This window comes from Pseudomonas sp. B5(2017) (assembly GCF_002112825.1).
Lineage (GTDB): Bacteria > Pseudomonadota > Gammaproteobacteria > Pseudomonadales > Pseudomonadaceae > Aquipseudomonas > Aquipseudomonas putida_Z.
The window spans coordinates 55,901-237,831 of sequence record NZ_NEIR01000011.1 but is presented as its reverse complement, the minus strand read 5'-3'; the positions used below and the strand labels follow the sequence as shown (position 1 = coordinate 237,831).

Sequence of the window (181,931 nt, the reverse complement as noted above, 5' to 3'; positions counted from 1 at the left end):
ATCATCCGGCCCCTACGCTGCGCTCCGGGGTTCCCTCGCTACGGGCCTGCTCCCGGGAGTACGCGCTGCAGGCCCCATCCATGGGGCCTCAGCGCTTGACGGGCATCCATGCCCGTCACCTCCCTCCGCAGTCCCTTCGCTCGGCCTCCTGAAGTCGCAATCGGCGGCGCCTGAACTATCGCGCGCTTAGAAGCAAAAGCCGAAGCAAGAGCAAGAGCAAGAGCAAAGCGGTTCGCTGTGCTAGCGCGGCTTCAAGTCCAATCGGCGCAGATGGCAGGTCACTTCCTCGCGGTCGTGATACAGCTGCTTGCAAGCAATCGACACCTTGATCTTGCGCGCCTTGAAGGTCGCCTCCATGCGGTCGAGCAGCCGGCGTACTTCGGCATAGCGCTGTTTCATCGGCAGCTTCAGGTTGACCACAGCTTCACGGCACAACCCCTCGCCCAGCCAGGTCTCGATCAGCGAGGTAGTACGCGCCGGCTTCTCGACGATATCGCACACCATCCAGTCCACCGGCTGCTTCGGTTGCCAGGTGAAACCATCGGCCATCAGGTGTTGAACCAACCCGGTGTCCATCAGGCTTTCGGCCATCGGCCCGTTGTCAATGGCGGTCACCAGCATGCCCCGGCGCACCAGCTGGTAGGTCCAGCCACCCGGCGAGGCCCCCAGGTCGACCCCGGTCATGTCATCGCCCAGGCGCTGCTCCCACTGCTCGCGCGGGATGAACTGGTGCCAGGCCTCTTCCAGCTTGAGCGTCGAGCGGCTGGGTGCCTCGCGGGGGAATTTCAGGCGCGGGATGCCCATGGGCCACAGCGCACTGTTGTTGGCCGGGGCAACACCGGCAAATACCCGGCGGCCGCTGATGAAGGTGAGCAGCAGGCGTGGGCGGCTGGGGTCGTCGACCAGGCGCCCGGCCTTTTCCAAAGCCTTGCGCAGCGGCACCTCGAACTTGCGGCAGAAGGTGGACAGTTCCTTGCCTTCGTTGCTGTCCAGCACCTCCAGCCACAGGCTGCCAAACACCGGGAACCCGGCCAGGTGCGCCAGCAGCACACTGATGCGGTCGCTTTCCGGCAGTTCGACATAACCGCCACGGGCCCACTGCCGCGGGAAAATCAGCTGGTTGAAGCGCAGTTCCCCCATCAACCGCTCGGCACCGCCCTCCTCGCTACAGACAAACTCGGCGCTGGCGCTTTGCGGCTTGCCTTTGGCATAGCCGGCAACACCCAGGCGGGCGGCATGTTCGCTGATTTCGGCGCACACCTCACCCTCGAAACCGGGCCGGCAATGCATGAACAGGGTATTCATCTCTCACTCCACTTCGGCTGGCGCGCCACAGGCGCCGGCAGGGCGGCGATGATAAAGGAAGATCGGAACCTGCGACACGCCCCGCCGGTCCAGAAAAGGGTCAGGTAGCGCAAAGCGGTCTAACCTGACCTTTCAGCCAGGTCCGTGCCGTGCGGATCGATACAGAGCGGTGCCACCGGCAGATCTTGCCAGGCACCGGCGCAGAAGGAGTTGGCAATGCCCTCGCTCGATAGCCTGAATACCCTCAAATCCCTACAGGTCGGCGACAAGACCTACCACTACTTCAGCCTCACCGAAGCCGCCCGCCAACTGGGCGACCTGCAGCGCCTGCCCATGTCGCTGAAGGTGCTGCTGGAAAACCTGCTGCGCTGGGAAGACGGCAAGACCGTCACCGGCGACGACCTGCGCGCCCTCGCCCAATGGCTGGGCGAGCGACGCTCCGACCGCGAGATCCAGTACCGCCCGGCGCGGGTGCTGATGCAGGACTTTACCGGTGTGCCGGCCGTGGTCGACCTGGCCGCCATGCGCGCAGCCATGGCCAAGGCCGGCGGCGACCCGCAGCGGATCAACCCGCTGTCACCCGTGGACCTGGTGATCGACCATTCGGTGATGGTCGACCGCTACGGCACGCCGCAGGCCTTCAGCGAGAACGTCGACATCGAAATGCAGCGCAACGGCGAGCGCTATGCCTTCCTGCGCTGGGGCCAGAGCGCCTTCGACAACTTCCGCGTGGTACCGCCGGGCACCGGCATCTGCCACCAGGTCAACCTCGAATACCTCGGCCGCACCGTCTGGACCCGTGAGGCCGATGGCCGCACCTACGCCTTCCCCGACACCCTGGTCGGTACCGATTCGCATACCACCATGATCAATGGCCTGGGCGTGCTCGGCTGGGGCGTGGGCGGCATCGAAGCGGAGGCGGCGATGCTCGGCCAGCCGGTGTCGATGCTGATCCCCGAAGTGATCGGCTTCAAGCTGACCGGCAAGCTGGACGAAGGCATCACCGCCACCGACCTGGTGCTGACGGTGACCCAGATGCTGCGCAAGAAGGGCGTGGTGGGCAAGTTCGTCGAGTTCTATGGTGATGGCCTGGCCGAGCTGCCCTTGGCCGACCGTGCGACCATCGCCAACATGGCCCCGGAATACGGCGCCACCTGCGGCTTCTTCCCGGTCGACCAGGTGACCTTGGACTACCTGCGCCTGTCCGGCCGCCCCGAGGCGACCGTGCAACTGGTCGAGCAGTACTGCAAAGCCCAGGGCCTGTGGCGGAACCCCGGCCAGGAGCCACTGTTCAGCGACAGCCTGGCGCTGAACATGCACGAGGTCGAGGCCAGCCTGGCAGGGCCCAAGCGGCCGCAGGACCGGGTAGCCCTGGGCCAGGTCAGCCAGGCCTTCGACCACTTCATCGAACTGCAACCCAAACCGCTGGCCAAAGAGGTCAGCCGCCTGGAAAGCGAAGGTGGCGGCGGCGTGGCGGTGGGCAACGCCGACCAGGCCGGGGAGATCGACTACAGCCATCAAGGCCAGACCCACACCCTGCGCGATGGCGCCGTGGTGATTGCCGCGATCACCTCATGTACCAACACCTCCAACCCCAGCGTGATGATGGCCGCCGGGCTGGTGGCGAAAAAGGCCCTGGAAAAAGGCCTGCAACGCAAACCCTGGGTCAAGAGCTCGCTGGCGCCGGGCTCCAAGGTGGTCACCGACTACTTCAAGGCCGCCGGGCTCACCACCTATCTGGACCAATTGGGGTTCGACCTGGTCGGCTATGGCTGCACCACCTGCATCGGCAACTCCGGCCCGCTGGATGAAGCGATCGAAAAAGCCATCGGCAGCGCCGACCTCACGGTGGCTTCGGTGTTGTCGGGCAACCGCAACTTCGAAGGCCGCGTGCACCCGCTGGTCAAGACCAACTGGCTGGCCTCGCCGCCGCTGGTGGTGGCCTATGCCCTGGCCGGCAGCGTGCGCCTGGACCTGACCCGCGACCCGTTGGGCACCGGCAAGGATGGCCAGCCGGTGTACCTGCGCGATATCTGGCCCAGCCAGCAGGAAATCGCCGCTGCCGTGGCCAAGGTCGACACGGCGATGTTCCACAAGGAATATGCCGAGGTGTTCGCCGGCGATGCACAGTGGCAGGCCATCGAGGTACCGCAGGCGGCCACCTACGTGTGGCAGGCCGACTCCACCTATATCCAGCATCCGCCGTTCTTCGACGACATCGGCGGGCCACCCCCGCAGATCACCGACATCCAGGGTGCGCGAATCCTGGCGCTGCTGGGTGACTCGGTGACCACCGACCACATTTCCCCGGCCGGCAACATCAAGGCCGACAGCCCGGCCGGGCGCTACCTGCGTGAGCAGGGCGTGGAGCCCCGCGACTTCAACTCCTACGGCTCGCGGCGTGGCAACCATGAAGTGATGATGCGCGGCACCTTCGCCAACATCCGCATCCGCAACGAAATGCTGGCGGGCGAAGAAGGTGGCAACACCCTGCACGTGCCCAGTGGCGAGAAGCTGTCGATCTACGACGCGGCCATGCGCTACCAGCAGGAAGGCACTCCGCTGGTAGTGATCGCCGGCCAGGAATACGGCACCGGCTCGAGCCGCGACTGGGCGGCCAAGGGCACCAACCTGCTTGGGGTCAAGGCGGTACTGGCGGAAAGCTTCGAGCGCATTCACCGCTCCAACCTGGTAGGCATGGGCGTACTGCCGCTGCAGTTCAAGGCCGGGCACAACCGCAAGCAACTGGGGCTGACCGGCAAGGAGAAGATCGATGTGCTTGGCTTGAACGGCGCACAGATCCGCCCGGGCATGAGCCTGCCCTTGCGCATCGCCCGCGAGGACGGGCAGCAGGAGCAGATCGAGGTGCTGTGCCGGATCGATACCGTGAATGAGGTGGAGTACTTCAAGGCCGGGGGAATTCTGCATTATGTGTTGCGTCAGCTGATTGCTGGTTGAGGCGGGTATGCTTGGGGCTGCCGTGCACGCCGATCGCCTGTAGGAGCGGCCTTGTGTCGCGATGGGGCGCGCAGCGGCCCCGCTCGATATCGGCGGCGAAGCTGAAATCTGGGGCCGCTATGCGGCCCATCGCGACACAAGGCCGCTCCTACAGACGACGCGTAGCGGCCCGTTTCCGTTTACCCGAAAAGGACCACTCGTGCCTCGCTTCCGCCTGATCGCACTTTTACTCCTGGCGCTCGGCTACACCCTCGCCCTGAGCCAGGGCAACTTCGGCATCACCACCCTGCCCACCTTTCTCGCCCTGCTTGCCAGCGCCTTGCTCGCTCGCCGCCCCCAGCGCTGGCAACAAGCCCTCGGCCACACGTTGTTCATCCTCCTGGCCATCGCCCTGGCATTGCACTGGCTGCCCGGCTTCAACGCTGCCAAGGTCATCGACGGCGTTGTCCTCAGCCCCGGCGCCCTGCCCTTCACGATGTACCTGAACCTGGACAAACCGCTGATCGGCGCCTGGCTGCTGCTGGCCTGCCCTTGGCTGTTCCTGTGGCGCAGCCAGGGCCTGGCGACCAGCCTGCTGTACGCCCTGCCCCTCACCCTGCTCGCCTGCCTGGGCGGCGCCTGGGCACTGGGCATGCTGGCCTGGGCCCCGAAATGGCCCGACCAGGCCTGGCTCTGGTTGCTGAACAACCTGCTGCTGGTAAGCCTGACCGAAGAACTGTTGTTCCGCGGTTACATCCAGGCCGGCCTGCAACGGCTGCTGCGCCACCAAGGGTTGGCATTGTTCGCCGCCGCCTTGCTGTTCGGCCTGGCCCACCTGGGGGCCGGCTGGCAATGGGTGTACCTGGCCACCCTTGCCGGTGTCGGCTACGGCCTGGCGTACCGCTGGGGCGGCGTGGCGGCGGCGGTGCTCTGCCATTTCGGCCTGAACCTGGTGCACTTCACCCTGTTCAGCTATCCGATGCTGGCTCTTGGCTAGCTAATCGGTCATCATTCGACTCATACGTCATGAAACAGCATTAAAAACGCAATAATGACGCCAACTTGCTTGAACGTGCTCGCTGGCTAACCCGGATCAAGTGATGGCTTATTGCCACAGATCAAGCACATTAATTATTCATTCAATAAAACCAGCGGCTTGCCGATACCTGTCGAAAGCCCTGCGGACTACCAACCCATGCGTAACAACCAGCCGATTACCCAGAGAGAACGGACTTTCCCTGCCCAGCAGCGGTTGATCTCCACCACCAATGCCAAAGGGGTGATCACTTACTGCAACGATGCCTTCATCGAGATCAGTGGTTTCACCCGCGAAGAGCTGACCGGTGCGCCGCACAACCTGGTGCGCCACCCCGACGTGCCGCCAGCGGTGTTTGCCCACATGTGGCAAACCCTCAAGCAGGGCCAGCCGTGGATGGGTATCGTCAAGAACCGCTGCAAGTCCGGCGACCACTACTGGGTCAACGCCTATGTCACGCCGATCTTCGACAACAACCAGGTGGTCGGCTTCGAGTCGGTGCGGGTCAAGCCTACCGCCGAGCAGGTCCGCCGCGCCGAGGCGCTGTACCAGCGCATCAACCAGGGCAAGCCGCCGGTACCACGCCGGGACAAGTGGCTGCCGGTGCTGCAGGACTGGTTGCCGTTCATCCTGATCAGCCAGGTGGGCTTCCTGATCGGCAACTGGCTGGGCCATTCCTGGGGCTTCGCCCTGGCTGCCGGGCTTTCCGTACCGCTGGGCCTGCTGGGCCTGAGCTGGCAGCAGCGCGGCCTCAAGCGCCTGCTGCGCCTGGCCGAACAGACCACTTCCGACCCGCTGATCGCGCAGATGTACACCGACAGCCGTGGCGTGCAGGCGCGCCTGGAAATGGCCATGCTCAGCCAGGACGCGCGCATGAAAACCTGCCTGACCCGCCTGCAGGACAGCGCCGAACACCTCAGCGAACAGGCGCGCCAGTCCGACGAGCTGGCTCACAAGAGTTCTTCGGGCCTGGAACGCCAGCGGGTGGAGACCGAGCAGGTTGCCGCTGCGGTCAACCAGATGGCCGCCACCACCCAGGAAGTGGCCAACCACGTGCAGCGCACCGCAGATGCCACCCAGGAAGCCAACCGCCTGACCAGCCAGGGCCGGCAGATTGCCGGTGAAACCCGCGAGGCCATCGAGCGCCTGTCGGCGGCGGTGGGCGAGACCGGCCAGACGGTGACGCAACTGGCCAAGGACAGCGACGAGATTGGTGGCGTGGTCGATGTGATCAAGGGCATCGCCGACCAGACCAACCTGCTGGCGCTGAACGCGGCCATCGAAGCGGCACGTGCCGGTGAAATGGGCCGAGGCTTTGCCGTGGTGGCCGACGAAGTACGCCAGCTGGCCCAGCGCACTGCCGAATCCACAGGGCAGATCCACGGCCTGATCGCCAAGCTGCAACAAACCGCCAGCAATGCCGTGCTGACCATGGAAACCGGCCATCGCCAGGCGCAGGAAGGCGTCGACCGTGTGATGCAGGCCGACGAGGCGCTGGTGGGCATCAGTGAAGCGGTAGCCAACATTACCGACATGGCCACCCAGATTGCTGCGGCGACCGAGGAGCAGACTGCAGTGGCTGACGAGATCAGCCGCAACATCAGCACCATCGCCGACCTGGCCGACCAGACTGCCGAACAGGCCCAGCACTCGGCGCTGCTCAGCGAAGAGCTGACCAGCACGGCGGGTACCCAGTACTCGCTGGTGGAGCGGTTCAATCGCTAGGGCCCTGTAGGAGCGGCCTTGTGTCGCGATGGGCCGCGAAGCGGCCCCAGGAGTTCAGCGGTGATGCAAAGAATGCCGGGGCCGCTTCGCGGCCCATCGCGACACAAGGCCGCTCCTACAACGACCCCGTCCAGACTACCAATCCAGCTGCAAGCAGCTCTCGAAGTAGCGCTCTTCCCCGCTCAGCGGGTCTGCAAAGCGCAGGCTCTGCGCCAGCAACTTCAGCGGCCGCTGGTAGTCATCCTCTTCGTTGACCAACTGCGGATAGAACGGGTCATTGCAGATCCCCGCCCCCAATGCCGCCATATGCACACGCAACTGATGGGTCTTGCCAGTCACCGGCGACAGCCCGTAACGCCACAGCTCGCCATTCTTTTCCAGCACTTCGGCCAGGGTTTCGCTGTTGGCCTCCCCCTCTACCTCATGCATGCGGAAAAACGGCTCGCCATGTACCAGGCGGCTTTTGTGCACCAGCGGGAAATCGTGCTGCGGCATGGCCGCGGCAATGGCCTGGTAGCGCTTGTCGATACGCCGTTCGGGGAACAGCCGTTGGTAGGCACTGCGGCTCTGCGGGTTGGCGGAAAACAGCACAAGCCCGGCGGTATGCCGGTCGATTCGGTGCAACGGCACCAGGTGCGGGTTGCCCAGGCGGCGGATCAGGCGGCGCAGCAAGGTCTGCTCGACGTATTCGCCAGTCGGCGTCACTGGCAGGAAATGCGGCTTGTCGGCTACCACCAGGTGCTCATCCACATGCAGTACGGTCTCCTGCACCGGGATCGGCCGCTCGTTCGGCACCTCACGGAAGTAGTGCAAACGCATACCGCGCTTGTAAGGCAGTGCGGCAGAAACCGCCCGCCCCTCGGCATCCAGTACCCGGCCACGGGCAAAGCGGTCGAGCCACTGGGCGCGGTCGATGGCCTTGAAATGGTCACACAGACAGTCGAGCACCGTCGCCCAGTTACCGGGGGGCAGGCACACCGTGCTGGCTTGCTGGCGGGCGGGGTCGAAAGGCGTGGTCATGGCAGGGCTCGAAACGTTCACGGCCGCGCATTATCCCCCAAGCCCGCGCCCTCAACCAGCCTGGGCAATGGCCTCGCAGCGCTCCTTCAGCCAGCGCAACACCTGCACCGGCTCCCAGCGCCCAGGGTCGTAGAGGGCATACAGCAACCCCTGGTAGCCCACCACGTCCAGCCCACGGTGGTAGCCGGCACGCTGGAACAGGGCCTCGATCTCGGCGAAACAGGTATTGAAGTGGACCTTGCCGAACGGCGTACGGTCGTCGGTCACCAGGCCTTCGAGGCGCAGTTCCAGAACAGCGTCGGCCACCCGCTCGACGGGCATGCGGTTGACGCTGTACTTGAGTTGCTCGACATTGAGCATGGCTTCACCTCGATACTGTATTTATATACAGCATACGAACATCCCCTTGGCGCCGTCAATGCGCTTCATTGCAGGCCCGGCAGATAGCCGGTGCCTTTGCGGATGGTCAGCACCTGGCGCCGGGGGGCGCTACGCGACACGGCCAGGTGCACCCAGTCATCGAATTCGAGGATCAACTGGTCGAAGGGGATGGCGCTTTCGCTGATCCGGCGCACCACCTCGCGCGGGCTCACTTCAATCACCGTGAAGTCAGCTGCCAGCCCCTGCAGATGCTTGCTCGTCAGCGCCCCGCCAATGCGCTGGTTGACTGCGGGGCTGCGATAGCCGCTGCTGACGATGACTGGTGCACCGAACAGCGCGCGCACCTGCTCCAGTGCATTGCACAGCAACTGCAGGTTGGCACGGGCTTCGGCTGGAGGATTGTTGTCGAGCCCTTCCCTGGCGGCGAGCTGCGAAACGGTCATTTCATCAAGGGTGAAATGGGGGGAAATACGCATGGCTGGGTTCCTGATGACCGGTGAAGGATGCCGGCCTCAACGTGCCGGCAGCGGATCATCACAACGCACCACACTGCATGGAGCAGGGACAGACCTCCCCTTGTGCGATTACTGCGCGAGAAACGCCACCACCTGTTCGGCATCGAACGGCCAGTGCAGCTCGCCGCCATTGTCACAGCGGCGCAGCACCGGAATGATCAGGCCATAGCGTTCGAACAGGGCTTCGTTCTCGGCAATATCGACCAGCTCCACCAGCAGGCCATGGTCGACGAAGGGCATCAGCACGGCCTCGGCCACTTCACACAGGTGGCAGCCGAGGGTGCCGAACAGTTGGCATTCAGGCAGCATGGGGGCAAGTCCGGTTTGGCAGGGAGAAACCTATTCTAGGTCCGTACTGCCGTCCGTGCACCTGACCTGGCTCAATCCTGGCTGGTGGCGCCGATACGGTGCAGCGACAGGTCCGCGCCCTGGAACTCCTGCTCATGGCTCAAGCGCAGCCCGTGCAGCGCGCGGATTGCACCATACACGGCAAAACCGCCGGCCAATGCCACCACCACGCCCATCAGGCTGCCCAGCAACTGGCTGACCAGGCTGACACCGCCCATGCCACCCAGCACCTCCTGGCCGAAGATACCGCAGGCCATGCCACCCCAGACACCGCACAGGCCATGCAACGGCCACACCCCCAGCACATCGTCGATCTTCCAGCGGTTCTGCGCCGCGGTGAAGGTCCAGACGAACAGCGCGCCCGCCACCAGGCCGGTGGCCAGCGCACCAATCGGGTGCATCAGGTCGGAACCGGCACAAACCGCTACCAGCCCGGCCAGCGGCCCGTTATGCAGGAAGCCCGGGTCGTTACGCCCGGCCAGCAAGGCCGACAGGGTGCCACCGACCATGGCCATCAGCGAGTTGATCGCCACCAGGCCGCTGACACCCTGCAAGGTCTGGGCACTCATGACGTTGAAGCCGAACCAGCCGATGATCAGGATCCACGACCCCAATGCCAGGAAGGGAATGCTCGACGGCGCAAACGCCACCAGCCGGCCATCGCGGTAGCGCCCGCGGCGCGCGCCCAGCAGTAGCACCGCCGCCAGCGCCAGCCAACCACCCATGGCATGCACCACCACCGAGCCGGCAAAGTCATGGAACGGCGCGCCGAAGCGTGCCTGCAACCAGGCCTGAACGCCCAGGTTGCCGTTCCACACCACGCCCTCGAAGAACGGGTAGATGAACGCCACGATCAACGCCGTGGCACACAGTTGCGGCACGAAGCGCGCCCGCTCGGCGATACCCCCGGAGATGATCGCAGGGATCGCCGCTGCAAAGGTCAGCAGGAAGAAGCACTTGACCAGCGCATAGCCATGGTCGGCCGCCAGCGCCGCCGCTGGCTGGAAGAAGTTGACGCCGTAGGCGATCCAGTAGCCGATGAAGAAGTACACCAATGCCGAGATAGCGAAGTCGCTGAGAATTTTCGACAAGGCGTTGACCTGGTTCTTGTGGCGCACCGTGCCCACTTCGAGAAAAGCGAAGCCGGCGTGCATGGCCAGCACCAGAATGGCGCCCATGAGAATGAACAGGGTGTTGGAACCGTGGACCAGGGAGTCCATCGCGCTGTGCATGTTTTCCATGAAATAGGCAGACCTGCTGAAAAAGGCACCAGGACAGTTCAAGAACCTGCATCCCTGCACCGAATCGGTGCCAGCCCCCTGCCCTGTTTCGGTGAGCCGGGCGGAGCCTGCGTGGTTTTTTCTTGGGTTTGTCGTGGATTGGGTTAAGGTTTATCGGTATCCGTTGCGCTGGCGCCCCTATTCGGCGCAATACCTGCCTTGGGCGCCCCGCAACGTGGCAAAGCCTTAGCAAGGCCCATACCAGCGCCGGCACTTGAACCTTCCGCGCGTGCTATCACTCGAACTACCAACACTCATCGACAGGGAGACACCCATGGCCAGCAAATCGGCAAAGACTGCACAAGAGATATTGATGGCTGACTTCCAGGCACTGGTCCGCGACACCGAGAAGCTGCTGGCCGACACCGCCAACCTGGCCGGCGACCAGGCTGACGAATTGCGTGAACAGATCCACGACCGCCTGGCCCAGGCCCGCGAAAGCCTGCAGCTGACCCAGGACTCGGTGCGCGAGCGCGGCCAGGCAGCACTGGGCAGTGCCGAACAGTACGTGCAGGAAAAACCATGGCAGGCGATCGGCATTGCCGCTGGCGTCGGCCTGTTGATCGGCCTGCTGGCCAACCGGCGCTAAGGGGTTCCCATGGAGAACGACGCCAACGGCGCCAGCGCCTCGGGCAGGCGCCTGGGCGCGGCTGCCCTGGGGCTGCTGCACAGCCATATCGAACTGTTTGGCATCGAGTTGCAGGAGCAGAAGGGCCGCACCTTGAGCCTGCTGCTGTTCGCCGGCCTGGCCCTGGTATTCGCCCTGCTGCTGCTGACGGCGCTGTCCGGGCTGTTGCTGGTGTTGCTGTGGGACAGCTATCGCCTGGCCGGCATCATCGGCCTGTGCGTGTTCTACGGCATCGCCGCGCTGTATTGCGGCCTGCGTCTGAAGGCAGCAGTGTTCGACGAGTCGTCGCCCTTCGGCGCCACCCTCGAGGAACTTGCCAAGGACCGGGAGCGCCTGTTGCCATGAGCCTGCCAGAACTGCCAAACACCCGAAACCCGCGCGAACTGCGCAAGGCGCTGCTGCGCCTGCGCATGGAAATGCACCGCCAGGAAATCCGCCACGAGTCCGCGCAGTTGCTTGAGCCACTGCGCCGCGTGCGCGGCATGGGCAGCTCGCTGCACGACGGGCTGGGCATCAAGCATGCGCCGCTGTGGGGGATTGGCGCCGTGGTGGCGCTGGGTTTCCTCACCGGCAAGGGCGTGCGCAGCGGCAACCTGGCGCGGCTGTTGCGCCTGGGCACCAGCCTGCTGCCGCTGCTGCGCCTGTACCTGCAAGGCAGCCGCCGCCCCTGAGCGTTTTCCGTCGACTGCACCGACCCTATCGCCGGCAAGCCGGCTCCCACCTCGACCGCATCGGCCTCAAGCCATGTGCAATCCCTGTGGGAGCCGGCTTGCCGGCGATAGGGCCATTACGGGCTTACCCCTTGCGCTGCCCTTCCGGACACCGGAAGCTATACCCCTCGATCCACAGGAGACCGCGCCTTGGACTGGCACACCCTGCTCACCCGCGAACGCCTGGGCAAAGCCCTGTACAGCGCCGATGAACTCGGGCGCAGCCCCTTCCACAAGGACCACGACCGCATCATCTTCTCCGGTGCCTTCCGCCGCCTCGGGCGCAAGACCCAGGTGCACCCGGTTTCCAGCAACGACCATATCCACACACGCCTGACCCACTCGCTGGAAGTCAGCTGCGTCGGCCGCTCGCTGGGCATGCGCGTCGGCGAAACCCTGCGCGACAGCCTGCCGGACTGGTGCGCCCCCAGCGACCTGGGGATGATCGTGCAGTCGGCCTGCCTGGCCCATGACATCGGCAACCCACCGTTCGGCCACTCTGGCGAAGACGCCATCCGCCACTGGTTCCAGCAGGCCGCCGGGCGTGGCTGGCTGGACGACATGAGCGACGACGAGCGCGCCGACTTCCTCAACTTCGAAGGCAACGCCCAAGGCTTTCGCGTACTCACCCAGCTGGAGTACCACCAGTTCGACGGCGGTACCCGGCTGACCTATGCCACCCTCGGCACTTACCTGAAGTACCCGTGGAGCGCACGCCACGCCGACGCCCTGGGCTACAAGAAGCACAAGTTCGGCAGTTACCAGAGTGAACTGCCACTGCTCGAGCAGATCGCCCGCAAGCTCGGCCTGCCGCAACTGGAACACCAGCGCTGGGCGCGCCACCCGCTGGTCTACCTGATGGAGGCTGCGGATGACATCTGCTACGCGCTGATCGACCTGGAAGACGGCCTGGAAATGGAGTTGCTGCAGTACGCCGAAGTCGAAGCGCTGCTGCTCGACCTGGTCGGCGATGACCTGCCGGAAACCTACCGCCAGCTCGGCCCAGGCGACTCCCGGCGGCGCAAGCTGGCGATCCTGCGCGGCAAGGCCATCGAGCACCTGACCAACGCTGCCGCCCGCGCCTTCGTCGAGCAGCAACAAGCCTTGCTGGCCGGCCAGCTGGCGGGCGACCTGGTCGAACACATGCACGGCCCGGCCAAGCGCTGCGTGCTGCAGGCCAAGGACATGGCACGCAACAAGATCTTCCAGGACAAGCGCAAGACCCTGCACGAGATCGGCGCCTACACCACGCTGGAGATTCTGCTGAACACCTTCTGCGGCGCCGCCCTCGAACAGCACGGCGGACGCACGCCATCGTTCAAGAGCCGCCGGGTACTGGACCTTATCGGCAACAATGCCCCCGACCCACACGGCTCGCTGCACAGCGCCTTCCTGCGCATGATCGACTTCATCGCCGGGATGACCGACAGCTATGCCAGCGAAATGGCCCGGGAAATGACCGGGCGCTCCAGCCCGACCTGAGCCCTGCCGGTGCAGCCCGGGCATTGCCCGAAGCTGCACCGTGTATTGTGGGAAACTTCCTACATATACTGACGACAAGTTAAACAGCACGAATAAAAATAAATGAAAAGTTACCAATCACGCTTTGACATCGAGTTAAACGCGCCTGTCTCGTAGCCCGTTTTGTTTTATCTTGTAAGCCATTTCCCATATAGGGCTAATAGCCCTTCCTCGCATGCCCGACGACTTCCAACTGCGATATGGTGCCGCCTGTCACCCTCAATACCCCGCAGGGAAGTTGAACATGCATTCCCGTCATTTTGTGGACACACGACGAACGGACGTATCGATATAATCCCTGCGAAATCAGAGCCTTAAACTACCTGAGGACAATTTTTTGATACCACGAATTTGACACCGCAGTGCAAAGCACTACGATTCGTTCATTAATTCGGAGGGCTCTGCGATGCACTCATACGAACTGACCCCTACTCAAATCGTATTCCGCGCAGAATGGCCCGGCAAAAAAGGACTTAGGGAAACCAAAATTCACCGACCGACTCTCACATCCGAAGAAAGCCTTCACATGCTTTGCCGGCATGTACTAGAACTATGCAACCGAGGCACCCGTTTTTCAGCCGCACAGCGTATTAGAGTTCTGAAGCACTTGCTACGTTTCGCCAGAAAAGCATCAAAAACAATCCCTGAACCCGGAGATTCTAATTGGCGGACTTTCATCTATGAACACTTCATTTTTCATTTGTCTCACACAGAAAAACTGCGAGGGAGTGATGATAAATCGGATGAGTCATTACGCTTTGAGTGGCGGGGATCCCTTGTACTATACAAACATCTAAAACATAAAGGAATTATCCCCCGCAACATCGTTCTGCCGCTTATGAAGGAAGTTGGATTTAGTGGAGATGAGGGCGGATTGGATGTTCTAGACTCATGCGAAGAACAGCTTTGGGATCTGACAGATCCTGAAGTGCTCTGGCCGAAAACATTTCTAGTAGACAAAGAACTCAACATAACAACCGACAAATTTCTTGAAAACCTTCAATACAAATTAACAAAGCGCTCAGAGGGAATAATCAGAGCCTGCAGGAGTTACTGGGACAAACTAATTTACTGCCAAGCTATTGGTGCAAGCCTGATAAATTCTATACCGACCTCGAAAATTGAGCAGGTTTTAGAATCTGGCGATTTCTACATAAATGGAAAGCATATTGCCGACCCGCGAAATCCAGACGGAGTGGCTTGGTTTCTTTCAGTTATCGATTACTATTTCATGCACACGAGCGAGCTGAAATTTATTTCATATGAACTTATGAAAGAAATACCTTTTCTGCGACCGATTTGCAGCAGCCATAAAATCTTGGCGCGAATGAATAAACAGATCAGAGAGATTGCAGGAGAATACGGCGTACCCATGACTCGCATTAATGAGACATTGAACCGACTTCTGGGGCACATCTCAGCGAGGGATTGTGCCGCCGCCGCTGCAATTTTAATCGCCGAAAACCCTAGATTCACATCTATCTCGCTCCAAGAAGCAAATTACCTCTCGACCACTGACAAACCAGTACATTACTACAACAGTGATCTAGACTGCTTAATGTGGAGCGTCAGTAAACCACGTGCTAAAACGCGTAAAGCCTCACCTTTAACCCCAACCAGCCTGCAAATCTATACAGATGTAGTTCGCGCCACATTTAAGGCTCGACTGCACCTCATGCGCAATAACAACCCAGACTACAGAAAGTTGTTTTTGACATCAAGCTTCAACTGGGTTGGTATGAATACCGCCATTAATACCATGTTCACCGGCCCTCAAGGCTTTAACTTATACACAGTACTTGAGGCTGAATTAATCGAAGCTGGAGTTTTCAAGGAAAGTTTCTCTTTAAAAAGAATAAGAGGAACACAAGGTCTAATTGCCTTCCTCAAAGAAGGCACATACCAAGCCGTCGCGACTACGCTGGGAAACTCCATTGCAGTTGTCAAAGCTCACTATATACCTAAGTGGTTGATGTCTCGCTGGAATATTCGAATATTAAGGGTATTCCAAACCAAACTCATAGTATTAGCCACCAAAAATAAGCCCTGGCAAATTGAAGCGAGTGACTTCCTAACGAAGGAAGATCTGTTTGAGTTTGTCACAACCTCAGCAATTGAAGCCGACACCTCTGATCCAATCTCAATGGAGCTCAAACGCTATGCGAGAGAAATCACCGAGGATGCAGCGAAATTTTTAATCGAACCTCTGCTTCGGCACAAAGTCATTTTAAATCTAGACCCACTTGCATTCGCTGCCACCTTTCTGTTTGCAGAAATGCATAACCTAGCCAAAGCCGGAAACAAGCAATATCGAGATGAAAGAACCGGTATTTCGGCAGAGTCTTTGGTAACCCTTGCAAATCTTTTGCATGCAACCTATGAATCATGCCTAAATAATAAATCATGCCATCCAATCATCAATAACATTACTGGGCTTTCCGCGCCGAGCTTCCAACGAATATACACGCAAGCATTAAAGATCAAATCCGAACTTTCACAAAAAGTCTCAAGCGCAACTGCCAGCGCAGCTTAGAGCTTTATCATGCATAAAAAATCCAGCAAGCAAAAAGAATCCAAAGCGGTTCTCGAAAAACTTATCGCTCAGGCTCGTCAAAGTTTACAAAGCACACTTAAATACAATGCAAGCTGGCTCCTTGAAGGCGGTATCGGCTCGCCATCATGGAAGGTTGTCGGCTCAAATAAAAAAATCGAAACAATAAACTTTGAAGAGCCGCTTGCCAACCTCACGATTTTGACCGACCCTGAAAATAAACTCTTACTTGAAAGCATTCAAAAACAAGCCTTCTGCCTCCGCTCTGGATATCTTCATAGCAAAGTGTGCTACAAAGTTTGGCTGGATCATATTCGAGCCTATATCAATACGGCTAGCTGGCTATGTCTGCATGAGTCGCAATACCAGCCTCAAAAGTACGGATTCAAGCTACTTAATGAGAATGCCTGCAAAATCTTAATTGACGGCTACAGCAAAGGAGGCTGGGCTAGCGCCTTGGAATTCAAAGACAGAATAAGCGAGCATTTCTGTGAAATTACTGAAGAGCCGTATGACGGCTTAGAATTAACACAGAGCAATATTACTAAAATTTGCGAACACCTGAAAGCAAATAAATTATACATTAGCATTGGGAGTGACACCCTCAGCGACTCTGGATTGGTATCAAGAAAATACTTAGCAAAAATTTTAGGCACTCATCCTTCGGCATTCCAACATGTATCGATCCGAAATTTCCTAAGACAATTTGAAATCCCGCTCCAAAGCCATGTATTATCAGCAGGAAAATCGCGAAGGGGTATTTACAACTCCCACAGAACAGTAATTACTGGGCAAACAGAAACCAACACCGTAACCAAAAACACACTGACGCGCTTTATAGGAATTCTAAAAACTCTTGATGCCGGTAGTCACATACTTCCTGACATCATGCCATCCTTTGAACTCGATACCAAACAAAATTTAGACAACACAAAACATCGGGAAGGTGGCCACACTCAGAAAATTCCTCACTCGATCGGCATGTACGCATTAGAAAAATCAATTGAATGGATAATGGTGTACGGAAAACCAATAATACAATTAACGATCGCCATCGTAAAATCCATTAATAATCCCGAATTCATTAAAAACACTCCCAATCGCTATCTTAATCGTGAACGCCAGCGAGTGTTCGAGAGCATTGTGGCTTCGTACTGCACCGTTGCTTTTAACGGGCTTCCTGCTAAAAGCCTAACGGAATCTTTAGGCCTAACCAAGCTAACAAACAACTCAGCCAAAGCATGCACTAATAAAAACATGACACTAATGGTGGCACTGGATTGTTTGATCTCTGCCTTCGCCATTGTTATCGGCCTCACCAAACCTATCCGAGTGGCAGAGCTCGCGAAAATTGCACGAAGATCATTAAGCGCAGACGCTGATGGTGGAGGCGCATTTCTAAGCCACCCCTCGCTGAAAAAGGGCCTACCAACGACGCCAAATATCCGTCGCCCAATTCCGTATGTAACATCGGTAGCTATACAGCTCCTGGCTGTTCTTGGAAATAATTTGAAAGCCATTTATCAAGACGACTCACCTCACTCTGAGGATCTTTTCTATTTTCCGTCAGCTAAAGGTTTCAAATGTCCTGGCGGCATAAAGACTTCTGTCAGAATCGACAGTGCCATTAAAACCTTTTGCGATATTATCGAAATCCCAACTGACCAGCACGGCAGACGTTGGTACATAAAAATTCATGAGATGCGGAAATTTTTTATCCTAACAATGTCACGCCATGAACGAATCTTCAGTGACGATGCGCTTCGTCATCAAGCAGGTCATGCAGACAAAAGACATTTGGAAGCTTACCTGGGCGGCGACATACCTGACGAAGAAGTCATACAATACACCATAGAATCGATTGAAGACAAACTAATCGATCTAGAGCTCGGCAATGTGGATGAACATTCAAACCAGGGTCTTTCAGCCCTTTATAAAAAAACATTGAACACATTAAAAATTTCATCACTGAAATCTAAAAATCAATATGACTTTAATCAGTTTATTCGAGCTCTTTTAATAAATGAAAGCCTTTCAATCGTAACGTATACCATCAGACTAACCACTTACTCATCCGAAGTCATCGACACTGACATTGCAATAAAATACGGCGAAAACAAAGATGAAAAATTCGACAATTGAAAACATCCAAAAACGACACCAATGGATGCAAGACGTTCTAGCTGGCACAATAAAACTCAGCAAAACACAGCAGAGCAAATTAACCGACATGAAAACTTTTTGCGAGCTAGAAGTTTCCGGCTTATTCGGTAAAATAAGCTACAACACACTCAAAAACTTCTGCCTTCACAACTTTATACCAGGAGCCCCACCTAACACGAAAGACCACTGGGAGCATATGCTGTCAACACGTGAAAAAATCCACTCTATCTATACTACAACGTCAGCCGAAAACGAGTCAAAAAAACCGTCATTTAAAATACTCATCAATGAGGCATACAACCAAGCCCAGCTAGCCTCGATTGCATATCTTGAATTATTTAAATTCATAAAAACTATAGCCGAATCTGATTCAGCACTTAGCGCCCCCACGAAGCATACCATATTAAACTTTCTGTATGAGTCCCACTTAAAATTTGAGACGATAACTTCCTACTCCCCTCAAAAAAATAAAACCTGGAGCATTATCAAAGGAGGAAAAGAGGATGCCTAAATTTCAGCTTTATTATAAGAACATGAAAATTGAACTTCCTTGGAGCGTAAGCCATTCAAGAAAAACGGGCAGCCCCATTGTTAATAAGAAATGCTTATTAAATCAGGTTTACACATTCTGGCCCGATGGAACCCCGTGCACCCTAGTCAATATCTGGCTACAAACCATCACATTTAAGTCAACTGGCGAGTCAGCAGAAACATTTGCCTCACACATATCACACTATGTTCGCGACTGCTACAACTTACAAGTACAGCTTTTTGACGTGGACGACAATTACTTATGCGAATTTGCTGAGCGATTAACCGAAGAGAAAAAGCTCAAGTACAACGCAATTCAGAGCGCACGCAATGGAAATCACATTGCATATACGATCAGACGCGTCCTTGAGTTTTTAATTTGGTATCAAACAAATTACAGACTTATCTCTCAACCTAAATTGATTGGTGAGCTTGGCACCGGCGCGAGGGTAACAATAGAGTGGAGAACCGACAGCCGTGGACGTCCAACAATTTATCATCCCGCAATACCAACAAGAAGACCGCTAGTTGGCGACAAGAAACCGATGCCAGACGATTTCATAGGCAAACTAATTGATATGGCTAATTTACTCAGAGCGAAACCAAGAATCCCGTTTGGCTCTACTAATGGCCCTAAATATGAGCAACTGGTTGCGAAAAATGAATATCTTCATAGCAGGCGGATGATATCTTTGAAACTAACAATGCTTACAGGCCTCAGACCAGATGAGCTCAATAAATTACCTATCCACTTAAATTCAAACCCCATCGCCACTAGAAAATTATTTCTCCCCACTTTGAAAACAAGGCAAAAATCGCCACCAATTCGAGAATTCCCACTTACTCTTGAGGATGCTTTGGAGATATCAATTTACCTCAACGATCGCATTAAATTTTTAAACTTGATCTCTGCAAAACCTGAATCAGTTACAGCTTTCTTACTTAGTCAAGATGGAACCCCTGTAATGACCCGTTCACTAGCAAGGGATTTCAAGAGACTATGCGATCTATCAGGACTCAAAGATACACAGGTTTGTTTATCTATGTTTCGTCACCGTTTTATAACGACACAGATCGCATACGAAATCAAGAAAGAGTTGAGGCGAGACATAGCACAGAAAGACCTATGGCAGGAAGCAGTACAGCGAAAGATATTGTCACGAGTTGCAAAGCTAACTGGGCATACAGATCCCATGTCATTAAAACACTACTTTAACGAAGCATTCGCCATCGTATTAACCAACACGCACGAGATAACTATTAGTGAAACGGAGGCCTTGATCATCCGCCTAGAACACCAGATAGATGAGCTCTCAAAAAGCTCAGCAATCCATCACAACACTTTTCTCGCAGAGAAAATTGCCGTTCTGGAGACCACCGTAAAACAGTTAAAATTATCGCACAAAAGTCAATACGATAATTCAAATACCAAGTTGAATAGATAATAAATCTAGGCACTTTCCATTTTTAGCCAAGCACGATATGGAGAAGCGAAGAAACCATATCACTCGCTCGTCTCGCTCACGCAATTGTATTCATCGATGAGGCCACACTGGCACAGTGAAGCCGCACTAATGTAGCGATTCGCCCAAGGCCCCGGCTATATGTAGCTGGTAGTCGATCACTGTCTGGTAGAGATAGTCTGCTTCAAGGCGCAGCCGTTCAATCTCAGCAGGAGGTCGATTGTGAGCCACCGCATCGTTATAAGCTCGGATTGCTTCAAGCGCCTGCCTCAGCAGTGGCTCACCTGCTTCCGCCATACCCAAAAGCGTTCGCTTTACTTCAGACATCTCAGGTATTCCTCCATCGCTATCAGTGCAAGCGCGTCGTCGCTGAAACCTGACACTCAGGCAGCTCAGGTGCAAGCAACTGATGGTTCGACATGGAAGTTACCAAATCACTTACCAGATGCTGACGCTCTTGTCCAGATAGCTTGAGCATGCCCTTTCGGAGCCGGCTGTCGTGCCCCCCGGCGTGCGCCGTGGTCTCGGCCCTGCGGGCGTCCATCCGTCACGCCTACGCTTACCGCTTTTTGCGGAATCTAGTTTCGTAACGATCAGATACCAGCTTTACTAACGGAGGCCGTGATACAAGGTCTGCTGCCAACCTCACCAGGACATGCAAATCATGAAAGAGCTACGGACAGCTGCTGAAGTCCTTGAACGCCTTAGCCACAACCAGGATGCGTTGCGCGCCGCAGTCGAAGAACTAGCCAAATGGGTTGGTGATCGAGGAGCAAGCACTGTGGTTGGAAACGTGAACGGTGCCCTGGCGACCCTCGACGATAACATTGATGCCGTGCGGCAAGGCATAGCGGAACTGGTAGCGGCGAGCGTCAAGCCATAGGCGGGCTCATGACCGAACAATCGATGCAGTGCTGAGGCGGAAGGATGCCGATGGGTGAGACACCACACCTGATGGTCGCTACTTCCTAGTCAGAGGTCAGCTCTGCCGCTGCAGCAATCCCGCGCTTTCTGATGAGGATCGTCAGCACCTGGTGCACGCACTGATGGAGGCGCGGCGATTCGTCTTTGCAATACTTGAAACCGACTTCGGGCGGTTTTCTTTTGCTAACCCTATCGAACCAGTGGGTTTTGCATTCGAAACAAAAGCCTTGTATTTAGATGTCGCGACAATTACAGCGAGTTGATAGATTTTCCCGCAAAGTTTCCCGTCTAGGGGAAGTTCATGCGTAGAACTCATCTTGTTGGTTACTTTTACGAAGTTAATCTCGTAGATTAGGTCGAGCAGCCTGTGCTCGTGTGCCTGGCGTGCGAAGGTGTTGCTTTGCTTAAAAAGCGGTCTTCCTAAAGGGTAATGGAAAGAAAATGCTCGTCATGTATAACGCCCCCTTGAGCAGTGTCGCCTTAGTGTGATAAAACGACACCAGCTTGCTGGTTGACTGATGACTTAAGCCACAAGAATACCGCTGGGATTATTGCTTTCAATAATGTTAAATATAAGTGCCACCTAATGCGCAGCAGCGACAGGCTCCAAAAAATCTGTTGCCCCTATATCTTCCCATGTTTAGGTAGTTTGGTGCGTGCGAGGACTATGCCTTTTAGGCCATGATCAATTTGTTCGAGGCCTGCAGATGAAAAAGCGCTTTTGAAAATTCGGTGCTTTCGTTACTGGACTGCTCTGCAGTAGGATATGGGATAATATTTTTGCGGCCGGGCGTAGGTGGCTAGTGTGTTTTATATTATATGGGGTCTTAAAAGTGCCGCTTAGCTCAAACTCTTTGATTCATCTTACCAATTCAAAAGATGCTTTGTTCGGCATACTATCGGAAGGTTTCAGGGTAAAGTACTGTAAAGAGAAAATTAAGTTTGGCAAAGGCCAAATTTCTATCCACGTACCAATGGTAAGCTTTTGCGATATTCCATTGTCGCAGATTAAAGATCATATTGGTAGCTATGGCTCTTATGGTATCGGCCTATCAAAGGAGTGGGCTGTAAAGAATTTGTTAAACCCTGTGCTTTATGTTCAGCAAAAATCAAACCTGGCAACTTCTTATGAAAATGTTGCGCGGCATTATTTGGCAGATAAAGTGGAGACGGATGAGGCTATCAGGGCCTTTGATCATCTAATGGACGTGGCTAGGTATATGAAGAATTATGAAGGGCCGCTTGTTCGAAAGAGTGGTTCCCATAAAAGCTATCGGTTTTCTGATGAGCGCGAGTGGCGATATGTTCCAGAGATTTCATATCCCTGCGAGATCTTTTATAGGCATGATGAGTTTGATGAGGAAGCCAGGATTAAAGCCGCTAAGTCGTTAAGCGATCTAAGGCTGGGCTTTGAAGCAAGTGATATTAAGTACGTGATCATTGACAGTGAAGATGAAATTGATGAGGTGGTGGAGCATCTAGAGCGCATATGTGGAAAGAAATATTCCTACTCAGATCTTAAAAAGCTTACAACGCGAATTTTGACGGCTCAACAAATACGTACAGATATATGATTGCATTTGTTAGGATGATGGCTCTAGCTACCCACCATGTCCTCTTTTCACGGGACTAAGAGGGGCTGGGGGCCAATTGGTATCACCGGTATGCTAGTGAATTTCACCAGGCCGCTATAGAGCCTTAAGCATCTGCTCCAGGCTCTGATGCTCCCATGTCGACAACAGAGCATCCGCGTCCGAACACCCGAATCCAACTCCCAGCGCTGGCCATCGCCGCGTCTCCATCAGTGCGTGCACTAGGTTCTGACGATCCTCATCAGAAAGCGCGGGATTACTGCAGCGCCAGAGCTGACCTCTGTCTAGGAAGTAGCGACCGTCAGGTGTCGTTGTATGCGTACTGCGGATTTTCATGGCTGATACATCACAGACAACCAAGACATAGCTGGAACTCTAGGATTTCGCTTCCTCGAGACCGTACTTGGTCACACGAACCAAAGCTCAGGGCCATAAGCATGCTGTCTATGACATGGGAGGCAAAACAAAAGAGTACATTGGAACTCCTCAGGAAATTCAGCCTGTCAGTCAAGCCTCCGCAAGCTACCGTTCTAGCGCGGATGTGAGTCTTGGGTCTCTTCCGCAAGAAACAGAAGCCGCTCCCCACTGATCGCCGTTCAAGACTTCGCAATCCAGAGCGGCGGCGATGTATCCAGTAGCTAGACCAAACCGGTAGGTCACTTCATCTGCGCTCTTGTCTAACCCTGACCTTGCAGATCGACGAGGGATCTAAGAAGCGATGAGCACGTTGCGCTAATCTCCCATGGTCTGCACTGCCTTTATGCCTTCTTGGACTGCCTTTGGCGTTGCCGGAATCGCTTGATGAAATCAGCGTCGACTAGCTCATCGAATTCCAAGGCCAAGCCGCAGTTCACGAGTGAGGCCAAGGCGCTATCCGAGAGAGTGAAGCTGTTCGGTATAACCCCATACTCCCTCACCTTGTTGTCATCAACACGGGCCAAAAATGCCTTCACGAAGTCAGAGCGCCCTGATTTACGACTCTCTGTAGCCGCCGCAGTAGCCGGATCATTAGCGGAAATCTCAGCGCTCTCGGCATCGGCGCCGATGGCCTGGACGACCTCACTCAATGCTGGCCAATACTTCAGGTCAAACTGATACTGGAGGCGTTCCAGCTCATCCTTAACATAGCTTTCGTAATGATAATTGTGCTCAGAGGCATGGTGCACGATGTCCAGGATATGGTAGCGGGTACCTGAGTTGAAGCCTGAATAGTTATGAAGATCATCGCGTCGATCAAGCAAGGCTGCCATCTGGTCGGCAAGCTCGCTGATTCGGCTGTTGATCCCAACCAGCTCCTCTCGCGCCTGCCTGGCTGCACGGTTTTTCTCAGGGTTCCACCCATCAGCGGCATGAACGAAGGCATCCCAAAAAACATAGAGAGCCCTGGGGGGGGAGGCCAGTGCGGCATGAACCTCATCGTATACCTCCGCTAACTCGATGCGGCGTTTGAGCATTCCGGCGATGATGATGCGCACGTTCGGCCAGATGCACCTGGCTTGGAGATCCTCCATCATGGTGCGCAGAAGGGTTTCACATTGCGTTACAGCTTCAGTAGATGCGTGCACTCGGTTGTACCTGTTGGATAACGTGTGCCAAGGCTACATCTCGATATCCGACGTGGCGGTACCTATTTGAAATTCTTTTCCAGCCCGATAGGTACGCGCAGATCAGCTAGCCCTTTCGATGCGCTAATGGAGACCCTGAGCCTTGGCCAATCCGCAGGTAACTCACGGGGATCCAGCAGACTTGATTTCGCAGAAAGGTGCCCTTGCGTCTAAAGGATGCCAATAAGCCAGTCACCCAGGGAAGCGCCATGACAGATTTCTGCGTCTCAGCCGTAAAGTATGACCACACAGAGCAGCACATCGAGTGATATTGGAAGTCCATGAAGACTTTCCGAACCGCGTAGGAGACGTTGGGGATAGTCCTCGGGCATTCGTGGCGGATTTGATTCAGAAAGGATGCGCCACCTTCTAGGCCATCACACGCAATTCCTCCACGAAGAAGTGGGAGAATGGTGCGGCTTTGCATGTGATTGGTGATGAGTACTTGTCGACAGACCCGAACGACATCAAGAAATACAACCTTGGAAAGCTGCCCCGGTTTACCTGATAGTGCCCTGGCAAAATTGATTCGACAGTACACCACACCAATTTTTGGGTCTTAACGCTGGCGTCCATGCTGTACAGTGGGCGTCATGCATGCCATCGGAGCTGATTCGTAGTAAGCAGTGACGATCGCCTTGATCTAGCCAGAGTCGGCCACCTCTCCAGGCCATCCTGCGCTGAGCCACCGCTTGAGCAGTGCAAGGATTCGCGATGCCCAGATACCTCAGTAACAGCGCAATACGTCTTTTGGAAGCGAGCCAAGAATCTTTGGCCTTGGCGCTGCATTGCCTAGGCACTCCAAATCGGGGAAGTCTGAGAGTTGAGATAGCTCGATACTCACCCGCGATTGGATTGATCGGAGCCGCCGCTGAGCAAGCTTTGGCTGCGATTATCGTTCAGGTTCGGGGCGATGAGGCGCTCGCTGCATCCCCCACCCAGTACAAAAGTGCGCGACAGATTTTGTCGGACATGAGGGATGTACTCCGCGCGCCTATTCCTGCCAGCTCTTTCCTGACCGCAGGCGTAGCCGACCCCGCTCAACACCGCGAGTCGATACTACAGGCGTCAGAAGGATTTTCTGTGCTTTTCACCTACAGAGCGACCGGGCTCCATGCCGGCCTTGGTTTGTCTCGCACAGTGACACTGAAACAAGCCGTGAAGGTTCACAGTTTCCTTGAGCTCCTAGCCAAGTCAACACGTATCCGCGCCTATATGGATCGGCTGCCGATACCACCAGATGAAGTCATCGACCAGACTGTATTGGTTGATGACCTCATTCAGAAATTCCAAAGTACAGATGCAATGACCGAGCGGGTCAACGCCTTACGATCTTTGTTCCTGATCCTCCCCGAAGTCCCCCCAGAAGCACCGGAGTGGCTTGAAGCGTTTGACCGCTCCGTGGTGTCGCCACGCCCTGCCGACATCACCTTGCTTTTGGAAACACTTGAACGTGCGGCTCCAATGAGATTCCGTCGCATGAATGCAGGGGGCCAAGCACTACCAGTAGTTGTCCGGCCAAACGACCCAAATGCGTTACCCATCGCCTTGCAGGACATGCGCCAAGCCTTTGGCCACGCGCGTGAGCAGTTTGGCGCAGACGTGGGAAATGCAAATGGACGGCTCGATCAAGGTATTCTGGATCTGCCCCCAGAGTCCTTCTTGCTCGACTTGTGCCACCAAGGCCCTGAGCAACTACGCGAGACTCTGGATCGGCAGACGCTCACCGGGCAGGAGGTGTGGTCTTTCGTGGCTACTGCATTGAGCCAGCAAGGCACAGAGCGCCCATACTGGTTCCTGGTATCGATGGTCGACGATATCGGGCAGCTAATCGGCCAACTCCGCAGGGCTTCGACGGTATCTGCTCAGGGACAGTTCAAAGAACGCTGTACCGCAGCCATCAGAGCCCTTGAAGCCAAAAGACAGGAGCACACACTTCCGCCCGCTTCTGAAATTGCTACCTTTACCGTCACGCAATCTGCTGCCGCTGAGGCCGCACGAGATAGCATCCCCGACTCGATGGAACGTAACGAAGGCACTGTTCGTGAAGCATCTTTGGAAGCAATGCCGCCATTAGCCGCGTTGTATGCCGGCGAATTCACTGCCGGCCAGGCTTTTCCTGCGGTGTATGCGTCTGAGAATCCAAACTCTAAGAAATACTGGACTCGTCAGTTGCTCATAGCAGCGACCGATGCCAGCGACCGCTCAATGCTCATCACTGTCCTGCGAGACCCTGAATTCGCCAACCTAAAGACGGATGCTCGAAAAGCGCTGCGCCTGGTGGATATTCTGACCTATGGGCCGAATATCGAACTAGGGTGACCTCGATCCGTTCAACGACATCGGAGCCTTCCTTCGCATGCCTCGAACCCAGCAAAACCTCACCAGCCTGAGAGACACCTTCAGCCAGATCTTGGGCAACCAGAAAGACCACTACACGGATACACGGATCCCTGAATTGCTTTTCAGGCTAGGGCTGGATGATTGCACTGAGTACAGCTCCAAGCGGCGACACCTTGAGAAAGCAGTAGAGAATGCAAGCGATGCGCAAATGGTGGCTGCTACTCAGAGGGCTTTAGAACTGATTGGCTTCGATGTTCACGAGCGCGACCAGCTTCAAGAGCTGGTGTGGGACGATGGAACAGCGCCTGTCATTCCTGGTCGCTACCGTCGAGAGCTGGCGGAAAAGCTCAACACCATGGAGCTGTACCTGGACAGGGCTGCGTTTGAACAGGTGCTCAGCGAACTCTGGCAACTCGACACGCTCTCGGTCACTGACTTCACTTGGTCGACTCCGACACTTCGCAAGGAAATTATCCGGCACTACATTGAAAATTCCGACTGGGATGCTGTGACGCTGTTCGACAAGCTCGGAGCGTTTCAGTCCTCGCACGCCCGGTTTGGGCGCTTCATCGAGGCCCTGGCTTCGTCGCGGGTGCTGCCCAGCGAATCAGCTCAGCGAAACTTCATCGAAATCGTCAACGGCACCCTCTCGGCGTGTGGCGTCCACGTTGTTGTTGGCGTGGGAGAGGATGCGTTCCTGACTGCATCGCTGGCCTACATGGGATCAGGCAAGCAATCATCTCCCAAGAATCTGATCTTTGCTTCGACCGCGAAGCCAGACCTACGCTTGGGCAACGCGCTGGACAACGATATCGAGATCGTAACCGGCGCTGAAAATGTCTTGATCTATGACCGCCCGATCGGGAGTTCAGGGCTACTTTGGCGCGATCTGCAGGCCTGGTATTCCCAGACCTACAGTATCGATGAACTCCAAGCCAAAAATCGTTTGTATCGACGCTTAGAAGCCTGCCTGCCGAAGTCATCGCCACCTCAAGCCCTCGCCTTTTCGAGCTTCTACAAAGCCTTCACAACTGCGATTCCTGAGCTTCCGGCCTTGTTACCCGAAGTCTGGTTCCACTGGGATCCTCAAACGGTCTCAAAACGCGGCAAACAGGCTCTGCTAAGAGCGCGCATGGACTTCCTTCTCCTGCTTCCAGGCGGGGTTCGAGTTGTCATCGAAATCGACGGCAAAGAACACTACACAGATCCAACCGGGCGCCCTAGTCCTCGCGTCTATGCCGAAATGATGGCCGCTGACAGGGCCCTAAGACTCGTGGGATACGAGGTCTATCGTTTTGGTGCTTATGAGCTCGGGCAGTCCAACGCAGAGGAGGTGCTCATCAGCTTCTACCGCTCACTATTTGAGCGTTACTCTCTGCTGTCAGCTTGATGATTGCGGGCCTGAACGCGGCGTAGATATTGTGTGCAACACACTTTAACTGGATAAATAACCAGTTAAGTTAGACTGTCAATTTACGCTCAACTGTAGACCCGAAACTGGCCATTTGATAGCGTCGTAAAACAGGGTGAGAAGTACCACCTACACGATACCCGAGGCACGGCTCAGTTTTCCTCGGAAATGGACTAATCGACACGCGTGGCAAGGCAGGCGAGCTTTGATTATTACACCAGCAGGCCCCTTCAATGGAACGACTTGGGAGGCGACGCTTCAGCTCGTTCTGAAATCAAAATTTGGCGCCGATGGCTACCAGCATGTGCCTGCCACACCAGGTGACTTTGGCATCGAAGGTTTCACCAAGCACACCGGGCTCGCCTTCCAATGCTACTGCCCTGATGCGCTGTATGAGCGCACCGTGCTGAACAGGAAGCAGCAGGACAAAATCACCCGCGACCTGAAGAAGCTCAAGGACAACCAGGCTAGCCTCCAAGGAATTTTGGGCCCCACTAAAATCAAGGACTGGTATTTCATCACCCCTGAAATCGCCCACAATGCGTTGCTGACCCATGCGCAGAGGAAGCAGGATGAAGTCAGGGCTTGGGCCCTACCGCACTTGGATGAAAACTTTACGGTGCTGGTTCAAGATATCGACTTTTACATCCAAGAAATAAACCAGCACCGAATCTCGGCTGGAATTCCGATCTCTATTGGTCAAGACAAACAGACAATCCCGAAAGTCAACGAGGACTTGACCTCTTATGACGAAAATTTGGAGCGAAAGACTCAACTACGGATGTCTGAGAAAGGCGAGCGAGCTATTGCCGCGCTTTTCAAAATGACCAAAAACTCCTTCCTTGATCACGATAGTTTCTTTCAAGGGCTCTACGACAAGTCCCCCCAGACCTACTTCCAAGTTGCGAAGACCTTGAATGGTTTTGAGGAAAATGTTGAAGAATGGAGCTTGACCACTTCAGCGCATCCCGATGTACTGGTCGAGATGATCAAGGATCGTCTAGCCGCTCGATTGCTGGGCGATGACCAGCTGAACATTGATGGAAAACTCACGGACGACATAGTGCGCAGAACAGTCGCCCGTTGGCTCGCTGTCTGCCAACTGGACTTCTATAGCTGATGGCAACGATCAAGTTCACACCAAGACCCATGCCGGTTCTGACTGAGCTCAGGCCTATGTATAAGATTTGCCAGGCGCTGCTGATTCTCCACCTATGTGGCCATGGCAATAAGTGCAGTTTGGTCAAACTTCACCTGATGCACTGGGCCATGAAGTCCCCAAAGCGGATGGAAACGATGACCTTGGCCGCAAAGCTTGGCCAAATTAGCCTCCCCGTCTGGGGATTCGATCCTGCGCTCTCAATCGCCTTGCAACTTGCATTTAGAGATGGGCTGATCGAAGCGACCACCACCGGTTTCAAGTTGCTTCCCAAAGGCCTACAACTGGTAACGGACATCATGAGTGATGGCACCGTTATGGCTGATGAGAAAACCACGCTTTCCAAGATTGGTCGCAAGATCACTGAAAGCATGGTCAAAACCATATCCAAGGAATGGGAATAACCTTGATCATCAAACGCATCAAAATCGCAATCGAAACGACCGGTGGCCCGTTCGGCTTCATGGCTGAGTTTTCACGCAACCTCAATATTATCCGCGGTCGAAACTCCGCAGGTAAAAGCACCATTGTCCACAGCATCCTCTACGCCCTGGGCATGGAGGAGTTGATTGGTGCTCAGAATGCCGAGGCGCTGACGTATGTGCTCAAAGACCACGTGGAGTTTGATGACACGAAGCACTATGTAACTCGCTCCATGGTTATCATGGAAATGGAATCGAGCGGCAAGACGATCACCATCACTAGGAAGATCAAAGAAGATGGTGTAAACCCGAAGCTGGTCGAAATCCAAGAGTGTGCGGCCCTCACTAAAGGGGAAACAGCTCCGATCCTCTACCGGTTCCTACATGACGGCGGAAGCGCCCAACTGCGAGAGGGGTTCTACACCTACCTGGAGCATTTCTTGGGGCTGAGATTGCCCATGGTGCCCCACACGAACGGTAAGCAGGTCAAGTTGTACCTACAGTACATCTTTGCGGCGATGGCCATTGAGCAAAAGCGAGGATGGACGGACTACATTGCCAACCTACCCTACTTCGGCGTCAAAGAGGCTCGGATCAAGATTGTTGACTTCCTGGTTGGCACCAATGTGTTTGAGATGGATGCTATTCGTGCCCGTCTCGACCATGAGTCGCTGGAGTTGAATACGTCTTGGCAAGATACCTACCGGGCAATCACTAACGACGCCTTGAAAAGCTCGATGAAGGTGCAGAAGCTTCCAAGAAGTCCAGTAGTGGATTTCCAGCCGGCGAGCGTGACTTACATGAAGTCCACCCTTCAGGGCCTGATCGATCTGGACACGCACAAGAGCAATCAGATTCAAGCCCTGAAGAGGTTGACTGATGAAGAACTCAAATGGAAAGACTCTGCGCCTGAGGATACACTAAAGCTCATTGAGCAAGAGACCGCTAAGCTTCAAGAGCTGACGGTTGCATTCGAGGCTTGCGTGGGTGAGCTCACGTTGCACCGTGCAGCGAGAAACGCCAACGCCCTTCACCAACGCCAAGCCGAGGAAGAGCTGTCAAAAAATCAGGCAGCCCAGAAACTGATTCGATACGGTGCGTCACTCGAGTTGGATGTTGCCAGTGACGTCTGTCCGGCATGCCAACAGAATATTGGCCACTCCCTTACTGACCTCCATGAAAGCACTCCGCACATGGATATCGCGACCAACATCGATTATCTGAAGTCCCAGATAAAAATGCTGGAGCGTGATACTGCCGGGATCGAGCAGTCCGTCAAAGAGACCATGGTGGTCAGCGAAGAGCTCTCCAAGCGGATTGCTCAATCCAAGGATAAACTACGTGCGCTGAAAGCTGATCTCACGACCAATGCCGTAGTATCGAAGGCCAATCTGCGCCAGCAGTTGCAGATTGAGCTGAGCATTGAGGAGGCCTCCCTGTTTCTTCAACGTAATGAAGAGCAGCTGGAAACGCTGGTCGACCTCTCGGCACGCTTCAAGCAGAATCAGAAAAGTAGGTCTGAACTGCCGAAAGAGCACTACTCAGACGCTGACCTGGCCAAGTACGACTTGTTTGGAAAGATTTTCCGCTCCAACGTCGCGTCGTTCGACTACCACAGCGCCCCAGTTTCAGACATCAAGTTCAACGTAGACAATCTACTTCCAGAACTCGACAAAATTGAACTTCGAGAGATTTACCGGAAAGATTTCAGCGAGCGCAAAGCTGCCGCTGCCTCCAGTGCCTCCAAAACCAGTTCCAACATCGCACGCGAGTCGAGTGCTAGTGACTTCGTAAGGCTGATCTGGAGTTATATCCTCACTCTGTACGAGACGTCCGCGCATTTCACGGTTAATGGAAATCACCCTGGCTTCATCCTCCTCGACGAGCCAGGTCAGCACTCGATGGCCACTAAAAGTCAGCTCGCATTGCTTCAAAAACTCTCCGCTTCAAAGAACCTACAGAGCATCGTTGCTGCTTCGTTCGATGACAGTGACGCGGCCTACAACGAGGCCACTCACAACGTTCAGTTCAAGCTCATCCACCTCGGTGACAAGGCTATTGTGCCGAACGGGGATACGGTGCTAACTGGGGAATGAGTGGCAGAAATTCTTGGGTGCATTGGGATACGGGCCGGTGAGTGAGTAGCACATCATCGCTGGCATCTTCTCGATATGACAGTGAAGTTGCGGTGCGGGCTGCGGTGCCGCTTCAGTCGACCATTTGGGAACACGTGAAAATCGCCATAGAAAAAGCCCCCAATCGGGGGCTTTAGCAAACAACCGGTAGAACATTTCACTGGGCGAGCCAGCTTTCCACTACATCGGAGCCGTACTCGGCTTTCCATTCCTTCAGCAGCTTGTGATTGCCACCCTTGGTCTCAATGATTTCGCCGTTGAGCGGGTTCTTGTACCGCTTCACCTGGCGGGCGCGACGCGAGGCCTTTTCAGTTGCAGCCGGAGCAGCTGCACGGAGGCAGGCCTGAGGATCCAGGATGTTAATGATGTCGCGAAGGCTGTAGCCGTACTCAGCCAGTAAGCCCCGCAGTTTGGTCTCAAATTCAATCTCTTTCTGAAGCTCGGAAGAGCCTTTCATGGATTCCAGTTCAGCCAGTTGCTCAGCCAATTTTTGTTCTAGCTGACGGAATTCGGCCAGACGAGACATGGGTAATCCTCGATACAATTAGTAGGAAACAGACTGCCATACTAAACTATCAAGGGTTGTTTTGTTTACCTCTGGATAGCGCTCGCCCGCCGAGAAGCTCATGCATGGCAACGAACGCCGCTCCACCACTTTCAGCCAAAGGCAGTCGCTTGCTAGCATACCTGTATGACGCATTTGGCGGCACGCGTGATTGGCATTCCGGTGCTCTGCTATCGCTGCTGACTGGCCTTCCTGATAATGTTTAGCGAGTCAGATAACCCATCGCTGCTGAAGACATACAAAAAACATTTTTCAAACCCCCAGTGGCCACACTCTCAGAACGAGTCTGACTTGGCTGAATAGGCTCAGCCCCATGCAGCGGGGTTCAACCCTCAACGTAGCAGACCAAGCCTATGGGCACGCACGCGCCTGCTCATAACGTGCGGGATAGCGATGCAACCACTGGTCAAGCAGGGAGCTATTGACAGCGGCAGTATGACAGCACGATACTTTTCACTGAAGCTTACAGGCAGATTTTTTGCCGCGTTTCGTCGGCATTTGAAACCATCGTGTCGGAGATTGCTTCGACGTGACTCACAACTGGGCGCTTCGGAATACCCTGCCGGGACGCATATGAGTGCCTGTAAGCTTCCGCTTTTAAACAAGGAAGTTGCATGTCCGAACTGCAACAGCTCCAGAAAGCCGCCTCTCTTCATGACTTGGCAGCCATCCTTAATTATACGCCGAGCGCCTTATCGTACCTAGTGTACAAGAGGCCTTTGAAATATACCCAGTTCACAATCCCTAAAAGTAATGGCACGCCGCGCAAAATCTGCGCACCTTGCGATGAGTTAAAAGCCCTTCAGAAGCAAGTCAAAACCCTCTTGGACAAATGCTTGGCTACCATCGAGAACGCTGGCCAGGCTCGGGGAGCGATTTCTCACGGATTCAAAGCAGGGCATTCCATTATCACCAATGCTGAAACCCACAAAAAAAGAAGATATGTGTTTAACGTAGACCTTGAGGGTTTCTTCGACTCTATTCATATGGGTAGGATTCGTGGCTTCTTAATCAGCAACAAGGATTTCAAGCTTAACCCTAAAGTAGCTACTGTCTTGGCACAGATAATGTGTCATGACAACAAACTGCCCCAAGGTAGCCCTACCTCACCAGTAGCCTCCAATCTGATTGGCCACTTGTTGGATTTACGGCTTGTCCAGTTAGCAAAGAGAAATGGTTGTTCATATTCACGCTACGCTGATGACTTAACCTTCTCAACCAACAAGAAAAATTTTCCTGAAGAGATCGCTTCTTCTGACGAAAGCGGGAATTGTTGGACGGCGGGGCCGTCGCTGACAAAAATAATCCAAAAAAGCGGATTCGAGCTTAACCACAGTAAGACTCGCATGCAGTATCGTACCAATAGACAGTCCGTGACCGGCCTAGTCGTTAACCAGGTAACTAATACTCCTGCGGAGGTTCGACGCACCGCTCGAGCCATGGCTTTTAATCTGTTCAATAAAGGTTACTACCTGATCAAGGACGAAGTGGCAGGAACGGAGAAAGCGAAAAACCCAATGATCAGAGACTATACCCAGCTGGCATTGCTTGACGGGCTGTTTAGCTTCATATACATGGTTGATCAGTTTAATCGCAAGAAGGTCGTGGAGAACAGCAGCGTAAAAATCGAGTCCATTAAGAAGACCAGTCTTGAAATAGTTCATGGGGACTTCTTGTTTTATAAGAACTTCTATGCCTCCCCGCTACCGACTATTATGTGCGAAGGGAAAACGGACAACGTTTACCTTACATGCGCCATGAAGTCTCTAATGGAAAAATTTCCAAGACTCTGCAAGCCTAATAAAGATGGTAAGCCAGCGCTAAGAGTCCGTTTCATAAACTACTCGGATCTGACTCACAGGGCACTAGACCTGAATGGGGGATCACCAGATCTCGCTGCTTTTATCCGATCATATGCAAAAAATTGTGGGAAATACAAAGCACACCCTCCTTTAAGCCCAACCATTATAGTTGTGGATAACGACAGCGGCTCTGATCCAATATTCAAAGCGATCAAAGATGTCACTGGAAATCGCTACACAATCCCCAATGGAAAGGGAACTGCTTTAGATAAATCTCAAACTACTTATTATATCGCCCAAAATTTATCAGTAGTTTTGACCCCATTAAAAAAAGATGGCCAGCCGACCATGATGGAAGATTTTTTTCCAGCCAAAGTATTACAGGCCACTTGGGACAAAAAAACCTTCGAAGTTCTGAGCAAGTCCCCCAACAAGAACACGTACAGCAAAAACACGTTTGCACAAAAGATCGTGAAACCCGACCGCGCAAATATTGACTTCAAGGGATTTTCGCCAATTTTAAAATCGATAAGCCAGATCATCAGGAGCTATCACGTAGACAAGTCAGTGGTCGCAAAAAACTTACCGCCCAAACCAGCTATGCCAGCAAAACCAGCTACACCTTAGTCATCGGTAGGACTTAATGACCCGCTCCACACACCTGCTGTGCATGACTGTGAGCAGGCGGACGCTTGGCGAGGGAGAAGAGTTCGATGCTAACTGCGTACAGCTTCGCGGACAGGGTTACCTGTATATTTGCAAGGCTAGTTATCTATTACAAAAATTTGCTCTGACCTACGTCCCAACCGCAAAGTTCCTGAGGCCTGACCGCAAATAACTTGCATTACTTTCTAATCAGACCTGCAGTAGGAGCAAATACTTAACGCTAGCCAGTCACCATGTCATCCTCGTCAGCAGCAAACAAAAATGCGACATATTTGTTTGCTGCCACTAAAAACTCCAACAGATCACGAGCATTAGAGCTGATGAGAGAGACCGGATACTTAGGATACTCGCCAGCGTGAGCAGAAGCATTCATAAGCTGGTAAACCTGAAAGGCGGCCAACAATAAAGAATGCCAATTCTTAGCAGCAACAATAGTTTTATTACTAGGCCTAAGCATGATGCCAAAAAGCGTAGGCCTTAACAATTCCACCGAATTATCCGCGACTGCCTCCTGAAACTTAGCCGACAGCGATGAGAGCTGATCTGGCGAGCTCTTCAATACTTGCGAAAACAAGAGCGACATCAGACAAGACTTACTTGTTGAATTTGGGCGATAACCCTTAGGGTCGTTAACACTCTTCAAGAAAGTTTCAAAGCTAACCAGCATCGCTTCTGTACCACCACCGCCAGGGTTAATCGTATCAAGGAGCGCCCGAACCTTGCCAGACTTGACTACAGAGATTTGGCGCAGGCGTTCAACAATACTGCACTCCAAATCATATAACGCAGCGGACATCAAATCTATTTGCGCGCCTGGACAATTCAGCAGTTCAGTCTCCGCACACCAAAGCAAGTCCGATATGTGCAAGTATGCTTCAACGCCACCCATAATTGGAAACCATCGCGGCAGAACAACTGGCGAACTAATTTGAGAAAGATTGAAATTCTCCTTGAGCAGTAGAATTATCGTAATCTTCTGATCACGAACAACCTTTAAGTCTTCGAAGCTTTTCTTATGTGATTCAAGCAGCCTCGAAAAATCGGACATCACCGCATTCGCACTCAGGAACAGGGGTTCCCGAAGTACTATCGGCACGATTACTTCAGCCCCCTCATCCTTTCTCAAGGCCTCAGCTAACGCATCTCTTGATCCCTGTGGTATTTTGAGCCAGAACAGGCGTATGCTTGTGCTTGCCCCCCACTCAATAGTACCCAGCAGATTCGATATAGTTTTGGCATCCATTTCCATTAGATAATCTCCGGCGTTGAGCAGGCTGCGAGCCTTGCCATTAGTCGTACTGCAGGCTTGACATGTCCATCATCGTGCTTCAAAAAGTTAGATCGAATACCTGACACCAGAAGAACCTGCGGGGTAGTGGTGCTACCTGCAAGAGACTGTGTGGCTAATTCGTTGTACCTAGCAATCGGACAAGCAAGCGCGCGAGGATGTTTCAACCCTATCTGGTGAAGCACGCGTGCGACCGCATAAAGCCACAACTCACTCTTCCTCGTCTGATCGCTTAGATAACCTGAGAATTGATATTTAAAGAATGAGTAATATGGACTTCTGCTTAGCACAGACAGAGTCAACCGTGCTTTCGCAAACTGATCAAAGCGATTAGCATCCAAAGAACTAGCAGCAGCAACATTGTTAAGTGTTAACCAATCGCAGAAGTCGACCATCAAATTTACAGTCAGATACGGATGACCGCTCGTTTCAGCATAGACGGCATCAATAAAGGAAGACGTATACTGAAGATTTTGCGTAAGAACTTTTTTGAGGAACTGGCCAAACTCAGAGTCGACGGCCCCAACATGGTGCTCGAACAATGGAAAGTGATGCTGCTTAACCAATGGACTGAGTTGATTCTGGGCAGGGAAGATGTGATATGCATCTGGGCTTTGCCCCATAAAGATAAGCAAATTCTTCGATGCGAACCGCACCATTTGACTTAGCAAAGGCAAACCCAGATTGAACTTTACCATGGGATTGGCTGAGGCCATAGCGTCAAGCATGCCGAAGAGTGTCTCATACTCGTCGAGCAAGAAAATCACTTTCCCATTTGATTTTTCAACTCCCGCACTGACCAAGCACTCTCTGATAACTTTTTCGAAGAAATCATTCGGAATAGGCATTGAAGCTTGCAAAGCTTCCTTAATCCGCTGCTCAAAAATATTATGATGCAACAGGTCAGTAACCTGATCCATCGTTTGGAACAGTACTGCAGACCTTCCTGACAAACTAGTCGCAGCCGTTGTCTTACCTGATCGCCTAACGCTGCACCACAGATGAATGCCAGTTCCAAATTCAAACCGCTCCAACAACACTCTTACACTATGTCTTTCAACGGTAAATAGTCGCCTAGAATCCGGATCTTCCAGAGGAAACTCAGTTGCGTAGTTGTGCCTGATGACTTGAGCGCCCTCTAGATCAGCATTGAACCTAATCTGCTTCTCCAGTTCACCACGAACAATTTCTGAGAGATCATAAGCTGCCTCAGACGTGCCAGCACTCTTTGATGCATCAACAAAATTTGATTGATCGTGTTGCTCAATCCAACTCTTGACGATTGGGCTTGCCTTCAACACCACTACATTTGAACGACCAGAAACTACCTGCTCCACTTCAACGAGCTCCGCAATCTCATCAGAGAAAAATGAAACTGCAGAAACCTCAGATGCAATACCACCATTTACCGAGAACAGCGTAACGCCTAAACCCAACGGATAGGTTTGATACACCCTACTGATTCGAGTAATTAGATAATCATCGCCATTAAATTTGTTGCATACGCCATCTATTGCAAGCAAAACTGGCAAAACAGTATCGAAGATACCTGTAAGCGGCGCCAAAGTAACCTCAGACTTCTGCATCAAAGACAATGCATCGGCACCGCTGACAAAACCAAGGGCAGGCACCCACTGCTTGTAACTGCTGCAAAGCTTCTCCCAGCCTAAGGTCTGCGCATACCCCTCAAGCACACCAGTTAACAATGCTGAAGCAATATTACGGTGTAGTCGAGACTGGTTAGAATTTAAAATCTTTTCTTGGCTATCCACATGGAGATTCATTATCAAGTACAAGAACTGCTGAAGGCCGCCCAGTGATTTATACTGAACCGCCTCTTCACTTAGCCCATGCTGCTGAGAGTATGCCACCCCCCTAGAAGAAATACTGAGAGCATGCTCTACAAAAAGCTTTCTTACTAGCGACAACGATTCCGACCAACTCTCTTCCTGCTCCAAACGGTCATACAAGTCCTTATACACGAAGCCGACAGTATCACGATAGTAAGTGGCCCATTGGAAAATATGAGAGCTCAGAAGCTTATTTAAGCGTCGTGCATATTCCGACACATCAAAAGCTGATATGCCACCCCGTTGGACTACACCATCCCTCTGATTCGCTCCACCAGTATTAAGGCGCGCATCCAAAAGCAAAGACAACTTGTCTTTTCGCTTACGGAAAAACCTACCAATGACCTCACGCAACTCGGGGAGTACCAAAGATAATTCTTCACGAGCTGCGCCCTTTATTAGCCCTACCAAAAGTTCTTCAGCTTGACCCATCGCGGTGGAATCGATTTTGGCATGAGCTGCTGCTAAGATTTGACGTGTATTTCCACTTGCACCCACCATAATTCGTCCCTGCATTCTATAATTTCAGATTTAACGCAAGCTCATTGAGCCCCAAAAATTAGTAGGAGCCCACCCGATTGCCGGTCACTAGCAATAATCCAGTACCGAATTAGCCTTTTAATGGAAGAAGCCATGAAGTCGCTCTCATTCTGTGGCGCAACTGATCCATGCCAAGCTCCTGCTGCCTTCCTATCCTTCTTGGCGACGGCTACCGGCATCAGCGTATCCCTAGCCAATAGCACAATACTATCGCCATTGGGCTGTACAGGGGAACCCGGTTTCTCATCTCTGCAGTTACCTGGGTGGGTAGCGGGCGCCCACTAGGTAAGGGACTCGGACGTGGTTTAGCGGCCTTTACGGATTGCCGGGAGGCAAGGTAACTATGGTTTTCAGGACAAATGGACACCGTCAAATAATTACCAAACGCCACCCTTGCGAAAGACATTACCTTGCCGTTCTGCCATCGCCTATCTGCTGATCAGGACTTAATCTGCCTACTGAGGCGAGGTCAGATATCTATGCGCGCAGCTCTCTCGCCCCATGCGCTGCTCTTAACGCCTGCGCGGTGAAAACAGGCGATTGAATTTACGCATGATAACTTCGACAAGGTTTGATCATTGGAGCATACCGCTTGATGCACGCAATCTGCCGCTGGTTTTACGCCACACAGAGTCACGCTCCGTCATTTTCAAACGATGCTAAGGGTAAGCGCCAAGCCGCATACTGAAAGCGACTGGTAGACAACATCCACAGCAGCAACACTGAGCAAGACTTTCGCGAAGCTAGAGGCAAAGCAGAGGGCTACATTCTTGGGTTTGTGGAAGCAGGTCATCTCGATCGCGACGGAAAACGCAATGATCATCCGCAGCTTTCACCGGCGGCAAATCTCCTCCGCACCCTGCTCGCAGCTTTGTAGCAGCTAACGGCTAGCAGCCATTAGGTTACTGCTTTTGCCTGGGCGGTACGGACTGAGCGCTCGTTGTACCCATCGTCTTGGGGCGCGAGTATGGCAAAACCGTGACCATGGCGCGCGCCCCAAGAACATGGCTTTTTCCGCGAAGCGGGCTGCAAGCGGGGCGCGCAGGAATAAGGATGGAAGCCCACAGCGCCAAAAAAATTATGGCTTGACTCACGACAGCCGTGCCGCATGGCCACGTAACAACGTTCGATATTAATCAGTGATTAGAAATTAAAGTCTCAGAGAGTGATCCGCCGAGCCAGTCAGCGACCACATAAGTACTGCTCAAGGTTTGTACTACCAAGAAACCTTCAACAGCTTCACTATTCATGATTAACGATGTACGTATTGTGTTACCGTCGCCGAAGCGACCTCCTTTATCTGCGAAGACCACTCCCTCTAGGTACATATTGCTTGGCCCATAAGCAGCTGCCGAGATAAATGCTGTAACTGTAACACCGAAATCTTTCCGCATAGCGTTGACAACACTAGTTGGCAAAGTGGCAGCCCAAGGCGTATCAGCATGATACGTAGACAACGAAGCTCGCTTTCTAACCATGTAGCACCTCTATAGTCTTTTGATTGAGGCAGGTGGGAATACACTTTTTCGTCGTTCGCGCCCGCCCACGCTACTTATCAACTCTTCCGTACGACTCATTCTGTAGCAGAAAATCATCAGTATCTTCGAACATGATCCCCAGCCACCTAATGCGCTTCATACCTGCTGCTTGAGCGAAGAAGCACCTCTCAAAGAGATGCAGCTCATAGTCTTCTCTACAATGCTGTGAACCATGACCCAAGGATGCCTGCATGGTAGCGAACTGAAGCCCATCTCCTACACTCGTTGACTTTCGCAGACATCGCAGAGGACATCCACAACGGTATCTGGTTTTGACTCACCGCTGATTCTCACTACAACCTCCCACAAAAAAAAGAGATTGCAGTTTTGCTCGGAGTTCGAGTTGAGTCTGGACACTACCGAGCCCCAGGTTCGGGTCACACCTCACGAGCCTACTGTCATGCTCCGGCCAGCTAAAATCTGGATCGTCATCGACCGCAATCCATTGGGTAATCCCAGCACGAGTCACCGCGCCACAAATCTGCTCATAGCGTGTAAAAAGGTCATACTCTTCCCTAGCTGTATTCCGCATGCGGGAATGCCAGGTCGCCGATACAGTAAGATCTTGCAAATTTGCTGGTAGTGCTGCACGGGCTCTTTGATAGCCGAGCATACGAACCCAAGACGAGGACAAAGAAATTTTTAGCTGAGGAAAATCTCGCACAATGTCATGTAATATCTCTGCATGCATCATCAACTTTCCTGGCGCCCTCAATTCAATTCCGTGTTTGGTTCGAAAGGCAGCATCTGGATGAAGGACACCGTCAAAATCCAAGAACAAGATCTTATCTTCCGGTCTAATCACACGTGGTCGTACAGAGCTGATCATGTAACACCCTTTTTTATGGCTTTACTCACATACGCCTCCTCGTGATCACCCCCTTCAAAAGACTCGCAAACTCAAGCGAGCTTGCGTTGCATAGCTTCTGTTTAACGCTAGAGAATATCCATAAGACCCAAGTAAATTACAGAAAGCCTACATAAGAACCTTAAAGCCTTCCTCTTCGAGCGTATCAATTTTTCCACCTAACGGAGATGTATACACGACACCATCTGCAATCTTGTGCATCGAAACTTTACCGCCATCCTCCCCGCGCCCGACGATCAAACTTAATACCTTATTCATAGCCCAACCTCCACTTCCGTTCATCCAAGCAGGACTCATCAGCAGAACCTCGGTCACCTTAAAATCTTCGCACTGTTTTTCAAGAACGTCTTCAAGTACATTCACATCGTTTAAGAAATACTGGCGCGATGCCACTCTTCCGTTCTCCAATTCGTCTACGACAACCTGATAGAATTGATAGCAGCTTTGCCACTCCACAATTCTCATACACGTGTGGCCCTCTCCTAGCAGCGCAGATGCGTTCAAACTCCAAGATTCATGACTAACAAACATTCTTCGATCCTTTCACCCTTAACTTCCACATTAGGCTCGCAGTACCCCGTGCTCAAAAGCTACAGTCCACCCTGGCAAGCACGCCCTAATCGCCACAATCTCACAACAATCCACCGAAGCAGCTTTGACTGAACTTTTGTCAATTCATGGCATATGTTGTGAGATGCCAAAAAATGAGCAAAAGACCACCTCCTCTGTACACTGAGGTGTCGGTCGAACATCGAAATCGTTCCTTAACTAGGATTATATGCCGTGTTATGGAACAGCGCAATGTGGCTTTATCCTCTATTTTGAAGAGGATCCTCCATGCTTCCAAGGGAAGCCTTTGCTACCGTCGTACGAGCGCTGAGACAGGAAGCGAAGCGGTCGCAAGATGAGCTTGCAGCTGTTGATCAATCTCACCTTAGCCGTGTTGAAAGAGGCAAGGTGGACGTAAGTCTTCAGATGATCTTCAAAATCGCCAACATGCTGGAAGTCGAGCCAGCAGTTCTGGTACTTCTCACAGCGTCTCTGCAGGGTGGGGAGTCAGTTGAGACGGCCCTGAAGCGTGCGGAGGACAAGCTCAAGGAGCTCCGAAACATCGGCGTGATTGATCTGCTCTCGACCAGCACTGCATCACGACCTCCAGGCCGTCCTGGTCACCCTGACACGCGTGCTAGAACAGAACTTACACTTCAGCTCAAGAATCAGGGCATGTCTCTCGCAGAAATCGCAAAAGAGCTCAAGGTATCGAAAACGACTGTACATCGTTACCTTTCTGGAAAGTCGAAGTGAGACAGATCTCGGCTCATTGTTGAGCCATGCATCTGTCTTGGCTCCCACTTAACGGCATAGCGGGCGCCCCTAGGACTAAAGACAGGCCAGCATCGGATATGCCCCGATGCTAGTGGATCTAGCCGAAACGCTTGGCAGAGCTAAAGCCCAGCCTGCGTTGCATCCCATATCATCCTGAGCAGCTTGATAGGACGCTCTTGGCAAACCTGCCTCAGGCCGGAGCAAAATTAATATTTGGCTTGCCATGTTAGCTTCCTTCACGATTATCTCAGGTTAACCCCCCCTCAATACCGCACCTACCATGTGAGCTTTCGCATCAAAAGCTTTGAAAGCTTTTGAGCGTTGATGGCAAAGCAGGAGCAGGAGCGGTCAAAGCCTTGAGGGCTTTGACACTAAGTGCTGTGTATCCACAAAACATATTTATCGTCGACGACCATCCCGTCATCCGCCTGGCCGTTCGTATGTTGCTGGAAAACCAGAATTACAAGGTTGTCGGCGAGTCGGACAACGGCGTTGACGCCATGCAGATGATTCGCGAAACCGCGCCCGACCTGGTCATCCTCGACATCAGCATCCCCAAGCTGGATGGGCTGGAGGTGCTTGCCCGGTTCCAGGCCATGGCCCTGCCCATGAAGGTGCTGGTACTGACCGCGCAGTCTCCCGCATTGTTTGCCGTACGCTGCATGCACTCGGGTGCTGCAGGCTACGTGTGCAAGCAGGAAGACCTGAGCGAACTGCTCAGTGCAATCAAGGCCGTGCTGGCCGGTTACAACTACTTCCCCAGCCAGGCAATCAAGCATGACCAGGCGACAGATGCCGACTTGCAACTTTTCCGCCAGGTAAATGACCGCGAACTGATGGTACTGCAACTATTCGCCCAAGGCCGCAGCAACAAGGAAATTGCCAAGGGCATGTTCCTCAGCAGCAAGACCGTAAGTACCTACAAGAAGCGCCTCATGCACAAACTTCAGGTCAATACGCTGGTCGACCTGATTGAAATGGCCAAACGCAACGCGCTGGTCTGAGGGTAGTCATGGCGCACCTTATCGTTCGCCTGTTGCTCACCCTGCTCCTGTTCAGCGGCGTGGCACAGGCTACCCATCACGAAGCTTCGTCCTATACCTTGCTGGCACGCTCATCGGCCAGACCGGCACTGCCTGCCCTCACCAGCGAGCAACGGCAATGGCTCGAAGGCCGTCAGGAACTGGTGCTGGGTACCTCGGCACCGGACTACCCGCCGTTCGACATCACCAGTGGGGGCCGCGACTACCAGGGCCTTACCGCCGAGTACGCGAGCCTGATCGGCAACGCCCTGCAGTTGCCCGTGCGGGTGCTGCGCTTTACCAGCCGGCAAGCGGCGGTGGAGGCGCTCCGGCAGGGCGACATCGACCTGCTTGGCAGCTCCAATGGCTACGAAGCGGCCAGCGATGGCCTGGCCCTGTCGCACCCCTATGCCATCGACCAACCGGTGCTGGTAACGCGCGAGGACGAAAGCCGGGCGCTGGACATGGGCCTGGCCGGCATGCGCCTGGGCATGCTCTACCACTACCTGCCCCGGCAGGAGGTGAAAAGCGCTTACCCCAAGGCCGAGCTACTGGCCTTCGGCTCGTCCAGCCAGGCCCTGAGTGCCGTGGCGTTCGGCCAGGCCGACGTGTTCATCGGCGATACCATTTCCACCCACTACCAGCTCAATCGCGGCCACCTGCCGCGCCTGCGCATGGCCAGTTTCGGCAAGCACGAAGCCATCGGCTTCGGTTTTGCCCTGCGCCGCGAGGACAGGGTGCTGATGGAGATGGTGAACGCCACCCTGGACAGACAGACCTCGGCCATACGCGCCAGTATCTTCAAGCGCTGGAGCGCCGGTAGCGACCTGCTGCTGACCGACCGCAAGCTGCAACTGACCGACACCGAAGAACAATGGCTGAAGGACCACCCGGTGATGCGTGTGGCAATCGATGACACCGCTGCACCGGTCTCCTACTTCGATGGTTCGGGGCATTTTCGCGGCATCACCGCCGACCTGCTCGAGCTCCTTCGCCTGCGCACCGGCTTGCGTTTCGAAGTGCAGCGCGCCAGCGGCCTTGCCGACATGATTGCCCGCCTCAAGGATGGCCGCGCCGATGTCATCGCCGCACTGGCCACCGGCGGGGTGAACGAAGACGACCTGCAAATCAGCCAGCCCTACCTGGAAAGCGCCTATGTGCTGGTCAGCCGCAAGGACAAACAACCCTTCACCTCGCTGGAACAGCTGCAGGGTCATCGCATCGCCATTACCCGCTACAGTGCCATGGACGCCATGCTGTCGCGGCACTATCCGCAAATCGGCTGGGTCGAGACCGAAAGTTCGTTCTATTCCATGGCGTTGCTCAACAGCGGTGCCGTCGATGCGGTGATCACCACCCTGATCGACGCCAACCACGCGCTGGCCGGCAACCCCGAACTGGTCATCAGGGCCACCGTCGGCAGCGAACCCGCCAACTTCGCCATGGCCACCAGTGCCCCGTCACAGGCGCTGGTGTCGATCCTCGACAAGGCGCTGCTGAGCATCTCGCCGGAAGAACTGGGGGTCATCAACAACCGCTGGCGCGGCTTCAGCCTGCACGAGGATGGCAACGACCAGGGCTACCGCCGGCTGGCGATACAGGTGGTACTGGGCACCGCCGTGCTGTTGCTGCTGGCCTTGCTGTGGAATGCCCGCCTGCGCCTGCAGATTCGCCAGCGGCAACGCGCCGAACGGGCGCTGAACGACCAATTGGCGTTCATGCGCGCCCTGCTCAACGGCACGCCCCACCCCATGTACGTGCGTGACCGCGAGGGCCGCCTGCAAAGCTGCAACTACAGCTATCTGGAAGCCGTGCAAGCCCGCTCCGAAGAGGTCATCGGCAAGAACCTGGAGGGGAGCCTGTTCGCCGATTTCGAGCAGACCCGGCAGATCCACGCCGACTACCTGAAGGTGATGGCCGAAGGCTCGCCACTGATCATGGACCGGCCACTACGGATCCAGGGCCGGGAGATGACCATCTACCACTGGATCCTGCCGTACCGCGACTCACTGGGTGAGGTGCAAGGCATCATCGGCGGCTGGATCGACATCAGCGAGCGCCGCCATCTGGTCATGGAGCTGCGCCAGGCCAAGCAACAGGCCGACGATGCGAACCGCGCCAAAAGCACGTTCCTGGCCACCATCAGCCACGAAATCCGCACCCCGATGAATGCGGTCATCGGCATGCTCGAACTGGCAGTCAAGCGTGCCGACCAAGGCCGGGTAGACCGTTGCGCGCTGGAGCTGGCCCACCACTCGGCCAAGGACCTGCTGGGCCTGATCGGCGATATCCTCGACATCGTGCGCATCGAGTCGGGGCACTTGTCCCTCGCCCCGGAGGCCGTCGACCTGGCGGCCCTGGTCGAATCGGTGGGGCGCATTTTCGAAGGCCAGGCGCGGCAGAAAGGCCTGGCCCTGGAGGTGATGATCGCACCGGCCGCACGCTGCCATGCCCTGCTCGACCCCTTGCGTTTCAAGCAGGTCCTGTCCAACCTGGTGAGCAACGCCATCAAGTTCACCGAGCATGGCCAGGTGCGCATCTGCGTCGGCCTGGTGGACGACGGCAGCACTACCCCCGCCGTGCTGGAGCTGGAAGTGCGCGACAGTGGCATCGGTATCCACGCCGACGACCTGCAACGCCTGTTCAACCCGTTCATCCAGGCCAACCCGCATAGCCAGAGCGCCCGCGCGGGTACCGGGCTGGGCCTGGCCATCTGTCGCAACCTGTGCGAAATGATGGGCGGCAGCCTGACCATCAAGAGCCTGGAGGATGTCGGCACCCAGGTACGCCTGAAAATGCCGCTGCAGCGGGTTGACGCTGCGGCGCAGCCGGCCCCGCTGATAGAGAACCTCGATGTGCCCGACCCACGGCTGAACGTGCTGGTGATCGACGACCACCCGGCCAACCTGCAACTGATGGCACAGCAGCTTGGCTACCTGGGGCTGGAGCACACCAGCGCCCGCGACGGTCGCGAAGGCCTGGCCACCTGGCGGGCGGGCGACTTCGATGTGCTGGTGCTCGACTGCAACATGCCGCACATGAACGGCTACCAGCTGGCCACCGCCGTGCGTACCGAGGAACGCCATGGCAAGCGGCCGCGCTGCACCATTCTCGGCTACACCGCCAACGCACAGCCGGAGGTACGCCGAAAGTGCCTGAGCGCCGGCATGGACGACTGCCTGCTCAAGCCCATCAGCCTGGGCACGCTCAGCCAGCGCCTGGCCGGCATCCGCCCGCGCCGCCAGCACAAACCGCGGCGCAAGCTGTACCACCTGGACGGCCTGGCCACAGTGGTCGGGCATGACCCGAACGACCGCCAGCGCTTCCTGCAGGCGTTGCAGCAGAGCCTGCAGGCCGACCTGGCCACCTTGATGGCATTGCATCCGCAGCACGACAGCGATGCCATTGCCGAACAGGCGCACAAGGTGCTCAGCGCCGCGCGGATGCTGGAAGCCCCCGCGCTGATGAAAGCCTGCGAAGCCCTGGAGGCAAGCGACTTGCTTCCCGACCAGTTAAGCCTGCGGCGCCAGGCACTGGCGCGGCATATGTGCCGGGTAGAACGTGCCCTGGCCAAGGAACTGGCCACAGGCACCTGCACACAGGCAGGCAGCCAGGCGTGTTAACTGGTAGACTGCGCGGCGTTATTACCTAAGAGGATTGTTTCATGGCCACAAACCGCTCCCGTCGTCTGCGCAAGAAGCTGTGTGTCGACGAGTTTCAGGAATTGGGCTTCGAGCTGAACCTGGAATTCAAGGAAGATCTGGATGACCAGGCAATCGATGCTTTCCTCGACGCGTTCCTGGCAGAAGCCATGGACGCCAACGGCCTGGACTATGTAGGCGGTGACGATTTCGGCCTGGTGTGCTCGGTCAAACGTGGCTCGGTCAGCGAACAACAGCGTGCAGCCGTTGAAGCCTGGCTCAAAGGCCGTAGCGAACTGACCAAGATCGAAGTCAGCCCGCTGCTGGACGCCTGGTACCCGGAAAAGCCGATCAACAAGGCCGAGTAATACCGGCCCGGCTCGATCGCTGAAAAGGCCACCCCAAGGGGTGGCCTTTTTTATTGGGGGTGCTTTTCCGTCGAACGTGGCGCATCGTCGCTGCGCTTGGGGCATAATGCGTATTCTTTCACCCTGGGGCCATCATCCCTTACAGCCCCAATGCCCTTTTCCCTCGCCGTAGGGTATTTATCGATCATGATCAAAACGCTTCGTCCCCTCGTTCTTGCCGGCCTGCTGTTGCCACTCGCCTTGCCCAGCCAGGCCGCCGCCGTCAACACCACGCTGCCTGCCAAAGTGCAGCAGGCCCTCAAAGCCAACAAGCTGCAGGATTCTGCCCTGTCGCTGGTGATGCTGCCGCTGGACGGCCCCGGCACACCGACCGTGTTCAATGCCGATGTCTCGGTCAACCCGGCCTCGACCATGAAACTGGTCACCACCTACGCCGCCCTCGAACTGCTCGGCCCGACCTTCCAGTGGAAAACCGAGTTCTACACCGATGGCACCCTGAGCAACGGTGTACTCAACGGCAACCTGTACCTCAAAGGTGGCGGCGACCCGAAACTGAACATGGAGAAGCTGTGGCTGCTGATGCGTGACCTGCGCGCCAATGGCGTGCGCACCATCACCGGCGACCTGGTGCTGGACCGCAGCCACTTCGTGCAGCCCAACCTGCCGCAGTTCAACGACGACGGCGGTGATGAAAACAAGCCGTTCCTGGTCAAGCCCGACTCGCTGCTGGTCAACCTCAAGGCCCTGCGCTTCGTGGCCCGCAACGATGGCGGCAAGGTCACCATCGCGGTCGAACCGCCGATTGCCAGCATCCGCATCGACAACCAGGTCAAGGCGGTGGCCTCCAAACAGTGCTCGGGTGATGTGCGCTACAACCCGGTTCAGCAGGCCGATGGCATCAGCGTAACGGTCAGCGGCCAGCTGGGTGACGGCTGCAACTCGCAGACCTACCTGTCGCTGCTCGACCACCAAACCTACGCCGCCGGTGCCGTGCGCGCGATCTGGAACGAGCTGGGTGGCAGCATCCAGGGTGGCGACCGCTTCGAGAACGTGCCCAAGGGCGCTCGCCTGCTGGCCCGCGCCTTCTCACCAGACCTGGTGGAAGTGATCCGCGACATCAACAAGTACAGCAACAACACCATGGCCCAGCAGCTATTCCTTAGCCTTGGCGCGCAGTTCCGCACCGATGCCGACGGTGACGACGCCCGCGCCGCCCAGCGCGTGGTGCGCCAGTGGTTGGCGAAGAAAGGCATTACCGCGCCGCACCTGGTGATGGAAAACGGCTCCGGCCTGTCGCGTGCCGAACGGGTCAGCACCCGGGAGATGGCCGCGATGCTGCAGGCCGCCTGGAAGAGCCCCTATGCCGCCGAGTTCATGAGCTCGATGCCGCTGGTGGGTATGGACGGCACCATGCGCAAGCGCCTGAAGCGCACCGCCATGACCGGCGAAGGGCACATCAAGACCGGCACGCTGAACACCGTGCGGGCAATTGCCGGCTTCAGCCGCGACAGCAACGGCCATACCTGGGCGGTGGCGGCGATCCTCAACGATCCGAAACCGTGGGGCGCCTCGCAGGTGCTCGACCAGGTGCTGCTGGACCTTTACCGCCAGCCGAAACTGGCCGGCAGCACAGCGGCCAACTGATCGTTAACCGGTACCGGCCTCTTCGCGGCTAAAGCCGCTCCTATGTACAGTGCAGGGTTCAAGACCTGTGATGTCCCTGTGGGAGCGGCTTTAGCCGCGAAAGGGCCGGCATTGGCAACTGAACGCTGTCAGGCCAACTCCCCCTCCACCCGGTCCCGCCCGGCCTGCTTGGCCGCATACACGCCTGCATCAGCCCGCAACAGCAAGGCATCGGCCCCTTCCCCCGGTCGCCAGCCCGCCACACCAAAACTCGCGGTCACCCTGCCCACGCCTTCCACCGGCACATTGCGCACTCCTTGCCACAGCTCCAGCGCCAACAGCCGCGCCTGCTCTGCATCGCTGCCCGGGCACAGCACCATGAATTCCTCGCCGCCCAGCCGGCAGAACACATCGGTACGCCGCAAACGCTGGCCGATACGCAGGCACAGGCTGCGCAGCACGCGGTCGCCGACGGCATGCCCGAAATGGTCGTTGATGCGCTTGAAGTGATCGATATCGAGCATGATCACCGCCAGTGCCTGGCCATCGCGCTGGGCCCGTTCCAGTTCGAGCTTGAGCCGCTCCTGGAAGTAACGGCGGTTATGGATGCCGGTCAGCGAGTCGGTCACCGACAGCGCACGCAACTCTTCCTCCACGCCCTTGAGGTCGGAGATGTCGGTCAGGTAGCCATGCCACAAGGTGCAGCCCTGCTCGCCCACCTCCGGTGTCGCCTCGCCACGCACCCAGCGCAGCCCGGCACGCGGCAGGCAGACCCGGTATTCCTCGCGCCAGGGCGACAGGTGTTCGGCCGAGTAACGCACCGAGCGGCGCACGCGCTCCAGGTCATCCGGGTGGATGCGCTCGAACACCGCCGTGGCATCCTCGCGCAACTGCTGCAGGTCGACTTCGTAGATGTCGTACAGGCCCATGCTGGCGTACGGAAAACAGGAATGGCCGTTGCCATCCAGGCGGTACTGGTAGATGCCGCCCGGTACCTCGGCACTGAGCTTTTCCAGAAGGCGGTCACGCGCCGCCAGCGCCTCATGCACCCGCCGCCGTTCAGTGACATCGATGCAGATCGCCAGGTAACCGATCCACAACCCCTGTTCATCGAGCATGGCGGTGACCAGCATGTTGGCCACCAGTTGGCTGCCATCGGCGCGCAGCAAGGTCCATTCCCCCGGCTCGGCGCCATGCTCCTGCACCGTTTCGGCGAACATGGCCTGGCCACCTTCAATCGGCCGGCCGTAACGCAGGCTCAAGGCATGGGCACGCAGGCTCAACTCCTCGGGTAGCACCAGGTCTTCCAGGCGCAGCTGGCCGATCGCCTCACTGGCGGGGTAACCGAGCATGCGCTCGGCGCCGGCGTTGAAGGTGCTGACCACACCCTTGAGGTTGGTGGCGATGATCGCCACCTGGGTTGCGGCATCCAGCACGCTGCGCAGCTGGTTGTGGGTGCCACGCAGGGATTGCTCGCTGACCCGCAACTCGGCGGTGCGCTGCTCGACCAGGGCCAAGGCGCGCTGGCGCTGGCTGAACAAGCTGTAGAGCAAGACACTGAGCAGCAGGCTCAACAAGCCGCCCAGCAGGCTCACCGCCAGCACCGCGGAGGAACGGTTGGCACGCACGAAGGCCAGACTCGGCCGGATACTCAGCTGGAAGTGGTGGTCAGCCAGGTGCAACAGCTGGTTGGTGGCCAGCGGCAGGGGTGCGACCGGGTTCTGCGAATCGAACATCACCTCGGGGCCATGCAGCCCGGTGGGGTCGACGATACGCACCACCAGGTTATCGTCTGCCGAAACCGGGCGCCCGTCACTGACCAGCTCACGCATGCTCAGCAAGGCCATCACATAGCCCACTGCCGCGCCGCGGGGGTTGGCATCGGAAAACACCGGCGCCACCATCAGCAGGCCACGCGCATCCGAGCTGGTATCGAACATGGGCAGTGGCTCGGACACCGCCATGCTGCCCGGTCCCAGCGCCCGCGCCAGTGCCGCCAGGGGCACTTCCTGGCCGGCGAGGTCCAGCCCATAGGGCAACCCGGGCAATTCACCCGACTGGGTATAGAGCACCGGGAAGTAATGGTCGCGCTGGGGGGATGGCCGCCACTGGCCTTGCTCATCCTGGTCGCGGATCACATAGCCCGGGCCGGAATGCGCACTGGCCTGGCGCTCGAACTCGGCGCGTTGCGCGGCCTCGACACGCGGCGCCCAGGCGTAGGCCAGGGTCCGCTGCAGCAATGGCCTGGCGTAGCCGTCGAACTCGTGTGGGGTGATTTCGTTGGAAAAGCTGAAAAACCGCCGCAGCCCGTCAAGGCGCTGCTGCTGTTCGTCAAACCGCTCGGCGATACGGCTGAAACGCTCGCTGGCCAGCAGCTCGAAGCGCTGGCGCAGCTGCTGCTTGTAGAAGGTTTGCGTGGCTAACGCCAGGACGGCCGTCAACAGGCCGCCCACGACCAGGGCGACCAGGGCCACCGCCCAGGCGGACACCGCCTCTGTGCACAGGCCAAGCAACCGCGCACGCACGCCACCCTTTGACATACACCCATCTCGTCACGTCAGCGTCCTGCGGATTATCTTGCCCTGCCCTCAGTTATAGCTATTGGCCATTAGCCGCGCAATGTACCTCGTCGCCTCAACGAAGCTGCAGACGCCAGGCGCGATGGATACGGTTATTGCGGGCGAAGTCCGGGTCCAGGGTCTGGGCCGTGATTTCCTCCACCGCGTAACGCGCCATCAGGTGCTCGTCCAGCTGGAACTTGCGGAAGTTGTTGGAGAAATACAGCACGCCACCCGGCGCCAGGCGGGCCATGGCCAGGTCCAGCAGCTGCACGTGGTCACGCTGCACGTCGAACACGCCTTCCATGCGCTTGGAGTTGGAGAAGGTTGGCGGGTCGATGAAGATCAGGTCGTAGCTGTCGCGGTTGCCCTCCAGCCAGGCCATCACATCGCCCTGCTCCAGGCGGTTGCGCTCGGAGAAGCCATTGAGCGCCAGGTTGCGCCGCGCCCAGTCCAGGTAGGTTTTCGACAGGTCGACGCTGGTGGTGCTGCGCGCGCCGCCCTTGGCCGCATGCGCGGTGGCCGTGGCGGTGTAGCAGAACAGGTTGAGGAAGCGCTTGCCGGCTGCTTCGCGCTGGATGCGCATGCGCATCGGGCGATGGTCGAGGAACAGGCCGGTGTCGAGGTAGTCGGTGAGGTTGACCAGCAGCTTGACGCCGCCTTCGTTCACTTCCTGGAAGCGGCCTTCGGTTGCCTGGCGCTCGTACTGGCGCGTGCCGCTCTGCCGCTCGCGACGCTTGAGCACCACACGCTGCGGTGAAATACCCAGGGCCTGCGGGATGGCTGCCAACGCGTCGAGCAGGCGTGCCTGGGCCTTGTCCGGGTCGACCGAACGTGGCGCGGCGTATTCCTGCACGTGCACCCAATCCTGGTACAGGTCGACCGCCAAGGCGTACTCGGGCATGTCGGCATCGTACAGGCGGTAGCAATCGACCTGCTCGCGGCGGGCCCACTTGCCCAGTTGCTTGAGGTTTTTCTGCAGGCGGTTGGCGAACATCTGCGCCCCTTCCGACAGGCGCGCCGGCTCGCTGGCCGGTGCTGCCTGCTGGCGGCTTTCCGCGCCTTCAGGCTGCGCCTCGCGGCGCTCGCCGGTAACGAACTGGTCGGGCTGCACCTTGAACAGCAGCAGCTTGCACGGCAAGGCGCCGTTCCAGAACGCGTACTGCTTGTGGCTGCGAATGCCCATGCGCTTGCCCAACTGCGGCGCGCCAGTGAATACCGCCGCCTCCCAGCCCATGCAGGCCTGGCGCAGGCGCTCGCCGAGGTTCTGGTAGAGGTACAGCAGGCTGGCTTCGTCACCCAGGCGCTCGCCATAGGGCGGGTTGCTGATGACCAGGCCTTTCTGGTTCTGGTCCGGGCGCGGCTCGAAGGTGCTGACTTCGCCCTGGTAGATCTTCACCCAGTCGCCCAGGCCGGCACGCTCGACGTTGTTGCGGCCTGGCTGGATCAGCCGCGGGTCGGCCTCGTAGCCACGGATCCACAGTGGTGGCTTGGCCAGGCCGACCTGTGCCCGCGCCTGCGCCTCGTCATGCACCTTGCGCCACAACGCCGGTACATGGCCGAGCCAGGCACTGAAGCCCCAGCGTTCACGCTTGAGGTTGGGCGCGATATCGGCGGCGATCATCGCCGCTTCGACCAGGAAGGTACCCACACCGCACATCGGGTCGGCCAGCGCGCCACCTTCGGCGGCAATGCGCGGCCAGCCGGCGCGGATCAACACCGCCGCCGCCAGGTTTTCCTTCAGCGGCGCGGCACCTTGCTGCAGGCGGTAGCCACGCTGGTGCAGGCTGTGCCCGGAAAGGTCGAGGGAGAGAATGGCTTCGCCACGGTCCAGGCGCAGGTGCACGCGCACATCAGGGTCGATCTTTTCCACCGACGGGCGCAGGCCTTCGCGGTTGCGCAGCTTGTCGACGATCGCGTCCTTGACCTTCAGCGCACCGAAGTGAGTGTTGTCGATGCCCGAGCCATGGCCGCTGAACTCCACCGCCAGGGTGCCATCGGCTGCCAGGTGATCGGCCCAGTCGACCGCATGCACACCGTCGTAGAGGTCGTCGGCGTTCTTCATGGAGAAGCGCTTGAGTACCAGGAGCACCCGGTTGGCCAGACGTGACCACAGGCACAGGCGGTAGGCGGTTTCCATGTCGGCGGCGCCGCGAATGGCCGAGGTGTGCTCGCGCACGTCATCCAGGCCGAGGCCCCGCGCCTCTTCGGCAAGCAGGCCTTCCAGGCCTTTGGGGCAGGTGAGGTAAAGTTCGAAACGGTCCGACATGAGTAATCCAGCGCCTTGGGCTATTTGACTGACGGGGCGACGCATCGCCCCGCGATGTTTGCCCGCACACCTTTCCAGCAGGCGTGCGGGTGGCCTTTCCCGGCACGCGCGCGCGCGGTGAAAGGCCGGGCCGCCTGACCGATCTGTGCTTGGCCCAGTGGCAAAGACAGCTTAGATCATCAGGCAGTACGAAAAATTCTGGCGATACCGGGGCCGATGTGACCCTTCGTCGCATTTCAAATTATTTCTGTCATCCGCGAGAAACGCTGGCGAAATGACGTCAATGATCGGCAAAGCCTGATCATAGCGGCCTCAACGCTAAACAAGGTTGAGTCGCATTTATTTACTTATCCCCTCACCCTTGGAAAGGTTACGTGCTTATGACAAATCGATCATTCACACGGTGACTCGCATTCGATAGAACTGGTCTCAGGCCACTTCGCAACGAGGTGGCACTTTCAGCTCGCCACGCCGGCAGCGAGCGCACACCGGCAGAAAGACTCTGCCCGGCCTCGGAGAGGCCGACGGGACATTACAGTCAACAAGTGAGGGCAACACCCTATGAGAAGACTTAAGCGTGATCCGTTGGAAAGAGCATATTCACGTGGCTACCAATACGGGGTCACCGGCAAATCCCGCGAACTTTGCCCCTTCAATCTTCCTTCTGTTCGCCAAGCCTGGATCAACGGCTGGCGTGAAGGTCGCGGTGATAACTGGGACGGAATGACTGGCACCGCTGGCATCCATAGACTCAACGAAAATCACGCCGTTGGCTGAACGAGGACACTGAATTCGATTTACCATGCACGCCCTATCCGGGCGGCGGGCGAAGGCCCAGGGGCCCCTTGATGGGGCCCTTTTTTATGACTTCGAATCCACATCCGCGCTGGCTTCTTCGCGGGCTCGCCCGCTCCCACAGAAACCGAACAAGTGTTTGCGAATGGGCCGGTCAGGTCACCGCGGCATTGCTGCAATGGCATCGACCGCCTCGCGAATCAGCGCAGGCCCCTTGTAAATGAAGCCGGAGTAGATCTGCACCAGGCTCGCCCCGGCAGCGATCTTCTCGGCGGCATGGCGGCCTTCGGTAATGCCGCCAGCGGCAATGATCGGCAGCTTGCCGCCCAGCTCGCCCGCCAGCACCTTGACGATATGGGTGCTCTTCTCAAGCACCGGCGCGCCCGACAGGCCGCCCGCCTCGCCACCGTACGGCAACCCTTCGACACCTTCACGGCCCAGCGTGGTGTTGGTGGCGATCACCGCATCCATGCCCGACTCCATCAGCGCGGCGGCCACCAGGGCGGTTTCTTCGTCGCTCATGTCCGGGGCAATCTTGATTGCCAGAGGTACGCGCTTGCCATGCGTGCCGGCCAGTTGCTCGCGGCGCTCGGCCAGGGCATCGAGCAGCTGCTTGAGCGAATCGCCGAACTGCAGGCTGCGCAGGCCCGGGGTGTTTGGCGAACTGACGTTGACCGTGATGTAACTGGCGTCGGTGTACACCTTGTCCAGGCAGATCAGGTAGTCATCGACGGCACGCTCCACCGGGGTGTCGAAATTCTTGCCGATGTTGATGCCCAGCACGCCGTTGTAACGCGCAGCCCGCACCCGGCCGAGCAGGTGATCAACGCCCAGGTTGTTGAAGCCCATGCGGTTGATGATGGCCGTTGCCTCCGGCAGGCGGAACAGACGCGGCTTGGGGTTGCCTGGCTGCGGGCGCGGGGTGACGGTGCCGATTTCGACGAAGCCGAAGCCCAGCTGGGCGAAACCGTCGATGGCCGCGCCGTTCTTGTCCAGGCCGGCCGCCAGGCCCACCGGGTTGGCGAAGTTCAAGCCCATGACCGTAACCGGCAAAGCCGCCGGCTGCTTGCACAGCATGCCGTTGAGGCCAAGACGGCCACCGGCGCCGATCAGGTCCAGGGACAGGTCGTGGGAGGTTTCCGGGGAAAGCTTGAACAGCAGCTGGCGGGCCAGGGTATACATGGGCGGGCAAGGCTCGGGGTGAATGAGGGGGCGATTATAGCCAGCGCGAGGCCGGCATGACAGCAAATCGTGGGGCTGCTGCGCAGCCCATCGCCGGCAAGCCAGCTCCCACAGGAACAACACAAGGGCTGAAACCTGTGCTGTATCTGTGGGAGCTGGCTTGCCGGCGATGAGGCCAATGCAGGCGGCACAAGGCAGTTGCTCCACAGGGATGCTCCCACAGGTACAACACAAGGGCTGAAACCTGTGCTGTATCTGTGGGAGCTGGCTTGCCGGCGATGAGGCCAATGCAGGCGGCACAAGGCAGTTGCGCCACAGAGATGCTCCCACAGGTACAACACAAGGGCTGAAACCTGTGCTGTATCTGTGGGAGCTGGCTTGCCGGCGATGAGGCCAATGCAGGCGGCACAAGGCAGTTGCTCCACAGGGATGCTCCCACAGGTACAACACAAGGGCTGAAACCTGTGCTGTATCTGTGGGAGCTGGCTTGCCGGCGATGAGGCCAATGCAGGCGGCACAAGGCAGTTGCGCCACAGAGATGCTCCCACAGGTACAACAACAAGGGCTGAAACCTGTGCTGTATCTGTGGGAGCTGGCTTGCCGGCGATGAGGCCAATGCAGGCGGCACAAGGCAATTGCGCCACAGGGATGCTCGCACAGGGGCAACACAAGGGCTGAAACCTGTGCTGTATCTGTGGGAGCTGGCTTGCCGGCGATGAGGCCAATGCAGGCGGCACAAGGCAGTTGCTCCACAGGGAGGCTGCCAGATGGCACATCGGTTGCACCGGAAAAGCCCACAGCCTTATCAGTACGGGCGAGGAACCTTGTGAACACTGTACCCCGAGCAACGCCCCTGGCCTGGGTCAACGGCAGCGACGCGCCGGAAAAGCCCAGCCTGAACATCGGCTACATGGCCCTGACCGACTGCGCCTCGGTGGTAGTCGCCGCCACCCAGGGCTTCGCCCAGCAGCACGGCCTTACCCTAAACCTCAAGCGCCAGGGCTCCTGGGCCGGGCTGCGCGACAAGCTGGTCAGCGGCGAGCTGGATGCCGCGCACTGCCTGTATGGCCTGGTGTACGCCGTGCACCTGGGCATCGGCGGTGTACCGGCCAGCGCCATGGCCGTGCTCATGGGGCTGAACCAGAACGCCCAGGCCATAAACCTGTCCCCGGCCCTGCAGCGCAAAGGCGTGACCAACCCTGAAGCATTGGCGCGCCTGGTGCACCAGCATGGCGCACGCCTCACCTTCGCCCAGACCTTCCCCACCGGCACCCACGCCATGTGGCTGTATTACTGGCTGGCCAGCCAGGGCATCCACCCATTGCGCGACGTCGACAGCGTGGTGGTACCACCAGCGCAGATGGCCGCGCATATCCAGGCCGGGCGCATCGACGGCTTCTGCGTGGGCGAACCCTGGGCTGCCGATGCCGTAGCCACGGGCCAGGGCTTCACCCTGGCCACCAGCCAGTCGATCTGGCCGGACCACCCGGAAAAGGTCCTGGCCTGCGCCCGCGCCTTTGCCGAGCAATACCCCAACAGCGCCCGCGCGCTGATCAAGGCGGTCCTCGCTGCCAGCCGCTTCATCGAGCAAAGCCCGGAGAACCGCCGCAGCACTGCGCAACTGCTCAGCGGCAGCGCCTACCTGGCCACCCCGCTGGCAAGTATCGAACCACGCCTGCTCGGCAGCTACCACGACGGCCTGGGCAACCACTGGCAAGACCCGCACGCCCTGCGCCTGCACGATCATGGCCGGGCCAACCTGCCGTACCTGTCCGACGGCATGTGGTTCATGACCCAGTTCCGCCGCTGGGGCCTGCTGCGCGACGACCCCGACTACCTCGGCGTGGCCCGCCAGGTCCAGCAGCTGGCACTGTATGGCGAGGCGGCACAAAGCCTCGGCGTGGCCTGCCCCGAGCAGCCGATGCGCAGCAGCCTGCTGATCGATGGCAGCCGCTGGGACGGCAGTGACCCCTACGGTTATGCCCGCAGTTTCAGCCTGCATGCACTGGGCGACCTGCCTGATGCCCGTGTCGGCGCGTGAGGGGGACCATTCATGTTGCGCATCCTGCTGATCGACGACACCCAGAGCAAACTCGGCCGCCTCAAGGCGGCCTTGAGCGAGGCCGGCTTCGAGGTCATCGAAGCCCCGGACCTGACCATCGACCTGCCCGCCTGCGTCGAAACGGTGCGCCCGGACGTGGTGCTGATCGATACCGACTCACCGGACCGCGATGTGATGGAACAGGTGGTCCTGGTCAGTCGTGACCAGCCGCGGCCAATCGTGCTGTTCACCGACGAGCACGACCCTGGGGTGATGCGCCAGGCGATCCAGGCAGGGGTCAGCGCCTACATCGTCGAAGGCATTCATGCCGCGCGGCTGCAACCGATCCTGGACGTGGCCATGGCCCGCTTCGAAAGCGACCAGGCGCTGAAGGCGCAGCTGCTTGCGCGCGACCAGCAACTGGCCGAGCGCAAGCGCATCGAGCAGGCCAAGGGTTTGCTGATGAAGATGAAGGACTGCAACGAAGAACAGGCTTACACCCTGATGCGCCGCCAGGCCATGAGCCGGCAGCAGAAGCTGATTCAGGTGGCCGAGCAGATCATTGCCATGCACGAGATGCTGGGCTAGCAACCTGCTTCACGCGGTCCCTGTAGGAGCGGCCTTGTGTCGCGATGGGCTGCGCAGCAGCCCCGGCAATCTCTGTCGCGAAGCTGAGATCCTGGGGCTGCTGCGCAGCCCATCGCGACACAAGGCCGCTCCTACAAGGGGACTGCAACTTCTCAGAGTTGGCCCATCTCTTGCTGAACAAATATCACCGGTAGCCAACGGCGGTTGCCCACTTGATCCCGACAAAGACGTCGCTCTCCCCTCCACCCACGTGGAGCGGGTAGCGGCGTCTTTTTCGTTCCGTTGCATTGCCGAGTGAGGTGTTCGATGAGTACCAGCTTCTGGAAATCCGGGCATGTGCCCACGCTGTTCGCCGCGTTCCTGTACTTCGACCTCAGCTTCATGGTCTGGTACCTGCTTGGCCCACTGGCGGTGCAGATTGCCGCCGATCTGCAGCTGAGTGCACAACAACGGGGCCTGATGGTGGCCACGCCGATCCTGGCCGGGGCGATCCTGCGCTTTGCCATGGGCGTGCTGGTCGACCGCCTGTCGCCAAAGACCGCAGGGCTGATCGGCCAGGTGGTGGTCATCGTCGCCCTCGCCGCTGCCTGGCACCTGGGCGTGCACAGCTATGAACAAGCACTGCTGCTGGGCGTGTTCCTCGGCTTTGCCGGTGCCTCGTTCGCCGTGTCACTGCCGCTGGCCTCGCAGTGGTACCCGCCACAGCACCAAGGCAAAGCCATGGGCATTGCCGGTGCCGGCAACTCCGGCACGGTGTTCGCCGCCCTGCTGGCCCCGGCGCTGGCTGCGGGCTTTGGCTGGAACAATGTGTTCGGCTTCGCGCTGGTCCCGCTGTCGCTGGCCCTGTTGGTGTTCGCCCTGCTGGCACGCAATGCTCCGCAGCGGCCCAAGCCAAAAGCCATGGCCGACTACCTCAAGGCCCTGGGTGACCGTGACAGCTGGTGGTTCATGTTCTTCTACAGCGTCACCTTCGGCGGCTTCATCGGCCTGGCCAGCGCCCTGCCCGGCTATTTCAGCGATCAGTATGGCCTGAGCCCGGTCACCGCTGGCTACTACACCGCTGCCTGCGTGTTCGCCGGCAGCCTGATGCGCCCGCTCGGCGGCGCTCTGGCCGACCGCTTCGGCGGCATTCGCACCCTGCTGGGCATGTACAGCGTGGCGGCCATCTGCATCGCTGCAGTCGGCTTCAACCTGCCTAGCGCCGCCGCCGCACTGGCCCTGTTCGTCAGCGCCATGCTCGGCCTGGGGGCCGGCAATGGCGCGGTGTTCCAGCTGGTACCGCAACGCTTCCGTCAGGAGATCGGCGTGATGACCGGGCTGATCGGCATGGCCGGCGGCATCGGAGGCTTCCTGCTGGCCGCAGGGCTTGGCACCATCAAGCAGCACACCGGTGACTACCAGCTGGGGCTGTGGCTGTTCGCCAGCCTGGGCTTGCTGGCCTGGTTCGGCCTGCACGGCGTGAAACAGCGCTGGCGCACCACCTGGGGCTCGGCTGCGGTTACCGCGGCGCGGGTCTGAGGCACAGCCATGAGCCTGCAACTGAACTTTGCCCAGGCCAGCGCCACCGGGCCGCGCGAGGAAAACCAGGACGCCCTGCGCCTGGTTACCCCGGCGCCGGAGCTGGCCGCCAGCAAAGGCTACCTGTTCGCCCTCGCCGACGGCGTCAGCCAATGTGCCGATGGCGGCCTGGCAGCCCGTGCCAGCCTGCAGGCGCTGGCCCTGGACTACTACGCCACCCCCGCGACCTGGAGCGTGGCCCAGGCCCTCGACCGCCTGCTGCTGGCACAGAACCGCTGGCTGCGCGCCCAAGGCAGTGGCCAGCCACTGCTGACCACCCTCAGCGCGCTGGTGCTGCGTGGCCGGCGCTTTACCCTGGCCCACGTGGGTGACTGCCGCGTGTACCGCTGGCACGCTGGGCGCCTGCAATGCCTGAGCGAAGACCATGTATGGGACCAGCCAGGCATGCAGCATGTGCTGAAACGCGCGCTGGGCCTGGACCAGCACCTGCTGGTGGATTATCTGGAAGGTGAGCTGCAGCCGGGCGAGAGCTTCCTGCTGTTGAGCGATGGCGTATGGGCCAGCCTGGGCGACCAGCACATCCAGGCGGTGCTGCGCGAGCAACCCGACCTGCAACTGGCCGTCGACACCCTGGTCGCCAGCGCGCACCTGAACGGCAGCCAGGACAACGCCAGTGCCTTGCTGGTGCAGGTCGAGCAACTGGGCACGGCCAACCTGGGCGACACCTTGGCGCAACTGCAGCAATGGCCAGTGCCCGGCCCGCTGCGTGAAGGCCAGGTAATCGATGGCTGGCAAGCCGAAAAGCTGCTTTCGCAAAGCCGCCAGTCGCTGCTGTACCGGGTGCGCGATGCCCAGGGCCAAGCCTGGCTGCTGAAGACCCTGCCCGCCGCACGCGAGCAGGAGCCCGGCGCGGCGCAAGGGCTGTTGCTGGAAGAATGGTTTCTGCGCCGGGTCGCTGGCCGGCACTTCCCCGAACTGCACACCGCCAGCCAGCGCCAGCACCTGTACTACGTGATGCGCGAATACCCCGGCCAGAGCCTGGCAGCGCTGCTGGCCGAGCACGGCCCGCTACCCATGCCGCAGTGGCTGGAGCTGGCCCGGCAGCTGCTGCAAGCGGTCGGCGTACTGCACCGGCGCAACCTGCTGCACCGCGACATCAAGCCAGAGAACCTGCACCTGGGCAGCGATGGCCAGCTGCGCCTGCTGGACTTCGGCCTGGCCTACTGCCCGGGGCTGTCCGAAGACCCGCTGCACGAGTTGCCGGGCACGCCGTCATACATTGCCCCGGAAGCGTTCGACGGCCAGCCGCCCAGCCCACGCCAGGACCTGTATGCCGTGGGCGTGACGCTGTATCACCTGCTGACCGGGCATTACCCCTACGGCGAAGTGGAGGCTTTCCAGCGCCCGCGCTTCGGCCAGCCGGTCAACGCCGCGCGCTACCGCCCCGACCTGCCGGAATGGCTGCAGCACAACCTGCACCAGGCACTGGCAGCGGACCCGGCGCAGCGCTTCGAAACCGCCGAACACTGGTTGCTGCTGCTCGAGCGTGGCGACCACCAGGAACTGCCCAGCCGGCCACGGCCGTTGCTGGAGCGCGAACCGATGAAGGTCTGGCGCACCCTGGCCCTGCTGTCCTTGCTGTTCAACCTGATATTGCTGCTCACCCTGCTCAAGGGCTGAACGCACCTTGCCGATGAGGAAACCCTGATGAATGCGAAAGTCTGGCTGGTTGGTGCTGGTCCTGGCGACCCCGAACTGCTCACCCTCAAGGCTGTACGCGCATTGCAGCAAGCCGCTGTGGTGATGATCGACGACCTGGTCAACCCGGCGGTGCTGGAGCATTGCCCGCAGGCCCGGGTGATTGCCGTGGGCAAGCGCGGCGGCTGCCGCTCCACGCCGCAGGCATTCATCCAGCGCCTGATGCTGCGCCATGCGCGGCAAGGACGCTGCGTGGTCCGGCTCAAGGGCGGCGACCCGTGCATCTTCGGCCGTGGTGGTGAAGAGGCGCTGTGGCTGCAGGGGCATGGCATCGAGGTGGAAGTGGTCAACGGCATCACCGCCGGCCTGGCTGGCGCCACGCAATGCGGGATTTCCCTGACCTCACGGGGTGTGAGCCGGGGCGTGACGCTGGTCACGGCACATACCCAGGACGACAGCGAACTGAACTGGGCGGCCTTGGCCCAGGGCGGGACGACGCTGGTGGTGTACATGGGCGTGGCCAGGCTGGAGCAGGTGCGCCAAGGGCTGCTGGACGGGGGCATGGCACCGGCGACGCCGGTGGCGATGATCGAAAATGCCTCGTTGCCGCAGCAGCGGGAGTGCAGGAGCGATGTGCGGGGGATGGCCGAGGATGCGCGGGGGTTTGGCTTGCGTAGCCCGGCGATTTTGGTGATCGGGGAGGTGGTTGGGGAACAGGTGGTTCAGGAATTGGTGGCAATTGCTGGATGATGCGCTGCCTGCGCCGGCCCTTTCGCGGGTAAACCCGCTCCCACAGGGATTGTGCATGACCTGAAGGGTGCGGCGAACCTGTGGGAGCGGGTTTACCCGCGAAAGGGCCGGCACACACCACACAAATCCCAGGCAAAGAAAAACCCGGCCGAGGCCGGGTTTTTCATGAAGCTTCAAACCAATTACTTGGCCTGGGCTTCTACCTGAGCTTCAACGCGACGGTTGACAGCGCGGCCTTCTTCGGTGGCGTTGTCGGCAACCGGACGGGTTTCGCCGTAGCCAACCGAGTCAACACGGCTGGATTCCACGCCGTACTGCTGGGTCAGGACCTGCTTGACAGCGTTGGCACGACGCTCGGACAGCTTCTGGTTGTAAGCGTCTGGGCCGACGGAGTCAGTGTGACCTTCCACGGTGGTGGTGGTCTGTGGGTACTGCTTCATGAAGTCAGCCAGGTTCTTGATGTCGCCGTAGCTGTTTGGCTTGACGACCGACTTGTCGAAGTCGAACTTGACGTCCAGCTCAACGCGAACGACTTCGGCAACAGCCGGGCAGCCATCAGCGTCAACGGTAACGTTGGCTGGGGTGTCTGGGCACTTGTCGACGTTGTCGCAAACGCCGTCGTTGTCGGAGTCGGAGCACACTTCGGCAACTGGAGCCGGAGCGACTTCAGCTTGCTTCGGGCTACCGCCGAAGTTCAGACCAACACCAACGGTCGGGCCCCACTCGGTGTTGCCGTTGTCGATGTTGTACATGGCTTCTACGCCAGCACGGGCGAAGAACATGTCGGTGATGTACCACTTGGCGCCAGCGCCAACGTTGGCGAAGGTGGAGTGGTCGCGGCCGCTACGAGTGGCCTGGCCCAGGCTCTCGTGAGCGAAACCGGCGGAAACGTACGGACGCAGAGCGTCGCCCACGGTACCGAAGTGGTAGGTAGCGTCGAGCTTGGCCTTGGAACCTTTGATGTCTTTGTTGAAGACTTCACCACGAGCGTTGTGGGTCTCGTTGTAGCCGAGGTCCAGGGAAACGTCGTCGGTCAGGAAGTAGCCCAGGCGAACACCAGGATTGGTGCCGTCGTTCTTGAAGTTACGTTCGCTGTCGTAGTACTGCTTGGTAACGTTGCCTTCGATTTCCACAGCGCCTTGGCCTTGAGCCAGAACGCCGAACGAAGTAGCAGCGACGAGCGAGCCAATGGCCAAGCCCAAGGTGTTTTTCAATTTCATCCGTTAAATCCCCATCTGGTGATAGTTAAGCAGTCCCACCACAAACAAGGGGGACAACTCGACGGCAAGTCTAGCAGAACTCGCCGGTTCGTTAGAGATATTTGCACGCCACTAAGTTTCATCGAGGCCGGCAAATTTCTCCCGAAGCTTGTCTAGCGCGCGCTTGTAGCGCATTTTTGTCGCGCTCAGGCCCATGTGCATGATGTCGGCAATTTCCTGAAATTCCAGCTCTGCGACAAAACGCAGCACCAGGATTTCCCGGTCAATCGGGTTCACATGCACCAGCCACTTGTCCAGCCCGCCTTTTTCTTCCGGCTTTGGAGCCTTGTCTTCGGACGCCTCTTCAACAGGGTCCAGACTCAAGGCGTCCATCAACCGACGTTTACGGCGCTCCTTGCGGTACTGGGTAATGCATTCGTTGTAGGTGATGCTGTAGAGCCAGGTCTTGAACTTGGACTTACCCTCGAAGTTCTTCAGCCCGTACAGCACTTTCAACATGACTTCCTGACAGACATCGTCCGCGTCACGGTCGTTCCCCAGATAACGCGCACAGACGTTGAACAGGGTCCGTTGGTAGCGCCGCATGAGCTCTTCATAGGCGCGGGTAACGTGGTACAGCTCCTCATGCGAACGCGCCACCAACTCTTCGTCGGTGAGCTCGCGGGGGTCATAACGCATGGGCGGCGAATGAACTTTATTCAAAACGGATCTGGCCGACAGTCAGGTCAATGTCGCCGCGCGACCCCGTGGGTCGATTTTCGCGGCGGCATACATTAACAGCTTTGTGCGGTTAGCGGCTATTGACTCGCTGTTCAAGCAGCTCGCGATTGGACAGCGATACCAGTTCGCCATCATCGGTCAGCAGCGTCGTCTTGACCGTACCGATCTCCTCGATATGCCCTTCGACCTCGCCAATCCGCACCTGCTGGCCCACCTGGTACAGCTCGCGCACGTAGATGCCAGCCAGGATCTGCCCGGCGATTTCGCGGCTGCCCAGGCCCATTGCCAACGCAACGGCCAGACCAACGGTAATCAGCCCGATCACGATCACATGGTTCAGCAGGTCGGTTTTCACCTCCAGCTGGCTGATGGCCACCGAGATGCTGATGATAATCACCAGGCCCTGGGTGATACGCCCCAGGCCTGCCGAGTATTCCAGGCCGATGCCTTCAGCTGCGCCGCGTACCAGGCCGTTTGCCACCTGGGCCAGCAGCACGCCGGCCAGCAGCACCAGGGCTGCGCCGAACACCTTCGGCAGGTACAGGGCAAGCATGTCGAGGGTTGCCGAGACCCGCTCCAGGCCCAGCGACTCGGCGGCCGAGACCAGGAAGATGAGCAGCACGAACCAGTAGACGATCTTGCCGATCAGGGTGGAGATGGGTACCTGGATGCCGACCCGGCCGAGCATCTTGGTCAGGCCGGTGCCGGCCATCAGGCGGTCCAGGCCGAACTTGGCCAGCAGTTTGGACAGCAGCGTGTCGAGCAGCTTGGCCACCACGAAACCGAGCAGCACCACGACCAGCGCGCCGAACAGGTTGGGGATGAAGTTCGCTACCTTGGTCCAAAGGGCAGTCATGGCGGTGACCAGGCTCTGGGTCCAGAGATCGAGTTCCATATTCAATCGGCCTTATCTGCTTTGCTGCCGTTGGCAGCGTTGCGGGAAGAGTGTCGACGCACCGGCGCAACATGCGCCGCGCCATTGTTCACGGCGATCAGCAGCGCCTGGCTCCAGCGGCCAAGCAGGCTGAACAGATCGCCCGCGCCAACCTGGCGGTTGGCGGTTTTCAGCACGCGACCCAGGCAAGCGGCGTCGTCCCGGTCGTCCCGGTCATTGCCGGAGGGTGACGCCTTGAGCAGGTCGCGCAGGGATTCTTCAAACGGATCGTGCATGGGCACCTCGCGCAGTGTCAGTCAGAGACGAGATGGCCGGTCGATGGGTCACACATCGCATTGGGACGAGTGTTTCAAAATGAATGCGCGTCGGCTTCTTCGCGGGCACGCCCGCTCCCACAGGGATTCCACAGAACCTGAAGGCTGTGGTGTCCCTGTGGGAGCGGGCGTGCCCGCGAAGAGGCCAGAGCAAGTCAATGAGCATCTATACCCACCGCAACCGCCGGAACAGCCACCACTGCCCCACCGCCAGCCCCAGCACGACGATGCAGGCAAACAGGAAGCCATAGGGGTTTTCCGCCCCCGGGATGCCGCCGACATTGATGCCCAGCAGCCCGGTGATGAAGCTCATGGGCAGGAAGATGCAGGTGATGATGCCGAAGCGGTACATGGTGCGGTTCATGCGCTCGCTGCGCCGGCGATCCTGGCTTTCCAGCACCAGGGCGGCCCGCTCGCGGGTCAGTTCCAGCTCTTCGAGGTAGCGGATCAGGCTGTTGTTCAGCTCGTTCCAGTAATCGGCGTCGGCATCGACGAACCAGCTCCATTTGCTACGCGACAGCTGGGCGTAGATCTCCCGCTGCGGAGCCAGGAAACGCCGCAGGCCGGCGGCACGCCGGCGAATCTGCTGCAGGCAGCCATTCTCTGGAGTGTACCGTTCGTCGGATTCGACCTTTTCTTCTTCCAGGTCGACCAGTTCGGACAGGTCGCTGACCAGGCCCTGGACCTTTTCGGTCAGCAGTTCGCCCATCAGCAGCAACAGCTCGGAAGCCGATTTCGGGCCCCTGCCCTCTTCGAGCTGCTGGAGAATCTCGTCACTGGCGCGCAACGGCCGCAGGCGCAGCGAGATGACCCGCTGCGCCTCGGCGAAGATGCGCACCGAGACCATGTCTTCAGGCTCTGCACCCGGGTTGAGGTTGACCCCACGCAGGAACAGCAACAACTGTTCATCGGCCATGGGCAGCAGGCGCGGCCGGGTATTTTCTTCCAGCAGCAGCTCGCAGGCGAATGCGCTCAGGCCGCTGTCGTGCAGCAGCCAGGTGCGGGTTTGCGGATGGCTGCGGTCCCAGTGCAGCCACAGGCTCTGCTCGGGTTGCAGCTGCAGGTCGTCCAGCTCGGTACGGGCAATCGAGCGCGCGCCGCCTTTGCCATCGAGCACCAGGGCGTGTACCAGCCCCCACTGCGCGTTGTCTTCCTCGAACATCAAAGCTCCATCAGCGCGGGCGGCGCATCACTCCGGCATTTTCAGCGGGCTTGGCGAGACCAGCACGCCATTGTTGTCGGCATACACGTACTCGCCCGGGCGGAAGGTCACCCCGGCGAAGGTCACTGCCACGTTGAGGTCGCCGATGCCGCGCTTGTCGGTCTTCATCGGGTGGCTGGCCAGGGCCTGCACGCCGACGTCGGTCTGGATCAGCACGTCGACGTCACGCACGCAGCCGTAGATCACCAGGCCTTCCCAACCGTTCTTGGCAGCCTTCTCGGCGAGCATGTCGCCGAGCAGTGCACGGCGCAGCGAGCCACCACCATCGACGACCAGGACCTTGCCCTTGCCATCGAGCTCGACCTGCTCCTTGACCAGCGAGTTGTCTTCGAAGCACTTGATGGTGACGATCTGGCCGCCGAACGAATCGCGGCCGCCGAAATTGCTGAACATCGGTTCCAGCACCTGCACCAGGTCCGGGTAGGCATCACACAGGTCGGGCGTAACGTAATGCTGCATGGGAAGCTCCTGTCAGTCACAACGAAAGCGGGTATCGGCCAAGGCTACACCGTAGAGCCCATTGCAGTCATCCGGGACCAAGCAGTCAGTTGTGTTTTGCCTGTACCGGCCTCTTCGCGGGTAAACCCGCTCCCACAGGGTCCTCACTGCACTCGAGCCCTGTGGAATTCCTGTGGGAGCGGGTTTACCCGCGAAGAGGCCAGCACAGGCGCAACCCATTCAACCGACGGGCACAGGCTCCGCCACCACCGTGGATTCATGCACCGGCACCAGCGGATCCCGCAGCCAACGCTCCACCAGCGGCCACACCTGCACCTGCGCGGCCTTGCTCACCAGCATGTCGACATGCCCGAAAGCCTCGAAGCCTTCCTCGAGCCCCAGCCGCAAAAACTGCTTGCGCTCACCGCCCAATTGCTCGAACAGCTTGCGGCAGGCCCACACCGGGTCCTGGAAGTCCCCCGCACCCGCCACCGCCAGCAGCGGCACATCCACCTCGGCCAGCCCCGCCCACCAGTCGCTCTGCCTGTCGCCAAAGCGCCCGAACAGGCCATGCCAGCGCATGCTCTCCAGGGCCAGGCCGATCGGCTCATCCTCCGGCCCACGCTTGAAACGCGGCCCGGAAATCTGCCCCCAGCGCTTGAGCAGCAGCTTCGCCCCCCAGGCCAGCGGCGGCACCTTCAACGGCCAGTACACGCGGCTGATCTGGGTACCGAACAACGCCACGCTGGCCACCTGATCGGCAGGCAGAAAGCCACCGCCCAGCGCTGCCGCCAGGGTCGTACCACCCAGGGAATGGCCGACCCAGTGCGGCGCCTGGCCCGATTGCTCGCGCACGAACGCGGCAATCAGCGGCAGGTCATCGCGGGCATAGGCGGCGACGCTGTTGTGCTTCCAGTCATGGTTACGTGGCGACAGGCCGTGGCCGCGCATTTCCGGGATCCACACATCGAAGCCGGCGCGGGCGAGATAGGCCCCCAGGCCAACCCCTTTGGGCGAGTACCAGAAGCGGCGGTTGGAGAAGCTGCCATGCAGGAGAATGACCGGCACGCCCTGGGCCTGGCCCTGATCGGCCAGCCCCAGGCGGGTGACAGCCAGCTCGACGCTGGGGTCAGGGCTGTTGCCGGCCTTGATCCGGTACACGTCTTCGCTGAGGTCGCCGCGGCGCTCGGCACTGAGCAGGGCCACGGGGAATAGAGTGCTGCTGCTTTGCATAAGGTTGCTTGGTGCACAAAAAAGGGCGGGATCCATTGCTGGAGCTCGCCCTGGAAAAAACCAGGCGGGGGTACGCCAGACGTACCCCCGCGTTTTACTGCATCAGACCGCGCCCTGCCCTTCGGCCAGGTAGAACCAGGTTTCGAGTACCGAGTCCGGGTTCAGCGACACGCTGTCGATGCCCTGTTCCATCAGCCACTTGGCCAGGTCCGGGTGGTCCGACGGGCCCTGGCCGCAGATGCCGATGTACTTGCCAGCCTTGTTGCACGCGGCAATGGCGTTGGCCAGCAGCTTCTTCACCGCAGGGTTACGCTCGTCGAACAGGTGGGCGATGATGCCGGAGTCACGGTCCAGGCCCAGGGTCAACTGGGTCAGGTCGTTGGAGCCGATCGAGAAGCCGTCGAAGTATTCCAGGAACTCTTCGGCGAGGATGGCGTTGGACGGCAGTTCGCACATCATGATCACGCGCAGGCCGTTTTCGCCGCGGGCCAGGCCGTTTTCGGCAAGCAGGTCGACGACCTGGCTGGCTTCACCCAGGGTGCGTACGAACGGCACCATGATCTCGACGTTGGTCAGGCCCATCTCGTTGCGCACGCGCTTGAGCGCACGGCACTCGAGCTCGAAGCAGTCACGGAACGATTCGCTGATGTAGCGCGAAGCGCCACGGAAGCCCAGCATCGGGTTTTCTTCTTCCGGCTCGTACAGCTTGCCGCCGATCAGGTTGGCGTACTCGTTGGACTTGAAGTCCGACAGGCGCACGATGACCTTTTTCGGGTAGAAGGCCGCAGCCAGGGTGCTGATGCCTTCGACCAGCTTCTCGACATAGAAGCCTACCGGGTCGTTGTAGCCAGCGATGCGCTTGTCGACGCTGTCCTTCAGGTCGGCCGGCAGGCCTGCGTAGTTCAGCAGTGCCTTGGGGTGCACGCCGATCATGCGGTTGATGATGAACTCCAGGCGCGCCAGGCCGACACCGGCGTTGGGCAGCTGGGCGAAATCGAACGCACGGTCCGGGTTGCCGACGTTCATCATGATCTTGAACGGCAGGTCGGGCATGGCGTCGACCGAGTTCTGCTTGACGTCGAAGCCCAGCTCGCCCTCGAAGATGAAGCCGGTATCGCCTTCGGCACAGGATACGGTCACACCCTGGCCATCTTTCAGCACCTGGGTGGCGTTGCCGCAACCGACCACAGCCGGAATGCCCAACTCACGGGCGATGATCGCCGCGTGGCAGGTACGCCCACCACGGTTGGTGACGATGGCGCTGGCGCGCTTCATCACCGGTTCCCAGTCCGGGTCGGTCATGTCGGAGACCAGCACGTCGCCCGGCTGGACCTTGTCCATTTCCGATACGTCGTTGATCACGCGGACCTTGCCGGCGCCGATGCGCTGGCCAATGGCGCGGCCTTCGACCAGTACGGTGCCCTTCTCTTTCAGCAGGTAGCGTTCCATGACGTTGGCGCTGGAGCGGCTCTTCACCGTCTCGGGGCGCGCCTGGACGATGTACAGCTTGCCGTCGTCACCGTCCTTGGCCCATTCGATATCCATCGGGCGCTGGTAGTGCTTCTCGATGATCATGGCCTGCTTGGCCAGTTCGCTGACCTCGGCATCGGTCAGGCAGAAGCGCGCGCGCTCGGCGCGGTCCACTTCGACGGTCTTGACCGAACGGCCGGCCTTGGCTTCTTCGCCGTAGACCATCTTGATCGCCTTGCTGCCCAGGTTGCGGCGCAGGATGGCTGGGCGGCCGGCCTCCAGGGTTTGTTTGTGCACGTAGAATTCGTCAGGGTTGACCGCACCCTGCACCACGGTTTCGCCCAGGCCGTAGGCGCCGGTGATGAATACCACGTCGCGGAAGCCCGACTCGGTGTCGAGGGTGAACATGACGCCGGCGGTGCCGGTTTCGGAGCGGACCATGCGCTGCACGCCGGCGGACAGGGCTACCAGCTTGTGGTCGAAGCCCTGGTGCACGCGGTAGGCGATGGCACGGTCGTTGAACAGCGAGGCGAACACTTCCTTGGCCGCGCGGATCACGTTGTCGACGCCGCGGATGTTGAGGAAGGTTTCCTGCTGACCGGCGAACGAGGCGTCCGGCAGGTCTTCGGCGGTGGCCGAGGAGCGCACGGCAACTGCCATGTTGTCGTTGCCGGCAGCCATTTCGGCGAAGGCCGTACGGATTTCCGAATCCAGGCGGGCCGGGAAGTCGGCTTCCATGACCCACTGGCGAATCTGCGCGCCGGTCTTGGTCAGGGCGTTGATGTCATCCACGTCGAGTGCGTCGAGCGCGGCGTGGATACGGTCGTTGAGACCACTCTGTTCGAGAAAATCGCGGTACGCCTGCGCCGTAGTGGCAAAGCCGCCCGGCACCGATACACCAGCACCTGCGAGGTTGCTGATCATCTCGCCCAGGGATGCGTTCTTGCCCCCCACATGCTCCACATCATGGACGCCGAGCTTATCGAGGGAAACTACGTACTCTACCAAGGTGATCTCTCCACTAACTGTATTGGAAAAGCTCAAGGGCGCCCGCCTGCCTTCGTTGACTTGGCCGGACGCTTGTGGCCTGTACCTGGAAAATAAGTGAGAATGCCGACAGCCGCATTCGGCAAACCGAACTTATCATATCCAAGAAACGTCATCAGCTTAAGGCCCAGATCGCAAATGAAACGAACCGCGTTCTTCATCTCCGACGGCACCGGCATCACTGCCGAAACCCTGGGCCAGAGTCTGCTCGCTCAATTCGAGAGCATTCCGTTCAATAAATTCACCCGTCCCTACATCGATTCGCCGGAAAAGGCGCGGACCATGGTCCAGCAGATCAACGCCGCAGCCGAGCGCGATGGTGTACGCCCGATCATCTTCGACACCATCGTCAATCAGGACATCCGTGAGATCCTGGCTACTTCGAATGGCTTCATGATCGACATCTTTTCTTCGTTTTTGTCCCCGCTTGAACAAGAATTGACTGCCCATTCGTCGTATTCCGTCGGCAAGTCGCACTCGATCGGCGGCAATTCCAACTACATGGAACGTATCGAGGCGGTGAATTTCGCCCTGGACAACGACGATGGCGCGCGCACCCACTACTACGACAAGGCCGACCTGATCCTGGTAGGCGTATCGCGCTGCGGCAAGACCCCCACCTGCCTGTACATGGCCATGCAATTCGGCATCCGCGCCGCCAACTACCCGCTGACCGAGGACGACATGGAGCGCCTGCAGCTGCCGGCGGTGCTGAAAAAGCACCACAACAAGCTGTTCGGCCTGACCATCGACCCCGACCGCCTCACCGCCATCCGCCACGAGCGCAAGCCCAACAGCCGCTATTCCAGCTTTGCCCAGTGCGAGTTCGAAGTGCGCGAGGTGGAAAACCTGTTCCGCCGGGAGAACATTCCCAACATCAATTCCACGCATTTTTCGGTGGAGGAGATTTCGGCGAAGATTCTGGTGGAGAAAGGGGTGGAGCGCAGGTTCAAGTAAGCCTGTACCGGCCTCTTCGCGGGTAAACCCGCTCCCACAGGGACCTAACTGCACTCAAGTCTTGTGATATCCCTGTGGGAGCGGGTTCACCCGCGAAAGGGCCAGCACAGGAATAAAAAAGCCCCGGCATCACTGCCGGGGCTTTTCATTTCAGCTCATGGCTCAGGACGGCACCACCGCCGCCTGCCCGCTCATGGCCAGGTCGACCAGCTCGCGGTTGGCTACCGCGTACATCGCATAGTCGGTACCGGTGGCATTGCGCAGGTCATCCAGCATGGCGCGCCAGCGCTCCACCATCACCCGGTGCTGCTCGGCCCACAGCGCCACGCGGGCGTCCATGTCTTCCGGTGCATCGGCCATCTGCAGTACCGAGATGGTGATCGCCCGCTGCTGCAGGTCGATGTCGTCGCGGAACGCCTCGCGGGCCAGCGCCTGCCAGTTGTTCTCCACCGGCAGGTTGCTGATTTCCTGCAGGTACCAGGTCAGGTCCAGCGCGCTGCCCACGGCGAAGAACGCCTTGGCCACCTGCGCCGGGTCATGGCCGGTAACGTCCGAAGCCTCGATGATCGGCAACAGGGTGTACAGGTGGGTAGTGCCAGCCACCATGCGCGCCAGCAACTCCGGCACACCAGCCTCGACGAAGCCCTGGTAGCGCACCATCCAGCGCTCGCGGGTCGGGCCCTCGAGCAACTCGTCGAGCTTGAGCCCCAGTTGCGCGATCTTCGGCCCGAAGTGCGCGGTGTCGCGCCCGGCGTCCTGCTCATTGCGGCGGCTGCGCAGGAACCAGCGGGTGGCACGGCGGCCCAGGCGCATCAGCTCGTCCATCAGGGTCAGCTGAATCTCCGCCGGCACCTGGTAGTCCAGTGCCTCGATCTGGCGGAACCAGTGCGGCAGATGGAAGATGTCGCGCACGATCACATACGCCCCGGCCACGTTGGCCGGGCTCATGCCGGTCGACTCCTTCAGGCGCTGGACGAAGGTGATGCCCATGTTGTTGACCAGGTCGTTGGCGATCTGGGTGCTGACGATTTCGCGCTTCAGGCGGTGGCGGCGCATGGATTCGGCAAATTTGCTGACCAGCGACGGCGGGAAGGCGGTTTCCATGTCGCGGGTCAGGTAGTCGTCGTCCGGCACCAGCGACTTGAGCAGCTGTTCCTTGAGGTCGATCTTGCTGTACGAGATCAGCACCGAAAGCTCGGCGCGGGTCAGGCCCTGGCCGGCGGCCAGGCGCTCGGCCAACTGCTCTTCGGACGGCAGGAACTCGATGGCGCGATCCAGCTTGCCTCGGGCCTCCAGGTCGGCCATCAGGCGTTTGTACTCGGCAATCCGCTCGCGGGCGCGGCGGGCCGCCAGCGACAACGCCTGGGTCTGCTTGTAGTTGTTGCCCAGCACCAGGCCGGCCACTTCGTCGGTCATGCTGCCCAGCAACTGGTTGCGCTGCTTCTCGGTCATGTCGCCACCCTGCACCACTTCGTTGAGCAGGATCTTGATGTTGACCTCGTGGTCGGAGCAGTCCACGCCGCCGGCGTTGTCGATGAAGTCGGTGTTGGTGGCGCCGCCATGCAGGCCGAACTCGACCCGGCCAAGCTGGGTCATGCCCAGGTTGCCGCCCTCGCCCACCACCTTGCAGCGCAGTTCGTTGCCATTGACCCGCAGCGCGTCGTTGGCCTTGTCACCGACGTCGGCGTGGCTCTCGGTGCTGGCCTTGACGTAGGTACCGATGCCACCGTTCCACAGCAGGTCTACCGGTGCCTTGAGCAGCGCATTGAGCAGCTCGGTCGGGGTCAGGCGGTCGGCTTCGATGGCGAAGCGCTCTTTCATTTGCGGGCTGATGGCGATGCTCTTGGCACTGCGCGGGAAGATCCCGCCGCCTTCGGACATGATGCTGGTGTCGTAGTCGCTCCAGGCCGAGCGCGGCAGGTCGAACAGGCGCTTGCGTTCGGCAAAGCTTGCGGCTGGCTCCGGGTTCGGGTCGATGAAGATGTGCAGGTGGTTGAACGCCGCCACCAGTTGCAGCTTGTCGGACATCAGCAGGCCGTTGCCGAACACGTCGCCGGCCATGTCGCCGACGCCAATGACGGTGATCGGGTCTTCCTGCACATTGATGCCGCGCTCGCGGAAGTGGCGCTGCACGCCCACCCAGGCGCCGCGCGCGGTAATACCCATCTTCTTGTGGTCGTAACCGGCCGAGCCGCCCGAGGCGAAGGCGTCGCCCAGCCAGAAGCCGTAGTCGATGGCGATGCCGTTGGCGATGTCCGAGAAGGTCGCGGTGCCCTTGTCGGCCGCCACCACCAGGTACGGGTCGTCATCGTCATGGCGCACCACGTTGGCCGGCGGTACCACGCCACCGTCCTTGAGGTTGTCGGTGATGTCGAGCAGGCCGGAAATGAAGATGCGGTAGCACGCCACGCCTTCGGCGGCGATCTCGTCACGGCTGCCGCCCAGCGGCAGGCGGCGCGGCAGGAAGCCGCCCTTGGCACCGACCGGCACGATGACCGAGTTCTTCACCTGCTGGGCTTTCACCAGGCCCAGCACCTCGGTGCGGAAGTCTTCCTCGCGGTCGGACCAGCGCAGGCCGCCGCGGGCGACGTTGCCAAAGCGCAGGTGCACGCCCTCGACCCGTGGCGAGTAGACGAAGATCTCGAACTTGGGCACTGGTTTAGGCAGTTCGGGGATCAGCTTGGGGTTGAACTTGAAGCTGAAGTACGACTTGTTGTGGCCGTTGGCGTCCGGCTGGTAGAAGTTGGTGCGCAGGGTGGCCTTGATCAGGTCCAGGTAGCGACGCAGGATGCGGTCTTCGTTGAGCACCTGCACGTCGTCCAGCGCGGTAAGGATGGCTTGTTCCAGGCGCAGTTGCTTGTCATCCAGGTCTTCCTGGGTGAGCTTGCGCGCCAGGTAGAAGCGGGTCTTGAACAACCGGGTCAGCTCGCGGGCGATGTCGGTGTGGTTGTTCAGGGTGCTGGCGATGTAGCCCAGGTCGAAGCCCAGGCGAATCTGCTTCAGGTAACGGGCGTAGGCGCGCAGCAGCGCCACGTCGCGCCATGGCAGGCCGGCGGTCAGCACCAGGCGGTTGAAGGCGTCGTTCTCGGCATCGCCGCGGACGATGTGGATGAAGGCATCCTGCAGGGTGTCGTTGAGCTGCTGGATGTCCAGGCTCAGGCCTTCGCTGTAGGTGAAGGCGAAGTCGTGGATCCAGTAGCCGCGGCCACTGGCATGGCGCAGGCGGTACGGGAACTCGCCGAGCACGCGCAGGCCAAGGTTCTCCAGGATCGGCAGCACGTCGGACAGCGCCAGCGGCGTGTCGGCGTGGTACAGCTTGCAGTGCAGGGTGCGCTCGCCGACCTGGGTCAGCGGCTGGTAGAAGCTCATCGCCAGCGGCTTGCTTTCCGACAGGTTCAGCACGTGCTGCAGGTCGACCACCGCCGAGTGCGCGGCGAAGCGCTCGCGGTAGCCGGCCGGGAAACCTTTGGGGAAGTCGGCGAGGATGTTGGTGCCCTGGGCTTCGCCGAAGTTCTCGATCACCAGCGCCGAGTAGTCGTCATGCCACGAGCGGCAGGCCTGGATCACTTCGCGTTCCAGCTGCTGCGGGTCGATGTCGATGCGGTTTTTCGGGTCTACCCGCAGAATCAGCTGCACACGGGCCAGCACCGATTCGGAGAAGAAGGTCCAGAACTCGCAGTCGCTGGCCTTCAGGCGCTCCATCAGCACCTGCTGGATCTTCTGCCGCACTTCGGTGGAGTAGATTTCCCGCGGTACATAGGCCAGGCAGTAGCAGAAGCGGCCGTACGGGTCCTTGCGCAGGAACACGCGGATCTTGTTGCGTTCCTGGATCTGCACGATCGACATGACGGTGCTGAACAGCTCGTCGACCGGGGTCTGGAACAGGTCGTCGCGCGGCAGCACTTCCAGCACCTGGGCCAGTTCCTTGCCCAGGTGGGCCTTGGGATCGAAGCCCGAGCGGCGCTCGACTTCGGTGACCTTCTGGCGGATATAAGGGATGGCATGCACGCTTTCACCGTACACCGACGAGGTGTACAGGCCCATGAAGCGGTGTTCCTTGATCACCTTGCCATCGGCGTCCAGCTGGCGGATCGACACGTAGTCCGGGTAGGCCGGGCGGTGTACGCGGCTTGGCAGCGCGGCCTTGGCGAACGACAGCAGCAACGGTTCGTTGAGGTAGGCCACGGCATAGTCTTCGATGCGCAGCTCGTCGCTCGTCAGGCCCACGCGCAGGCGGCGCGGCAGGCCGAGGAACGAGTGCTCGTCGTAGACCATCTGGCCGCCATCGGCGTCGCCCTTTACGGTGAATTCTTCATAGCCCAGGAAGGTGAAGTGGTTGTCCAGCAGCCACTCTAGGAACGCCTTGACCTCGCCCTTTTCGTGCTGCGCCGGGCCAAAGGCGGTCTGCTCCACCTCCGCCACCACTTCACGCAGCTTGGCCTTCATCGGTTCGAAGTCGGCAACCACCACCCGCACCTCGGCCAGCACCTGCTCGATCTCGCGGGCCAGGACCGTCAGCTCGGCGGCGTTGGCGCAACGGTCGATCTCCAGGTACATCAGCGACTCATGGCGTACGCCCTCGCCCTGGGTGCCCTTGGGCAGCAGTTCAAGCAGCTCGCCCTTGGCGCCGCGGCGCACGCTGAGCACGGTGGTCTGCAGGGTGTGGATGCTGTAGCCGCGGCGGTTGAGCTCGGTGCGTACCGAGTCGACCAGGAACGGCAGGTCGTGGTGCAGCACTTCGACCACGCTGTGGGTCGATTGCCAGCCATTGCGTTCGTAATCGGGGTTGTACACCCGTACTTGCGGGTATTCGGGGTCGAAACGCTCGATGATGCGCCAGGCTGACAGGGTGCAGCCGGCCAGGTCGGAAAGCCTGCGTTGGGTGAGTTCGTCCAGAGAGATGATGCCGAAGAACTGCTCGGCGAACAGCGCGACTTGTGGCAGGGACTGTTCGCTGATGTGCTGCGCCAGGGCCGCTTGCAGTTGATGCTGGAAGTCGGCTTTGCTGGCTGCGGTGAAGAACGCCATCTGTGGTACTCCGCTTGGGCTTTGTAATAATTGAAGCGTCGCTGCGTGCGCCGTGTACGGATCAACGATAGCCAACCCGTGGCAAGGCGGACGGTAAAACCAGGCGTTGAACGTGCGCAGGCACGTCCAGGGCTCGCCGAAGCTTAACGACTGATCGGTCATCAAGGCTTGCAGCGCTGCGACAATTTCGGTCAAGGGGGGGTAACTTTACGTTTATGCCTGTCGGCAAGACTGTCAGAATTCCCTTCCGTTTCCTTTGATCCGAGCCTTGTCCATGCAAATCAATACTGCCCTGCTGTTCGCCACCCCTTGCGATGACGAGGAAGACAACATGGCGACCCTGTGCTGCCACAGCGACAAGGGTCAGATGTTCCTGCTGACCCGCTACCCGGACGAAGACACCGTCGACCTGACCCTGGATGACGAGCCGTCGACGCTGGATGGCCTGAAAGTGACCCTGAGCGCCAAGCGCCTGCTGATCGAAGTGGCGGCCGGCGACCGGGATGCGCTGAAGGGGGATGAAGTGCTGGAGATCAACCTGACCAGCGAGTTGAGTGACATGGATGAAGTGAAGGAAACCCTGGAGAACATCCTGGCCGGGACCGGCACCTTCGTCTGCGAACTCTGAGCCATACAGCAATCCAAACGCTTGCGCGATCCCTGTAGGAGCGGCCTTGTGTCGCGATGGGCCGCAACGCGGCCCCAGCAATGTATGCCGTGACGCCGAGATTCTGGGGCCGCGTTGCGGCCCATCGCGACACAAGGCCGCTCCTACAAAGGCCGCGCCAGGCTTCAGATCAGTGCCGCCTGCATCTCTTGGGCCTGTTGCCGCAACGCCTGGCAAAACGGCTCCACCGCCGCCGACGCCGGCCGGTGGTCCGGCCTGATCAGCATCACCTGGTACGGCACCGACACCCGCAACCGCCGGATCGGCAACCCGCCCTGCGCCGCCTCCAGCCCGCTCAGCGGGTTGATGATCGCCACCCCCAGGCCCTGCCTGACCATGGCGCACACCGAGGCAGCACTGGTGGTCTCGATGACCGTGCGGCGGTTCACCCCTGCCGCGCGAAAGTGCTGGTCCAGGCGCTGCCGGTAGGTGTCCAGGCTGGCCAGGTTGATGAAGTCGACCTCGTGGAAGTCGCTCAGCTCCAGCTCGGCCCTGGCCTGCAACGGGTGCCCGTCGGGCAGCACGCACACCATGTTGGCGCTGAACAGTAATTCGCCGTAGGCGCCACGCGGTATCTGTTCTACCTCGGTCAGGCCCAGGTCGTGCTGCTGGGCAACCAGCGACTCCTCCAGCAACGGCGACTCCTGCGCCAGGATACTCACGCTCACGCCCCGGTGCTGCTGGTGAAAGCGCTGGCAAGCCTTGGGCAGCAAGGTCTGGGAAAACAGTGGCAGGCAGGTAATGGCCAGCCGGCCCTGCTCGAAATTGCGGATAGCCTGGGCAAAGCGGTCGATGCGCTCCAGCCCTACGTAGGCCCGCTCAACCTCCTCGATCAACAGCAGCGCCTGGGCCGTCGCCACCAGGCGGCCACCTTCGCGCTCGAACAGGTTCAGCCCGGTTACCTGCTCCAGCCGCGCCAGCTCACGGCTGACGGTGGGCTGCGAGGTAAACAGCAGGCGCGCCGCACCGGTGACGCTGCCAGCGGCCATGATGGCGCGGAACACTTCGATATGGCGGACGGACAGTTTCACGGGCAACACCTGGCAAGTCGGCAATGGTCATATCAGATATGAATGGCTGACAGAAAAATAGCTATTTTTCTGAATTCCTGCTTTGGCTCATCCTCGTGGCCTTCCTTATATGAGTAGCGCCGCCATGACTGCACCCTTCACTCTTCTGGCCGAGGCTGTCCGCCAGCACGGCTCGCCGCTGTGGGCCTACGACGCCGGCACCATCGCCGAGCGTGTCGAACAGCTGAAGGTGTTCGACACCGTGCGCTTCGCCCAGAAGGCCAACCCCAACCTGCATGTGCTGCGCCTGATGCGCGCCCACGGCCTGGTGCTGGACGCAGTGTCGCTGGGCGAAATGGAACGGGCCTTTGCCGCGGGCGCCAGCGTGGATGGCGACCCTGCCGGCGTGGTGCTGACCTGCGACGCGCTGGACCGGCCGACCCTGGAGCGGGTGGTGGCCTCGAAGATCGAAGTCAACGCCGGTTCCATCGACATGCTGCGCCAACTGGGTGAGCGCTCGCCCGGCCACCGCGTTTGGATCCGCATCAACCCCGGCTTCGGCCATGGCCACAGCCGCAAGACCAACACCGGCGGCGAGAACAGCAAGCACGGCATCTGGCACGAAGAGCTGGGCGAAGCGCTGGCCTGCGTGAAAACCCATGGCCTGCACCTGGTAGGGGTGCACATGCACATCGGCTCGGGGGTGGACTACCAGCATCTGGAGCAAGTGGCGCGCTCGATGATCGAGCTGATCGGCCGCCTGGGCGTGGACATCGAGGCGTTCTCCATTGGCGGCGGCCTTTCCACCCCGTACCGCAGCAGCGACAAGCCGGTCGACCTGCAACGCTACGCCCGGACCTGGGCCGTGGCCCGCAAGGAAATCGAAGCGATGTTGGGCCACCCCGTGCGCATGGAGATCGAGCCGGGGCGCTTCCTGGTGGCGGAATCGGGCTACCTGGTGGCCGAGGTACGCGCCGTGAAGCAGGTGGGCCGCAACACCTTCGTCATGATCGACGCCGGTTTCAACGACCTGATGCGCCCGGCGATGTACGGGGCCTACCACCGTATGACCCTGCTCGACGCCGACGGCCAGCCGGTTGACCGCCCACGGCAGCCGACCGTGGTGGCCGGGCCGCTGTGCGAGTCGGGTGATGTGTTTACCCAGGATGATCAGGAACTGACCCCGCACGACCTGCCCCAGGCGCAGGTGGGGGACCTGCTGGTGATCCACGACGCCGGGGCCTATGGCGCGTCGATGTCGTCGAACTACAACAGCCGGCCGTTGCTGCCGGAGTTCCTGATCGAGGATGGAGCGCTACGGATGATTCGCCGCAGGCAGACGGTGCAGGACCTGCTGGGCCTGGAGGCAGGCTTCTAACTATCGACGTGGATTGCAGTCGAGCCCATCGATGGCACGGGCTTCGCCCATGTTCGCGGGTAAACCCGCTCCCACAGGTACGGCGCCGGGCTCGAGGGCAGTGCCGTACTTGTGGGAGCGGGTTTACCCGCGAAAGGGCCGGCCCGGGCAACACATCAGCTGATGCCCTGCCCCACCGTCCATTGCCCCGCCCTACACAATCCGGGTACCCTTTTTTCCTCCCGGTCTCCCCAGGCATGACTCCATGATCATTCGCCAAAGCATCGCTGCAGACCACCCGCAACTGCTCGATATCTGGCTGCGCGCCGTGCGCGCCACGCACCACTTTCTGCAAGCGTCCGACATCGACGCGCTGCTGCCGCAATTGCGCGACGTCTACCTCCTGGCCGTCGAGCTCTGGGTCGCGGTTGACACCGAAGACCGCCCGCTGGGCTTCATCGGTTTCAATGGCAACCACGTGGAAATGCTCTTCGTCGCCCCCGAGCGCCATGGCCAGGGCATAGGCCGCGCGCTGCTGGACTTCGGCCGCCAGAAGCACAACGTGATGAGCGTCGATGTCAACGAGCAGAACCCGCAGGCGGTGGGGTTCTACCGGCATTACGGTTTCATCCAGACCGGCCGCTCACCGCTGGATGGCGAAGGCCGGCCGTTCCCCTTGCTGCATATGAGCCTGCCCGCACAGGCTTGATTTCCGGGGCCGCATTGCGCCCCGCCGCTGTTACAAATTTGCGAGACAGACCAAAGGCATGAACCCGACGCGCTATAGCACCGTGGCCAAGGACTTGATGGAAGGCATCGCCAGCGGCCGCTACCCGGTGGGCAGCCTGCTGCCGACCGAGTTCGAGCTGTGCGACCTGTACGATGTGAGCCGACACACGGTGCGCGCGGCGATCAACCAGTTGCTCAACCAAGGGCTGGTATCGCGGCGCAAGCGCGTGGGTACCCGGGTGGAGGCCAGCAGCCCGCGCGGTGGCTACTCGCAGTCACTGGCCAGCGTGGCGGACCTGGCACACCTGGCGGAAACCCAGCAACGGGAAATCCAGGACGTGCGCCACTTCGTCGCCGACCTGAGCGAGGCGGCGCGGCTGGGGCTGGTACCGGGCGAGCACTACTTCTGCGTGTCGAGCATCCGTGTCGACCGCGTGCACAAAGCGGCGCCGCTGTGCTGGACCGATGTGTATGCGCAGCGCGACTATGCCGAGGTCATCGAGTTGGCCCGCGAGCACCCCGACCAACTGATTGCGGGGCTGATCGAGCAACACTATGGCCGGGCGATCGCGGTGGTCGACCAGCAGGTGCGGGCAGTGTTGCTGACCGCGGAAATGGCCCGGGTGCTGAAGGCCGAGGCAGGCGCGCCGGGGCTGAAGATCATTCGCCATTACCGCGAGGAAAACGGCGACCTGATGGCGGTGTCCGAGACGGTGCACCCGGATGATCGCTTTACCCTGGTTACCCAGATGCGCCGGGATCGGTCGCCTGGCTGATCAAACCAGCGCCATGCTCGATATCCCAAAACTTGCGCGATCCCTGTAGGAGCGGCCTTGTGTCGCGATAGGGCTGCGCAGCAGCCCCAGGATTTCCGCGCAGGTGCACAAATTGCCGGGGCTGCGGCGCAGCCCTATCGCGACACAAGGCCGCTCCTACAGGGATCGCGCATGTGGCCAGGTTTACCTCACATGTCCAACACCCGCTCAGCCTCCGCCAACTGCTGTCCCCGCACCGTGGTCACCCGATGATCGCGCGCCAGCAAGGCATAGATCGTCGGCAGCACAAACAAGGTAAACAAGGTCCCCACCAGCATCCCGCACACGATCACCACCCCCAGGCCAAAGCGGCTGTTGGCCCCGGCGCCGCTGGCGAACAGCAGCGGCAGCACGCCGAAGGTCATCGCCGCCGTGGTCATCAGCACCGGCCGCAGGCGTATCTGCGCGGCGCGGACGATGGCGGCGGCACGGTCGAGGTTGTCACGCACCTGGATCTCGTTGGCGAACTCCACCATCAGGATGCCGTGCTTGCTGATCAGGCCGATCAGGGTCACCAGGCCGATCTGCGTGTAGATGTTCAGCGTGGCCCAGCCCAGCGCCAGCGGCAGCAACGCACCGCAGATCGACAGCGGCACGGTCACCAGGATGATCAGCGGGTCCACCAGGCTTTCGTACTGCGCAGCCAGCACCAGGTAGATCACCACCAGGGCGGCGAGAAACGCCCACATCAGGGCAAAGCCCTCTTGCACGTACTGACGCGACTCCGATTGCCAGTCATGGCTGAAGCCAGGTGGCAGTTCGGCGGCAAGCTGTTCGAGAAATGCCACGGCATTCCCCATCGACACACCGGGCGCCGGGATCGCCTGCAGGGTACTGGCGTTCTGCTGGTCGAACTGCAGCAAGCGGTTGGGCGCCACTTCGATGTCCAGGTGCACCACCGTGGCCAGCGGTACCAGGCTGCCGTTTTCGGCGCGCACGTACTGGCGGTTCAGCGCCGCCGGCGTCAGACGCTGGTCCTGGATGCTTTGCGGGATCACGTCGTAGGAGCGCCCGAACAGGGCGAAGCGGTTGAGGTACTGTTCGCCCACCAGCACGCCCAGCGACTCGCCGATGGCCTGCATACTGATGCCCAGGCTGGCCGCCTTGGCGCGGTCGATGCGCACCTTGACCACCGGGTTGTTGTAGTCGAGGTCGCTGTCCACCACGCTGAACAGGCCGCTGTCGCGGGCGCGCTGCTTGATCATCTCCATGGTCTGGTACAGCTCGGGGTAGTCCTGTGCGCTGCGCAACACCATCTGCACCGGCAAACCACCGCTGGAGCCCGGCAGCGAGGCCACCTGAAAGGCGAAGATGCTGCTGCCTTCAATGTCCGCCACGGCCTGCTGCAACTGCGCCTGCACCTGCGCGGCGGAACGCTCGCGGGCCTGCCAGGCGCTGAGGTTGATGCCGCCGAAACTGGCGGCCGGGCCGTCGGTGCCGTTGATGATCCAGGTGTCGGTGGTTTCGGCGAGGGACTTCATCACCTGGTCCAGCTTCAGGGCAAAGCGCTCCACATAATCCAGGCTGGCATGCTGCGGCGACTTGATGGCCGTCAGCACCGCCGCCTGGTCCTCGGGCGGGGCCAGTTCGCGCTGCGGCAGCAGGTACAGCCAAGGCAGGCTCAGGCACACCAGAAGCGCCACACCACCACTGATCCAGCGATGCGACAGGGTGTAGGCAAGTACTCGCCCATAGGCCCCGGTCAGCATGCCGAACAGGCGGTCGGCCATGTTGGCCATGGCGCCATGCTGCTGGCCGGGTTGCAACAACAGCGAGCTCATCACCGGCGACAGGGTGAGCGCAACGATGCCGGAAACGATCACCGCCCCCGCCAGGGTCAGGGCAAACTCACGGAACAGCGTGCCGGTCAACCCGCCCATCAAGCCGATCGGCGCGTATACGGCGGCAAGGGTCAGGGTCATGGCGATCACCGGCCCGGCGATCTCCCGCGCCCCGGCCAGTGCCGCGGCAACCGGCGACTTGCCCTCTTCGATATGGCGGTGCACGTTCTCCACCACCACGATGGCATCGTCTACCACCAGGCCGATTGCCAGCACCATCGCCAGCAAAGTCAGCAGGTTCAGGCTGAAGCCGAACAGCAGCATCAGGCCCGCCGCACCGAGCATCGACAGCGGGATGGCCACCACCGCGATCACCACGCTGCGCAGCGAACCCAGGCACAGCCAGATGACCAGCACCACGATCAACATGGCCTCCACCAGGGTGCGCAGCACCTCGTCGATCGAGGCATCGATGAAGCGTGCGGTCTCGTAGGCCAGCGCCACCTCCACCCCGGGTGGCAGGGTCTGGCGGATCTGCGGCAGCAGCTGGCGAATACCCTCGACGATCACCAGCGGGTTGCCGGTCGGGGTGGGGAACAGCCCCAGGTGCACGGCGGGCTTGCCGTCCATGGTGGCGCTGGTCTGGGTGGCCGCCGCGCTCAGCTCGACGGTGCCGACATCGCGCAGGCGCACCAGGTCGGTGCCATCGTTGCGGATGATCAGCTCGCGGAAGTCCTCGACCCGGGTCAGGTCGGTGTCCACCTGGATATCGGCCAGCACGTACTGCCCACGCACCTGCCCCGGCGTCGCCTGGTAGTTGTTGGCACGCACCGCCTGCGCCACGTCGGCGGCCGTCACCCCGCGCCCGGCCATCTGCTCGCTGTCCAGCCACAGGCGCATGGCCAGGCGCTGCCCGCCGAACGACTGCACCTTGGCCACACCGTCGATGCCGGAGAACTGCGGTTCCACCACCCGCGACAGGTAATCGCTCAGTTCAGGTATCGACAAGGTTTCGCTGGCAAAGCCCACGTAGGCCACCGCCGTGGAGTCACCTGCCGACAGCTCCACCACCGGGTCGTAGGCCTTTTCCGGCAGGCGATAGCGCACCTGGTTGACCTTGGCCATGGTCTCGGCAAGCGCCTGGGTCGAATCGCGGTTGAGCACCATGCGCAAGGTGATCAAGCTGCGCCCCTGCTGCGACGACGAGGACAGGTAGTCGATGCCCTCGACCGACGACACCGCCTGGGTGATCGGCTGGGTCACGAAGCCTTGCATCAGCTCGGCAGAGGCGCCGGGGTACTCGGTGCTGATGGTGATGGTAGAGGTTTCCAGCAGCGGGTACTGGCGGATCGGCAGCTTGCCCATGGCAAACAGCCCCAGCAGGATGATCAGGCTGCTGACCACCAGCGCCAGCACCGGGCGGCGGACAAAGAGGTCAGTGAACTTCACGATTGCCGCCCTCCCTGGCTGGCCTGCAGGCTGTCTTGCGCCACAGGCTCGACCGACATGCCGTCGCTCAGTTTCAACTGGCCGGAAACCACCACCTGGTCACCGGGCGCCAGGCCTGAGGTGATCTCCACCCGCCCCTGCCAGCGCTCACCGGTAGTCACCCGCACCCGGCTGACCCGGGTGCCCTGTTCCGGGTCCCGGGTAGCGACGAACACCGTCTGCCCGTAGGCGGTGTAGGTAATAGCGGTTTCCGGCACGGCCAGCACGCTTGACGGCTGCGCGGCATCCAGGCGCACGCCGGCGTACATACCCGGCTGCAACTGCCCGCCCGGGTTCGGCAAGGCCGCCTGCACCTGCACCAGGCGCGCCTTGCTCACCACCGGGTCCACCGCGACCACCCGGGCCTGGAAGTCCTCCCCGCGCACCGCATCCACCGTCAGCGCCAGCATTTGCCCCACGTGCACTTCGGGGGCGGCTTGTTCGCCCAGGGAAAAATTGACGTGCAGCTGGCTGATGTCGGCCAGGCTGGCGATTGTCTCACCGGCGCTCAGGTACTGGCCCTGATGCACCCGGCGAATGCCGAGCTTGCCGGCAAACGGCGCGCGTATTGCCTTCTGCGCGATCAGCGCCTCGACATGCTGCAGCTCACCGCTGGCCACGTCCACGGCGGTGGCCGCATTGTCGAGCAGCTCCTGTGACACGGCGTTCACCGCGCGCAGCTTGCGGCTGCGCTGCAGCACCACTTCGGCATTGCGCAGCCTGGCGCGCAACTGCACGCGCTGGGCCTGCTCCGGGGCATCGTTCAGCTGTACCAGCAATTGCCCTGCACTCACCCATTGCCCCGACTCGAAGGCGATGCGGGTGATGCGCCCCGCCGTCTCGGCCGCCACCTGTACCTGGTTGACCGCCTCCAGCTCCCCCGAGGCAAAGTTCTGCCGTGCCAACTGCACTTGCTCGGCCGTGGCCAGCGCCACCTTGGTCGCCGGCCATGCCGCCGCAGCCGGCGGCGCCGAGCCACTGCCGACCAATGCACAGGCAGCGGCCAGCACACCTGCAACAGCGCCAGCCCAGGCCAGTAACGTCCTTTTGTTCATGCAGTGCTCCGATCATCAGGGAAAGCGGTTGCGGGGAAGATCGGGCAGGACTATAAGAGCTCGAGTTAACTTGAGGTCAACAGGCATGGCAGCGGACAACACACGGATGCTAACGGTAGGGGAAGTGGCCAAACGCAGCGGCGTGGCGGTTTCTGCGCTGCACTTCTACGAGACCAAGGGGCTGATCGCCAGCGTCCGTACGGCGGGTAACCAGCGCCGCTATCCTTCACTGGTGCTGCGCACGCTGGCCATCATCAAGGTGGCGCAGCGCACGGGTATTCCGCTTGAGGAGATCAAGCAGGCCTTCAGCCGCTATGCGCCCAACAGCAAGCTCACGGCAGCGCAATGGGGCGAGATGTCGACCGCCTGGCGCGAAGACCTGAACGCCCGCATTCGTACTCTGGAAGCGTTGCGCGACAGCCTGGACAACTGCATTGGCTGCGGCTGCCTGTCGCTGGAAGATTGCCCGCTGCGCAACCCCGAGGATGTGCTGGGCAAGGAAGGTACCGGGGCGCGGATTCTGGAGAAGAAGACCCGATAAGGCATGCGCGGTCTGTTGTGGGAGCGGGTTTACCCGCGAAGAATCCAACGCGGTGCATGGCACCGGCTGCGCCGGTGTTCGCGGCTAAAGCCGCTCCCACAGGGTCCCTGCTAACTCAATGAGCCTTGTGCAGTTCCATGAGTTCGCGCCCCCATGGTTCAGTCGCCTTTGCCCAGCACATACCGGTCAAAATGCTCGATGTGCTCGTCCAGGTTGTCCTCGAGCATCATCCGGTACTGCTCGCAGAAATACTTCAACAACTCTTCCCGCGCGGCAGCCAGTTCGGCACTGGTCTTGAAACTGCGGGCACTCATCCAGGCATTGAAGCGCGAGGCGCCGAAGGTCAGCGAGGCACTGACCTTGCCCAGGTCTTCGATTTTCTCGATCTGCTGGTTCGCCAGTTCGATATGCGCATCCGCGCGGTCGTAAAAAGCCTGATCGGTAGCTTGTGTCATTGCGGTTTACCTTGTTGCAGCATTCAAGTTGAGTACCCGCGAAAAATTGTACCCCGTACGCGTGAACCTGTATTGAGCCGCACAGTCTTAGCCGAGCCCTCAAATCGGCCTTGCCGCCGTCATTCACCAGAGCCACTCACCCCATGCGCCAAGCAGTCCGTCGCTCCCCCTTTGTCTCGCTCTGCCTCATCCCTTTTTTCCACCTGTTCGCCAACCCCGCCCATGCCAGCGGGGAAAGGCAACTGGTGGCAGCCATCAACGACTATCGCACCCAGCCACAACGCTGCGAGCGGCGCATGATCCGAGGCTCGACGCCGCTGGTGCTGAAACCGAAACTGGCGTTGCCGGTCGGCTACGGCGGGGGTTTGCGGGAAGGATTGAAGGCTGCGGGTTATCAGGCGGTGAAGGTGCGGGCCATCCGCCTGGTCGGCGCGCGAGATGCCGAGGAGGCCTTTGACATGCTCCGCAGCGACTACTGCGCAGCCCTGCTCGATAGCCAATATGCCGATATCGGTGTGAGTCGCTCACGCAATGAATGGCGGGTACTGCTGGCTCGGCCCCTGCTCGATGCCCAGCTTGGCGATAGGCGATCGGCAAGCAACGCGTTGCTGGCACAGGTAAACGCTGCGCGGGCGAAGCCGCGCCTGTGTGGTCGCCAGCGCTTTGCCGCTGCACGCCCGTTGACCTGGAACACCGCCCTGGGAACGGCGGCGCAGCGCCACAGCCGGGCGATGGCCAACGACAATTTCTTCGCGCACCGCGACCTCGATGGTGATCTACCCGCGGATCGGGCATGGGATGCCGGCTACCGTGGGCGACAGATCGGCGAGAACATTGCCGCAGGCCAGGGGTCACCGAGCAAGGCGATGGCCGGCTGGCTGGCCAGCCCCGGGCATTGCGCCAACCTGATGAACCCGATGTTTACCCAGGTGGGTGCGGCCTTTGCCGAGAACTCGCGTAGCGATAACGGCGTTTACTGGACGATGCTGTTCGGCGCGCCTTGAAGGGCACGTGCCAGCCCTGTGACCAGGGCTGGCCTGCCGATCGTTGCCTGCACCACCTCTGACAACCCCGCCATACCTCCCCCCTCGCAGTCTCAGATGACTGGCGCTGGCGATGACACATCGCTTGCATATGACACTTTGTGTCATTAATATCGCAATTGTGTCCTGACGGCGTCCTCGCCGATCAGCAATCCATCGCCCTTCCCCATGCAGGTACCGCCCATGACGACCACCATGCAGACCCCCAAGGACCAACTCGTCAAACTCGCCCAGCAGCAGATGCTGACGGCGCTGGCCGACAACACCTATACCTCTCGACAAAAGCTCGCCCTCACCTGCCGCATCCTGTTCGACGGCGGCCACGATTCCGGCCTGGCCGGGCAGATCACCGCCCGCGCCGAGCAGCCTGGCACCTACTACACGCAACAACTCGGCCTGGGCTTCGACGAAATCGCCGCTTCCAACCTGCTGGTGGTCGACGAAGACCTCACCGTGCTGCAAGGCCGCGGCATGGCCAACCCGGCCAACCGCTTCCACAGCTGGCTGTACCGCGCACGCCCCGACGTCAACTGCATCATCCATACCCACCCACTGCACAGCGCCGCCCTGTCGATGCTGGAAGTGCCACTGGCCATCTCGCACATGGACCTGTGCCCGCTGTTCGACGACTGCGCGTTCCTCAAGGAATGGCCCGGCGTACCAGTGGGCAACGAAGAAGGTGAAATCATCTCCAGGGCGATCGGCGACAAGCGCGCGATCCTGCTTTCCCACCACGGTTTGCTGATCGCCGGCCGCTCGATCGAGGAAGCCTGCGTCCTTGCCATGCTGTTCGAGCGCGCGGCAAAGATGCAGCTGCTAGCCATGGGCGCCGGTGAAATTCGCCCCATCCCGGATGCCCTGGGCAAGGAAGCCCACGACTGGATCTCCACCCCCAAACGTCATGGTGCCGCCTTCAGCTACTACGCGCGCCGTGCCTTGCGTGCCCATGGCGACTGCCTGGGCTGACTGAAGCTGTACTCTTTCCCCAACAACGGCAGAGGTGCCTGGTTATGTCTACACCTGTAATTCGCGGCGTTATCGGCTACACCATCACTCCCTTCACGGCAGACGGCGCGCTCGACCTGGATGCCCTGGGCCTGTCCATCGACCGCCTGATAGAAGACGGCGTGCACGCCATCGCACCACTGGGCAGCACCGGCGAAGGCGCCTACCTGTCCGACAGCGAATGGGAAACGGTGGTGCGCTTTAGCCTGGCACGCATTGCCGGCCGCGTGCCCAGCGTGGTCAGCGTCTCCGACCTGACCACCGCACGCACCGTGCAGCGCGCCCGCCTGGCACAGGCCTGCGGCGCCACGGCGGTGATGGTGCTGCCCATCTCCTACTGGAAGCTCACCGAAGCCGAAGTGGTCGCCCACTACAAGGCGGTGGGCGCGGCCATCGACATTCCGATCATGCTCTACAACAACCCGGGCACCAGCGGCACCGACCTGTCGGTGGAGCTGATCCTGCGCATCCTCGGCGAAGTGCCCAATGTGACGATGGTCAAGGAAAGCACCGGCGACATCCAGCGCATGCACCGCCTGTTCAAGGCCACCGATGGCCAGGTGGCCTTCTACAACGGTTGCAACCCGCTCACCCTGGAAGCCCTCGTGGCCGGTGCCACCGGCTGGTGCACTGCCGCGCCCAACCTGATCCCAGCGCTGAACCTGGCGCTGTGGGACGCGGTGCAGCAAGGCGACCTGGCTGAAGCTCGCGCGTTGTTCTACCGCCAGTACGAACTGCTGGAATACATCACCCGCCGTGGCCTGCCCACCACCATCAAGGCCGGCTTGAAGATGCTCGGCCAGGATGTCGGCACTCCACGCCTGCCCCTGCAGCCGCTGGATGCGCAAGGCAGCGCGTACCTGAAGAGCCTGCTGGACGCCCTGAGCGCGGCTGACTGACCCATCGCAGCCGCAAGACCGCTCCCACAGGTATCGCGCCGCTCTCAGGGTTGACGCAGGACCTGTGGGAGCGGGTTCACCCGCGAACACCGGCGCAGCTGGTGCCATGCAAACCCACGCCCACAGACGACTCACGCGACCGGGTTGGCATGCTTCACCCGCCCCCCCGCCCCCGGCCGATCGACGAACAGCACATCCAGCACACTGTTACGCAACCCCTTCAACGCATTCCAGTTCGCCGACGCATGCACATACCTGTCGCGCAACAAACGCAGCTCATCCTCGGTCAACCCAGGCTGCTCACTCTCACCCAAGGCAAACCCGTGCAACTTGCGGCTGATGCCCAGCAACTCCTCCGGCAACCGATGCTCAGCCTGCCCGCCCAACGGCGCAAACGGCACACCCGCCCGCACCGCCAACTCACGCATGATGCTCAGGTACACCCGGGAAAGCTGCCCCGCCACTTCCCGCTCGCGGTACACCGCCGCATAAACCTGCTTTTGCGCCTCGCTAGGCAGGCCACCGGCAATCGGCTCCTCCCAGGCCAGCACACGCGGCCTGGGCGCGCCCATTTCACCAAACGACGACGCCAGCAACGCACTGACTGTTGCATGCACACGCGTGTGCTCGACGCGCATTCTCAGCGGCACCCGCTGAGAATGCGGTTTGCACAGCAGCACCTGCTCCTGCGTGGTATCCGGGTAACCACCGCCAATGTTCGAGTGCACGCCTGGCAACACGATGTCATGGCCGCTGCGCACCAGCGGGAAGTTGTGCCGCTGCTCGTCCCCCGCCACCAGCTGCACCATTTGCCGGGCAATGCCCGCACCCAGGCCCAGGCGCAAGCCACCATGGCGGTCGTCGGCGGGGTCGAAGTCGCCCTGCAGCGGCGCGATGATCGCCGCCACTGTGTCGAACAGGCCGATGAAATTGATGACGATGCCGCAGGACACCGCCAACAGACTGCCGCCGCCATCATGCAGCAGGTTGGCCAGATGCCGCACAGCCGCCGCGCCCCGGCTGAAACCGAACAGGTCGAACTCGACCCGCTCGAGCCGTGCCTGCGGGTGCGCCTGGCCCCAGTGTTGCAACTGCCCGGCAATGCCCGCCAAGGCCTCGGCGACCCGCGCCTCGGCCCCCCAGCGCCCACACCCGGTGGCCGAGGCATAGGCATGATCCGCCTCCCCCGCCAGGGTGCCCACGCCCTCGACATAGCGCTTCAGAAACGCCATGGTCCCGTCAGCATTGGCCCCCTGCACCGGATACAGCGCATGCAACAGGGCCACGTTGCTCAAGGCATTGGCATAACTGCCCCCTTTACCCACCGGTGAATCCACCGGCATCACATTGTTCAGGTTGTTACCGGTGCCATCGAAGAACACGCCAAAACGCAGAGTGACCGGCGTGATGCGTGCAGTGCTACAGCTGTTCAGACCCATTGTCCTGCCTCCTGCTTGTACAAAAAGCACAAGCAGGCGCCAGCACACCGCCGCGGAACATCAGCCAATGGCCAGCCATATGCAGGACATTTCCGGACCTGCATGGCCCCGGGCAAGGATAAATTTCCCTGCCGCCATTGGTCGCCACCCCCCCGGATGGATTAAAGTATCACCCCTTGCCAGGGCAGCTGCTTCCAGCCGCCTGCGGCCCCATACCAGGAACCGTCACCGATGGAACACCGTGAAGCGCTGATCGCGCTGCGCACCTTTCTTTCTTCCCAGATCCTAGGCCAGGAGAAACTGGTCGAGCGGCTGTTGATCGTGCTCCTGGCCGACGGCCACATGCTGGTCGAAGGCGCGCCGGGCCTGGCCAAGACCAAGGCCATCAAAGAGCTCGCCGAAGGCATCGAGGCGCAGTTCCATCGCATTCAGTTCACCCCCGACCTGCTCCCGGCCGACATCACCGGCACCGAAATCTACCGCCCGGAAACCGGCAGCTTCGTGTTCCAGCAGGGGCCGATCTTCCACAACCTGGTGCTGGCCGACGAAATCAACCGCGCCCCGGCCAAGGTACAGTCCGCACTGCTCGAAGCCATGGCCGAGCGCCAGGTCAGCGTGGGCCGCAGCACCTACGACCTGTCGCCACTGTTCCTGGTGATGGCAACGCAGAACCCGATCGAGCAGGAAGGTACCTACCCGCTGCCCGAAGCCCAGCTCGACCGCTTCCTGATGCACGTGAAAATCGGCTTCCCCGACGCTGCGGTAGAGCGGCGCATCCTGTTGCAGGCCCGTGGTGAAGCCCTGGGCGGCGAGACCAAGCCCGAGCGCCGGGTCAGCCAGCAGGCGATCTTCGCCGCCCGCAAGGAGATCCTCGGCCTGTACATGGCCGACGCGGTGGAGGAATACCTGGTGCAACTGGTGATGGCCACCCGCACCCCAGCCAAGTTCGACGCCGAACTGGCCGACTGGATCGCCTACGGCGCCAGCCCGCGTGGTTCCATTTCGCTGGACCGCTGCGCGCGCGCCCACGCCTGGCTGGCCGGGCGCGATTTCGTCAGCCCCGAAGACATCCAGGCGGTGCTGTTCGACGTACTGCGCCACCGCATCATCCTCTCGTTCGAGGCCGAGGCGGCAGGGATCGACCAGGACCGCGTGGTCCAGCGCATCCTCGACGTCGTCGCCGTTGCCTGAGCCCATGCCCACCGCGTCGCTGGCCGAACCCGGCATCCGCATCGGCCTTGCCGAGCTGATCGACATGCGCCACCGCGTGCGCGAAATCCAGCTGTTTTCCCGGCCCGGCCAGCGCAGCCCGCTGGTGGGCCTGCACCACTCCAAGCTTCGCGGGCGCGGCGTGGACTTCGACCAGGTGCGCGTTTACCAGGCCGGCGACGATGTGCGCAACATCGACTGGCGGGTCACCGCGCGTACCCAGGAACCGCACACCAAGCTGTTCCACGAAGAGCGCGAACGGCCCATCTTCATCCTCGTCGAGCAGAGCCAACGGCTGTTCTTCGGCTCGGGGCTGATGTTCAAGTCGGTGCTGGCCGCCCAGGCCGCCGCGCTGTTCGGCTGGGCCGCGCTGGGCCACAACGACCGCATCGGCGGGTTGGTGTTCGGCGACAACGAACACCACGAAATCAAGCCCCGGCGCAGCAAGCAGAGCCTGCTGCAACTGCTCAACCGCCTGGCCAAGGTCAACCAGGCGCTGCACACCGAGGCCACGCCCGGGGCCGACAGCCTGGGCCTGGCCCTGCGCCGCGCCCGCGAAGTGCTGCGCCCCGGCAGCCTGGCCATCGTGATCTGCGATGAGCGCTCGCTCACTGCCCAGGTGGAGCAGCACCTGGCCATGCTCTCGCGCCATTGCGACCTGCTGCTGATGCCGGTGTCCGACCCGCTCGACCACGCCCTGCCCGCCGCCGGCCTGCTGCGCTTCGCCCAGCGCAGTGCGCAGCTGGAGCTCGACACCCTGGACGCCAACCTGCGCCAGGCCTACCGCCAGCAGGCCGAAGCGCGCATCGAGCGCTGGGAGCTGATGGCGCAAAAGCTGCGGGTGCTGCTGATGCCACTTAGCACCCAAAGCGAAATGATCGAGCAACTGCGCGAGTACCTGAACGCCCAGCGGCCACGGAGCGCGTCATGAAGAGCAGCGGCCAATGAACCCGCTTGACCAACTGCAGCCGCTGATCGCCCCCGCGCCGATCGGCCTGTGGCCACCGGCACCCGGCTGGTGGCTGCTGCTGGCCGTGCTGCCGCTGCTGGCCTGGGGCCTGTGGCGGGTGCGCCACTGGCGCCCGGGCAAACGCCGCATCGTGCGTGCCGAACAACCCTTGGACCCGGTGCGCGTGGAAGCGCTGGCCGAACTGGCGCGCCTGCCGCGCCCCTACGACGGCGCCCCGGCCGGGGCCTGGCTGCAACAGATCAACGCCCTGCTCAAGCGCCTGTGCCGCAGCCACTACCCGGGTGCCAACAGCCATACCCTCAACGGCCGCCAGTGGCTGGCGTTTCTCGACAACCGCTGCCCGGCCGCCGGCCTGACCCGCTGGATGGTGCTGGTCGAAGGCGCCTACAAACCCGAGTGCAAGCTCGACGACAAGGCCATCGCCGGGCTCAGCCAAGCCGTCGAAACCTGGATTCGCAAGCATGTTTGAACTGGCCTGGCCGTGGGTCTTCGCCCTGTTGCCGCTGCCGTGGCTGGCGCGCCTGGTGCTGCCGGCCGCCGACAGCGGCGAACCGGTGCTCAAGGTGGGCTTCCTCGACGAACTGGAAGGCCTGGCCGGGCGCCGCGCGCGGCTCAACCTGCCGACCTGGCGCCAGCAGGCGCCCTTTGTCGTCATCTGGCTGTTGCTGCTGTGCGCCGCCGCCCGCCCGCAATGGTTGGGCGAGCCGGTGCCAGTGGCTGCCAGCGGCCGCGACCTGCTGGTGGCGGTGGATGTGTCCGGGTCGATGGACTTCCCCGACATGCAGTGGCAGAACGAAGAAATCAGCCGCCTCGACCTGGTCAAGGCGCTGCTCGGCGACTTCCTGCAGGACCGCGAGGGCGACCGCGTGGGCCTGATCCTGTTCGGCAGCCAGGCTTACCTGCAGGCGCCGCTCACTTTCGACCGGCGCACCGTGCGCACCTTCCTCGACGAGGCGCAGATCGGCATCGCCGGCAAGAACACCGCCATTGGCGATGCCATTGGCCTGGCGGTCAAGCGCCTGCGTCAACGCCCGGCACAAAGCCGGGTGCTGGTGCTGATCACCGACGGCGCCAACAACGGCGGGCAGATCCACCCGCTGACCGCCGCCCGCCTGGCCGCCCAGGAAGGCGTGCGCATCTACACCATCGGCATCGGTGCCAACCCCGAAGCCAGTGGTACCCCTGGCCTGCTCGGCCTGAACCCGAGCCTGGACCTGGACGAAGCCTCGCTCAAGGAAATTGCCGACATCACCCACGGCACCTACTTCCGCGCCCATGACGGCGCCGAACTGGACGCCATCGGCGACACCCTCGACCAGCTCGAACCGGTGGCCCAGCAACCGACCCAGGCGCGCACTGCCAAGGCCCTGTATGCCTGGCCCCTGGCCCTGGCCTTGCTGCTGAGCGTGCTGCTGGTGCTGGCCGTGCAATGGCCCGACAACCTGCTGCACCGCCTGCTGCGCAAGCCGCGCTTCCTGCAACCGCACCCGGAATGGCGCCAGCGCCTGAAGCGCCTGCGCCTGAGGAGGCGGCGATGATCGAACTGTGGCCCGAATGGTTGCGCCCGCTCTGGCTGCTGGCCGTGCCCCTGCTCGCCTGGCTGCTGTACAAACTGTGGCACCGGCGCAAGCGCGCCGGGCGCTGGCAGATGATTCTGCCGCCGGCGTTCCATGGCGTCCTGCTCGGCGGTGGCAGCGGCAGCACCAGCAAGCTGCCGTGGGTGGCGCTGGGCCTGGCCTGGGTGCTGGTGATCCTGGCGCTGCTCGGGCCCAGTTGGCAGCGCGTGGAAGAAAGCCGCCAGCGCCCGGCCGACCCGCTGGTGATCCTGCTCGAACTGACCCCGCAGATGCTCGCCGAGGACAGCCCGCCCAACCGCCTGGAGCAGGCGCGGCGCAAGATCCTCGACCTGCTGGAGCACCGCCGCGACAGCCAGACTGCGCTGGTGGTCTACGCTGGCTCCGCGCACACCCTGGTGCCACTGTCCGATGACCTGGCCACCAGCCGCAACCTGCTCGAGGCGATCGACCCGTCGATCATGCCCAAACCCGGCCAGCGCGCCGACCTGGCCGTGCAAAAAGGCCTGGCCCTGCTGGCCCAGAGCGGCCTGGGCCAGGGCCGCCTGCTGCTGGTCGGCTCGTCGCTCAGCGCCCCGGAGCGCCAAGGCATCGCCCAGGCCCTCGGCCGCCAGGGCCCGAGCCTGCTGATGCTGGGCATCGGCAGCCGCGAAGGCGCACCGGTGCGCCAGGCCAATGGCGAATACCTCAAGGACGACCAGGGCGGCATCCTGTTGCCACGCCTGGACAGCGCCAGCCTCAAGGGCTTCATCAACGGCACCGGCGGGCGCTACCGGCATGCCCGCATCGACGACCTCGACCTGCGTGGCCTGGGCCTGTTCGACAACCCGCGCGCCGGGCGCAATGACGGCCAGACCCTGCAACTGGACAGCTGGGCCGATCAGGGTTACTGGCTGCTGCTGCCGCTGTTGCTGCTGGCCGCCTGTGCCGGCCGACGCGGCTGGCTGTTCTGCCTGCCGCTGCTGCTGGCCCTGCCCCAGCCCAGCCAGGCCTTCGAGTTCAGTGACCTGTGGCTGCGCCCCGACCAGCAAGGCCAGCGCCTGCTGGAGCAGAACCGCCCGGCCAGCGCCGCGCGCCAGTTCCAGGACCCGCAATGGCGCGGCATGGCCCTGTACCAGGCGGGCGACTATGCTGGCGCCGCCGAAGCCTTTTCCCAAGGCGACACTGCCGCCGCCCACTACAATCGAGGCAATGCCCTGGCCCATAGCGGTGAACTGGAAGCAGCCCTGGACGCCTACGAACAAGCCCTGGAACGCCAGCCCGACCTGCAAGCGGCGCTGGACAACCAGGCACTGGTGCAGCAACTGCTGCAACAGCGCGAAGCCAAGGCCGAGGAACAACCAGCCAGCAGCGATGCCCAAGGCACGCCCGGCAGCGAAACCGAAGGCAACAGCAGCTCGGCCAGCAGCCCGGCCCAGGGTACGGCCGGCAACGACGAACAAGCCAGCGCCGAACAGCCCGGTGAAGGCAGCAGCAACAGCCAGGTAGCGCCCGGCAACCAGGCGGGCGCGGATGACAGCGTCATCCAGCCGCCGCAGCGTCCGGTATCGACCAGCCTCGATGCCGAACAGCGCCAGGCCCTTGAACAATGGCTGCGGGAGATCCCCGACAACCCGGCGGAGCTGCTGCGGCGCAAATTCTGGTATGAACAGCAATTGCATCAGGAAACCCCACGATGAGTCGCTTCGGCGTCTTTCTCCTCAGTCTGCTGTGGGCCGTGCTGGCCCAGGCCGAACCGTTGCTGCGCGCCAGCGTCGACCGTACCCGCCTGGAAGCCGGCGAAAGCCTGGAGCTGACCCTGGAAAGCCAGGACGTCACCCAGTTCGGCAAGCCCGACCTGCGCGCGCTGGAGGGTGACTTCGAAGTGCGCGGCACGCGCCAGCTGAACAGCCTGCACAGCCTCGACGGCGAAACCCGCGCCAGCACCCGCTGGATCATCACCCTGCTGCCGCGGCGCAGCGGCAGCCTGCGCATCCCCGAACTGCAACTGGGCCAGTCGCACAGCCAGGCCATCGAACTGCAAGTGCTGCAGGCCGATGCCAGCCGCCAGGACAGTGCCTCGCAGGTGTTCATCGAAGCCACGCTCGACAGCAGCGAGGTCTACGTCCAGGCCCAGGCCGTGCTCACCCTGCGCATCTACCATTCGGTGGCACTGTACGACGACAGCAGCCTCAGCCCACTGCAACTGGAGAACGCCAAAGTCGAACCGCTGGGTGAATCGCGCACCTATGAAAAGGAAATCAACGGCGTCCGCCACGGCGTGATCGAAACCCGCTATGCCGTGTATGCCCAGCAAAGCGGCACCCTCGACATCCCGCCACTGACCTTCACCGCCACCGCCGCCGCCAGCCCGGACCAAGCCCCACAAGCCAACGGCACGGCCCGGGCCGGCCACCAGGTGCAGGTCAGCTCGCTGCCATTGCGCCTGGCCGTGCGGCCGATTCCGGCGGCCTGGCCTGCTGGCGTGCCATGGCTACCGGCCCGCAGCCTGACCCTGGAAGAGCACTGGAACCCCGACCCTGGCAACCAGCAGGTGCAGATTGGCGACTCGCTGACCCGCAACATCACCTTGCGTGCCGAAGGCTTGTCCAGCACCCAGCTGCCGCCGCTGCCAGCCACCGAAATCACCGGCCTGCGCCGTTACCCCGACCAGCCGTTGCTGCGCAATGAAATCAGCGAGCGCGGCATGACCGCCAACCGCGAAGAGCGCGAAGCCCTGGTGCCGACCCACAGCGGTACGCTGGCCCTGCCGGCGCTGGAAGTGGCCTGGTGGAACACCCGCGAAGACCACCTGGAGCACAGCAGCCTGCCGGCGCGCACGCTGAACGTGCAGGACAACCCGGCGCTGAGCGCCGACACCCCGGTTGGCGACAGCAGCAGTACCAGCAGCTTGCTGTGGCCGTGGCAGCTGGCCACCCTGGTGTTCGCCCTCACCACCTTGCTGGGCTTTGCCCTGTGGTGGCGCGCCCGCTCGCAGCCAGCGGTGCTGCGCGCCGCGCAGGCCGGGCCGAGCCCGCGTACCTTGCTGGATGATCTCAAGCGCGCGTGCCAGGCCAACGACCCACAGGCAACCCGCCAGGCGCTGGACGCCTGGGCTCGCCAGCAGCCGGAGACCCTGGCCGAGATGGCGGCGCGGTTCGTGCCGTTGTCGGATGCACTGGATGGGTTGAACGGGGCGCTGTATAGCGAGAGCGGGCAGTATTGGCAGGGTGAAGACTTGTGGCGGGCGATCGGTACGATTCCGCCGGCTGAGCAGGTATTGCTGCCGACCGGCGAGAACGGCAGCCTGCCGCCGCTCTATCCCAAGTGATGTGCTGCCTGTGCAGGCCTCTTCGCGGGTAAACCCGCTCCCACAAACCTTGCGCAGTACCTGTGGGAGCGGGTTCACCCGCGAACACCGGCGTAGCCGGTGCCACCGTAAGATATTTCTGAACCTGCAACCCAATGCTTCAGAATCAACCCGCTTAGGAATTATCCTACGCGCGCTGCCGAACTATCGCTGTTGTCGGGGAAACACCTCACGGATAACGTTTCCGGGTCGCTTCGGTGACCGGGTGTGAGAACCCGACGATAAGCAAATTTCCGCCAGCTTTCATGGCGGCCGCGCGCGGGCAGACTTCAGTCTGGCCGAGTTTTCCTTTGCTTCCTCGGTTTCTCACCCCGCGCACGGCTGCCACCTAAACCCGTGAGAAGGTTGCGGTGGTGGCATTCTCTGATCAAGCAAAGGGTTTGAATCATGAAAAAGATCGTCCCCGATCCACCCGTAAAACTAACGGCCCGCCCCTTCTACACCATCAACCAGGACACACCCTCGGTTGACGCCCTGATCCACACCCTCCAGCTGATGGCCGGCATCGAAGACTCGCTGGACGAATACATCTGCGCCAATGCCGGCGAGCCCGGCATCAACATGCTGGTCAACGCGGTGCATCACGTACAGATGACCAAGGCCCTGGCCGAGTTGCTGTTGCACCGGCAAACCGGGGATATCACCCTGCACTGACTACACAGCCCCAAGACAAGCGCGGCCCCTGTAGGAGCGGCCTTGTGTCGCGAAAGGGGCGCAAAGCGCCCCCAGGATCTTCGCATCACCGCAAAATCGCCGGGGCCGCCTTGCGGCCCTTTCGCGACACAAGGCCGCTCCTACAGAAAGCGTGATCGCATCAAGGCTGCCAGGTGTTCGCCGACACACTTTCAGGCGAGCACCTGTTAGCCCCATGCTTGGGTTACCATACCGCCCTTTCCCCGCTTGCTCGACTCGACACCAACAGGTCATCCATGCGTCTGTTTCATACCTCCGACTGGCACCTGGGCCAAAGCCTGCACGGCCAGGAACGCGACTTCGAACACGCCTGCTTCCTCGACTGGCTGCTCGGCCAGCTGCGCCTGCGCCAGCCGGATGCGCTGCTGATCGCCGGCGATATCTTCGACACGGTCAACCCGCCGGTCAAAGCCCAGGAACGTCTCTACGACTTCATCGTCCAGGCCCACGAGCAACAGCCGAAGCTGGACATCGTGATGATTGCCGGCAACCACGACTCCGGCTCGCGCATCGAGCTGCCCGCGGCACTGATGCGCCGCCTGCGCACCCATGCCCTGGGCCGTGTGCACTGGCTGGACGAGGGCCAGCTGGACGCCGAGCGCCTGCTGATTCCGCTGACCAATGGCCGTGGCAAGGTCGCCGCCTGGTGCCTGGCCTTGCCCTTCCTGCGCCCGGCCGAGGTGACCGGCCCGCAATTGGGCGACGACTACCTGCAAGGCCTCACCCAGGTGCACCAGCAGCTGATCGCCGCCGCGCAAAAGAAGCGCAAGAAGGACCAGGCGCTGATCGCCATCAGCCACGCGCACATGGCCGGTGGCGCGGTGTCGGAGGACTCCGAGCGCAGCCTGATCATCGGCAACGCCGAGGCGCTGCCGGCCAAGCTGTTCGACAAGGCCATCAGCTACGTCGCCCTGGGCCACCTGCACAAGCCGCAGAAGGTCAACCGCGAAGAACGCATCCGCTACAGCGGCTCGCCGATCCCGCTGTCGTTCGCTGAAATCAACTACCCGCACCAGGTGCTGGAAGTGGAGCTGGACGGCACCGGCCTGGTCAGCGTCGAACCGCGCCCGGTACCGCGCGCCGTGGCCCTGCAACGGGTCGGCCCGGCACCACTGGGCGAACTGCTGGAGCAGTTGGCCGACCTGCCAGTGATCGACCTGCTCGAAGACCCCAACCGCCAGCCCTGGCTGGAGGTGCGAGTGATACTGGATGAGCCGCAACCCGACCTGCGCCAGCAGATCGAAACCGCACTGGAAGGCAAGGCCGTGCGCTTGATCCGCATCAGCGCCGAATACGCCGGCCGCAACAATGCCGAAGACGATGACCTGGCCTTTGTCGAACTGGCCCAGATGACCCCGCAGGACCTGTTCAGTCGCGCCTGGGAGCAAGCCTATGGCAACCCCGCCGACGAACAGGCGCTGGCCGACTTCGCCCTGCTGTTGCAGGACGTGCAGCAGGAAGAGGAACAGCCATGAAGATTCTTGCCATCCGCCTGAAGAACCTGGCATCCCTGGCCGGCCCGGTCGATATCGATTTCACCGCCGAACCGCTGGCCAGCGCAGGCCTGTTCGCCATCACCGGGCCTACCGGGGCGGGCAAAAGTACTCTGCTCGACGCCCTGTGCCTGGCGTTGTTCGGCACCGTGCCACGGCTGAACGACATTGGCCGCGAGGCCAAGGTGCCGGATGCAGACGGCGAGATCCCTACCTCCGACCCGCGCAACCTGCTGCGCCGCGGCACCGGCAGCGGCTTTGCCGAAGTCGATTTCGTCGGCATCGATGGCCGCCGCTACCGCGCCCGCTGGGAAGCCAACCGCGCCCGCGACAAGGCCAACGGCAAGCTGCAGCACAGCCGCCAGAGCTTCTATGACCTGGACAGCGAGCAGGTACTGGGCAGCGGCAAGAACGAATACAAACAACTGGTCGAAGCCCGCCTGGGCCTGAACTTCGAACAGTTCACCCGCGCGGTGATGCTGGCCCAGAGCGAGTTCGGCGCCTTCCTCAAGGCCGACGACAAAGAACGCAGCGAGCTGCTGGAAAAGCTCACCAACACCGCCATCTACACCCGCCTGGGCCAGCGGGCCTTCAGCAAGGCACGCGAAGCCGGCGAGGCCCACAATGCCCTGAAGGACCGTGCCAGCCACCTGCTGCCGATGGCCGCCGAAGCCCGCGCCGAGCTCGACCAGCGCCTGGAACAGGCGCAGCAGCAGTTCAAGGCCGACCAGGCCGGCGAGCGCCAGCTGGAGCAGCAACGCAACTGGCTGAACGAGCAGCGCCAGCTGCAGGCCCAGCACGCCGAAGCCGGCACCGCGCTGCAGGCCGCCGAACAGGGCTGGCAACAACTGGCTGAGCAGCGCCTGGACCTTGTGCGCCTGGAGCGCCTGGCCCCGCAGCGTCACCAGTTCCACCGCCAGCAGACACTGACCGCGCAACTGGCACCGCTGGCAGCGAAGATCGCCGAACAACAGCAGCAGCAAGCCGAGCTGCAAGTGCGCACCAGCGAGCTTGAGCAGGCGCTGGACGCCGCGCGTCAGGCGCTTGCCGATAGCCAGGCCCAACACAGCGAGAACGCCCCTCGCCTGCGCCAGGCCTTCGCCGCCCAGGACAACCTGGCCCGTCTGGAGCAGGAGCTGGCAGCACAGCGCAGCGCCGGCCAGCAGGCCGAGCAGCAGGTCGCCGAAGGCCAGCAGCACCTGCAGCAGCTGGAAGACAACCAGCAGCGCAGCCTGCAGCAACTGGCGCAGATCGACACCGCGCTCGCCGACAGCCAGCACCTGGCGGGCCTGGCCAATGCCTGGCACGCCTACCTGCCGCAACTGAAGCAAGTGATGCTGATCGGGGGCCGCCTGGCCAAGGGCCGTGAAGAGCTGCCCGGCCTGCAGGCCCAGGCCAGCCAGGCCAATGCGCACTTGCAGGCCGAGCGCGATGCCTTCGAGCTGCTGTTCCGCGAAGCCAAGGCCGAACCCCAGGCCCTGGCAGAACAGATCGACCTGCTGGGTGGCATGCTGCAGGACAACCGCAAGCAGCAGCGCGCCGTGGAAGAGCTGTCACGCCTGCATGGCCGTGAACTGGAACTGCGCCAGCAGCTGGAGGCCGTGCGCGTGCGTCAGCAGCAGGCCATGCAGCAGCGCCAGCAACTGATTACCGAAGGCACCGCCGCCAAGGCCGAGCTGGAAGCCGCCGAGCAAGCGCTCAACCTCACCCGCCAGTTGCTGGAACGCCAGCGCCTGGCACGCAACACCAGCGTCGAAGAGTTGCGCGGCCAGTTGCGTGACGGCGAACCCTGCCCGGTGTGCGGCAGCGCCGAGCACCCGTTCCACCAGCCTGAAGCGCTGCTGCAAAGCCTGGGTCGCCATGACCAGGCCGAAGAAGATGCCGCGCAGAAGCAGGTCGAAACCCTCAACAGCAAGCTGGTGGAGCTGCGCACCCAGCTGGGCGTGGTCAACGCCCAGCTCAAGGACTTCCAGCAGCAACAGCAGCACCTGGACGAACAGCTGCAACCGCTGGTGGCCCAGGTGCAGGCGCACAGCCTGTGGCCGGCCCTGGCCCCGCAGGACGACAAGGCCCGCAGTGCCTGGCTCGACAGCCAGCTGCGGCGCCTGGACGAAGAAATCGGCCAGGACGAGAAACGCCAGAGCGCCCTGCTCGCCCTGCAAAAAGATGCAGCCCGTCTCAACCAGCAACTGCAGGCCGCCCAGCAGGCGCAACAGCAAGCCCAGCGCCACCTGGAGCAACAGCACCAGGCCCTGGCCAGCGACGAGCAGCAGTTGCAGCAAGGCCTCGCGGACCTTGCCGGCGTATTGCCCGAAGAGGCCCTCAAGGCCTTGAACGACGACCCGGCCAATGCCTTCCTCGCCCTGGACCAGCAGATCGCCCAACGCCTGCAGCAACTGGAGCAGCGCAAGGACGAACAGGAAGAACAGCAAGCCCGCCAGGCCCAGCTGGACAAGCTGCGCGACCAGCAGCAGGCACGCGTGCAGACCCAGCAGCAGCTGCAGCAGAAACTTGCCACCCTCGACGAGCAGCGCCAACAGGCCCAGGCTTCGCTTGGCGAACTGCTTGGCGGGCACGCAAGCGCCGAAGCCTGGCAACAACACATGGACGCCGCGCTGGAGCAGGCCCGCGCCCTCGACACCGACACTGCCCAGCGCCTGCAGGAGCTGCGTACCCAAGGCGTGCAACTGGCCAGCGAACGCAAGGCCAACACCCAGCAGCAGCAGGCGCTGGACGCCGAGTGCCAGCAGTTGCAGGGCCAGATCGCCCAGTGGCGCGCAGAACACCCGGAACTGGACGACGCCGGCCTGGATCGCCTGCTGGGCATGGAGGATGCGCAGGTCAATGAGCTGCGCCAGCGCCTGCAAGGCGCCGAAAAGGCCATCGAACAGGGCCGCGTGCTGCTGCAGGAACGTGAACAACGCCTGCAGCAACATGCCGCGCAAATGACCGTGGACACCTCGGCCGACGCCTTGGAACAGGCCCTGACCGAACTGCGCGAACGCCTGGCCGGCCATGAGCAGCAATGCGCCGAACTGCGTGCACAGCAGGCCGATGACCAGCGTCGCCAACAGGCGCACCAGGCGCTGGCGGCGGAAATCGAACAGGCCCACCAGCAGTGGCAACGCTGGGCTCGCCTGAACGCCCTGATCGGTTCGGCCTCGGGCGATGTGTTCCGCAAGATCGCCCAGGGCTACAACCTCGACCTTTTGCTGCACCACGCCAACGCCCAACTGCGCCAGCTGGCCCGCCGCTACCGCCTCAAGCGCGGCGGCAGCGCCCTCGGCCTGCTGGTGCTGGACACCGAGATGGGTGACGAACTGCGTTCGGTGCACTCGCTGTCTGGCGGGGAAACTTTTTTGGTGTCGCTGGCCCTTGCCCTGGGCCTGGCCTCGATGGCCTCCAGCACGCTGCGCATCGAATCGCTGTTCATCGACGAAGGCTTCGGCAGCCTCGACCCCGAGTCGCTGCAACTGGCAATGGATGCACTCGACGGCTTGCAGGCCCAGGGCCGCAAGGTGGCGGTGATTTCCCACGTGCAGGAAATGCACGAACGCATCCCGGTGCAGATCCAGGTGCGACGCCAAGGCAATGGCCTGAGTGACGTGGAGGTGTGCGGGTGATCCTCTACTCGTTCCGCCGCTGCCCCTGGGCCATGCGCGCGCGCCTGGCCCTGCGCTATGCGGAGTGCGAGGTGGAGATTCACGAGGTAGCGATGAAGAACAAGCCGGCAGAACTGCTGGCCTTGTCACCCAAGGGCACGGTGCCGGTACTGGATACCGGTGCCGGGGTGCTCGAAGAAAGCCTGGACATCATGCGCTGGGCGCTGGAGCAAAACGACCCACAGGACTGGCGGCTGCAGGCCGACCCTGTGGCGGCGCAGCAGGCTGAAACCCTGATTGCGCGCAACGACAGCACGTTCAAGGCGCAGGTGAACCTGTACAAGTATGCCGAGCGCTACCCCGAGCATACCCGCGAGCATTACCGCCAGCAGGCCGAGGCCTGGCTGGCGGAGCTCGAAGGCCTGCTGGCAGGCAGGCCCTACTTGCTGGCCACGCACCCGAGCATTGCCGATGCCGCGTTGCTGCCCTTGATGCGCCAGTTTGCCGGGGTCGAACCGCAGTGGTTCGCCGAGGCGGCTTATCCGCGGGTGCGGAGCTGGCTGGAGGGGTGGTTGGCTTCGGAGCTGTTCAGGTCAGTCATGGCCAAGTAGCTTCACGCGATCCCGTGTAGGAGCGGCCTTGTGTCGCGACAGGGGCGCGCAGCGGCCCCAGGTTTTTGCGTCACAGCAGAAATTGCCGGGGCCGCTCTGCGGCCCTTTCGCGACACAAGGCCGCTCCTACAGGGGACCGAGTCAGGTTCAGTAGTTGTGCTTGCCACTCAATGCCGCATTGCCGATGCCGCGTTGCTGCCCCTGATGCGCCAGTTTGCCGGGGTCGAACCGCAGTGGTTCGCCGAGGCGGCTTATCCGCGAGTGCGGAGCTGGCTGGAGGGGTAGCTTCACGCGATCCCTTGTAGGAGCGGCCTTGTGTCGCGATTGGGGCGCGCAGCGGCCCCAGGTTTTTGCGTCACAGCAGAAATTGCCGGGGCCGCTCTGCGGCCCTTTCGCGACACTAGGCCGCTCCTACAGGGACCGAGTCAGCTTCAGTGGTTGTGCTTGCCACTCAATGCCGCATGGAAGTTGGCGCTCTGGCGCAGGTACTGTTCGGTGTAGCTATGGGTAGCAGACGCCTTGCCGCTGCTGTCGGCATGGGCATGCGTCGGCAATACGACCGAAGCGGAAATGGCGGATGCGGCAATGACCGGGAAGAGATTGAAGTTCATCTGGGCTGACCTCGACGGCGGTGGTTTGACGTTGGCCTGTTTGGGCCGTGGGTCAAACTTACGCCGCCGAAGCCGCAGGCAAAAATTCATTGCGGCAGTATCGATTATCACGCCGATCGATATCACTCGATGAATTTCAGGTCCGACGGCGCATCCTGCTTCAGCGTCTGCACCGTCTCCAACAGCTTGCCGCTGCGCGGATCGCGGCGTATCACCACGATCTGGTTGCTCTTCTGGTTGGCCACCAGCAGGAAGTTGTCACTCGGATCGAGGGCGAACTCGCGGGGATGATCCCCCTCCACCGAACGGCGCTGCAGGAACGTCAGTTGGCCATCCTGCTTGCCCACGCTGAACACCACGATCTCGTTGGCCGTGCCTCGGTTGCTCACATACAGGAAGCGCCCGTCTGCCGACAGGTGCAAGCCACCTGCCGCTTTCGCCGCAGCTTCCTTGCTCTCGGTCAGGGGCAGGCGCTGGCGTTCGACCAGGTTGCCCTCCTGCACATCGAACATGACCACATCGGCACTCATTTCCAGGGTCAGGTAGGCGTGCCGGCCCTTGGCGTCGAACAACAGGTGGCGCGGCCCGCTGCCCGGCGGCAGGTCCACCGACGCGGGGATCGCCGGCGTCAGCGGGTGGTCTGCGCTGGCACCGTCGTAGCGGTAGATGAACACCTTGTCGGCACCCAGGTCGCTGGCATACAGGTGGCGGCCGTCGGGTGACAGCACCAGCGAATGCACATGGGCGCCGGCCTGGCGCTCGGGGTTGACCCCGCTCGCCTTGTGCCGGGCCTGTTGCACCACCGGCTTGAGCTTGCCGTCCTTGGCCACCGGGATTACCACCAGGCTGCCGCCAGGGTCGGGCTTGACCGCGTAATTGGCCACGAACAGATAACGCTGGTCCTGGCTGAGACTGGCGTGAGTCGGCTCGTCACCTTGGCTGGCCACCTGGTTGATGGGCTTGATCTCGCCTTTTGCACTGACGCTGAAGCTGCTGGCATGGCCGTTCGGGGTTTCATTGACCGCGAACAGCTGGCGTTGATCGGCCGACAATACCAGCCACGAAGGGCTGACACTCTTCACTACCTGCTGCGGCGCAGGGTCGATATGGCCGGTCTTTTCGTCAAACTGATAGCGGTAGATGCCCTGGCTGGCGCCATCGGTGTAGCTGCCCACCAGCAAGGTGGCGGCGTGGGCGTGGAGGGTCATGCTCATCAGGCTAACGGTCAGCAGGCTCGTCCAGATCCGATTCATCTTCGTCATCATCCGGGGCACGAAAGGCACTCATACAGACTAGCCGATGCTCGCCGTTGGCATCGTCGAGTTGCCACTCGTCACCCACGGCGATGGCAGCAGTGATCTGCTCGGGGGTGAAGGACCAGCGGCGGAGCTGGCGGCCGTCCATGCATTCGATGGTGAGGCCGGATTCATCGGAGGTGAAGTCGAAGGCGTGCAGGCCGTCGATCAGGAGCATGTCGCAGGACTGCAGGGCGGTGGCGAGGGGGGACATGGGGGTACCAATCTGAAATGAGTTGGCATTATAGCCCTGGGGCTGCTTTGCAGCCCATCGCGACACAAGGCCGCTCCTACAGGGATCGCATCAGCCTGCCGATACGCGTTCCCCTGCAGGAGCGGCTCCCTGCGGTCAATGAGCGAAAATGGAGCCCCCCTCCTTGCCCACCATCTTCTCAGGCTTGATCAGGAACCTTGCCAGCGCCGGCAGCAGCCACAGCGCACCGAACATGTTCCACAGCAGCATGAAGGTCAGCATCAGCCCCATGTCCGCCTGGAACTTGATCGCCGAGAAAATCCAGGTGCACACGCCGATGGCCAGGCACAACCCGGTGAACAGCACCGCCTTGCCAGTCGAGCGCAGGGTCTCGTAATAAGCCTCCTGCAACGGCAACCCGGCACGCAGGAAGCTTTCCAGCCGGCTGTAGATGTAGATGCCATAGTCCACGCCAATGCCCACACCCAGCGCCACCACCGGCAAGGTCGCCACCTTGACCCCGATGCCCATGTAGGCCATCAGCGCGTTGCCCAGCACCGAGGTCAGCACCAGCGGCAGGACGATGCACAGGGTGGCGGCGAACGAGCGGAAGGTAATCAGGCACATCACCGCCACACAGATGTACACCAGGATCAGGATGGTCAGCTCGGCCGACTTGATTACCTCGTTGGTCGCCGCTTCGATCCCGGCATTGCCCGCCGCCAGCAGGAACTGCAGGCCTTCCTTGTTGTGGCTGTCGGCAAACGCCTTGGCCACGGCAGTGACCCGCTCCAGGGTTTCGGCCTTGTGGTCGTTGAGGAACACCAGCACCGGCGCCAGCGAGCAGTCGCCGTTGTACAGGCCATCGGCGCGGGCGATGGAGTTGTTGAGGATGTCCGGGTTGCGCGACAGGGTTTCCCATTTCAGGCTGCCCTCGTTCATGCCCTTGATCACCTGCTTGGACACGGTCACGAGGGAAATTGCCGACTGCACGCCCGGGGTGTTCTGCATGGTCCACATCAGCTCGTCGATCGGCGCCATGGTGGAGTGGATCGAGCAGCTTTCCGGCGGGGTCTTGACCATGATCACCAGCACGTCGGAACTGGTCGAGTAGTTGCTGATGATGAAGTTGTTGTCCTGGTTGTAGCGCGAGTCGGGGCGCAGCTCCGGCGCGCCCTGGTCGAGGTCGCCGATCTTCAGGTTCTGGCTGTACCAAAGGCCACCGGCGAAGGCGACCAGCGCCAGGGCCACCGACACCGGCGCCACCTTGGCACTGGCAAAGTTCGACAGCAGGCGCCAGAATGGGTGCTCCCGGGTGGCGTCCTGCTTGCTGCGCTCGACGGCCTTCTTGCTGATGCCGACGTAGGAGATGGCTACCGGTAGCAGGATGAGGTTGGTGAACACGATCACCGCCACACCGATGGAAGCACCGATGGCCAGTTCACGAATCACCCCGATGTCGATGATCAGCAGGGTGATGAAGCCCACGGCGTCGGCGAGGATGGCGATCATCCCCGGCAGGAACAGCTGGCGGAACGTGCGCCGGGCGGCGGTCAGGGCGTTGTCGGCGTCACTCGACTGCAGGGCGATACCGTTGATCTTCTGCACCCCGTGGGAAATGCCGATGGCGAAGATCAGGAACGGCACCAGCATCGAGTACGGGTCCAGGCCAAAGCCCACCGCATGCATCAGGCCCAGCTGCCAGACCACCGCCACCAGGGTGGTGATGAGCACGGCGATGGTGCTGCGGATGCACCAGGTGAACCAGTACAGCAGCACCCAGGTGATGGCCAGGGCGACGCCGAAGAACATCGCCACCATCACCAGGCCGTCGATCAGGTCGCCGACCTTCTTGGCGAAGCCGACGATGTGCACCTTCACGTTGGGGTTCTGCGCCTGGAACTTGTCACGGATCTTTTCTTCCAGCTGGTGCGAGAACTGCTGGTAGTCCAGCTTCACCTGCTTGCCCGGGTCCTGCGGGTCTGGGTAGCTCTCCAGCAGCGGCACGTCGACGATGCTGGACTTGAAGTTGTTGCCCACCAGGCGCCCCACCTGGCCCGACTTGAGCACGTTGTCGCGCAGGGTGTCGAGGCTGTCCTGCGAGCCGTTGTAGGTGTTGGGGATCACCTCGCCACCGGAGAAGCCTTCCTCGGTGACCTCGCTCCAGCGCACGCTGGGGCTCCACAGCGACTTCAGCCCGGCACGGTCGACGCCAGGGATGTAGAACACTTCGTCATGGATCTGCCGCAGGGTCTCCATGTAGTCCTTGTCGAAAATGTCGCCATTCACGGCCTCCACCGAAATGCGCACGGTGTTGCCGAGGTTGGCCAGGTCGTTGCGGTGCTCCATCATCTGCTCGATGAACGGGTGCTGCAGCGGGATCATCTTCTCGAAGCTGGTGGACGGGCGAATCTGCGTGGCCTGCCAGAACAGGAAGATGCTGACCAGTACGCACAGGGCGATGACCACGGGGCGATTGTTGAAGATCAGGCGTTCGAGCAGCGTGGCCTTGTCCTGGTGATGCGGGTGCATGGTGATGCTCTCCCTGCTGGTCATGGACGCACCTCCTGGTCAGCACCCTGCGGGTCAGCCAGGTGCACGCCACCCTGCCCTACCAGCAGCAGACCGCCATCGGCCAGGCCGCTGACGCCGGCCAGGGCAATGCGGTCGGCGCGGCTGTAGACACTGAAGGTCTGGCCATCATCGGTACTGCGCAGCACGCTGCCGCCATTGCCGACCAGCACCAGGCTACCGTCCTCGACAAGCGTAGCGCCTGCCAGGCCAAATTCGAGGGTGCCCCGTGCGGCCTTGAGCTCGATCGGCTGCCAGTTGTCACCAAAATCGGTGGAACGGAACAGGTTGCCGCGCAGGCCGTAGGCCAGCAGGGTGTGCGGCTGGGCAGTGCCGATCACGCCGAACAGCGAGCCCTCGTAAGGGCCGTCGACCTTGGCCCAGGTCTGGCCGTTGTCGGCGGAGCGGAACATGCCACCCTGCTCGCCGACGATGAACAGGCCCGCGTCACGCACCTGGGCGATACCGTTCAGGTGCAGCTGGTCGGGGTTGTCCAGGCGCTCGGCCACGTCCTGCCAGTGCTGGCCGCCGTCGGTGGTTTCCAGCAAGGCGCCATAGGCACCTACGGCAAAACCGTGCTGGGCGTCGAGGAAGGCGACATCGAGCAAAGGTGCTTCGCGGGACAGGTCTTCGAACTGCTTGCTCCAGGTGGCACCACCATCGCTGCTGGCGAGCACCAGCGCATCGTGGCCGACGGCCCAGCCGCGCTTGTCGTCGAGGAAGAACACCGCGGTCAGCAGTTGCCGGGTGGGCACTCGCGCCTGGGTCCAGGTGCTGCCCTGGTCGTCGGAGAACAGGATATGACCGCGATCGCCCACCACCACCAGGCGCTTGCCGGCATGGGTGGCGTCGATCAGCAGGCTTTGGCTGGCCTTGGCCGATTCGGTGGAATACTCGTCGGCGGCAGCGGCTTGCACGCTGTCAGCCCACACGCCAAGCCCCAGCGCCAGTACCGCGCTGGCTGCCAATGGCCAGGCAAAGCGCCTGTTCTGTTCCCTCATGACTGTCCCCCTGTTGTGTTCTTGTGTGGTGGGTCAATGCACTGCAGGTACTGCGAAAAGCCTGATCTAGAGGCCTGCAATAGCTTGAGGGGATCGTAGCGGGGATATTTGCGGGAACACAACGGGCGGGGTGTTATGTTTTGTTGTCGGCTCCAAAAGCTTCGCGGGTAAACCCGCTCCCACAGGTCCTGCACAGCCCATGAAAGCGGTGCAGTACCTGTGGGAGCGGGTTTACCCGCGAAGAGGTCGGCTCAGGCTACGGAAAACTCAAGCCAGGCTCTTGCTCACAACCTCATACACATCACTGGACAGCTCACCAGAAGCCAGAATCCGCTCCAGCTCGCCCTTCATCAGGGCCTGACGCGCGTCGTCATACTTGCGCCAGCGGGTCAGCGGTGCCAGTTGCCGCGAGGCGATCTGCGGGTTCAGCGCATTCAGCTCGATCACCAGGTCCGCCAGGAAGCGGTAGCCGGAGCCATCCGCCGCATGGAAGTTGACCAGGTTCTGCCCGGCAAAGGCGCCGACCAGCGCACGTACCTTGTTCGGGTTCTTCAGGGTGAACGCCGGGTGCTGCATCAGCGCCTTGACCCGCGCCAGCCCGCCCGGCAGCGTACTGGCCGCCTGCACGCTGAACCACTGGTCCATGACCAGCGGGTTGTCCTTGAAGTGCTCGGCAAAGGCTTCCAGCGCCTTGGCCCGCTCGGCCTCGAACGGCGAGTTGACCAGCACGGCCAGGGCGGTCAGGCGCTCGGTCATGTTGTCGCAGTGCTCGAACTGCTCCAGGGTCGCCTGCAGCACCTGCGGCTTGCCGCTCTGCATCAGGTACGACAGCGCGATGTTCTGCAGGCTGCGGCGGGCGAAGTGCTCGGCCGAGGCCACGTAGGCGGTGCTGCGCGACACTTCGCGGTTGGCCTGGTAGCGCGCCCACAGGGCGTCGAACAGCTGCTCGGCGATCTGCTGGCGGGCGAACTCGCGGGCGGCGTGGATGGCGTCCACGTCGGCCACCTGGCTGATTTCGGTGAGGTAGGCCTCACCCGGCAGCGAGAGCATTTCGGCAACCATGGCCTGGTCCAGCGACTCGTTGCCGAGCACGGTGCCCAAGGCGCTGATCAGGCGCTGGTCGAGCTTGAGTGCTTCGCCGCGCTGATGCTGGCCGATCAGTTCCTGCAGCACCTGCACCGACAACTGCTGCCCCGCCTCCCAGCGGTTGAAGCCGTCGCTGTCGTGCTGCATCAGGAACATCAGCTGGTCGCGGTCGTAGGGGAAGCTCAGCTTGACCGGTGCGCTGAAGCCACGCAGCAGCGAAGGCAGCGGCTTGGCCTGGATGCCCTGGAAGGTGAAGGTCTGCTCGGCCTCGGTCACCGACAGCACGCGGCTGGTGCCCTGCGCCGCCGCTTCACCGGCCAGTTGCAGCGGCAGGTCGTTGCCTGCGGCATCCAGCAGGCCAAGCTCCACCGGGATCACGAACGGCAGTTTTTCGGCCTTGTCCGGGGTCTGCGGGCAGCTCTGGCGGAAGGTCAGGCTGTAGGTCTGCGCGGCCGCGTCATAGGCCTCGCTGACTTCCAGGCGCGGGGTGCCGGCCTGGTTGTACCAGCGCTTGAACTGGGTGAAGTCGACGCCGTTGGCGTCTTCCATGGCCTTGATGAAATCGTCGGTGGTCACCGCCTGGCCATCGTGGCGTTCGAAGTACAGGTCGCTGCCCTTGCGGAAGCCGTCTGCGCCCAGCAGGGTACGAACCATGCGCACCACTTCGGCGCCCTTCTCGTACACGGTCAGGGTGTAGAAGTTGGAGATCTCGATGAAGCTGTCCGGGCGCACCGGGTGAGCCATGGGGCCAGCGTCTTCGGCGAACTGGTGAGTACGCAGGTAGGCCACGTCTTCGATGCGTTTAACCGTGCGCGAGTTCATGTCGGCGCTGAACTCGGCATCGCGGAACACCGTGAAGCCTTCCTTCAGCGACAGCTGGAACCAGTCACGGCAGGTGACCCGGTTGCCCGACCAGTTGTGGAAATACTCGTGGGCAACCACGCCTTCGACGCGCTGGTGTGCGGCATCGGTGGCCGTTTCGGCACGGGCCAGCACACAGCTGGAGTTGAAGATGTTCAGGCCCTTGTTTTCCATGGCGCCCATGTTGAAGTCGTTGACCGCGACGATCATGAAGATGTCCAGGTCGTACTCGCGGCCATAGACTTCTTCGTCCCAGCGCATGGACTTCTTCAGGCTGACCATGGCGTGGTCGCACTTGTCGATGTTCTCGGGCTCGACGTAGATGCGCAGGGTCACGTCACGGCCGGACTGGCGGGTGAAGCTGTCCTCGACGCACCACAGGTCACCGGCCACCAGGGCGAACAGGTAGGCCGGCTTCATGAACGGGTCTTCCCAGGTCGCCCAGTGGCGACCATCGTCTGCCGGCCCGCTGCCGATCGGGTTGCCGTTCGACAGCAATACCGGGTAGCGATGCTGCTCGGCGATGACCGTGGTGGTGAAGGTGCTCATCACGTCCGGGCGGTCGAGGTAGTAGGTGATCTTGCGGAAGCCTTCGGCCTCGCACTGGGTGCAGAACATCTTGCCCGACTTGTACAGGCCTTCCAGTGCGGTGTTGCTTTCGGGGTGGATCTTCACGCTGGTGTCGAGGGTGAAGCGCTCGGCCTTGGGCTGCACGGTAAGGCTGTCGGTATCGAGCTGGTAGTCGCCCGGCTGCAGCTCCTGGTCATCCAGCGAGGCGCGCAGCAGTTCCAGCTGCTGGCCATCGAGTTCCAGTGGCGGCAGGCCGGCACCGCGTGCCGGGTTGCGGCGCATGACCAGTTGCGCGTGAACCAGGGTGTGGTCCTCGAACAGCTCGAAGGTCAGGTGCGTCTCGTCGATCAGGTACTCGGGCGCCTGGTAATCCTCGAGGTAGATCACTTGCGGTTGTTCGGTACGCATGTGCAGGTCCTTTTTACTGGAGCACGGCCAACTGGTAGGCCGTGTACTTGCGAATATTGATCACACCGGTGTCGAAGATCAGGTACTGGCCCTTGATGCCCAGCAGCGTGCCTTCCACTACCGGGTCCTTGTCGAGGTTGAAACTGACGATCTTCGATGGGTAGGCCTCGACCGGGTACTTCATCTGCACCACTTCGGCGTCGGCCAGCGGCTGGATCGCCTGCAGGCCGAAGCGCCCCTGCAGCTCGCGCAGGCCATCGGCACAGGCGTCGAACACCTGTTCACGAATGGCGACCAGGTCGAGCTCCTCGGCATCGCCCTTGAGCAGGGCGCGCCAGTTGGTGCGGTCCGGCACCTGGCTGCGCAGCAAGTCTTCGACCAGGCCGGACTGCTGGCGGGTAGCCACGCGCACGATCGGCAGGGCCTGGCTGGCACCCTGGTCGAGCCAGCGGGTGGGCAGCTGGGTGGCCCGGGTGATACCGACCTTGATCCCCGACGAGTTGGCCAGGTAGACCACATGGTCGGTCATGCAGAACTGTTCGCCCCACGACGGTTCGCGGCAGGTGCCGGCGTCGTAGTGGCACTTTTCCGGGGCCATGATGCACACGTCGCACTGGGCCAGTTTGGTCATGCACGGGTAGCAGTAACCCTGGCTGAAGCTGGTCTTGGTGCGCTTGCCACAATGGCTGCAGTGAATGGCGCCGAGGTATTCAAGGCGCAGGCGCTGGCCGATCAGCGGGTTGACCGGCACCTGCGTGTCATCCAGACGGAAGCTGTACTGCACCACTGGCGCCTGCAGGCTTACCGCCATCTTGCTCAACGAGCCACGAGCGAGTTCGATCAATGTACCGAGTCCGACTTGAACAGAATGTTGGCGATCGGCGCGGACTTCGAGGCGCATTCCTGCGGGCCCATGTAGCCGGTACGCTGGTCTTCGGGCAGGTTTTTCATCTCCCAGGCGATTACCGCCTGCAGCGACAGCTCTTTCTGCTCGGCAGTGAGCTTGCGGCCATCCGACCATTTGCCGATTTCCACGGCCAGTTTCAGGCTCTCGTAGATTTCCGGGGTGATGTTTTCAATCATTTGCGCGAAAGTGGACATAGTGTCTCCTGATTCAAGCCGACAGTTTACGCCGGGCCAGCGCCCCACCCAAGAGCCCGGTCAGGCATCCGATGAGCAGCCCGCCGACGTGGGCGGCGTTGGCGATCTGGCCAAGGCCCAGGGTGTCGATCACGCCGCTCAGGCACACCACCAGCCAGATGAGCATCATCACCAGCACGCCCTTGGGCAGGTTGAAGTAACGGTCGGGTGCCAGCCACTGGTACAGCCAGATGTGCCCGAGCAGGCCGTACAGCACGCCGGAAAGGCCGCCGAACAGGCTCGGCCCGCTGCTGTAGTGCTGGGCCAGGTTGGACACCAGGCTGAACAGCAGGGTCAGGCCCAGCAGCGCCCACGGGCCTTGGCGCAATTCGATGCGTTTGCCCAGTTCCCAGTACCACAGGCTGTTCATGGCCAGGTGCAGCACGCCGAAATGCAGCAGCATGGGCGATACCAGGCGCCACCACTGGCCTTCGTCCAGGCTTTGCGCCAGCGGGCTGAAGTACAGGTAGTCGCCCTGGACGCGGAAATCGAGGAAGGTGAACCAGCTGATGGTGGTGAAGTTGTCGCCCAGGCCGGTGAGGCCGGCGACGATGAAGCACAGCAGCAGGGTCAGGGTGGTGATCTTGCAGGCGCGGGCCTGTTCCGCCAGGGAGGGCCCTTTCGCGGGCTCGCCCGCTCCCACAGGATCGGTGGTGGCTGGCAGGTCGGCGTTGCCGTCGGGGTAGCGCTGGTAGAGTTCGCGGACGTCTGCGGCCAGGGTGTCGGGGGCCCAGAGCACCTGGGCATCGCCCTCCTCGCTGACCCGGTGCGGCACCTGCAGGCGCTGCAGCAGGTGAACGAAGCCGCTGAGGTCGACCGACAGCGGCAGGCGCATCACTTCGATAATGTTCATTGGTTGGCCTGTGGGCGGTCGACATCGACCCAGACGAACTTGTGCGGGTCGATGCGGGTTTCATCATCCAGCCGGTAGGCAGCCAGCTTGCCGTAGAGCACGGCGCTGTAGTCCAGGCAGGCCAGGTTGGCGCGGATCGGCGCCGGGCGGCCGCTGCGCCAGTAATGGCCGACGAACAGCATGGGCTCGTCTTCGGCATAGCGCAGCAAGGCGTTCTTCTGGCTGTGACTGAGCGGGGTGCTGGCCACTTCCGCGGGCAGGGCGTCAGGCTGGAACACGATGTCGCCGTAGGTTTGCGGGTCTTCTTCCCAGAACTTGGTACGGAAGAAGGCACGGGTCAGGCCGTCGCCACCGGTGAGGGTCAGGCCGTCCGGCAGGCGCATGTCGGTGCCGCGCAGCAGACGGTTGCACACGGTGGCGGCAAAGCTGCCGCTCACCGCCGAGGCCTGGATGAAGTGCTCGTCGATGCGCCCGTCGGGGTACTGCTGGCGCAGCGGCTCGATCAGCCGCGGGTCCCAGCAGGCATGCACCAGGCGGAAGCGCCCGGCGTCGACGAACAGCGGCAATTCGTAGAACCAGTTGACGAAGTCGTGCCAGTCAGCGGGGTGGTGGGCAAACTGGGTCAGGGTTTCGTCGATCAACCGGGCGTGGCGCGGCGTATGCTCGCGCACGAAGGCCTTGCCGCTGCCAGGTAGTGCCGGGGTAACCCAGCCCAGCGCGTTGTACTCGTGGTTGCCCATGATGCAGAACGCCTGGCCGGCCTCGACCATGTCGTGGACGATGTGCAGCGCCTCGCGAATGCGTGGCCCGCGGTCGACGATGTCGCCAAGGAACAGCGCCTGGCGCCGCGGGTGGCGCCACACGCCTGCCACACGCTTGTAACCAAGGGCGTCGAGCAGGCGTTCAAGGGTCAGCGCACAACCGTGCACGTCACCGATGATGTCGAAACTACGCGCCGGATCGAGCATCAGTCGTCCCTGCTTCCCAAGCGGCTGCCCCAGCCGAGCTTGGTGCGGCAGACCTCGTAGTAGTTGTGGTCCAGCGGGTGGATCAGGCGCAGCTTCTGCGGTTTCTTGCTCACCGTGATGGTGTCGCCGGGGGCACAGGTGAAGTGGTTCTGGCCGTCACAGGATACTTGCGGGTAGATCTGCAGGTCCTTGGACACCACGATCTTCAGCTCGCTGTTGCCGTCGACCACGATCGGCCGGCCCGACAGCGTGTGCGGGTACATCGGCACGATGACGATGGCGTCGAGCTTGGGGTGCATGATCGGGCCGCCGGCCGACAGCGCGTAGGCGGTGGAGCCGGTGGGGGTGGCGACGATCAGGCCGTCGGCCTTCTGGCTGCAGACGAACTGGCCATCGATGTAGATCTCGAATTCGATCATGCGCGTCGACTTGCCTGGGTGCAGCACCACGTCGTTCAGCGCATCACCCTGGCCGATGGCTTCGTTGTGGCGGCGTACCTCGGCCTGCAGCAGGAAGCGGTTTTCCACCAGGTAGTGGCCGTCGAGCACTTCGGCGACCTTCTCTTCCAGCTCGTCGGGGCGGATGTCGGTGAGGAAGCCCAGGTTGCCTCGGTTGATGCCCAGCACCGGAATGTTGTGCCGGGCCAGGGCGCGGGCGGCGCCCAGCAGGCTGCCGTCACCGCCGACCACGATGACCAGGTCACAGACCTCGCCCAGCAGCTTGCGGGTAGAGGTTTGCAGGCCATGGCCGGGCAGCACTTCGGCGATGGTGTCCTCGAGGATCACGTGCAGGTGGCGCTCGAGGAGGAATTTTTTCAGTCGGCGAATGGTGTCGAGCACCTGCGAGCTGCCAAGGCGGCCGATGATACCGATATTGCGAAATTGCTCCATGGGGCTCCTGCGAGGCTCTGCGGCGGGTGACTATGCCGCGATTATGGGCGAAACCACCGGGTAGCGGCAAACCGGCTATGCTCGCAGGATGATGCCATTCGCCCTGCTCCACGACCTGCCCCGGCAGCTACGCCGCCCCAACGTGCGCGACCTGGCCTGGGCCCTGCTGTCGCCCCCGTTGCTCAGCGCCCCGCCCTGCCCCCAGCGCCACCCGCTGGCGGGCAGCCTGTGGGCGGACCAGCCACAGCGCCTGGCAGACTGGCTGCGGGCGCTGGATGACGATGACCGCCCATTGCGCGACTGGCTGGCGCAGCTGGGCAGCCGGCGCCTGGGGCACTACTACGAACGGCTGTGGCAATTCGCCCTGGGCCAGGCCCCGGGCATTGAACTACTGGCGGCCAACCTGGCGATTCGCGAAGGCGGGCGCACCCTGGGCGAGCTGGATGTGGTGCTGCGCGACCGCGACGGTGTGCACCACCTGGAACTGGCCATCAAGCTGTACCTGGGCCCGGAGCATCCCGGGCACGACCCCGCCGCCTGGCTGGGGCCGGGCTGCCATGACCGACTGGGAAGCAAACTGGCGCACCTGGCGCGGCACCAGCTGCCCATGTCGACAGGGGCGCACAGCCGCGAGGTGCTGGCCCGGCTGGGGGTGGAGCAGGTGCAGGCGCATGTGTGGCTGGGTGGCTATCTGTTCTACCCGTGGCCTGGGCATGCACAGCCACCACAGGGCGCCAACCCGCAGCACTTGCGCGGGCGCTGGCTGCGGCGGCGGGACTGGGTCATGGGCGAAGGTGAGCGATGGCAGCCGCTGCAACGGCATGCCTGGCTGGCGCCGGCGCGGGTCGAGGCGCAGGAGTGCTGGGCGGTGGAGCAGTTTGCGGCGTGGCTGCACGTGCTGGAGCGGCAGGCTCCGGCGCAGTTGCTGGTGAGGTTGGAGCAAGAGGCTGACGGGGCGTGGCAGGAGGCCGAGCGGGTGTTTCTGGTGGCTGATGATTGGCCGCATCTGCCCGATGTCTGATGTTGTCTGGGCTGGCCCCTTCGCGGGTAAACCCGCTCCCACAAGTACTGCACAGGTCTCTGGCTCTGCGCTATGCCTGTGGGAGCGGGCAAGCCCGCGAAGAGGCCGGTGCAGACAACACAAATTTCACAGACCTGGCGCAAAGATTTGTTCCCCCGTAGCCATTACAGTACTTCCTGAGCGCCGGCAAGAGCGCCATTCCGACCTGATGACGAGGACCAATCATGGTTTCATCCACCCCCGCGACCCATTACGCGCGCCTGTCCATCGCCCTGCACTGGCTGATGCTGGTGCTGCTGGCCGCTGTCTATGCCCTAATCGAACTGCGTGGCCTGTTCCCCAAGGACAGCGTCGAACGCAACCTGATGAAGGACCTGCACTTCATGCTCGGGCTCAGTGTGTTCGTGCTGGTCTGGTTGCGCCTGGCCATCCGCCTGAGCCGCCCGACTCCACCCATCGTGCCCAAACCTGCGGCCTGGCAGACCGGCCTCGCGCACCTGATGCACCTGGCGTTGTACCTGCTGATGATCATCCTGCCACTGGCCGGCTGGCTGATCCTCAGCGCCGCCGACAAACCAGTGCCGTTCTTCGGCCTGGAGCTGCCGCACCTGATCGGCCCGAACCCGGACCAGGCCAAGTTCATCAAAGGCTGGCATGAACGCATCGGCAGCTGGGGCTACTGGCTGATCGGCCTGCACGCTCTGGCCGGGCTGTATCACCACTATGTGCAGCGCGACAACACGCTGCTGCGCATGCTGCCCTACAAGTAACCGCGCCGGCCCTGCAGGCCGCCGGTGTGCACCACGATCAGGCGGGTGCCGGGCGCGAACAGCCCGGCTTCGACCTGCTCACGCAGGGCCAGCAGGGCCTTGCCGGTGTAGAGGGCTTCGAGCGGCACGCCGGTGTGCTGCTCGCAATCGGCGATGAACGCCAGCAGCTCAGCGTCGAATTTACCGAAACCGCCACGGCAGGCGTCGTGCAGCTGGTAGCCATGCGCGCCGGCCAGTGTCGCTACCGCCTCCGGCACACCATGGTCCCTGGGTACCGCCAATGCACCATGCACCACATGTGCGCCCGCCTCGGCCATTGCCAGGCCGGCCAGGGTAGTCCCCGTTCCGGCAGCCAGCCACCAGGCGTCGTAGCCCGACCAGCCCAGTGACGCGATCTGCGCGCGCGCCTGCTGCATGATCAGCGCGCAGCCCTGTGCACCGGCCAGCCCGCCGCCCCCTTCGGGGATGCAGTGCCAACCCGGGTAGCGTGCCTGCCAGGGTTCCCAGAAACCCGCTTGGTTTCGTGCGCGATAGCCGCCATAGCCCAGCCAATGCAGTTCCATGCCCAGCGCCTGCAGGTCACGCACGGTTGGCGTGTCCTGGGCGTGGCCACGCAGCAGGCCGGCGGTGGCGAAGCCGAAGCGCTTGCCGGCAGCGGCCAGGGCGTGCAGGTGGTTGGAATGGTTGCCGCCGAGGCTGATCAGGCCCGGGGCGTTGCTGGCGCTGGCCTGTTGCAGGTGGTGGCGTAGCTTGAACCATTTGTTGCCGCTGATCAGCGGGTCGATCAGGTCCAGGCGCAGGATGGCGGCTTCTACCTGGGCTTGTTGGAGCCAGGGCAGGATCAGGGGCTGAAGGGGGGGTTGGGGGAGGTCGAGGAGCATGCTGCGAGTTTACCAGTGAAATCCCGAGGGCGCTTTGCGCCCCTGTGGGAGCGGGTTCACCCGCGAACACCGGCGCAGCCGGTGCCATGCACCGCGCAGCCCTATTCGCGGGTGAACCCGCTCCCACAGGGCCGCAACGCGGCCCCGGCGATCTCAGAGCTCAGCCGCCAATCTCGATCCTTGGTTGATCGCCCGCTTGGCATCCAGCTCGGCCGCCACATCGGCCCCACCAATCAGGTGCACCGACTGCCCCGCTGCCACCAGCCCGTCCTGCAGTTCGCGCAGCGGCTCCTGCCCTGCACAGATCACCACGTTGTCCACCGCCAGCACCTGTGGCTCGCCATCGGCCACGCGAATATGCAGGCCGGCATCGTCGATACCCAGGTACTCGACGCTGTTGAGCATCTGCACCCGCTTGTTCTTCAACCCGGTACGGTGAATCCAGCCGGTGGTCTTGCCCAGGCCGTCACCCACCTTGGATTTCTTGCGCTGCAACAGGTACACCTGCCGCGCCGGGGCATGCGGCTCGGCCTTGATCCCGGCCACGCCACCGCGTGCCTGCAGATGGGTGTCGATGCCCCACTCCCTCCAGAACGCCTCACGGTCCAGGCTGGTAGCCACGCCCTGATGCACCAGGTACTCGGAAACGTCGAAACCGATGCCACCCGCACCAATCACCGCGACAGCCTTGCCCACCGGCTTGCGCTCGAGCAGCACGTCCAGGTAGCTGAGCACCTTGGCATGCTCGACACCGGGGATGGCCGGCGTGCGCGGGGCGATGCCGGTGGCCAGGATGATCTCGTCGTAGCCACCGTCCACCAGGGCCTGCACATCGACCCGGGTATTCAGGCGCAGGTCCACGCCCGTGCTTTTGACCTTGTTGCGGAAGTAACGCAGGGTCTCATGGAACTCTTCCTTTCCCGGCACCCGCTTGGCCACATTGAACTGCCCGCCGATCTCGCTGGCGCCATCGAACAGGGTTACCGCGTGGCCGCGCTCGGCCGCCACCGTGGCTGCCGCCAGGCCGGCCGGGCCAGCGCCGACCACGGCAATGCGCTTCACGGTGCGCACGGGCAGGTAGTTGAGCTCGGTCTCGTGGCAGGCACGCGGGTTGACCAGGCAACTGGTCAGCTTGCCGCCGAAGGTATGGTCCAGGCAGGCCTGGTTGCAGCCGATGCAGGTATTGATCTCGTCGCCGCGGCCGGCAGCGGCCTTGTTGACGAAGTCCGGGTCGGCCAGGAACGGCCGTGCCATCGAGACCATGTCGGCATCGCCCTCGGCCAGCACCGCCTCGGCCACTTCCGGAGTATTGATGCGGTTGGTGGTGATCAGCGGAATGTTCACCACGCCACGCAGCTTGGCGGTGACCTTGCTGAAGGCCGCACGCGGCACCTTGGTGGCAATGGTCGGGATACGCGCTTCGTGCCAGCCGATGCCGGTATTGATCAAGGTCGCGCCGGCCTGCTCGATGGCCTTGGCCAGCAGCTCGATTTCGTCCCAGGTGCTGCCGCCCTCGATGAGGTCGAGCATCGACAGGCGGAAGATGATGATGAAGTTCGGCCCGACCGCACCGCGCACCCGGCTGACGATCTCCACCGCCAGGCGCATGCGGTTTTCATAGCTGCCACCCCAGCGGTCGGTGCGGTGGTTGGTGTGGGCGGCGAGGAACTGGTTGATGAAGTAGCCTTCCGAACCCATGATCTCGACGCCGTCGTAACCGGCGCGCTGGGCCAGCACCGCGCAATTGACGAAGTCGGCGATCTGCTTCTCGATACCCGCCTCGTCCAGTTCCTTGGGCTTGAACGGGTTGATTGGCGCCTGGATCGCGCTGGGCGCCACCTGGCGCGGGCTGTAGGCGTAGCGCCCGGCATGCAGGATCTGCAGGCAGATCTTGCCGCCGGCAGCGTGTACCGCCTCGGTGACGATGCGGTGCTTGTCGGCCTCTTCCTCGGTGCTGAGCTTGGCCGCCCCGGAATACACCCCACCCTCATCGTTGGGCGCGATGCCGCCGGTGACCATCAGGCCGACGCCACCGCGGGCGCGCTCGGCAAAGTACGCCGCCATGCGCTCGAAGCCGCCCGGACGCTCTTCGAGGCCGGTGTGCATCGAGCCCATCAGGGTGCGGTTGCGCAAGGTGGTGAAGCCCAGGTCCAGCGGGGCGAGCAGGTGCGGGTAGCGGTCGGCGGCCATGGAAAGGTCCCCAGGTGGCGTGATCACGGAATGCGGGTGCCGCACCGGCTGGCGGGCCCCGTCGTTTGTCTGCCTGCGACATTAAACAGCCGTTTGAACGGGCTCAATGATCGAAACTGACAAGTTATTGATCCTCGCGCACAGCACGACTACCCTAGGAAACTCTCGTTTCCAAGGCGCCGTCCTGCTTCATGCGAAAACTCCTGGCAAGCGCCCTGGCGCTGGTGATGATCGCCGCCCTCTGCGGCTACGGTTTCTGGACCCAGCAGCGCCCGGAAGGCCACTACCTGTCCGACCTGCGCATCGAACTGGCACTGAACCACGGCGTGCCGGGCGAGCACGGCAACCTGCTCGGCGTCGAACCGCTGCTCTACCCGGGCGACTACCAGAACCTGCAACGCCTGCACCGCAAGCTCGCGGCCTACCTGGAGCAGGCACGTACCCAAGGGCTTGTCAGCCCGCGTACGGTGGTGGTGCTACCAGAGCACATCGGTACCTGGCTGTGGGCACGCGGAGAAAAGAACGAGCTGTACCAGGTCACGCAAAGCCGCGAAGCCCTGCAATGGCTGGAACTGAGCAACCCGCTGCGCTATGGCCTGGCCATGCTCCGTGCCGACGGGGACGACTGGCGCGCCGACGCGCACCTGCGCATGAAAGCCGAGCAGATGGCTGCGGACTACCAGCAACTGTTCGGTGGCCTGGCCAAGGAGTTCAACGTCACCCTGGTGGCCGGCTCCATCGTGCTGCCCGCCCCCTACGTGAAACAGGGTGTGCTGCATGCCGGTAGCGGCCCGCTGTTCAACAGCAGCGTGGTGTTCGCCGGTGACGGCTCGCTGCTGGGCCAACCGCAACGCCAGCAGTTCCCCGACAGCGAAATGCGCCGCTATGTACACGATGGCCGCCAGCACCCGCTGCAAGTATTGCAAACCCCTGCGGGGCGCCTGGGCGTGCTGGTGGGCAGTGACAGCTGGTACCCGGAAAACCACCAGCAACTGGCACGACAGGCGGTACAACTGATCGCCAACCCGGTATTCCTCAGCGGCAAGGGCAGCTGGCAAGCGCCCTGGCGCGGCAATCGCCACCAGGATGCCAGCGCCGGGCTGGCCTTGCAGCGCGGCGAAGTCAGCGAACAGGCGGCCTGGCAGCGCCTGACCGAAGCGGCCGGGGCCGGCGTCAGCAGCATGAGCGTGTTCATGCGTGGGCAGTTCTGGGAACAAGGCAGCGACGGCCAGGGCTTTGCGCACCAGGCGGGTGAATTGCTGGCGGGCACCCCCAGCCCTGGCGCCCGCTTGCTGAACCTGTGGTTGTAAGCCCATGGCCCGCCCCCGCGTGCGCCTGGGCGACCTGTCGGTTGGTTTTGTCCAGCCGCTGACCGAGGCCCTGCGCGAACTGGGCCACGACCCCGAGCCGCTGCTGCGCCGCTATGGCCTGGATGCGGCGCGCCTGAGCGAAGCTGGTGCGCGCTTGTCGATCCCGCGCTACATGCACCTGGGGCACGCCGCCATCGACCTGTGCGGCGAGGCCGCGCTGGGCCTGCACATGGGGCGCCTGAGCCGCCTGGCGCATGCCGGCCTGGCCGGGGTCACCGCTGCCCAGGCACCGAACCTGGGCGAGGCGGCACGCACCCTGTTGCGCTTCGAGCCGCTGTACGCCGCCAACTACCGCGGCCACTCCAGTTTTCAGGAAGATGCCCAGGGCGCCTGGCTACGCTTCTACTCCATCAGCCCCTACAACGCCTACAACCGTTTCGTGGTCGATTCGCTACTCGCCGGCTGGCTCGCCCAGCTTGCCGACCTGGCCGGTACGGCGGTGCAGGCCGAACATATGGACATCGAGTTTGCCGCACCCGCCTATGCCGCGCGCTACCAGCCGCTGTGCAGCACGCCCGTGCAGTTCGCGGCCGACGGCAACCAGCTGCGCCTGAGCCGCGCCACGCTGCAGCTGGCCAACCCCAGGCACTGCCCGAGCACCTGGCAGCACCTGCTGCAGCTGTGCGAGGCGGAAATGCTGCAGCGTACGCGGGTGCGCAGCCTGGGTGAGCGCATCACCCACCTGCTGGGCCCGTTGCTCAATGGTGGCCGTGAACCGGACCTGGAAGAAGTGGCGCTGCACCTGCAACTGCCGACCTGGACGTTGCGCCGCAAACTGGCCGAGGAAGGCACGCGCTTTCGCGACCTGCTCAGCGAAACACGGCGCGACCTTGCCGAAACCTACATCCGCGATACGGAGCTGGCCTTTGGCGAGATTGCCTATCTGCTGGGGTTTGCGTCGGCCGAGGCCTTCCAGCGCGCCTTCAAGCGCTGGACGGGCCTTACACCGGGGGAGTTTCGCCGCAGCCAGCGGCGGGCGGGCTAGAGCTCGGTAGCGTCGTCAGCCGGTTCCGGGGTGTCCAGTTCATAAGCCTGGAATTCGAGAAGTTCTTCCTGGTATTCGTCCATAGCCCTGCGTCCTCTCATCTCATGATCTTTATCGGTGTCGCCTTCAACCTAAGCAGGTGGAGTGAAGGAATGATGACAAGCTTATGAGTGGTAAACGTAGCAGGTGTTCAGGAAGTTATCGCGGTGCGTCTGTAACAGGGGATGGACTGCCTGCACCGGCCTCTTCGCGGGTAAACCCGCTCCCACAGGTACTGCGCAGATGTTGAGAACTGCGCAGTACCTGTGGGAGCGGGTTTACCCGCGAAGAGGCCGGTACAGGCAAGCTATCAAAGGGCGGGGGAAGCGGTCTCGGCGGCCTCGGCAGGCTGGGCTTCCTGCTGCACCTCGATCGGTGCCGCCTCCGCCGGCGGGGCCACCGGTTGCGAGCCTTGGCTGTCATCCACCACCGGCGCGGCTACCGCCTCGCTGGCCGGGGCAACAGGGGCCGGGGCTGGCGCCGCCTCAACCAAAGGCGCCGCCACCGGGGCCGGTGCCACCGGCGCTGCCGCGGCCTGCTCTGGCAGCCCCAGGGCAGCCGCGGGCGCTTCGACCTTCGGCGCGGGCTCCTCGACCTTGGCCTTGCTCTCCTGTTTAGGCTTGGGCTTTGGCAGGTAGCTCTCCACCAGGGCGAAATAGCGGTCATAGAACTGCGCCGCTGTCACCGTCTCGCTGGCCACCTTGACCATCGAGTCGTCGCTGGAGCCGATCGGCATCGACACCGACCCCAGTACACCAACGCCCAGGCTGGCGGAGGTGTTGGACTTTTTCAGGGCGTAGCGGTCCTGCAGGGCGTTGGCGAACATGGTCGAACGCTGCTCGTCGCTCACATCCGGCGCACAGGTGACGTTGAAGCTGATCTGCAGGTGGTTCTCGCTGTTCTGCTGGAAGCTCTTGTTGCCCACCACCTGGTTGGCGCCGCTGCTGGTGATGATGTAGCCCTGGCTGAGCAAGGCGCGCCGGGCGGCCTCGCAGGAGCCGGCATCGCTCACCGGGAAGCTGCGCGAGAAGGTGCCCGAGTCATCGAAGTTCTCGTGCTCGTAGACGGCGGCTTTTTTCGAGGAACAACCGGTCACGCCCGCCAGCACCAGGGCCAGCCCGAGCGCACCAAAGACGGAAGATCTGGTCATTGCGAATTCCGGGTAAGTCGAGAAGGTGCCTATTGTGCAACACAGCAGGCAGGCACAGGAACCGCTGATCGGTGAAGAGTCTGTCAGGTTCGTGTAAATCTGGGTCAGGGGCGGCGATTGCCAGGCGTAAAAACGAAAAAAGCGACCCGAAGGTCGCTTTCTCGTGGCTTCGAGGCGTTCAAGGGGCCTCGAGGCGAAGATGGCGCAGCGGACGGGACTCGAACCCGCGACCCCCGGCGTGACAGGCCGGTATTCTAACCGACTGAACTACCGCTGCGTATCATTCAGGCTTGCGCCCGATTGAAACCTGGGTCTACCCTTCCGGCGCGATGGCCTCAGGGCAGGCACAAAAAAAGCGATAACGTGATCGCTTCTCTTGTGTTTGCTTCAAGGTGTTCAAGGGACCTTGAAACGAAGATGGCGCAGCGGACGGGACTCGAACCCGCGACCCCCGGCGTGACAGGCCGGTATTCTAACCGACTGAACTACCGCTGCGTATCGTTCAGGCTTTCGCCCGATTGAAACTGGGATCAGCCCAAGGCGCTTGCCTTGTGGCTTCAGACCGGTGCCAGGCACCCATCTGTTACTGAAAAATGGCGCAGCGGACGGGACTCGAACCCGCGACCCCCGGCGTGACAGGCCGGTATTCTAACCGACTGAACTACCGCTGCGCAGTGCGTTCCTCTCTGGCTATCGGCCTCTTGCGAAACCCGAAGCACCAGGAACATCTCAGGAAGTGGTGGGTGATGACGGGATCGAACCGCCGACCCTCTGCTTGTAAGGCAGATGCTCTCCCGGCTGAGCTAATCACCCTCGCGATGTTGCTTGTTGCGTTTGCTTCGCTGAGGCCGCGAAATTTACGCAGGTGGCGAAGCTAAGTCAATAGCCCCATTGAATTTTTTTCAGAAAAGCGCAAAAGCGGTGCGGTTGCCTGTGGCGGCCTCTTCGCGGGTAAACCCGCTCCCACAGGTACTGCACAGGCCTTGAGAACTGCGCAGTACCTGTGGGAGCGGGTTTACCCGCGAAAAGGCCGGTACAGGATATGCAAAAGGCTCAGGTGTAGATCATCTTGCGGGTCATGCCGCCATCGACCACGAACTCCTGGCCGGTGACGAACGCCGCTTGCCGAGACAACAGCCAGGCAACCATGGCCGCCACGTCTTCCACCGTCCCTACCCTGCCCGTCGGGTGCTGGGCATGGTCCGCCTCGGTCAACGGCTCGGCACGGCGCTGCGACGGGTCACGGGCATCGATCCAGCCCGGGCTCACCGCATTGACGCGGATCTCCGGGCCCAGGCTCATGGCCAGGGCATGGGTCAAGGCCACCAGGCCGCCCTTGCTCGCCGCGTAGGCCTCGGTATCGGGCTCGGACTGCCGCGCCCGGGTGGAGGTGAGATTGACGATCGCCCCGTTGTGCGCACGCAGGTACGGCGCACAATGCTTGGCCAGCAACATCGGGCCGTTGAGGTTGACCGCCAGCACCCGGTTCCACTGCGCCAGGCTCAGGCTTTCGAGGGTCTGGTTGTGCGGGTTGGCGATGGCCGCATTGCACACCAGCGCGTCCAGGCGGCCAAACTGCCCCAGCACCTCGGATACCCCGGCGCTGACCTGGGCCTCGTCGGCAACGTCCATGGTAATGAACCAGGCATTGTCACCCAGGGCCTTGGCCGCCTTGGCGCCACGCTGGCGGTCAAGGTCGCTGAGCACCACCTGCCAGCCTTCGCAGATCAACCAGGCGGCAATGCCCAGGCCGATGCCGCGCGCGGCACCGGTCACCAGGGCTACCCGGCCGTTATGGCCGGGCGTACCGCCGCGGATTTCGATCACAGTGCCGCCAACCCACGCGCCAGGTCGGCCTGCAGGTCGGCCACATCTTCCAGGCCCACGGCAACGCGGATCAGGCTGTCGCGGATGCCGGCGGCTTCACGTTCCTGCGGCGTCAGACGACCGTGGGAGGTGGTGGCCGGGTGGGCGATGGTGGTCTTGCTGTCACCCAGGTTGGTGGTGATGGAAATCACACGGGTAGCGTCGATGAAGCGCCAGGCGCCCTCTTTGCCACCCTTGACCTCGAAGCTGACCACCGCACCGAAGCCACTCATCTGGCGCTTGGCCAGTTCGTGCTGCGGGTGGCTCGGCAGGCCGGCGTAATGCACCTTCTCCACGCCCTCCTGCTGCTCCAGCCACTCGGCCAGTACCTGGGCGCTTTCGCAGTGCGCACGCATGCGCAGGCGCAGGGTTTCCAGGCCCTTGGTGAAGATCCAGGCGTTGAACGGGCTGAGGGTGGGGCCTGCGGTACGCAGGAAGCCCACCACTTCTTTCATCTGCTCGGCACGGCCGGCAACCACGCCACCCATGCAGCGGCCCTGGCCGTCGATGAACTTGGTGGCCGAGTGGAACACGATGTCGGCACCCAGCTTCAGCGGCTGCTGCAGCGCCGGGGTGCTGAAGCAGTTGTCCACCACCAGCATGGCACCGTGGGCATGGGCGATTTCGCTGAGAGCGGTGATATCGACCAGCTCGGCCAGCGGGTTGGACGGCGATTCGACGATCAGCAGCTTGGTATTGGCCTTGATGGCCTTTTCCCAGCCGGCGAGGTCGACCAGTGGCACGTAGTCCACCTGCACGCCAAAGCGCTTGAAGTACTTCTCAAACAGGCTGATGGTCGAGCCGAACACGCTCTGCGACACCAGCACATGGTCACCGGCACTGCACAGCGACATCACCACGGCGAGGATCGCCGCCATGCCGGTGGAGGTGCCCACGGCCTGTTCGGCGCCTTCCATGGCCGCCAGGCGCTCCTCGAAGGCACGCACCGACGGGTTGGTGTAGCGCGAATAGACGTTGCCCGGCGTTTCGCCGGCAAAGCGCGCGGCGGCATCGGCAGCCGTGCGGAACACATAGCTGGAGGTCAGGAACAGCGCTTCGCTGTGCTCGGCCTCCGGTGTACGGTTTTGACCGGCGCGCACCGCCAGGGTGTCGAAACCGACACCCTCGAGGTCACTGTCCAGTCGTCCGGCATCCCATTGATCCGTCATGCCGTCGCTCCCGAAATCAGTTGTTGTAGAGGTCGATGATCGCGCTGACCGCCTGGTTCTTGACCTTGGCCAGGTCGTTACGAGCCTGCTCGATACGGTCGAGGTAGGCTTCGTCGATATCGCCGGTGACGTACTCACCGTTGAATACCGCGCAATCGAAGTGGTCGATCTTGATCTTGCCGCCACCGACCGAGTCGATCAGGTCCGGCAGGTCCTGGTAGACCAGCCAGTCGGCGCCAATCAACTCGGCCACTTGTTCGGTGGTACGGTTGTGGGCGATCAGTTCGTGAACACTCGGCATGTCGATGCCGTAGACGTTGGGGTAGCGCACCGCAGGGGCTGCGGAGCAGAAGTAGACGTTCTTGGCGCCGGCTTCGCGGGCCATCTGGATGATCTGCTTGCAGGTGGTGCCGCGCACGATCGAGTCGTCCACCAGCATCACGTTCTTGCCGCGGAACTCCAGCTCGATGGCATTGAGCTTCTGGCGTACCGATTTCTTGCGCGCAGCCTGGCCGGGCATGATGAAGGTACGGCCGATGTAGCGGTTCTTGACGAAACCTTCGCGGAACTTGACGCCCAGGCGGTTGGCCAGTTCCAGGGCCGCGGTGCGGCTGGTGTCCGGGATCGGGATGACCACGTCGATGTCGTGCTCGGGGCGCTCGCGCATGATCTTGTCGGCCAGTTTTTCACCCATGCGCAGACGGGCCTTGTACACCGACACGCCATCCATGATCGAGTCCGGGCGGGCCAGGTAGACATGCTCGAAGATGCACGGTTGCAGCTTCGGTGCTTCGGCGCACTGCTTGGTGTACAGCTGGCCTTCTTCGGTGATGTATACCGCTTCGCCCGGCGCCAGGTCGCGGATCAGGGTAAAGCCGAGCACGTCCAGGGCCACGCTTTCCGAGGCGATCATGTATTCCACGCCTTCGTCGGTGTGACGCTGGCCGAACACCACCGGGCGGATGCCGTTGGGGTCACGGAAGCCGACGATGCCGTAGCCGGTGATCATCGCCACCACGGCGTAACCGCCGACGCAGCGGCTGTGCACGTGGGAAACCGCTGCGAACACGTCTTCTTCGGTCGGCTGCAGCTTGCCGCGCACCGCCAGCTCATGGGCGAACACGTTCAGCAGTACTTCCGAGTCGGAGTTGGTGTTGACATGGCGCAGGTCGGACTCGTAGATCTCCTTGGCCAGCTGCTCGACGTTGGTCAGGTTGCCGTTGTGCGCCAGGGTGATGCCGTATGGCGAGTTGACGTAGAACGGCTGGGCCTCGGCCGAGGTCGAGCTGCCCGCAGTCGGGTAGCGCACGTGGCCGATGCCGATGTTGCCGACCAGGCGCTGCATGTGGCGCTGCTGGAACACGTCGCGCACCAGGCCATTATCCTTGCGCAGGAACAACCGGCCGTCATGGCTGGTCACGATACCGGCAGCGTCCTGGCCGCGGTGCTGGAGGACCGTAAGCGCGTCATACAGCGCCTGATTGACGTTCGACTTACCGACGATACCGACGATGCCACACATGCGACGCAACCCCTACTTTGACGAAACTTGAGTGAATAGCGCTCAGGGCTTTGCCGGCCCGAGCAACTGTTCCTTGAACGGAAGATCAGCTGGAGTGCCGATCAGCCCACTGGGTGTCCACTGGCCGGTAAAACCCAGGATCAGGTTTTTCGACCAGTCGGCGACCAAGAGAAATTGTGGTATCAGGCGTGATTCCTGCCACCAGGTGTCCTGTTGAACCGGCCCCAGGCTGATCAGCCCGATGGCCACCACCACCAGCAAGGCCCCGCGCGCGGCGCCGAAGGCCATGCCCAGGAAACGATCGGTACCGGACAGCCCGGTCACGCGGATCAGCTCGCCGATGAGGAAGTTGATCATGGCCCCCACCAGCAAGGTGGCGACGAAAAGAATGGCGCAGCCGGCGATGACGCGCATCGACGGCGTCTGGATGTAGCTTTCAAGATACACCGAGAGCGAACCGCCGAACATCCAGGCAACCGCACCGGCAATGATCCAGATGAGCAAGGACAAGGCTTCCTTGACGAAGCCGCGCTTGAGACTGATCAGTGTGGAGACGGCGATGATCGCGATGATCGCCCAATCAACCAAGGTAAATGCCACGGTGCTGCCTGCAGACGTTTGAGGCGGCGCATTTTAACAGAGCGGCGGGCTGGGAGTAAGCGGAATGTCGGGTGGATTAGCATGCGCACTTCTGTAGGAGCGGCCTTGTGTCGCGATCGGGCCGCACAGCGGCCCCAAGGGTCTCGGACACAGCCAAAATCGCTGGGGCCGCCATGCGGCCCGATCGCGACACAAGGCCGCTCCTACAAGGCCCGAGTCAGCCAGACTCAGCTGCGCTCAGGCTGGAAGCGCACCACGAAGCCCTTGAGGCTGTTCTGGCGGTTGATGGCGTCGCGCACGCGCTCGGCCTCGGCCCGCTCGATCAGCGGCCCCACGTACACCCGGTTCATGCCACCCGCCGAGCGGATATAGGCGTTGTAACCCTGGCTACGCAAGGTTTGCTGCAGCTTTTCGGCCCCGGCACGGTTGGACAGGCTGGCCAACTGGATCGACCAGCTGACCGGCAGGCCATTGACGTCGATCTTCGATGGCGCCGCCGGCGCGGCCGGCTTGGCTGCCGGCTGAGGCTCGACCTTGGCCACGGGCGCCTGCGGCTTGACGGGCTGAGGCTGAGGCTGGGGCTGCACCTGCACCTGAGGCTGGGTCTGCGGTGACGGTGTAATCGGCTGGCTGGGCGCGCTCGCCGGCGCGGTGGACTCGTCCACCACCACCGGTGGCTGTTGCGGCTCTTGCGCAATGGCCTGCGGCTCCGGCACGGCGACCGGCTCCACCTTCACTTCCGGCAGGCTTGGCATGGCCGGCGCCTGCGGGGCCTCGACGCGCACCTGACGCATCTCGTCCTCGCGGGTGAACAGCATCGGCAGGAAAATCACCGCCAGCGCCACCAGCACCAACGCACCCACCATGCGCTGTTTCATCCCTTTATCCAGCACTGCCATCTACTCCACCCTCCTGGGCGTGCCGCTCCAGCCATTCCAGTGCCTGGGCAACACAGAAAAACGAACCGAACAGCAAGATCTGGTCATCCGCCGTTGCCTGCGCGCATTGCCCTTCAAGGGCAGCATCGACGCTGGCATAAGACTTCACCGCGGCGCCGACGTTCGTCAAGGCCGTGGCCAGCTCCGCAGCCGGGCGGCTGCGCGGGGTATCCAGTGGCGCCACTGCCCAGTCGTCGACCAGCCCCTGCAGCGGCGCGACAACACCGTCCAGGTCCTTGTCGGCGAGCAGGCCGAACACCGCCAGGCGGCGCCCCTTCAGCGGCCGGGCCGCCAGGCGCCGGGCCAGGTACTCCGCGGCGTGCGGGTTGTGCCCGACATCCAGCAACAGCTCCACCGGCTTGCCCTGCCAGCTCAGCAGGCGACGGTCGAGGCGACCCGTGATGCGGGTATCCAGCAGCGCCTGGCGAATCTGCCCGGCGTCCCAGGGCAGGCCCATCAGCAGGTAGGCCTGCAGGGCCAGCGTGGCGTTTTCCATGGGCAGGTCGAGCAAAGGCAGGCCACGCAGCTCTACCTGCGCACCATCAGCCGCAGTACCCCGCCAGTTCCAGCTGCCATCGGCACTGGCCAGGTCGAAGTCACGACCACGCAGGAACAGCGGCGCAGCCAGTTCGGCGGCCTTGTCCAGCAGCGGCCGAGGCGGATCCAGGTCACCGCACAGTGCCGGCTTGCCCTGACGGAAGATGCCGGCCTTCTCGAAGGCCACCAGCTCGCGGGTATCACCCAGGTAATCGACATGGTCGACGCCGATGCTGGTCACCAGGGCCAGGTCGGCATCCACCACGTTCACGGTGTCCAGGCGGCCACCAAGGCCCACTTCCAGTACCACGGCATCCAGCTGCGACTGGTAGAACAACCAGAACGCGGCCAGGGTGCCCATCTCGAAGTAGGTCAGGGAAATATCGCCTCGCACCGCCTCGACGGCGGCGAAGGCTTCGCACAGGGCATCATCGCTGGCCTCTTGGCCATCGATCAGCACCCGCTCGTTGTAACGCAACAGGTGCGGCGAGCTGTACACGCCGACCTTGAGCCCCTGGGCACGCAGCAGCGAGGCCACGAAGGCGCAGGTCGAGCCCTTGCCGTTGGTGCCGGTCACCGTCACCACGCGTGGCGCCAGCTTGCCCAGCGCCAGCCGGGCAAGCACCTTCTGCGACCGCTCCAGGCCCATGTCGATGGCCGAGGGGTGCAACTGCTCGAGGTAGGCGAGCCATTCGCCCAGGGATCGTTGTTTCATCACGCGACGGCAGCCGCCTCACGCGCTTGCTCCGGGGTTTCCTGGCCGGTCATCTGCGCCAGCAGGCGGGCCAGACGCGGGCGCAGCTCGCCACGGGAGATGATCAGGTCGATGGCGCCGTGCTCCAGCAGGAACTCGCTGCGCTGGAAGCCCTCCGGCAGCTTCTCGCGCACGGTCTGCTCGATCACGCGCGGGCCGGCGAAGCCGATCAGTGCCTTTGGCTCGCCGACGATCACGTCACCGAGCATGGCCAGGCTGGCGGAAACACCACCGTACACAGGGTCGGTCAGTACCGAGATGAACGGGATGCCTTCTTCGCGCAGGCGCGCCAGCACGGCCGAGGTCTTGGCCATCTGCATCAGCGAGATCAGCGCTTCCTGCATGCGTGCACCGCCCGAAGCGGAGAAGCAGACCATCGGGCAGCGGTGCTCCAGGGCATAGTTGGCCGCGCGCACGAAGCGCTCGCCGACGATGGCACCCATGGAGCCGCCCATGAACGAGAACTCGAAGGCGCTGACCACGATCGGCATGCCCATCAGGGTGCCGCTCATGGAGATCAGGGCGTCCTTCTCGCCGGTCTGCTTCTGCGCGCCGGTCAGGCGGTCCTTGTACTTCTTGCCATCACGGAACTTCAGGCGGTCGACCGGCTCCAGGTCGGCGCCCAGTTCGGCACGGCCATCGGCGTCGAGGAAGATGTCGATGCGCGCACGTGCGCCGATGCGCATGTGGTGGTTGCACTTGGGGCAGACATCCAGGGTCTTTTCCAGCTCCGGACGATACAGCACGGCCTCGCAGGCCGGGCACTTGTGCCACAGGCCTTCAGGCACCGAGCTCTTCTTCACCTCGGAACGCATGATCGAAGGGATCAGTTTGTCGACTAACCAGTTGCTCATGCTTTCTTTCTCCAGTATTGGCAGGCGTGGGCCGGTGTCGCCGGCCCTGCCCTGCCCTTGAGCTCAAAATCTTTTATGAAACGATGATGGACCGGCCGCCGGGACTTCCAGCGCGCCACCCCACCGCTAATGTGTTGTCTTGCCGCCACAGGCGCAGGCGGCTGCCCCGCAGGGCTGCGAAAGCTATGGACGATGGCGCGCAGCCAGCCGTCACATCTGCCATCACGCCTGTTTCACCGCACGCATGAATGCCTCGATCTTCGCCGCGTCCTTGATGCCCTTGGCTTGCTCCACGCCGCCACTGACATCCACCGCGTACGGCCGCACCTGGGCGATGGCCTGGCCGACATTGTCGGCAGACAACCCGCCCGCCAGGATGATCGGCTTGCTCAGGCGCGCCGGCACCAGCGACCAGTCGAACGCTTCACCGGTGCCTCCGGGTACGCCTGGCACATAGGTGTCCAGCAGAATGCCGCGGGCACCGGCGTAAAGCTGGCAGGCCGCCTCCAGGTCGTCGCCCGGGCGCACGCGCAGGGCCTTGATCCAGGGGCGGTGGTAGCCTTCGCAGTCCTGCGGGGTTTCATCGCCGTGGAACTGTAGCAGGTCCAGCGGAACCACTTCGAGGATCTCGTTCAGCTCGCAGCGCGAAGCGTTGACGAACAGCCCGACCGTAGTCACGAACGGTGGCAACTCGGCGATGATCGACCGCGCCTGGCGCACGTCCACGGCGCGCGGGCTCTTGGCATAGAAGACGAGGCCGACGGCATCGGCGCCCGCTTCGGCAGCGGCCAGTGCGTCTTCGATGCGGGTAATCCCGCAGATCTTGCTGCGAACATTGCTCATGGACAGCGAACCCTGCTTGTTACGGTGAAAGGCCGGATGTTAGCAAATGACTTTTCGCCCGTCAGTCTGCCAATGCCTCGTAGCCGGTCAAAAAGTGTGGGCCGATGTAACGCTTGGGCAGCGCGTATTCCTCGGGGTACTCCACCTGCACCAGGTAGAGCCCGTACGGGTGCGCCGTTACCCCGCCTTTGCGGCGGTTGCGCCCCTCCAGCACCTCACGCGCCCAGGTGACCGGGCGCTCTCCGGCACCAATGGTCATCAGTACACCGGCAATGTTACGCACCATGTGGTGCAGGAAGGCCGTGGCACGCACATCCAGCACGATCATCTGGCCATGGCGGGTGACGCGCAGGTGGTAGATGTGCTTGATCGGCGACTTGGCCTGGCACTGGCTGGCGCGGAAGGCACTGAAGTCATGGGTACCGAGAAGGTACTGCGCGGCTTCGGCCATGCGCTCGACATCCAGCGGGCGGTGGTTCCAGGTGACTTCCTCGGCCAGGTGCGCCGGGCGGATCGGGTCGTTGTAGATGACGTAGCGGTAACGCCGGGCGCAGGCCTTGAAGCGGGCATGAAAGTCGGCCGGCATCGGCCGCGACCAGACCACGCTGATGTCATGGGGCAGGTTGAAGTTGGTGCCCATGGTCCAGGCGCGTTCGTCGCGCACGGCGCGGGTGTCGAAGTGCACGATCTGCCCGCAGCCATGCACGCCGGCGTCGGTACGCCCGGCGCAGATCACCGAGATCGGCTCGTTGGCCACCTTGGACAGGGCCTGCTCCAGGGCCTGCTGGACACTGGGCACGCCACTGGCCTGGCGCTGCCAGCCACGATAGCGCGCGCCTTTGTATTCCACGCCCAGGGCGATGCGGGAGTAGCCTTCGGCCGCGGACTCGGCGGCGGCGGTGTCGATGATGTCCAAGAGCATGAAACCTGTGGGGTGTACGGAATGGCGGGGATTATAACGACAACGGCAGCCGTGTAGGGCTGCCGTTGAATATGCACTGCCTTTCAGGGCCTCTTCGCGGCGGTTCGACGCCTCGATAAACCCGCTCCCACAGGGCCCGCACAGAATTCGGACCTGTGATGAACCTGTGGGAGCGGGTTTACCCGCGAAGAGGCCGGCCCTGCTTGCATCAGACCAACCGGGAGAGCATGTCCTCGGCTTCCTGACGCTGGCTGTCGTCGCCATCCTTGACCACTTCATCGAGGATGTCGCGCGCGCCCTGGTTGTCGCCCATGTCGATATAGGCGCGGGCCAGGTCAAGCTTGGTGGCCACTTCGTCGCTACCGGAGAAGAAGTCGAAGTCCAGGTCGTCCAGTGGCTCGAGCTCTGGCTGGGCAGCCGCGTCCTCGCTGGTGAAGTGCGGCTCCAGCGACGGCGATTCGAGGCTCTGCGACAGCTTGTCCAGTTCGGCGTTGACGTCGTTCAGCTCCGAGGCAAAGCTCTTGGCTGCCGGCGAATCGTCTTCCAGCGACAGCGAAAGATCGAAGTCGGACGGCAGGTCGAACTCGGAAAGCGGGTCGAACGCTGGCTCGCTGTCGAAGGCAGCCAGCTCGGCGGCGACATCCACCGGGGTTTCGTCGTCCGCAGCCGTGGCGGCCGGGACAACCGGTTCGCTGACGTCGAGGTCGAAGTCGGACAGGTCCACAGCGGGCTGTGTCTCGGCCTGGGCCAGCATGGCCTCGAACTCGGCGTCGGCGTCGGCCTGCAGCTCGGCGTCCACGGCAAACGGCTCGTCTTCCGGCTGAGCCGTTTCCAGCATCGGTTCATCCAGTACCGGCTCGTCGACGACAGGTTGCTGGGCCACCGATTCGTCCAGCAGCGGCGCCGCCAGCGGGTCTTGCTCAGGCAGGTCGTCACCCAGGCTCAGGTCGAAGGCACTGTCCAGGTCCTGCTCGTCCAGGCCCGGCGCATCGAGGGTCGGCACTTCATCGAAGGCATCCAGCTCAGCATCCAGATCAACTTCGGGCTCGAGCACTGCCTCAGGCTCCACTTGGGCAACGGCCTCTGGTTCAAACGCCACCTCTGGCTCGAACGCCGACTCTTCCTCGGGTGCCACGTCGGCAACCACTGGCGTTTCAGGCTGATCCTGCAGCAGCTCCTGCACGTACTGCTCGTCCATCTCGGCAGCCAGGGCCGCCGCGCCCAGGCCGGCAGCGGCCAGGCCGAGCATGGCCGGGTAACGCTCTTTCAGCCCGGCAACAGCTGCACTGTTCGGCTCGCTGGCCGGCAGCTTGCGCTCCTGCTCGACGAACGCGCTCTGGTCACCCTGGCGGGCGTACACATCCATCAGTTTCAGGCGCAGGTCGTCACGCTGCGGCGCGGCGGCCACGGCAGGCTCCAGCAGGTCGGCAGCGCGGTTCAGGCGGCCTTCGGCCACGCATTGCTCGACCTCCGCCAGCAGCGCTGCGTGGGGGTCGGCTTGCGGTTCAGGTTGCGCTTCCACTGCGGGTGCCGATGTTTTTTCCGCGGCGGTGGCGGCGGCAGCCGAAGCGGCGACCACGGCCGGCGACAGGGTCACGCTCGGGGCCGAGACCTCGACGCCATCGAAGCTTGCGCTATCGCTGTCGAAGCCTGCGCCCTGCTCTTCTTCCAGCGCCCGCGCCATGCGCAGGTGCTTTTCAGCCTCCTGCTGGGCCTTGCGCTTGCGCGCCAGCAGCAACAGCAGAAGCAGCAGTACGAGGAAGGCACTACCGGCAATCAGCCCAAGCAGCAGCGGGTTGCCCATGATTTCGTCAACCAGGCTGCCAGGCTGGCCGGCAGGTGCGGCCTCGGCGGCGGGCACCGGCTTGGGTGCGGTATCGACGGCGGCAGGTGCAGGCTTGGCGACCGGCTGGGCCGGCGCCGCCGCACCCTGGGCTTCAAGGCGGGCCAGCTGGTTGTTCTTCAGCTCGATCAGACGCTGCAGCTTGTCCAGCTGGCTCTGCAGGTCGGCCATGCGGCTCTTGAGTTCTTCGTTGTCGCGACGGCTGGTGTCCAGGCTTTCCTGGGCCACCGCCAACTTGTCGTTGAGGGCCTTGGCCTGGTCGGCACCGGCCTGGTTGCCCGGGCTGACCAGGCGCAGGTTGTCGCCCTGGGCGATACGCGCTGGCGCTGCCTCGGCGGCACCGCGACGGGTGGCGTCCAGCTGGCGGGCACGCGGGCCCAGGCGACGGCCTTCACGCCAGGCGGCATACTGCTCGGCCACCTCAGCGGTCGCCTCGCCCTGCGCGATATTCTGGATCTGCTGCTGGTCGGGCAGGCGCAGCACCTGGCCAACCTTCAGCTGGTTGATGTTGTTGCCGATGAAGGCGTCCGGATTCAGCGCCTGGATCGCGATCATGGTCTGCTGGATCGAACCACCCTGGGTGTTGCGCGCGGCAATCTGCCACAAGGTGTCGCGGCGTTGGGTGGTATAGCTGCCGGCAGCGGTCACCGCTGGCGCGACATTGCCTGCAGCCGGCTTTTCGCCCTGGGCCTTGGCCTGGTCGAGCAGCACGCTGTAGTCACGCAGCAGGCGGCCTTGCGGCCACATCACCTGGACCAGGAACTTTACCACCGGTTCAGGCAGCGGCTGGCTGGAGGTAACCCGCAGCACGCTCTTGCCGTTGGGGTTGATCACCGGCGTGAAGGTGAGGTCTTCGAGGTACGTCGGCAGCGCCACCCCGGCCTTGCTGAACTCTTCCGGCGGCGCCAGGCTCGGCGCCACTTCGGCGGCGGTGAGGTCGCGCACGTCGAGCAGCTCGATCTCGGCGTCCAGGGGCTGGTTCTGTGCCGACTTGAGGGTCAGCTCCCCCAGGCCCAGGGCATTCGCCATGCCCGACGACAGCGCCGATGCTGCAGCCATGGCCAGAACCAGTTTGCGAATTCGAAGCATGACCTCTTCCCTTGTATAAAGCGTCCTGAAACCTGCATGCGGAGCAGGACAATAGTGCTCGCCAGTATCTTTTACGGCATGTGTTTAATCAACAATTGCGCCACTTGCACGGCATTGAGCGCGGCGCCTTTGCGTACGTTGTCGGTGGTCAGCCAGAGGTTGAGCTGCTGGTCTTCATCAACACCGTGCCGTACACGACCAACATAGACCACGTCCTGGCCCACTGCGTCGCCTACCGGGGTCGGATAATCATCGCGCTCCACCAGTTCGACGCTGTCGGCCGCCTCGAGGGCCTGATTGACCGCGTCCAGGTCTACCGGGCGACGGCTCTGCACCGCCACACTGAAGCTATCGCCGAAAAACACCGGGACTTGAACGCAGCTCACGGAAATCTTCAGTTCCGGCAGGCCCAGCAGCACGCGCAGCTCGCTGACCAGGCGGCGCTCCAGGGCCGTGTGACCTTGCTCATCAGCGGCTCCGACCTGGGCCAGCACGTTGAACGCCACCTGGCGATCGAAGAAGCGTGGCTCCAGGGGGCGGGCATTGAGCAGCTCGGCGGTTTGCCGGGCGAGTTCGTTGACCGCTTCACGGCCTTGTGCGGACACCGCCAGCGCGGCCATTACCTGCACCCGCTCGATATCCAGCAGGCCTTTGAGCGGTGCCAGTGCAACGGCCAGGGCAACCGCGGCCGAGCACGGGCTGACGATGCGGGCGGGCAATGCCAGGCCGGCCAGGCGTTCGGCGTTGGCTTCTGGCACCAGGGCCAGGGCGTCGTCCAGGCCAGCGGACAGGTCGATGACCGTGCAGCCTGCCTGCAGCGCCTTGCTGGCAAAGCTGCGGCTGACGGCGGCGCCTGCGGCGAAGAAGGCCAGCTTGACCTGGGCGAAGTCGAAGCTGTCCACTTCACGCACCTTCAGCTTCTTGCCGGCGAACATCACGCTGCTGCCCGCCGATTCCATGCTGGCCAGCAGGTGCAGGGTGGCGACCGGGAAATCCAGCTCTTCGAGGATCTGCACCAGGGCTTCACCGACGCTGCCGGTGGCGCCGACGACGGCGATGTCCAAAGGGTTTGTCATGGAAGGGATCCTTTTGCTGAAAACGGCGGGGGGCGGCACTTTACTCGGATTGTAGAGTTTTGTCTGTGCTGGCCCAAACCTAGAGCTGCGCTGCGCTGCGCTGCGCCGCTCTTGCTCTTGCTCTTGCTCTTGCTCTTGCTCTTGCTCTTGCTCTTGCTCTTGCTCTTGCTCTTGCTCTTGATCTTGATCTTGATCTTGATCTTGATCTTCGCGACTTCAGGAGGCCGAGCAGAGGTCTTGCGGAGGGAGGTGACGGGCATGGATGCCCGTCAAGCGCTGAGGCCCCATGGATGGGGCCTGCAGCGCGTACTCCCGGGAGCAAGACCGGCGCGAGGGAACCCCGGAGCGCAGCGCAGGGGCCGGATGATGGGAGCGCAGCGTTTTTTGGTTACTTTTTGCCGCGTTTGGCAAAAAGTGACTCGCCGTAAGGGCGAAAAGGTGAGTCAGCGTCGCCATCGCAAACGGACTGTTCGCCATATCAAAACCGTCGCTTAAGCTTTTTGGCTTTTTGGCTTTTTGGCTTTTTGGCTTTTTGGCTTTTTGGCTTTTTGCTTTTTGCTTTTTGGATGCGGGCATTCCCATCGAGTAGGCATTCATTCGCGATGGTGGCGCCAAGTCACCTTTCCGCCCTTACGGCGGGTCCCTTTTTGTCGTGGCAAAAAGGAACCAAAAACCGTCGGCTCCCATCATCCGGCCCCTACGCTTCGCTCCGGGGTCCCCTCGCTACGGGCCTGCTCCCGGGAGTACGCGCTGCAGGCCCCATCCATGGGGCCTCAGCGCTTGACGGGCATCCATGCCCGTCACCTCCCTCCGCAGTCCCTTCGCTCGGCCTCCTGAAGTCGCAATCGGCGGCGCCTGAACTATCGCGTGCCTAGAAGCAAAAGCAAAAGCAGAGAAGAGCCGGGCCGGCCGGCCGGGATGGATCGGAAATAAAAAAACCCGCGCTGTCACCAGCGCGGGTTTTCGGTCAGACCGGAACGATCAACGCTCAAGCAGAATCCGCAGCATGCGACGCAGCGGCTCGGCCGCGCCCCACAACAGCTGGTCACCTACGGTGAACGCGCCCAGGTACTGGGAACCCATGTTCAGCTTGCGCAGGCGGCCAACCGGGATGTTCAGGGTGCCGGTAACCTTGGTCGGGCTCAGCTCCTGCATGCTGATTTCACGCTGGTTAGGCACCAGCTTCACCCAAGGGTTGTGCTGGCTGATCATGCCTTCGATGTCGGCCAGCGGCACGTCCTTGTTCAGCTTGATGGTCAGCGCCTGGCTGTGGCAACGCATGGCGCCGATACGCACGCAGATGCCGTCGACCGGGATCGGGCTCTTGAAGCGGCCGAGGATCTTGTTGGTCTCGGCCTGGGCCTTCCACTCTTCACGGCTCTGGCCGTTCGGCAGTTCCTTGTCGATCCACGGGATCAGGCTGCCAGCCAGCGGCACGCCGAAGTTCTCGGTCGGGAAGGCTTCGCTGCGCATGGTCTCGGCAACCTTGCGGTCGATGTCGAGGATGGCGCTGGCCGGGTTGGCCAGGTCATCGGCAACGGCAGCATGGGTAGCACCCATCTGCTTGATCAGCTCGCGCATGTTCTGCGCGCCGGCACCCGAGGCCGCCTGGTAGGTCATGGCGCTCATCCACTCGACCAGGCCGGCTTCGAACAGGCCACCCAGGCCCATAAGCATCAGGCTGACGGTGCAGTTGCCGCCGATGTAGTTCTTGGTACCCGCGTCCAGCTGCTGGTCGATGACCTTGCGGTTGACCGGGTCGAGGATGATCACCGCGTCATCCTGCATGCGCAGGGACGAGGCGGCGTCGATCCAGTACCCCTGCCAGCCGGCTTCACGCAGCTTGGGGAAGACCTCGTTGGTGTAGTCGCCGCCCTGGCAGGTCAGGATCACGTCGAGGGTCTTGAGTTCTTCAATCGAATAAGCGTCCTTGAGCGGAGCTGTATCCTTGCCCACGTTCGGGCCCTGGCCGCCAACATTGGAGGTGGTGAAGAACACCGGCTCGATGAGGTCGAAATCCTGCTCCTCCAGCATCCGCTGCATGAGCACGGAACCGACCATACCGCGCCAACCGATCAGACCTACACGTTTCATCGCAACTACACCTTTGCTAAAAGTGGGCCGCCACCGGGAATTTTGGGTGGCGGGCCAGAGAGATTACAGATTCCGCAGCGCTGCGACTACTGCGTCGCCCATTTCCTGCGTACCAACTTTGCGGCAGCCTTCCGAGAAGATGTCGCCGGTGCGCAGGCCCTGGTCCAGGACCAGGCTCACGGCCTTCTCGATCGCCTCGGCGGCAGCCGACTGATTGAAGCTGTAACGCAGCATCATCGACACCGACAGGATGGTCGCCAGCGGGTTGGCGATGCCAAGGCCTGCGATGTCCGGCGCCGAGCCGTGGCACGGCTCGTACATGCCCTTGTTGTCGGCATCCAGCGACGCCGAAGGCAGCATGCCGATGGAACCGGTCAGCATGGAAGCCTCATCCGACAGAATGTCACCGAACATGTTGTCGGTCACCATCACATCGAACTGCTTGGGCGCACGCACCAGCTGCATGGCGGCGTTGTCGACGTACATGTGGCTCAGTTCCACATCCGGGTAGTCCTTGGCCACATCCTCGACCACTTCACGCCACAGCTGGCTGGAAGCCAGGACGTTGGCCTTGTCCACCGAGCACAGCTTCTTGCCACGCACGCGGGCCATGTCGAAGCCGACACGGGCGATGCGGCGCACTTCGCTTTCGCTGTACGGCAGGGTGTCGTAGGCCTGGCGCTCGCCGTTTTCCAGCTCGCGCTGGCCACGCGGGGCACCGAAGTAGATACCGCCGGTCAGCTCACGGACGATGAGGATGTCCAGGCCGGAAACGATCTCTGGCTTGAGCGACGAGGCATCGGCCAGTTGCGGGTAGAGGATGGCCGGGCGCAGGTTGGCGAACAGGCCCAGTTGCGAACGGATTTTCAGCAGGCCGCGCTCGGGGCGAATGTCACGCTCGATCTTGTCCCACTTCGGCCCGCCCACGGCGCCCAGCAGCACGGCATCGGCCTTGCGCGCACGCTCCAGGGTCTCGTCGGCCAGCGGTACGCCGTGCTTGTCGATGGCGGCACCACCGATCACATCGTGCTCCAGGCTGAAGCCGAGCTGGAACTTGTCGTTGGCCAGCTCCAGCACCTTGACCGCCTCGGCCATGATTTCCGGGCCGATACCGTCACCTGGGAGAATCAGAATCTGCTTGCTCATGCTTTCCTCTATCCAATCACGCGGTGCGGCCAAGCGGGCCCCACCGAAAAGTTCTTAACGCTCGGCCCACAACACCAGCACATCGGTGCTGAATGAGCCATCGGCCTCGATCTGGTAATACTGCCGTACTTCCTCACCCATGGCTTGCTGCAGTTGGCGAATTGCCACGCGCATTGGCTCGGGGGTGCGCATGCGCTCGACCCAGCTGGAAAACTCCAGGCGCAGCGGCTGGCGGGTGTGGCTGCGTACATGCAGGCCAGCCTCGCTGACCTGGCGTTGCCATTCGGCGGCGGAATAATCGCGCACGTGGCTGGTGTCGCGCAGCACTTCGACCGTTTGCAGGTAGGTGTCGAGCAGCGGACTGCCCGGCGACATCACATCGATGAAGGCTGCCACGCCACCCGGCTTGAGCACCCGGCGCACTTCGCGCAGGGCCAGGCCCAGGTCGCTCCAGTGGTGGGCCGAGTAGCGGCTGAAGACGAAGTCGAACGAGGCGTCGGCGAACGGCAGGCGTTCGGCGGCACCGCGCTCGGTGGTGATATTGGCCAGGCCGCGCTCGGCGGCGGCACTGGCGACCACGTCGAGCATGGCCTGCGAGAGGTCGTAGGCGACCACTTCGGCGGCCAGCGGGGCGACGTGGAAGCTGACATGACCGGCGCCGCAGCCCAGGTCCAGCACGCGGGCACGGCCCTGCCCCGCCAGCGCGGCCTGCAGCAGGGCGAATTCACTGCCCTGGGCGTGCACGGCGCTGCTGAGGTAGGCGCTGGCCTGTTCGCCGAACTGGCGTTGGACCACATCGGTGTGCTGGGTGCTGGTCATGTCTCGATCCTTTTGGTTTCTTGCTGCCTGTACCGGCCCTTTCGCGGGCATGCCCGCTCCCACAGGTACAGCGCTGCTCTCAGGGTTGGTGACATCCCTGTGGGAGCGGGCGTGCCCGCGAAAGGGCCGGTACTGTCACCTGCAAACTTCAGGCATCCCGGAACAGCCAAGGCTGCCCGGCGCGGTGCTTGCCTTCGAAGGCCTTGATCGCATCGCTGTCCTGCAGGGTCAGGCCGATATCGTCCAGGCCGTTGAGCAGGCAGTGCTTGCGGAACGCATCGATCTCGAAGTGCAGCACCTTGCCATCCGGACGGGTCACCGCCTGCGCCTGCAGGTCGATGGTCAGCTGATAGCCCGGAATGGCTTCGACCTGCTTGAACAGCTCGTCGACTTCCTCGTCGCTGAGGATGATCGGCAGCAAGCCGTTCTTGAAGCTGTTGTTGAAGAAGATGTCGGCAAAGCTCGGCGCGATCACGCTGCGGAAGCCGTACTCGTCCAGCGCCCATGGGGCGTGCTCACGGCTGGAGCCGCAACCGAAGTTCTCCCGCGCCAGCAACACGCTGGCACCTTGGTAGCGTTCGTGGTTGAGCACGAATTCCTTGTTCAACGGGCGCTTGCTGTTGTCCTGGTAAGGCTGGCCCACATCCAGGTAACGCCACTCGTCGAACAGGTTGGGGCCGAAGCCGGTGCGCTTGATCGACTTCAAAAACTGCTTGGGGATGATCTGGTCGGTATCGACGTTGGCACGGTCCAACGGCGCGACGAGGCCAGTGTGCTGGGTAAAGGCTTTCATGCTGCGCTCCCTTGGATCAACTCGCGGACATCGATGAAGTGGCCGGTCACCGCGGCGGCGGCGGCCATGGCCGGGCTGACCAGGTGGGTACGGCCACCGGCACCCTGACGGCCTTCGAAGTTGCGGTTGGAGGTGGACGCGCAGTGCTCGCCGCTCTCCAGGCGGTCCGGGTTCATCGCCAGGCACATCGAGCAGCCTGGTTCACGCCATTCGAAACCGGCTTCGAGGAAGATCTTGTCCAGGCCTTCCCGCTCGGCCTGGGCCTTGACCAGGCCCGAGCCCGGTACCACCAGCGCCTGCTTGACGTTGGCAGCGACCTTGCGGCCCTTGGCGATTTCGGCAGCGGCGCGCAGGTCTTCGATGCGCGAGTTGGTGCACGAACCGATGAATACGCGGTCGAGCTTGATATCGGTAATCGCCTGGTTGGCGGCGAGGCCCATGTACTTGAGAGCACGCTCGATCGAACCACGCTTGATCAGGTCAGGCTCGGCAGCCGGGTCCGGCACGCGCTGGTCGACGGCGAGGACCATCTCCGGCGAGGTGCCCCAGCTGACCTGCGGCTTGATTTGCGCAGCGTCGAGCTCGACCACGGTGTCGAACACCGCGTCAGCGTCGGAAACCAGGCCTTTCCAGGCTTCGACCGCCTGCTTCCACTGCTCGCCCTTCGGCGCGTACGGGCGGCCTTCGACATAGGCAACGGTGGTGTCGTCCACCGCCACGAGGCCTACGCGGGCACCGGCTTCGATGGACATGTTGCAGATGGTCATGCGGCCTTCCATCGACAATTCGCGGATGGCGCTGCCAGCAAATTCCATGGCGTGGCCGTTACCACCGGCGGTACCGATCTTGCCGATCACGGCCAGGACGATGTCCTTGGCGGTAACGCCGGCAGGCAACTGGCCTTCCACGCGCACCAGCATGTTCTTCATCTTCTTGGCGACCAGGCACTGGGTAGCGAGCACGTGCTCTACTTCGGAGGTGCCGATGCCGTGGGCCAGGGCACCGAAGGCGCCGTGGGTGGAGGTGTGCGAGTCACCGCAGACCACGGTCATGCCAGGCAAGGTGGCACCCTGCTCCGGGCTGATGACGTGGACGATGCCTTGACGCTCGTCATTCATCTTGAATTCGACGATGCCGTATTCGTCACAGTTCTCGTCGAGGGTCTGCACCTGCAGGCGCGACACCTGGTCGACGATGGCCTCTATACCGCCCTTGCGCTCTGGCGTGGTCGGCACGTTGTGGTCCGGCGTGGCGATGTTGGTGTCGATGCGCCAGGGTTTGCGGTTGGCCAGGCGCAGGCCTTCGAAGGCCTGGGGCGACGTCACTTCGTGGATGATGTGACGGTCGATGTAGATCAAGGACGAGCCGTCATCACGGCGCTTGACCTCATGGGCTTCCCAGAGTTTGTCGTAGAGCGTTTTGCCAGCCATCAGACTGTTCCTCATCAGCGTCTTTCTATGCCAAAGACCCCTTGGCTTGTGCGGTCGATGCTAGGGGGTTAAATTGAATAACTCAAATTCATAATTTTTATGCTTTGGATAACCAACAGGAATACCAACCCATGGATCTGGCGAACCTTAGCGCCTTCATTGCGATTGCCGAAACCGGTAGCTTTTCCGGGGCGGCCGACCGCCTGTTCCTGACCCAACCGGCCGTCAGCAAGCGCATCGCCGGGCTGGAACAGCAACTGGATGTGCGCCTGTTCGACCGGCTGGGCCGCGAGGTGACCCTGACCGAGGCCGGCCGCGCCTTGCTGCCCCGCGCCTACCAGATCCTCAACGTCCTCGATGATACCCGGCGCGCACTGACCAATTTGACCGGTGAAGTGAGTGGTCGGCTGACCCTTGCCACCAGCCACCATATCGGCTTGCACCGCCTTCCCCCGCTATTGCGGGCTTTCACTCGGGAATACCCGGCAGTGGCGCTGGATATTCAGTTCATGGATTCGGAACAGGCCTACGACGAAATCCTCCATGGCCGCGCCGAGATTGCCGTTATCACCCTGGCGCCCGAGCCGCACCACCTGGTCAAGGCCGTGCCGGTGTGGGACGACGCCCTGGACTTCGTCGCCGCTCCCGAGCACCCGCTGGCCAACAACCATACGGTCAGCCTGGCCGACGTCGCCCGCCACCCGGCCGTGTTCCCCGGCGGCAACACCTTTACCCACCATATTGTCCAGCGCCTGTTCGAAAGCCAGGGCCTGACGCCGAACATCGCCATGAGCACCAACTATCTGGAAACCATCAAGATGATGGTGTCGATCGGCCTGGCCTGGAGCGTGCTGCCGCGCACCATGCTCGACGAACAGGTTGCACCCATCGCCTTGCCGGGCATACAGCTGTCACGCCAGCTAGGCTACATTTTGCACACGGAGCGTACGCTATCGAACGCGGCCAGGGCATTCATGGCCCTGCTCGACAGCCACGCAGGGCCCGCCTGACCGGTCGTCAGCCCGGTATTGCCACCTCCAAGGACGCGTCACACGCCAAAGGTCTGGTACCGATGCCCAAATCAGCGAATCGCTTTTTGCGCCTGCCGCGCATACCTGCGGCCGACCCTCAGGAGTCCGAGCAGGCCTGGCAGAACGCCCCGCAATTGCTGGCCGCGCTCAACGGCGCGCGGCTGGGGGCCTGGCTATGGGATATCGAAAGCGGCCGGGTCAGCTGGTCACGGGGCACCCAGGCCCTGTTCGGCTTCGACCCGCAGCGCCCGCTCCCCGCCGATGTCGACTACCTCGACCTGCTGCCCGAGGAAGACCGCGCGCGTACACGCCAGGTGTTCCAGGCAGTGTTCAACGGCGAACCGGTAGAACAGGCCATGCGCCACCGTATCCGCTGGCCGGACGGCAGCCTGCACTGGCTGGAGATCAACGGCAGCCTGACCCACGACCCGAACGGCCGGCCGCAGATGATCGGGGTGATCCGTGAAATCACCCGCCAGCGCGAGCGGGAAACGGCGCTGATCAATTCGGAAAAACGCTTCGCCACCCTGTTCCACCTCAGCCCCAATGCCATTTTGCTCACCCGCCGCCACGACGGCATGATCTTCGAGGTCAACCAGCACTTCGAAGACATGTTCGGCTGGCCCGGCAGCCAGGTGATCGGCAAGACCAGCCTGGAACTGGGCCTGTGGGTCAACCCCGAACAGCGCCACCAGATGCTGGAATCGACCCGGGCCAACAGTGGCCCGCTGATCCTCGAGGTGCAGTTCCGCGCCATCAGCGGCAAGGTGCATGACGGCATCCTCTGCACCCAGGGCATCGAGCTGGAAGGCGTGACCTACCTGATCAGCACCTTCGTCGACACTACCGAACGCAAGCGCGCCGAGCAGGCCCTGAAGGACAGCCAGGAGCGCCTGGACCTGGCCCTGGACTCGGCACAACTGGGCACCTGGGACTGGCATATCCCCAGCGGCATGCTCTACGGCTCGGCCCGGGCCGCACAGCTCCACGGCCTGCCGCCCATTCCCTTTCACGAATCGTTCGACGCGTTTTTCGAAGGGGTACCGGAGCAGGAGCGCAACTCGATGCGCCAGGCCTACCGCAGCCTGCGCGAAGGGCCTGCCGGCAACTACCAGATCACCTACCGGGTACAACTGGAGAACGGCATCTCGCGCTACATCGAAAGCCGAGCCCGGCTGTACCGCGACGAGCAGGGCAACCCGCTGCGCATGGCTGGCACCTTGCTCGACATCACCGACCAGGTGGAACGCGAACAGCGCCTGAGCGCCTCGGAAGAGAAGTTCGCCAGCCTGTTCCAGGTCAGCCCCGACCCGATCTGCGTCACTCGCCAGGACACTGGCCAGTTCATCGAGATCAACCCGGCGTTCACCCAGACCTTCGGCTGGGGCACCGACCAGGTGATCGGCCGCACTGCCGAGGAAATCGGCCTGTGGGCGGAGTCAGTCGAGCGCGCACAACGCATCGAGCGGGTGATCCGCGAGCAGGCCCTGAGCAACGTCGCCGTGGTGGTCAACCACCGCAATGGCGCACCGCTGACCTGCGTGATTTCCAGCCGCCTCATCACCGTCGATGACCAGCCTTGCAGCGTCACCACCCTGCGCGACATCACCCAGCAGCAGCGCGCCGAGGCGGCGCTGAAGTCCAGCGAGGAGAAGTTTGCCAAGGCCTTCCACTCCAGCCCTGACGCCATCACCATCACCGAACGCTATAGCGGTCGCTACCTGGAAATCAACGACGGTTTCTGCCGCCTGACCGGCTACAGCACCGCCGACGTGGTCGGCCACACGGTGTACGAGATCGGCATCTGGGCCGACGACAAGCAGCGCAGCGCCCTGCTGGCCGAGTTGCGCGAGCGTGGCCGGGTGCATCATCGCGAGATGCTCGGGCGCAACAAGCGTGGCGATATCCTTACCGTGGAGGTGTCGGTGGAGCCGATCACCCTCAACGAGGTGGATTGCCTGCTGCTGACCGCCCGCGATGTCAGCCAGCTGAAGAACGCCCAGGCACAGATTCGCCACCTGGCCTACCACGACCCGCTGACCAACCTGCCCAACCGTGCCCTGCTGATGGACCGCCTGAGCCAGCAGATCGCCCTGCTCAGGCGCCACAACCTGCGCGGCGCCCTGCTGTTCCTCGACCTTGACCACTTCAAGCACATCAACGACTCGCTGGGCCACCCGGTGGGCGACACGGTGCTGAAGATCATCACTGCGCGGCTGGAAGCCAGCGTGCGCGTGGAAGACACCGTGGCGCGCCTGGGTGGCGACGAGTTCGTGGTACTGCTCAGCGGCCTGGAAGGCAGCCGCGAGCTGGTCGAAGAGAAAGTCCGCGGGCTGGCCGACACCCTGCGCGAACTGCTGGCCGAGCCGATGTCGCTGGACGGCCAGCGCCTGCAGGTGACACCCAGCATCGGTGTGGCGCTGATCCCTGACCACGGCGCCACCCCGGCCGACCTGCTCAAGCGTGCCGATATCGCCCTGTACCGGGCCAAGGACTCCGGGCGCAACACCACCCAGCTGTTCCATACCACCATGCAGAAGGCTGCCAGCGAGCGCCTGCGCATGGAAAACGACCTGCGCCTGGCCCTGGCCCGCGGCGAGCTGGCGCTGCACTTCCAGCCACAGGTGGATGCCCGCGACAACCGCATCGTCGGCGCCGAGGTGCTGCTGCGCTGGCATCACCCGCAACTGGGTCAGCAGCCACCCGCGCAATTCATTCAGGTGCTGGAAGAAAGCGGCCTGATCCTTGAAGTTGGCAGCTGGATCCTCGACGAAGCTTGCGATGCCTGCGCGCGCATGCTCGGCGACGGGCTGATCGACGCCGATGATTTCAGCCTGTGCGTGAACATCAGCCCACGGCAGTTCCGCCAGAACGACTTTGTCGGGCGGGTGCTGCGCAGCCTGGACGATTACCGCCTGCCACGGCAGATGCTGAAGCTGGAAATTACCGAAGGCATCGTCATCCAGAACCTGGAAGACACCATCAGCAAGATGCGCGAACTGAAGCGCTACGGGGTGAGCTTTGCCATGGATGACTTCGGCACCGGCTATTCCTCGCTGACCTACCTGAAACGCCTGCCAGTGGATGCGCTGAAGATCGACCAGACTTTCGTACGCGATGCACCGGTGGACCCCAACGACGCCGAAATCGTCCGCGCCATCGTCGCCATGGCCCGCAGCCTGGACCTGGCGGTGATTGCCGAAGGGGTGGAGCTGACCGAACAGCTGGAGTTCCTGGAACGGCTGGGGTGCCACCTGTACCAGGGGTACTTGCACAGCCGGCCGCTGCCGTTGCCGGAGTTCCGGCAGATGTTGCTGGAGGCGCCGGCGGATTACTGACCGAACGACTGACGCGACTTTGGTGACGCTGACGCAGCCCCTGTAGGAGCGGCCTTGTGTCGCGATGGGCTGCGCAGCAGCCCCGGCAATCGATGCTGGAACCAAGATTTTGGGGCTGCTGCGCAGCCCATCGCGACACAAGGCCGCTCCTACAAGGGGACCGTGGGAACGGACACAAAAAAGGGCACCCCTGGGGGTGCCCTTTTTCACATCTACACGATCAGTTCAGCGCTGGCTTGTCGCCGTTGATCGGAATGCGCTTGGCCTTGGCTTCTTCAGGCACGATGCGCAGCAGGTCGATGCTGAGCAGGCCATTGGCCAGGCCGGCGGCCTTGACTTCGATATGGTCGGCCAGGCGGAACGACAGCTTGAAGGCGCGCTGCGCGATACCCTGATGCAGGTAGGTCACTTCAGCAGCGCCATTGTCGCGCTTGCCACCGGTCACGGTCAGGACACCTTTTTCAACCTGCAGGTCGAGGTCCTCTTCCTGGAAACCGGCTGCAGCAACCACGATGCGGTAGTGGTCATCGCCATGCTTTTCCACGTTGTAGGGCGGGTAGCTGCTACCAGCCTCGTTACGTGCCGCGGATTCGAACAGGTCGTTGAAACGATCGAAACCAACGGAATGGCGGAACAGTGGAGCGAGAGAGAAAGCGGTGGTCATGGTCATGAACTCCTGAGATTCAGCAAGTAAGTCATTACGCGACCCGACTTCGGCATCGCGTACTCAAGAGATATGGCCGAGGGAAATGCTTTCAAGGGGGGAGCAGAAAAAATCTGGATTCCTGCGTTGGGCTTGATGGCCTCTTCGCGGGTAAACCCGCTCCCACAGGGAGCTCACACATTCCAAAACCTGCGCCGAACCTGTGGGAGCGGATTTACCCGCGAAAGGGCCGGATCAGGCAACACAAGCTTCGATGGAAACCGCCTCAACCCCCAGCAACCTGCTGATCCGCGCACAGTCATCCTCCCGACGCAACTCGGCAAACAGCACAACCGCTTCGGGATAACTGCGGGTCAGCATCGCCAGCCACTGCTTCATCCGCCCCGGCGCATAGCGCGGCGACAACTTGTCCTGAGCCTGGCGCCAGAACTCGCGCAGCAATGGCAGCAGGTCGTCCCAGCTCATCGGCTGGTACTCCCGCCCGTCACGCGCCGCGGCAATCTGCAGCCCCAGGTCGGGGCGCGAAACCAGCCCACGGCCCAGCATGATGTCTTCAGCGCCACTGACCTCACGACAGCGCCGCCAGTCGTCCACGGTCCAGATCTCGCCATTGGCGAACACCGGCACCTTGACCACATCCTGCACCCGCGCCACCCACTCCCAGTGGGCCGGCGGCTTGTAGCCCTCGACCTTGGTCCGCGCATGCACCACCAGGTGCGCCGAGCCGCCTTCGGCCAGCGCCGTGGCACACTCCAGCGCGCCATCGGGGCTGTCGAAACCCAGGCGCATCTTCGAGGTGACCGGGATATCCGCCGGCACGGCCCGGCGCACTTCACGCACAATGGCGTGCAGCAGTTCCGGCTCCTTGAGCAGCACCGCTCCACCACGCGACTTGTTCACGGTCTTGGCCGGGCAACCAAAGTTCAGGTCGATTACCGGCGCGCCCAACTCGCAGGCCAGCGCGGCGTTTTCCGCCAGGCACACAGGGTCCGAGCCCAACAGCTGCACACGCATGGGCACCCCTGCGGCAGTCCGCGCGCCATTGCGCAACTCGGGTGCCAGCTTGTCGAACGAGGAAGGCGGCAGCAGGCGGTCGCACACGCGAATGAACTCGGTGACGCACCAGTCGATACCGCCCACGCGGGTCAGCACGTCGCGCAGGATGTTGTCGACCAGCCCCTCCATGGGGGCCAGGGCAATTTGCATGTCGGGGTCTCGGCGGAAAAAGCCGGCAGTCTAACAAAAATTGCCGGTGTTTCAGGCGCCGATCAGCGCCGGGCCGTAACCGTCGAGAAACTCCGCCGGCATGCGCCTGGGCTTGCCACTGGAGAGCTCGATGCAGGCAAAGGTGGTCTGGGCGCGCAGCAAGGTCACGCCGTCGCGCGGGCGCTTGAGCTGGAAGCGCCGGGTCATGCGCAGGCGCTGGTCCCAGTCGATGATCCAGGTGGCCAGTTGCAGCTCGTCGTCCTCGTAGGCAGCGGCCAGGTAGTCGATTTCGTGGCGCACCACGGCCATGGCCCGGTCCAGCCGGCGATATTCGGCCAGGTCCAGGCCCAGGCGCTGAGAGTGGCGCCAGGCGCAGCGCTCCAGCCAGGTGACGTAGACCGCGTTGTTGGCGTGGCCAAGGCCGTCGATATCCTCGCTGCCGACGCGCAGGTCGATGACGAAAGGTGTTGCCAGGTCCCAGCTCATGTTCGCTTCCTTGGAGCAAAAGTGGATTTAGCAGGGACCGCCGTGGGAAAGTCCAGCCCTTCTGCACTTGCCTGCGGGGCTACGCGGTCCCTGTAGGAGCGGCCTTGTGTCGCGATGGGGCGCGCAGCGGCCCCCAAAATCTCAGTCCCGACACAGATTGCCGGGGCTGCTGCGCAGCCCATCGCGACACAAGGCCGCTCCTACAGGGACCGCGCCAGCCCGGGCCAGCAACTCCAGCACCGCTGCACTCAGGCGCGGATCGGACAGCACCCGCTGGTGGCCACCCGCCTCCAGCAGCATCAAGCGGCTATCGAACCAGGCCTTGTGGATGACCTGGGCCTCATCGGCTGCCACCAACGCATCATCGGCGGCATGCACCACCAGCCCAGGCAACTCCAGCTGGTAACCCGTCACATCCAGCCGAGCAATCTGCATGCCCACATCCCGCTCCACCTGGCGGATGAATGCCGCCCGCGCCCGCGCTGGAAGCCCCAGGCGATGGGCAAAGCCACGCAGTACGCCCAACAGCCGCGCCGGAGCGGCAATGCTGACCGCTGCCTCTGTGCGCAGCCCCATCTGCAGGGCCAGCAATACACTCGCGCCGCCCATGGAATGGCCAATAACCGCGCGCAGCGGCGGCAGTTCGGCGGCAGCCTCCAGCAGCGCTCGGGCAAACAGCACCACATTCGCCTGCTCGCCGGGCGAACGCCCATGCCCCGGCCCCTCCAGCGACACCACGGTATGCCCGGCCTGGACCAAGGTTTCGATCAACGCGGCAAACTGGGTCGGGCGCCCTTCCCAGCCGTGCATCAGCAACACGGTCGGCCCCTTGCCCCAGCGCAAGGCCGACAAACCGAAGCGCAGGGTGATGCGCTCGGCGCTGGCCAGCACGGGCAACTCCCAATCCCGTGGCGGCAGGTTGCGCGGGGTCATGAAGGCACGGCGCATCTTGCCCGCGACGTGCTCGGGGGCCAGGCGGCCCAGGGTGCCATTGACACCACGAATCCAGCTCAGGGTAGTCATCGCCATGCTCCAGGGTTAAAGCACCGCCGATTTGGCGGCGCGCAGAATACGATCAGACAGCTCGCTGGTGCCCAGGGCACGGGCCAGCGCCAGCCCGCCAACCATCAGGGCAAGGTCGGCCAAAGCCTTGTCGGCGTCCTCGGGGCGGTCGACCATGGCAGCAGCCATCAACTCGATGTGCTCGGCCAGCACCTCGCGGAAGGCCTCCGGCAGGCGCTGCATCTCGCCCAGCGAGTTGGGCAGCGGGCAGGCATGCACTTCGGCATCACGGTGCTTGCGCGACAGGTAGAAGGCACTGGCCAGCGCCCGCCGCCCGGCGCCATCCAGGCTGGGGTCGATCTGCGCGAGCAAGGCGCGGCGCTCGCCCAGCAACTGGCGGAACGCTTCGAGCATCAACTCGTCCTTGCTGTCGAAATGGGCGTAGAAGCCACCGACGGTCAGGCCTGCCGCCCCCATGACCTGGCTGACGCTAGGCTCGGCCGGGCCGTGCTGGATCAGCGCACTTCGCGCCGCCTCGAGAATGCGTTCGCGGGTTCTGCTCTTCTTGTCGCTCATCAGGCCACTCGCCGATCAAAATATGATGATCGAAATATTATTCGCATAATATTTTTTGGCAAGCAGAATCTGCAGCCGCTGTCGGTCGCGAAATTTTGAATAGGGAAGAAAAACAAAAGGCCCATTCAATAATCGAATGAGCCTTAAAAGTCCCGCAAAACGCGGGTAAACGTGGCGTCCCCTAGGGGACTCGAACCCCTGTTACCGCCGTGAAAGGGCGGTGTCCTAGGCCACTAGACGAAGGGGACGTAACCTTCGTGCCGATCCGCTTGCGCGAACCGCGGCAGAAATGGTGGAGCTAAGCGGGATCGAACCGCTGACCTCCTGCATGCCATGCAGGCGCTCTCCCAGCTGAGCTATAGCCCCGAAACAAAAGACTCATCAGTAATCGACGAGCCTTTAAAGCCCTGCAAAACGCAGGAAAAGTGGCGTCCCCTAGGGGACTCGAACCCCTGTTACCGCCGTGAAAGGGCGGTGTCCTAGGCCACTAGACGAAGGGGACGTAACCTTCGTGCCGATCCGCTTGCGCGAACCGCGGCAAAAATTGGTGGAGCTAAGCGGGATCGAACCGCTGACCTCCTGCATGCCATGCAGGCGCTCTCCCAGCTGAGCTATAGCCCCGGATTTCTAGCCTCTCGGCCCAGCGACATCCTGAAACATCGCTTGTGCAAAACTGGCGTCCCCTAGGGGACTCGAACCCCTGTTACCGCCGTGAAAGGGCGGTGTCCTAGGCCACTAGACGAAGGGGACGAACCTTCTTACCTTCAAGACCCGGTTGCTTGACCCGGTCTTGCCCGACAGCCTTGGCTGCCAGACGGAATTTGGTGGAGCTAAGCGGGATCGAACCGCTGACCTCCTGCATGCCATGCAGGCGCTCTCCCAGCTGAGCTATAGCCCCACAATGTCGCTTTGAACCGAAGCGCTGGCTGGGTGCCTGGCGTTTCGTTTTCGTTCATCGCTGTGGACGGGGCGCATATTAAGATCGGATTGCAGGGCTGTCAAACGAATTTTTCAAAATATTCAAAAAATTTTTCACAGATAACAATCACTTACCGCCCTGCCCTTGCCAAAACTGAACAGTGAGCCCTGTGGGAGCGGGTTTACCCGCGAATGCGACGGAAAACGCACCATCGTATTCGCGGGTAAACCCGCTCCCACAGGTTCGGCTTATAGCCTCGGGACCACTGTCAGGCGATGGAGGCCAGCAGCTTTTCCCACTCTTTGTTTTCTTTCTTCGACACACCACCCAGCAGGTCCAGCGCCTGGCGCAGACGGTAGCGGGTCAGGTCCGGGCCAAGGATTTCCATGGCATCCAGTACCGAAACCGAGCTGGCCTGGCCGGTAATGGCGGCAAACATCAGCGGCATGGCGTCACGCAGCTTCAGCTCCAACGCCTCTACCACCGCCTGGATGCAACCGGTGATGCGCTCCTTTTCCCACTGACGCAGGCTTTCGAGCTTCCACAGGATCAGCTGGATCACCTGGCGTACCTGGTCGGCCGACAGTTTCTTGCTTTCGAACAGCTTGGCGTCCAGCTTCAGCGCGCCTTCGAAGAAGAACCCACCCAGCGGGGCAACCTGGCTGAAGGTTTCCACCCGACCCTGCACGTGCGGGGCGATCTTCATCATGTAGTCGCTGTTGAACGCCCACTTCTGCAGGCGCGCGACGAACTCCTCGACCGGCAGTTCGCGCAGCCACTGGCCGTTCAGCCAGGACAGCTTCTCGATGTCGAAGATCGGGCCGCCCAGCGAGATACGCGACAGGTCGAAGTGCTCGACCATCTCGGCCAGCGAGAACTTCTCGCGCTCGTCCGGCATCGACCAGCCCATGCGGCCCAGGTAGTTGAGCATCGCCTCGGGCATGAAGCCCATGCGCTCGTAGAAAGTCACCGAGGTCGGGTTCTTGCGCTTGGACAGCTTGGACTTGTCCGGGTTACGCAGCAGCGGCATGTAGCACAGCTTGGGCTGTTCCCAGCCGAAGTATTCGTACAGCTTGATCAGCTTGGGTGCCGATGGCAGCCACTCTTCGCCGCGCAGCACGTGGGTAATGCCCATCAGATGGTCGTCGACCACGTTGGCCAGGAAGTACGTCGGCAGGCCGTCGTTCTTCATCAGCACCTGCATGTCCATGCGGTCCCACGGGATCTCGACATCGCCACGCAGCATGTCCGGTACCACGCACACGCCTTCGCTCGGCACTTTCATGCGGATCACGTGCGGCTCGCCAGCGTCCAGGCGGCGCTGCACTTCCTCGGCGCTCAGCAGCAGCGCGCGGCCGTCGTAGCGCGGGGTTTCGCCACGGGCTTGCTGCTCGGCGCGCATCTGCTCCAGCTCTTCGGCGGTGCAGAAGCAGTAGAAGGCATGGCCGGCGTCAACCAGCTCCTTGGCGTACCTGGCGTAGATCTCGCCACGCTCGCTCTGCCGGTACGGGCCGTGCGGGCCGCCGACGTCCGGGCCTTCGTTCCATTCGATGCCGAGCCAGCGCAGGGCATCGAAGATCTGCTGTTCCGACTCGCGCGTGGAGCGCAGTTGGTCGGTGTCTTCGATGCGCAGGATGAACTCACCGCCGTGCTGCTTGGCAAAGCAGTAGTTGAACAGGGCGATGTAGGCGGTGCCGACATGGGGGTCGCCGGTAGGCGATGGCGCGATACGCGTGCGTACGGTGGTCATGGAGAGTCTCGAACGAAAGATGAAACAAAGGCGGGATGTTAGCAGGAGGCAGGCACCGGGCTCCAGCAATGGCGCGAACGTCACTTGTCGACCGGCCATGTGCCGCTGTTAAATTTATTTACATTTCTGGAACGATAGTCCTCATGCCTGCCCAACTCAAACGCCGCCTGCTGGTCTTCTTCACCGTGGTGGCCGTCATCGCCCTCGCCTTCCTGGGCCACTGGTACTTCAAGGGCCGCTTCTACGAAAGTACCGACAACGCCTACGTACAGGGCGAGATCACGCGCATTTCCAGCCAGTTGGGCGCACGCATCGACGAGGTGCGGGTCGAGGACAACCAGCACGTCAGGAAAGGCGACCTGCTGGTGCGCCTGGAGGCCGCCGACTTCGAACTGGCCGTGCAACGCGCCCGCGCCGCCCTGGCCACCCGCGAAGCCGAACAGGTGCAGGCGCAAAGCCGCCTGACCCAGCAAGCCAGCCTGATCGCCGCCGGCCAGGCCCAGGTGGCGGCCAACCAGGCCACCTCCGACCGCTCGCGCCTGGACCTGAGCCGTGCCGAGAAGCTGCGCAAGCCAGGTTTCGTATCGGAAGAGCGGGTCACCACCCTGTCCGCAGACAGCCATGTCGCCGGCTCGCAGGTCGACAAGGCCCGTGCCGACCTGCAAAGCCAGCGCCAGCAGGTCAATGCGCTGGCCGCCGAGCTCAAGCGCCTCGACGCGCAGATCGCCAACGCCCGCGCCGACCTGGCCCAGGCCGAACTGAACCTGACCCGCTGCGAAATCCGCGCACCGATCAGCGGCAGCATCGGCCAGCGCAACGCGCGCGATGGCCAGGTGGTACAGGCCGGTGCCTACCTGCTGTCGATCGTGCCGGACGAAGACATCTGGGTGCAGGCCAACTTCAAGGAAACCCAGATCGGCCGCATGCAGCCCGGCCAGCGTGCCGAACTGCTGTTCGACAGCTACCCCGACACACCGATCGAAGGCCGGGTCGACAGCCTGTTCGCCGCCTCCGGCGCGCAGTTCAGCCTGCTGCCGCCCGACAACGCCACCGGCAACTTCACCAAGGTGGTGCAGCGCATCCCGGTCAAGCTGACCTTCCGCGCCGACAACCCACTGCACGGGCGCATCCGCCCTGGCATGTCGGTGACCGCCACCGTCGACCTGCGCAGCGAAGACGAAGGCCACAATGGCCGGTGACCAGCTGCTCAGGCCCACCGCCGAGCCGACCCGGCGCGACTGGATCGCGGTAATGAGCGTGATGCTCGGCGCCTTCATGGCGGTGCTGGACATCCAGATCACCAACTCGTCGCTCAAGGACATCCAGGGCGCGCTGTCGGCGACGCTGGAGGAAGGCTCGTGGATTTCCACCTCTTACCTGGTCGCGGAGATCATCATGATCCCGCTCACCGCCTGGCTGGTGCAGCTGCTGTCGGCGCGGCGCCTGGCGGTGTGGGTATCCGGCGGTTTCCTGTTGTCGTCGCTGTTGTGCTCGATGGCCTGGAACCTCGAGAGCATGATCCTGTTCCGCGCCCTGCAGGGTTTTACCGGCGGTGCGCTGATCCCGCTGGCCTTCACCCTGACGCTGATCAAGCTGCCCGAACACCACCGCGCCAAGGGCATGGCCATGTTCGCCATGACCGCCACCTTCGCCCCCTCCATCGGCCCTACCCTGGGCGGCTGGCTGACCGAGAACTGGGGTTGGGAATACATTTTCTACATCAATATCCCGCCGGGCCTGGTGATGATCGCCGGCCTGCTGTACGGGCTGGAAAAGAAGGACGCGCACTGGGAACTGCTGAAAAGCACCGATTACGCCGGAATCGTCACCCTGGGCCTGGGGCTTGGCTGCCTGCAGGTGTTCCTGGAGGAAGGCCACCGCAAGGACTGGCTGGAGTCGCAGCTGATCGTCGGCCTGGGCAGCATCGCCCTGGTCAGCCTGATCACCTTCGTGATTCTGCAGTTTTCCAAGCCACACCCGCTGATCAACCTGCGCATCCTCGGCAACCGCAACTTTGGCCTGTCGAGCATCGCCAGCCTGGGCATGGGGGTGGGCTTGTACGGGTCGATCTACCTGCTGCCGCTGTACCTGGCACAGGTGCAGGGCTACAACGCCTTGCAGATCGGCGAGGTGATCATGTGGATGGGTATCCCGCAGCTGTTCCTGATCCCGTTGGTGCCGCAACTGATGAAAGTGGTGTCGCCCAAGGTGTTGTGTGCCCTGGGGTTCTGCCTGTTCGGCGCCGCCAGTTTCGGCTCGGGGGTGCTCAACCCGGACTTTGCAGGGCCGCAGTTCAACCATATCCAGATCATCCGTGCCATCGGCCAGCCAATGATCATGGTGACCATCTCGCTGATCGCCACGGCGTATATACAGCCGCAGGATGCGGGTTCGGCGTCGAGCCTGTTCAATATCCTGCGTAACCTGGGCGGTGCGATCGGCATTGCGCTGCTGGCCACCCTGCTGGATGCACGGACGAAGGTGTATTTCGATTACCTGAGGGAGGCGGTGGTGCCGAGCAACCCGCAGGTGGCGGAGCGGTTGGCGCAACTGGCGGAGCGGCTGGGCAATGACAATGCGGCGCTGGGCAAGTTGAGCGAGATCACTCACCAGCAGGCGTTGATCATGGCCTACAACGATGCGTTCCACTTTGTGGGGATCGGGTTGGCGGTGAGCATGGTGGCGGTGTTGTTGACGCGGAAGTTGCCAGAGGGGCTGAAGGCTGGGGAGGCCCACTAAATGGGTTGTCGCCTGAGCCCGCCTCTTCGCGGGTAAACCCGCTCCCACAGGTACTGCGCAGAGCTCAAGGATTACAACGATCCTGTGGGAGCGGGTTTACCCGCGAAGAGGCCAGTGCAGGCAGTAAAAAAATCAGCTGGTAATCAACCGCTCGCGCAGCTGGGCAATCTCGTCGCGCAATTGCGCCGCGGCCTCGAACTCCAGATCGCGGGCGAACTGCATCATCTTCTCTTCCAGCTGCTTGATGCGCTTGGTGATCTCGCCCGGCGTGCGCAGCTCGGCCTCGTAACGGGCGCTCTCCTCCGCTGCCTTGGCCATGCCCTTGCGCTTCTTGCTGCGCGCGCCGGGCACGGTGGCGCCTTCCATGATATCGGTGATGTCCTTGACCACGCCTTTGGGCACGATGCCATTGGCCTGGTTGAAGGCGATCTGCTTCTCGCGACGACGCTCGGTCTCGTCGATGGCGCGCTGCATGGAACCGGTGATGTTGTCGGCATACAGGATGGCCCGGCCATTGAGGTTACGCGCAGCACGGCCGATGGTCTGGATCAGTGAGCGCTCGGAGCGCAGGAAACCTTCCTTGTCGGCATCGAGGATCGCCACCAGCGACACCTCGGGCATGTCCAGGCCCTCACGCAGCAGGTTGATGCCCACCAGCACGTCGAAGGTACCCAGGCGCAGGTCGCGGATGATCTCCACCCGCTCGACGGTGTCGATGTCCGAGTGCAGGTAACGCACCCGCACGTCGTGGTCGGCCAGGTAGTCGGTGAGGTCTTCGGCCATGCGCTTGGTCAGCGTGGTGGCCAGCACCCGCTCGCCCTGTGCCACGCGCTTGCGGATTTCCGACAGCAGGTCATCCACCTGGGTAAGCGCCGGGCGTACTTCCACCTGTGGGTCGACCAGGCCGGTGGGGCGCACCACCTGCTCCACCACACGCCCGGCGTGCTCGCCCTCGTAGGGGCCCGGGGTGGCGGACACGAAGATGGTCTGCGGGCTGACATCTTCCCACTCGTCAAAACGCATCGGCCGGTTGTCCAGCGCCGAAGGCAGGCGGAAGCCATATTCGACGAGGGTTTCCTTGCGCGAGCGGTCGCCCTTGTACATGGCGCCGACTTGCGGAACGCTGACGTGGGATTCGTCGATCACCAGCAGCGCATCGGGCGGCAGGTAGTCGTACAGGGTGGGCGGCGGCGCCCCGGCCGGGCGCCCGGACAGGTAGCGCGAGTAGTTCTCGATGCCGTTGCAGTAGCCCAGCTCCAGGATCATCTCCAGATCGAAGCGGGTGCGTTGCTCCAGGCGCTGGGCCTCGACCAGCTTGTTGGCCTTCTGCAGGTACTCCAGGCGGTCCTTGAGCTCTTCCTTGATGCCTTCCACCGCCTCCAGCAGGGTTTCCCGCGGGGTGACGTAGTGGCTCTTGGGGTAGAAGGTGAAACGCGGCAGCTTGCGGAAGACCTCGCCAGTCAGCGGGTCGAAGGCGGCGATGTTCTCCACCTCGTCATCGAACAGTTCGATGCGGATGGCCTCGAGGTCCGATTCGGCCGGGAAGATGTCGATCACATCGCCGCGCACGCGGAAGGTGGCGCGGGCAAAGTCCATCTCGTTGCGGGTGTATTGCAGGTCGGCCAGGCGGCGCAGCAGCGCGCGCTGGTCGAGCTTGTCGCCGCGGTCCACGTGCAGGACCATTTTCAGGTAGGTCTCGGGGCTGCCCAGGCCGTAGATGCACGACACGGTGGTGACGATGATCGCGTCACGCCGCTCCAGCAATGCCTTGGTCGCCGACAGGCGCATCTGCTCGATGTGGTCGTTGATCGAAGCGTCCTTCTCGATGAAGGTGTCGGACGACGGTACGTAGGCTTCAGGCTGGTAGTAGTCGTAGTAGGAAACGAAGTACTCCACCGCATTGTTGGGGAAGAACGCCTTGAATTCGCCATACAGCTGCGCGGCCAGGGTCTTGTTCGGCGCCAGCACCAGGGTCGGGCGCTGCACCTGCTGAATGACGTTGGCGATGCTGAAGGTCTTGCCCGAGCCGGTCACCCCGAGCAGCGTCTGGTGCGACAGCCCCGCCTCGATGCCTTCGACCATCTGGCGAATGGCCTCGGGCTGATCGCCGGCAGGCTGGAAACGGGTGACGAGCTGGAACTCGGACATGACGGACCTCGCGGTGTTGCAGCAACTGTAAATTTAGCCAGTAGTCTATACCCAAATGCGCCCGCCGGGGGGCGCTTTCAAGGCACAGCTGTGAGCGCTTGTTACGGTGGACCCGGCAATTAGACCAATGGTCGAAAAATATTTGCGCAAATGACCGGAAAAGCGGTGCCGGACTGTCGCGGTGACCGGTCGGTATCACTATACTGACTCCCCGTTTGTGCACCGCTTCAGTGCATTCGGGCTGGAGCGTGTACGTCCTATCACACTCCAATCAGAGCCAAGGTAACAATGAGCCTGTTTTCCGCTGTCGAGCTGGCACCCCGCGACCCTATTCTGGGCCTCAACGAAGCATTCAACGCCGACCCACGTACCGACAAGGTCAACCTGGGCGTGGGCGTGTACTGCAATGAGGAAGGCCGCATTCCGCTGCTGCGCGCCGTGATCGAAGCCGAGACCCAGCGTGCCGCCCAGCACGCCTCGCGCGGCTACCTGCCGATCGACGGCATCGCCACCTACGACCAGGCTGTACAAAAGCTGCTGTTCGGTGCCGAGTCGCCACTGCTGGCCGCCGGCCGCGTGGTTACCGTGCAGGCCGTCGGCGGTACCGGCGCGCTGAAGATTGGTGCCGACTTCCTCAAGCGTGTGTCGCCTGACGCCGTGGTTGCCATCAGCGACCCGAGCTGGGAAAACCACCGCGCGCTGTTCGAATCGGCCGGCTTCCCGGTGCAGAACTACCGCTACTACGACGCGCCGACCAACGACGTCAACCGCGCCGGCATGCTCGAAGACCTGAACAACCTGCCGTCCGGCTCGATCGTGGTGCTGCACGCCTGCTGCCACAACCCGACTGGCGTCGACCTGAGCCTGGACGACTGGAAAAACGTCCTGGAAGTGGTCAAGGCCAAGGGCCACGTGCCGTTCCTCGACATGGCCTACCAAGGCTTCGGTGACGGCATCGCCGAAGACGCCTTCGCCGTGCGCCTGTTCGCCGAGTCGGGCCTGGAGTTCTTCGTGTCCAGCTCGTTCTCCAAGTCGTTCTCGCTGTACGGCGAGCGCGTCGGTGCGCTGTCGATCGTCACCGCCTCCAAGGACGAGAGCACCCGCGTGCTGTCGCAGGTCAAGCGCGTGATCCGCACCACCTACTCCAACCCGCCGACCCACGGTGCAACCATCGTTGCCACCGTGCTGAACAGCGCCGAACTGCGCCAGATGTGGGAAACCGAGCTGGCCGAAATGCGCGAGCGCATCCACGGCATGCGCAAGCAGATGGTTTCGCTGCTGGCCGAATATGGCGCCAACCGCGACTTCAGCTTCGTTGGCCGCCAGGTTGGCATGTTCTCGTACTCGGGCCTGACCGTCGAACAGGTCGCCCGCCTGAAGAACGAGTTCGGCATCTATGCGCTGGACACCGGCCGCATCGCCGTGGCCGCGCTGAACCAGAGCAACATCCACGTGGTGACCAAAGCTATCGTGCAGGTGCTGTAACTCATTGTTTTGCCTAGGGGTGGCTTGACTTCCCCTAGGCAATCAGTAAGATACGCACAGATTCCGCGATAGCTCAGTCGGTAGAGCAAATGACTGTTAATCATTGGGTCCCTGGTTCGAGTCCAGGTCGCGGAGCCAAACATTGAAAACCTCCAGATGCGCAAGCACTGGAGGTTTTTTGTTGCACTTATCCCCTCATGCCAGCGTACGGCTGCTGTATCGTCCGAGATCCCTCGACGAGCACAGGCAAGCATGAAAGCCAACTACTTCACTCAGAACGCTCAGCAAGCGGTAGCAATCGCCGCCAACCAGGCCCTCTTGGCAAGCCGACAAGCAACGTTCGCCGTGGGTGGCTGCATCATCGAAAATGCTACTGGCAAGGTACTGGTCGCCCTGCACAACCGCGTGCTGGAGCCCTCTGCCAGCCAGGCGCAACCCGCATTCAGGCTTCACGACCCAACGGGGCATGGTGAGCGCCGGCTGGTCGACTGGTATTTCGACAACCAGCAGCGCCTTGCCCTACCCCCCGCGCATGAACTGACCGTCATCACCACGCTCGACCCCTGCGCCATGTGCGCAGGTGCCTTGCTGACTGCCGGCTTCAATGTTGCGGTAAGTGCGCTCGACACCTTTGCCGGCATCAATCATGACGGCCGCTTCGAATTCCCCAGCCTGCCGGCCGCACTTCGTCTGCGCGTGCAAGCCACATGGGGCTACTATGCTGTCGGCAGCCCTTTTGATCGCGACTATGTCGGGCCGGCGCAAGGGCCGATCTACGCTGGCGAACGTATCGATGCCGCAACGATGTGCCTTACCCGTTCGTTGTTCGAAGCCAGCGTGAACCATGTGCACGACGAAAGCAGCAACGCCGGCCTGCCGCCATCTGCCCTGAAAGACCCTATCGCCCTACCCAGCCGGAGCTTGGTACGCCAGGCCCTGGCGGGCTTGAGCCCATGGAGCCTGCGCATCAAAAGTGCAGACCCTCGCCTGCCCGGCATCGAACTGGCCGAGCCATTGGTCGACACAGCGCTCGCGGCAGATACGTGCAACGCCGTAGCCTTGCTGGACCCATTCGGCAATCTGCTGGCCTGCCTGGGCGGTGACGAAACGCGCTCCCCCATTCGCACTGCGTTCATGGAGACCACTCGCAGCTACGCCGCATTGCGCTGGAACCTGATGAACCATGACGACCCACAGGTCCGCGACGAAGCACACCAGCATCTCACCCACCCCCGTTACTGCACATTCGTCCTGCTCCGTTTTCCGGACCCGGCCGGCAGCGAGGCGGTCATGACCCTTGGCGCCTATGGCTCCACCCTGGAACGGTACACCGCGCCGTCCTTCCCCTCCAGCCTGCAATATGTATTGCTGCCAACAGGCTGCACTGCCAAGGACGTTGCTCGACTGGCGCAAAATCTGCCGCCGTTCTACACCAGCAACGCGCAGGTCGCGCCTTGCCAGGTACTGGACCCGAACCTGATGCAGGAAGTGACAACCCGGCTGGGGCAGGCTCAGCGCTCCGAGCCTGCTGCCGGATAGGGCAATGTGACCGCACTGCCTTCATCCACCAGGCTCCAGACCAGCAACTTGGCTGACTGCTTCTGACTGGCGTTGCGTGACACGCTGTGCACGGTACCCGGGGCTTCGTACCAGTATTCACCGGCCTTGTAGGTTTTCTCCGGCTCGTTATCGAGCTTCGATACCACTGCCCCTTCCAGCACGTAGGCCATCACTGCGCCCGGGTGCTGATGCGCGGGTGATGCCTGGCCGGGGGCGTAGCTGACGGTGAGCATCACGGCGCTCTTGCCAGGGGCGTTCGAGGGTTGTTGCTGCTGCAGGACCTTGACCTGGTCGGCAGCGTCGCCGTGCGCCCAGGCAGGGGTTTGAGCGGCGAACAGGGCGAAAAGGATGATGCTAAAGGGTTTCATGGGGGGCTTCTCCTGGATGGCAATTGCCTGCAGGTTAGGCCTGTGGGGCAGAGAGACAAATGACCAATTCGGGGAAAAACCAAGAGGCCGATTATTGCCTGTGCCGACCTCTTCGCGGGCTTGCCCACTCCCACACCCTTGAAGCCTGTAGAGAACCCTGTGGGAGCGGGCGAGCCCGCGAAAAGGCCAGTGCAGGCACCAGATATCTCAGCTGCTACGCCCAATCGGATAAAACTCACCGTGGCTCCAGACCCCAAGCCACTCTTCCCCGTCGATCTCACGCGGCACCGCCAGCTCTACTAACTGGTAGAACACATTGCGATGAATCAGCGCCTCGAGATTGCTGCGCATCAGCACATACGGCGATGGCTCCTGCGTGACGGGGTCGATCACCACGCGCAGCGGGTTGGCCGGCCCGGCTTCGACCTGGTCCTCGACATTGCTGGTGAAGCGCAGCACCTGCAGCTCACCCTCACCTTCCACGTCCAGCGCCACGGCCACGAACGGCGCATCGTCGACGCGGATGCCCACCTTCTCTACCGGGGTAATCAGGAAGTAGTCATCGCCATCGCGGCGGATGATGGTGGAAAACAGCCGTACCATCGGCTTGCGACCGATCGGCGTACCCAGGTAGTACCAGGTGCCATCACGGGCGATGCGCATGTCGATGTCACCGCAGAAATCCGGGTTCCACAGATGCACCGGCGGCAGGCCCTTGGCCTTGGGAATCTGCGCCAGAAGATCATTGGCCTTGCCGGAATCGCTCATCACGCTTGCCTCATTCACTCACACCCAGAAGGCTACGAGCGTACTCGCGCATCGGCGCGCCAAGCAAATCCTCCGGGGTTTTATCGTGGAACGTCAACAAACCGCCACGGCTCTTGATACGCGCAGTGTCGATCAGGTAACGGGTGCTGGTTTCGATGAGCATCATCTGCACCACGCCGGTGTCCCAGCCCAGGCGGTCGACCGCTTGTTCGTCATACCACTCGTCGCCATTGCCGATACGGTCGTCGGTGCGCGCGAAGCGGGTGTACAGCACGTAGTCGGCACCCACCGAACGGGCCTGGGCGATGGCCTCTTCCAGGCCCAGTGGCCCTTGGGCGCGGCGTACCAGCGGGAAATACTCGACGAAGCTCTTGTAGGCCTGCTCGGCCACCGCGTTCTGCCGCGGCACCGGCCCCTTGCCCGGTGGCACGAACGCGCCCTGGCCGATGAAGATGAACGAATCGGGCTGCAGGCGGATCGACAGGGTGCGCCGGGTATCGCTGTGGTCCAGCAGACCGGCATCGCTCATGTGGTAACGGACGCCCTCGCCCATATCGCTGACATTCATGCAACCGCCCAGCGCCATCAGCGCCAGCAGCAAAACCAGGCTACGCATCTTTCCTCCAGTGGCCGGCGACGAAAAACCGGCGAATAGCCGGCGGATGCAGCTTTTGCGCCAGCTTCAGCCACCGATCACCTTCATCACCATCACATCGCCGGAAAACGCCAGGTCCTGCTTGTCTGCCAAGGCCTTGACCAGCAAGCGCTGCAGGGCTGGCAGCGCCTGATGCCGCGGCTTTTCCAGCAGATCGCCGACGAAATGGCGATTGCCCGACGACAGGCAGCCGTGCAGCCAGCCCGTGGAGGACAGGCGCAGCCGCGAACAGGTGCGGCAGAACGGTACGCTTTCGTTGGCGATCACGCCAAAGTGGCCTTTGCCGGGTACCTGATAACGCAAGGCGGTGGCATCCAGCGGCGCGTCGACCTGAACGTAGGCATGCTTGCCAGCGATCAGTGCGAGCAGTTGATCGAGGCCGACGAACTGCTGCAGGAAGGCATTGTGGTCACGGGCCAGATGGCCCATGCGCATGAGCTCGATGAAGCGCAGTTCGAAGCCACGCTCAAGGCAGTAATCCAGCAGCGGCAGCACCTGATCGAGGTTGTGCCCGCGCATCGGCACCATGTTCACCTTGATCTGCATGCCCATGGCGCTGGCCTGCTGCATACCCGCCAGCACGCTGGCCAGGTCGCCGCCCCGGGCGATACGGCGGAAGGCATGTGGGTCGAGGGTGTCGAGGGAAACGTTCAATCGGCGGATACCTGCCGCCTGCAACTGGGGCAACTTGCGCGTCAGCAGCTGGCCATTGGTAGTCAGCGAGATATCGTCAAGGTCGAGCTTGGCCACGGCGGCCAGAAAGGCATCCAGACGCGGACTGACCAATGGCTCACCGCCGGTGATGCGCAAGCGTTCGATGCCGGCGGCTTCGATCAGGTAGGCCACGCCACGGGCCAGGGCATCCGCCGGTAGTTCGTCCTGTGCTGCGACCAGGCGCTTGCCGTCTGGCACGCAGTAGGTGCAGGCATAATTACAGGCAGCCGTCAGGCTGACGCGCAGGTTGCGAAAACGCCTGCCTTGACGATCGACGATCATGAATGACTCCGGCATGGATGATGGGGGCTGGCAAAACCTGACTTATAAATCAGGTTTTTGCAAGCCCTATCCTTTTTGCCGCTGTCGGTGTCGCCGTGCTGTTGTGGAAGCAGGCATGTCAGTCATGGGGCTGCTGCGCAGCCCATCGCAGGCAAGCCAGCTCCCACAGGATCGCGCAAAACTCGAGATCTGCGCTGTACATGTGGGAGTTGGCTTGCCTGCGATGGCCGCAAAGCGGCCCCAATAACGCTGACTGGCAGGCTTCAGGGAAAGCCTGCACTATCTCAGTTAGAAGGTTCGGGATCGCGCTTGCGCTTGTTGCCCATGCGCACGCCAATGTCCATCAAGAACTGGAAGAAGCCTTCCTGGTCCTCCAGCACATTGCTCCAGAACGGCGAGTGGTACAGCGCCACGGCGCCGTGCACCAGCGCCCAGGCGGCGCAATAATGGAAATACGGCGGCACGTCTTCGAGCTTGCCTTCGCTGATACGGCCCTTGATCAGCTGGGTCAGGCGGTCGAAGTTGGAGGCACGGATGCTGTGCAGCTGTTCGACCATTTCCGGTACCTGGTTGCCCTTGACCACCTTTTCTTCCAGGCGGTCGAACAGCCGGTAACGCTGCGGATCGCGCATGCGGAACTCGAAGTAGGCTCGCGACAGGGCTTCCTTGTCGCGATCGACGTCGGCCGAATGCAACAGCGCGTTCAGGTCGCGCTCGTAGTCGAGCATCAGGCGCAGGTAGATCTCCGCCTTGGACTTGAAGTGCTTGTAGATCGTGCCTTTGCCGATGCCCACGGCGTCAGCGATCATCTCGACAGTGACGCTGTCTTCACCCTGTTCGAGAAACAGTTTGAGCGCGGTGTCGAGGATTTCCTGTTCGCGACGGCGAAACTCACGGACCTTACGAGGTTCTTTCTGCATAGGAAGGACTGGATGACAATCGAAGCGGTTTATTATGCCTAACTTGCGGGAAATTGCACGGATCATCCTAGCATGTCTGTGTTTCATGATGCTTACGGCCATGCGCTGCGGGAGGAATGAAACGTTGGCGTATTCCAAATCTGTTTAAAAAACGATCAATATGCACTGGCACTGCGCCAAAGCTGACCAATACTTGAAGTGTTGGCGCGGCGCATCCCCCCCAAGTGGCGCGCCGATAAAGGTGCTCAGGGACCGCGTACCTTTGTTTTACTCCTAATGGTCTTAACCCGGATTCCCCCCCCAGAACCCGGGTTTTTTTTGCTTACGTGACGGGCCGCCCACGCGAGGCTCGTGCTGAGCTTTTGATCTTGCTCTGGCTTTTGATCTTGCTCTGGCTTTTGATCTTGCTTTTGATCTTGATCTTCGCGACTTCAGGAGGCCGAACGCAGGTCTTGCGGAGGGAGGTAACGGGCATGGATGCCCGTCAAGCGCTGAGGCCCCATGGATGGGGCCTGCAGCGCGTACTCCCGGGAGCAAGGCCGGAGTGAGGGAACCCCGGAGCGCAGCGCAGGGGCCGGATGATGGGAGCGCAGCGTTTTTTGGTTACTTTTTGCCGCGTTTGGCAAAAAGTGACTCGCCGTAAGGGCGAAAAGGTGAGTCAGCGTCGCCATCGCAAACGGACTGTTCGCCATATCAAAACCGTCGCTTAAGCTTTTTGCTTTTTGCTTTTTGCTTTTTGGATGCGGGCATTCACATCGAGTAGGCATTCATTCGCAATGGTGGCGCAAAGTCACCTTTCCGCCCTTACGGCGGGTCCCTTTTTGTCGTGGCAAAAAGGAACCAAAAACCGTCGGCTCCCATCATCCGGCCCCTGCGCTGCGCTCCGGGGTCCCCTCGCTACGGGCCTGCTCCCGGGAGGACGCGCTGCAGGCCCCATCCATGGGGCCTCAGCGCTTGACGGGCATCCATGTCCGTCACCTCCCTCCGCAATCCCTTCGCTCGGCCTCCTGAAGTCGCAATCGGCGGCGCCTGAACTATCGCGCGCTTAAAAGCAAAAGCTGAAGCAAGAGCAAGAGCAAGAGCAAGAGCGCTCAGGCTTTGTATTATGAAGAGTTGCTGTCAGGCCACCCGCGCCAACGGGAACAAGCGCTTGAAGTTGGCAGTGGTCTGTTCTGCCAACTGCTCATAACTGGCCCCGCGCAACGAAGCCACGTACTCCGCCACCTCACGCACGTACTGCGGCAAATTCGGCTTGCCCCGATGCGGGATCGGCGCCAGGTACGGCGAATCCGTCTCCACCAGCAAACGATCGACCGGCACCTGCCGCGCCACTTCACGCAGGGCATCGGCATTGCGGAAGGTAACGATGCCAGACAACGAAATGTAATACCCCAGGTCCAGCGCCGCCTTGGCCATGTCCCAGTCTTCGGTGAAGCAGTGCAGCACGCCAGCCTGCTGCAGGTTGGCCTCGCGCAGCAGCGCCAGGGTATCGGCACGCGCCGCACGGGTATGCACGATCACCGGCTTGCCGGTCTGCCGCGAAGCCTCCAGGTGCAGGCGGAACGAGGCTTGCTGCAACTCGGCTGCTTCCGGCTCGTAGTGGTAATCCAGCCCGGTTTCACCAATCGCCACCACATGCGGGTGAGCCAGCTCGCGCAGCAGCCATTCCAGCGCCGGCGTTTCGCCCGGCGCCAGGTCCAGCGGGTGCACGCCCACCGAGCAATCGACATCGGCGTAGCGCTCGCTCAGCGCCTTCACCGCACCAGCATTCTCGGCACTGACGCCAATACACAGGAAATGCCCGACCCCGCGCTCACGCGCCGCCTGCAGGGCAGCATCGAGGGAGCCCTGGTGGGCGCTCAGGTCTAGACGGTCGAGATGGCAATGGGAATCTACGAGCATGGGATAACGGCACACATGAAAAAATGAAAATCAGCGGGCGCCCGGCAACTGCAGCCAGTGGGCCAGCAGCGATTCAAGCAGCAGGGCGCGGTTGAGGTTGGCCTTGCCCAGCACCTTCTGGCGCTGTTCCAGGATCCACGCCTGCACCTCCAGCACCTTGGCCTGGCGGCTCTTCTGCGCCAGGTACTGCACCACCTTGCGCATATCGGCCAAGCCTAGCCCCTCCTCGTCCAGGGTCAATTGGTAGCGCAGGATCAAGTGCGCCCAATCGCAGAACCAGTCGAACAGCAGCAACAGCGGTACACCGTTCCAGGCATCGGCCAGCTGACTGGGCGATTGCTGCTGCTTGAGCAGCTTCTTCACCCCGTCGGTGACCAGCGCGCGCTGCTCGCGCACGCCTTGCGCCTGCAGGCTGACCGCCATCAGCGGCGAACCGGCAGCCAGGGTCAGCAACTCGTCGCGCTCGGCCTCGTCACTGTCAGGCAGCGCGCCGGCCAGCCAGGCCTGGCTCTGGGCCAGGCTGGGCTGCGGGCAGGCGACCTGCTGGCACCGGCTCTTGATGGTCGGCAACAGGCGGCTGGGCTGGTGGGTTACCAGCAGCAACACGGTATCGCCGGAGGGTTCTTCGAGGCTTTTGAGCAGGGCGTTGGAGGCGTTGACGTTCATCGCTTCCACCGGCTCGATCAGTACCACCTTGCGCCCACCCAACTGCGCGGTCTGCACCACGAAGGCCACCAACTCGCGCACCTGGTCGACCTTGATCGGCTTATCGGCCTCTTCGGGCTCGAGGACGAAGTTGTCCGGGTGGCTACCAGCCTTGAGCAGCAAGCATGACTTGCACCCGCCACAGGCCTCCAGTCCCTGGGGCTGCTGGCACAGCAGGCGGGCCATCAGGCGCTCGGCCAGGGCCCGCTTGCCGATGCCCTGCGGCCCATGCAGCAGGTAGGCGTGAGCGTGCTGGCTGCGGCCGGCCAGTTGCTGCCAGAGGGCCTGCTGCCAGGGATAGGCCTCAGCCACGGCAACGCTCCAGGATGCCTGGCAGCAGTGAATCAATGGCGCGCTGCACGGCCTCCAGAGGCTGGGCGGCATCGAGCAGGCTATAGCGCTGTGGTTCGCGGTTGGCGCGCTGCAGGTAGGCCTGACGCACCGCTTCGAAGAACGCCTGGCCTTCCTGCTCGAAACGGTCCAGGCGGCCACGGGCGGCGGCGCGGGCCAGGCCCACTTCGACCGGCAGGTCGAAGACCAGGGTCAGGTCCGGGCGCAGGTCGCCCTGGACGAACTGCTCCAGGGTGGCGATCCGCTCGACCGACAAACCGCGCCCGCCGCCCTGGTAGGCGTAAGTGGCATCGGTAAACCTGTCACACAAGACAACCGCCCCGCGGGCCAGCGCCGGCCGGATCACCTGCGCCAGGTGCTGGGCACGCGCAGCGAATACCAGCAACAGTTCTGTGTCGGCCGCCATGCTTTCATCGCTGGGCGCCAGCAGCAGCTCGCGCACCTTTTCGGCCAGCGGCGTGCCGCCGGGCTCACGGGTCAGCACCACGTCCAGGCCCTGCTCGCAAAGGCGCGCAGCCAGGTAGTCGCGGTTGGTGCTCTTGCCCGCGCCTTCGGGGCCTTCCAAAGTAATAAACAAGCCGCTCACAGGCAGTCCTTAATGTTGTTCGTCAGGCATCGGCCGTTCGGCCGCTTGCGCGCCGCCGGCAGGGGCGTCCTGCACAGGCGGCTGGTCGGGCGCTGGCTGCGCGGTAGACTCGTCGGCAGGCGCCTGGGGCTGTTCGGCCTCGTCGGTACTTGGTTGTGGTTGGGGTTGTGGTTGCGGCTGCGGCTGCGGCTGCGGCTCTGGCTGCGATTGCGGCGCGGGGCTGGAGCGGTAGTCCGCACGGCGCTTGAGCTGGAACTCGCGCACCGCCGAGTTGTGGTCGTCGAGGTCGTCGGAAAACACGTGGCTGCCATCGCCACGGGCGACGAAGTACAGGCTGGTGCCATCGGACGGGTTGAGCGCCGCGTGAATCGCTTCGCGACCGACCATGGCGATCGGGGTCGGCGGCAGGCCGGTGATGGTGTAGGTGTTGTAAGGCGTCGGCTCGCGCAGGTCGGCGCGGGTGATCTTGCCGTTGTAGCGCTCACCCATGCCGTAGATCACGGTAGGGTCGGTCTGCAGCATCATGCCCAGGCGCAGGCGCCGCACGAAAACGCCGGCGATCTGCCCGCGCTCCTGGGGAATGCCGGTCTCCTTCTCTACCAGCGAGGCCATGATCAGCGCCTGGTACGGGTCACGGTATGGCAGGTCGGTGGTGCGCTCGGCCCACTCCTTGGCCAGCACTTCGTCCAGGCGCATGTAGGCCTGCTGCAGCAACTCGACGTCGCTCATGCCACGCACGAAGCGGTAGGTGTCCGGGAAGAAGCGCCCCTCGGGGAACACACCGGTATGGCCGAGCTTGTCCATCACTTCCGAATCCGACAGCCCATCCAGCGTATGCTTGATCTTTTCATGCTTGGCCACGGCCGAACGCACCTGGCGGAAGGTCCAGCCTTCGACCAGGGTCAGGTTGTACTGCACCACGTCGGCCCGACGCCAGGCATCGAACAGCTGCTCCACGGTCATGCCGGGGGTCAGGCGGTACTCGCCAGTGTGCAGCGGGGTGCCGGCCATGTTGAAGCGCCAGTACAGACGCAACCAGACGGCGTCGTCGAGCAACCCTTCGTTCTGCATGCGATAGAACATGCGATTGGGGGTGGTGCCATTGGGCACGTCGAGCAGGCGCTCCTGCGTCACGTGCAGGGGCTGCTCCAGGACCGAGTTGACCTTCCAGGCCGACCAGCCCACGGCAAGGCCGGCGAGGATCAAGCCCATTTCCAGCAGCAGCAGGAATTTACGTCTCACGAATTCAGGTTTCCAGTAACGTACGGGCAACGGCCTGCAGTTTACGGGTGAGCGGGCCCGGCGACCAGTTTAGCGCGGCAACGCCCCGCACGGGCCAGACACCGTAGACGCTGTTGCAGACAAATACTTCATCTGCCTGCTCCAGCGCGTCGAACGGCAGGTCGCAGACCTGCACCGGGATGCCGAGCAGCGCTGCTTGTTCCAGCAACGCGGCCCGCATCACGCCAGCGACGCCACAGCGGCTGAGGTCGGCCGTGAACAGCACGCCATCGCGCACCAGGAACAGATTGCTGTACACCCCTTCGATCACCCTGCCCTGCCCATCACGCATCAGGCCTTCGGCATGTTCGCTGTCCTGCCATTCGGCACGGGCCAGCACCTGCTCCAGGCGGTTGAGGTGTTTGAGGCCGGCCAGCAGCGGTTGTTCCCCAAGCCGGGTCTGGCACGGGAACAGGCGCACGCCGTGCTCGGCATGTTCGACAGGATAGCTGGGCAACGGGCTGCCCTGCAGAATACGGCGCGGCGCGGCACCGGCAACCGGTGCGTAACCGCGCTGGCTGTCACCACGAGTAAGGATGAGTTTGGCTACGCCATCACCGAGCTGGCTGGCATAGCGCAGGAGTTCGTCGCGCACCAGCGCCAGGTCGGCACTGATTGCCAGGCGCTGGCAGCCCAGCGCCAGGCGTGCGAGGTGGCCGTCCAGCAGGCTGGGCCGGCCGCCGCGCACGGCGATGGTCTCGAACAGCCCATCGCCGTAGGCCAGGCCGCGGTTCTGCAGGTTGACTGCAGCCGCCGGCTGGCCATCGATCCAGCTTTGCATCAATCGGCGAACCGGCGGAATACCAGCGAACCGTTGGTGCCGCCAAAGCCGAACGAGTTGGACAGCACCACATCGATCGGCATGCTGCGCGCCTGGTGCGGTACGAAATCGAGGTCACAGCCTTCGTCCGGCTCGTCCAGGTTGATGGTGGGCGGAGCCATCTGGCTGTTGATTGCCAGCACGCTGAAGATCGCTTCTACGGCACCGGCGGCGCCCAACAGGTGGCCGGTCATCGACTTGGTCGAGCTGACCGCCAGCTTGTAGGCATGCTCACCGAAGACGCGCTTGATCGCCGCCACTTCGGCCACGTCGCCAGCAGGGGTCGAGGTGCCATGGGCGTTGATGTAACTGACCTCTTCCGGTTGGATGCCGGCATCGCGCAAGGCGTTGGCCATGCAACGGGCAGCGCCTTCGCCGGTGTCGGGTGGCGAAGTCATGTGGTAGGCGTCACCGCTCATGCCGAAGCCGACCAGCTCGGCATAGATGGTCGCGCCGCGGGCCTTGGCGTGCTCCAGTTCTTCGAGCACCAGGGCACCGGCACCGTCGGACAGCACGAAGCCGTCACGGCCCTTGTCCCACGGGCGGCTGGCCCGGGTCGGCTCGTCGTTGCGAGTGGACAGTGCACGGGAGGCACCGAAGCCGCCCATGCCCAGGCCGCAGGCGGCCATTTCGGCGCCGCCGGCGATCATCACATCGGCTTCACCGTAGGCGATGTTGCGCGCGGCCATGCCGATGCAGTGGGTACCAGTGGTGCACGCGGTGGCGATGGCGTAGTTCGGCCCTTGCAGCCCCAGGTGGATCGACAGGAAGCCGGAGATCATGTTGATGATCGAGCCTGGCACGAAGAACGGCGAAATGCGACGCGGCCCCGAATCGTGCAGGGTGCGGCTGGTTTCTTCGATGTTGGTCAGGCCGCCGATACCCGAGCCCATGGCCACGCCAATACGCTGGCGGTTGGCGTCGGTGACTTCCAGGCCGGCATTACGCACTGCCTGGAACCCGGCCGCCAGGCCGTACTGGATGAACAGGTCGAGCTTGCGAGCCTCTTTGGCCGACAGGTATTGCTCGACCTCGAAGCCTTTCACCGAGCCGCCAAAACGGGTGGAGTAGGCAGACAGGTCCGTGTGTTCGATCGGACCGATGCCACTGCGGCCAGCCAGAATGCCCTGCCAGGTGCTCGGTACATCAGTACCCAGTGGCGACAGCATACCCATACCGGTGACCACGACGCGTCTACGCGACACAGTACTCTCCTTTTCTAATGACAGAGTTTCTTGCCATTGCATTCAAGCAATGGAATGAAATGGCAACAAGCTCTTGGTACCCGGTGAACGAGCCCGATCTGCAAAACGCAGGGTGCTCGCAAAGAAAAAACCGCACGCCGGCAAAGGCAGTGCGGTTTTTCCCGACAAGAAGCGTCGACTACAGCGTCTTAGGCCTGGTGGGCTTTGACGTAGTCTACAGCAGCTTGAACGGTAGTGATCTTCTCGGCTTCTTCGTCAGGGATTTCGGTCTCGAATTCCTCTTCCAGAGCCATCACCAGCTCAACGGTGTCAAGCGAATCGGCACCCAGGTCATCGACGAAGGACTTCTCGAGAGTCACTTCCTCTTCCTTGACGCCCAGTTGCTCGGCGACGATTTTCTTGACGCGTTCTTCGATGTTGCTCATACCTAGGTTTACTCCTAATGGATATATGTCAGGCAGCTGGCCGGTGGCTAATTTTATAGAAAGACGTTCGCTTTTCAAGCTAAACGCACCTTCACACCAGTCACCACACCCGCTGCCTGGAATCTGGTTGCAGCTTTATAACGGATTTTAGGCTCGCAGTATGACTCTTTTTTTACGAAATCCGTCACATTGAGTTGCAGTGTTACATGTACATCCCGCCGTTGACCGGCACGGTGGCGCCGGTTACGTAGGCTGCGCCGTCGGATGCCAGGAACGAAACCACCTTGGCGATTTCGTCTGCCTGGCCCAGGCGGCCCAGCGGGATCTGGGTCTGCAGGGCTTCGCGCTGCGCTTCTGGCAGCTCGCGGGTCATGTCGGTGTCGATGAAGCCCGGAGTCACCGAGTTGACGGTGATGCCACGCGAGCCCACTTCACGCGCCAGGGCGCGGCTGAAGCCTTCCAGGCCGGCCTTGGCGGCCGCGTAGTTGGCCTGGCCGGCGTTGCCCATGGCACCGACGACCGAGCCGATGCTGATGATACGGCCCCAACGTGCCTTGGTCATGCCACGCAGCACGCCCTTGGACAGACGGTAGAGGCTGTTCAGGTTGGTATCGATCACGTCGAACCACTCGTCGTCCTTCATGCGCAGCATGAGGTTGTCACGGGTGATACCGGCGTTGTTGACCAGGATGGTCGGTGCGCCGAACTGCTCGCCGATGGCGGCCAGCACAGCTTCAACCGATTCGGCGCTGGTCACGTTCAGTTCCATGCCGGTACCGGTGATGCCGTGTTCTTTCAGGGTGGCAGCAATGCGCTCGGCGCCGGAGGCCGAAGTGGCGGTGCCGATCACGGTCGCGCCCTGGCGGCCCAGCTCGAGGGCGATGGCCTGGCCAATGCCACGGCTGGCGCCGGTGACCAGTGCAACTTTACCTTGCAGGCTCATGCAAGCTTCTCCAAATCAGGCCAGTGCCGCGCGGGTGGCGGCGACGGCGTCAGGGGTATTGAGGTTGTAGGTGGTCACGCCATCGGCGCAACGCTTGTTCAGGCCGGCCAGGACCTTGCCCGGGCCGCACTCGACCAGGTTGACCGCACCGTTGGCGGCCAGGGTCTGCACGCATTCGACCCAGCGCACTGGCTGGTACAGCTGCGCCAGCAGGTCGTGCTTGAGGGCATCGAGGTCAGCGGCAACGGCAGCGGTGACGTTCTGCACCACGGGAATTTGCGGGGCATGCCACTCGATGGCGTTGACCGACTCGGCAAAGCGCTCGGCAGCCGGCTTCATCAGCGCGCAGTGCGACGGCACGCTGACCGCCAGCGGCAGGGCGCGCTTGGCACCCTTGGCCTTGCACAGCTCGATGGCGCGATCGACGGCGGCCTTGTTGCCGGCGATGACCACCTGGCCTGGCGAGTTGAAGTTGACCGCGCTGACCACCTGGTCTTCGGCCGCTTCGGCGCAGATTTCCACGACCACGGCGTCATCCAGGCCGAGAATGGCGGCCATGGCGCCATGACCGGCCGGCACGGCTTCCTGCATCAGCTGGCCACGGCGCTCGACCAGGCGCACGGCATCTTTCAGGCTCAGGCTGCCGGCGGCAACCAGGGCGCTGTATTCACCCAGGCTGTGACCGGAGACGAATGCCGGCCTGGCACCGCCCTCTTCCAGCCACAGGCGCCACAGCGCGATGGACGCGGTGAGGATGGCTGGCTGGGTCTTGTCGGTCTGGTTGAGTTGTTCTTCCGGGCCTTCCTGGACCAGCTTCCACAGGTCGTAACCAAGTGCCTCGGACGCTTCCTTGAAGGTTTCGATGATCACTGGCTTCTCGGCGCCGAGCTCGGCGAGCATGCCCAGCGACTGGGAACCTTGACCGGGAAAGACGAATGCGAGAGATGCAGACATTGAACAAGCCCTTATGATCTTGTCGTCGGATAGGGTGCGCCGGGCTTTGGGCCAGGCGCGGAATCTGAAAGCTTGGATGGATACGCAGACCAAGCGGTCACATTTAAGCACTTCATCGGCGATATGCCTAAGGTCTTTATTCCTTCAGCACCGGCCCTTTCGCGGGTAAACCCGCTCCCACAGGGTTACCACAGACCTGAAGGTTGTGGAGCACCTGTGGGAGCGGGTTTACCCGCGAAAGGGCCGGCACTGGCTACAACAGCAGGTCCTCGAGCCGCCCATGCAAGCGCTGCGGCAGGTTTTCCTGGATCTCGATCAACGCCCGCTGGATGGCACTCTGGAAGCCCTGCACCCCCGCCGAGCCATGGCTCTTGATGACGATGCCCTGCAACCCCAGGAAACTCGCGCCATTGTGCCGCGCCGGTGCCAGGTCGGCCTGCAGGCGCTTGAGCAGCGGCATGGCCACGGCCCCGGCTGCCCGCGACAACACGCCACCCTTGAACAACTGCTCGATGCGCGCGCCGATCATCGTCGCCAGCCCCTCACTCGACTTGAGCAGGATGTTGCCGACGAACCCGTCACACACCACCACATCGGCTTCGCCACGATACAACCCGTCACCTTCGACGAAGCCTATGTAGTTGAGCCCGCGGGCGTTCTGCAACAAGCTGGCCGCCAGTTTGACCTGCTGGTTGCCCTTGATGTCTTCGGTACCGATGTTAAGCAGCGCCACGCGCGGCCGCTGCACACCCAGGGCCTGGGCGGCCACCGAGCCCATCACGGCGAACTGGTAGAGGTTCTCGGCGCTGCAGTCGACGTTGGCGCCAAGGTCGAGCAACTGGCAGTAACCGGTCTGGGTCGGGATCGCCGCCACCATGGCCGGCCGGTCGATACCCGGCAGTGTCTTGAGCACGAAACGCGAAAGCGCCATCAGCGCCCCGGTATTGCCGGCGCTGACGCAGGCCTGAGCCTTGCCGTCGCGCACCAGTTCGAGGGCGATGCGCATCGACGAATCCGGCTTGCCGCGCAGCGCCTGGGATGGCCGCTCGTCCATGCCGACCACCTCGCTGGCGGCCACGATTTGCAGGCGCGCGCGATCCGCAGCCGCAAGGCCGCTGACAAGATCTTCAAGGAGGGAGGGTTGACCGACGAGGGTCAGGTGCAGCGAGGGGGTAGCCGAAAGGCAGGCAATGCTAGCCTGGACAATGCTGCGGGGACCGAAGTCCCCGCCCATTGCGTCGATCGCGATGATCTGAGCGGACAAGGATTACTCGTCAGCGCCCTTGTCGACCACTTTGCGACCACGGTATACGCCTTCTGGCGATACGTGGTGACGCAGGTGTACTTCACCGGTGGTTTTCTCTACCGACAGCGCGTTTTCCGACAGGGCGTCGTGCGAACGGCGCATGTCACGGGCAGAGCGGGATTTTTTGTTCTGCTGAACAGCCATAATTGATTAACTCCTAAACGTTTGGGTCACGCTTTAACTGCGCCAAAACACTGAACGGGTTGGACCGCGATACCTCGTCCTTGCTCGATTCGGGCTCGTCTGCGCCCGCCGGCTGCTGGCATTCTTCCGGATGATGAGCAGGCACGATTGGCAAGGCGAGCAGAAGCTCCTCCTCGATCAATGCCTGCAGATCCAAAGGATCTTCGCCCAGTTCCAGCACGTCATAGCCTTTCGGCAACGACTGGGTATTCGCACCCTCCTTCACCACGGCGTATGTACATTCGCTGTGGATCGGCAGGGTGACCAGCTCAAGACAACGCTGGCAAACCATCTTGACTTCGACGTCCAGCTCGCTGTGGATAACCACCACGTGCTGTTCATCTCGTTCAAAATCGAACTTCGCCTGCACCGTACCGACATTGTCGGAAAGCGGGTCGCAGAGTCTTTCCAAATCAGCGAGTTGCAGCGAACCGTTAAGGGTTACGCCACGATCGGCTAATTTGCGCGGGTCAACGTGAGGTGGAATCGGGTCATTCAACATAGGCGCAGCATTCTAGGGATGCCCCCCGCCCCTGTCAAAGGAAATTCGGCGGCATCGTGCGTGATAGAATTTGTTCAACTGATTCAGGAGTCTACCATGCTTCCTCTGTTACTGGCTTCCAGCTCTGCCTACCGCCGCGAACTGCTTGCGCGCCTGCGCCTGCCCTTCACCTGGGCAAGCCCCGATATAGACGAGCGGCGCCTGGATGACGAACCGGCGGTGGAGCTGGTGCGCCGGCTGGCCAGGCAAAAAGCCGAGGCCCTGGCGGGCAGCCACCCGGGGCATCTGATCATCGGTTCGGACCAGGTTGCGGTGCTGGGCGAGCAGGTACTGGGCAAGCCGCACACCTTCGAACGGGCCTGCGAGCAGCTTCTGGAGTGCAGCGGGCAGCAGGTGAGCTTCCTGACCGGGCTGGCATTGCTGAACAGCGCCACCGGGCACTGCCAGGTGGACTGCGTGCCGTTTACCGTGAACCTGCGCGAACTGGACCGGGAGCGAGTGGAACGCTATGTGGCGGCGGAACAGCCGCTGGACTGCGCCGGCAGCTTCAAGGCCGAGGGGCTGGGGGTGAGTTTGTTTCAGAGCACACATGGGTGCGATGCGACCAGCCTGATCGGGCTACCACTGATTAGATTGGTGGATATGTTGACCAAGGAAGGGGTGGTGATTCCCTGAAATTTTGGGGCCGCGCTGCGGCCCTTCGCGGTCACGCCCGCTCCCACAGGCGTGTGCAACCTGCGGGCTTTGCGCGAGCAGTGTGGGAGCGGGCATGCCCGCGAAGGGGCGCAAAGCGCCCCCGGCAACCCGGATCAGCGCAACTGCGGCCCCTGGAAGCCCATCCACATCGCCAGGCGCTCAGCCACACTGGCCCCCACACGCTTGGAGAAGCGATCGAGCGCCGACTCCTGCACGGTGAAGTCCACCAACTCCTTCTCGCCCACGATCTCGCGCGCCACATAGCTGGCACTGCCCAGCCCGTCCACCAGGCCCAACTCCTTGGCCTGCTCGCCCGACCAGACCAGGCCACTGAACAGCTCCGGATGCTCCTTGTCCTTCAGGCGTTCGCCCCGCCCCTGCTTGACCATGGCAATGAACTGCTGGTGCGTGGTATTCAGCACGCCCTGCCAGAACTCGGTCTCTTCCGGCTTCTGCGGCGAGAACGGATCGAGGAAGGCCTTGTGCTCGCCTGCAGTGTAGGTACGCCGCTCCACACCCAGCTTCTCCATGGTGCCGACAAATCCATAACCGGCCGCCGTCACACCAATCGAGCCCACCAGGCTGGCCTTGTCGGCATAGATCTCGTCCGCTGCACTGGCGATGTAGTAGGCACCGGAAGCGCCAAGATCGGCGATGACCGCGTACAGCTTGATGGCCGGGTATTCGGCCCGCAGACGGCGGATTTCGTCATACACGTAACCCGACTGCACCGGGCTGCCTCCCGGGCTGTTGATGCGCATCACCACAGCCTTGGTCTTGCTGTCCTTGAACGCCTCGCGCAGGCTCTTGACGATATTGTCGGCGCTGGCCGGCTCCTGGTCGGCAATCACCCCGCGCACCTCGACCAGCGCGGTATGGCTGACACTGCGCGACGCGGCCTTGTCCATGTCCATCAACGGTGTGAACAGGATCAGGATGCCGAACAGGTAGACGAAGGCCAGCAACTTGAAGAAGATCCCCCAGCGTCGCGCCCGGCGCTGCTCCTGAACACCTGCCAGCAGGGTCTTTTCCAGCAGCTTCCAGCTCTTGCGCTCTTCGCGCTCCTCGGGTTCGGCCTCGGGGGCTTTCCATTCGTCTGCCATGCTTACCTACCTTGGAAATGGAATTGCGGAACCACCCAGCCACTCACGCAACTGGGAAAAATGATCGATGCACACCTGCGGACCAAACTCGGCCAGCGCCTGCAGCGACATGGCACCATAGCCCACGGCCACCGAGTGCATGCCGGCATTGCTGGCCATCTGCAGGTCGAATGCCGAATCGCCAACCATCAGCGCACACCCCGGTTCGACACCGCAATGGCCGAGAATTTCCTCGAGCATCAGCGGGTGCGGCTTGCCGCGGGTCTCGTCGGCGGCGCGAGTGATGTCGAAGAACTGCTCCCAGCCATTGGCCTTGAGCACCCGGTCCAGGCCGCGACGCGCCTTGCCGGTGGCCACGGCCAGGCGGTACCCCTCGGCACGGAAGGCATCCAGCGACTCGACCACACCCTCGAACAGTGGCGAGGGCTGCTGGTCCAGGGCCATGTAGATATCGGCATAGTGCTGACGGAAGCTTTCGACCTGAGCAGGCGCCAGGTGCGGGTACAGGGTGTGGATCGCCTCGCCCAGGGCCAGGCCGATAATGCCCTTGACCGCCTCCTCGCTGCTTTGCGCCTCACCGGCACGCTCGGCGGCGGCGTTCATGGCTTCGACGATACGCCCGATCGAGTCGGCCAGCGTGCCGTCCCAGTCGAAGATCAGTAGCTCATAGCCTTTTTTCAT

At 61.9% G+C, this 181,931-nt stretch carries 147 protein-coding genes, 11 tRNA genes and 1 pseudogene; 62 read left to right on the top strand and 97 right to left on the bottom strand.

Annotation, left to right across the window (positions count from 1 at the left end; genetic code table 11):
* Positions 1-240: 240 nt before the first annotated feature.
* Entirely contained in the window at positions 241-1,305 is a 1,065-nt protein-coding gene (gene rlmM / locus CAG00_RS18320) for a 23S rRNA (cytidine(2498)-2'-O)-methyltransferase RlmM (protein WP_085589413.1), read from the bottom strand.
* Between the two features lie 216 nt (positions 1,306-1,521).
* Here rlmM and acnA point away from each other — a divergent pair, with 216 nt between their 5' ends.
* From acnA to CAG00_RS18305, 3 genes are all read left to right on the top strand, one after another.
* Complete coding sequence (gene acnA, locus CAG00_RS18315) at positions 1,522-4,263, top strand: aconitate hydratase AcnA (protein ID WP_085664998.1); 2,742 nt, start codon at positions 1,522-1,524, stop codon at positions 4,261-4,263.
* A gap of 199 nt (positions 4,264-4,462) precedes the next feature.
* The gene (locus CAG00_RS18310; protein ID WP_085664997.1) at positions 4,463-5,239 is read left to right on the top strand and encodes a CPBP family intramembrane glutamic endopeptidase; all 777 of its coding nucleotides are present in this window, start codon (positions 4,463-4,465) and stop codon (positions 5,237-5,239) included.
* A 198-nt stretch (positions 5,240-5,437) separates the two neighbouring features.
* The gene (locus CAG00_RS18305) at positions 5,438-7,003 is read left to right on the top strand and encodes a PAS domain-containing methyl-accepting chemotaxis protein (protein WP_025338303.1); all 1,566 of its coding nucleotides are present in this window, start codon (positions 5,438-5,440) and stop codon (positions 7,001-7,003) included.
* 135 nt (positions 7,004-7,138) lie between these two features.
* On the opposite strand, the gene CAG00_RS18300 is transcribed toward CAG00_RS18305, so the two are convergent.
* The 5 genes from CAG00_RS18300 to CAG00_RS18280 all read right to left on the bottom strand — a co-directional run bounded on the left by CAG00_RS18300 (position 7,139) and on the right by CAG00_RS18280 (position 10,508).
* Positions 7,139-8,023, bottom strand: a complete 885-nt coding sequence (locus tag CAG00_RS18300; protein WP_085664996.1) for a pseudouridine synthase — start codon at positions 8,021-8,023, stop codon at positions 7,139-7,141.
* Between the two features lie 51 nt (positions 8,024-8,074).
* A complete protein-coding gene (locus CAG00_RS18295; protein WP_004376097.1) occupies positions 8,075-8,383 on the bottom strand; it encodes a hypothetical protein in 309 nt (102 codons plus the stop codon).
* A 65-nt stretch (positions 8,384-8,448) separates the two neighbouring features.
* The gene (locus CAG00_RS18290; protein WP_085664995.1) at positions 8,449-8,880 is read right to left on the bottom strand and encodes a D-Ala-D-Ala carboxypeptidase family metallohydrolase; all 432 of its coding nucleotides are present in this window, start codon (positions 8,878-8,880) and stop codon (positions 8,449-8,451) included.
* A gap of 108 nt (positions 8,881-8,988) precedes the next feature.
* Complete coding sequence (locus CAG00_RS18285) at positions 8,989-9,228, bottom strand: glutaredoxin family protein (protein WP_019096182.1); 240 nt, start codon at positions 9,226-9,228, stop codon at positions 8,989-8,991.
* 71 nt (positions 9,229-9,299) lie between these two features.
* Entirely contained in the window at positions 9,300-10,508 is a 1,209-nt protein-coding gene (locus tag CAG00_RS18280) for an ammonium transporter (RefSeq protein ID WP_025338299.1), read from the bottom strand.
* A gap of 313 nt (positions 10,509-10,821) precedes the next feature.
* On the opposite strand from CAG00_RS18280, the gene CAG00_RS18275 reads away from it, so the two are divergent.
* The 8 genes from CAG00_RS18275 to CAG00_RS28245 all read left to right on the top strand — a co-directional run bounded on the left by CAG00_RS18275 (position 10,822) and on the right by CAG00_RS28245 (position 20,096).
* On the top strand, positions 10,822-11,136 hold the full coding sequence (locus CAG00_RS18275; protein ID WP_025338298.1) for a YqjD family protein: 315 nt from the start codon (positions 10,822-10,824) through the stop codon (positions 11,134-11,136).
* A 9-nt stretch (positions 11,137-11,145) separates the two neighbouring features.
* A complete protein-coding gene (locus tag CAG00_RS18270; RefSeq protein ID WP_025338297.1) occupies positions 11,146-11,520 on the top strand; it encodes a phage holin family protein in 375 nt (124 codons plus the stop codon).
* Entirely contained in the window at positions 11,517-11,846 is a 330-nt protein-coding gene (locus CAG00_RS18265; RefSeq protein ID WP_013971682.1) for a hypothetical protein, read from the top strand. Before CAG00_RS18270 ends, CAG00_RS18265 begins: the two co-directional genes overlap by 4 nt.
* A 189-nt stretch (positions 11,847-12,035) precedes the next feature.
* The gene (locus CAG00_RS18260) at positions 12,036-13,367 is read left to right on the top strand and encodes a deoxyguanosinetriphosphate triphosphohydrolase (protein ID WP_013971681.1); all 1,332 of its coding nucleotides are present in this window, start codon (positions 12,036-12,038) and stop codon (positions 13,365-13,367) included.
* 445 nt (positions 13,368-13,812) lie between these two features.
* The gene (locus tag CAG00_RS28260; protein WP_139832801.1) at positions 13,813-15,939 is read left to right on the top strand and encodes a hypothetical protein; all 2,127 of its coding nucleotides are present in this window, start codon (positions 13,813-13,815) and stop codon (positions 15,937-15,939) included.
* 9 nt (positions 15,940-15,948) lie between these two features.
* Positions 15,949-18,099 (top strand): hypothetical protein, encoded by a 2,151-nt coding sequence (locus CAG00_RS28255; protein WP_139832800.1) that lies wholly within the window; start codon positions 15,949-15,951, stop codon positions 18,097-18,099.
* A complete protein-coding gene (locus tag CAG00_RS28250; RefSeq protein ID WP_139832799.1) occupies positions 18,080-18,631 on the top strand; it encodes a hypothetical protein in 552 nt (183 codons plus the stop codon). Before CAG00_RS28255 ends, CAG00_RS28250 begins: the two co-directional genes overlap by 20 nt.
* Complete coding sequence (locus CAG00_RS28245; protein WP_139832798.1) at positions 18,624-20,096, top strand: tyrosine-type recombinase/integrase; 1,473 nt, start codon at positions 18,624-18,626, stop codon at positions 20,094-20,096. The genes CAG00_RS28250 and CAG00_RS28245 overlap by 8 nt, the downstream gene beginning before the upstream one ends.
* A 126-nt stretch (positions 20,097-20,222) precedes the next feature.
* Here CAG00_RS28245 and CAG00_RS18250 read toward each other — a convergent pair whose 3' ends face one another.
* Complete coding sequence (locus CAG00_RS18250; protein ID WP_085664993.1) at positions 20,223-20,441, bottom strand: hypothetical protein; 219 nt, start codon at positions 20,439-20,441, stop codon at positions 20,223-20,225.
* A gap of 337 nt (positions 20,442-20,778) precedes the next feature.
* On the opposite strand from CAG00_RS18250, the gene CAG00_RS18240 reads away from it, so the two are divergent.
* Positions 20,779-20,997: a hypothetical protein gene (locus tag CAG00_RS18240; protein ID WP_085664991.1), complete on the top strand. Its 219-nt coding sequence runs from the start codon at positions 20,779-20,781 to the stop codon at positions 20,995-20,997.
* An 874-nt stretch (positions 20,998-21,871) separates the two neighbouring features.
* The gene (locus CAG00_RS18235; protein ID WP_176240899.1) at positions 21,872-22,612 is read left to right on the top strand and encodes an abortive infection system antitoxin AbiGi family protein; all 741 of its coding nucleotides are present in this window, start codon (positions 21,872-21,874) and stop codon (positions 22,610-22,612) included.
* A 776-nt stretch (positions 22,613-23,388) separates the two neighbouring features.
* Here CAG00_RS18235 and CAG00_RS18225 read toward each other — a convergent pair.
* On the bottom strand, positions 23,389-24,195 hold the full coding sequence (locus CAG00_RS18225; protein WP_256579035.1) for a hypothetical protein: 807 nt from the start codon (positions 24,193-24,195) through the stop codon (positions 23,389-23,391).
* A gap of 921 nt (positions 24,196-25,116) precedes the next feature.
* Between CAG00_RS18225 and CAG00_RS18220 the strand changes: the two genes are divergently transcribed.
* From CAG00_RS18220 to CAG00_RS18200, 5 genes are all read left to right on the top strand, one after another.
* On the top strand, positions 25,117-26,556 hold the full coding sequence (locus CAG00_RS18220; RefSeq protein WP_256579034.1) for a hypothetical protein: 1,440 nt from the start codon (positions 25,117-25,119) through the stop codon (positions 26,554-26,556).
* A gap of 37 nt (positions 26,557-26,593) precedes the next feature.
* Entirely contained in the window at positions 26,594-27,967 is a 1,374-nt protein-coding gene (locus tag CAG00_RS18215; protein ID WP_085664986.1) for a hypothetical protein, read from the top strand.
* Between the two features lie 226 nt (positions 27,968-28,193).
* Positions 28,194-29,108 carry a hypothetical protein gene (locus CAG00_RS18210; RefSeq protein ID WP_085664985.1) on the top strand — a complete coding sequence of 305 codons (915 nt, stop codon included), beginning with the start codon at positions 28,194-28,196 and terminating at the stop codon, positions 29,106-29,108.
* Positions 29,108-29,551, top strand: a complete 444-nt coding sequence (locus CAG00_RS18205) for a hypothetical protein (RefSeq protein ID WP_085664984.1) — start codon at positions 29,108-29,110, stop codon at positions 29,549-29,551. Before CAG00_RS18210 ends, CAG00_RS18205 begins: the two co-directional genes overlap by 1 nt.
* A gap of 2 nt (positions 29,552-29,553) precedes the next feature.
* A complete protein-coding gene (locus CAG00_RS18200; protein WP_371915769.1) occupies positions 29,554-31,665 on the top strand; it encodes an AAA family ATPase in 2,112 nt (703 codons plus the stop codon).
* A 196-nt stretch (positions 31,666-31,861) separates the two neighbouring features.
* Here CAG00_RS18200 and CAG00_RS18195 read toward each other — a convergent pair whose 3' ends face one another.
* The gene (locus CAG00_RS18195; RefSeq protein WP_085664982.1) at positions 31,862-32,230 is read right to left on the bottom strand and encodes a histone-like nucleoid-structuring protein, MvaT/MvaU family; all 369 of its coding nucleotides are present in this window, start codon (positions 32,228-32,230) and stop codon (positions 31,862-31,864) included.
* A gap of 653 nt (positions 32,231-32,883) precedes the next feature.
* On the opposite strand from CAG00_RS18195, the gene CAG00_RS18190 reads away from it, so the two are divergent.
* The gene (locus tag CAG00_RS18190) at positions 32,884-34,698 is read left to right on the top strand and encodes a retron Ec67 family RNA-directed DNA polymerase/endonuclease (protein WP_085664981.1); all 1,815 of its coding nucleotides are present in this window, start codon (positions 32,884-32,886) and stop codon (positions 34,696-34,698) included.
* A gap of 259 nt (positions 34,699-34,957) precedes the next feature.
* On the opposite strand, the gene CAG00_RS18180 is transcribed toward CAG00_RS18190, so the two are convergent.
* The 4 genes from CAG00_RS18180 to CAG00_RS18160 all read right to left on the bottom strand — a co-directional run bounded on the left by CAG00_RS18180 (position 34,958) and on the right by CAG00_RS18160 (position 41,352).
* Complete coding sequence (locus CAG00_RS18180; RefSeq protein ID WP_085664979.1) at positions 34,958-35,986, bottom strand: hypothetical protein; 1,029 nt, start codon at positions 35,984-35,986, stop codon at positions 34,958-34,960.
* A complete protein-coding gene (locus tag CAG00_RS28240; protein ID WP_139832797.1) occupies positions 35,986-38,391 on the bottom strand; it encodes a hypothetical protein in 2,406 nt (801 codons plus the stop codon). Before CAG00_RS28240 ends, CAG00_RS18180 begins: the two co-directional genes overlap by 1 nt.
* Before the next feature lie 1,839 nt (positions 38,392-40,230).
* Entirely contained in the window at positions 40,231-40,782 is a 552-nt protein-coding gene (locus CAG00_RS28235; protein WP_139832796.1) for an HAD domain-containing protein, read from the bottom strand.
* Between the two features lie 147 nt (positions 40,783-40,929).
* The gene (locus CAG00_RS18160; RefSeq protein WP_085664975.1) at positions 40,930-41,352 is read right to left on the bottom strand and encodes a hypothetical protein; all 423 of its coding nucleotides are present in this window, start codon (positions 41,350-41,352) and stop codon (positions 40,930-40,932) included.
* A 306-nt stretch (positions 41,353-41,658) separates the two neighbouring features.
* On the opposite strand from CAG00_RS18160, the gene CAG00_RS18155 reads away from it, so the two are divergent.
* From CAG00_RS18155 to dacB, 5 genes are all read left to right on the top strand, one after another.
* Positions 41,659-42,126, top strand: coding sequence for a helix-turn-helix domain-containing protein (locus CAG00_RS18155; RefSeq protein WP_085665001.1), 468 nt, complete (start codon positions 41,659-41,661; stop codon positions 42,124-42,126).
* 401 nt (positions 42,127-42,527) lie between these two features.
* Complete coding sequence (locus CAG00_RS18150; protein ID WP_085664974.1) at positions 42,528-43,151, top strand: response regulator transcription factor; 624 nt, start codon at positions 42,528-42,530, stop codon at positions 43,149-43,151.
* Positions 43,152-43,159: 8 nt separating this feature from the next.
* Positions 43,160-46,792 carry an ATP-binding protein gene (locus CAG00_RS18145; protein ID WP_085664973.1) on the top strand — a complete coding sequence of 1,211 codons (3,633 nt, stop codon included), beginning with the start codon at positions 43,160-43,162 and terminating at the stop codon, positions 46,790-46,792.
* Between the two features lie 41 nt (positions 46,793-46,833).
* The gene (locus CAG00_RS18140) at positions 46,834-47,178 is read left to right on the top strand and encodes a YggL family protein (RefSeq protein ID WP_085664972.1); all 345 of its coding nucleotides are present in this window, start codon (positions 46,834-46,836) and stop codon (positions 47,176-47,178) included.
* Between the two features lie 186 nt (positions 47,179-47,364).
* Entirely contained in the window at positions 47,365-48,822 is a 1,458-nt protein-coding gene (gene dacB, locus CAG00_RS18135) for a D-alanyl-D-alanine carboxypeptidase/D-alanyl-D-alanine-endopeptidase (protein WP_025338294.1), read from the top strand.
* A gap of 128 nt (positions 48,823-48,950) precedes the next feature.
* On the opposite strand, the gene CAG00_RS18130 is transcribed toward dacB, so the two are convergent.
* Entirely contained in the window at positions 48,951-51,341 is a 2,391-nt protein-coding gene (locus CAG00_RS18130) for a diguanylate cyclase (RefSeq protein ID WP_085664971.1), read from the bottom strand.
* Between the two features lie 94 nt (positions 51,342-51,435).
* Positions 51,436-53,628, bottom strand: a complete 2,193-nt coding sequence (gene rlmKL, locus CAG00_RS18125) for a bifunctional 23S rRNA (guanine(2069)-N(7))-methyltransferase RlmK/23S rRNA (guanine(2445)-N(2))-methyltransferase RlmL (RefSeq protein ID WP_085664970.1) — start codon at positions 53,626-53,628, stop codon at positions 51,436-51,438.
* Positions 53,629-54,189: 561 nt separating this feature from the next.
* Here rlmKL and rmf point away from each other — a divergent pair.
* Positions 54,190-54,405 (top strand): ribosome modulation factor, encoded by a 216-nt coding sequence (rmf, locus tag CAG00_RS18120; RefSeq protein ID WP_003248687.1) that lies wholly within the window; start codon positions 54,190-54,192, stop codon positions 54,403-54,405.
* 177 nt (positions 54,406-54,582) lie between these two features.
* Here the strand turns inward: rmf and CAG00_RS18115 are convergent, their stop codons facing one another.
* Positions 54,583-55,605: a quinone-dependent dihydroorotate dehydrogenase gene (locus CAG00_RS18115; RefSeq protein WP_063913861.1), complete on the bottom strand. Its 1,023-nt coding sequence runs from the start codon at positions 55,603-55,605 to the stop codon at positions 54,583-54,585.
* 826 nt (positions 55,606-56,431) lie between these two features.
* On the opposite strand from CAG00_RS18115, the gene CAG00_RS18110 reads away from it, so the two are divergent.
* From CAG00_RS18110 to cobA, 5 genes are all read left to right on the top strand, one after another.
* Positions 56,432-57,646 (top strand): CmpA/NrtA family ABC transporter substrate-binding protein, encoded by a 1,215-nt coding sequence (locus CAG00_RS18110; protein WP_085664969.1) that lies wholly within the window; start codon positions 56,432-56,434, stop codon positions 57,644-57,646.
* A gap of 12 nt (positions 57,647-57,658) precedes the next feature.
* A complete protein-coding gene (locus tag CAG00_RS18105) occupies positions 57,659-58,234 on the top strand; it encodes an ANTAR domain-containing response regulator (RefSeq protein ID WP_025338289.1) in 576 nt (191 codons plus the stop codon).
* Between the two features lie 306 nt (positions 58,235-58,540).
* A complete protein-coding gene (locus CAG00_RS18100; RefSeq protein ID WP_085664968.1) occupies positions 58,541-59,752 on the top strand; it encodes a NarK/NasA family nitrate transporter in 1,212 nt (403 codons plus the stop codon).
* Between the two features lie 9 nt (positions 59,753-59,761).
* A complete protein-coding gene (locus CAG00_RS18095) occupies positions 59,762-61,432 on the top strand; it encodes a bifunctional protein-serine/threonine kinase/phosphatase (RefSeq protein WP_085664967.1) in 1,671 nt (556 codons plus the stop codon).
* A 27-nt stretch (positions 61,433-61,459) separates the two neighbouring features.
* Positions 61,460-62,200 (top strand): uroporphyrinogen-III C-methyltransferase, encoded by a 741-nt coding sequence (cobA, locus tag CAG00_RS18090; RefSeq protein ID WP_085617183.1) that lies wholly within the window; start codon positions 61,460-61,462, stop codon positions 62,198-62,200.
* Between the two features lie 182 nt (positions 62,201-62,382).
* Here cobA and CAG00_RS18085 read toward each other — a convergent pair whose 3' ends face one another.
* The 8 genes from CAG00_RS18085 to ppsA all read right to left on the bottom strand — a co-directional run bounded on the left by CAG00_RS18085 (position 62,383) and on the right by ppsA (position 70,720).
* Positions 62,383-63,420, bottom strand: coding sequence for an OmpA family protein (locus tag CAG00_RS18085; RefSeq protein WP_004376136.1), 1,038 nt, complete (start codon positions 63,418-63,420; stop codon positions 62,383-62,385).
* A 111-nt stretch (positions 63,421-63,531) separates the two neighbouring features.
* Positions 63,532-64,098, bottom strand: a complete 567-nt coding sequence (gene sigX, locus CAG00_RS18080) for an RNA polymerase sigma factor SigX (protein WP_003248665.1) — start codon at positions 64,096-64,098, stop codon at positions 63,532-63,534.
* Positions 64,099-64,210: 112 nt separating this feature from the next.
* Positions 64,211-65,035 (bottom strand): mechanosensitive ion channel domain-containing protein, encoded by an 825-nt coding sequence (locus CAG00_RS18075; RefSeq protein WP_004376138.1) that lies wholly within the window; start codon positions 65,033-65,035, stop codon positions 64,211-64,213.
* Between the two features lie 2 nt (positions 65,036-65,037).
* Complete coding sequence (locus CAG00_RS18070; RefSeq protein WP_004376140.1) at positions 65,038-65,310, bottom strand: hypothetical protein; 273 nt, start codon at positions 65,308-65,310, stop codon at positions 65,038-65,040.
* A 205-nt stretch (positions 65,311-65,515) separates the two neighbouring features.
* Positions 65,516-66,511 (bottom strand): zinc transporter ZntB, encoded by a 996-nt coding sequence (locus CAG00_RS18065; RefSeq protein WP_063913854.1) that lies wholly within the window; start codon positions 66,509-66,511, stop codon positions 65,516-65,518.
* Positions 66,512-66,538: 27 nt separating this feature from the next.
* Positions 66,539-67,030, bottom strand: coding sequence for a ribonuclease E activity regulator RraA (gene rraA, locus CAG00_RS18060; RefSeq protein ID WP_021785500.1), 492 nt, complete (start codon positions 67,028-67,030; stop codon positions 66,539-66,541).
* A 219-nt stretch (positions 67,031-67,249) separates the two neighbouring features.
* Positions 67,250-68,242 carry an alpha/beta fold hydrolase gene (locus tag CAG00_RS18055; protein ID WP_238067464.1) on the bottom strand — a complete coding sequence of 331 codons (993 nt, stop codon included), beginning with the start codon at positions 68,240-68,242 and terminating at the stop codon, positions 67,250-67,252.
* Positions 68,243-68,344: 102 nt separating this feature from the next.
* Complete coding sequence (gene ppsA / locus CAG00_RS18050) at positions 68,345-70,720, bottom strand: phosphoenolpyruvate synthase (protein ID WP_075044190.1); 2,376 nt, start codon at positions 70,718-70,720, stop codon at positions 68,345-68,347.
* 177 nt (positions 70,721-70,897) lie between these two features.
* On the opposite strand from ppsA, the gene CAG00_RS18045 reads away from it, so the two are divergent.
* Positions 70,898-71,716: a pyruvate, water dikinase regulatory protein gene (locus tag CAG00_RS18045; protein ID WP_024086557.1), complete on the top strand. Its 819-nt coding sequence runs from the start codon at positions 70,898-70,900 to the stop codon at positions 71,714-71,716.
* Positions 71,717-71,878: 162 nt separating this feature from the next.
* Here the strand turns inward: CAG00_RS18045 and CAG00_RS18040 are convergent, their stop codons facing one another.
* Positions 71,879-76,744, bottom strand: a complete 4,866-nt coding sequence (locus CAG00_RS18040) for an NAD-glutamate dehydrogenase (RefSeq protein WP_085664965.1) — start codon at positions 76,742-76,744, stop codon at positions 71,879-71,881.
* Between the two features lie 274 nt (positions 76,745-77,018).
* Here CAG00_RS18040 and CAG00_RS18035 point away from each other — a divergent pair, with 274 nt between their 5' ends.
* Positions 77,019-77,372 (top strand): hypothetical protein, encoded by a 354-nt coding sequence (locus tag CAG00_RS18035; protein WP_013971664.1) that lies wholly within the window; start codon positions 77,019-77,021, stop codon positions 77,370-77,372.
* Positions 77,373-77,536: 164 nt separating this feature from the next.
* Here the strand turns inward: CAG00_RS18035 and CAG00_RS18030 are convergent, their stop codons facing one another.
* Positions 77,537-78,442, bottom strand: coding sequence for a LysR family transcriptional regulator (locus CAG00_RS18030; RefSeq protein ID WP_025338281.1), 906 nt, complete (start codon positions 78,440-78,442; stop codon positions 77,537-77,539).
* A gap of 124 nt (positions 78,443-78,566) precedes the next feature.
* On the opposite strand from CAG00_RS18030, the gene lysA reads away from it, so the two are divergent.
* The 3 genes from lysA (at position 78,567) to CAG00_RS18015 (ending at position 81,283) form a co-directional block, all read left to right on the top strand.
* Complete coding sequence (gene lysA / locus CAG00_RS18025) at positions 78,567-79,799, top strand: diaminopimelate decarboxylase (protein ID WP_085589290.1); 1,233 nt, start codon at positions 78,567-78,569, stop codon at positions 79,797-79,799.
* A gap of 244 nt (positions 79,800-80,043) precedes the next feature.
* Positions 80,044-80,487: an acetyltransferase gene (locus CAG00_RS18020; protein WP_039614895.1), complete on the top strand. Its 444-nt coding sequence runs from the start codon at positions 80,044-80,046 to the stop codon at positions 80,485-80,487.
* A 58-nt stretch (positions 80,488-80,545) separates the two neighbouring features.
* Positions 80,546-81,283 (top strand): GntR family transcriptional regulator, encoded by a 738-nt coding sequence (locus CAG00_RS18015; protein WP_085664964.1) that lies wholly within the window; start codon positions 80,546-80,548, stop codon positions 81,281-81,283.
* A 188-nt stretch (positions 81,284-81,471) separates the two neighbouring features.
* Here the strand turns inward: CAG00_RS18015 and CAG00_RS18005 are convergent, their stop codons facing one another.
* Both CAG00_RS18005 and CAG00_RS18000 read right to left on the bottom strand, forming a co-directional pair.
* Positions 81,472-84,552: a MexW/MexI family multidrug efflux RND transporter permease subunit gene (locus CAG00_RS18005; protein WP_085664963.1), complete on the bottom strand. Its 3,081-nt coding sequence runs from the start codon at positions 84,550-84,552 to the stop codon at positions 81,472-81,474.
* The gene (locus CAG00_RS18000; RefSeq protein ID WP_085664962.1) at positions 84,549-85,646 is read right to left on the bottom strand and encodes an efflux RND transporter periplasmic adaptor subunit; all 1,098 of its coding nucleotides are present in this window, start codon (positions 85,644-85,646) and stop codon (positions 84,549-84,551) included. Before CAG00_RS18000 ends, CAG00_RS18005 begins: the two co-directional genes overlap by 4 nt.
* 85 nt (positions 85,647-85,731) lie before the next feature.
* On the opposite strand from CAG00_RS18000, the gene soxR reads away from it, so the two are divergent.
* Entirely contained in the window at positions 85,732-86,187 is a 456-nt protein-coding gene (gene soxR / locus CAG00_RS17995; protein WP_085589276.1) for a redox-sensitive transcriptional activator SoxR, read from the top strand.
* A gap of 158 nt (positions 86,188-86,345) precedes the next feature.
* Here soxR and CAG00_RS17990 read toward each other — a convergent pair whose 3' ends face one another.
* The gene (locus CAG00_RS17990; RefSeq protein WP_015269483.1) at positions 86,346-86,642 is read right to left on the bottom strand and encodes a DUF3144 domain-containing protein; all 297 of its coding nucleotides are present in this window, start codon (positions 86,640-86,642) and stop codon (positions 86,346-86,348) included.
* A gap of 143 nt (positions 86,643-86,785) precedes the next feature.
* On the opposite strand from CAG00_RS17990, the gene CAG00_RS17985 reads away from it, so the two are divergent.
* The 3 genes from CAG00_RS17985 (at position 86,786) to CAG00_RS17975 (ending at position 89,589) form a co-directional block, all read left to right on the top strand.
* Positions 86,786-87,646, top strand: coding sequence for a CAP domain-containing protein (locus CAG00_RS17985; protein WP_085664961.1), 861 nt, complete (start codon positions 86,786-86,788; stop codon positions 87,644-87,646).
* Between the two features lie 222 nt (positions 87,647-87,868).
* Positions 87,869-88,651 (top strand): aldolase, encoded by a 783-nt coding sequence (locus tag CAG00_RS17980; protein WP_085664960.1) that lies wholly within the window; start codon positions 87,869-87,871, stop codon positions 88,649-88,651.
* A 44-nt stretch (positions 88,652-88,695) separates the two neighbouring features.
* On the top strand, positions 88,696-89,589 hold the full coding sequence (locus CAG00_RS17975) for a dihydrodipicolinate synthase family protein (protein ID WP_085664959.1): 894 nt from the start codon (positions 88,696-88,698) through the stop codon (positions 89,587-89,589).
* Between the two features lie 131 nt (positions 89,590-89,720).
* On the opposite strand, the gene CAG00_RS17970 is transcribed toward CAG00_RS17975, so the two are convergent.
* Positions 89,721-91,028: a DUF2235 domain-containing protein gene (locus CAG00_RS17970; protein ID WP_085664958.1), complete on the bottom strand. Its 1,308-nt coding sequence runs from the start codon at positions 91,026-91,028 to the stop codon at positions 89,721-89,723.
* A gap of 231 nt (positions 91,029-91,259) precedes the next feature.
* Here CAG00_RS17970 and CAG00_RS17965 point away from each other — a divergent pair, with 231 nt between their 5' ends.
* The 11 genes and pseudogenes from CAG00_RS17965 to CAG00_RS28205 all read left to right on the top strand — a co-directional run.
* Complete coding sequence (locus CAG00_RS17965) at positions 91,260-92,219, top strand: MoxR family ATPase (RefSeq protein ID WP_013971644.1); 960 nt, start codon at positions 91,260-91,262, stop codon at positions 92,217-92,219.
* A gap of 4 nt (positions 92,220-92,223) precedes the next feature.
* Positions 92,224-93,168, top strand: a complete 945-nt coding sequence (locus CAG00_RS17960; protein WP_041506176.1) for a DUF58 domain-containing protein — start codon at positions 92,224-92,226, stop codon at positions 93,166-93,168.
* Positions 93,169-93,181: 13 nt separating this feature from the next.
* The gene (locus CAG00_RS17955) at positions 93,182-93,676 is read left to right on the top strand and encodes a DUF4381 domain-containing protein (protein ID WP_015269461.1); all 495 of its coding nucleotides are present in this window, start codon (positions 93,182-93,184) and stop codon (positions 93,674-93,676) included.
* Positions 93,669-94,745, top strand: a complete 1,077-nt coding sequence (locus tag CAG00_RS17950; RefSeq protein WP_015269460.1) for a VWA domain-containing protein — start codon at positions 93,669-93,671, stop codon at positions 94,743-94,745. The genes CAG00_RS17955 and CAG00_RS17950 overlap by 8 nt, the downstream gene beginning before the upstream one ends.
* A complete protein-coding gene (locus tag CAG00_RS17945) occupies positions 94,742-96,460 on the top strand; it encodes a tetratricopeptide repeat protein (RefSeq protein WP_085664957.1) in 1,719 nt (572 codons plus the stop codon). The genes CAG00_RS17950 and CAG00_RS17945 overlap by 4 nt, the downstream gene beginning before the upstream one ends.
* A complete protein-coding gene (locus tag CAG00_RS17940; protein ID WP_085664956.1) occupies positions 96,457-98,091 on the top strand; it encodes a BatD family protein in 1,635 nt (544 codons plus the stop codon). Before CAG00_RS17945 ends, CAG00_RS17940 begins: the two co-directional genes overlap by 4 nt.
* A 426-nt stretch (positions 98,092-98,517) precedes the next feature.
* Complete coding sequence (locus CAG00_RS17935) at positions 98,518-98,784, top strand: hypothetical protein (RefSeq protein ID WP_085664955.1); 267 nt, start codon at positions 98,518-98,520, stop codon at positions 98,782-98,784.
* Between the two features lie 275 nt (positions 98,785-99,059).
* Entirely contained in the window at positions 99,060-100,298 is a 1,239-nt protein-coding gene (locus CAG00_RS17930) for an exonuclease SbcCD subunit D C-terminal domain-containing protein (RefSeq protein ID WP_085664954.1), read from the top strand.
* Positions 100,295-103,939, top strand: a complete 3,645-nt coding sequence (locus CAG00_RS17925) for an AAA family ATPase (RefSeq protein WP_085664953.1) — start codon at positions 100,295-100,297, stop codon at positions 103,937-103,939. Before CAG00_RS17930 ends, CAG00_RS17925 begins: the two co-directional genes overlap by 4 nt.
* Positions 103,936-104,529, top strand: a complete 594-nt coding sequence (locus CAG00_RS17920; protein ID WP_085664952.1) for a glutathione S-transferase — start codon at positions 103,936-103,938, stop codon at positions 104,527-104,529. Before CAG00_RS17925 ends, CAG00_RS17920 begins: the two co-directional genes overlap by 4 nt.
* A gap of 177 nt (positions 104,530-104,706) precedes the next feature.
* Positions 104,707-104,814: pseudogene (locus CAG00_RS28205) on the top strand (glutathione S-transferase); the annotation flags it as partial.
* 146 nt (positions 104,815-104,960) lie between these two features.
* Here the strand turns inward: CAG00_RS28205 and CAG00_RS17905 are convergent.
* The 11 genes from CAG00_RS17905 to CAG00_RS17855 all read right to left on the bottom strand — a co-directional run bounded on the left by CAG00_RS17905 (position 104,961) and on the right by CAG00_RS17855 (position 116,976).
* Entirely contained in the window at positions 104,961-105,140 is a 180-nt protein-coding gene (locus tag CAG00_RS17905) for a hypothetical protein (protein ID WP_025338263.1), read from the bottom strand.
* A 122-nt stretch (positions 105,141-105,262) separates the two neighbouring features.
* On the bottom strand, positions 105,263-106,393 hold the full coding sequence (locus CAG00_RS17900) for a lactonase family protein (RefSeq protein WP_256579031.1): 1,131 nt from the start codon (positions 106,391-106,393) through the stop codon (positions 105,263-105,265).
* Positions 106,359-106,649 (bottom strand): DUF5629 family protein, encoded by a 291-nt coding sequence (locus CAG00_RS17895; protein WP_025338261.1) that lies wholly within the window; start codon positions 106,647-106,649, stop codon positions 106,359-106,361. Before CAG00_RS17895 ends, CAG00_RS17900 begins: the two co-directional genes overlap by 35 nt.
* Before the next feature lie 135 nt (positions 106,650-106,784).
* Positions 106,785-109,160 (bottom strand): RND family transporter, encoded by a 2,376-nt coding sequence (locus CAG00_RS17890; protein ID WP_024086538.1) that lies wholly within the window; start codon positions 109,158-109,160, stop codon positions 106,785-106,787.
* A 20-nt stretch (positions 109,161-109,180) separates the two neighbouring features.
* Positions 109,181-110,200 (bottom strand): YCF48-related protein, encoded by a 1,020-nt coding sequence (locus tag CAG00_RS17885; RefSeq protein ID WP_085664949.1) that lies wholly within the window; start codon positions 110,198-110,200, stop codon positions 109,181-109,183.
* A gap of 267 nt (positions 110,201-110,467) precedes the next feature.
* Positions 110,468-113,125 (bottom strand): aminopeptidase N, encoded by a 2,658-nt coding sequence (gene pepN, locus CAG00_RS17880; protein ID WP_085664948.1) that lies wholly within the window; start codon positions 113,123-113,125, stop codon positions 110,468-110,470.
* Between the two features lie 13 nt (positions 113,126-113,138).
* Positions 113,139-113,969 (bottom strand): DUF2797 domain-containing protein, encoded by an 831-nt coding sequence (locus CAG00_RS17875; protein WP_075044170.1) that lies wholly within the window; start codon positions 113,967-113,969, stop codon positions 113,139-113,141.
* Entirely contained in the window at positions 113,966-114,226 is a 261-nt protein-coding gene (locus CAG00_RS17870; RefSeq protein ID WP_003260154.1) for a YeaC family protein, read from the bottom strand. The genes CAG00_RS17875 and CAG00_RS17870 overlap by 4 nt, the downstream gene beginning before the upstream one ends.
* A 13-nt stretch (positions 114,227-114,239) precedes the next feature.
* Positions 114,240-115,118, bottom strand: a complete 879-nt coding sequence (locus tag CAG00_RS17865; protein WP_025338257.1) for a rhomboid family intramembrane serine protease — start codon at positions 115,116-115,118, stop codon at positions 114,240-114,242.
* Entirely contained in the window at positions 115,115-116,086 is a 972-nt protein-coding gene (locus tag CAG00_RS17860; RefSeq protein WP_075044167.1) for a metallophosphoesterase, read from the bottom strand. Before CAG00_RS17860 ends, CAG00_RS17865 begins: the two co-directional genes overlap by 4 nt.
* The gene (locus CAG00_RS17855; RefSeq protein WP_025338255.1) at positions 116,086-116,976 is read right to left on the bottom strand and encodes an NAD(+) kinase; all 891 of its coding nucleotides are present in this window, start codon (positions 116,974-116,976) and stop codon (positions 116,086-116,088) included. Before CAG00_RS17855 ends, CAG00_RS17860 begins: the two co-directional genes overlap by 1 nt.
* 88 nt (positions 116,977-117,064) lie before the next feature.
* Between CAG00_RS17855 and CAG00_RS17850 the strand changes: the two genes are divergently transcribed.
* Positions 117,065-117,997 carry a DUF1853 family protein gene (locus CAG00_RS17850; protein WP_085664947.1) on the top strand — a complete coding sequence of 311 codons (933 nt, stop codon included), beginning with the start codon at positions 117,065-117,067 and terminating at the stop codon, positions 117,995-117,997.
* Positions 117,998-118,221: 224 nt separating this feature from the next.
* Positions 118,222-118,767 (top strand): cytochrome b, encoded by a 546-nt coding sequence (locus tag CAG00_RS17845; RefSeq protein WP_003260150.1) that lies wholly within the window; start codon positions 118,222-118,224, stop codon positions 118,765-118,767.
* Here the strand turns inward: CAG00_RS17845 and CAG00_RS17840 are convergent.
* Both CAG00_RS17840 and CAG00_RS17835 read right to left on the bottom strand, forming a co-directional pair.
* A complete protein-coding gene (locus CAG00_RS17840) occupies positions 118,758-119,648 on the bottom strand; it encodes a 1-aminocyclopropane-1-carboxylate deaminase/D-cysteine desulfhydrase (RefSeq protein WP_085664946.1) in 891 nt (296 codons plus the stop codon). The genes CAG00_RS17845 and CAG00_RS17840 overlap by 10 nt on opposite strands.
* Before the next feature lie 153 nt (positions 119,649-119,801).
* Positions 119,802-121,838, bottom strand: a complete 2,037-nt coding sequence (locus CAG00_RS17835) for an NADPH-dependent 2,4-dienoyl-CoA reductase (protein ID WP_085664945.1) — start codon at positions 121,836-121,838, stop codon at positions 119,802-119,804.
* Positions 121,839-122,029: 191 nt separating this feature from the next.
* Here CAG00_RS17835 and CAG00_RS17830 point away from each other — a divergent pair, with 191 nt between their 5' ends.
* Both CAG00_RS17830 and CAG00_RS17825 read left to right on the top strand, forming a co-directional pair.
* The gene (locus tag CAG00_RS17830; protein ID WP_085664944.1) at positions 122,030-123,148 is read left to right on the top strand and encodes a nitrilase-related carbon-nitrogen hydrolase; all 1,119 of its coding nucleotides are present in this window, start codon (positions 122,030-122,032) and stop codon (positions 123,146-123,148) included.
* Positions 123,149-123,152: 4 nt separating this feature from the next.
* Complete coding sequence (locus tag CAG00_RS17825; RefSeq protein WP_085664943.1) at positions 123,153-124,193, top strand: AraC family transcriptional regulator; 1,041 nt, start codon at positions 123,153-123,155, stop codon at positions 124,191-124,193.
* A 349-nt stretch (positions 124,194-124,542) separates the two neighbouring features.
* Here CAG00_RS17825 and CAG00_RS17820 read toward each other — a convergent pair whose 3' ends face one another.
* The 22 genes from CAG00_RS17820 to leuC all read right to left on the bottom strand — a co-directional run bounded on the left by CAG00_RS17820 (position 124,543) and on the right by leuC (position 145,677).
* Complete coding sequence (locus CAG00_RS17820; RefSeq protein ID WP_084785086.1) at positions 124,543-125,382, bottom strand: DUF2242 domain-containing protein; 840 nt, start codon at positions 125,380-125,382, stop codon at positions 124,543-124,545.
* Between the two features lie 200 nt (positions 125,383-125,582).
* Positions 125,583-125,659 (bottom strand) — tRNA-Asp (locus tag CAG00_RS17815).
* Positions 125,660-125,800: 141 nt separating this feature from the next.
* A tRNA-Asp gene (locus tag CAG00_RS17810) sits at positions 125,801-125,877 on the bottom strand.
* A 99-nt stretch (positions 125,878-125,976) separates the two neighbouring features.
* Positions 125,977-126,053, bottom strand: a tRNA-Asp gene (locus CAG00_RS17805).
* A 66-nt stretch (positions 126,054-126,119) separates the two neighbouring features.
* A tRNA-Val gene (locus CAG00_RS17800) sits at positions 126,120-126,195 on the bottom strand.
* A gap of 240 nt (positions 126,196-126,435) precedes the next feature.
* Positions 126,436-127,209, bottom strand: coding sequence for an SDR family oxidoreductase (locus CAG00_RS17795; protein WP_013971614.1), 774 nt, complete (start codon positions 127,207-127,209; stop codon positions 126,436-126,438).
* Positions 127,206-128,417 carry an O-succinylhomoserine sulfhydrylase gene (locus CAG00_RS17790; RefSeq protein ID WP_025338247.1) on the bottom strand — a complete coding sequence of 404 codons (1,212 nt, stop codon included), beginning with the start codon at positions 128,415-128,417 and terminating at the stop codon, positions 127,206-127,208. Before CAG00_RS17790 ends, CAG00_RS17795 begins: the two co-directional genes overlap by 4 nt.
* 16 nt (positions 128,418-128,433) lie before the next feature.
* Positions 128,434-129,939 (bottom strand): amidophosphoribosyltransferase, encoded by a 1,506-nt coding sequence (gene purF, locus CAG00_RS17785; RefSeq protein WP_025338246.1) that lies wholly within the window; start codon positions 129,937-129,939, stop codon positions 128,434-128,436.
* A 42-nt stretch (positions 129,940-129,981) separates the two neighbouring features.
* Positions 129,982-130,539: a CvpA family protein gene (locus tag CAG00_RS17780; protein WP_013971612.1), complete on the bottom strand. Its 558-nt coding sequence runs from the start codon at positions 130,537-130,539 to the stop codon at positions 129,982-129,984.
* 227 nt (positions 130,540-130,766) lie between these two features.
* The gene (locus CAG00_RS17775) at positions 130,767-131,438 is read right to left on the bottom strand and encodes an SPOR domain-containing protein (protein WP_085664942.1); all 672 of its coding nucleotides are present in this window, start codon (positions 131,436-131,438) and stop codon (positions 130,767-130,769) included.
* Complete coding sequence (gene folC / locus CAG00_RS17770; RefSeq protein ID WP_085664941.1) at positions 131,422-132,729, bottom strand: bifunctional tetrahydrofolate synthase/dihydrofolate synthase; 1,308 nt, start codon at positions 132,727-132,729, stop codon at positions 131,422-131,424. Before folC ends, CAG00_RS17775 begins: the two co-directional genes overlap by 17 nt.
* Positions 132,729-133,622, bottom strand: a complete 894-nt coding sequence (gene accD / locus CAG00_RS17765) for an acetyl-CoA carboxylase, carboxyltransferase subunit beta (protein ID WP_025338243.1) — start codon at positions 133,620-133,622, stop codon at positions 132,729-132,731. The genes folC and accD overlap by 1 nt, the downstream gene beginning before the upstream one ends.
* 222 nt (positions 133,623-133,844) lie before the next feature.
* The gene (locus CAG00_RS17760; protein WP_085664940.1) at positions 133,845-134,465 is read right to left on the bottom strand and encodes a phosphoribosylanthranilate isomerase; all 621 of its coding nucleotides are present in this window, start codon (positions 134,463-134,465) and stop codon (positions 133,845-133,847) included.
* A gap of 61 nt (positions 134,466-134,526) precedes the next feature.
* Positions 134,527-135,387 carry a tRNA pseudouridine(38-40) synthase TruA gene (truA, locus tag CAG00_RS17755; protein ID WP_085664939.1) on the bottom strand — a complete coding sequence of 287 codons (861 nt, stop codon included), beginning with the start codon at positions 135,385-135,387 and terminating at the stop codon, positions 134,527-134,529.
* A gap of 208 nt (positions 135,388-135,595) precedes the next feature.
* The gene (locus CAG00_RS17750; RefSeq protein ID WP_085664938.1) at positions 135,596-138,319 is read right to left on the bottom strand and encodes a FimV/HubP family polar landmark protein; all 2,724 of its coding nucleotides are present in this window, start codon (positions 138,317-138,319) and stop codon (positions 135,596-135,598) included.
* Positions 138,320-138,390: 71 nt separating this feature from the next.
* On the bottom strand, positions 138,391-139,395 hold the full coding sequence (locus tag CAG00_RS17745; protein ID WP_085664937.1) for an aspartate-semialdehyde dehydrogenase: 1,005 nt from the start codon (positions 139,393-139,395) through the stop codon (positions 138,391-138,393).
* 216 nt (positions 139,396-139,611) lie between these two features.
* On the bottom strand, positions 139,612-139,992 hold the full coding sequence (locus CAG00_RS28850; RefSeq protein WP_176240898.1) for a hypothetical protein: 381 nt from the start codon (positions 139,990-139,992) through the stop codon (positions 139,612-139,614).
* 384 nt (positions 139,993-140,376) lie between these two features.
* Positions 140,377-141,489, bottom strand: coding sequence for an aspartate-semialdehyde dehydrogenase (gene asd, locus CAG00_RS17735; protein ID WP_003260268.1), 1,113 nt, complete (start codon positions 141,487-141,489; stop codon positions 140,377-140,379).
* A 63-nt stretch (positions 141,490-141,552) separates the two neighbouring features.
* On the bottom strand, positions 141,553-142,635 hold the full coding sequence (gene leuB, locus CAG00_RS17730) for a 3-isopropylmalate dehydrogenase (RefSeq protein WP_025338238.1): 1,083 nt from the start codon (positions 142,633-142,635) through the stop codon (positions 141,553-141,555).
* Positions 142,636-142,689: 54 nt separating this feature from the next.
* Positions 142,690-143,454 carry a class I SAM-dependent methyltransferase gene (locus CAG00_RS17725; protein ID WP_085664936.1) on the bottom strand — a complete coding sequence of 255 codons (765 nt, stop codon included), beginning with the start codon at positions 143,452-143,454 and terminating at the stop codon, positions 142,690-142,692.
* A gap of 148 nt (positions 143,455-143,602) precedes the next feature.
* Positions 143,603-144,247, bottom strand: a complete 645-nt coding sequence (leuD, locus tag CAG00_RS17720) for a 3-isopropylmalate dehydratase small subunit (RefSeq protein ID WP_015269431.1) — start codon at positions 144,245-144,247, stop codon at positions 143,603-143,605.
* A complete protein-coding gene (leuC, locus tag CAG00_RS17715; protein ID WP_025338236.1) occupies positions 144,244-145,677 on the bottom strand; it encodes a 3-isopropylmalate dehydratase large subunit in 1,434 nt (477 codons plus the stop codon). The genes leuD and leuC overlap by 4 nt, the downstream gene beginning before the upstream one ends.
* A gap of 131 nt (positions 145,678-145,808) precedes the next feature.
* Here leuC and CAG00_RS17710 point away from each other — a divergent pair, with 131 nt between their 5' ends.
* Positions 145,809-146,687: a LysR family transcriptional regulator gene (locus tag CAG00_RS17710; RefSeq protein ID WP_025338235.1), complete on the top strand. Its 879-nt coding sequence runs from the start codon at positions 145,809-145,811 to the stop codon at positions 146,685-146,687.
* A gap of 62 nt (positions 146,688-146,749) precedes the next feature.
* Positions 146,750-150,046 (top strand): PAS domain S-box protein, encoded by a 3,297-nt coding sequence (locus CAG00_RS17705; protein WP_085664935.1) that lies wholly within the window; start codon positions 146,750-146,752, stop codon positions 150,044-150,046.
* A gap of 220 nt (positions 150,047-150,266) precedes the next feature.
* Here the strand turns inward: CAG00_RS17705 and CAG00_RS17700 are convergent, their stop codons facing one another.
* The 12 genes from CAG00_RS17700 to gltX form a co-directional block, all read right to left on the bottom strand.
* Positions 150,267-150,710, bottom strand: a complete 444-nt coding sequence (locus tag CAG00_RS17700) for an Hsp20 family protein (RefSeq protein ID WP_084785084.1) — start codon at positions 150,708-150,710, stop codon at positions 150,267-150,269.
* Between the two features lie 234 nt (positions 150,711-150,944).
* Positions 150,945-151,916, bottom strand: a complete 972-nt coding sequence (locus tag CAG00_RS17695; protein WP_085664934.1) for a tRNA-dihydrouridine synthase — start codon at positions 151,914-151,916, stop codon at positions 150,945-150,947.
* 51 nt (positions 151,917-151,967) lie between these two features.
* A complete protein-coding gene (locus tag CAG00_RS17690; RefSeq protein WP_046617041.1) occupies positions 151,968-152,402 on the bottom strand; it encodes a thioesterase family protein in 435 nt (144 codons plus the stop codon).
* A 141-nt stretch (positions 152,403-152,543) separates the two neighbouring features.
* Complete coding sequence (locus CAG00_RS17685; protein ID WP_085664933.1) at positions 152,544-153,425, bottom strand: alpha/beta fold hydrolase; 882 nt, start codon at positions 153,423-153,425, stop codon at positions 152,544-152,546.
* Positions 153,426-153,440: 15 nt separating this feature from the next.
* Positions 153,441-153,980, bottom strand: coding sequence for a TetR/AcrR family transcriptional regulator (locus tag CAG00_RS17680; protein WP_013971594.1), 540 nt, complete (start codon positions 153,978-153,980; stop codon positions 153,441-153,443).
* 172 nt (positions 153,981-154,152) lie between these two features.
* Positions 154,153-154,228 (bottom strand) — tRNA-Glu (locus tag CAG00_RS17675).
* A gap of 42 nt (positions 154,229-154,270) precedes the next feature.
* Positions 154,271-154,346, bottom strand: a tRNA-Ala gene (locus CAG00_RS17670).
* 60 nt (positions 154,347-154,406) lie between these two features.
* A tRNA-Glu gene (locus tag CAG00_RS17665) sits at positions 154,407-154,482 on the bottom strand.
* A 43-nt stretch (positions 154,483-154,525) separates the two neighbouring features.
* Positions 154,526-154,601, bottom strand: a tRNA-Ala gene (locus tag CAG00_RS17660).
* Between the two features lie 53 nt (positions 154,602-154,654).
* A tRNA-Glu gene (locus CAG00_RS17655) sits at positions 154,655-154,730 on the bottom strand.
* Between the two features lie 72 nt (positions 154,731-154,802).
* Positions 154,803-154,878: transfer RNA gene (locus CAG00_RS17650), tRNA-Ala, on the bottom strand.
* Between the two features lie 289 nt (positions 154,879-155,167).
* Positions 155,168-156,649 (bottom strand): glutamate--tRNA ligase, encoded by a 1,482-nt coding sequence (gene gltX / locus CAG00_RS17645; RefSeq protein ID WP_085664932.1) that lies wholly within the window; start codon positions 156,647-156,649, stop codon positions 155,168-155,170.
* Positions 156,650-156,792: 143 nt separating this feature from the next.
* Here gltX and CAG00_RS17640 point away from each other — a divergent pair, with 143 nt between their 5' ends.
* Together CAG00_RS17640 and CAG00_RS17635 are read left to right on the top strand one after the other, a co-directional pair.
* On the top strand, positions 156,793-157,848 hold the full coding sequence (locus CAG00_RS17640; RefSeq protein ID WP_085664931.1) for an HlyD family secretion protein: 1,056 nt from the start codon (positions 156,793-156,795) through the stop codon (positions 157,846-157,848).
* Entirely contained in the window at positions 157,838-159,388 is a 1,551-nt protein-coding gene (locus CAG00_RS17635) for an MDR family MFS transporter (RefSeq protein ID WP_061552352.1), read from the top strand. Before CAG00_RS17640 ends, CAG00_RS17635 begins: the two co-directional genes overlap by 11 nt.
* Positions 159,389-159,520: 132 nt before the next feature.
* On the opposite strand, the gene uvrB is transcribed toward CAG00_RS17635, so the two are convergent.
* On the bottom strand, positions 159,521-161,536 hold the full coding sequence (gene uvrB / locus CAG00_RS17630) for an excinuclease ABC subunit UvrB (RefSeq protein WP_085618189.1): 2,016 nt from the start codon (positions 161,534-161,536) through the stop codon (positions 159,521-159,523).
* 288 nt (positions 161,537-161,824) lie between these two features.
* Here uvrB and CAG00_RS17625 point away from each other — a divergent pair, with 288 nt between their 5' ends.
* From CAG00_RS17625 to CAG00_RS17615, 3 genes are all read left to right on the top strand, one after another.
* Positions 161,825-163,021, top strand: coding sequence for an amino acid aminotransferase (locus CAG00_RS17625; RefSeq protein ID WP_085618187.1), 1,197 nt, complete (start codon positions 161,825-161,827; stop codon positions 163,019-163,021).
* Positions 163,022-163,083: 62 nt separating this feature from the next.
* A tRNA-Asn gene (locus CAG00_RS17620) sits at positions 163,084-163,159 on the top strand.
* Between the two features lie 114 nt (positions 163,160-163,273).
* Positions 163,274-164,560, top strand: a complete 1,287-nt coding sequence (locus CAG00_RS17615) for a cytosine deaminase (RefSeq protein ID WP_085664930.1) — start codon at positions 163,274-163,276, stop codon at positions 164,558-164,560.
* On the opposite strand, the gene CAG00_RS17610 is transcribed toward CAG00_RS17615, so the two are convergent.
* The 17 genes from CAG00_RS17610 to CAG00_RS17525 form a co-directional block, all read right to left on the bottom strand.
* Complete coding sequence (locus tag CAG00_RS17610; protein WP_075044140.1) at positions 164,533-164,949, bottom strand: cupin domain-containing protein; 417 nt, start codon at positions 164,947-164,949, stop codon at positions 164,533-164,535. The two genes, CAG00_RS17615 and CAG00_RS17610, sit on opposite strands and share 28 nt — an antisense overlap.
* A 207-nt stretch (positions 164,950-165,156) precedes the next feature.
* On the bottom strand, positions 165,157-165,717 hold the full coding sequence (locus tag CAG00_RS17605) for a DUF1285 domain-containing protein (RefSeq protein WP_085664929.1): 561 nt from the start codon (positions 165,715-165,717) through the stop codon (positions 165,157-165,159).
* Between the two features lie 10 nt (positions 165,718-165,727).
* Positions 165,728-166,333: a DUF4823 domain-containing protein gene (locus CAG00_RS17600; RefSeq protein WP_013971585.1), complete on the bottom strand. Its 606-nt coding sequence runs from the start codon at positions 166,331-166,333 to the stop codon at positions 165,728-165,730.
* A gap of 66 nt (positions 166,334-166,399) precedes the next feature.
* Positions 166,400-167,368, bottom strand: coding sequence for a GTP 3',8-cyclase MoaA (locus tag CAG00_RS17595; protein ID WP_085664928.1), 969 nt, complete (start codon positions 167,366-167,368; stop codon positions 166,400-166,402).
* A 284-nt stretch (positions 167,369-167,652) separates the two neighbouring features.
* Complete coding sequence (locus tag CAG00_RS17590) at positions 167,653-168,288, bottom strand: TetR/AcrR family transcriptional regulator (RefSeq protein ID WP_003260720.1); 636 nt, start codon at positions 168,286-168,288, stop codon at positions 167,653-167,655.
* 1,119 nt (positions 168,289-169,407) lie between these two features.
* On the bottom strand, positions 169,408-170,190 hold the full coding sequence (locus CAG00_RS17580; RefSeq protein ID WP_085664927.1) for a TatD family hydrolase: 783 nt from the start codon (positions 170,188-170,190) through the stop codon (positions 169,408-169,410).
* Positions 170,191-170,220: 30 nt separating this feature from the next.
* On the bottom strand, positions 170,221-171,207 hold the full coding sequence (locus CAG00_RS17575) for a DNA polymerase III subunit delta' (RefSeq protein WP_085664926.1): 987 nt from the start codon (positions 171,205-171,207) through the stop codon (positions 170,221-170,223).
* Positions 171,200-171,832 (bottom strand): dTMP kinase, encoded by a 633-nt coding sequence (gene tmk, locus CAG00_RS17570; protein ID WP_085618179.1) that lies wholly within the window; start codon positions 171,830-171,832, stop codon positions 171,200-171,202. Before tmk ends, CAG00_RS17575 begins: the two co-directional genes overlap by 8 nt.
* A gap of 9 nt (positions 171,833-171,841) precedes the next feature.
* Positions 171,842-173,074, bottom strand: a complete 1,233-nt coding sequence (gene mltG, locus CAG00_RS17565) for an endolytic transglycosylase MltG (RefSeq protein ID WP_084785081.1) — start codon at positions 173,072-173,074, stop codon at positions 171,842-171,844.
* Between the two features lie 4 nt (positions 173,075-173,078).
* Positions 173,079-173,894, bottom strand: coding sequence for an aminodeoxychorismate lyase (pabC, locus tag CAG00_RS17560; RefSeq protein WP_085664925.1), 816 nt, complete (start codon positions 173,892-173,894; stop codon positions 173,079-173,081).
* Positions 173,894-175,138, bottom strand: coding sequence for a beta-ketoacyl-ACP synthase II (gene fabF, locus CAG00_RS17555; protein WP_025338216.1), 1,245 nt, complete (start codon positions 175,136-175,138; stop codon positions 173,894-173,896). Before fabF ends, pabC begins: the two co-directional genes overlap by 1 nt.
* Before the next feature lie 188 nt (positions 175,139-175,326).
* Positions 175,327-175,563: an acyl carrier protein gene (gene acpP, locus CAG00_RS17550; RefSeq protein WP_016715141.1), complete on the bottom strand. Its 237-nt coding sequence runs from the start codon at positions 175,561-175,563 to the stop codon at positions 175,327-175,329.
* A gap of 202 nt (positions 175,564-175,765) precedes the next feature.
* Positions 175,766-176,506, bottom strand: a complete 741-nt coding sequence (gene fabG, locus CAG00_RS17545; RefSeq protein ID WP_085664924.1) for a 3-oxoacyl-ACP reductase FabG — start codon at positions 176,504-176,506, stop codon at positions 175,766-175,768.
* A gap of 15 nt (positions 176,507-176,521) precedes the next feature.
* Positions 176,522-177,460, bottom strand: a complete 939-nt coding sequence (fabD, locus tag CAG00_RS17540) for an ACP S-malonyltransferase (protein ID WP_023661404.1) — start codon at positions 177,458-177,460, stop codon at positions 176,522-176,524.
* Between the two features lie 253 nt (positions 177,461-177,713).
* A complete protein-coding gene (gene plsX / locus CAG00_RS17535; protein ID WP_075044133.1) occupies positions 177,714-178,724 on the bottom strand; it encodes a phosphate acyltransferase PlsX in 1,011 nt (336 codons plus the stop codon).
* A 3-nt stretch (positions 178,725-178,727) separates the two neighbouring features.
* A complete protein-coding gene (gene rpmF, locus CAG00_RS17530; RefSeq protein WP_003247154.1) occupies positions 178,728-178,910 on the bottom strand; it encodes a 50S ribosomal protein L32 in 183 nt (60 codons plus the stop codon).
* Positions 178,911-178,923: 13 nt separating this feature from the next.
* Positions 178,924-179,451, bottom strand: coding sequence for a YceD family protein (locus tag CAG00_RS17525; protein ID WP_012313431.1), 528 nt, complete (start codon positions 179,449-179,451; stop codon positions 178,924-178,926).
* Between the two features lie 96 nt (positions 179,452-179,547).
* Here CAG00_RS17525 and CAG00_RS17520 point away from each other — a divergent pair, with 96 nt between their 5' ends.
* Positions 179,548-180,126 carry a nucleoside triphosphate pyrophosphatase gene (locus tag CAG00_RS17520; protein WP_085664923.1) on the top strand — a complete coding sequence of 193 codons (579 nt, stop codon included), beginning with the start codon at positions 179,548-179,550 and terminating at the stop codon, positions 180,124-180,126.
* Positions 180,127-180,260: 134 nt separating this feature from the next.
* Here CAG00_RS17520 and sppA read toward each other — a convergent pair whose 3' ends face one another.
* Entirely contained in the window at positions 180,261-181,250 is a 990-nt protein-coding gene (gene sppA / locus CAG00_RS17515; protein ID WP_085618170.1) for a signal peptide peptidase SppA, read from the bottom strand.
* A gap of 6 nt (positions 181,251-181,256) precedes the next feature.
* Positions 181,257-181,931: an HAD family hydrolase gene (locus CAG00_RS17510; RefSeq protein ID WP_085664922.1), complete on the bottom strand. Its 675-nt coding sequence runs from the start codon at positions 181,929-181,931 to the stop codon at positions 181,257-181,259.

Coding starts and splice junctions, on each gene's coding strand:
- folC (WP_085664941.1), bottom strand. CDS start 132,729: ATGAAACAACGATCCCTGGGCGAATGGCTCGCCTACCTCGAGCAGTTG.
- CAG00_RS17625 (WP_085618187.1), top strand. CDS start 161,825: ATGAGCCTGTTTTCCGCTGTCGAGCTGGCACCCCGCGACCCTATTCTG.
- CAG00_RS17835 (WP_085664945.1), bottom strand. CDS start 121,838: ATGGCCGCCGACCGCTACCCGCACCTGCTCGCCCCGCTGGACCTGGGC.
- CAG00_RS17640 (WP_085664931.1), top strand. CDS start 156,793: ATGCCTGCCCAACTCAAACGCCGCCTGCTGGTCTTCTTCACCGTGGTG.
- acpP (WP_016715141.1), bottom strand. CDS start 175,563: ATGAGCAACATCGAAGAACGCGTCAAGAAAATCGTCGCCGAGCAACTG.
- CAG00_RS17615 (WP_085664930.1), top strand. CDS start 163,274: ATGAAAGCCAACTACTTCACTCAGAACGCTCAGCAAGCGGTAGCAATC.
- CAG00_RS17950 (WP_015269460.1), top strand. CDS start 93,669: ATGTTTGAACTGGCCTGGCCGTGGGTCTTCGCCCTGTTGCCGCTGCCG.
- CAG00_RS28235 (WP_139832796.1), bottom strand. CDS start 40,782: ATGATCAGCTCTGTACGACCACGTGTGATTAGACCGGAAGATAAGATC.
- CAG00_RS18155 (WP_085665001.1), top strand. CDS start 41,659: ATGCTTCCAAGGGAAGCCTTTGCTACCGTCGTACGAGCGCTGAGACAG.
- acnA (WP_085664998.1), top strand. CDS start 1,522: ATGCCCTCGCTCGATAGCCTGAATACCCTCAAATCCCTACAGGTCGGC.
- dacB (WP_025338294.1), top strand. CDS start 47,365: ATGATCAAAACGCTTCGTCCCCTCGTTCTTGCCGGCCTGCTGTTGCCA.
- CAG00_RS28850 (WP_176240898.1), bottom strand. CDS start 139,992: ATGAATGCCTACTCGATGGGAATGCCCGCATCCAAAAAGCAAAAAGCA.
- soxR (WP_085589276.1), top strand. CDS start 85,732: ATGGCAGCGGACAACACACGGATGCTAACGGTAGGGGAAGTGGCCAAA.
- CAG00_RS18295 (WP_004376097.1), bottom strand. CDS start 8,383: ATGCTCAATGTCGAGCAACTCAAGTACAGCGTCAACCGCATGCCCGTC.
- purF (WP_025338246.1), bottom strand. CDS start 129,939: ATGTGTGGCATCGTCGGTATCGTCGGTAAGTCGAACGTCAATCAGGCG.
- accD (WP_025338243.1), bottom strand. CDS start 133,622: ATGAGCAACTGGTTAGTCGACAAACTGATCCCTTCGATCATGCGTTCC.
- CAG00_RS17990 (WP_015269483.1), bottom strand. CDS start 86,642: ATGACACAAGCTACCGATCAGGCTTTTTACGACCGCGCGGATGCGCAT.
- CAG00_RS18300 (WP_085664996.1), bottom strand. CDS start 8,023: ATGACCACGCCTTTCGACCCCGCCCGCCAGCAAGCCAGCACGGTGTGC.
- CAG00_RS17955 (WP_015269461.1), top strand. CDS start 93,182: ATGAACCCGCTTGACCAACTGCAGCCGCTGATCGCCCCCGCGCCGATC.
- CAG00_RS17690 (WP_046617041.1), bottom strand. CDS start 152,402: ATGAGCTGGGACCTGGCAACACCTTTCGTCATCGACCTGCGCGTCGGC.
- CAG00_RS17960 (WP_041506176.1), top strand. CDS start 92,224: ATGCCCACCGCGTCGCTGGCCGAACCCGGCATCCGCATCGGCCTTGCC.
- CAG00_RS17745 (WP_085664937.1), bottom strand. CDS start 139,395: ATGACAAACCCTTTGGACATCGCCGTCGTCGGCGCCACCGGCAGCGTC.
- fabG (WP_085664924.1), bottom strand. CDS start 176,506: ATGAGCCTGCAAGGTAAAGTTGCACTGGTCACCGGCGCCAGCCGTGGC.
- CAG00_RS17610 (WP_075044140.1), bottom strand. CDS start 164,949: ATGAAACCCTTTAGCATCATCCTTTTCGCCCTGTTCGCCGCTCAAACC.
- rlmM (WP_085589413.1), bottom strand. CDS start 1,305: ATGAATACCCTGTTCATGCATTGCCGGCCCGGTTTCGAGGGTGAGGTG.
- CAG00_RS17595 (WP_085664928.1), bottom strand. CDS start 167,368: ATGATCGTCGATCGTCAAGGCAGGCGTTTTCGCAACCTGCGCGTCAGC.
- CAG00_RS18055 (WP_238067464.1), bottom strand. CDS start 68,242: ATGCAAAGCAGCAGCACTCTATTCCCCGTGGCCCTGCTCAGTGCCGAG.
- pepN (WP_085664948.1), bottom strand. CDS start 113,125: ATGCGTACCGAACAACCGCAAGTGATCTACCTCGAGGATTACCAGGCG.
- CAG00_RS18205 (WP_085664984.1), top strand. CDS start 29,108: ATGGCAACGATCAAGTTCACACCAAGACCCATGCCGGTTCTGACTGAG.
- CAG00_RS17520 (WP_085664923.1), top strand. CDS start 179,548: ATGCTTCCTCTGTTACTGGCTTCCAGCTCTGCCTACCGCCGCGAACTG.
- CAG00_RS17930 (WP_085664954.1), top strand. CDS start 99,060: ATGCGTCTGTTTCATACCTCCGACTGGCACCTGGGCCAAAGCCTGCAC.
- CAG00_RS28240 (WP_139832797.1), bottom strand. CDS start 38,391: ATGCAGGGACGAATTATGGTGGGTGCAAGTGGAAATACACGTCAAATC.
- CAG00_RS18015 (WP_085664964.1), top strand. CDS start 80,546: ATGAACCCGACGCGCTATAGCACCGTGGCCAAGGACTTGATGGAAGGC.
- CAG00_RS17590 (WP_003260720.1), bottom strand. CDS start 168,288: ATGCAGAAAGAACCTCGTAAGGTCCGTGAGTTTCGCCGTCGCGAACAG.
- CAG00_RS18105 (WP_025338289.1), top strand. CDS start 57,659: ATGTTGCGCATCCTGCTGATCGACGACACCCAGAGCAAACTCGGCCGC.
- fabD (WP_023661404.1), bottom strand. CDS start 177,460: ATGTCTGCATCTCTCGCATTCGTCTTTCCCGGTCAAGGTTCCCAGTCG.
- CAG00_RS18000 (WP_085664962.1), bottom strand. CDS start 85,646: ATGAACAAAAGGACGTTACTGGCCTGGGCTGGCGCTGTTGCAGGTGTG.
- CAG00_RS18160 (WP_085664975.1), bottom strand. CDS start 41,352: ATGTTTGTTAGTCATGAATCTTGGAGTTTGAACGCATCTGCGCTGCTA.
- CAG00_RS17695 (WP_085664934.1), bottom strand. CDS start 151,916: ATGCAAATTGCCCTGGCCCCCATGGAGGGGCTGGTCGACAACATCCTG.
- CAG00_RS17970 (WP_085664958.1), bottom strand. CDS start 91,028: ATGGGTCTGAACAGCTGTAGCACTGCACGCATCACGCCGGTCACTCTG.
- CAG00_RS17705 (WP_085664935.1), top strand. CDS start 146,750: ATGCCCAAATCAGCGAATCGCTTTTTGCGCCTGCCGCGCATACCTGCG.
- CAG00_RS18145 (WP_085664973.1), top strand. CDS start 43,160: ATGGCGCACCTTATCGTTCGCCTGTTGCTCACCCTGCTCCTGTTCAGC.
- CAG00_RS17895 (WP_025338261.1), bottom strand. CDS start 106,649: ATGTCCCCCCTCGCCACCGCCCTGCAGTCCTGCGACATGCTCCTGATC.
- CAG00_RS17860 (WP_075044167.1), bottom strand. CDS start 116,086: ATGCTCGATCCGGCGCGTAGTTTCGACATCATCGGTGACGTGCACGGT.
- CAG00_RS17975 (WP_085664959.1), top strand. CDS start 88,696: ATGTCTACACCTGTAATTCGCGGCGTTATCGGCTACACCATCACTCCC.
- leuB (WP_025338238.1), bottom strand. CDS start 142,635: ATGAGCAAGCAGATTCTGATTCTCCCAGGTGACGGTATCGGCCCGGAA.
- CAG00_RS18265 (WP_013971682.1), top strand. CDS start 11,517: ATGAGCCTGCCAGAACTGCCAAACACCCGAAACCCGCGCGAACTGCGC.
- leuC (WP_025338236.1), bottom strand. CDS start 145,677: ATGGCTGGCAAAACGCTCTACGACAAACTCTGGGAAGCCCATGAGGTC.
- CAG00_RS18275 (WP_025338298.1), top strand. CDS start 10,822: ATGGCCAGCAAATCGGCAAAGACTGCACAAGAGATATTGATGGCTGAC.
- CAG00_RS17680 (WP_013971594.1), bottom strand. CDS start 153,980: ATGAGCGACAAGAAGAGCAGAACCCGCGAACGCATTCTCGAGGCGGCG.
- CAG00_RS28250 (WP_139832799.1), top strand. CDS start 18,080: ATGAAAAATTCGACAATTGAAAACATCCAAAAACGACACCAATGGATG.
- CAG00_RS18285 (WP_019096182.1), bottom strand. CDS start 9,228: ATGCTGCCTGAATGCCAACTGTTCGGCACCCTCGGCTGCCACCTGTGT.
- CAG00_RS18070 (WP_004376140.1), bottom strand. CDS start 65,310: ATGCACGATCCGTTTGAAGAATCCCTGCGCGACCTGCTCAAGGCGTCA.
- CAG00_RS17980 (WP_085664960.1), top strand. CDS start 87,869: ATGACGACCACCATGCAGACCCCCAAGGACCAACTCGTCAAACTCGCC.
- CAG00_RS17510 (WP_085664922.1), bottom strand. CDS start 181,931: ATGAAAAAAGGCTATGAGCTACTGATCTTCGACTGGGACGGCACGCTG.
- CAG00_RS18095 (WP_085664967.1), top strand. CDS start 59,762: ATGAGCCTGCAACTGAACTTTGCCCAGGCCAGCGCCACCGGGCCGCGC.
- asd (WP_003260268.1), bottom strand. CDS start 141,489: ATGAAACGTGTAGGTCTGATCGGTTGGCGCGGTATGGTCGGTTCCGTG.
- CAG00_RS17580 (WP_085664927.1), bottom strand. CDS start 170,190: ATGCTCGTAGATTCCCATTGCCATCTCGACCGTCTAGACCTGAGCGCC.
- sigX (WP_003248665.1), bottom strand. CDS start 64,098: ATGCGTTATGACCCCCGCGAGCTCACCGACGAAGAGTTGGTGGCGCGT.
- CAG00_RS17845 (WP_003260150.1), top strand. CDS start 118,222: ATGGTTTCATCCACCCCCGCGACCCATTACGCGCGCCTGTCCATCGCC.
- CAG00_RS18240 (WP_085664991.1), top strand. CDS start 20,779: ATGAAAGAGCTACGGACAGCTGCTGAAGTCCTTGAACGCCTTAGCCAC.
- CAG00_RS18035 (WP_013971664.1), top strand. CDS start 77,019: ATGCAAATCAATACTGCCCTGCTGTTCGCCACCCCTTGCGATGACGAG.
- CAG00_RS18115 (WP_063913861.1), bottom strand. CDS start 55,605: ATGTATACCCTGGCCCGCCAGCTGCTGTTCAAGCTTTCCCCGGAAACC.
- CAG00_RS17905 (WP_025338263.1), bottom strand. CDS start 105,140: ATGAACTTCAATCTCTTCCCGGTCATTGCCGCATCCGCCATTTCCGCT.
- CAG00_RS17775 (WP_085664942.1), bottom strand. CDS start 131,438: ATGGCAGTGCTGGATAAAGGGATGAAACAGCGCATGGTGGGTGCGTTG.
- CAG00_RS17985 (WP_085664961.1), top strand. CDS start 86,786: ATGCGCCAAGCAGTCCGTCGCTCCCCCTTTGTCTCGCTCTGCCTCATC.
- CAG00_RS28245 (WP_139832798.1), top strand. CDS start 18,624: ATGCCTAAATTTCAGCTTTATTATAAGAACATGAAAATTGAACTTCCT.
- CAG00_RS17935 (WP_085664955.1), top strand. CDS start 98,518: ATGAAAAAGATCGTCCCCGATCCACCCGTAAAACTAACGGCCCGCCCC.
- CAG00_RS18040 (WP_085664965.1), bottom strand. CDS start 76,744: ATGGCGTTCTTCACCGCAGCCAGCAAAGCCGACTTCCAGCATCAACTG.
- rraA (WP_021785500.1), bottom strand. CDS start 67,030: ATGCAGCATTACGTTACGCCCGACCTGTGTGATGCCTACCCGGACCTG.
- CAG00_RS17855 (WP_025338255.1), bottom strand. CDS start 116,976: ATGGAGCAATTTCGCAATATCGGTATCATCGGCCGCCTTGGCAGCTCG.
- sppA (WP_085618170.1), bottom strand. CDS start 181,250: ATGGCAGACGAATGGAAAGCCCCCGAGGCCGAACCCGAGGAGCGCGAA.
- CAG00_RS18020 (WP_039614895.1), top strand. CDS start 80,044: ATGATCATTCGCCAAAGCATCGCTGCAGACCACCCGCAACTGCTCGAT.
- CAG00_RS17790 (WP_025338247.1), bottom strand. CDS start 128,417: ATGACGGATCAATGGGATGCCGGACGACTGGACAGTGACCTCGAGGGT.
- CAG00_RS18280 (WP_025338299.1), bottom strand. CDS start 10,508: ATGGAAAACATGCACAGCGCGATGGACTCCCTGGTCCACGGTTCCAAC.
- CAG00_RS17865 (WP_025338257.1), bottom strand. CDS start 115,118: ATGAACATTATCGAAGTGATGCGCCTGCCGCTGTCGGTCGACCTCAGC.
- gltX (WP_085664932.1), bottom strand. CDS start 156,649: ATGACCACCGTACGCACGCGTATCGCGCCATCGCCTACCGGCGACCCC.
- CAG00_RS18140 (WP_085664972.1), top strand. CDS start 46,834: ATGGCCACAAACCGCTCCCGTCGTCTGCGCAAGAAGCTGTGTGTCGAC.
- CAG00_RS18130 (WP_085664971.1), bottom strand. CDS start 51,341: ATGTCAAAGGGTGGCGTGCGTGCGCGGTTGCTTGGCCTGTGCACAGAG.
- CAG00_RS18100 (WP_085664968.1), top strand. CDS start 58,541: ATGAGTACCAGCTTCTGGAAATCCGGGCATGTGCCCACGCTGTTCGCC.
- CAG00_RS18305 (WP_025338303.1), top strand. CDS start 5,438: ATGCGTAACAACCAGCCGATTACCCAGAGAGAACGGACTTTCCCTGCC.
- truA (WP_085664939.1), bottom strand. CDS start 135,387: ATGCTCTTGGACATCATCGACACCGCCGCCGCCGAGTCCGCGGCCGAA.
- CAG00_RS17600 (WP_013971585.1), bottom strand. CDS start 166,333: ATGCGTAGCCTGGTTTTGCTGCTGGCGCTGATGGCGCTGGGCGGTTGC.
- rmf (WP_003248687.1), top strand. CDS start 54,190: ATGAGAAGACTTAAGCGTGATCCGTTGGAAAGAGCATATTCACGTGGC.
- CAG00_RS18085 (WP_004376136.1), bottom strand. CDS start 63,420: ATGAAATTGAAAAACACCTTGGGCTTGGCCATTGGCTCGCTCGTCGCT.
- CAG00_RS17840 (WP_085664946.1), bottom strand. CDS start 119,648: ATGCTCCTCGACCTCCCCCAACCCCCCCTTCAGCCCCTGATCCTGCCC.
- CAG00_RS17830 (WP_085664944.1), top strand. CDS start 122,030: ATGCGAAAACTCCTGGCAAGCGCCCTGGCGCTGGTGATGATCGCCGCC.
- CAG00_RS17925 (WP_085664953.1), top strand. CDS start 100,295: ATGAAGATTCTTGCCATCCGCCTGAAGAACCTGGCATCCCTGGCCGGC.
- CAG00_RS18215 (WP_085664986.1), top strand. CDS start 26,594: ATGCCTCGAACCCAGCAAAACCTCACCAGCCTGAGAGACACCTTCAGC.
- CAG00_RS17900 (WP_256579031.1), bottom strand. CDS start 106,393: ATGAATCGGATCTGGACGAGCCTGCTGACCGTTAGCCTGATGAGCATG.
- CAG00_RS18075 (WP_004376138.1), bottom strand. CDS start 65,035: ATGGAACTCGATCTCTGGACCCAGAGCCTGGTCACCGCCATGACTGCC.
- CAG00_RS17710 (WP_025338235.1), top strand. CDS start 145,809: ATGGATCTGGCGAACCTTAGCGCCTTCATTGCGATTGCCGAAACCGGT.
- CAG00_RS18250 (WP_085664993.1), bottom strand. CDS start 20,441: ATGTCTGAAGTAAAGCGAACGCTTTTGGGTATGGCGGAAGCAGGTGAG.
- CAG00_RS17760 (WP_085664940.1), bottom strand. CDS start 134,465: ATGAGCAATGTTCGCAGCAAGATCTGCGGGATTACCCGCATCGAAGAC.
- rpmF (WP_003247154.1), bottom strand. CDS start 178,910: ATGGCTGTTCAGCAGAACAAAAAATCCCGCTCTGCCCGTGACATGCGC.
- CAG00_RS18290 (WP_085664995.1), bottom strand. CDS start 8,880: ATGCGTATTTCCCCCCATTTCACCCTTGATGAAATGACCGTTTCGCAG.
- CAG00_RS17700 (WP_084785084.1), bottom strand. CDS start 150,710: ATGACCACCGCTTTCTCTCTCGCTCCACTGTTCCGCCATTCCGTTGGT.
- cobA (WP_085617183.1), top strand. CDS start 61,460: ATGAATGCGAAAGTCTGGCTGGTTGGTGCTGGTCCTGGCGACCCCGAA.
- CAG00_RS18065 (WP_063913854.1), bottom strand. CDS start 66,511: ATGTTCGAGGAAGACAACGCGCAGTGGGGGCTGGTACACGCCCTGGTG.
- uvrB (WP_085618189.1), bottom strand. CDS start 161,536: ATGTCCGAGTTCCAGCTCGTCACCCGTTTCCAGCCTGCCGGCGATCAG.
- CAG00_RS17635 (WP_061552352.1), top strand. CDS start 157,838: ATGGCCGGTGACCAGCTGCTCAGGCCCACCGCCGAGCCGACCCGGCGC.
- CAG00_RS17605 (WP_085664929.1), bottom strand. CDS start 165,717: ATGAGCGATTCCGGCAAGGCCAATGATCTTCTGGCGCAGATTCCCAAG.
- CAG00_RS17940 (WP_085664956.1), top strand. CDS start 96,457: ATGAGTCGCTTCGGCGTCTTTCTCCTCAGTCTGCTGTGGGCCGTGCTG.
- rlmKL (WP_085664970.1), bottom strand. CDS start 53,628: ATGTCGGACCGTTTCGAACTTTACCTCACCTGCCCCAAAGGCCTGGAA.
- CAG00_RS17820 (WP_084785086.1), bottom strand. CDS start 125,382: ATGACCAGATCTTCCGTCTTTGGTGCGCTCGGGCTGGCCCTGGTGCTG.
- CAG00_RS17945 (WP_085664957.1), top strand. CDS start 94,742: ATGATCGAACTGTGGCCCGAATGGTTGCGCCCGCTCTGGCTGCTGGCC.
- leuD (WP_015269431.1), bottom strand. CDS start 144,247: ATGAAAGCCTTTACCCAGCACACTGGCCTCGTCGCGCCGTTGGACCGT.
- CAG00_RS17850 (WP_085664947.1), top strand. CDS start 117,065: ATGATGCCATTCGCCCTGCTCCACGACCTGCCCCGGCAGCTACGCCGC.
- CAG00_RS17890 (WP_024086538.1), bottom strand. CDS start 109,160: ATGCACCCGCATCACCAGGACAAGGCCACGCTGCTCGAACGCCTGATC.
- CAG00_RS18180 (WP_085664979.1), bottom strand. CDS start 35,986: ATGGAAATGGATGCCAAAACTATATCGAATCTGCTGGGTACTATTGAG.
- CAG00_RS17725 (WP_085664936.1), bottom strand. CDS start 143,454: ATGACCAGCACCCAGCACACCGATGTGGTCCAACGCCAGTTCGGCGAA.
- CAG00_RS28255 (WP_139832800.1), top strand. CDS start 15,949: ATGCATAAAAAATCCAGCAAGCAAAAAGAATCCAAAGCGGTTCTCGAA.
- CAG00_RS17825 (WP_085664943.1), top strand. CDS start 123,153: ATGGCCCGCCCCCGCGTGCGCCTGGGCGACCTGTCGGTTGGTTTTGTC.
- CAG00_RS17885 (WP_085664949.1), bottom strand. CDS start 110,200: ATGAGGGAACAGAACAGGCGCTTTGCCTGGCCATTGGCAGCCAGCGCG.
- CAG00_RS17525 (WP_012313431.1), bottom strand. CDS start 179,451: ATGTTGAATGACCCGATTCCACCTCACGTTGACCCGCGCAAATTAGCC.
- CAG00_RS17750 (WP_085664938.1), bottom strand. CDS start 138,319: ATGCTTCGAATTCGCAAACTGGTTCTGGCCATGGCTGCAGCATCGGCG.
- CAG00_RS18195 (WP_085664982.1), bottom strand. CDS start 32,230: ATGTCTCGTCTGGCCGAATTCCGTCAGCTAGAACAAAAATTGGCTGAG.
- pabC (WP_085664925.1), bottom strand. CDS start 173,894: ATGCAAAGCTGGATCGATGGCCAGCCGGCGGCTGCAGTCAACCTGCAG.
- CAG00_RS18190 (WP_085664981.1), top strand. CDS start 32,884: ATGTCCGAACTGCAACAGCTCCAGAAAGCCGCCTCTCTTCATGACTTG.
- CAG00_RS17965 (WP_013971644.1), top strand. CDS start 91,260: ATGGAACACCGTGAAGCGCTGATCGCGCTGCGCACCTTTCTTTCTTCC.
- CAG00_RS17870 (WP_003260154.1), bottom strand. CDS start 114,226: ATGTCCACTTTCGCGCAAATGATTGAAAACATCACCCCGGAAATCTAC.
- lysA (WP_085589290.1), top strand. CDS start 78,567: ATGACTGCACCCTTCACTCTTCTGGCCGAGGCTGTCCGCCAGCACGGC.
- CAG00_RS18045 (WP_024086557.1), top strand. CDS start 70,898: ATGAAACGAACCGCGTTCTTCATCTCCGACGGCACCGGCATCACTGCC.
- CAG00_RS28260 (WP_139832801.1), top strand. CDS start 13,813: ATGCACTCATACGAACTGACCCCTACTCAAATCGTATTCCGCGCAGAA.
- CAG00_RS18270 (WP_025338297.1), top strand. CDS start 11,146: ATGGAGAACGACGCCAACGGCGCCAGCGCCTCGGGCAGGCGCCTGGGC.
- CAG00_RS17685 (WP_085664933.1), bottom strand. CDS start 153,425: ATGACTACCCTGAGCTGGATTCGTGGTGTCAATGGCACCCTGGGCCGC.